This is a genomic window from Roseivirga sp. 4D4 (assembly GCF_001747095.1).
Lineage (GTDB): Bacteria > Bacteroidota > Bacteroidia > Cytophagales > Cyclobacteriaceae > Roseivirga.
This window is the reverse complement of record NZ_MDGP01000001.1, coordinates 102,672-333,357: the sequence shown is the minus strand read 5'-3', so window position 1 is coordinate 333,357 and position 230,686 is coordinate 102,672. Positions and strand designations below refer to the sequence as shown.

Here is a 230,686-nt window from a genome sequence, read left to right as displayed (position 1 = left end):
CGAAAGACCTAGAACTTCTGGAAGTCTCACTTCCTGGAGTATGATGGTGGAGTTCTAACTCGCTTTATACCACTTCACATCTTCCTGTAAATCTTCTGACAGTTCTATCTGAGGATCTAGCACCTGCACTTTACCTGCCAGTCTCATAGCTAGTTGCTCTTCAATCTCTTTCTTCACCAGCTTGCGATAAGGCAAGAAGTGTAGAAGGAATGCCGAGAAGGAGAAGAAATTACCAATCCCGCCTCTATTATGCTTGTACATGCCATAGAGGTACTTCCAGAACACTGATCGAGACTCATAATAGAACCCAAGTTTCCAAACCATTTTCAAACCGAAGAGGATGCCTCGGTAGTCAAAATCTGTTTTATGCTGATTCCTTAGTTTATGTCGCAATTCCGGATCGCTGTGTACCTTCGCCTGACCTACCATCATAAAGTGGTCATATACTCTTTTGAGGTAATTCTTAGGGTCATAAAGGTTCCAAAAGGCCTCCACATATTCCTCAGCGATATCTTCGATCGGTCTTGAAGGCACAAAGTTCAACAAAGTTGTTTGGTTTAGGTTTGCATCATCTAAAAGCCTCCCCTCCTTTTTTAGTCTATCCCAAAGTGCTGTATTCGGCAATGCCTGCAACATACTAAAGGTTACCCCTGGTATTGCATTTTCCATCGCAAAATCATAGACTCTTCCTCCGGCTCCTTTCTTCTCATCATCAAAGCCAATAATGAATCCAGCCATAATTCTTAAGCCTGCTTTAGCGATCTTCTCCAATGATTCGTTCATTGGTCGCCTGTTGTTCTGATGCTTCAATGTCAGCTTTAAACTATCGGTATCCGGGGTTTCTATACCGATGAATACCGTAGAAAACTTACTCATCACCATCAGGTTAAGAAGTTCATCATCCTGGGCCATGTCGATTGAGGCCTCTGTGGTAAAACTGAATGGGTAGCCATTCGCAGTCTGCCAGTCGACCAGCTTCTCTAAGAATGGTTTAACGGTTCGTTTATTTCCAATGAAATTATCATCCACAAAGAAAATCCCACCGGACCAACCCAATTCTCTCAGGGCATCAAGTTCTAATTGTACTTGACTGAAAGTCTTCGTCCTTGGTTTTCGACCATAAAGCACGATGATATCACAGAACTCACATTGAAAAGGGCAGCCTCTAGAATACTGAATCGCCATTAAGAAGTAGGCATCCATATCCAATAGATCAAAGCGAGGTACAGGGCTCAGAGTTACATCCGGCTTATCTTTAGATCTGAAAATTCCATTCGTCTCTCCTCTTTCCAGCGCCTGCACAAATAGGTTAATGGTATATTCACCTTCATCCAAGACCAAAAAATCAGCTCCTGCATCGAGCATATCATTGGGAAGAGATGTAGCATAGGGTCCACCCACAGCAACTGGCTTGTTTCTAGTTTTCGCTTCTTGAATCAAGCCCATAAAGTCTTCCTTTTGAGCGATCATTCCTGAGAACATGACCATATCGGCCCATTCCCAATCAGATTCTGTTACTGGTTCTATGTTTTTATCGATAAGCCGGAATTCCCATTTCTGTGGTAAAAGTGCAGCAACAGTAATGAGACCAAGAGGTGGCATAAATGCCTTTTTACCTATGCCCTGAACTGCTTTTTCGAAGGACCAAAAGCTAGTCGGAAAAATTGGATAGATTAATAGTACTTTCATGTTGAATTTTGGTTCCTATTAATATAAGTACTTTTCAAAGATTTAAAAGACTTTACAACAGGACAAAGTATTTCGAAGCGCAACCCAACAAGCCCCTAACCCTCGTAATGAACAGGTACTTCAAACCACTACTATTGATCTCCTGCCTAGTGTTAATGACTGGTAATGAATTGTTTAGCCAGGAAGCAGACTGGTGTAACCAATTACCTCGAGAACAATTTTCCCGGTTGCAAGAAATTAGCACATCGAGCGATTGGTTTAAAGTTTATCTAGTTGATCAGGATGTATTCGCCATTGCTGAACCTTATAATTTTCAAGAGGTGATTTCCTATTTGATTCTAGGTGATGAAAGGGCCTTACTTTTTGACACCGGCATGGGAATGCAATCCATAAAATCAGTGGTAGATGAATTGACCTCCCTGCCCGTGATTGTTATGAACTCTCATACCCACTACGATCACATTGGGGGTAATTATGAGTTTGACAACATTCTCGCCATGAATACCCAGTACACGATTGGCCGATCGGAAAATGGAATGGATCACTCCGTGGTGAGCCATGAGGTGGCACAAGGAGCAATTTGCCTTGAAAAGGCCAAGACTCTTGATACGGCTTCTTATGACATCAAGCCATTTAAAATATCGAAACTCATTACCCATGAACACATTATTGATCTGGGTAATAGAAAGTTAGAGGTGATTTCTTCTCCTGGCCATACACCCGATGCCGTAGTACTCATAGATAAGGAGAATGGACTGATGTGGACTGGTGATTCTTTTTATGAAGGGCCAATTTGGTTGTTTGACCCTGAAACTGACCTTGTCTTATATCAGCAAAGTGTTGAACGTATTTATAAAAAAAGTAAGGGCCTGAAAAAGGTCTTTACTGCCCACAACACCCCAGTGGCTGATCCTATGCGCTTGAAGCAATTGAGAGATGCTTTTACGCAAATTATGGATGGAAAGAAATCTCCTAAGGCCACAGAAGATTCAGAACATGTGAGCGATGAGGCTGTTGCTTTTGAGTTTGAACACTTCTCTTTCTTTATCAGAAGAGATCGACTTGAAGAAAGCGGCATCATCAAAAGATAATTAAATTGTAGTATGGGATCGGCTGAGTTGAAGCATCAAATTGAAGAAGAGATCAAGCGTACGGAGGCACTGGTGACCGAGTATAAAGAGATGTCTCAACCGGTATCACCAGATGATGCCATCGGAAGAATTTCAAGGATGGATGCGATTAATAACAAAAGCGTTACTGAAGCTGCACTTCGTCAAGCCGAAAACAAATTAGCGTCCCTTAAAAGTGTTATTTCCAATATCGATAGCCCTGATTTCGGCATATGTGTGAGTTGCAAACAGCCCATACCTATAGGTCGAATTCTCATACGCCCAGAAAGCCAACGATGTGTGAATTGTGCTCGTTGACACCTTTTATCAAAATCGATCGTTCTAGATTCGATAAATCATTTTAAACAAATAGCTTTGCAAAAGATTTCAGGAGGTATATGAAGCCAGCTACCGCAGAAAAAATAGTCTTAAGTAAGGAAAAGATACAAAGCCTTAAAAAGTATACACAAGAGCACAAAACTAAGGCTACCATTCAAATCATTAATTCATTTGGGCCTTTTATCGGCATATGGATATTGATGTACCTAAGCTTGGATATTAGCTACTGGATAACCCTTGGTCTGGGTGTTGTGAATGCTTTTTTCCTTGTTAGAATTTTTATCATTCAACATGACTGTGGACATCAATCTTTTGTGAAAAACAGGAAAGCCCAGAAGATCATAGGCCATATCTGCAGTTACATTTCAGCCATTCCTTTCAGCTATTGGGCAAAATCACACAGTGTTCACCACAAGTTAAATGGACAACTCGAATTGAGGGACATCGGTGACGTAACTACTTATACCGTAGCGGAATACAAGGAATTCAGTAAGGGCAAAAGGCTAGGATATCGCATTTATCGGTCGCCTATCGTGATGTTCTTGCTCGGCCCCATCTACTACATCTTTATTCACAACAGGATTGCAAAGATCCAAATGCCGGCCTTTCAGAAATTGAAAGGAAGTGTGATTGTAAGCAACCTTGTACTATTGGGACTATTTGCACTGCTAGGTTTCACCCTGGGTTGGCAAAAGTTTCTGCTGGTTCATATTACCACTTTGACACTTTTCGCCATCATCGCCATATGGTTTTTCTATGTTCAGCATCAACACGAGCATGGCTATAAACAGTGGAAAGAGAACTGGGACTATATAACGTCTGCCCTTAAAGGAAGCACTTATTACAAGGTTCCAAAACTCTTCAATTGGCTAACCGGCAATATCGGAATTCATCATGTTCACCATTTGAACCCAGCCATCCCAAATTATAATCTTCAACAGTGCATTAAAGAGAATCCATGGCTCAATCAATTTCCTACCATCATTGGTTTTAGAGAAAGCCTGACATTGATGTCGAACAAACTCTGGGATGAGACTCAGCAGCGCATGATTAGCTTCCGTGAGTACTATCGTATGGAGAAGATGGGCTTGGTTTAAGCACCGTTAATCATCCCTCAAGGCATTTACCGGATTACTAACCGCTGCACTGTAAGTTCGGTAACCTATGGTTATAGCCGCCACCAATACCATCAGCAATAAGCTTATTACAAAAGTCATGGCACCAATCTCTATGTGGTAGGCAAAACCATCAAGCCACTCATTCATGATATAGTAAGCCACTGGGCCTGCAACTAAGAATGCCAAGAGTAAGAGCTTTGTAAAGTCCTTGGCCAAGAGCCCCAAAATACTACCTGTACCAGCTCCTAGAATCTTGCGTACGCCAAGTTCCTTTGTCTTTCGCTCTACCTTATGTGTGGCCAGTCCATAAAGACCAAGGCAAGCAATGACAATGGTTATAAGTGTCAACCAAAGGGATAATTTAGAGGTCTTTTTATCCTGCTCGTAAGCTCGATCATAGATGTCTTCAAAGAGCCTATACTCAAATGGGTAGACCGGTGAAAAACTATCATATACTTCTTCAATCCTAACCAATGTCTCATAAAGGTCTGCTTCGATTTTAACCGCGAGGGTTGCATAATTTCCGCTAAGAATGATTTGAAGAGGTTCGATCTCCTCTCTGAGTGACTTGATATGAAAGTCTTTTACTACTCCGATTACGGTCGATTTGATACCCGACTGTGTGATCATTTCACGACCGATTGGATTTTCCCATCCCAATTTTCTAACAGCTGTCTCGTTCAGTAGAATTGACTTCCTGTCTGTTCTGATCTCTTTGTCAAACGATCGGCCTTCGATGACTTCAATATCATAAAGATCAAAGAAATCATGGGTTACTCCGACCATGTACATGGGTAGTCTTTCAGCATCTGAAATACCGGTCCAGTTGGCTTGAGTATTCGAAGTCACATTGGTTGGTAATGACCAAGATGTAGCAACCGTAGATACCCCCGACACTTTCCTGATTTCCTCCATGTATTCATCCAGTCTATCATCAACAGCATCGTCTCTAGTGCTTAAAACCACTATTTTATCTCTGGAATAGCCCGTGTCTTTATTGTCAATATAACTGAGTTGCCCTCCTAATATTAGGGCTCCAATGATCAGTACAAACGAGGCGGCAAACTGAAATACCACCAAGAAGTTCCTGACAATTCCTCCTCCCTTCTTGCCAACAATCCCTCTTCCATATAATGCATTAATGGGTTGAAAGTTTGTAGTAACAAAAGCTGGATAGATGCCAGAAACTAGCGTAATCACAAGACCAAGTGCAATAATAAAAACCCACAGGTTCAATTGCTGAAACTTGAGGGTCAAAGGTCTGTCTACAAAATTGGCTAAGGCAGGCAGCACGAGACCTGTAATCACTACAGCCAAAAACAATGATAAAAACACCAGAAGACCGGATTCCATCAGAAGTTGTAAGACAATATTGCTTCGTTTTGCACCAATCACCTTTCTAATCCCCACTTCTTTCATTCTGACAATAGACCGGGCGGTTGCCAGATTGATGTAGTTAATACATGCCATGCCAAGAATTATCCCAGCGATAATAATGAACATGTTCAAACGCTTACCATCTACTGGTGTACCCAGACTACCTAATACCTTTTGATCAAAGTGTACGTCAGTGAATGGCTGTAAAAAATAAGTTGTACTCTGCCCATCAGCATCTAAGGGATCATTGGCATATTTTGCTCGAATGGCAGGAAGTTGAGACTCCAGATATTCGGCATCGGTTCCTGGTTCAATTCGAATGTAAGTATAAAAGGGGTTGTTGTCCCATAAGGTCATGTTCTGTTCAAAAGCCTGCATGACACTCTCCAACTGAACCATTACCTCCATTTTAAAATGAGAGTTTTCTGGCATGTCCTTAAAAACACCTGAAACCTTCATCGGAAGTTGACCATTGAAAGTAATGGTCTCTCCCACTACATCAATCGTATTGAAATATTTCAATGCCACCGTCTCTGATAAAGCGACAGTGAAGGGTTCGTTTAAAAACTCATCCAAATTACCACTGACCGGTTCAAAACTGAAGATTTTGAAAATATCAGGATCTACTGGATGAACAATGGGCTCAATGAATTTCTCAGAATTCGCTTCCATCAAAATCTTCCTATAACTCATGGCTCTTGCCGCACCAATGATTTGTGGAAACTCTGATTTCAGCGTATTTGCAAGAGGCGCAGGAGTACCGGAATCACGATATTCAGGGTCATCTATCGTATTTAGACTTTTGTATACACGATAAATATCTTCTGACCGATCGTGGTGCGTATCGTAGCTGAACTCATACGATGTATATGCAAGAGTGAGCAAGAAAATGACCAGAGCAGAACTCAGACCTAAGATGTTTACGAAACTGTTTCCCTTGTGCTTTCTAAGGTTACGAAGCGAAACGATGATGTTGTTTTTTAGCATTGCTATTGAGTTAATTGAGTATTGACTTTTTCCTTTGAAATAAAGGTGATAGACCACGCCAAGGGCCTCTTTGGTATACAACCATTGTGCCCTTGCTTTACCTTTTATTTCTATGTTGTTATGATATATTTCTTCCATGTCCCAAAGGGCCGTACTGAGGTAGTCATAGGAGCAAAAGCTCCTAAGTAACCACTCTCCAAACCTTGGAGGCCGACTATGGATGTTTCCGTGACTCATATATCAAGCCACTTAATCTTGTTTGCAGGCAAACGATCGAAGAGCTCATTTCTCATGGCACGAACCTCATTAAGCGCTTTCACCCCTTCTTTAGTAATATCAAAGTATTGCTTTCTTCTCCCCCCTCTTTCTTCGGTAATTCCTCCTACGCGTGAGTTAACCCATTTCTTTTCTTCGAGCCGCTGCAAAGCTGCATATAGTGCCCCCAGACTAATATTCTTCTTCATATTCGCCTCAAGTTCAGCCTTGATGGTAACCCCGTAAGCATTATCTTGAAGCACACCCACTGTGAGTAGAACCATCTCCTCGAATGCACCTAGTGTCAGCTTTTTCATTTGTTCTCTTTTTGGTAATTAACTCCAATAATAAGAATTAGTTTCTAAAAAGAGAGGAAATCTTTGGAATTTTTAAGCATCGAGTCCACTGAAGTATTTAGTGATCTCTGGTCAAACTGAAAAACATATTGATCACATTTCAATTGGCCGGCTCTCAGGAATTGGCTTTTTTTATGTCTTACCCTCTCTCCTTCCATTCCTGAACGTAGTGAAGGATCTAAAGCACTTTATTCAGTATCTTGAATCAAAAAGCACATGGATTCCAGAGAATACTACGTCTATATAACTACCAACAAAACGAAGACGGTTTTATATACAGGTCGCACTGACAACCTAATGCAGAGAATCACAGAGCATTGGCTAAACAGAGGTAAACCTGAGACTTTTGCTGGCAAGTATCATTGCTACAACCTCTTGTACTTTGAACATTCGAAATATGTACTGAATACCATTGCAAGAGAAAAAGAAATCAAGGGTTGGGTAAGATCAAAAAAGGAAAAATTGATAAGGGAGTTTAATCCTAATTGGGACTTTCTTAACTCAGAAATAATGGAATGGCCGCCATCAGATGCCTTCCACAGAGGAGACTTTGTATGACGTAGACTCTTCGCTGCGCTCAGAGAAAGAAGGCAAATCACTCTAGAAATTAAGCACCATACTTCTGTTCCTGAATGTAGTGAAGGATCTAATTTTTTTCAACGATTGGACAGTTATTTAGCAATACCCAAAGCCTCTTTCAAGTGGACGACACAACCGATGCTAGCAGGCTCTTCCTTGCACTCAGAGAAAGAAGCATTGTGATTTCCCTTGGATAGCAACACATTTTCGCCCATATCCTCTTCCTGAACGCTAGTGAAAGATCTATGAGGAGTCAACCTCTAAAATATATCTAACTAATCATCGATAATTTATTAGACTCTTCGCTACGCTCAGAGAAGGAAGATCTGCGCTATCCTTTAAATCAAGCCCTCTTCCATTCCTGAACATCAGTGAAGGACCCTAGAAAAAGGCTAAGTATTAATCAAATTCAAAACATTCTATAACTTCGCTCCCATTACAATGAAAGTTACTCTCAATCATGGCAGATACTGATTTCGAAAAACAAATTTCCTTTATTAAGGAGATTGATAAGCTCAAATATATCGAGCGTAAAACCTCTCTTTTCAATAGCGATCGACATGAAAACGATGCGGAACATAGTTGGCATTTGGCCATGATGGCCCTGGTGATGTCAAATCAAAGCAATGAGCAGGTAGATTTACTCAAAGTGATCAAAATGCTCCTAATTCACGATATCGTGGAGATCGATGCAGGAGACACTTTCCTTTTCGATACCAAGAAAAACCATGATAATACTGAAGAGGAATTAAAGGCTGCAAAGAGAATTTTTGGTCTACTTCCTGAAGAGCAAGCTGAAGAATTAATCGCGATTTGGGAAGAATTTGAAGCTACTGAAACAGCCGAGGCGAAGTTTGCCAAGGCCATGGACAGGCTCGCTCCGATGATGCAGAATGCCTCAAATGATGGAGGCACCTGGAGAGAATTCGATGTGCCTTACGAAACAGTAATCGACAAGAAGAAAAAGATCAAAGAAGGATCAGCAATTGCCTGGGACTATGCCAAAGGGCTTGTTGACGATTTCTATCAGAAGTGAGCTTCTAGCTTCTAGCTTCTAGCTTCTAGCTTCTAGCTTCTAGCTTCTAGCTTCTAGCTTCTAGCTTCTAGCGAACGGAACGAATTTGGACTTAGCAAGATTTTGCCATCCCCAATACCCAATACCCAATACCCAATACCCAATACCCAATACCCAAATTAATCACTCCTCTCTTAGCGCCTCAACAGGATTCCTTACTGCAGCGCGATAGGTTCTGTACCCAACCGTTAAACCAGCAACAACTGCCATCATCAAAAGCGCCAATATGAATGTCAGGATATTAATGTTCGTATGATAGGCAAAACCATCGAGCCAACCCTCCATTACGAAGTAGGCTATCGGGGCTGCAATACAAAAAGCGATCAGCAAGAGCAAACCAAAATCTCTTGACAGGAGTAAAAGGATTCTCCCTACTGAAGCGCCTAAAACCTTTCGGACTCCAACTTCCTTAATACGATGCTGCACTCTGTGTGCGGCCAAGCCATATAGACCAAGGCAAGCGATAAGAATAGCCAAACCTGTAAACCAATTGGCCAATTCTGCTGTCTTCATCTCACTGAGATAGGCCCTATCGAAAATATCATCGAAGAAATTATATTCAAAAGGATAGACCGTGTTAAGTCCAGCGTAAACCTCCTCAATGGCGGCAATCGTCTCATTCATATTGGTACCTTCAATTTTGATGGACACATTGTACTGCCCTGCCCTATGAAAGATTCGAATGGGTTCTATCTCCAGATGCACCGAGTGTGCATGAAAATCTTTTAGTACACCCACAACAGTTCCTGTATCTCCAAACCAGCGCATCATTTGCATACCAATGGGTTCTTCCCAACCCAAGGCTTTTACAGCAGATTCGTTGATGAGTACTGCCTTCTCATCTGAAGGTATTGATAGATCAAAATTTCGACCTTCCACAATTTCTAGGTCATATAGATCAACAAATTCATCGTCTGCCACATTGGTATAAAGCACGACTCTCTCATCCTTTTTCCGCCCTACCCAATTCACAGTACCATTTGAGCTGATATTGTTGGGCAATGAATTGGACGAGGTCACATGCTTGACCCCGGGTATTTTCTTCAATTCATCCTTGAATACCTCTACTCTATTTCTGATACCGTCTCCGCGCTCTCGAATACCCATTACTATGACCTGATCACGACTATAGCCCGTATCCAAGTTTTGAATGAAATTGAGTTGTTTGGTCAAGACGGATGCGCTCAATATCAAGGCACAGGAGATGGCAAACTGGAATACCACCAATACATTTCTGAATACGGCATTTCCCTTTGCAGCTCGCCCCTTTCCTTTTAAGGCAGCGATCGGCTTAAACCTGGACAACATAAGCGCAGGATAAATGCCCGACAGTAAAGTCATACCAATGCCTACTACACCGAGCAATATCCATAATTCTGGGGCGGTGAAGTCCATACCGATTTCCTTGTCAATGAAAACGGAGAATGCCGGCAAAATCATCAACAAGACTAGAACAGAAAGTAGAACAGAAACAAAAACTAAAACAGCTGACTCGATCATAAAACGGATCATCAAATCAGATTTGAGCGCTCCGATCACCTTCCTAATCCCAATCTCTTTGGTCATGTTGATCGCCCGAGCAGTAGCCAGGTTAACATAGTTGATGCCAGCAATTATGAGAATCATAAATGCGATTCCGATATAGATGTAAAGGGCCTGTGCATCGGCATTTGGTGCAATATCAAAGTTGACGTCCTTGGTAAAGTGCATATCCCCCAGGGCTTGCAGATAATAGATGGACTCCTGACCATCTTCATCTATCGGATCATCGGCATACTTGGCTCTTAGTTCTGGCAGTCGCGCTTCTAAAGCCGATGCATCGGTACCTTCATTAAGCAATACAAAAGCATAAAAATTACTGTTTTGCCAGTTATCCATTCTGCGATTATCAGCGGTTAGAATGCCTTCTAGGTTGATTGCTATATCAATTACAAAATGGGAGTTCTTCGGCATTTCCTTGAATACTCCAGAAATCTGAAGTGGCAATTCATCCCTGAACTTGATGGTCTCGCCTATCACATCGGTTCTACCAAAGTATTTCATAGCGATGACTTCGGAAATGGCTACATCATTAAGGCCTTTGAGAATGGTGGCTTCGTCACCCTGTGTCACTTCAATATCCAATATTTGGAATACCGTGGGGTCGACAGCATGGATAGATGGCTCCAGATACACCTCATTTGCAGCTCGAATGACCGTGTTTCCATATGAATCTATCCTAAAAAAGTCCTCTACCTGCGGATAGTCATCCTTCATGGCAGGAGCCAAAGGAGTGGGTACTACGGCATACTTATTCGAACCTTTATAGAAGTTTCCATTATCCTCTTTGTAGATGCGGTAGATTCTATCAGCCTTTGAATGATACTTATCATAGCTGAACTCCTGCTGAGTATAGAGGGTAATGAGAAGAAATACGACAAGACCTGAGGTTAGACCTAATAGATTAAGGATCGCATAAGACTTGTTCTTGAAGAGTGACCTGAGGATGGTTCTGATGTTGTTGAATAGCATGGAAGGTTGAGTTTTTGATGCTTAAAAGACACTGCTTTTAAAAGACGGTTGCATCACAACATCATTACACTATCCAAACATGTGATTAGGTATTATCGAGTAAAGTCCTTTTTGAAATACCGCACTGCCTTTGAGATAAGGTCCGTACCACCACCCATTTGACCTAATAATGCCTGATAGGCATGCGCCAATTCTTCGGCCTCATTTCTAAGGCATTGTCTGTACTCATAGTTGAGCCTTTCCTTTAGTGCTTTTAACTCAGACTTGGTCTTGCAAAGGTGAAAAGCCTTTTTGCAGACATCGAGTACAGAGGCCAACATCTCATTTTGCTGATGACGATAGCGATTCGCAGACATACTCGTAGCAAGCTTTCGCTTTTGCATATGCACTTCATCCAGATAAGCATAATCCCAATAGCGAGATGACCTCACCCAGAAATCGAAGTCTTCATAGGCCAAAGACTCATCATAACCTCCCAGACGATCGAAGACCTTTCGTCTAATAATCATAGTAGGTGTGCAGATGAAATAGCGTCTTAATATCATTTCAAACACATCGCCCTCCACAAACTCTTTGACCATTCCTTTGGCCAGCAAGGTTTCTTTGTGGTTGCCAATGACCTTTGATGATTCATCGATGTAATCTGCATTTGAATAAATAACTCCAGTCTTGCTCGACTCCTGGCTCAAACGATCCACACCGGACTTTACAAAGTTTGGCAACATAATATCATCCAAAGCGAAATCAATTATGTACTCTCCCTTGGCCAAGGCCAAACCCTCATTAAAGGTTTTGGTATAACCGGCATTGACTTTGTGATCAATAAACAAAACCTCCCTATCCCCGATCGCTTCCTTAATAACATCTTGACTGTTATCTGTACTGCCATCATCCAATATGATCACCTCAATATTCTCGTAATTCTGAGACCATACTGACTCAAGGGCCTCCTTTATATAGGGGCCATGATTATAAGATATGCAGATGATGCTGACTAGGGGTTCCATCTAAAGAGCATTCGTCTGTTGAACAAAACAAGAATTAAGAAGAAACCGATATAACGCCACATATAGGCAATGGTAAGGGCTTCCAGGTCATACCGATCAATGAGGACTGAAATAAGGCCCAGGTAGATTGCTGCCGAAATTACTTGTGCACCGATGTACCTCATGGTCTGTACCCTGGCGCTCAATAAATAGGCCAGTAAATAGGAAATAATAGCAAAGAAATCTCCGATGACTTGATAACGTACCAAGTAGGCAGCTTTTTCGAAGCCATTGGCAAAGAAAATCTTTAAAATGAATTCTTTATTGAAATAGTAAACACTCAAGCAGATCAATGAGACAAAGGCTACAAAACCCATCACCTTCAAGACATACTGTTTAAGTTCCAGTGGCTTATGGATCAAGGAAGCCATCTTTGGATAATAGACCACACCCACAGTTCCGGTGAAAACAAGCATGTAGCTGGTCGACATCTTTACAACAGATTGCCAAAGTCCAGTTCTATCGAGCCCATAAAGGTCTATGACATAATTCCTCACCCCAAAATCTAGTAGTTTCCCAAGCGCAATCGCGCTAATTGCCATAGCGATGAACTTACCAATCTTCTTGATTGACTTTAGATCAGGCCTGCCAACACCCAGACGGACCGTTTTTCTTCGGTAAATGAGATAAATCAAGGCACTGAAAAACATAAGTCCATAGCCGATCGCAAAACTGAGTAGCGCTTGGTCCATGGTACCGTGGGTAACTCCGAAGTATACTATGGCAACTAGCATGACTAGGCCAGACACATTGATCAGTGCATATGCTTTTACCCTTCTCAATGCCAAAATAACTGAGTTGAGGTAGCCTGATAATAGCATCAAAGCTACCGCTGGAATAAAGATCAGAAGAAACTGTTGAGGCGTGTATTCATTGATAAATCGATCGAAAAAGTAACTCCGATAATTGAGATACAAGACTGCCAATGTACTTGCAAATATGACTGTCGTTACCCAAATGCCCGTTTTGAAAAGTCTTAGTCTTTCTGTCTCATCAGTCTCCGGATCCGACCAGTACTTCATGATACTCCGGTTCACCCCTTCGCTGGGAAGTTGTGTAAATAAGGCAGTCAAATTCTGGAAATGAGAAAGAAGCGTAATTCCCGGAGTACCCAAGAAAGTAGCGAAGAGCTTATTGATAGCCAAGCCTCCTAATGCTCGGAAGGCAACCGCGGTAAAAGACCAAGAAGAACTTCTAAAAAACTCCTTTTTCAAATCCCTGGATTTTTAAGGTTTAACTCTTTCTCCCAACTCTTAGCCTCAGTAGGCTTACCTCCGATATTCTCTTTGAACTTGGACAGTGAGGTTTTCATCTTCATGTCTACATATGAAGTACCAAGATCAAGTGTCTTAATACCATTACGCTGACACCACTTGTACAAATTGTCTACCAAAAATACCATGGGACTGAACTTTTTATAGTGTCGGAAATCAACATCGCTTGCCGGCATAAAATGATAAACACTTTCATCATTCACCATAACAACTACAGTGGCTGCAAGCATGAACTCATCCATGTAGACGGCAAAGACACGGTACATTTTAGGGTTAAGTGCATTAGTGTTTTCGAGATCTGCCCAGGTCATTGAAGGTGGCTTGTAGTCCAAATCTCTAAACCTATTGATCCACTGAAACACCTTCTTTTTATCTCGCTTTACCTCTTTAAATGTCGCTCCACCATCAATGCATTTCTTGATCTTTCGCTGCTCCATTTTGTGCATGCGATCATACAAGTCTGACTCATCGACTGAAATGGTATGGAAGATTCTGTTCTGGATGATGTCATAACCCAAGTCTATTAAACAATCACTGATCATAGAGTGATCAGCATAGGCATTAGGAGCTTGGTGAATCCTGACAGCTTTAACTCCCGTTTCTTCAAGCTCACCTTCAACAGCCTCCAAAAAGCTATTTATTTCAGCTTTGTTTAATTTCTCAGATAACTCTATGCCACCAAAAGGAAGTTTGTGAGGGCTATAAGCAATCTCATCTACAATGGAGAACGCCACATGTCCGTGAGCCTCTCCGATGACATCATTCACCCAATAGAAATGATGTTTCGTAAACTGGTTGTTAGTTGCTAAGAAAGAAGGTGTATTGTAAGCATAGGATGTATAGCAGACCTTTGTCTTAGCATTTAATACATCATATAGCTTGTAACTAGCCATCTAAAAATCTTCTCTATTTCTGATGTAATCGTCTTCAGAGAACTCATCTGAGGCTAAACCCAAGAGCATCGCTTTTCCTTTGAATAACATTTTTCCCCACCATAACGGTGGAATATAGAGTCCTGTATTTGGTTGGCTTAAAGTATATGATAACCGTTCATTAGTCTGCGATTCCAGCACCACTTCTACCGTACCCTGCAAGCAAATGATCACTTGCTCTCCCGTTTTGTGGGCGTGGCCTCCCCTCACCTGTTGCTCAGGTACATCATTAAGCCAATAGACCCTTTTGACCTCAAAAGGTACATCTTTCAATTCTTCGAGAAACGAAAGATCTCCCCTTGAATCAGAAATCTGAGTGAATGTGTAGAGTTCCGGTCTTTTTGCCATTTGCTAAGAATTGAACTTTAAATAGTGCCCCAAAAAAACATCGTATAGGCGATAAAAATCCCCGTCCTTAATGATGATCTGTTTCTCCTCGAGGGCCTTTACCGCCCTTCTCATACTACTAGAGTTGGTGAAATTTGCCAACCTCAAAAATTCAGAACCTGTAGGCGATGTGACCTTGCCTGCCTTTGCAAAAGCCTTTGTCACCACAAACTGCTGAGGTGTTATCCGCTGTGGTAGCTCAGCATAAAACACACCCTTTTCTTCTATAAACGGATAATACACTTGCTCAAATTCTTGCCAATTAGAGGGCACTTCCGGTAATCCGAATAAATAATTAAAAATAGCCTGCACGTAGTACGTATGCAGATAGGCATATTCTAAGATGTCTTCAACAAGCGTTTCGTTGATAGGCTTCTTCCCTTTTTTAAAATGGTTCACGATAAACTTCTGATACTCCTGCTTGGGAATAGACCCTAGCTGCATCATTCGTGTGCTCTGATAAAACGGCCGATTGTGCGTGTTAAATATCTCGTTAATCAAATGGTATTCACTTCCACTATAGATGAAGCGAACGTTTTGACTGTTTTGTGTGAGTTTTCTGAGTGTTGCCTCAATGGGTGTTTTAGCCGAATCGTATTTCTTAATTTCCTGGAACTCATCAATGGCCAAAACGACCGGCTTGTCTTGATTATCCAAGAAAGCCATCACTTCTTCAAGGCTTTTAAAAACACTATGCTGATCGTTGTAGATCACATCTATTGAAGGCCTACCATCTAAGCCGATCGTGAATGATGTACCGATTGATTTAATGAACTCCTGCAACCGCTGGCCAATTCCTCTTTTAGAAAAGATGTTACTCTTTATAATCCCATTAGACACTTCTCTGAGAAAATCGGATACTGAGCTTGTCCCCCAGATATCGGTGTATACAAAGTAGAATTCTTTCCCAACCTGATTTTCAACGTGTTTTAGTAATGCTGACTTACCCAGCCTACGATATGCATGAATGGTTAAATCCTGCCGATTACGAATGGCCGTAATGATCTTTTCCGTTTCCTTCTCCCGGTCACAGAAGTAAGCAGCACTGAGATACCCCTTGATTAAAAACGGATTTGTCATTCCATACAAAATTAATATACATAATGTAATTTACAAACTGTAATTTACACTATGTATTATACAGTATGTAATATACATCTTGTAATAAATCAACACTCAAGTGGAGTACGTCATTCTTTTGATTAATTTCGCCCACCGTGTTTTACCTGCTCCTCACCATATTAGCCAATGTTGCCATTTTCATGGCTTTCAGGTCCTTTAGCAAGTATTCTATAAAGACTTTTCCTGCGATCATCACCAATTATGGGGTTTGCGTAATTACAGGCATTCTTTACACCGGATTTGGCCATGTAACTAACCAACTCGATACCTCTGCCAACTGGTTCTATATGGCCATGGCCTTAGGTGTTGTCTTTGTAAGTACTTTCTATCTCATGGCCAGAACTACGCAACTCAGAGGGGTTTCTGTCGCTTCAGTAGCTAGCAAGATGAGCTTAGCCATCCCGGTTGTTTTTAGCCTTTTCATTCTCCAGCTTGGCACCAATGATCTTGACACCTGGAACTATATAGGCATCATACTGGCCTTTGTTGCAATTTTATTGGTAAGCCGCAAAAAGTCGAGTATCCATTCAAAAAAGCAGCCCTTAACCCTCAGCTATATTGCTTTGCCATTGGCTGTATTCTTTTTAGGAGGTGTTATCGACACTTCGCTAAACTATGCTAACCATCACTTCGTGACTGCATCTACAGAGTCAGTCTTTCCTATTTTTATCTTCGCTTTTGCATTTATTATCGGTCTAACGATAGCCTTAATTCAGGGTATAAAATTTAGGTGGAAGGACATTCTCGGAGGTATTTATCTTGGGGTACCCAACTACTTTTCCATCTACTTTCAGTTGAAAGCACTTAGTGCCTTTGATAATAATGGTGCCATACTCTACCCTTCTTTGAACATCGGCATTATTATCGTTTCAACCCTTGCTGCTGTCATTCTATTCAGAGAGAAACTTAGTAAAGTCAATTGGCTTGGGGTTGGGCTTGCCGTAATTGTTATCCTTCTACTGAGTCATCAGGAAATACTGAAGTCCATTTAAACATGCAGGATAGCTTCTTAACCATATCGAATCAATCTGAAGGCCTCTACAAGGAAAAAGGGAGCAAATTCATCGCGATCGCTTTCCCAGTTGAAAGTGTAGACGAGGTAAAAGAAAAACTTGAAGGCTTGCGAAAGGAATACTATGATGCCCGCCATCATTGCTACGCCTACGTTTTAGGACATGCAGGTACTGAAACCCGCGCCAATGACGATGGAGAACCAAATCACTCTGCTGGCGATCCCATTCTTGGGCAAATCAAATCTCGTGAATTGACCAATACACTCGTAGTGGTTATTCGATACTTCGGAGGTACTAAACTGGGGGTTAGTGGGCTAATACATGCCTATAAAACGGCAGCGACCGAAGCGCTCGATGCAAACCAAATTGTCAAAAAAGACATTACTGAGCAGGTAACCCTTCGCTTTCCTTATGACGAAATGAATGAGGTAATGAAGCTGGTGAAAGACCTGGACTTAAAAGTCAAAGGACAAGACTATGACTCCTTATGCATTATGCATCTTGAGGTAGTCATAAGTCAGATGGATAACTTGAACGAAAAGGTAACGTTATTGAATAATTTAAGCCATCCCATTGAATTGAAACACAGAAATTGACCTTCATCACCGTAGCCATATTCCATTTACCACAAGATGCCTATATCATTAAGGCAAGACTTGAATCTGAGGGCATTCCAGTCTTTTTAAAAGACGAATACAGTGTACAAACTGAGAACTTTCTATCCAATGCCATCGGTGGGGTTAAGCTACAAGTTGATGAGAATGATGCTCTCGCTGCTACCGAAATTTTGAAAGCCCAAGGTGTAGAACTACCAGGTGATTCTGATAAAAACCACAAAGGTGGACTCAAAAAAGACCAAAAGGTAATTGCGATTGTTGGCCTAGTATTGATTAGCATACTCTTTTTAATATTGTACCTAAATGGCTCTCTAGACTTCTAACTTAAAAAAACATGCTCATTCACGAATATGAACTCCCAATTGAATCCGAAAGACTTTATTATCGGCCAATAACCAAAGAGGATATAAAGCCTTGGGAAGCATTTTTCAGAGATAACCCCTATCTACACTTCGTGGGTATTGATAATCCGAAAAGTCCTGAAGAAGAATCCGTCATTTGGACCGAAAGACAAATGAAGCGCTACGAAGAAACGGGTATCGGCATGTTGGCTACCATCGAAAAGTCAACCAACGAACTGATCGGCAATGTGGGCCTGATTTTGAGAGAAGACATAATGGGCGAAGACTATTTCGAAATTGGCTATTCGGTGATCCCTAGTCGTTGGGGAATGGGTTATGCTTCCGAAATGGCTATGAGATTTAGAGCCTACTTCGAAGAGCAGGGTTTAGACGAGCGCGTAATTTCAATCATTAGCATCGACAATATTGGTTCTCAAAAAGTAGCAGAGAAAAATGGCATGAAAAGAGGACTACAGTTCGATTTTCATGGATCTCCATGTTACCAGTACATTGCTGAGATTGGCAAAGGGTAATTGCCACTTATAAGAATAGCGCTGAGCGAATTCTAAAAATCGATATCTTCCCCATTCAACCTGAGGAAGATGATCAACCAATTCAACAAACTTAAGAAGCTCAATAGCCTACCCAAACAACCTAAAACCTCCAAGGAAGGGTTTTTGAAGGGTGCTTTTTGGGGCTTGTTCTTATTGTCTTTGTTTATCATGGCCTTTGCCGGTTTCTATTTTAGAACTGGGCTATCTCCCTATCTGCAAGTGGCTGTTTACCTTCTTGCAGGCATCATCGCTTTCCACCTATTCCGTTGGGTAGGCACACTGGCAAGCGCTATTTCTAAATCACTACCGACCAATTATGTCTCGTTGATACTGGCAGTTATTGGGGTTTATATGTTGGCCCGCTATATGCGTCTCAGCTGGCCTCAGGGACAAGTAAACCTAACCCTTGGACTTGGAATGTTAGGCATGATCCTGATCGGAGGTTCAGTCAACAATCTTATAAGAGGCCAAGGAAGTAAGGTTATTTATGGCATTCTGACAATTGCTGGTCTTGCAAGCCTTTACTATCCAGTATCAGGGATTGTTTCTAGTGGAGAAGATCCCTATCCCTTGAATTTTGTAGGAATGGCTTCAGTTGATTTGGCCAGTTTGGGAGTTGACAATCCAGCAAGCAAAGGAACCTATGAGGTTGAATCTTTCACATATGGAAGTGGAAAGGATATTAGAAGACCTGAGTTTGCCGAAGGGGTTAAATACAAGACGGAACCAGTAGATGGCAGGCTGCTACTTCCAGAATGGAAAGGGAAACGTAAGAAATGGCGTGAAAGATACTGGGGCTTTGGCATAGATGAGGCTCCCATCAATGGACGCGTTTGGATGCCTAAAAAAGAAGAAAAATCACCCCTAATCCTTATTGTCCACGGGAATCACGGCATGGAACATCATTCAGACCCTGGTTATGCCTATTTGGGCGAACTTCTGGCTAGTAGAGGGTTTATTACGGTGTCCGTTGACGAGAACTATATCAATGGCACATGGTCTGGAGATTTCCGAGGCCGAGAAATGCCAATTAGAGCATGGCTATTGCTTAAGCACCTCGAACAATGGCAGAAATGGTCCACCGATCCTTCTGCTGACTTATTCGAAAAAGCAGACTTGAATCAAGTGATGTTAATGGGTCACTCACGTGGTGGAGAAGCAGTCAGTATTGCTGCCGCCTATAATAAACTCCCCTACTTTCCTGATAATGCGAACGTAAAATTCGATTTCAACTTCGGCATCCAAGGCATTGTTACCATTGCGCCTACCGACCAAAGGTATTTCAGACGTATGAAACTGGAAAACATTAACTACCTATCACTACAAGGGAGTTACGATGCGGATGAGGCTAGTTTCTTCGGTTTGAGACAGTATCAAAGAGTGAAAAATTCAGACTCTACTGACTATTTCAAAGCTGGGGTGCTTATCCATAAAGCCAATCATGGCCAGTTCAACTCTATTTGGGGAAGAAGAGATTTCGGAGAGCCCTATGGTTGGTTCCTGAATACGGGAGCCCTGATCTCTGGTGAAGAACAACGTCAGGCAGCCAAAGTCTTTATTGGTGCCTTTGCCGAGCGCACTTTCAATAAGAAGCAGGCCTATGATGAGGTTTTTAAGAATGCTTACAGTGCAAAACCATGGCTCCCCAACACAGTGTTTTTGAATAACTACCAAGATGCTCATGACCAGGTTCTCTTTGATTTCGAAGGGGACATCAATCTAAACACCGGCAAATCAGGAATAATCAAGGCAGAAAACCTTATGGTTTGGCGCGAAGAGCCACTGAAAATGCGAGGTGGTGAAACGCAAGGTACCAATGCGGTTATCTTAGGTTGGGCTAAGGACTCTATCAGTGGAGTTGCTAAGTATAGCCTTACCTTAGATCAACCGTTTTCCATAACTCCTAATGACGAGATGATTCTTTCCTTAGGCAGGACAAGTGATAGTAATTTAAAAGTTCAAGACACCGTAAACGTAGATTTCACGATCAATCTGATCACCCCTCAAGATACGATACGAACAACACTTTTAGCGCACAAAAAGCTAGCTCCCAAACTGAAAGTCAGGTATATGAAACTGGACAAAATGAATGGCTCTTTTGGGGGTGAGTGGGAAATAGCTATGGAAAGCGCTCACCTTCCTTTGAAAACCCTTAGGCAAGACTCTGTCAGTTTAACTGCCATAGAATTTGTCTTCGACAAAACCAATCAAGGGCTAATCGCCCTTGATAATATTGGTTTTAGAAAGTCTTTGAACAAGTAATTACTCGCTTCTTAAAGATCTTGCTGGGTTAGCCAAAGCGGCTCTTCTTGCCTGATTGATTACGACCAATAGTGCAAAGGCCAAGGCGACCACCCCTGTTAGGGCGAAAATCCACCAATCGATAGATGTTCTGATCGTATACCTTCCTAAATATTGGTCTAGACCGAAGTAGGCCAACGGTGAGAAGATCACGAAACCAATCATTACCAGCTTGGCAAAGTCGATGGATATCAACCTGATTAAATTAGTCACAGAGGCTCCCAGCACCTTACGAATACCGATTTCCTTGATGCGCTGCTCCGCCATATAAGATGCCAACCCGAACAATCCCAACCCAGTGATAAATATGGTCAGGAAAGCAAAAATCGTTGCGAGGTTCCTTGTTAGGTTGATGGTCGTGTACTTTCTCTCGAAATCCACATCCGCAAAACGATACTCAAATGGATAAGCTGGATTATACTGTTCAAAAACCTCTTGAATCTGACTTAGGTTTGCCTGCACATTATTGGTAGCCGGCATTCTTAGCGTCATCGAACCATAGCCCCAGTCATCTAGAATCATAAACATAGGTCTCACTTGTTCATACGGAGAGCCCATAAGAATATTATCGATCACTCCGACCAACGTTCTATTTTGACCCCAGAGATCTAACTGCGTACCGATAGGATTCTCCAACTCCATGATATCTAATGCTGCTTGATTCACAATGATTGCGGCCGTATCGGTTGCAAATTCTTTTGAAAAATCTCGACCCATGAGCATTTCTGAACCCACTGTTTCCGCATAATCATAATTTGCAACGATGGTCACAAACATTACCCGTTGCGACTCTGGCTTACCAGGCCAGCTTAGGAAGTTATTGGAGTTAACACTTGTGACATCGCTATTCGAACGGGTCATATTCAGGATTGCTCCTTTTCTTATGAGTTCCTGCTTGATTACATCATAATTTTCAAGGGTTTCTGCGGTACCAGGTACGGTAATCAGACCTTCTTGATTATAGCCAAGGTCTCTGCTCTTAGCCAGATCAATTTGCTTAACAATGACTATTGTACCTACAATCAGCACCACAGCCACTCCTACCTGAAATACGACTAAGATTTTTCGCGGCAAATTGGCATTCTTACCCACACTGACCTTTCCCTTTAGGGTCTTAATAGGGTTGAAAGATGACAGGTAAAGCGAAGGATAACTTCCAGACACGATACCTGTTATCAAAATGATCATCAGGGAGAAAATCCAGAACTGACTAGATTGGAAATCAACAATCAAGCTCTTGTCTACCAAGTTGTTATATGATGGCAGGAGGGCCAGAACGAATAAAATGGCGATCAGATATGATATAATCGATATAACGATCGACTCTCCGTAGAACTGAAAAATGAGCTGACTCCTCTTCGAGCCCAAACTCTTTCTAATGCCTACTTCACGCGCTCGTTTTTCTGATCTGGCAGTGGCCAAATTCATGAAATTAATACAAGCTATGACCAAAATAAACATGGCAATGGCTGTGAATAAGGTTACGTACTCATGCTGACCACCAGCCTCAACGCCATTTTCAAAATTGCTATGTAACCTCCACCTTGTCATCGGATGTAGGAAAAAAGAACGCTCGATATCGTCTTGACCTTTTTCCATTAACATATCTTTGACACTTTCTTCTACTTCTAATTCATCACCTTCTCCGTTAAGTTCTACATAAACCTGGAAAGAATAATTGCCCCAGTTGTTGGTATTGTCCCTCACCCATTGCTGAGTAGCTTCCCGATGTTTCCACGGAATCAGATAATCAAATTGAAAGGTCGAGTTTTCAGGGACATCCTTGAATATCCCTGTCACCTGCAAAGTGCTGGAATCATCTACCTTCAAGAATTTACCGATAGGATCTTCATCTTTGAAGAGGGCGTCTGCGAGCTCCTCAGAAATCACAATTGATGACGGATCATCCATCACCGTGCTTCTATCTCCTTTGACCATCGGAAACTCAAATACCTCGAGAAACTCTTCACTAGCAAAGTAGCCTCGCTTCATGATTCGGTTGTCCTCCCTTGCAATCAAGCGAGTTCCTCCCCAACCGGTTACTACGGAGTTAGCAATCTTCGCATGCGCACCTTTCATCTCCATATAGGTGGGAAGTGGCACAGAATTCCAAGACTGGATGCTATTGTCATAATTAGCATTTACCCAGACCTGGTGAATCTTATCGACTTTGGGAATAAACCTATCAAAAGATGTCTCGTCTTGAACCCACAGCAATATGAGAACGCTACAAGCAATGCCTATGGATAGGCCTGAGATATTGATAATTGAATAAAGGGTATTCCTGCGCAAATTGCGCAGGGTTACCAAAATGAAGTTTTTGAGCATTTGACGTTTGGGTTACTGACCGTTGTTGACCTATAGACTGAAAAGTTCTCAGATCGTTACACACGATCTGTAAAAAAGTGAAAAACTCTATTTTTTCACCACAGCGCGACCTGATCCACTGCTGATTCTGATCTGGACATTTTTGCTACCAATCTTAGCCTCTTTGACCCATCCATTTCTTCTTCCTCTTCGACTATAGCTTCGGTTTCTATCGTCTTCGTATTCCTCATCAAACTTGAATGGTGCCCTAATATCATCCTTGTCACTAGCCCGCATGATAAATTCTCCTGAGATATCTTGACCGTTGAAATCTAGGATTGCGTTGCCTGAACCCGTGCTTACAGACAAGTCATGATCAAGCGCTCCGCCAAGGCTCACCTCAGCAGTACCCGAACCCGTATTAAAGCTTGAAGATCCGGTGATAATCGCGTTAACTACATCAATGTTACCACTACCCGTATTCATTGACAGCTCACCTTCAATGTCTCTGCTTCGGATGTTTCCACTGCCTGTATTCAATTTTGCGTCACCTTTGGTACCATCAAGACGGATAGAACCAGAACCCGTATTGGCATCCAGCCAACCTTCAACATTCTGGAAAGTAATGTTACCAGAACCCGTATTTGCCCTGACATCTCCGTTAACCTCTTCAATATCAATGTTTCCAGAGCCTGTATTACTTCGCACTTCAATATTTACACCTGAGACTTCGATGTTACCAGAGCCTGTTTTAAAGTCGAGTTCAATTCCGTCTGGCACTTCTAAAGTCCATTCAGAATAGCCTCTTGACCAACGGCTTCTTTTGAAATCTTCATCGATGTAAAGTCTGTCACCCCTTTGTTCAAAAGAAGGTTCGTACACATCATCGTCATATGTATATCTTAAGTGAACTTTCACTTCATCGGAGTCGCTTTTCTTAATTGTTCCATTTCCAGAAGCTGTTGTTAAGCGAATATTCTTTATCCCTGAATATGTCTTTTCTATTGTCTCCTGAGCGTAGGCTGATGTAACCGCCAAAAGAAAGAGCACGATAAATAAGGTTGGTTTGAGTTTTTGCATGATTAGTAAGTTTTTTCATAGAGACATGATTAGATTAGAAAGGATGCATCGCCAGACAAATATTATGACCACTGATTCAAACTTTTTGCTTCATGAATTATCTGCCAATGCGAAGGTATTTGAGGGATTATTTGAAATAAATGAAACTAGGCAGGCTCACTGGAAACCTAGTGAGGACAAATGGTGCTTATTGGAAATTGCATGCCACTTGGTAGATGAAGAAATTTTCGACTTTAGAACTCGAGTTAAAACCGCCCTTAATCCAGAAAAATTTGACTTCGTTCCGATCGTTCCGGTGGGCTGGGTGAAATCAAAAAACTATTTGAGTCAGAACTACGAACAGCAGACCAGAACCTGGCTAGAGGAACGCCAGCAATCAATCGAGTGGCTTCAGTCATTGAAAAGCCCTAATTGGGAAAGCTGTCTGGTTCACCCAGAACTGGGGGAAATGAGCGCTTGGCAATTGCTAGAAAACTGGGTAGCTCATGACTATATACACCTCAGACAGATCATAAGAACGAAAAGAGCCTATCTGGATCATATAGCTAAAAAGGATATCAGCTACGCAGGAAATTGGTAACCCCTTAGTTAGCAGAAAACAGACTCATAAGGGTTAAAAAGATTTATAGTGTCTAGATTATATATGCTTAGAACATTTATTCTAGTCATTGCTCTTATCGCGCAACCCGTAATTGCTCAAGAAATTTCAAAAGAGGAAATCAGAAATACCATAATTCAAACCATGGATTATGACAGTACTTTTTTAGCTGAGCAAAAAGTTAATATAGTGTATGTCAGCCGCTCAATATTAAAGCCATGGAAAAAATGGATGTTTCGGTCAGGCGATATTAAAAGCAAAAATCGAGACAGGTATTTCTCCTTTTATGACAAACGACTATCCTCATACTTCTCAAGTGAGGATATTGAATTCATGAAAGGGCAGGTAAAAAGCTCCAAAAAAATCAGAAGATGGAAGACTCCGCTTGGGCAACTCGAATTCCTAAGAAGTAAGGGACATGCCGAAACTGAACCTAATGCCCATGTTTATTATTCGATCCCCCTGTTTACGAAAGACAAAGAGATCATAGTCTTAAACTATGAGTTGCATGTACCTCATGGTTCGTTTGGCGGTCTATTCCTCTACAAAAAAGATAAGAATGGTATATATCAATACCTCAAATTCATTAGCCATTGGATGACCTAGAACAACTCGACTGTAAAAGTTCAAAAGGACTCTACTTCAACCGCCCAAGCATCAAATTAGTAAAGCCAGTCAAGGCGTCTTTAGTATTATCCAAATTATCCTTGAACATGCTTCCCTTCGGATTCAAGTCATTAACACTATCAAACACCTTCTGGTAGTAATCGGACCAGGTACTTAGAATATCGACTTCCTTTTCTCTATTTCCGCCATTACTTAGCAGATCTTGGCTGAGCCTTAGTTCGTCTTGGAGTCTGTATGTGGCTGCTGTAGATGCAACCAAAAGTACTCTGTTAGCCAGCATGGGTTTGTTTTCTGTAAGCATCAAGGCAATCATCAAGGCACCTGTACCCACATTGTGCAAGGTTTCTTTCGAAACTTTATCTAGTCGATCCTGATCGGTATGGTAAAACTGGTCTGTAAAATGCCAAAGCAGCAAACCTGGAATATTGGCTGATAGAAAAGGAACATGATCACTGCCCCCTTCAAATGGATTAAAGTTCACTTCCCAATCTTTCTTCTCACCGATACTTTCAAAAATACTGATGGTCAAATCATTGAAATAATGAGGCTTCAGATCTTTTTTCTGTAAGGGTCTTCCTCCCCATTCGGAATGCTTTTCTACTCCTCGAACCCAGATTGCTCCTGGATCGGGCATTTTCTCTATCAGGAAGGTACCCCCTGTTTTTTCAGTGTCTTCCCCGACCATGTCGAGACTCATTCCCCACTTGATACCTTTTGCTCTTTCGGGATCTTCCTGAATGAATCTTCTGGTAGAAGTGATCTCATCGCCAAACAGGTATGTAATGGTTCTTTGGGGGTCAATCTTCCCAGCCTTTAATAGACGAGCACTTGTCTCAGCTGCTTCCAACAGCACGCCTACACCACTGGCATTATCATTAGCTCCTGGCTCCTGCATATGGGCACTAAATACAAACCGCTCATCCGGCATCTTGCTGCCCCTTAACTCTGCTACGATGGTAAACTCTTTTGAATTATAGACTTTGGTATCCAGTTTAACCTTGATCTTATTGTTACCTGCTGCAATGGCCGCCTTTAGCTTCTCTTTTGCTTGATAAGACAATAACAAACCGAATGACTTGTTGACACTATCGCGTGGTATGGCACTAAACTGAATAGAATTCACGTTCACCTCAGGCTTGGTGTATTCCGGCATTCTATAGGCAATTACTCCCGCGGCTCCTTTGTTCTGGACTGCCCTAGAAAACAAAGAACCTACCGCACTCTCGGCAAAGACCACTTTACCCTTTAAGTCCTGGTCTAAATCTAGGTTTCTTCCTGAACCTACGTAGACTACTTCAAATTCCTGCTCTCCATTGGTAGGATAGGAATTAATGGCCATCATATTTCGGTTGGTTGAAAAATTGAGTAACTCCTCGTCTCCGAGTTTCAAACTTCCATTAAATGGCTGCCATGTCTTGTTTCTAAGCGGTCGCTCTTCGAACCTATAGATAAGTCTTTGGTCTTCTGAAGCTTTCCATTCAGGTACGAAACCTGCCTTCTGGAGATTCATCTCCACCCATTGTATCCCCTGATTAAAGCCTTCATTCCCTACAACTCTAAAGTGAGACTCAACAAACTCCACAGTCTTGTAGGCCTTCTCCTTATCAAACTCGGCATTGACAAGTTCATAATATGGATCGGTAAACTGTTCAATTTGAAAAGCTTGAACGGAAATTGAACCCAAGCAAATAAGCGTTAAAATCAAGACAGAGAATCTCTTCATGGAATGAGTGGTTTGACATAAAATTAAGAGGAATAAGTAGGCGGCAACCATTTCGATGAAAGAAAATTCACCTCTACTTGGCTACCCTATTTGATTGATGAACTCCCTTAGGCTCTGCTCTTGAGTTAGCCCGAGTTTTTTCTTAAGCCTGTTCAGTGCCCTTCTCACCGAGGCACTTTCAACATTGGTCAATGCGGCAATCTCTTTGTTCTCTAAACCTATCTTGAGGTAGGCACAAATGCGACTCTCATTGTTTGTCAAATCCCAGTTTTCATTGAGTCGATCAAAGAAGTTAGGATGCACTTCATTAAAATGTCGCTTAAAACCTGTCCAGCTTTTGTCTAGGTCTATGTAGGCTTTTATCCTACGGGTAACCTGACGAAAGTTCTTAGAATAGACATTATTGGTCAGGCTATCTATCTTCTTTACCTCTTCCAACAGTCCTATCATTAATTGATTTTTCTGATAATCAATTAAGGTCGCTGAACTTAACTCTCTGGCTTTTAAATCTAGGTTCTCCTCAAGCAATTGTTTTTCCCTTTCAGTCAGACCTATTATTTCTGAATGCTGTTGTTGAACCTCTCTTCTCATAAAAGAGAGGCGCAGTGCACTATCCACCCTTGCCTTGAACTCTATGCTATCAAAAGGTTTCCTTAAAAAGTCTATTGCTCCGGCATCCAGCGCTGTTTTTAAATCAATGGACTCTCGCATAACCCCTGTTGCAATTATGATCGGTATACTCTTGGTTTGGTCATTTTGTGTGAGAATTTTTATGGTTTCTATGCCGTTCATTACCGGCATCTCCCAATCCAAAATCACCAAATCTGGTCCTTCATTGATTGCAATCTCTACGGCCTTTTTTCCATTTGGCGCATAGAGTATTTCTAATTGCTCTGCTTCCAGAAAGCCGAGCATAACTTCCAGGTTCAATGGATCATCATCCGCAATAAGGATTTTGGCCGCTCTATCAAAAAGACTCATTGTTCAGCAAGATTTAACATTGCTAACAGCTCATCGTATCGCACTTGATCAGCATTATAGACTGCCGATTGAATACTCTTCAACCAGTTAGATTTGACACCTTCCTTTTCGAGTTCTTTCAGTATTCTTGAAATCGCACTTACCTGATGTACTTTCAAATCTTTCAGAAACTCTGCTTTTGAGGCGATCAACTCTAGTTCTGTTTCGATGATCAAATCATCCTGAGATGTTATGTCTAGATTTACACCTAGAGATTCTTCACAAACCTCGTTTTTCGATAGTGGCAGGGTAAAGAATATAGTAGTCCCTTTGCCGATTTCTGACTCGACCCAAATCTCACCTCCATGGGCCTCAATGGTCATCTTGCAAAAAGTCAATCCAAGGCCCGTAGAAGCTGCAAAACCAGAATCTTTGGCATTAGAATGCCAAAACTTATCAAATACATGTGGCAATCGGTCCTTTGAGATACCCGCGCCTTGATCTGTTACTTTGAGGTGGATAGCTCCGCCTCTTTCCTCCACTTTTTCTATCCGTACTTGCCCTTGGTTGGGCGAATATTTGATAGCATTAGAGAGTAGGTTAATAAAGACCCTTTTTATGCCTTCAACATCTATCTTAACACAAGTCTTTTTCGGTATTAAGCTTTCGAAACTAATCTCTTTGGCCTCCATCAGTATCTCAACTTGTCGTTTGGCATCCAATATGACCTGATCAAGTGAGGCCACTGTCAATTGGGGCTTATGCTCAGTAGTTTCATACTTATCAACCTCAAGCATATTGGTTACCAGATGCAATAGTTGATAACCAGACTGTGTGATATTTCGAATTCTCTTGTCTTGATTTTCGGCATTAGAAAGACCTATGATTGCATTCAGTGGGTTCTTCATATCATGAGCAATCATATTGGTCAAATCAGACCTAAATTCAGCCAAAGCCTTCAGTTGAGAGTTAACGAGAAGAAGTTTGTCTGTCTTAAAAGCCAATTCATCATGTTGCTTGGAGATAAGTTGATTTTTCTCCTTCAGTGCTTTGTTAGACAACTTCCTGCGCTGATTGGCTCTATAAAGAACTATTACTACTATGATCACTGCAATGGTAAATGCTGCAATAATCAATTGTATTAGCTGCTGATTTTCAATTTTCGCTTCAGATATTTCTAAGTCGTTTTTCAGCAATAGGTTTTCCTTTTCTTTTTGCTCCGACTCATACCTGACCTGTAGCTCTCTGATCCTATCTTCTGATTCTTGGCTTAACAATGAATCTTCAATCCAACGATAACGTTGGAATTTGGCCAGTGCTGCTCTGTAATTACCGCGAATTGAGTCTATTTGATAAAGCCCAACAAGCGCATTCTTCTCGCGCACAGCCAGCCTGCTACTAAGAGCATTCTCCAGAGATTTTGTGAGCCAATTTTCCGCTTGATTAAGTCTTTTTAAGGATAGATAAGTATCTCCGATTTCATGTTCTATACGAGACTTCCAGTCCTTACTGCCTGTGGATTCATATAACTTATAAGCCTTTCTAAGATAATCCATGGCACCAGTAAAGTCCTCATTTGTCTTATACAGTCTGCCGAGGTTCAGAAATGCATTACCTCTATAGTGGAAATTATCTTCGATTGTGTCCTTCGCTATCTCTAAGTAATAGGATTTACTCTTTTCAAAATCATAAAAGCTCGGTTTGGCATAGGCATTACCAAGGCCCGCATATGCCTCATACTGCATTCTGAGATTGTTTTTCTCCTTTCCGAGGGCCAGTTTAGCTTCAAAGTTTTCTATCGCTTTATCATATTCCTCAATAAAAGTGTAGTAATCTCCCACGCCACCATAAGTCATGCCACGGATTCTACCCAGTTCATCATACTCGGGTGTCTCCTCAACAATCCTAATTGCTTCCAAATAATACTCTAGCTCTGATTCACGATTATCTAATTGTCCATGAATAAAACCAAGGTTAGCTAGCGTAACTGGATAACGTTTTGGAACATTATCCTTGGCAATTTGTGCAGCCATCTCGTAGTAAAACAAGCTCGAATCGTAAGCGCTCTTATCAAAATAAATAAGCGCCAAATGGTTTGCAGCATTTATCGTAGACTGATATTCTCGAACTTCAAGGCCAAGCGGGATTAGTTGCAATGAGTTTTGAAGACTGCTATCCATATCCTCTCTGAAGTAATACAACCTAGACAAGGTATGTGCAGCCCGGCCTCTTATGTAGTTATCATTCTCCTCTTCAGCCAGTGCAATCACCTGTTTGGCAAAGGCAATGCCCTCAGTAAGGTCACCTGAACGCTCATATTTGAATAGAGAATCGTATTGCTTACGCAATTCAGACTCACCTCCTTCCTGGCAATACACCAAAAAAGGAAAGGTGGTAAGCAATATAAGCAGCCAGCCAAGACGTCTCACAATGACAATGTATTAAAAATTTATAAAGGCTGTTGTGTGAATTGGCAAAGAATTAAGTCCTTGTTTTACATTGGTTTAGGTATCCTTATAAATGGAAAGAGCTGTCCCCGTATGGGTCAGCTCTACTCACCAAAACACATAGTACTAAACTAAACTTCGCTGTTGTTTCGGCTAAGGCTTCCCCAGCACAAGCATTCATCACAACGTTAGCCGATTTCGTCCAACAGGCATATTACTAGCCAGCCGAAGGACTAAACAAATGTACTTGCAGAAGTTCGTGTATCTAAGAATTGGCCGTAGACAAGCAGTAGACGGGTAGAAAAAATTAGACGTACCCCCATTGGGATAGCTTATTATGGATTTCGAGACAAATCCAAGCGTCTGTAGCAGCGTATTTGATTTGTTTTTGGGCTAGCTGTTCTGCCTCCCAATTAGACGTTTGAGCAGATTTAGAGATGCGTATATCCAAAACCATGGCTGCTAAATTTCTGGCACCTATGTTTTCTGCTCCTAATTCTTGAAAGGTATCATTCAGGTCAATAAATCCGTTGGGCTCAAAAGCCCTCAGTCTATTTAGCAAATTAAAATCATCTAATAACCCTATCCCTACCTTCTTTATGCTTTCATTCTCTAAGAAATGATGAAGGCTATCGATCACCCCAATATGATGTGTCCTTAAAAGGTATACTTTCTCTTCTGTGGCGACTTGTATAAGACTGATATTTCTTATTTGACCTTTTTGAAATGTTGGTTTGGCTTCGGTATCAAAACCCACCATGTCGAATTCATTGATTTCCGACATAGCCCTTTCGGTGCTCTTCTTGTCAGCAGCAATAACCACCTTTCCCTCATAACTCTTGAGGGGACGGTCCATTACTTCGTCCTTTGTAATTGAGAGGGGGAACATCATGCGGCCACTTCCATTTCTGACTTGCCTTCCTTTAACTTTCTAATTTTGATATTTAGATAGGCAAAGGTAATCGTCATAATCGGACTAATAAGATTAAAGAAGGCGTATGGAATATAAGCTCCCGTTGCCACACCTAAAACATTAGAATGATAGGCCCCACAAGTATTCCATGGTACTAGCACCGAGGTTACGGTACCCGAATCTTCCAAAGTCCTACTCAAGTTTTCAGGTGCAAGGCCTTTCTTTTTATAGATATCAGCATACATTCGACCAGGTACTACAATCGCCAGATATTGGTCAGAAGCCGTTCCATTGAAAAAGATAGTTGTCCCAGCTGTAGCAGCTACTAAAGACCCAGTGGATTTAACTTTGGTGATCACAGCCTCAGCAATTCTTTTGAGTAAACCGCTAGACTCCATTACACCTCCAAAAATCATTGCCGACACAATCAACCACACTGTTTTGAGCATCCCGGCCATACCGCCAGACTGTAGAAGTTCATCCACAATTCCATTTCCAGTTACTATTGCCACATCGCCAAAAAGAGATTTCATTACCCCCACGAACATTAACTTCGCAGAGCTTCCTGTCCAATCCGCTACAGTTTTCACCACTTCAGGTTGAAATATTAAAGCAAAAACTGCACCGAGAAGTGCGCCAATTAATATGGCTGGAATTGCTGGTACTTTTTTCACAATCAAAAAAACCACTGTAGCAGGCACCAAAAACAGCCAGCCGTTAATGTTAAACTTGCTATCTATTGCCGTTAATATCGAAGATGTCTCAGTCACTTCTCCGGAACCACCTTGCATAAATCCTAAAATCAAAAAGAGGATCAAGGCAATGGAAATGGATGGGATGGTCGTGATGGTCATATACCTGATATGGGTGAAGAGATCCGTACCAGCCATCGCTGGTGCCAAATTCGTTGTATCAGAAAGTGGGGACATTTTGTCTCCGAAATATGCGCCTGACAATACTGCCCCGGCAATCATCCCGTCATGAATACCTAAGGCTTTTCCTATCCCCATAAGTGCTATACCAACGGTAGCAGCCGTAGTCCACGAACTACCAGTGGCTATCGAGACTATCGCACATACAATACATGCAGCAAACAAGAAAATCGTTGGGTTCAAGATTTGCAGACCATAGTAAATCATAGCTGGCACAACACCGGACAAGAGCCAAGTCCCTGCCAAAGAACCTATCAGCAATAGAATAATGATGGAAGCCATTGCCGAACTAATCGTCTTTACAATCCCCTTCTCAACATCTTTCCATTTCATTCCAAGTCGCAAGGCGACTATCGTGGCAACACCTCCTGAAAGAATAAGAATGATCTGATTTGATCCGTCTAAAGCACCATCTCCAAAGACCAGTACATTATAGAAGAGTGCAACGATTAGAAATATTATTGGGATAAGAGCCTGAAGAAGTGTTGGCTTTTGATACTGATAGTCCATGCGAAATAATACGTGAGCGTTGAAGATAGTAATATTTTCACTATCGAAGCATTAGCTCTGCCAATTCAAAACCCATTTTACTGCCGATGGCAACCCCCATTCCCCCGAGCCGAACTCCGATATGGACATTGTCAGAATGGCTTTCCAGGATAGGCTGTTTATTTGGGCCGAAAGCCATAATTCCTGACCAGATGTGATCTATCTCAAAGTCCTGGCCTGGAATAATGACTTCATTGAGGTCTGACTTCAGTTTTTCCAGTATCAGGTCTCTCACCTCAAATACTGTCGTCTCTTCGCCTGTGACATCTAGGTTTCTACCTCCACCAAAAAGAATGCGATCTTGATAGTTTCGGAAGTAATAATAGCCTTCATCGTAGTGAAACGTCCCTTTGAATTTTAAACCTGCTATTGGTTTGGTAACCAACACCACTCCTCGACCTGGCACCAAATCAGTATTAGGCAAAAGCGATTTTGAAAATGCGTTGGTACAAATCGCAAGTTTTCTTGCATGGAATGTTATATCGCTGGTAGTATGAACAGAGACACCATTTGAATCTTCATCAAATTGAGAAACCGAGGTTCCTGTTAATATCTCCACACCTAAATCGGTCGCCAATCGGGTTAACGACTTCATCATCTTTCCACTATGCAGTTGTGCTTCAAACGGATTGAAAACCAACCCTTTCACAACTGAAGGACTAAATCCGAGTTGATTGATTTTCGCTGAACTATCATGATAAACCGCTTCGCCAAACAATGGCATTAGCATTTCATTGATTCTATTCATCTCCTGAAATGCTCCCATATCGCTGGATCGCAATAGTTCATAACCTCCCAGGTTTTGATAATCCAAACCATCATCACCCACCCTAGCCCTCAGCAATTGCAGACCTTCCCATCTCAGCTTTACTAGATTAAATACTTCCGATTCGGGCAAGCCTCTGAGGTCGGCCAGAATTTCAGTTAAACTACCAAAGCAGGCAAAACCAGCATTCTTGGTTGAAGCGCCTGTTGGAAATGTGCCTTGTTCTAAGACTAGTACTTTTGCTTTTGAATCTCTCTCCTTAATGCTGATCGCGGTTGAAAGGCCTACAATACCACCACCAACTACAACATGATCGTAGTTTAAAAACTCGTCCTTCTCCCAAAAGCTCAGCATAGTTTTTTATTCACTTAGAATCCCTAAATTAATTGAAATTCTGATTGAGATGTTTGATACCACACAGTTAATAGAGCGAGCAAAAACTTCCAAAAAGCATTTGGCGCTCCTGAATTTTGGATTGGCCAGAATGATCCCATTTAATAAGCCACATGGATTCAAAATTATTCAAATGGGTGATGACTTTGTGAAAGTGAAGATCCCTTACAAAAGAATCAATTTTAACCACATCAAGGGCATTCATGCCTGTGCCTTAGCCACCGCATCAGAATACTCTACCGGCCTTGTACTCTTAAATAAACTAGATGCCAAGGCTTACCGGATCATCATGCAAAAGATGGAAATGAACTATCATTACCAGGGGAAAATGGATGTGGTAGTGACTTATGAACTAACGGAAGATTGGCTCAATGCGAATATTCTGGAGCCTTTAAAAACAGAAGAGTCCGTAGTGGTAAACTGCGAAGTAAAGTCCTTCGATACGCAAGGAAACCATTTGACCACTGGCCATATCTTCTGGCAGATCAAGCCTTGGAATAAAGTAAAGACAAAGGCCTAATCCGCTGACATAAAATTTAATGCTTCTCCAATAGGGTTAAGTTAAATTGAAGGTCAATCAATCTTAACTATTATGAAATGGCCATCTCAGTTACTCCTGACACTATTAATCTTACTCGTATGTCAAGGTTGTTTTAGTCCATCAGGAAAATCAGAGTATTACCTTGTCACGAAACTGGGTAATGACACACTGGCCATTGAAAGGATAACAATCGACACACTGGGCGAGATCAAGGCCGATGTATTATTGAGGAGTCCAAGAATTTCATTAAAGAGCTATCATCTCACCTATGACGAAAACAATATCATTAAAGAGCTACTCAGCTTTGACAATACTGAATTAGGCAGCTTCAAGGGGTTTATGAGGGGTAGCATCATGGGCACCAACTATAAAACCACAGGTGACAGCCTTAGGATTAACACTATGGGTCGAAATGGCCCGGTAACGTACCACATACTCAACGACCGCCAATTGTTACCCTTCATTGACATGGTCCATTGGCCTTTCGACCTAGCATTTCAAAGGCACGTTGAATCAGATACCGATTCTATTCATCAATATATGTTATCGGGTAGGCGCATATCTGACTTTATTATCCACAAAACTGGAGACAGGTCATATACTTTAAGACATCCAAGCAGAGGGGTAATGGAAGTGAATACTACCAATGCTGGTGGACTCCAGCGCCTTGATGCAAAAGCCACAACCAGAAAGCTGATCGTTACCAGAACGAACAGGTTAGATTTTGATGCACTGGTGTCTCGATTTATTGAAAAGGATAAAGCCGGTTCCCCATTCGGTACACTATCTGGTGCCATTGTTGGTGACTTTGAATTCGGAGGATCTGAATTTCAAGTAAGCTATGGCTCACCTGCTAAAAGAGGCAGAGAGATTTTTGGAGGTATAGTACCTTATGGGGCACGTTGGAGAACTGGTGCCAATAGGGCCACACATTTTAAAACTTCAAAAGCAATCAAAATAGAAGGCAAGACAATCCCAGCAGGTGAGTATACGCTGTTTACTATTCCTGAGGCCAATGGAGGAACCTTAATCATCAATAGCCAAACAGGGCAAAACGGAAGGTCCTATGATGAGTCAAGGGATTTTATGAGAACTGCTATGTCCAGAAGCAGCCAAAGTGAAGTAACCGAACAATTCACTGTGAAAGTAGTAGAAACTGCGTCTGGCGGAAGCATACAATTGATTTGGGACCAGACCATCTATTCGGTAGACTTTAACTTTTAAAGTTCTAGTACGTACCGATCGGCAGGAAGCTATCTACTTATCTATGATGCCAATCCCGTTGTAGACTTCGGTATCTACATGCTTTTTTTGCCTTCGACTCATTTTTTTCAAATTTTATAAATACCATTTTTTGCATTTTACATACATCAAATTTTCCTAAAGGGCGATTTTCGCTGTTTTAGGACGATTTTCAACGGCTTATGAAATAACAAATTTGATTTTTCTCAGGTTGTTTACCTATATTAGTGATGTCCTTCGGGACATTGTTTGACCTAAACACTTTATTAATTAACCATGTGGACGCTGAGTTTACCAGACTTCCCGCTGCTCTTTGGTTCCAAAAAGAGAAAGCTCTATAAACAGAGTCGCGCGGATTTTTACGAGGGAAGAAATGCCCTCTTTTCTCATGCATCCTTCGATTCAATCCTCAATCTCAACCACTTAGAATCTTTAGATACGGAAAAAAGTATTCAGTTTTACGGACTGTCATTTGGCCAGTCCATCAAAGAAACTGTTCAAAAACTTGGTAAACCGAATTATGTCGACAATCGGAAGTTGGCATTGAAACATCAAAAGACTATTTATTACCGATTGACGATTAAAGAAGAGAGGTGCGTTCTTCAAATGCACTATTATAAAGATCGATTCTTTTTCGGCAAAATGGAGATCAAAGGGAATAACCCTGTAGCCAAGCGAGATATAGGTCAACTCGTTTGTCAGAAATATGGTATTGCTCAGCAAGATTGGACTGGATCCATTATCGATAACCAGCAGAACAAAATATTAATTAAGGAAAACATAGTACCGAATGTATGCTACATCTCTGGTGACAAAGCTCTATTGAATGAAATTCGACTAGAGCTAAAATCGATCCTTAATGCAAAAAAATACAGACAAATTGGGCAATCAGAACTTTTGCTCGATATGGTCTAAAGATCCCCTTACACCTAAACACTCAATATCAAAAGCTGACCTTTCACCGGTCAGCTTTTTTCATTTTTCGGCTTTTGTGCTTCCGTTTCAACTGCTATCTTTGGTTGAATGCCCGCTTGCATTTTTTAGATGATAGAGAAGAAACGCAAAAGCACTGTATGCAAGAATTGTAGTTCGACATTAGAAGAACACTATAACTTCTGCCCTACCTGCGGTCAATCAAATTCTGACAACAATGTGACCTTCGCTACATTGATCAAAGAGTTTATTGATAACTATCTCGGCATCGACTCTAAAATGGCGCATAGTGCCATCCCTTTCTTAATCAGACCCGGCAACCTAACCAACAGATTTCAGGAAGGAAAAATCAAGCACTTTATACATCCGGTGAGACTCTATTTTGTCATGAGTCTCTTCTATTTCTTCACCATCAGTTACCTATTGTCCGGTATAGACCTCAGAACTATTCAGGATGAAACGGTGAACTATGGAGGAGAGATTCAATTTGAAGCTTTAAAGTCAGACGATCGCTGGGGTGCTCTTTCAAGTGCCAAAAAACTCGAAATACTACCTGATTCACTGGTCAAGAGCTTCTCAGATATCAAAACATTTGAGCAACTCTATGATTCAATTGAATCTCAGATTGGTACCGATTCACTGATGAATTTCGAAGTGGCGGTTGAATCAACTCCTTTACCAGCAGGAGATGAAAGCGATGTAGAGAGATTCCATCGGTTGGCGCGCGATCGTAGACTTACTGACAAAGAGTTTATGGATTCACTTGGGGGTAATTTCTCTAACGATGGGTTTTTCGATGAAGGCCAGCAAGCTCATATCAATAGCCAGGTGAGAAAAATATTCGAGAATGATCAGGGCTTCAAAGGTTTTGTGCTTGGCAACCTTCCCTTGATGATGTTTATACTCATTCCGCTGTTTGCAGGTGTTTTGAAATTCTTCTACGTGAGGAGAAAACACCTGTATATCAAGCATATAGTACATGCCTTGCACGTACATTCCTTTGCCTATATGGCTTATGGTATTGGACTCCTAATTATTTTTAAGATTGTTACCGAGGGCAACTTTCCAGATGCCAACATTATGGCCTGGAGAGGAATCATTGGTGGCGTTTTCTTCATAGGTGTAAGTACCTACGTTTACACGTCTTTCTTGAAAGTATATAAGCAAGGGTGGTTCAAGACCTTAATTAAGTTCAATCTGGTAGGTCTGATTTACTCTATATTTCTACAGATATTCTTCTATCTGGAAATCTTCATCAGCTTCTGGTACTACAACGGATAACGACTAATGAATGGCCTTGAGGGCATTTCTGTTGGCGGTAACAATTCTATCCACCAGGTCTTCCGTGATAGCTTTGGAAACAAACAAAGACTCGTACTGAGAGGGTGCTAGATATACTCCTTGGTTCAGCATCTCTCTGAAGTATTGTCCGAATTTTTCGGTGCTTGTAGTTTTAGCAGTCTCAAAGTCAGTCACCTTTTGATCGGTGAAAAACAAGCTGACCATAGAACCGATTCGATTCATGGTATAACCCAAACCCAGCTCGTCCAAATTATTCTGAAAGCCAAGTTCGATAGCCTCGGTAGCCTGAGCTAAACCAGCATACAAAGCAGCATCTTCATTGATTTGCGTAAGCATGGCCAAACCAGCGGCCATAGCTACTGGATTTCCTGAGAGTGTTCCTGCTTGATAAACAGGCCCTTGGGGAGAAACGTAATCCATGATTTCTTGCCTACCGCCATAAGCACCTACAGGCATACCTCCTCCAATAATCTTACCTAATGTAGTTAGATCGGGGTTCACCCCGTAAATACCTTGAGCTCCAGCTTTGGATAACCTAAAGCCAGTCATCACTTCATCAAAAATGAGTACAATGCCATTGGCATCGCAAAGCTTTCTCAGACCTTCTAGAAAGCCTTCTGCTGGAAGTACACAACCCATATTACCTGCTACCGGCTCTACTATGATAGCCGCCACCTGATCCTTGTTGGCGTTGATCACTTCTTCTACCCTACCAAGATCATTATAAGGAACGGTTAGGGTGTCGTTTGCCACACCGCGGGTAACTCCCGGGCTATCAGGCTCCCCTAAGGTAATCGCACCACTACCTGCAGCAATAAGGAACGAATCTCCATGACCGTGATAGCAACCCTCAAACTTGATCATCTTATCACGACCAGTATAGCCTCTGGCTAATCGTATGGCTGACATGGTGGCCTCTGTACCCGAGTTCACCATTCTGACCTTCTCGATGCTTGGTACCATCGAACAGATCAACTTAGCCATCTCAACTTCTATAGCCGTTGGTGCTCCAAAGGACAGTGAACTTTCAACAGCTTTTTTAACTGCTTCCTCAATCCTTTCATTACCATGCCCGAGAATCATTGGTCCCCAGGAATTGATCAACTCAATGTATTCGTTATCGTCCTGATCGGTGATGAAAGCGCCCTTGGCTGACTTAATGAATAAAGGGTTTCCTCCCACTGCCTTAAAGGCCCTCACTGGCGAGTTAACTCCTCCTGGAATGAAGTGCTGAGCCTCTTCGAAAAGACGCTGGCTATTTGATGAATTCATACTAATTATTGTTTCGAGGTACGATGGCAGCTCCCTCCACCTTCAAGACAGGCAGATAGCGATTGTCATTCGAAAGTCGATAATTGAATTTTTCTGTAAGCTCCCCTCTAAAATCATCTCTTCGTTTTACTCCTACCTGAAAATACTTACCATAATCGCCCAACAGCCTACCGAAAGTAACCATGATATCATAGCCTATGTAGGCATCGCCAAGGCGATCTTCCTTGATCGGGCTTTTCAAATAAGCGGCAACATATCTCTCTCTGAACTCAGCAACTTCTGGGGTATTATAATTGATCAGATTCGTACCTAAAAATGTAGCATTCAACCGTTCTAGTTGATCAAAAGAGATGGAGCTCTCAGCAGTCAAAAACCTTGAAGAAGATAAGTATTCAACTGTATCAGGTCTCCCTTCAATTCCACTCAAAGCACTCGAAGCCAATGAGGAAATATCTGAGGCAATAAACACATGACCGATACTATCTGGAAGGATTTTCAGTGTATCATAAACGAAATCTCTTTGGCTGTAAATCTCCCATTCTTCTTCGCCTGCTTCACGAAGTGAGTCCATTTCAGCAATCATATTGGCTACAACAGCGGAGTCTTTATCCACTTCCTCCTCCTCGATAAGCCACTGCTGAATATTCACTGATTCATTAGGCCTCACCTCACGGAAAATTGTGACATCGAAAGAATCTTTTTCGATGATTTGACGGTAAAGGTCAGCTCTTGCTACATCGCTAAAGCCACTGTAGAATACCGCGGCATTTTTATTTCTAGTGAAATTCTGTTTGGCATACTCAGCTGCCTTTATAGCGATGGATTCATTACTTGGATAGTATAAAAATGCAAATGGATTATCCTTCAGAATATCTCCGTTTGATGATAATGGATTGATAATGTTGACCTGCTTCTCTTTAGAAAAATTGGACATCAACTCAACGGCACGCTGTGTTACGGGTCCAATGATTAAGTCTAAATCTGTGAGTACTCCGTCTTCCACCTGATTTTCAAGCCTTGTTTCTAAATTCTGAGTATCAATAGTGATGAGATTAATATCAACCCCTTCATCCTTAAGTTTTTGAACACCAATAGCCACTCCTTCATACATTCTAGTTGTCCAGTTGGACATAGAACGAACGAGCATTGCCGAGTCAGGGCTATACCTAAATGGTAAAAAGAGCCCAACATTATAGGTTGATTTCTTCGGAGAATATTCTATTCCGTCAATCCCCAAGTCGAGGTTCAAGGCATATTCAGATTGAAGATTCGACAACAAAAGCATATCCTGCTCTTGCACCGGGAGCGCCAGTACTTCGTTAGCCAACTGAGAAGCGATCAGGTTATCCTCAGGGTATTCATCCAATAGTTTTTGAAGTGCCTTCAAATCAGTCGTGTTGGAAAGCAGCTGTGACTTCAATGCTTTTTTGCTCTCGCCAAGCTCTGGTTTAGTGACCAAATCGAAATATCGAAATGCACTTTCAATATCTCCCTCTTCAGCCGCAAGGTAACCCAACCAATAGTTGACATCTTCTTTGACATTCCAGTCTGGGTACTTCTGAAGCAACTGCTTGAACATATTTTTGGCACTCGTATTATCTCCTGACTTATGAGCCGCAATGGCATAATAATAGGATGAATACTTCACCAAATCGTTGCTCTGGCCCATAGAAGTCAGCGGTGCAAACTTACCCAGGGCCAAGGCATACTGCTCTTGGTCAAAAAGCCTTTTGCCTTCGTCAAAAAGCGCCTTAACGTCTTGCGAAAAGCCAATGCTTGTACAAAAGATGGACAAGACTATTGCTAAAAAAAACCTCTTTGCTACTCCCATTCGATGGTTGCTGGTGGTTTAGAGCTGATATCATAAACCACTCTATTTACTCCTTTTACCTTATTGATGATCTCGTTCGAGACGTCCTGTAAAAAATTATATGGCAGATGACACCAGTCCGCTGTCATTCCATCCACACTTGTCACAGCCCGAAGTGCCACAACTCGTTCGTAAGTTCTTTCATCCCCCATTACACCAACTGACTGAATAGGCAATAGCATTGAGCCCGCCTGCCAGACATCGTCATAAAGGCCATTGTCTTTTAATCCTTGGATAAAAATGTAATCCACTTCTTGCAAGATAGCTACTTTCTCAGCAGTAATGTCTCCTAAAATCCTGATACCCAAGCCAGGGCCTGGAAAAGGATGACGACCCAGAATATTTTGATCGATTTCAAGGCTTCGTCCAACATTTCTTACTTCGTCTTTAAAGAGTGTATTCAGTGGTTCGACCACTTTCAGGTTCATCTTCTCCGGTAAACCACCAACGTTATGATGCGATTTTATTGTGGCCGAAGGACCCTTCACAGAAACCGACTCAATTATATCTGGATAGATGGTTCCTTGACCTAACCATTTAGCATCTTCTACTTTTTGAGCCTCTTGATCAAATACTTCGATAAACACTCGACCGATTGCTTTTCTCTTACCTTCTGGATCGGTAATACCAGCTAGCGCAGAATAGAATTGTTCTTTGGCATCTACTCCTTTCACGTTCAGTCCCATGCCTTTATAAGACTCAAGTACAGAATCGAATTCGTTCTTTCTCAGAAGTCCATTGTCAACAAAAATGCAATGGAGGTTTTCACCGATCGCTTTGTGTATTAAAACAGCGGCTACTGAAGAATCAACTCCACCCGAAAGCCCCAGAATTACCTTATCATCACCTAACTTTTCTTTAAGGGCTGCAACTGTAGACTCTGCAAACAAGTCAGGAGTCCAATCTTGCGAACAACCGCAGATGTGTACTACAAAATTTCTTACTAGCTCTTTTCCTTCTTCTGAGTGCGTTACCTCTGGGTGAAACTGTATTCCATAAGTTTCTTCGCCCTGAACTTTGAAGGCTGCCTTCTCAACACTAGATGTACTGGCAATGACATCGAAACCTGCTGGTAGTTCAGAGATGGTATCTGCGTGAGACATCCAAACCTGAGAATCAAGGCTAATCTCTTTTAGTAATGGATAATGCCCATCAACCCTGCTCAACCTTGCACGACCGTACTCGCGAATCTCTGAAGGCATTACATTACCTCCATACTTTTGAGCCATCAACTGAGCGCCATAACAAACACCTAGAACCGGCATCTTACCTCTGAATTGATCTAAGTCTAAATCCGGTGCATCTTCTTCTCTTACTGAGCAAGGACTACCTGATAGAATGACACCTTTTATGTCATCCGTAATTTCCGGAATGTGGTTAAAAGGATGAATTTCACAATAAACGTTAAGCTCTCGAACTCTTCTGGCAATCAGCTGGGTGTATTGGGAACCGAAGTCGAGAATGAGGATCTGTTCTGCCATGCGCAAAAATAATATTAGCCTCGACTAATCACTAATATTTAGCAAGTATTTCTAGCTGAAAATGACCCGACCAAAAACACAAGTCACTGAAAATGAGAAGTTCATAATTCAGAATATAATTCCGTATTTGAAAATATATAAAATATTATTCTGAATATGTAACATATTCGAAATATTATTCGTATATGTAATTGTGTTTCAAAATAGAAACATCTAATCAGATCAAGGCGATGAACAAGCAAACTTACATTTCTCAATACTACATCTCGAGCTCAATCCTGAGCAGAGATTATTGGGAGATTCTTGCCGAACCTCCTTCGAGGAAAATTAGATTTTCTTACGATAGTCAGTTTTAAAAATGCTTCTGGCGCTGAACCGATCGGTTCGTTCTGAAGCGTCAGTCAAACTAATAGTCAAAACCACTCCGAACCCCTATGTAGATCAATGCTCTGCATGGGTTCCACTCAGGACTATGTAGTCGCGAAATGGCTATCTCCTACACAATCATTTCAATCACTTATCCATTGGCCACACGGGCCGATCGGGAAAGCTATGTTTCACTTCTAAATCTATAACTATGACATTTTTCGGAATCATTTTATTAATCCTCGGTTTGATCACTCTGATCATGAGACCCTTGCTTTCAGATGAAGACAAGTTTACCGAGGACAAAGACGGTCAAACGATAAAGACCGCATCCAAAGCGCCAGCTTTGTTGTTGATGTTTACCAGACGGGTATCCATGGCCATTTTGATCTCTGGTGCTACGCTGATCACACTGCCTAATTTATTCTTCTGGGCCGAGCCAGGCTATCAGTACTTTCTGGTTTACCCAAGTGGTAAAAAAAGCGCAATCATGACAGAGGGCATTAAGTTCAGAGGCTTTGCCAAAATAACACCGTGGCAAAAGTTTATTGATGTGAAAGTGGTAAACCCAGGTGACGACACCGATGATATCGAAGGGCAGATGGAGCCCATTCCCATACGATTCATTGACCAAGTTACCGCCACCACCAAGCTATCAACTCGTTTTCAATTACCTGCGGACAAGGAGTCTTTCATCGAGTTGGCTATCGAGTTCCGTAGCCTACAAAATCTTGCACAAAACACCCTAATCCCTACGGTAAGAGAGGTGGTTTCTAATACAGGCTATATGTTTGCTGCGCAAGATTATATCTCAGGTTCGGCATCAGACTTTAGGGTCTCGATTGAAGAACAGTTAAAAGATGGTGCCTTTAGTGTGGAGAAAACTGAATATCGCGATACAGTGATCACAGCCATTGAGCAAGGTGACCGTGAAATCAAAGAAGTTCAGACTCGCTACGAGGTAAACAAGCGTAAGGATGAGAATGGTCAGTTCATTCGAATTCCTCACGACATCAATGAAAACAACATAATCGTGGCTCAGGTAATCGTGGATGATGTAGTACTTGAGCAAGTCTTTAAGCAAAGACTAGAAGCACAGCGTGACGAGTCTGCAAAAAGACAGCTCGAGCAGCAGAAGATTAAGACTGCGAAAGATGCTCAGGCCAGAATTATCGCAGAGGGTGAGCGTGACAAGGCTGCTGAGCGTGTGACTCAGGAGAAAGAGCAAGTGAAGGCCTTGATCTCCATTGAGACCAAGCTGAAGCAAGAGGAGACTAACAAGAAGTTAGCAGCCATAGCACTCGAAACAGAGCGTTTAAAGGCCACGGCTCAAAAGGTGAAAGCCGATGCTGAGTCTTACCAAAATGCCAAACTAGTTTCGGCAGGTTTGACCCCACAGCAGCAGGCGGAATTACAAAAGCAAATTGCCATTGGGGTAGCCCAGCAGGTTGCTAAGATTAAATTCCCTACCACCATGATTATCTCAGGTGGTGAGGATGGAGGAACACCACTGGAGGCACTCATCGGGGCGGCCATGACCAAACAGTTGACCAGTGCCAGTAAAGGTGGCAACTAATCCAAAAGGAGAGTTTTTACTCTCCTTTTTTTTATTCAAATTCAACTGATACAAAACTCAATCCACACATGTCCAAAAGTGACCTTGTTCTAGAAATCAATCCCGCGGTCAAAGCGAGATTTGATAGCTACCCAGCTGAGATCAAAGTAAAAATGGATGCTTTGAGAGCTTTGATCATTGAAGTAGCTGAAGAAACCGAGGGAGTTGATCACTTAGAGGAAACACTCAAATGGGGAGAACCCTCCTACGTCACGAAACATGGTAGCACACTAAGAATAGATTGGAAGGCAAAAAGCCCAGATCAATACGCCATGTACTTTCAATGTACAAGCCAATTAATCCCCACATTCAGATTCGTTTTCGGAGAAGCCTTTGCATATGAAGGTAATCGGGCGGTAATACTTCCATTGAGCGGAGACTTGCCGACCAAAGAAGTCAAGCAATGCATCGCCACAGCTCTCACCTATCACAAGGTAAAGAAGCTGCCTACTTTGGGTTTATAATAGCTACCTAGTCTTGCTATAAATAATAATGAATAAAGCAAAGGCAACCCCTATAGTTACACATCGTGAGTCAAACCTTCTCAACGTCCTAATTCACCTCCCACCCTACAGTTAGTTGATAATTACTGAACACTTTCGGTACTTGAGAATAGATTTAAGTGTCTTTTATGAAATACCATCTCCTACTTTTCTTAAACCTTATTTTAATTGGGTGTTGCTACGGGCAAACTCTTGCAACAAATCATCAAAACGGCTCATTATCAAAAAGCCAAACTGATTTGATTTACCAGAATTCAAAAGCATTCCCAAATAACACACAACTTTCAATTGCCCTAATTAAGAATGGAGAGACTCAGTTCTATGGAATTAAACGAGTCAATGACTCCATAGTCAGCATCATTAATAAGAAGAGTGTATTTGAAATAGGTTCCATTAGCAAAGTCTTCACATCCACGTTATTGGCCAATTTTGTAACGGAAAATCAAATCGAACTGGAAGATGGGGTCAATCAATACCTTGAGGTTCCATTTCAAAACAACGAAGTGGTGAGCTTTGCATCTCTCGCCAACCACACCTCAGGACTTCCGAGACTACCATCCAACCTAAACTTATATGCTGTTGACCCTAACAATCCTTATGCTGAATATGGCGAGGAAAAACTGAAAGATTATCTCTCACAAGAATTAAAAAGAGAGACTATCGGAAGGTATGCCTACTCAAATCTCGGGGCTGGACTTCTGGGATATACATTATCAAAAATATCGGGCAGTTCCTACGCTGAACTCCTTTCTAATAAGGTTTTGAACCAATACAATATGACCAACTCTTCGACAAGCCCGAGTGACTTAAAATCACTATTAGTTAAAGGGCAGAATCCTTTAGGCGAAATCGCTCCTAACTGGGACCTTAATGTTTTGGTAGGAGCTGGGGGAATTTTATCGAATGTTGAAGATCTTGCCAAGTTCGCTATGGCGCACTTCGACAAAGACAATAAAGAACTTGCCTTAACAAGGTTAAAAACCCAATCAGTCAATGTGAATATGGATTTGGGTCTCGGCTGGCACATCATAAAAAATCGATCTAAAAATCCTTGGTTTTGGCATAACGGAGGAACAGGAGGCTATACCTCCTCCATGGCAATTGATGTAGAAGCCAAAAACGGTATTATTATACTATCAAATGTATCCGCCTTCAGCTCGAACATGTCAAATATTGATACGCTCTGTTTTGCATTGATGAAGACATTAGAATAATGATTTCAGGAGGCTGAAATCGATGACTACTCTATAGTCTTAAAGAAATGACGATAGCCGATGGTTACTGTCTGCCAACCCCAAGTATTGAGTCCTACATTAAAGTTGGAGTAGAATGCGATATGTTTGTTTAAGCGATATTGGATTTGATTACGCCAGAAAGCAGGGGTATCTCGATTTTCTATATAGCCATGATAGCCTGATACATCGCTTCCCACAAACCACTTCCCTTTGGTCCATTCTATACCAACACCGTAAGTACCCGCATCATTTTGAAAGAAATTCGAGCCATTAGGTAGGCCATTCTTATTGGTTTGCCAGGTGTAGAAACCAAGCATACCTTTCAGTAAAAGGCTACTTTCTTCCGTTTTAATAATGGTTTTGCTGACTGTTGCTTCCCAAAAGAACATACTCGCATCGGTAAAACGCGCATTGCTGACGTTACCACCGGTTGTAGTCTTAGAGTGCGCTCTAAACGTAATGTTCGGCATACGTGACTTGTCTTCATTGGCAATTCTTAGAATGATACCGAAGGCTGTGTCCCCTGTATTCCAACCGATACCACTGCGACTTCGCATTCTGCGTTCATCTCGGATCTCATCGGTCACTTCCCAGTACTCCCAGGCGATACTTTGGACATAGAGTACGGCCTTGTCTTTGGCCAAAGGAATATTGAATTCAGACCAATGATTAAGGGTTTGATCTCCCCTTCCATAACTGTATTCAAAAGTATTTTCAGACCAAAGTTCATTGTCGATCTTACCATTGCGAAGTACTGGAATACGTAATGCGTTGGGGCCCATATAACCAGGAGAAATACTTACGTACCGATCGCGATCCGTGCCAGCCGCATTCGGATAGTCATGCAATGCATCCCACCAGTCCAGGTTTTGACCTGACAACTGGAATGTGCAAAGCACAAAGAAAAGACACAGAAGTTTCCGCATGGTTGATTTTGAAGCTCGAATGTAAAACATAGGCAGCTAAAAGCGGAAGGATTTACCGCTTAAGTCTTCAAAAACGAAGCACAAACAGTCATTTGAGTATCATTTCATCTAGAAATTTATCTGTTTCGGAGACAATTATCAGCAGGATGTATATCACTAACTACTCTTTGTTAACCCGCCTCGAACACTGGAAGTCTTCCTATAAAACAACGACAAGGATTATGAAGACAACTAAGAACATATTATCAAAAGCTTTTCGCTTAATGCTAATTGCAATTATGCTAATCACTGTATCTCAAGTAGAGATGAAAGCACAAAACAGTCAGCAACAAGGAATAACTGTACCCAAAGACACAATGGAGTTGTATGTGGGCAGTTATGAAATGCAGAAGGACAACTTCCTGAAAATTGAAATTCAGGATGATCAACTAAAAGCAATCGGACCGGATAAAACGGTCTATGAGCTAGTTCCAATTACCAACATCAGATTCTTCCTAAAGGCCTTCGGAGTCGACATTGAATTCGTAAAAAATAACGATAACAAAATCACCAAGCTCTTAATGATCCGCGAGGACGGCCAGCAACTAGAGGCCATTCGCGTGGATCAGGATTAAGGTTTTCGTTTGACCGCGATTACAGCAATCCTTTTGTGCTCGGAAGTATATCGAGTTCATCAGGGTTGCGTTTGACAGCCATTTTTATCGCCTTAGCAAAGGCCTTAAAGATGGCTTCAATTTTATGATGCTCATTATCACCCTCCACTTTTACATTCAGGTTACACTTCGATGTATCTGAAAATGACTTGAAGAAATGCATAAACATTTCCGTAGGCATATCCCCCACTTTCTCACGCTTAAAATCAGCCTCCCAAACTAACCACGGACGACCACTAAAATCGATAGCCACTTGAGCCAATGCTTCATCCATTGGCAGCAGGAATCCATATCTGTTGATCCCTTTCTTGTCTCCGATCGCTTCCAAATACGCTTCACCTAATGCTAAGGCTGTATCTTCAATCGTATGGTGTTCATCGATATGCAAATCGCCCTTCACTTTGACCGTGAGGTCTGCACCCGAGTGCTTACCCAATTGATCAAGCATATGATCAAAGAAGCCCAACCCAGTATCATTATTGCATTGTCCAGAGCCGTCAAGGTTCAATTGAATCAAAATATCAGTCTCTTTGGTTACCCTGTGAATTTCTGAAGTACGATCAGGCATTTGAAGAAAGGAGAATATCTCATCCCAGTTGGTAGTTGAAAGCGCAGCACGATCATCAGTTTCATCAGAAATGAAAATCGCCTGAGCACCTAGGTTTTCGGCCAATTGAATATCCGTTTTCCGATCGCCCAACACATATGAGTTTGCTAAATCGTAGTCACCCTCAATATACTTGGTCAATAGCCCAGTTCGAGGCTTTCGGGTTGGTGCATTATCGGCTTCGAAACTTCTATCGATACAAATTTCGTCAAAGACAACTCCTTCGCCCTCCAGGGTTTTGAGCATCTTATTATGCGCAGGCCAAAAAGTATCCTCTGGGAAAGAATCTGTCCCCAAACCATCTTGATTTGTGACCATCACTAGCTCGTAATCCAACTGCTCGGCTATTTTCCTGAGATTGGTAATTGCTCCTGGTAGGAATTCGAGTTTCTCCAAAGAATCAATCTGAAAATCAATTGGTGGCTCTATGATTATAGTGCCGTCTCTATCTATAAAAAGTACTTTCTTCATTGTCTTATTTCTTTTCGTCTTTGCGAGGGAAGCATGACCGAGGCAATCTCCTTATTCATAATCCGAGACTGCTTCTCCCGATGAATCGGGATCGCAGTGACGTTATTCTAGAGTCTTTTCAATGCTTCAATTAAAGCATGATTTTCTGCTGTGGTGCCCACTGTAATTCTTATACCATCATCACAGAGCACGACACTCGATCTATCTCTTAATATCACCTGCTGCTCAATCAGTCTTTTATAAACCAACTTTGCATCTTTAATTCTCACCAAGAAGAAATTAGCATCTGTTGGATACACTTCTTCTATAATATCAAGGCTTTCTAGCTGCCCTTTCAAGTCCGTTCTATTCTTCAGAATATCACTCACCATTTCATCTTTGGAGGCAATATTATCCAATGCCTTTAGCACCGTCTCCTGTGTCAAGCCACTTAAGTTATATGGTGCTTTGATCTTATTCAAGATGCTCAAGATTTCTTCAGAGCAGAAAGCCATCCCCAACCGCAAAGCGGCTAAGCCCCATGCCTTACTGAAAGTCTGCAAAACGATCAGGTTTGGAAATTCAGCCAAACGATCGGCAAAGGAAGCTCTATTGGTAAAATCAATATAGGCTTCATCAACGACAACCAGTCCGCCAAAGCCTTTGATCACCTGCTCAATCTTACCTAAATCCACATCGTTGCCCGAGGGGTTATTGGGCGAACAGATAAATATGATCTTCGTTCTTTCATCAACAGCATTCAGAATTCCTTCAGTATTTAGGTCAAAATCCTTGGTCATCAGCACCTCTCTGGCCTCCACCCCATTGATATCGGCACTGACCTTATACATACCGTAAGTCGGAGGATTGATGATCACATTGTCGACACCCGGTTCGCAGAATGCGCGAAACAGTAGGTCGATCGGCTCGTCAGATCCATTACCCAGAAATATCTGCGCTGCATCGACATTCTTTATCTCGGCAATTCTTGCCTTCAATGCCCTTTGATAAGGATCTGGATAGCGATTCCATTTTTCTGGTGTGATCGATCCATAAGGGTTTTCATTCGCGTCTAAAAAGACACCCTCACTCCCTTTGTAATCATCTCGTGCCGATGAATAGGGCACTAAGTTTTTCAAGTGTGGCCTTAAAAGTTGATTTGGATCAAACATTACCCACCTCCTTCAGCCTAAGCGTAACGGCATTCTTATGTGCCTCAAGCTCTTCGGCCGCGGCCATAGTTTCCACCACAGGCCCCAAAACTTTTAAGCCCTCTGGAGTAATCTCCTGATAGGTAATTTTCTTGACAAAGCTATCCAAGGAGACACCGCTATACATTTTTGCATAGCCATTGGTGGGTAGCGTGTGATTGGTACCGGAAGCATAATCTCCGGCAGACTCTGGTGTGTAATTTCCTAAGAAAACAGAGCCTGCATTCACAATGCGATTGGCAACTTCCCATGGTTCGTTTACCGATAGGATCAAGTGCTCAGCACCATATTCGTTCAAAAGATCAATAGCCAAAGACTGATCCTCCAGGACAATCGCAACACTATTCTCTAAAGCCTTTGAAGCCATCTCAGCTCGTGGCAAAACGGCCAACTGACTACTCACTTCACTTTGCACAGCAGCTACCACTGCCTCAGACGAAGCCACTAAAACCACCTGAGAATCTACTCCATGTTCTGCCTGCGAGAGCAAATCAGCGGCTACGAAGGCTGGTACAGCAGATTCATCCGCGTAAACCGCAACTTCCGATGGCCCTGCAGGCATATCGATAGATACGCCATATTTCATGGCCAATTGTTTGGCTGCAGTGACATATTGATTCCCCGGACCGAAGATTTTATATACCTGAGGCACCGTTTCTGTCCCAAAAGTCATGGCAGCTACCGCTTGCGCACCACCGACTTTAAATATCTTATCAATACCTACCAGTTGAGCTGCATAAAGAATGGCTGGATGTACCTTACCCTCTTTGTTCGGAGGTGTGCAAAGCACTAACTCACGACAGCCAGCAATCTTAGCTGGAACAGCCAGCATCAACACAGTAGAAAACAAAGGAGCCGTTCCGCCAGGAATGTAAAGTCCAACTTTATCAATACCCACCGACTTGCGATAGCAGTTGACACCAGGCATGGTTTCCACTTTCACGAAATCGTCTTTCTGCGCTTCGTGAAAAGTCTCAATATTCTTTTTGGCTACTGCAATGGACTGTTTCAAATTATCATCCACTTGTTCAATGGCTTCAGTCACCTCTTGATCAGAAACTCGAAGGTTGTCTAAAACCACACCATCGAATTGCTCGGTGAATTGACGCAAAGCAGCATCGCCACGAGATTGCACAGACTCCATCACCGGCTTTACCCTTCCCTCGATGGCTTCGAGATTCATGGTTGGCCTTTCTAATAGTTCCGTCCAAGTAGATCGCGCTGGTTTGATTACCGTTTTCATAGAATCATTTTCTCAATTGGCACCACTAGAATTCCTTCGGCACCAGCGCCTCTCAATTCTTCGATAATCTCCCAAAAATCGTCCTCCCTGATTACAGTGTGTACTGAACTCCACCCCTCATCAGCCAAAGGCATAACGGTAGGGCTCTTCATACCCGGAAGTATCTGGGTAATTTGATCAATGGCCGAATTAGGCACATTCATCAGGATGTATTTGTTATTCTTAGCAGCTTGTACCGCCTCAATTCTGAAGATGAACTTCTCTAGAATGTCTCTCTTGGCCTGGCTCAAATTCTTATTGGCCAGCATCACTGCTTCCGACTTATAGATGACCTCCACCTCCTTGAGGCCATTGCTCATCAGCGTAGAACCTGAGCTCACGATGTCGCAGATTCCATAAGCCAAACCAATACTCGGAGCGATCTCTACCGAACCACTGATCTCGTTGATTTCGGCATTGACGTTTTGTGATTTTAGATAGTCACCCAAAATCTTCGGGTAGGAAGTAGCAAGACTTTTTCCTTCGAAGTCTTGTACTCCATTATAAGGTTCATTTTTATCGATCGCCAAAGACAATCTACATTTCGAAAAGCCGAGGTTTTTCACCGTATCGACATCCTTATTTTTCTCTTCGGCTTCGTTGCCACCAACGATACCTATATCGGCAATACCGTCTTGCACATAGCCTGGAATATCGTCATCTCTAAGGAAGAGAAACTCCATTGGAAAGTTGGTAGAAGCGGCCTTTAACTTGCCTGTACCGTTGTTAAACTTGATACCACACTCCTTGATTAGCTTCAAAGAGTCATCGCTCAGGCGACCTTTTTTTTGTACTGCAATGCGTAATGTATTATCCATCTGGATGTAAGAACTGTAATTAATAGAAAATGATTTAAAAAAGGGCGGAATTAAGTGACCGCGTAGGCCACATAGGGGTTATACATCTCTAAACGAGATGATGGAAGTGATGTGCATGAGCTGCGCGAAGGGCGATATAGGTTTTCACTAACATCGGCTGCAAAGATAGAGGACGACTATAAATGTACAAGCCCGTCTGTCAAAAGATTTTCATTGCTATATGATATCCGAATTGATAATTGTTAAGAATTTCAACAAATTCAGAGAATAAAGGAACCAAGCGAAAAATTTATGAAAGAGGAACTCATTACTGATAAAATGACATTGGGTCAACTATTTAAGGGTTTGACTATAAAAAATATAGTATCTATGTCAAGCGTCCTAATAGCGATTATCTCTACTTCTTTTTACTTAGGATCAAAGTATCCAGAGCTCTCCCGAGACACCGTGAACTTGGAAAACATCACTTCAGGAAATAATTTAGAACAATATAAGGGTGTTTGGATTTATGAAATTCAGAACGAAACATTGGATTTTGAAGTATTTGCGGTTTTGGAAATTCGTTTTGACCAAAATTCTCAAGAATTTGTTTCAAATGGAAAGGTCTGGAAGAAAGGTAAAGAACCAACTGTTAGCAACTATGATGCCGTTTGGGATAGCGATGGAATTTTCATTAATAAACAAAAAATGAACCTGATTTTCGATCTGAGAAGTAAAAATAACTTTGATTCAAATGAAAATAGTAATCCCTCTAATTATGAAGGAATCATTAGAATAAGTCTAACAAATGACGAAAACTCCTTAGACGGACGGGTCTATGACCTCGAACCAAATTCCGCGGTTGGTTCATTTTCAGCAATAAGGTCACATAGCAAAAATCTAAACAGTGCAATAATTGAATCATATAATACTTTTGGAAAGTAGAGAATAATCAATTGCTCCCCCCTTGTTGGTATTCTACCACCAAATTATTTCAACATTGTATAACCATACCACCTGAATAATTTTAGAAAAACAATATGAAAGAGCACTTTACGGAAATTATAAATTCAAAGGATTTGAAGAGTATCTCAATCGACTTGGTGGAAAAGGCTCTAGACAATGAAACATCTCAGGAAGTTATCAAAGAAGTACCAATTTTAAAATCGCTAGTTGCGGTTAAGAATATATACAGTTCCTATACCGATAGAATTTTCATCAAAAAAGCCATGCATGTTCTTTTAGAATTAAGTGAGACAAGTTGGAATGAAAGGACTGAACTTGTATATGAATTAGGGGATGATGATGAAAGCGGTGCTGAAAAAATACTTATGGCTATCGATAGGCTTGAGACTACAAGAAAGTGTAAAGTATATGGACGTTTGTGTAGATTAAAAGCACTTGGTAAAATAGAATATGTCGAAGATTTCTTAAGGCTCACCAAACTGATCCAAGATGCTTACCTAGATGATTTGATTCTAGTTACATATTTCAAAAAATACGAAGGAGAGGAAATTTATGAAGGGGAGTATTACCCTCTCATTAGTTTAGGGCTGATATACCAAGAACCCTCTGAACAAAATCCCATTGAAAGAGTCGATCAATACAATGAATCCTCACCAGAATTTAAAGGAGGTGACATTAAATTCAACTATCGGTTTTCAGACCTAGGAAAAACGCTTCTAGAGCACTACTACCATCTTTTCCCTGAAGACAAAGAATAAAACTGTTCCCATGCCATCTTGGCACTATCACCAAAAGACAAAAACCACACTAACCAGAAAAATATGGAGGAAGTTTTATCAACCTTATTAATAATTGGATGCGGCCTTTTTGCGGTTCGCTGGCTGGTCAATTGGAGACTCTTAAACCTTAAAAATCGTACGTCATACACTTTGTTCCGCACTGATTATTCTTTAGTTGAATTTTTCAAGATGTTCAAACATATGGCAATTAGCGAATGGAAACTTTGGTGGTTTGAGTTAGAAGATCAAAAAGCACTAAAGATTGTTTCAAACACTTTATCATTCATCGTTTACCTAATTTTTATTGCTCTGATTATATTATTCATAATCGAGTAAAGACCTAGACACCCTCCGCCCTTGTTGGTCCCTGCCTGTCGGCAGACAGGTTATGACCAACAAGAGCCGCAAAGGTTAAATATCTCCAATAGGCACTAAGTTTCAGTCTAAATGGTTATTTGCAAAGGGCATCTAGATCATATACTTTAGAGTACCTAGAGAAAAGGTCAAACCGACAGAGCTTAGTTGGATCTTCAACTTCAATATTCTGATGAAAAGTCCAATATTTTTCCTACTCGCGCTTGTCCCATTCTTCACGTTTGGACAAGTGAAAGAACCAACTACTGATCAGCTAGCTTTTGATCAAATACTAGAAACCTATTATGATGAAGAATATGATTCCGCATTGACTCTTTGTCAAAATTTCCTCAGTAATCATATAGAGTCCTCTTTAATACCAAGAGTAAAATATAATATGGCCTACATTCTTCGAGAAATAGATCGGGATGAAGAAGCCATTCCGATTTTCATAAATCTTCTTGAATCTAATTATGATGAGCAGGAAAAGTTTGGTGGACTTATGGAGCAATATGCATTATACAAGCATAGAAGCGCATCCAATCTCGCAGATATATACCTCAACCTGAAAAACTACGAGCTAGCTAAAAAATACATCCGCTTATTTGACAAGAAATATAAATACCAACATTTTGGTGGTAACGAGCTGATGGCGTATGAAATCTACTCAGCAAAACAATATGCTAGACTCTATCACGGGCAAGGAAAAATTGACAAAGCAATAAAGAAACTATTACCATATATTTTTTACAATGGATTGGCTAGCAACAGTTCATTACTAAACCTATTGGAAGAGTACTTATTGGAAAAATATTCAAGAAAAGAACTGTCTATTCTAATAAATCAGGCAAAATCAACCCTAGTTATAAACACAGAGGATGAGGCAACCATAATTTTTCTAAAAACTAAAATCGAGGTGTTAGACTATCATCTTTTCACTAGTGGAAATGTTGATATCGAGGACAGCCTAAAACTGAAGGGCCAAGCCAAATGGAATAAGGCCTTTGACAAGAATGAGTTTTTCGCAAAGTATTTATAACAAACAAACTTCCAGCCCTTTTTGGCACCTGCCTGTCGGCAGACAGGTTTCCATTAACGAGTAATTGAATACCCATCAAACAGACAGATTGCCACGTCAGAAAAGTTTGCTCACGCCACTTTTCTTTATTGTCTGCCAATAGGCCGGCTCGCAATGACAGTAGTCCCCGCTCGCTTGGCCCATACTTGTCGACAAACAGATTATCGCCAACAAGTAAAAGGCATGTCTTTTCAATTAGAGTGTGAAAACGCACTACATGCAATGCTTTACAGCCACAGTTCATAAAATCAGTCGTACTCAATTTGTATCTAAAATATCGAGTAGGTTATCAAAAGATCATATATTATGTCTTGATGATCTGCTTAAAGGGTAAATCACGTTTAAGCAGTGGTTAGCTAACTCTTGACACAATTAACATCGAATCGCATGGAAAACAGAAAAGCTTTGCTTGTAATTGATATGCAGAAAGGCTCTTTCACATCTAGAACACCAAGGTTTGACAGGATCGGGGTTGTTAAAAGAATCAATGAGCTTTCTCTCTTATTTAGAGAATTAGAACATCCTGTTGTCTACATCCAACACGATGGAACTGGAACTGGAGAGTTTGAAAAAAACGATCCTGACTGGGAAAATTTAGATGATCTAAATGTAGAACCTACTGATGTCAGAATCGACAAATATGCAAATGACGTTTTCTATAAATCAGAACTTCATTCAAAACTGAAAGAATTGAATGTCAATGAACTGTTCATTACTGGTTGTGCGACCGACTTCTGTGTTGAATCGACAATTCAGTCCGCGTTGACAAAGGATTATAATATTACCGTTGTTGAAGATGGACATACAACTGGGGAAAGACCACACCTGAAAGCAGAACAAGTGATAAAACATTACAATTGGGTCTGGCAGAATATGATTCCGACTAAAGGAAAAATTGACGTTCAGAAAACAGAACAAATAAAAAATCATTTGTCAACAGCTTATTAAAAAAACAGCTGTCTTCCTCATTAAGCAGAAGATAGTAGATATCAGTTTTGGCAAAGGAATGCTTTCCCTACCCATGTTTGTGACTGCCTGTCGGCAGAGAGGTTATAGCCGACAAGCAAACTTTGGCATCCTTTTAATTGAAGTTATAACCTACTATTTTTAATTCTCCACGGCTACTACCTCTGGATGGACATCTACAGTAAATGACCATTAAACTAAAGAGATGATGAAACCAGTAGCAAAAAACATTTTAGTCGGATTACTCTTGGCGACAGTTACCATCGCCTTGCATATGTCACTATCTGAATCAAGGAGATTGGAATTGACCTCATTCCTGTTAGTACTAATAGGTTCAGTGTACTATGGGTTCGCATTGTTGAGCAAACATAAAGAAGTGATTGTCATTGAAGTGATAGTGGCTTCCGTTTTTGTAGCTATGGGTGTTTTTGGACTTTGGTTTTCTCCCTGGATATTGATTACTGGTTTATTTCTGCATGGACTCTGGGATATAGCGCATCATAACGCTTCGGTGAAATTGGCTAAAATTCCCAGTTGGTATATTCCGTTCTGTGCAGCCTATGACTGGACTATGGCCATTTACGTAAGCTTGATTATGCTAAACTAAAAGTCCTATTGTGATGATCTTGTAGTTATCATTCTCGACTGAACACAATGTCCAATTAGCCTTGGCAAAGCAATAAGCACAACTCTTTTCAAAAAAAGAGTCCGGTAACCTTCTGCTACCGGACTCACCTAACTTCAAACCCTCGGCTGGCTGGTAAGGAATTTGAGTTATTTAATGGTTTCTTTAGGTTTTGCATCTGCTATCAGGTTTGTTCTGAAAATTAGCCCAGTGACCCATACGGCCACTGGACACACCAAAACACTGTGATACCTGGAATACAGGAAACCAGTTTCTTTATATTGTTATTTAGTGCGCTCATCCTCCATGAAGTCCGGCAGCCCATCTGACTACCGGAACAACTAGAGTTCCACCAACCTGACTACTACGAATAGTTGGCAGAGGGACACACTACATGTTTCTTACATTGTGACCATTTACCTAGTCTAATGCTCATCTACTGAGTCACAAACTGTTTAGTACCATTTGTACTTTTGTGATATTCAAAGTTCTAATGTTGGACTCCGGGAATGGTGCTGATTTAAACTGATTGAGTGCCCCTTTGCGCTATTAGGGTGTCCATTTATCCATTTTTGATGCTCATTTACACATAGAGCTATTAAACCCCACTTTACACGCACTTTTAAGTCGTTCAGCAAAAGCTTAACTTCCTACCATGATCTTATTCAAGCGCGTCCTATGCTCAATGCTCTGCATAGCGGGTTTCCTAAGCCTCGCCAGTTGTGATCTACAAAAGACAGTTGAAGTGAAGATTATGTCCTACAACATCAGGCATGGTCAGGGAATGGATGAAGTACTGGACTTATCGCGTGCCGCATCGATTATCAGAGCAGAAGCACCCGATCTATGCGGCCTGCAGGAGATTGATCACTATTGTTCTCGTACTGATAGTGTTGACCAAACTGGATATTTAGCTGAAGAGACCAAGATGACTGGAACCTTCGGTAAGTTTATGGACTATCAGGGAGGCCAGTACGGCATGGCTACCTTATCCGCCAAACCCTTAGTATCAACAAAAGTGCTGTCGCTACCCGATGGCATTTATGAACCACGAAGTGCAATTATTCTGGAAGCGGAAATTTCAGAAGACCTTAGTGTCCTCTTCGCCAATGTACATTTCGATTGGATCAATGGCCTAGAGGGTGATTCGAGTCGTTTGAATCAGGCAATGGCTTTAGTCGAATACCTTGACACTATCGAGAAGTCAGTAATCATCACTGGCGACTTCAACTGCACTCCCAACTCTCCTACCATGCAATACTTTTATGATCATGGATTTGCTTTCGCCCAAAAGGGAGCAGACAGTCTTAGTTTTCAAGGAGGCAAGAAAGCCGAAATTGACCATGTGATTTATCGCAGTACTGCAGGGCAAAAAATCAGTCTAAAAAGGATCAAACTATTGGACGAGCCCTTGGTTTCAGATCATCGACCTCTGGTGGCTGAGCTAGAGGTGACCTATTAATTCGATAACCGCGATAATGACTAGAGTTGGAGGTCAGTATCAGACTTAGTATCTTAAAAAATGCTTCAACCAAAATACTTGGGTATTGTCTTTGGACTAATACTCAACCTTACCTTGTCTGCCCAAGACTCTCTCAGGTGGGTAGCCACACAACAACTTAGATCCGGTGACTACACAACTGTTGTCAAAACCTATGACCTTCTATTCACTGAGTACAGAGGCAATGGTAATGACTACTATAATGTCGCCTTTTCATGGTCATTATTGAAAAACCAAGAGATGTCATTAAGATATCTTGATAGTGCTTTTTTATATGGGTTCACCAACCTGAACCATGCCAAAACAGACCCCGATCTGACCCTAGCAAGGCAGAGCCCTCGTTTCAATGCCTTAATTGAAAGAGAAGAAGCCTTTTATAAAGAGGAAAACATTGACTATCTGTGGATCTTGGAAGCCCTGACCAAGAGACCGGTGGTAAGCCTTAGGAATAAGAGTCATTATAATTCAATTAGTAATTGGCTAAACTCAGATGGTATTTCCGCTAAACAAATTCTGGATGCAAGGCCTGATCTAGATCTCAAGCTTACTTCCGACTCGTTGATCGACTTTTCGGATAAGAATCTAGTCATCCAAAATGGTAAAGGCACCATCTTACTCGAACGCCTTAAACTTAACCGACTCGTGTTAGCTAGTTCTACCGGCATTTTGAAGGAGGGTGATCGGGTTCAGAACATCATTGGCCTTCATGATATTCAAGTGACGGAGATGTCTTGGAGCCTTCAAGACTATGACATCATCCGTTTTTTTAGAGTCGAAGTTGACAAAATTGAGCAGAACTATATGGCAGGACTGGGACGCTTGAATATTACTGATTCAAAGCTTACGCTAACACAACAATTCTTTGAACCAAATCTTGGCAGACCTTACTACCCTTTTGGCACAGATCAAAAGCCGATCGACATGGTAATGTTCAAGGGAAATGAATTCAAGTGTCAAACTGGCATGATCGGCCGGATACCACTAGAGATCAATTCACCTAGTATCGATATCAGCAGTAATGTATTCCATAACGAAGTCGATTTTTTTAATTCCAGAACCAAGAGTTTGAATATGTATAAAAATCGTTTTATGAAAGCGGTAAACATTGATAGAACTAACTTCCACAGCCCAATTAACTATTTGCCCTATCGACAGTTTGAAGGTGGATTTGGGGTCAATGGTGAACTTAGTTGGGAACAATGGCAAACCCGCACCTTTGTAATCGGTGAGAAGGAAGAAGTCAATCAAGCAGGACCCTATGACAAGCTCATCTATAACTACAAGTTGATGCATACCAATTATAAAGAACGTGGCGACATGGTCTCAGCCAATGCCGCTTATATTGATCTAAAAGATCTCATGCTGAATCATGATTACGCAGCATACCAAAAGACTGGTTCTTATGAGCGTCTTATCCAATACCAGATTGGCAAACTATTGAAGTTCTATACCCGAAGTGGAACAAGTCCGGCAAGAGCGATACTGGTTTCCTTCTTTATCATTTTATTATTCTCTTTTATCTACCTCCTCTTCCCATCTGAATGGGACACCAAGAGTAAAAAACGAATGATCGAAGACTATCGCATCTTTAAGGAGAAGAACGAAAAGGGTTATATCAGACCTTTCTTTGTTATGCTACTAGGCATTATCAGAAGTTGGCTAAATGCTTTTGCCTTGAGTCTAAATGCCTTTGTAACGCTCGGTTTTGGTGCTATTCCAACAAAAGGGATAGGTCGTTATATATGTATCATACAGGGCTTTATGGGCTGGTTCCTACTTAGTATTTTCACTGTATCACTGATCAATCAAGTATTGATCTAGGTAGGACGCTAGTGGCGGAGCTAGAAGTAGTTTACTCGTTATACCAGAAATAAAAAAGGCCTGATCAGTGTCTGACCAGGCCTTGCTGAGGTTTCCTACAACCTACTTGTCGTTTTGAATTAAATACGGTGTTTTACCATCGGTAATGATCACTTTCGAATTCTGTGATTTAGCCAATTCAATAAAGGCTTCTATGCTCTTGAACTCAAGAATCTGCTTGGTTAAGCCCTCTGCTAAAATCTTCTGAGCATCTCTTGTACCTTTAGCCTCAATGAGCTTTCTCTCCGCCTCCAGTTTCTCTCTATCTAGGATAAACTTCATTCTGAGTGCGTCTTGCTCTGCCTGCAGCTTCTGTTCAATGCTATTGGCCAAAGCAGGTGGCAATTGAATACTCTTCAATAAAACCTCCTCTATCAAGATTCCCTTATCGTTCAAAATTTCACTCATGCGATCAGCAATCGCTCCTTCGATATCGGCTCTCATACCAGAGTGCATATCCTTGGCACTATACTTTGAACAGACATCTGCACTGGCACTTCTAAAGATGTTGGCAATAATTGGCTCGAAATTTAATCCAAGATCCTCCACTACCTGAGTTACCTTTTCCGCGTTGACCTGATAAAGAATCGAAATTTGAGAGGTGATACTCAACCCCTCTTTGCTTGGTAGACTAATCGTTAACTCCAGGTTTTCCGTTTGTGTGGAGACCTTTACAACACTACTATTCAATGGATTAAACCAGATAGATCCGGAGGTTTTGGCTTCAGTTCCGAGCTTACCCATTTTTTGTTTCACCCCCACTTCTCCGGGACGAACAACAGCACAACTACTTAATGATACTACTAAGATGAATAGAATAAATGACCTCATATTATGATGTTTTTATGGAAAGATTTTCATGCACCTTGCATGTCCAAATTTTGCGCATAAATGATGCCAATATTTCAAGTTTTTTAATAATTATTCATTGATGAAAAAGATGAAACATTTTGACTCTATAGAGAGTTTTTAAGGTTTATAGATAGATCAAAAAGGAGCAGTCAACCCTACTATTCCACCTCAAAACAACTTTTCTTAAACCAAGCTAAGACTACTCATCTTTCAGGCATTCGACCGGGTTGACTCTTGATGCTCTAAACGCCTGCAAGGCCACAATACTCCAGGCCATTAGGACAATTGCAACACCAGCAATAGCAAAGAGGCTAACGTTTAAATCAACGCTGTAAGCAAAACCATTCAACCAGCTTTCCGATAGGTAATATCCAACAGGAATGGATATCAAGAGTGAAATGATAACGGTTCGCGTCAGGTCTTGTGTTAGCAACCTAATAATTCTCCAAACCCCAGAACCTAATACTTTTCTAATACCGATCTCCTTAAGTCTCATTTGCACCGTAAAGGCTGATAGACCTAACAGTCCCAAGCAAGAGATAAAAACCGCCACTATTGCAAAATATCGATAAAGGCTTGCTGTTCGCTGCTCTGTCTGATATAGCGCCTCATAGTTTTGATCCAAAAACTCATATTCAAAAGGCAAACCAGGGTTGAAGGATCGATAGAGTTCTTCTACATCAGTTAGTGTCTCGCGTTCAGCACCCGCCTGAATTTTTATCACGACAGTATTCACATCTTCGGGTCTAAAAATTAAAAAGCTAGGTTTAATCTCTTCGTGGAGTGATTGAAGGTGAAAATCCTTCATAATACCGATCACCTGCTTCTTCCCTCTGATATTGTAGACCTTACCGACAGGGTCTTCTAGCCCCATGGCTTTCACGGAAGTCTCGTTCAATATGATCTTAGTTTCCTCATTGGCAAATTCTCTCGAAAACGATCGGCCTTCGAGGAGTTCAATTCCCATGGTTTCCAAATAATCATAGCCCACTCTGGCAAAAGTGAATTGTACCATAGGCTGCCCTTCCCTGGGAAAACCGCCACCCGAATTGCTGAAGTTAATTGGGTTTCCTTCGATTAGGCCTGCATTCTTAACTCCTGTGATTCTCTTCACCTCACTTAGGAAAGTTTCGTAGTTGTCTAACATTTGTCCTTCACTTCTGAAAGTCAAAACGTTATCTCTCTCATAGCCCAGGTTTTTAGATTGTGTATAGTCTATTTGCCTGGTAACGACAATGACAGTGATGATTAGGATAAGTGAAACGCAGAACTGAAAAACGACCAGCCCTTTTCTGACAATTACCTCGCTCAAAGAGGTTTTTAGTTTCCCTTTTAAAATCTGAATAGGTCTCATCCTTGAGATATAAAAGGCAGGATAACTGCCTGCAATCAGGCCAGTAATGATAACTATCCCAATGATCCCCACAAACAATTCGGCATTCCAGTCAATCACAATATCTCTGGCAGATATTAGACTCAGCTTTGGATAAAGCAGCAGCGCGGCAAAAACGGCAATCAAAGAAGATAAGCCAGCCAAAATCACCGATTCTGTTATATGCTGAATGGCTAAGACTCTTCTTGATGCACCCACCACTTTTTTGACCCCTACTTCTTTAAGCCTACGGAATGCTTGCGCTGTAGAGAGGTTCATAAAGTTGATGCAGGCGACTATTAAAACCATCAGTCCCACAGCACCAAAAAGAATGATATAATCAATCCGGCCACCTGAAAGCACACCGTTTTCATAACGATTATACAAATAGCGTGTGGAGTATTGTTGTAAAAACATGTGCTCCCCCCATGCAGGATCTACGTCAGGATTGTCAGCGTATCTTTTGTTTCGAAAAAAATCATCGAGCTTATCATTAAACTGTGTTACATCAGTACCCTCCTTTAATGTGATATAAACGCGAGAACTGTTGCTATTCCACTTGTTATTTCCTGGACTACGCTTGCTCAAGAAAAGCTCAGTAGTCAATAGGAAATCGAATTTCTCTGATACGTTTTGTTTAGAAAGGTCAAAAATACCTGTCACTAAATAATCACCTGCGTATCGAGTACCATATTCGGTCTCTCCTGGAATCGAAACGATTTGCCCCACTTCTACGGTTTGATCAGCCGATAATGACGCTGCCAACTGCTTGGATAGGACAATAGAATTCATTCCCGTTAATGCGTTATTCCTATCCCCTTGAATCAGGTCATAGGAAAATACCTTGAAGAAGTCTTTGCCTGCCAATCGACCATCGGCCTTTATGTTTTTTTCTCCAAATGATAGATAAACATCAGACCAAACCTCCACGAAGGGAACGACATATTCTACTTCTGCGACCTCTGCTCTTAAGGCATCTGGGAGTAGATCAGAGTTGTTGTAATACACCCTGGTCTCCTGACCATAGTTGGAGTTTCTCATGACTTGATAAAGCTGTTGATCAGTTTCATGAAAGCCGTCTACGGTCAGCTCACTGTAAACCCAAAAGTAGATCAGTAATGCTGATAAAAGCCCAACGGAAAGTCCTGTTAGGTTAATCAAAAAAGAGCCTTTATAACGCTTAAAATTTCTAAGTGTGATTAAAAGATTGTGCTTAAACATAGTTGTTGTATTTGAGTGGTTGACTTTATAAAATGCTTTGATAAATGCCGGGCGAAAACAGCGAACTACGCCCCAAAAGAATTTTCTTCGGGCCTTTCTAGGTGATTCTTCGTAGACCTCCTCGAAGAGCTCGATCAGATCACCCTCAAATTCTTCAAGGTAATCTTCACGGCAAAACCAGTGCAGGAAACGGAGTGCTCGCTTGGGTGGTTGAGGCTTCATTGACCAAATGAAATTTTAGGAATCTCCTGATATATACTCGTTCTTAACTCATACTGTCTGTCTAGCACTTTCTTACCCAACGAGGTTATGCTATAGAACTTTTTTCTGCGTCCTCCACGCTCATTCGTGATGCCGCCATAACTGGACTCAACGAAGCCCTTATTCTCCATTCTCTTGAGGGCAACGTGAATACCGCTGATGTTCAGCTTCCTATCCAGTCGTTCTTCCAATTGTTTAAGAATTTGCACACCATAAGCCTCTTTGTTATTGGCAGCCACGATGAGCAAAACCAACTCTTCAAATTCACCCAATGATTGTTCGGACATGATATTCTATTTACTTAACAAATATAAAAGTAATTATTAATTTCATATTTGTTAAGTAAATAACAGGCGGATTTTCGAAGGGTTGCATGAGCTTCTGAAAATCAAATGATCGGATAACTCCCAAGCTCTAGTTCACATTAAACTCCGAACACTTAAGCTCGTGCAACCATCACCAAGAGCTCATGTCTTTTATCCAACCTTACAACTAATCCATGCGACACTTAACACTAATACTTTGCATTTGCATAGTTGCGCCTGCATATGCTCAGATGCCTCCAGTCCCCAACCTCCCATACACCACTTTAGAAGAAGCTGGATTGAATAGGGACTCCATGGACGTTCTCTTAGACAAGATCTATAACTTCGAGAATGGCGACTTTACCGGACTGGTGATCATCAAAGACCATCAATTGGTAACTGAGTGGCACTTCAACACCTATTGGAGAAAGCAAATTCTCGATATCCGCTCTGCAGGCAAGAGCATTACTTCCCTTCTACTGGGTGTCGCTATGAAAGAAGGCCTCGTACAAAGCCTCGACCAAGATGTGTATTCATTCTTTCCGAAAGAGAAGTACCCCAATATTCACGAAGACTATAAAAAAATTAAGATAAGCCACTTGTTAGACATGGCTTCAGGCCTAGATGCCGATACCGACAGATCAGAGACTCCCGGCCATGCGGTAAACTGGTCAGGGGGCGAGGAATGGGTTCAATATATACTCACAGTCCCTTTGGCCAATAAACCTGGAGAAAAATGGGTTTATGCGGATATAAATGCTGCGCTAGTGGGAGCCATTATAGAAGAAACCTCAGGGATGAGCCTGAGAGACTTCGCCACGGAAAGAGTATTCAAACCAATGGGCATTAAGCAGTTTTTTTGGTTCACCAATGCGGCAAACCAAACGGTAGCTGCCGGCACTCTATACCTATCCACACTAGACTTTGCGAAGCTAGGTGTGCTTGTTGCCAATGAAGGAAAATGGGCAAATAAACAGATTGTTGATCCTGATTATATCCAACGACTTATTGAAAGAAGAGCTTTCGACCTTACAGATTATTGGACGCTTACAGATTCTTATGGGATGCTCTGGTACAAAAAATCCAGAACCATCAATGGAAGGAAATTTGACTACCTCTGGGCCTCTGGCAGAGGAGGAAATCAACTCATCTTGATTCCTGATGAGAACATGGTCATCGCTTTGACTTCTACCGCCTATGGACCTCGATACGGACATTCAAGGGCGTACAGCGTGTTAGGACACGTTCTTGGCGCGATCAAATAGAATCAACCCAATCCTTTGAGTATCTCGATTTGTCTTTCAGCCAATTCCCTCGAAACAGGAAAACACAGTGGATATCCACTATAACCGTTCTCCTTACCATCAAATCGCTTTAAACACTCTAGGATATAATCCTTGGCCTTGTTGATTTCACCAAGGCTCTGCTCTGTTAGGGATAGGTAGTAGTAAGTATCGGCAAACTGCTCGTTGTATGCTAACGACTTCTGCAACGCAACCTTAGCTTGGTCGTATTGCTCATGCTTCAAGTAAAGCACTCCTAATGTATGGTAATCGTATGGACCCAGATAAGCCTCTGAGGGATAAGAACTGATTGTCTCTTCAACCTGATTAATTGCCTGCTGCTTGAGGTCCAATTCCGAATAAACAATGCCGAGTAGAATCTTCAAATCAAGCGCGCCATCAGGGGTGTTTTTTGCATAAGCCCCTTCCATCGCATAGTATTGCTCCAAATCGTCCCTGCACCGTTCATAGCTCTTATGCTGTGAAAACCAGTAAGCCCGATAAGTCAAATAACTGAGTGGATCGAGCGCTACCGCCTTATTTAATAGTCTAACCCCCTCACTCAGCATTCCACGCTTAAAAAAGGGAACCGACTTTTCATAATATGCCCAAGCGTAATCAGGGTTCACTGCAATCGCAGAATCAAAAAGCAATTGAGATTGCTTACTACCCTGTTTAAAAGTAATGGCCTTTCTACCATACTCGCAGGCTATACGTTCCTTGCTTCCTTCTACCATCAGATCACAATTCCCCTGAGCCTTCAACACATAAGTCGTCAACGGGAATAGGAATATGATATAGGAAAGTCTTCTCTTAATGTATGATTGCATCAACTCGTCCATTAACCATTTTAAAATTCAAATATTTGGAATGATCTTTTCCTACATTCTCTGGTTTTGAAATTACCCACTCATTGAGTGAACGTACTGCATTCTCAACGAGAGATACCAAACCATCCGGACATTCGATTGGCATAAAGCCTTCATCCAGCGTTTCTATTCTGAAACGATCGGATTCACCCTTACAATTCACTAAAAAGCGAATCAGGATATACCCATTGAAAGCATAGGCATTACCACCCACATTGACCTGTTGTTTACAGAGTTCTTCTATTCTCTTTCTACCCCCAGAATAATTCAAGGACACTCTACTATGTACCATTTGGCTGGAGTCACACAGCTGAAATCCAGGATCATCTAAGGCTGCATCGAAAGCAATCTCACCAAATTGATCAGGGTAGGTCTTTTTATCAGAAGCACTACTGACATCACAGCTTACAAGGGCTATCAAAGCAATTAACACTAAACTGGAAAACAGGCCTTTCTTATGCAAAAACATCATTACCAGGGTGAAAGAAGGAGAATGAAACCATGAATAAATATAAGATGATTCGAGAGTAAATCGGTCAAAACCAAATTCAGAAAGCTCGACAATGCTTTGCCTATGTAATCTTTTCGTGGTTCATCAAGGAAACTGCCTTTCATTTAATAAGGAGAATCGTGATATTCAAAACAAAAGCAAACTCAATGAATTCCCACGAAATAGATTATACACTGCATGGCGATGACATGCAGATGGTAGAAATAGAACTTGATCCACAGGAAACGGTAATTGCAGAGGCCGGAGCAATGAATTGGATGCACCCAGAAATCCAATTCGAAACAAAAATGGGTGATGGTTCTGAACCTAACCAAGGATTTTTTGGCAAGCTACTCAGCGCTGGAAAACGAGCACTTACTGGTGAATCCATCTTTATGACACATTTCACCAATCATGGATCAGGCAAAGGGGCTGTTACCTTCTCGTCCCCTTACCCAGGTAAGATTGTACCGATCGATTTAAGTGCAGTTGGTGGCGAAATTTTCTGCCAGAAAGACGCCTTCCTATGTGCCGCTTTAGGTACGCGATTGAGCATTGCATTTGCTAAGAAATTTGGCGCTGGTCTCTTCGGTGGTGAAGGATTCATTCTACAAAAACTTCAAGGCGATGGCATGGCTTTTCTCCACGCTGGAGGAACTGTCATTGAAAAGAAACTAGATAATGAAACTGTAATCGTAGACACTGGATGTATTGTAGGTTTTTCTTCAGGAGTAGATTATGATATCCAGAGAGCAGGCAATCTTAAATCCATGTTCTTTGGAGGTGAGGGGCTTTTCCTAGCTACTCTGAGCGGAACAGGAACTGTCTACTTGCAGAGTTTACCATTCTCCAGATTAGTGGATAGAATTATAAGCCAAATACCACAGCCTCAGAATAACGGCTAAACAAAAATTACTCTTCAACAACCATGGAATTGCTGAAAGATACGATATCAAATCTCATCTCTATCTCTGACAAGGAGATGGATGAGTTCGTGTCCTTTTGCTACCGAAAGTCATTTAAGAAGAAGGCCATTCTAAGTGACGATGATAAATTCATTGACGAGGTATACTTCATCGAGCGAGGTATACTCAGGGTTAAAATCAACGACCTTGAAGGTCGGGAGCATACAACTCACTTCGCCATTGAGAACCAATTCATTGCAGACTACAACGCCTTTCTTTCGAAAGAGAAGTCTCGCTATAAATTGGAGGCAATGGAAGATACGGATGTCATTGTGCTGTCGAGAACTGCAATTGAATGGGGATATGACAACTTGAAGGAAGGACAAAAATTAGGTCGGTTGATTGCCGAATATTACTTCACGTATTTAGACACCCGCATTCAGCACCAGTATACCTTAGCTCCTATTGATCGGTATGAATTAATGAGTCAAATCTTTCCTGATATTCACAATAGAGTGCCTCAGCATATGATTGCCTCCTACCTCGGTATAACTCCCATTCACTTGAGCCGAATTAAACGTCAATCCTAGTAAACTCTAAACATTTGTTATCGTTTTCTGGCTAGCCCAATGATGAAGTTTGTCTAAACAAAAGACAAATGGAATTCATTGAGGTATTAAAGGAGAGAAACATCTCACTTTTCTGGTTTGGCACTGTCAATCTGCTTGCAGCGGCATTCTTAATCGCAATGTCCTTTGCTAGGCCTATTGACTTTGCCGGCACAAATGCCTGGCACAAACCCATCAAATTCGCACTATCAACTGCCATATTGGTCTGGTCAGTGGGTTGGTATACCGGATACCTCCCCGCCACTAAAGAAGTATCCATCATTAATTGGATACTGATTACCACCCTTGCCTTCGAAGTCACCTATATCGCATGGAAGGCAAGCAAAGGAGAAGCATCACACTACAACCAAAGCAGCAACTTCCACAGTTTTATGTTCTCCATGATGGCCTTAGCCGCTAGCCTGGCCACTATCGCTGTAGCCTATATTGGTCTCAAGTTCTTTGCAACCCCCTTACCCGATCTTCCAAACTACTATGTCTGGGCCATTCGATTGGGCATCGCACTATTTGTTGTCTTCTCCTTCGAAGGTTTTGTTATGGGTGCAAACATGGCCCATACTGTAGGTGGAAGAGACGGGACTCCGGGTATTCCATTCCTTAACTGGAGTTTGACATATGGTGACTTGCGTATCGCTCATTTCATTGGAATGCACGCGCTTCAGGTAATTCCAATTCTTGCCTGGTTTGTTCTTCGAGACACCAAACTGACTATAGGCATCTCATTACTATATGCGCTTTTGGCTGTGTTTGTCTTAACACAAGCCTTACGCGGCAAAACAATTATCTAAATCAAAAGAAGACATGAAAAATAGATTCAATTATTACCTGATACTCATATTGACCTTAGTATTAACGGGTTGTTATTCTGTTCGCAAAACCGTAGAAAACAGCAAGCCCAATTCTGAAAAAATCAATTGGCCCGAAGCCTATGGTCCTGATAAAGCACAATTCTTCGTCCATAATGAAATCGACATTAAGGCGAGCCCAGCAACGGTTTGGGATATTCTCATCATGGCTGAATCATGGCCTGACTGGTATGAAGGTGCAAAAGATGTTCAGATCACAAATTCTGATGCGCAAGCGCTAAAGGATAACTCCATATTCGAATGGAAGACCATGGGGCAAGACTTCACTTCTTATGTGACCGAATTTGACGAACCTTATCGCCTCAGTTGGGAATCCAAAAAGAGTTCTATACAAGGCTACCATGCCTGGTTGATTGTCCCTACAAAAGATGGCTGCAAACTGATTACAAGCGAAGCCCAATTTGGCTTTCTCACCCTAATGCAAAAGGCCTTCGTTCCAAATAAGCTAAGAAAACTACATGACCTGTGGTTGGCAGAAATCAAACAAAAGGCAGAGAAGTAATGACCATGAAACTATCTAGACAAAAGACCGAGACTTTGAAAACTGATTATGGAAACTGGGTACTTATCACCGGAGCTACATCAGGTATTGGCAAAGAAATGGCCATAACATTCGCAAAAGCAGGCTTTAACCTAATTATCACAGGAAGAAGGGAAAAACAACTCACAGACTTCAGTACTGAACTTTTCGACCAATACAAGGTAGAGGTGATTCCGGTTATAGGAGATTTATCTATACCCTCAGAAGTGGAAAAACTTATTGAAGCCACCGCTCATTTGCCAATAGGCATCGTGGTCTTGAATGCGGGCTTCGGCACTTCGGGAAAGTTTATCGAATCTGACCTAGAGACGGAGCTGAACCTTTTGGACCTAAATTGCCGATCTGTACTTCAAATGTCTCATCATTTCGCCCAGCAAATGAAAAGTGAATCAAGGAAGGGAGCTATTGTACTATTGAGCTCCATGGTCGCATTTCAAGGAGTTCCAAACGCAGCGAACTACGCAGCCTCAAAAGCATACGTTCAAAGCTTCGGTGAAGCACTTTCCAGAGAACTTAAGCCAGAGGGTATTGACGTATTATGCGCAGCGCCCGGTCCGGTTGAAAGCGGTTTTGCGGAACGCGCGAAAATGAAGATGAATATGTCCTTGAAAACCGAAGACATCTGTGTTCCCATCATCAATAGCATTGGGAAGAAGACAACCATCTTACCTGGGTTCTTGACGAAATTCCTAGTCTATAACCTCAGAATGGTCCCCCGATGGGCAAAAGTCAGAATCATGGAAAATGTAATGGCCGGTTTCACGAAGCATCAAGGACATTAGCACTCTCTCATTGAAGTGGGCTTTTGATATTATAATTTACTATTAGTTCACCATCGGCTTTACAGTATAGCCTGCTTCTCTCAGTAATTTGATCACACTATTGTCTCCTGCTAAATGCATGGCACCAACAGCTACAAAAGTCGATTTTGATTTAGCCAATTCTCCGATTTTAGGAATCCAAGCCTTGTTCCTATTGTCCAACAATTCCTTTTCGTACTTCGCGTATTCAGGAGATTCACTCATGCTTCTATATAAGGCAGACAAGTCTTGTGCTTTGTAATTAGCTACCATTTCATCCCATTCTGCTTTAGTATCTCCTGACTCGCTCAACATATCAGATATCCAGCTCATTTGTTCTTCGACAGGAATATTGTCGAAGATTGCTACTTGGGAAGCAGCCGATTCTAAACCCACGACCTCTTTATTCTGACCTTTCGCCATTGTGATAAAGCTGAATTCATATGTCTTGGGGGTCCCACAGCCCATCATCTCTCCATAAAGGCCCGACATAACCCCGAAAGGCTTCATAATTCTCATTGTGGCCATTCCCTGCCCATAGTTGGCCGTCATGATTTCATCTAAGCGATTATAGTCTTTTTCCGATAAGCTCCCTTTATAATCAAAGCCTGCCATATCGATCATACCGTTCTGAAAAGCCTGTATTTCTGATTGGTCATCTAAATCCACCTCTAGGGCAACTTGGTCAGCGTTAGCTATTGCATCTTTTACCCCTTCACTTATTCTAAAATCCTCTTCACACATTAAGTGGATTGTTCCGAATAGGTACGATGACTTCTCTAAGCCATTACCCGATATCTCCCACAAAAGGGTTTTGGTTTCTTGAGCGGCACCATTAAATATAAAGGCCACTAGCACTACCATTGTCCAGAAAGCTTTGATTACAACTGCTGATATTCTCTTCATACTGGAATATGTAAAGAGATTTTCATCAAGCAGTGGACTCATCCACAAATGGTTTATTTAATCGTTGAATGTGATGTAGGCCTGACCATACGAAACTTGACTTCCTCAAAAGGGTAGATAGGCCTTAAAGTTCAAACTGACCTTTGAAAAGACTGACTTCACAGGATTAGTATGCCCTTTTGACCATGGCTAGTCAATTATTCTTCCAAAAGAATATATATTATGTTCAAATGATAGGTTAAACTGCATAGAGGGTTTAACCAGTAGCTGTGTGCTTTACATAGTGCAGTAAGAACCTTAAGATGTATCAATGAAAGAAAAAGCACCTATTAACTTTGAATTTCATCAATATCTGAGACAGGTACTTAAATCCGAATTGACAAATTCCAACTTGTTCATTGCAACAGAGTATGACTTCAAAAGCGGACCAGGCATAACTTTCCCCTACCGGAGCTATTTCTATTCATTAGGTCTCCTTCATGAGGACAAGTGTCGATTGAAAGTTGGCATTAGGGAGTTTGACATCAATAAACAATCCTTAACAATTGTTGGACCCGGAATTGTAAGATCTTGGATAGAAAATAATTGGAAAGTGAAGAATACAACAGTTCTCTTTAAACCAGATCTTTTTCAAAAACCATATTACAGCAACTTTCTACCAGATTATCCATTCTTTAAACCAGGAGCCCTGCACGTTATTAATTTGACGGATCAAGAGTACCAACAGATCAACTCCATCCTAAGTCTCCTACAACAATACAAAGCTGACCGTGACATAAACACAGGTTTGCTTTTCTCCCTTCTTGAACTTATCAGAAGAATCTACCTTCAGGATGAAGAAGGGTCAAGTAATAACAGAAACCTTGAAATTGTGCGAGCTTTTGAAAGAATTCTTAACGAGCAATACCAAATTCACAAAGAAGTGAATTTCTATGCCAACCAGCTTAGTATAACACCAAAACACTTGTCCGATGTATTGAAGAGAGAGACAGGTTTAACTGCTAAGCAAAGTATAGAGGAATTTGTATTGTTTGAAGCCAAGAGTTTGCTCAAACAAACGGAAATGAGTGTCAAAGAAATTGTCTACTGGTTGGGTTATGATGACCCATCCTATTTCAACAAGCTTTTCAAGCACAAAGTAGGAATTACCCCTTTAAATTTTCGGCAAACAACCTAGAATCCGAAAAAACTACCATCCACACCGTATTTTACTCTACCCCTTACCGTCTTATTCTAAGGATCTTTGAATCATAATCAATGCAACGAAAATTTTGACATTATGAAAACTGAAAATTTAAGAATCAATCAACTTTCTGCTCCTGTTTTTGAAAGGTATTTAGCGTACCTCGAAGCCATGGATAACAAAGATATAGAAACTTACGGTGCCTTTTTGGCGGATGATGTGGAAATGACTTTCAACAACAACCCTTTCGGCCAAGGTAAAGAAGTAATCCTCGAAGGATTGAGGAAATACTGGCAGAGTTTCGCCACTATCGAACATGATCTGATTAATGTTTATGGATCCGACAAGAACTACGTTCTGGAAGCTATTAACTATTACAAACGACATGATAGGAAAAGGGTAACAGTTAAGGCAGTAGCCTTTACTGACATCAATGAAGAAGGAAAGGTACGATCCGTAAGGTTATATATGGATACTGCTCCAGTATTTACCTGAAAAAAAGCACATAACAAACGATAAGCGGCATGCGCCTTGGTGCATGCCGCTTCTTAAATTCGATTTTTTTCTTGAGTGCTTTTTGAAAAGGTACGCGCACGATAGTTTATCCCAGGGTTGAACACTAACCCCTTCCCGTCCTCATCTTGCGCTCGTAGTCGTTGATTGCCACGAAGTAATCTGGATCTTCAACAACATTAACCTCACAGATTTCACTGGCACGTTTCACCATTCTGATGCAATCTTTACTGAGATGTCTTAAGTGTATGGTCTTGCCTTCAGATGTATACTTTTCGGCTATCTTATTAATCGCCTCGATAGCAGACTGATCCATCACTTTAGATTCTTGGAAGTCAATAATCACTGAGTTAGGGTCATTCTTAGCATCAAACTTTGAAAGGAAGGTGGTTACAGAGGCAAAGAACAATGGACCGAAAATCTCGTAATGCTTCACCCCATGCTCATCAATATATTTCCTTGCACGAATTCTTAAGGCGTTCTCCCAAGCAAAGGCCAAGGCAGAAATAATTACACCTACGAGTACAGCAACCGCCAAATCCTCGATGACAGTAATTACGGAAACGATCAGGATAACGGCCACATCAAGCTTTGGCACCTTATTCCAAACCCTTAGACTTGACCATTCAAAAGTAGCAATAGCCACCATAAACATTACGCCCACCAATACAGCGATCGGCACAACCGCAATGATCTCACCAAGAACCAACATAAAGGACAGCAAGAAAATAGCGGCTAGGAATGCCGAAAGTCTCGCTCTGGCTCCAGAATTAATATTGATCATCGTTTGACCAATCATAGCACAGCCACCCATTCCAGTAAAGAAACCAGTAACCACATTAGCAATACCTTGAGCCATTGATTCTCTATTACCACTACCTCTTGTATCGGTCATCTCGTCTACCAATGTCAATGTCAATAAACTCTCTATTAGACCTACACCTGCCACTTTAAGCGCGAAGGGTAGAATAATTAGGAAGCTTTCCATAGTAAATGGAATCGCATCAAACATCATAAAGAAGGGTGAGAACAAGCCATCAGACATCGCAGTCATATCTGCTTTATCTCCAATCGTGATGGTATTTGGAAAGAAGAAAATAGCGACAACAGAAGCCACAACAATTGCAACCAATGCAGAAGGAATCGCTTTTGTAAACTTTGGCAACACAAACATCACCAGCATGGTAATGGCGATCAGTGCACCGAAAGCGATCAAACCAGCATTGTCTAATTCACCACCTGTTTTACTCGTAAACTGACTGAATTGGGCCATAAAAATCACAATCGCCAATCCATTCACAAAGCCTAACATTACAGAGTGCGGCACCATACGAATGAACTTACCCAACTTCAAAGCGCCCACGAGCATTTGAAACAAACCTGCTAGGATGATAGTCGGAAATAAGTATTCAACACCACTGTGCATGACCAATGGAGCAATAACCACTGCCACAGCCCCAGTCGCACCGGTGATCATACCTGGTCGACCACCTAGTAATGAAGTAATGAAACCCATCATAAAGGCAGAGAACAGACCGATTTTAGCATCGACCCCCGCAATAATGGCAAATGCAATCGCTTCTGGAACCAAGGCAATCGCCACGGTCAATCCTGACAGAATCTCGTCTTTGATGCTTCCCTGCTTTCGATTGATAAAGGTATAAGTCACGCTTGTAGGTTTTACTCCTGAAAAATGAAGCCGCAAAGGTAGCTTTTCAAAATGAAACCAAGTGTATAGCAGGAAAAATTAGTCAAGCTATCGATTGCAATACGCTGATTATCTACGATTTAAAAATATATTTACTACAATTAAGGTAAATATGCAACCAATTTCTCTCAGGCGAGTCTATATAATTACTACTTTTAAGGTAAATATAGAATCATGGGTAAAAATCACTTAGGAGAATTCGAAGAAATCGTCATGCTCACCGTTGCCATACTGCATGGCGAAGCTTACGGTGTTGCCATCATTGAAGAAATGGAAACGCGCCTTAACCGATCAGTCAGCATCGGCTCACTTCAGGTAGTGCTTAAGCGGCTCGAGGACAAGGGCTTTTTAAAGTCAGAACTCGGGGAAGCAACATCTGTTAGAGGTGGAAAGCGAAAGCGCTTTTTTACTGTCACCAATGTAGGTAAAGACATGCTTCGCACCTCAAAAGAACAGCGAATGCAACTATGGAATGCAGTTCCAGATGTGGCACTTGAATTCATAGGGCTTTAAAAATTAGCCAAAGAAGAAAATGACTCAATCTACTCCTTCACCCCCAAAATTGCTGCTCCGGTTTTTTCGATTGTATTGCAATCCACAGTTGGTGGAAGCCATTGAGGGTGATCTGGTAGAACGATTCGAAATAAGAGCTTTGAAGAAAGGTCAAAAGAAAGCAAAGCAATTATTTATTAAAGACGTGATCCAGCTCTTTAGACCTGGCATCATCAGACCCATAACAGGGGCTCAAAAACTAAACAAATTCGGTATGCTTAAAAACAACATGGTCATTGCCAAAAGGCAATTATTGAGACACAAAATGTACTCAACGATTAAAATCGGTGGCTTCGCCATCGGTATTGCAGTTTGTCTACTCATCACGCTGTTCATTAAAAATGAATTGAGTTATGACAAACATATTCCCGGTCACGAAAACTTATATCGTGTAGTGAACAACTATAACATGGAGGGCAACATCATTAGGTTTACTTGGTTCGCTCCTCCTTTCGCGCAAGCCATTCAAGATGACTTCCCAGAAGTAACACTGGCGGGTAGAACGAATGAAGGCAACAACTTTGGCGCTGGTAAAAACAATATTAGAATTGAAGGAGATATGCAAAATCACTATGAAGGTGATTTCATCTATGCAGATCAGCAAATTTTAGATCTCTTCCAGTTTAAAATGGTCTATGGTAATTTGGAAGAAGCCTTGGCGCAACCCAATACTTTGGTGATGACACGCAAGAAGGCGGAGAAACTCTTCCCTGGAGAAAACCCTGTTGGAAGAACGGTCTACATTAACGATAACACCGATCGACCTTATAAAATTGGTGGCGTTTTAGAAGATCTACCATCCACAGGATTCTTTCAATTCGATTTTCTTTGGACACTAACCGGTAGAGAGTTCTGGAATGGCGAGCAGGCCTCTTGGGAGTCTCAAAATTACCAAGTTTATGTACGCCTCAATCCTGGAACAGACATAGAAGCACTTAACCCTAGACTCTCTGAAATCGGGACCAAGTACATATTGCCTGTTGAAAAACGTAACGGTAACCCAAATGCTGAGGAAGAAATGAAGAACATGAGCTTCAGCCTTGAGCCAGTCACCGACATCTACTTAAAGAGTCAAGACATTAGTGATCCCTATCAAAAAAGTGACATTAAGTACATATGGATATTTGGCGTCATAGCCGCCTTTATTCTTGGACTAGCCTGTATAAACTTTATCAATCTTTCTACGGCTAAATCTGCCAATAGAGCTAAAGAAGTAGGTCTAAGAAAGACTATAGGCTCACAAAAGTCACATTTGATTACTCAATTCTTAACAGAATCAATCCTATACAGTCTGTTGTCATTTATTATAGCCATTGGAATTGCCAGTGTAGTATTGCCCTACTTCAATCAACTCGCGGGTAAAGCGCTCACATTACCGTGGTCCGAGCTATGGTTTATACCGACAATGTTTTTCTCTTCGGTACTAATTGGTGTTGTAGCGGGCCTCTACCCCGCCTTCTACCTCTCATCATTCAGGCCTGCAGCCGTGCTAAAAGGCAAATTGAGTATGGGCAGTAAAAGTTCAAAACTTCGAAATGCTTTGGTAGTATTTCAATTCACTGCCTCCATCGTATTGATCATTGGCACCTTTGTGGTCTACCAGCAGATGGAGTATATCTTAAATGCACAAACTGGCTTCAACAAAGAGCAAGTGATCCAATTGAGAAACACTCAGGTAATTGGAGACCAGCCGGACAACTTCAAAAATGAGCTGCTAAAAACTCCTGAGATATCAAGCGTCACGATCAGCGACTACCTACCTATCTCAGGAACTGCAAGAAACGGTAATATGTGGTGGAAAGATGGCCGAACAAAGGTTGACGCAGGATCGTCAGGTCAAAATTGGGAAATTGATTATGACTACCTCAAAACGCTTGGCATGAACCTGCTTCAAGGACGAAACTTTGATCGCGAAATGAGGACAGACACCTCAGCTATTATCATCAATGAAAAGATGGCTGAAGCCCTGGGAATTCAAGATAATCCGATAGGTGCAAAAATCACTAATCGGTCTAGTAACAGGGTTGTTTGGACAGTGATTGGCTTGGTGGAAGATTTCAATTTCGATTTACTCACGGCTCCTGTGAGGCCATTGGCTATGAGACTCGGAAACGCCCCCTCCACCACTTCCATCCTTGTCAATACGCAAGACATGGCTGCGACAATTGGAGACATACAGAAAGTATGGGAAGAGATGGCTCCAAACCAACCTTTCATCTATGAATTCATGGATCAGAATTTTGCTCAGATGTATGTTGGTGTGGAAAGGATAAGAAACATCCTTACATCCTTTGCGATGCTGGCGATTATTATAGCCTGCTTAGGACTCTTTGGACTATCCGTTTTTATGGTAGAACAGCGAAGCAAAGAAATCAGTGTTAGGCTGGTACTTGGAGCGAAAGTAACACAAGTTGTAAGTATGCTCAGCTTCAATTTTATGAAGCCGATATTCCTTGCCTTGATTCTTGCTACTCCGATCGCCTGGTATATGATGAATGAATGGTTGAACGACTTTGAATACAAAATCAGCATGAACATTCAACTCTTTGTTTTTGCTGGAATATCGGCCTTGCTGATCGCACTAATCACCATAAGCTTCCAGTCCTTGAAGGCTGCCTTTACTAGCCCAGTGCAGGGTTTACGTAATGAGTAATCCTTCGAAATATAGAAACCCTTCTCGTCTGGCATTGAGCTTCTTTCATTGGTTCTGTTCCAAAGATTTGACAGAAACCATTGAGGGAGACCTTCTTGAGAGGTTCAATGCCAGAGTTGGGGAACTAGGTTACCGAAAGGCCAATAGACACTTCATTAGAGACGTGCTAAGGTTGTTCAGGCCTGGTATCATAAGATCTGTCAAAATCAATCAAAAACTAAATACAGCAACAATGTTTAAACATAATATTCTACTGACATTCAGGAACTTCAGGCGCTACCCTAGCACTTTTCTGATTAACCTCATCGGATTGTCTACAGGCATTGCAAGCCTTTTGCTGATCTACCTTTGGGTAGACAATGAGATCAGTATGGATCGGTTTCACCCAAATGATGAACAACTTTATCAAGTCTACACAAATTTTAAAACACCCGATGGCTATCAGTCATGGCGAGGGGTTCCCGGCTTATTGCTAGAAGAAATTCAGTCTCAAATACCTCAGGTCTCTGATGCTGTGGCCGCCACAGATGTACACGACTACACCATTTCTGCGGACCAAACTGCCATACGTGCTAAAGGAAAATTTGCTAGTCAATCTTTCTTCAAACTCTTTAATTATCCTTTGATCACAGGAAATGGAGAAATGGCGTTAGGCGACAGGTCAAACATCTTGATCACCGAGTCTCTAGCCATGAAGCTCTTTGGTACCACCAATGCTATGGGCAAAACCCTGAAATGGGAATTCTGGGATCAAGGCAGAGAATTCACGGTCAGCGGTATTCTAAAAGATCTCCCAGCTAATTCATCCGAGCGATTCGACTTTTTATTGACTTGGAAATTTTACCATGATGATCTTATCAATTTTAAAAACTGGGGCAACTATTACGGTCGAATTATGGTCAGCCTAAATGAAGGTTTTAGCCCTGAATCTGTGGCTGAGACGGTGAATGAAATAGTCGACAAGAATCAAGAAAGAGACCAAGTGGACATCATGCTAGTACCCTATTCAGATCAGTATTTGCACGGCAAATTTGAGAATGGTGTGAGCATTGGCGGACGCATTGAATACGTTGAAATCTTCTCCATTGTGGGCACTTTTATACTGCTCATCGCCAGTATCAACTTTATCAATCTATCCACAGCCCGTGTATCTCACCGCGCGAAAGAGACAGGTATTAAAAAATCCTTGGGAGCTTCAAGAGGTTCATTGATTACCCAGTTCTTAACCGAATCAACAGTCCTCAGTGCTTTGTCACTTGTGTTAGGCCTTGGGGTGGTTTACTTGTTTCTGCCCCAATTCAACTTTATTACAGACAAACAGCTCATATTGACTTTAAGCCCAAAAATACTCTACGCATGTTTGTCGATAATTGCAGGAATAGGTCTTTTAGCTGGTGCCTACCCAGCATTCTATTTATCAAGATTTGAGGCAATAAAAGTATTGAAAGGCAAATTCTTGAATTCTGGTAAGGGCCTTGGTCGTAAATCCTTGGTGGTCCTTCAATTTACCCTTTCTACGGTGTTGATAGTGGCCGTTATGATCCTAAATAACCAGATGGATTTTGTACGTAAATCGAATCTCGGCTATGACAGAGACAATCTGGTTTATTTTGAGCGAGAGGGCAAACTATTAACCGATGGCGATCCATTTGTCCAAGAGATTAGAAATATCCCAGGGGTAGTCAATGCTGTAGAATCTGGCTTCATGGTTGGTGGCGGCAATGCAACGGGAGGTGTGGACTGGGAAGGAAAACCGGATGGGTTAAGGGTTCAATTTTGGGAAATCAAAGCAGGTGAAGGCATGCTTGATCTTATGGGGATCGAACTTACATCGGGTCGAGACTTCTCATCAGAGTTTGCAACAGACTCTACAGCGGTAATCTTTAACGAAGCCGCAATTAAGGCCATGGGAATGGAAGACCCGATCGGTAAGACCATCCGTCATTATACAGGAAACAAAAGGATCATTGGAGTAGTAAAAGATTTCAATTTTGCTTCGTTACACAGCCAGGTGGAGCCCACCATTTTTAGGTTCGAACCGGAAGAAACACACTTTATAATGGCCAAATTAGAGAATGGCAATGAGAGTGAAACACTGGACAGGATATCCAAATCCTATCAAGACTTTAACCCTGGATTTCCATTCAACCCGATATTCTTAGACCAAGACTATCAGGCACTCTATGCATCAGAAGAGCGCGTAAGTGATCTCTCCAAGTACTTCGCAGGCCTGGCCATTATTATTTCCTGCTTAGGTCTATTCGGTTTGACCACCTTTATGACTGAAAGGCGAATTAAAGAAATAGGCATTCGGAAAGTGCTTGGATCAAGTGTCTGGAATATTGTTTACCTACTAACCAGTGATTTCTCCAAAATGGTTTTGGTTGCGATTGTATTGGGGCTACCCATTAGCTATTACATTGGCTCCAGCTGGTTAGATAATTTTGCCTACAGCATTCAACTTAATTGGTGGTTTTTTGCATTGGCCGGATTATCAACCCTGATTGTAGCATGGGTGACAGTAGCCACTCAGACCCTAAGAACAGCCAAAATGAATCCAACACGAAGCCTGAGATCAGAGTAATATTATTTTTCTGCAACATTTTATTAACGACCGCTCTCTTATGCAAGCAAGAGGGCGGTCGCCTTTTTTTAACCCCTATAAAATGTTCAAAAACTCAAACACAATTAAGCACACAACTCAGTCATTCATTGCTCTCCTCCTATTGGTATCAACTGTAGCAAGAGGACAATCTATTTATGATCAACCCGAACAACTTAAAGAAGCGATCCTAGAAAACGATGATCAATTCTGGAAGGCTTATAACCAATGTAATGTTGACCAGATGGTCTCCTTTCTAACCGAGGACTTAGAGTTTTACCACGATAAAAATGGCCTGACAAAAGGCCTCGCAGACTTCAAAAAAGCATTAAGCGAAGGCCTTTGTGCCAATGGCCCTCAGCTTAGAAGACAAGTGAAAGAAGGTTCAGTAGAAGTATTTCCATTGAAAGGTATTGGAGCCATTATCAGTGGAGAACACTATTTTTATGTTGGTGATAGAGCCGATGCCTTAGCCAAGTTCACTCACATTTGGAACTTCGAAAATGGTGCTTGGAAAATGTCCAGAGTCTTGAGCTATGATCACCAACCCGTGCCATATGAAAACCAAAAAACAGCAATCTCACTGAGCGACAAATTACTTGCTAGTTATGCAGGGAACTATCTGGCGCCACAAACCGGCAAAGTCGTTTTTTCCAAACTAGAAGGAAAGCTACAAATGGCTGCAGGCCCCATGGAACTCATATTAATACCTGAAAAGGAGAACTTATTCTTCCATGAGCAAAGCAGCCTCACTTTCGAGTTTATCAGCAACGAAAATTCAGAAGTCACCAAAGTGATCATTAGAGAAAATGGCCAGATTGTAGAAGAAGCAAAAAGAAATAATTAAGACTATTTCGGCCCAATAACCAACCAGATCCAAAAAAGTGAATGAATAGTATCAGGTCAAGCGAATGAGCATATCCCTATATTGCTTAAATTAGATGTACACACAATACTTTGTAATATGCCAAAACGGAAAACGCCTGATAGCAGCTTTGCTCCTGCCCCAGCACCAAAATCAAAAAGAACGAGTAAACCGCCTTTTTTAACAGCAATAGCAGGACTTGATTTTATTAAACATCCTACCTATGAAGACTCTCGAATCACAGGAGCTGGCGGTAGAGAAGCCCAAGCCATACTTGGGCCTACCGGGTCATATTTAAGCGTAAGGAGTGACGCTAACCCTAAACTCCCTTCCGCAATCGTACCTGCGAGAAAAAAAATGCCGAAATGTTCTTTCAAAGCGGGGCATCTATTAAATGCTCAATTCGGAGGAGACGGCACGAAGCGATCTAACCTTACTATCCTATCGTCAAAGGGTAATGCTAATCACAAGGCATTTGATGAGCCCGTAAAAAAGGCGCTATTAAAACTTAAGGATGCATACAAGCTTCTTTGGGAAGACAACGTAGATGTAAAATCAGTCAAAATTGGAATTGACGTAAAAGTTGTAGTAAACATCGACCAGCCTTGGCCTGAGAATCCTAAAATCTTCAAAAGTTTGACCTGTGCTGCAAAATGCACACCATGGCAAGATCAAATGGGAAAACTGGGTAAGCATAAAAGCGCCTTTAAAAAACTAATGTCAGAAATTGACAAATTATGCAAAGGCGCTACCCAAAAAGGTGAAATTCTAAACCCCAAAGTAGGTTGAACATGAATAACTCCAAGCCAATATGTTTTCCATGCATACGAATTATATAGATCATTATGCATGCTTAATGGGAAGTCTAATCGCCATTATTATTCGATATATTTAGAGAGTGTCAACCGAATATTCTCATAATGCTTAAGAAATACACCCTGACGATTCTGATTTCTGCAATTGTACTATCATGCCAAGTACAGAAAGAAGAAGCCTTGATTGGCAGCGTTGCTTCCGCTCACCCTTTGGCTACCCAGGCCGGATTAGAAGTTTTAGAACAAGGTGGCAATGCCTTTGATGCGGCTATAGCTGTAGCTTCTACCCTTAACGTGGTAGAGCCCATGATGTCCGGCATTGGTGGCTATGGCACCATACTGGTTTATGACTCAGAATCAGATGCCGTCAGATTTCTGAATGCAAGTGGTAGATTCCCAATCAATACGAATACCGATTTGATGAGAGCCCCGACTCCTGACTTTATGGTCAACAGGACGGGACCCAAATCTATATCTACACCGGGTAACTTAAACGCTTGGACGGCCATACATGAAAGCTATGGGTCATTAGAATGGGATGATCTCTTTGACGCAGCAATCGACAGAGCAGAAAACGGATTCACTATTGGCGGAGCAACAGCCAGCCAAATCCAACGTGCATTTGATGACTTTTCGGAATATGCTCAAGGATTTTATGGCAAAGACGGTAAAGCCTTAAAGGAAGGAGAACGCTTAGTCCAGACAGATTTGGCCAATACTTTCAAACGTATTGCAAAGGAAGGTGCAGCACCCTTCTATCATGGGGACATTGCTGCAGCTATTGATAAGGAGATGCAGCGAGTAGGAAGCTTTCTATCGCTAGAAGACCTAAAGCAAAATCAGGCTGAATGGTGGGAGCCATATAAGTTCGAGTATAAAGGGTATGATGTTTACACGGCATCCTTGCCTGCCAACTCCTTCCCTGCCTTTGTGAATCTAGGAATGATGCAAGAGGTCGAGGAACAGAACTTAAGCCATAACTCAGCCGAATACCTTCACCTTTTCGCTGAAATGACAAAAGAGTCTTACAAGTCGAGGCTGGCCTACTCTTTCGACCCTGAAGTAAGGGAAGCTCCAATTGACAGCATTCTCTCTGAACCCGTGCTCAATGCCATGTCAAATGCAATCGACAGGAACAAAGCTTCAGAATTCGTTCTTCCTTTTAAACCAGAGAGCAGGAACACCACCCACTTTACCATCATAGACAAATGGGGGAATATTGTGAGTGCTACCCAAACTTTGGGCAACCTATTCGGAAGTCGAGTGATGGTGGAGGGTACTGGTGTTTGGCTAAATAACTCTATGGCTTACGCCACTTACGAGCCCAAGGGAAACCCAATGGATGCATTCCCAGGAAGACACAAACTATCAGGTGACTGTCCAATCATCATTATGAAGGATGGAACTCCATTTGCAGCGCTTGGAACACCAGGTGGACATACAATCACACAAAACGTACCTCAGATCATCTTTAATCTGATTGATTTTGATATGGGTATGCAGGAAGCTATTGATGCTCCTAAGCTGGTGTTTGCTGAACCTGACAGAATAATCGTTGACCCTGGTCTTTCAGAAGATGTGATCAATGCATTAAAAGCAAAAGGTCATAACGTGATGACAAGAACCATAGGCAATGCCACGGGAATTAAGATTCTTCGTGACGGCCAGGGTAAGACTAATGGCTTTGATACAGGGATCGATAACCGCGGTAAAGGAAGGTCAGCCGTTATCGATAGATGATTCGATTAGTCCTCCTTTAGTTCATTATCAATCTGCCTTGTCAAGTTGGCAATACTTTCTTGCGCCTGCTGGTATGAGGCCATTAGGAAGTTCCTCCAGCTGTCAATTTCCCTGAAAATCATCATGATTTCAGTATCTGGCTCCCTACCGTAGGCCCTCGTAAATATGACGCTCCCACCCTCAACCTTCATATGGTTCTTGAAATGCCGACTCAGTATTGTAAAGTAATTTTGATGGAACTGAGCTGGTGTGTATTGCTCTTCTAACTTCTCAAGAATCTCGTATTCAAAGTCATATAGCCGAACAATATCATTTCTAAGCTCTTCATTCGTGATAATCTCAAGCCCCTTGGACTTCAGAGTTTCATAAGCTGTGGTATTGGTAATCGAAAGATAGTCTCTATGCAATCGCTCAAAAAATTGGCCCAGAGAGTCTAAATCTACCGGTTGACCGTTACAATACCTCTGAAAGAGATTCACAGCCACAAGCCCCAGGTTATGTCCGTTAATATTATTCTGAATATCTGAAAGGTCAGTTCCCAACTCAACTTTCAATTCAGCCAAAATCTTCTGTTCAGTAATTCTATCCTTTCTAACATCATTCCAATGACTAGCTAGGAAGGCAATAGTCACCCCTAGAAAAATTGAGAATATCTCTAGGATGAAATAGTATAAACCGGAATCTCGTTTCTTTCTACCCACAGTACTAAATTTTAATTAGACTCTATAAAAGCACGAATATCCTTCGCCAATTGTTTGAATGCTGGCCTATGGTTATACATCATATGACCTCCTTCATAATAGGTAAACTGGACCCGATCCATGGGTATGGCATTTCTAGAGAATGTTATTTCTGCATCGAAAAAGGGTGTAATCAGATCGTAGTAACCTGATGCTACCAGTACTTTCATTTTGTCATTTCTACGCATGGCGTTGGCCAATCTTCTGGAGGTCTTCACATACATTGGCTCGCCTCCGCTTCCCCAATCCCAAGGGCTAACCCTTCCACTGGTTAAGTATGGATCATCCATTTTTATCTTGAGGTCATTCCTGAAATAATGGTTCAAAGCAGCTGTATAAGCAGCAGAGACTTTATAGCCTGAAGGGTCTCCCAACTCTGGCGAATCAGCAGTATCATCCGGATCATCACCAAAGTATCGACCATCCAGCGTTCCAATGGCCAAACCTTGATCTCTTAATAACTCTTTCTTGAACCTGGCCATTAAAACCCGATTGTTCGCACGCTTTACAAACTCAATATCCAAACCAGTAAAGTAGGCCACTTTCTCAGAAATAGCTTCTTTTTCCGCCTGAGACATAAAATCACCCTTATACAATGCAGATACATAATCACCATAAGCAAAGTCTCTCGCCTCTTGTGCAAAAGCTTCAATGGTCTTGTCTTGACCCGCCTTTTTGTGATACCATGCCGTGGTAGCCATGCTCGGAAAATAGGTAATGTATGACCGAATGTTATCATTGATGGAAGTTGATCCTTGATAGTCGAGCGCCTGAGAAATCAGAATTAAACCATTCAAAGCCAGGTTCTGTCCACCACCTTCCAGCGCCTGAGCAACCGCGGCAGCTCTGGTAGTTCCATAACTTTCCCCTGCTATGTATTTTGGAGACATCCATCGGTTATTCTCGGTGACCCATTGCCTGATAAACTTGGCGATAGACTGTGCATCCTGATTCAGTCCCCAATACTCTTTGCCTTCGCCTTTGCCAATCAATTTGCTATAACCAGTGCCTATTGGGTCTATAAAAACCAAGTCTGTGATATCCAGAAGGGCATCCTCGTTGACTGCTAAGTTATAAGGTGCTCCACCATCATCTTCCTTAGCATCGCTATCTACACGAATCACCTTCGGCCCGAAAAAGCCCATGTGCAACCACATTGAAGCTGAACCAGGACCACCATTGAAAACAAAGGTCACCGGTCGACTTGCGGGATCCATCTTCTTATCTAAATCGGACTTTGTATAGGCTACTGACCACATTGAACCAGTTGGCTCTCCCTTGGCATTTTTCAGATGCATTTCGCTTCCCAAAACGTCATACCTTATCTTCTTTCCGCCAAACTCACCATTGTGATGGGTGAGAAATCGTTTTGGTGTTGGAATTGGTTTTGCCTTCGAGTCTTCCTGACCTTTGAGCACAACAGAGATTCCTATAAGGAATAGGACATAAATGAGGCTTTTAATTGATTTCATGCTGATGTTGGATCGATAGTTCAAAGTTGAATTTAGGGAATTTCAACAATGCACATTGACCGTTCAGCAAGAAATAGCCTACAAGTATTTTTGGAGATGCTTCTAAAAATGATCCTCCATTAAGACGTTTTCATTGCCTCCCTGATGTGGTCTTGATACTGCATTGCGCAGACAATATTGCCTTCGGTATCTTTGAACTTCACAATCCATCCCACATGAGGTATTTCGGTTTTTGACATGAGCATTTCTCCCCCTGCATCAACTACAAGCCGAGTTATTTCATCGACACTATCCACCGAAATACTGCATTCAAAACCTATAATCTTCTCGTTGGTCAATTGGTACTTTCGGTCTTGTAGGGCACCTATCAGTTGACCATCACCATCTGAGTTGGAGTTAATCTGAGCAAAGTCGTTTGGACCGTAGTGATTGAAGCCCCAATTGAAGACTTTATGGTAGAACTTCTTTGCCCGATCTATATCTTCTGTGAAGATGGCGAAGTGACTTAGTTTATAATCCATATCAACCTCTCTCTTTTTTAGTTGAACTGTGACCTATTAAAAAACGCCAAACCCCTGCTTCCTTTTGCATAAGTATAGTCATGGCTCCATTGATGTCGAAGCCTCCTCCTGATGACATTACCATAGCTTGCTCATATTCGGCATAGCATAAGGCGGTTGTTTCACTGGTCACTTCTACACGAGTCTTCAGCACATTCATATTGCTAGAGGAAAGCATACCGACCAGCCCATTTAATGAAGCTGCAAGTGCTTCTTTATTGGCGTACTGAATCTTACCATCCTCCACCCAATAGAATCTCTCGTCATTAGAATAGAAGTCCAATAGTGCTTCTCCGTCCAACTTATTCATACCAGTAACAAAGGCATTGAAGCGTTGTTGGATCTCGTTTGCCAAAGCATCTTTATCAAAATATGATGGAGCCTTTGACGCACAGGACGTGATGGCTATCATCAACACCATTAACAGTTTCACTTTCATATATCGCATATTATATCTGAATTACTTTCCTTACTGATTTATCTTCCCAACCAGCTCTTATCTCGGTCTTAAGGGAATGTAAACTGCCTTTCGTGCAGGCAACTATTTTAAGATCCTTACCAAAGGCTTCCACTTTGCTCGGAGCGATCCCTAATACATTCTTATATGATCTGGTCATATGAGCTCCATCCCAGAAACCGGCATCAATCGCACTCTGAGATACTTGTTTCCCTTGCAATACCATGTTTAATGAGTCAACCACACGCATCCATTGGATAAAATTTTGGATCGGCTGCCCTACTTCTTTCTTAAACAAAAACCTGAACCGGCTTTCGGAAAGGCAAACGTGATCTGCTATCTCGCTCACTCTGAATGATCTGCTGGCGTTTTGAGTAATGTATTCCAGAGCTTTAGACACCCTGCCATCTAACTGACGTTTTGGGTCAGGGCCTAAGAGTTGATCGAGTATGGTTCGGCAGGCATTTAAAAGGCTATCACAGTCGCTGTTGAGCAATAGTTTTTTGAAAAAATCATTACTCAAATCCCTAAGGAGCTTTCCTGGTAATGGACAAATCCTCTTATCACTAAGGTATTTATGATCCAATGACTTCGCATAGCTACTTTCCGCATCCAAATAAATAAACAACTGTATGCTGTCATTGCTATCTAGTTGGTGAACGTGATCTGCCGCAATTAATGCTGCACTGTGAGCCATCCAGTCAGAATCAGAATCCTTCAAGAGGAAGCTTTTTTCCATATCGAAAACTAGCTGCAATGTATTATGAGAATGTGGGTCGGTATGGAAAGAAGTACCCCAAAACATACTTATGCCATTCCAGACATAGAGTGCCGAAGTACTGCCTTCATTTCCTTTTTTCATTTCCAGTGAATAAGACATCAAGGTACAAGATTCCGAAATATCCTATTTGTATGAAATGACTGTCTTTAAATGAAGAAAGCCATTCCGATAAGTCAGAATGGCTTCTTGTTGGATCGACACATTAGTCAAACACATCTCACCAGAATTCTGGTTAACAAACTTTTCATTATTGTTGATCTTGAGTTTTAATGATATTGATGGTTTGCTCAATCCAATCAGAATCAGAACTAAGTTCGATCATAGGCTGAACACCTACTTCCTCATACTTTAGGAAATGATTGAATTTCATGTCTGTTGGCACAAAGTAAAATTGACCTGAAGGTGATTCATATGTAGTGCCATAGTTGATCCCATAGGCAATCGCTCCATATGTGGTTTGACCTAGGTGAACAGTAGATTTGATGTTTCTCAAACGAACAGTAGTCTGCTCCGCATTACTACTAGAAGCAAAGTTGGTGAGCACATAAACCTTTACGCCTGATTTTCTTATCGCCTTAACGATCGGCACAGATATCTTACTTGCTCCTCCTCCATTATTCCTCAAATCAACAATGAGGTTAGAGGCGGTTAATTCTTTCTGTATCTGCTCGACAATAGCATCTCGTTTCTTTGCATTGCCAAACCTTGAGAAGCTATCGAACCACACATACTGGATATCATTTTCAAGAGTTATTAACTGATAAGCCTCTCGGGCTTCTCTATCCACATGAATAAAGTTATCAGATAAGCATTCCTTGGTCACATTGCGCATAAGAATGCCATTGGAGACCAAGTGATCGTTATAAAAAAGCAGGTTCTTATGCACCTGTCCATAGGCAACAATATCATAGCGATTGGGCTTGTCGGTTGCCTTCATGTACAAATAGATCTGGCCCGGTTCCCAGACCCCGAGTTTAGACTCGAGCATTACACCCATTAGGCTGTCGGAATTGGCTATTCGATAAACACCGACCTTCATTGAACTACCGATGTTATAGATGCCCTCCACATCAGTGAGTGACTTCTGGCCCAAGTCTTCAACCAACTTTTCCAAGTCGAGGTCAACTTTTGGAAAATCCTTAAAATCTCTCGTTTCTCTATAGGCTAAAACGAAGGCTGAGTCAAGGGTATCTTCATAAGTATAATCGGGACCCACCTCATAGACTCCGGCATGCTTGTCCTTAACCAAACTTAAGAGCTGATTCATCTGAACATAGCATTCCGCCTTGTTCATATCTGTAGAAACATTGCTTGACAATTTTTGGTAGGTAACCTCAAATTCCTCAATCTTTTGGCCTTTAATTTGAGACTTAAAGGATGCCATGGTTTGCATCTGCTCATAGACAAATTCAAGCTCGGCTTTACAGTCGCAGTTAGACTGTGCGGAAAGGGAAATACTAAGTGTAATGAATGCGAATAATGTGATTAACTTTTTCATTTCTGTTTGTTTTTGTCCCGAAGCTTCGGGGGACTGATGACCCAAACGTACAAACAGAGATCGCCCTTTAAACCTATTTATAGGGCCTTGTGGCGAAAACGCACTATTCTGTGGTGGAATTGACAGCCTCTTCTACTACAGGCTGATATGTTTTGGAGACAGGCACTTCTATGTCACTTGAAAGCACCACATTTATCTTCCGATTTCCGGTTCTCCATTGTTTAAAATGGAAGGGATTTATAAGAAATGATCTATGCGTTCTGATTAACTCTGGACGAGCGATCTCTACATCCGCAAGCTTATTCCTAATTAACTGTTTTTTCAATAACCCATCCTCTTTGTAAGTAATCTCTACGTAGTTATCGGAGGATTGAATACAGATCAAATCATTCAGCAGCAGTTTAAGGCTTTCATAATTACCACTCCCCTTGATTTCTATTTTCTGTTCCTCTAGTTTCTTTTCCTTGTACTTACCAAAAGACCAACGACCAATGGCTATAATGGGAAAGATTGTTAGGATACCTGGCAGATAGATTGCCCTAGCAAAGTAGTATAAGGTGTAAGCATTTGGGTGCTGATCCATCACAATATAGTAGTAGACAGATCGAGTAATCACGAAGCCCAAAACTACCAAAACCAAAAATTGAAGCAGCTCACTCCCTAGAGACCAGCGTTGATTATTGCTTTTGAAGAGCCACTGCTGAAATGGGAGGGTCAGTAGATAACAGATTGAGGTGAAAATCCCATATAGGGGCATATACAAGAGTTTCTCGCTAGAACTAAGTTCGCTTACGTCTAGTGGCTCGGTGAAATACAGAAATACGAACACCCAAACAGCAATACCAAATGCCACAAACAGGTGATGCTTTAAAGAGGGGTCGAACGGATACTTACTTTTCAACTCTTGAATATGACTGAGCCACAATATTATCTCTTCTAAAGAAAGAATTGTTCGAAGTGCAACTTTTTTTATCCCTTCATGCAACCCCTGGGGCCCATTTGCATCTATTAGTTACTAAAAAGTAGAACATATTAAATAATCGTTCCGTATATTTGTTCTACAATCTAGTAACATACATTATGAAGGAGACAAAATTAGGAGACTTCGAAGAGACCATTCTTCTGCTAGTAGGCATACTTGATAAAGAAGCTTATGCTTTCAAAATCTCAGAAGAATTCGAAGCACAGACAGAACGTGCCGTTTCAATAGGTGCAGTCCATTCTACCCTGAACAGATTAGGAGAAAAAGGATTTCTCACCTCAGAAATGGGTGCTTCAACTGCCGAACGTGGCGGAAGAAGAAAAAGAATATATACGATAACCGCCTCAGGACAACGTGCCTTGCAAGAGTCGAGAGATTTTAAAATCTCTCTATGGGATCAGTACCCTTCCCTTGCCGGTGGCAATTTGAATTTTAACATTTGATTTCCTCCTCAAGAGGAGGTGCCCGAAGGGCGGAGGAGGTATTACCACCCCCTACCCCCGCCAGCGGGGGACAAAAATGAAAGACAACAATCACCATATCACCCCACCCCAACTGGCTGAAAAGCTATTGCTATTCTTTTTAAAAGAAGACTTAGCAGAGGAAGTTTTGGGCGATTTGGATGAGAAGTTCTATTCTCAAACTCAAAAATTCTCTGGCCGAAAGGCCAAACGCAACTACTGGTATCAGGTCATCAATTACATGAGACCTTTTGCCTTTAAATTTTTAAGGTCAAAACTCTTTAACAACAACAGTATGATAAAGCACAACTTCAAAATCAGCTATCGTCAGATGCTGAAAAACAAAGCTTACTCTTTTATTAATATATCAGGACTTGCCATGGGTCTTGTTGTGGCCATGCTTATTGGTTTATGGGTTCAAGATGAACTCGCCTTCAACAAGTCTCACAGCAACTTTGAGACTACATATCAGCTGCTCCGTCATGAAAAAGAAGATGGAGAGGTTTATACCAACAATGCCTTGGTAACAGGCATGGGCACCTATATCAGCACGAGTTATCCTGACATGGTTGAGAACACGGTAATTTCTCGTGCCAGGACACAAAATAGAGTAATCAGTAATGGTGACAATAAATACAGGCAAGTTGGGCACTTTATGCAAGCAGGTGCCCCTGCTATGCTTGGTCTTGAAATGATTAGGGGAACTCATGATGGCTTGACGGACATGGGCTCCATCCTACTTTCAGAGTCTTTTGCCAAAAGGCTTTTCGGGGACGAGGACCCAATGAACAAATTAGTCAAAATGGATGCTGGAGCCGATCTAATGGTAACCGGTGTCTACAAAGACATTCCCAACAACTCAAAATTTTCAGAAGGCAAATACTTTGCTAGAATTGAATTAGTAGTAGGCCCAGACAATATGAATATATGGGAAAACTATAATGTTGACATCTACGTTCAACTCAAGCCCAATGTAAAGCCGGAAGCGCTTAGTGTGCTCATCAATGAGGCATTCCAGCCCAACCTAAATGACTACGCCAGATCAACTGAAATGGAGTTCTTCCTCCACCCTATGAAAGACTGGCACCTAAATTCAGAATGGAAAGACGGTGAGCCGATTAGAAGTCAGGCCATGAATTTTGTTTGGCTGTATGGAATAATTGGGCTTTTCGTACTAGTGCTGGCCTGTATTAACTTCATGAACCTCAGTACAGCCAGGTCAGAGAAAAGAGCTAAAGAAGTGGGTATCAGAAAAACACTGGGTTCTCTTAGAAAGCAGTTGATCGCCCAATTCTACATCGAATCATTCCTTTATAGCATTCTGGCATTCGGTTTATCATTACTCTTGCTCTTTGCGATGCTCCCTTGGTTCAATGGCGTTTCAGGCAAAGCCATTTCGGCACCATGGCAAAGCACGCAGTTCTGGTTATTAACAAGTGGGTTTGTTGTGTTGACCTCTCTCTTATCCGGATCTTACCCGGCCTTCTACTTATCTTCTTTCAAACCTATTAAGGCCCTAAAAGGTGCTTTAACAGGAGGAAAAAGAGCTTCAATTCCTAGAAAAGTATTAGTGGTCTTCCAATTCACTATATCAATTGCCCTGATCATTGGCACCATAACAGTGAACAATCAAATTCAAACAGCTAAGCAAAGACCAGTCGGCTATTCGCCAGAAGGGATGCTTTCGATAAGGCCAGCTTCCCCTAACTTAATCTCTAAAAGAAAGGTGATTAAAGAGGAGTTATTGAAAACGGGGATGGCTGTTGCAGTAGGAAACTCTAATTATCCGGTAACAAATACACTGGGCTGGAACCCAGGCTTCACTTGGGACGGTATGGATCCAAACTTTACCAAATCATTCAACACCATTAGCATATCACATGGGTATGCCGATGCTGTGGGCATGAAATTCATTGCCGGAAGAGATTTTTCTGAGGAATTCGAAACTGACAATAGAGCTATCATCATTAATCGCTCGGCCATGGAGGCCATGAAGTTAGAAAACCCAGTGGGCACAACAGTTACTTACAACCCTAGCTGGAGAGAATCCAGGACCTACACCATCATTGGCGTTGTAGAAGACATGATCAAGGGTTCTCCTTTCGATCAGACTTCATTGTCGGTCATGTTCCTCGATGAAGGTTTCATGCAATGGCTATACATTCGACTCAACCCTGATGTTAGTGCAAGTCAATCCATTCCAGTAGTAGAAAAGGTTTTCAGCGAAGTGTTTCCCGAAGCACCATTTGATTTCACTTTTGCTGATGATGATTACAATGCAAAGTTTGAAGCAGAGCAGCGTATTAGTAGCCTGGCGCAGTTCTTAAGCATCTTAGCTGTCTTCATCAGTTGTCTTGGCTTGTTTGGCTTAGCCTCATATGTGGCAGAGCAAAGAACCAAGGAAATTGGAATTAGAAAAGTACTTGGCGCCAGCGTCACTGCCCTTTGGAGGTTACTATCAAAAGATTTTGCCCTACTGGTGCTTTTGTCCTGTGTGATATCAATACCGTTGTCTTACACTGTTCTAGATGGCTGGCTTCAGGGCTACGCAGTAAAAACAGAGTTATACTGGTGGATTTTTGCCGCAGGTGCTCTTGGTGGTCTCTTGATTACAATTATCACCGTAAGTTTTCAGGCGCTTAAAGCGGCCGTTGCCAACCCAGTAAAATCATTAAGAACTGAATAGCAATAGAAATATCGCTCCTCCCCGGATTGCCGAAAAACTCCTTCTATGGTTCTTGAAAAGTGAACTTGCGGAAGAGGTTTTAGGCGACCTGGATGAGAAGTTCTACAAGGTTCTTGAAGAAAAAGGACATCGTGGGGCACGGAAAATTTATTGGCTTCAGGTCATGAAATACTTCAGGCCTTTTGCCATCAAAAAAACAAGACTCAGGTTACCCAAAATAGCAACCATGCAAAGACATTATCTTAAGGTTTCATGGCGAAACTTACTTCGTGATAAAGCCTTCTCATCCATTAAAATTGGAGGTTTCGCTGTGGGCATAGCAGCATGCATCCTCATCTCATTATACATCAACCACGAATTGAGCTATGACAAGCACTATCAAGATCAGGAAAGCATTTATCGAATAGCCAACAACTATCAAAGTGAGGAATACTCGGAGATGTGGACCAACCTCGAAGGACCATTCAAGCCTGTCTTGGAGGATAACATTCCGGAAATCGATCTTGTAGCACGGGTGGTACTTTGGAGGTGGGGAAAAGTTGGGGAAAACCATATCCGTCCATCCAACACACTTAACAACATATACGAAGGTGGTTTCTTCTATGCAGACCCTGAGTTATTCGAAATACTTGAGGTACCAATGGTCTATGGCAGCCAAAAGGAAGCATTGAACGCCCCAAATAGCATTGCCATTTCCAAATCGAAGGCAGACAAATACTTTCCCAATGAAAACCCTGTGGGAAAGCAGCTAATACTGAATGATGATACAGAAAGAGCCTATACCATTGGTGGGGTATTTGAAGATTTTGTTTCGACCTCTCACCTCCAAGGTGATTTCATCATGACGCTGAAAGACCGTAAGTCTGGGCCAGGTACTTCGGGTTGGTGTTGCACCAACTATAATTTTTACGTCAAACTAACACCTAACGCAAACAAGACAGCTATAGAGCAAAAATTGACCAATGTCAGAGACACCTATGTCATGGACAAGTACAGGGAAATTGGTAAAAATGGCTTAGAAGACTTACAAAAACATCAATCTTACTACCTACAACCTGTTGAAGACATCTATTTGAATAAACAGAATATTGGTGACAATATGACTCATGGCTCTCACGACATCGTTTGGATTTTTGGTGGAGTTGCTTTGACCATTCTCCTACTGGCCTGTTTAAACTTCATCAACCTGTCTACGGCAAAATCTATCAAAAGAGCCAAAGAAGTTGGCTTAAGAAAAGTCGTGGGCTCACAAAGGTCTGGTTTAGTCGTTCAGCACTTAACGGAATCATCGTTTTACAGCCTTTTATCAGTCGTTTTAGGCACTTTGATTGCATGGGGGCTGATGCCTTTATTCAATAAAATTTCGGCAGAAGCTTTAGTCATTCCTTGGTCCTCTTGGTGGTTTGCCCCCACCCTGTTGTCCGGAGCCCTCCTGATAGGTTTTCTTTCGGGTATTTATCCTGCCTTCTACCTCTCCAAGTTTAATCCCATTGAGGTTTTAAAAGGAAAGGCTAGCAGTGGCGCAAGCACTTCCTTCTTCAGAAACAGCATGGTTGTCTTCCAATTTACCGTAACAGTCATTCTAATCATTGCTGCCATGGTTACACAGAAACAGTTCCAACACTTCATGAACAAGTCTCTCGGTTTTGAAAAGGAACAAGTCGTAAACATACTCGGGTTAAATAGCCTAAAGGAAAATGAAAGGGGGGTCTTTAAGGAAGAACTAGAGCGAATAACAGCAATTCAAAGTGCTAGTTTAGGCGACTACTTACCCGTAGAAGGTGGACGCAATACCAATTTTGGTTTCGAACTGGTTGAAAAGAAAGGCTTGGAAGAAGGTTTCGAGGCAGCCCGATGGATGGTTGACGAAAACTATTTAGAGACCATGGGTATGGAATTAGTCAGTGGCAGAAATTTCACCGATCAATCCCTGGACGAAACATCGATCATCATTAATGAAAGCATGGCACATCAATTCGGACTTGATGATCCCATTGACACCCAAGTGATAGATATGTTTGATGGTACTTATCGCATCATTGGAGTTGTCAAAGACTTTTATTTTGAGTCATTGACCAGTACAGTCCGACCTTTAGCAATGGTACGTGGTAAGGGAAGAGAAACAATTTCCTTGAAGTTAAATTCATCTAATATAGAACAGACTTTAGCTGCTGTCAATTCGGTCTGGGAAGGATTCAAACCAAACCAGCCCATCAGATATAGCTTTATGAATCAGCGCTTTCAACGCATGTATGAAGACCTGATTAAGGCCAAAACTCTTCTGATCATTTTCTCCGTTCTATCTGTCACGATTGCCTGCCTTGGGTTATTCGCTTTATCTGCATATTCCGTAGAGCAGCGAATAAAAGAAGTCAGTGTACGAAAAGTCCTTGGAGCAAGTGCTCAAATGATTTTCAAATTGCTCGCTGGAGATTTCATCAAATTGATACTAATATCAATAGCCGTTGCAATTCCAGTGGGATGGTTGCTCATGGATGAGTTACTAGGCGACATGACCAATCGTATCAGTCTGTCCTGGACCATTTTTGCTTTGGCATCGCTAATGGCACTCGTCATTGCCATCATTACGGTAAGCTTTGAATCAATCAAAGCAGCCCTTATAAACCCTGCAACAAGATTAAGGTCTGAGTGAATCGAGGTAAAAACCATATTAACCCTCCTCGCCTAGCAGAAAAACTACTTCTATGCTTTCTCAAAGACGAGTTGTCAGAAGAGGTGCTGGGAGACCTGGAGGAGAAGTTCTACCATACCCTAGATAATCGGTCAAAGCTTAGGGCCAAGAGAAATTATTGGTACCAGGTCTTTAAATACATGAGACCTTTTGCCTTCAAAAACTATCGGTCACCCCGAAGCTTCGGGGCAAATACAACAGCCATGTTCAGACACAACATTCTTATCTCATTTAGAAGCTTCTCGCGCTATAAAAGCACCTTTCTGATTAATCTATTCGGACTTGCCACTGGTCTTGCAAGTGCCCTTTTGATTTACCTCTGGGTCAATGATGAGATCAACACAGACAGATTTCATGAAAAAGATAGTGATCGGCATGTTCAGGTGATGCACTCTTATCCAACATCTGGCAGCTATTTCACAGAAACGGAAGGAGGAACGCCTAACCCGCTATTCGAAAGACTACCCAAAGATCTACCTGAAATTGAGTATTCTTTCCCTGTACATGCTGGAACTAGTTATCAAGGGGTGCTATCAGTTGGAGACAATAATTTAAGGGCCAAATATCAATTCATTGGCAAAGGCTATTTCAACGTATTTCCGGGAGATTTCATTCATGGAAATAAGCAGGAAATACTAACAGAAAAAGGTGAAGTAGCCATTTCCGAAAGTCTTGCCCTATCCCTTTTCGGATCTACTGAAAAAGCGATTGGTGAGTTAGTAGAATTCAGAGATGAGTACTATGGAGGAAGCTATATCGTCTCGGGAGTTTTCAAACCAACTCGGAATAGTTCAACGGCATTTGACATGCTTTTCAGCTATGAGCTGTTTCGAACTCCCGACATGATGCAATGGTACAATAGCGGTACACAGGCGCACTTGGTACTAAAAGAAGGGGTTGATTTAGTTGAGTTTAACGCCAAGCTCAAAAGCTATCTATCAACACTATCTGAGAATTGGAAAGACATTTTATATGCACAACCATACTCAGAGCGCTACCTCTATCGCAAATACGAAAACGGTGTACCTGTTGAAGGAAGAATAGTTTATGTCAGAATATTCTCCATTATCGCACTATTCGTATTAGCCATTGCCTGTATCAACTACATGAACTTTTCAACGGCCAATGCCTCTAGGAGAATCAAAGAGATTGGCGTAAAAAAGGCAATTGGCGCTAGCCGAAAAGCACTTATCAATCAGTATTTCGGAGAATCCATTTTCATGGCATTCCTCTCATTGGCTATCGCAATGGGCATCACATTATTATTGCTACCTCAATTCAGCGTAATAACTGGCAAAGAATTGACATTGGAACTATCACAAAATGTCATTGTAGGCATTTTATCGATCACCCTATTCACAGGAGTAGTTTCAGGCATTTACCCTGCGCTTCTGCTTTCAGGCTTTGCCTCTGTTATAGCGCTAAAAGGTAAATTAAAGAGTGAAGCAAAAGGACTTTGGCTTCGCAAGGGCCTGGTTATCTTTCAATTCGCTATTTCTGTCACCTTGATCGTATCCGTCATCGTGATCTACAAACAGGTTGAGTTTATTCAGACGACCAACCTGGGGTATAACAAAGACCATATCATCACTTTTAAAAAAGAAGGTAAACTCAAAGAAAACTCCGAAGCCTTTTTTACAGAGGTAAAAAGTATATCTGGCGTAGTCAATGCATCTCAAATGAATGGTGACCTACCTGGCAGAATAGGCTACACACAAGGCCTCAAATGGGAAGGCATGAGCGATGAAGACAAAAGCCTGAGGTTCTACAGAATGAGTGGTGGCTATGACCTGATCGACCTGTTAGGTATCAAGATTAAAGAAGGTCGAGATTTTTCGAAGGACTTCCCTACCGATAAGGATGCCTATATTCTAAATGAGGCTGCTATTTCAATGATGAATTTAGAAAACCCTATTGGTCAGAAGATTGGCAACTTGAATCCAAGGGCAAAAACAAAAGAAGTGATTGGGGTTGTAGAAGACTTTCACTTTCAATCGCTACAAGAGGAAGTACGGCCTTTCTTCTTTTCTATTAGTGATAGAGCAGAAAAATTCATCGTCAAAATACAGGCCGGTACTGAAAGAGAAACCATCGCCCGAATTGGTAAACTGTATGAAAGCTTAAACGAAGGATACCCCTTTGAATACAAGTTTTTGGACGATGACTATCAGGCAGTTTATGCTTCAGAAGAGCGTGTTTCCCTACTGTCCAAATACTTTGCAGGCATAGCCATTGCCATTTCTTGCTTGGGATTGTTGGCCTTGACTGCATTTAGCACACAAAGAAGGTTTAAGGAAATTGCGATAAGAAAAGTCTTAGGTTCCAGTGGAACTGGTATTGTTAGGCTTCTCTCTCAAGACTTCATCCTTTTAGTATTTATAGCGATTCTAATAGCCTTACCGGTAAGTTATTACCTCATGAAAAACTGGCTCAATGACTTTGCTTTCCGCATTGGCTTGGACCCAATGTACTTCATGATAGCCGGAGTACTCATGATGGTCGTGGCTTGGCTTACAATTATTTCTCAGACAGCTAAATCGGCCAAAGTAAATGTAACAGAGAGTTTGAGGAGCGAATAAAATGTCCTCCTCTAGAGGAGCCTGCCTGCCGGCAAAGGCAGGGTACCCAAAGGGCGGAGGAGGAATCCCCCCACCCTCGCCAGTTTCTGCGCTCAAGCTTCGGCAGAAGAGTAGCGGGGGAGAATCAAAAACCGAGAAGGATTAGGTGCCGACCCATCTTATTAGTCAGCAATAAATTAGTCCACTTTTAAATGCTCATGCAACTTTAGAAAATATTTCTTCTCTTTTCCGTAATATATTTTCATTTTTATTGTTTCTTACCAAAAAGAGAGTAAATGAAGAAAGTAACTTTAGGAGCCTTCGAAGAGCTCGTTCTACTGACCACGGGGGTACTTCAAGACAACGCATATGGAGTCACCATCAAACTCGAACTTGAAGAACAACTCAATAAAAACATCAGTCTTGGTGCCCTTTACTCTGCCCTTCAGAGACTGGAAGAAAAGGGATGGGTGAATTCCAGAATTGGTGGAATCACCGAAAAGCAAGGAGGCAGGAGAAAACAGTATTTCGATATTACCAAAGAAGGTATGGCGGTACTCGATGAGGCGCGAGCTATGCGAAACTCTCTCTTCGATCGTTTGCCCCAAACCAAAATCAATCTGCTCAAATCATGAGTCTGGAGCGACAAAAACCACAGCCACCACGATTTGCCAGATGGTTACTCGATAGCTTCTGTTCTTATGACTTCCTGTCTACCGCCCTGTGGGATATGGAAGAGTTATTCCATCGAAATGCAAAAATCAAAGGAGCTCGAAAGGCTAAATGGCTCTACTTAAAAGAGGCAATCAGCGTTGTTATCTATCTTTTTTTCAAAGGAAAAAGTCAATACTCAATCAACAAAACTGCTATGTTCAAACACAACATTCTAATCTCAATAAGAAGCTTTCAACGCTTCAAAAGTACATTCTTTATCAACCTCATTGGTTTGGCTAGTGGTCTGGCCTGTGCCCTACTCATTTATCTCTGGGTAAGTGATGAAGTTGGCATAGATCGTTTCCATGAAAATGACGATCAACTCTATATAGTCCTTCAACACAATCATTGGGGAGACGAAGTAGAGACTGATGAGTTTACACAACGCATGCTAGCGGCTAGCTTGTTGGAAGAATTCCCAGAAGTAGAAAAGTCAATTTCTGTTAATGAAGATTGGGCTGAAACTCCTGGAATTGTCGGTTATGGTGAAAAAAAGTTCAAAGCCAAGGACAATCAAATCGATCCAGACTTCTTCAATATCTTTTCTTACAGGCTGCTCAGAGGCGACAAGGACAATCCCATACCAAATTCCAAATCAGTCTTAATATCCGATGAGTTGGCTGCAAAATTATTCGATAAGCAAGAGCTAGCAGTTGGTAAAACCATAAGTTGGGATCAAGAACGGATGTCAGGGGAATTCCAAATAGTAGGCATTTTCGAATCACCTAAGCAGTCTTCAAGAAAATTTGATCTCTTGTTTTCCATGGAACTCCTTGTTGAAAGGTATGCACCTTACAGTAACTGGAACAGTAACAATGAAAGAACTTACTTGCTCATGAAAGAGGGCACCGATATGGCAGCCTTCAATCAAAAAATCGAGCGTTTTCTGACTACCAAAATGGAAAATGTGCAAAACACACTTGAGGTTCAAAAATATAGCGACAGATACTTGTACGGCACATTTAGCAATGCACAACAGACTGGGGGTCGAATCACATATGTGCGTCTCTTCAGTCTGGTAGCCCTTTTCATACTTGTGATTGCCAGTATCAATTTCATGAACCTAACTACAGCCAAAGCCAGCAATCGGATGAAAGAAATCGGGGTCAAGAAGGCTATTGGTGCGAGGAGAAAAACGATCATATGGCAGTACATGTCTGAGTCTGTAATGCTCTCCTTTATTGCCCTCTTCGCTGGCTTATTTCTGGCTTATGCGTTCCTTCCGCAATTCAACTTGATCACGGGTAAATCTTTGAGCCTCTCATTTGAATTGAACCTTATCGTTTCAGCCCTTTTGATCACATTAGTGACAGGCCTTTTATCTGGTAGTTATCCTGCCCTATATCTATCTGGCCTCCACCCTATTTCCATGCTCAAGGGAAAACTTCAAACGACCTTCGGTGATACCTGGTTGAGAAAAGGCTTAGTAGTCTTTCAGTTTGCCATTTCCGCAATTCTTATCACCGCTGTCATGGTAGTTTCCCAGCAAATCAATTATATCCAGTCAAAAAACCTGGGTTTTGATCGTGAAAATCTCCTCCGCTTCGATTATGTAGTGGAAGATGGTCCCGGTTATCGAGCTTTTCAAGAGCAACTCAGGAACATTCCCGAAGTAATGAGCGTAGCCGGAGCAATAGATGATGCCACGGGCATGCATGGAGGAACCAGCTGGGTTAATTGGCCTGGAAAAGATCCAAATCAAAGAAGCTATTTTGAAATAATTGAAGTGGGTTATGATTTCCTGGAAGCAATGGGAATTGAAATGGCAACAGGAAGGAGTTACCAAATGGGAAGAGATGAGCCCGGCCGTAGCAAAATGATTTTCAACGAAGCAGCCATCAAACTTATGGGGATTGAAGACCCCATTGGGAAAGTCGTGGAAGTACAGAACGAAAAATCAGAAATAATCGGTGTGGTCAAAGACTTCCATTTTCAATCTATGTACAACGACATACACCCACTATACATACAATTGACTGATGAGTTAGAATACACATTAATCAGATTGCAGTCGGGAGCTAATTTCGAAGCACTTGATAAAGTGGAAGACATATACGATGAGCATTTAGGAGGAGTGCCTTTCGACTTTACATTCATTGATGAGGATTTTCAAGCAGTATATAAGTCAGAACTCAGTATATCACAGCTTTCGCGCTACTTCGCAGGTGTTGCCATTATCATTTCATGTCTAGGTTTACTCGGTTTAGCAGCCTTCACAACAGATAAGCGTTCTAAGGAAATCGGCATTAGAAAAGTACTTGGTGCTGGTGCAGCAAACATCATCTACCTCCTGTCCACTGACTTTAGTAAGATGGTTATACTCGCATTACTCATAGGCTTACCCATTAGCTATTTCATGGCTGACGCCTGGATTGGCAACTTTGCTTATGGCATCAACCTGAAGGTCTCGAACTTTGCATTTGTGGGACTGCTTACCTTGCTAATTGCCTGGTTAGCCGTTGGCTTCCAGACCATGAAGGCAGCGAGTACCAACCCTGTTGATTCCCTCAGGTCTGAGTAAAAGAAGACTGATTTAGTGAAATTTATTCCGTAAGGTGCAACCCTTTGAAATATTTACTCTCTTTTTCGTAATAAACATAAGTAAGACTTGATCAAACCATGAACGCAGATCCAAGAAAACCACAACCTCCCCGATTTGCAAAGTGGTTACTAGAGAGCTTCTGCTCTTATGATTTCCTGTCTACTGCCCTTTGGGACATGGAAGAATTATTCCATCGAAATGTGAAAATCAAAGGAGCTCGCAAGGCTAAATGGCTCTACTTAAAAGAGGCAATCAGCGTTGTTATCTATCTTTTTTTCAAAGGAAAAAGTCAATACTCAACTAACAAAATCGCCATGTTAAAGCACAATCTTCTCATTTCAATTAGAAGCTTCAAGCGCTTCAAAAGTACTTTTCTCATCAACCTGCTTGGTTTGGCAAGTGGCCTTGCCTGCACGCTACTCATTTACCTTTGGGTAACCGATGAGCTTTCGATAGACAAGATTTACGACAACGGTGATCGTATTTATCAGGTATTAAGGAATCGCACCGAAAACGGCCAGATCGAAACCACAACCTCTATGCCCGGTAGATTGGCTGAAGAGCTAATAGCTAGCTATCCCGAAGTTGAGGCCGCTTCCATGGTCTGGCCTCCAGAGTTCTTCGGTACAAAAGGTTATGTTGCAGAAGGCGAAGAACAATTCAGGGCTCGGGCTCAATATGTCGATCCTGAATATATCCAGGTCACTTCTCTTACACTCATGGCGGGTAATCCTAAGTCTGCTTTAAATGACAAGTCCGATGTATTGATTTCAGAAAGCCTTGCCAGAAAGGTTTATGGAACTACAGACAACCTTATTGGTAAAACACTCCAATGGAACGAGAGCCGGGCCTCCACAGGCGATTATTTGATTAGTGGCATTTTCCAAGATGTACCCAAAAATGCCACAACGCAGTTCGATATGCTCCTGAATGCCGAGGTGATGATGTCTGCTTATAAATACATGGAGGACTGGGGCAATACGAATCCTGATGCCATTGTCCTTTTGAAAGAAGGGGCATCTCCAGAAGCCTTCAATACTAAAGTCGAAAAGTTTCTTCAAACCAAGCTGAAGATCTCAAAATCTACCCTCTTCATTCAGAAGTATTCCGATAGGTACCTGAGGGGTTCCTATGAAAATGGCGAAGTGGCAGGAGGCAGAATCAGTTACGTGCGCCTCTTTTCGGTGGTAGCGCTGATCATTCTTGCTATCGCATGTATCAATTTTATGAATCTCAGTACGGCTAAGGCAGCAGGTCGGCTTAAAGAAATTGGAGTGAAAAAGGCACTTGGCGTAAAGAGAAAAGCGCTGATCGGCCAATACTATACTGAATCCTTTTTGCTTACGATCATGAGTGTGATCACCGCCTTTGGCATAGTCGGCCTATTATTACCTCAATTTAATCATGTGACGGGCAAATCGCTCACGATCAGTCTATCTGAAGAAATGCTAGTAGGCACCGGATTGATTGTCTTAATCACCTCATTCCTAGCAGGAAGCTATCCTGCACTCTATTTATCAAAGCTCAAAACAACAGAATCGCTTAAAGGGAAATTGGTCAAAAACTTCAGCGATTTATTTATCAGAAAAGGACTTGTAGTTTTCCAATTTTCAGTGTCCATCATACTGATCTTTAGTGTATTAATCATTTCTCAGCAAGTCGACTACATTCAAAATAAGAACCTTGGATACAATAGAGAAAATGTGATCAAATTTGACAATACGGGTATAGACGATTCTGCCTATGAGGGCTTTTTATCTTCTTTGGATGTCATACCCGGCATCATCAATACTGCCTCTACAGGCCATGACTTGACAGGAGACCATGGCAGTACCGGGTTGAGCTACCCAGGTCAAGATCCTAATAAACGGTTGATGTTCATTAACCTGGAAATGAGCGCTGGCTTTATTGAGACCATGGGCATAGAACTCGTGCTTGGCAGGGCCTTCGATGGAAATCGACAGAATGAAGAGTCCAAAATTATGTTCAACGAAACTGCCATTGAACAAATGGGGCTTGAAGATCCTATTGGAAAGGTGGTAAAGTTGTGGGGTAAAGAGAGGGAGATCATCGGGGTAGTCAAGGATTTTCATGCAGAGTCCCTTTATGAAACTATTCAACCCACCCTTATTCAGGCCTACCCAGTATTAAACAGCACGATCGTAAAAATTCAAAGCGGCACAATCGCGAATACCCTAGGTCAGATTGAAGAGCGCTTTGAAGAATTCAGCAATGGAGTTCCCTTTGAATATCGATTTCTTGATGATGATTATCAGGCCATGTACCAAAGTGAAAAAAGAGTCTCATCACTTGCCCAATTCTTCGCTATAGTGGCAGTTATCATCTCCTGTCTGGGCCTTCTCGGTTTAACAGCATTTACGGCCGAAAAGCGCTCCAAAGAAATTGGCATACGTAAAGTGCTTGGCTCAGGCAGTTGGAGAATTGTGAAACTGCTTTCGCTTGACTTTGCGAGAATGGTGCTTGTTGCCCTGGCTTTTGGCTTACCCCTAAGCTATTTCATTGCTCAAGACTGGTTAGAGAACTTTAAGTATGCGATCGACCTGAAGCCTTGGCACTTTTTAATCTCAGGTTCAGCCATTCTATTGGTTTCCTGGGTAACAGTGAGCTTTCAGACCTTCAAAGCTTCTTACAGAAACCCTGTTGATGTCTTGAGATCAGAGTAGCCGGCTGAAAGATTTCATTAGCATCTTTGCCGAAAGCTTCTCTAATTTGATGTTAATGAAATCAACATTTACCAAATCAAGCTTAGCACTGCTATCCATCATTCTGCTTTTCGCTTGCGCTCCAGAGGCACCACAAGATCCGAATTCATTCACTGTATCAGGCACTGTCGAAGCACTTGACACAGATTTCATGTCCTATAGTTACAGGGATGCTGAAGGAAAAAGGGTGAGTGATTCTGTTTTCGTAAAGGACAACAAATTTACCTACACTGGTAAAATCGAGGCCCCTACTCACATCATCTTCTGGCCCAATGTGGAAAGAACTATCAAACGATCCGGTAGAGGTTACTATCCAGCCAAATCAAGCCAGTTTGCCTTTTTAGCTAGCCCAGGAGATGAAATCAAGTTTACGGGAGAGGTAACAGACTTCATTAACGCCTACCCCACTGGCACAAAAGCCAATGATGAGCTGGCGACCATTAATAAAGTCATCTTTCCGATGATGAATGAAGCCATCAACATGCAACTTGAGATCAATACCTTAGATGAAGCAGATCCCAAGCGCGCTGATTTGGAAACCTCAATGGCTCAGATCAATGCAGAAGTCGTTGAGAAAAAGAAGGCTTTCGTGTCGGCTAACTCAGGTTCGGAAGCTGCGGCCTGGTATTTATCGGACATGATGATTCGCAGTCATGTTACTCAGGAGGAAGCAATTTCTCTATTTAAGTCCCTGGACACCAACCTTGCTCAATATCCTTTCTATGATGCTGTTGCCCAACGTGTGGAAGGCATTGAGTCAACAAAAGTGGGCAAGATTATGCCCAACTTTAGCACATCAGCATCTATGGATGGAGAACCATTTGAGTTGAATAGCCTAAGAGGAAAGTACGTTTTAATCGACTTCTGGGGAACATGGTGTGCGCCCTGTATTGCTGAGATGCCTACTGTCAAAGCATATAAAGAAAAGTATGCCGATCGCTTAGTAGTATTGGGTGTAAACAATGGCGATACCATGGAAAAAGTCAAGCGCTTTGTAGAACCGAAGGGCTACGACTGGCAGCAAATTCTGGACAAAGACGGTGAGCAAGACCTCGTGCTGAAACTCAATGTCGCAGGCTTCCCTACGAAATTTATCCTGAGTCCTGAGGGAGAAATACTTTACCGATTTGTTGGGGAGACCAAGATGGCCTTTGATGTATTAGACAAAATTCTAGAGTAAGGTTTCATTTATCGGTCGGACCGCTTTAAGCGGTCCGACCGTTTATTAACTCGCGACCTTATCCTCCATCCCCTCGGCATTAAACCACTCCTGATCCCAGGCCGTCTCTACAATGTTTAGAATTCGGTCTTTGAATACAGCCCGAAGGCCACTAGTCTCGATATGGGCAATCGCCTGATCGAAAGAATTAAACATACTTTTGTAAAAGGCATCTTGATTGATCCGCTTCTTTTCATTGAATCGCTGAGCCGTTTCCAGATTAAACAGCATTACTTCTGCAATCAAGGTAGGGTCCATCCCTAAGAGTAAGAACTGTTTGATGTACTTCTGAGCTACTGATCTTCGTGCTCTGGGCTTTCTTCTCTTTACAGGAAAGTACTCGTTAGCAATCTTCATTTTCGCCTCTTCTACCAACTTATCTTCCTTAGGGTTGAAGACAAAATTGTAATAAGTCTGCACAGGCTTAAAGCGCGTATACAGATCCAAGACCTGATCTTCTAATTCTTTTTTGTCTAGGGATTGTAAGTACTTGACTAGGGATCTTTTGCTCATTTTTTTTATTTGTGCCTTCCAAAGGTAGCATTCTAACTACTTGTAATCAGAGATCTTGTAAAAAGTCATTTACTGACATTTCATTCGATTTCATAGTTATTGATACACGCACTTTCATCTATAGCTTTTGTGATGGATATTGAAGTAAAATTCCCACCATGACAATCGATGAACTAGGCGAGCAGAGTATCCGCAAAAACAAAGCAGACTTCTATTATCTTATTGAAGCGTTTCAAGAGGTCTTATTGGCCTTAGGAGAAGAAGGTATTGCCAAAACAATGCCCTGGGTGAATGAGCCGAGCAAGATATCTCCTGAACAAATCGAAACAGAGAAATTTATTCAGGCTTTGAGCATCTCATTTCAACTGCTAAATCTTATCGATGAAAATAATGCAACGCACCACCGCAGGAAACTCGAAAATCACCTGAGTCCAGATCGAATCAAGGGATCCTGGGCAGAAACCCTTAAGCACTTCAATGACGAAGACATTCATGCCTCAGATGTCTTGAAAGAATTAGAAAAGATGAGGGTGCGCCCCGTACTCACGGCCCATCCTACCGAGGCCAAACGTGTAACTGTTCTCGAGATACAGAGAGAGCTTTACAAACTTCTGGTTAGGCGTGAGAATCCTAACCTCTCCGTTTCAGAAAAAGACAAGGTTAGAAAAGACATCATGTCCCTGCTAGAGCGCTGGTGGCGCACCGGAGACATATATCTGGAAAAACCAAGACTGGAAGATGAGCGGAATAACATCTTGCATTATTTCAAAAACGTCTTCCCTAGGGCACTCGACCTAGTTGATAACAAACTATCATATGCCTGGGATAAAGCCGGTTTTGATAGTGATCAGCTCAAGGAAGCCTCACACTATCCGGTGCTTGAATTTGGTAGCTGGGTTGGAGGTGATCGGGATGGGCACCCTTTTGTTACTCCTGATTTTACGAAAGAGACATTGGGCGTACATAGACAATTAGCCCTGCAGATTCACCTGGAGTCGCTTAAGTCGCTCGTTAAGCAGCTCAGTTTTTCTGAAAACCTGGTGGGCGTTCCCGAATGGTTTGATCAGAAGCTCAAAGACTTCAGTGATGAGATGGGCGTGGCTGGCAAAAAAATACTCAAGCGAAATATCGGAGAGCCCTGGAGACAATTCACAGGTTTGATGATACTCAAACTCAAAAACAGTCTTAACACAAAGACACTTTCTAAACCTCAATATGTGCATGCTTCTGAACTATTGAGTGATATTGAAGCGATCAAAAAATCACTGGAAGAAGTTAATGGAGACAGAACGATCAGGAATTGCATCTTCCCCATAGAGCGAAAACTCATTTGCTTCGGCTTTCACCTGGCCAAATTGGATATTCGTCAGAACAGTGCCTATCACGAGAAGGCCATTAGCCAGATCCTGAAAATGGCAGACTTTGAAGACTATGACTACGGCACGTGGTCGGAAGATAAAAGAATGGAGTTCCTCAATCGGGAACTACAGACGAGTAGACCCTTTTTGATGCCCGGCTTTAAATGTGAAGGTGAATCTGAGCAAGTCATCAGCTATTTCAAGGTAATCAAAGATCACGTGGATGCTTATGGGCCAGACGGCATCGGATCTTTTATCATCAGTATGACCCGAAGTCTCAGTGATATCCTGGTCGTTTTCCTCTTCTTTAGAGAGGTAGGCCTCGATCACGAACCATTTCAGGTAGCTCCTCTTCTGGAGACCATTGAGGACCTGGAAGCAGGTGAGCATATCATCGCAGATTACTTGAAGCACCCCATCACCCAACCCAGGTTCGAAGGGAAGGAAAAGATTCAAGAGGTAATGCTGGGCTATAGCGACAGCAATAAAGATGGCGGTATTCTTTCCAGTCGATGGACCATTTACAAAACAGAAAAAATCTTAACGGCAGTAGCCAAAAAGCATGGCTTTGAACTGAACTTCTTCCATGGGCGCGGTGGAACGATCAGTCGTGGTGGCGGTAAAATCCATCGATTCTTACACAGTATGCCTCCAGGATCGGTCAGTGGACAAATCAAGATGACTATTCAGGGTGAAACCATTGCTAATCAATACGCGAACCTTTTAAATGCGACTTATCATTTAGAAATGCAGCTATCCGGATCGGCATGGCAAACGCTTGACAAGCGATCGGAAGATCCACACGAATTCGCCTATTCGATTCTCGATCGATTAGAAGAAAAGTCAAAGAAGAAATACCGATCGCTGATCGATCATCCTCAATTCATTCCTTTCTACCGACAGGTAACGCCTATCGATGTTCTGGAGGAGAGTAAAATTGGTTCCAGGCCTTCACGCAGAACCGGGCAAACTTCATTAGATGATTTAAGATCAATCCCTTGGGTATTCAGTTGGAGTCAAGCCAGATTTAATCTTACAGGCTGGTTTGGCTTGGGCCAAAGCCTTAAAGAGATCAAGGAGGAAACGCCAGAAGACTTTGAAAAGCTGAAAACGCTTGCCGAATCCTGGTCTTTTTTCAAATACTTAATGATTCAATTAGAAACCAACCTTTTGGGAGTGGATACTGAGATTGTGCTGGCCTTTAAGGCACTTATGGAAGACCAAGCGGTGGCAGCGGAACTCACTGATCTGGTACTAGCTGATTATCAGCTCGCATTAGACCTAACAGATGAAGTCCTGGGAGGCCATCGTGAAAAAAGGCGCTTTGCCAAGTATGAAGACAATCAGCTTCGAAACCAAGGACTGGCACCTCTCCATCAAATTCAGCTCGATCAAATTAAGCAATGGAGATCGGCAAAAGCCAGTGATCAGCAAACCGAGACATCAAAGCAAAAGAGTCTTCATAATCAGTTGCTGATTGTTAATGCCCTGGCCGGAGGACTTAAGAGTACAGGCTGATATTCAAACCACTCTTCAAGTATTGGTGAACATAAATGGTGTAGAATGATTATCTTGATGTAACCATTCTAAAACCACTATCATGAAAAAGCTATCTAAAGACGAAATCAATCAGGAAATCTTCGATTTATACGATGACTATGCGCATAATAAAATCGACAGACGAAAGTTTGTTGAAAAGCTTTCGGTTTACGCTATAGGTGGCTTGACACTATCAAGTTTGATGAGCAGCATGATGCCTGACTATCAAACGACCCGACTGATCAAAGAAGGCGATGAACGTTTAACTTCAGATTATATCAATTATGATTCACCCAAAGGTGGTGGAAGCATCAAGGGATTACTCTCCAAGCCGACTGGCACTTCTGGAAAAGTTCCGGGTGTTGTGGTGGTTCATGAAAACCGTGGCCTGAATCCATATATTGAAGATGTCGGTCGAAGAACGGCTGTTGATGGTTTTATTTCACTTGCTCCAGATGCACTAACCCCTCTAGGCGGGTATCCGGGTACAGATGATGAGGGCAGAACAATGCAACGTAAACGAGATCGTAATGAGATGCTCGAAGATTTTATCGCAGCATATGATTACCTCGTGAAACATCCTGATTGCAACGGTAAGGTTGGTGTAGTTGGTTTTTGCTTTGGAGGTTGGATCTCTAATATGATGGCTGTGAGAATCCCTACCTTATCAGCCGCAGTCCCTTTTTATGGTGGTCAACCTTCAGCAGAGGACACGGCAAAAATCAAATCTCCATTAATGTTGCAATATGGCGGACTGGATAAAAGAGTGAATGCAGGGTGGCCAGCTTACGAAGAAGCACTGAAAGCCAACAATGTAGAACACCAGGCTTTTGTCTATGAAGGAGCTAACCATGGTTTCCATAACAATACTACACCGAGATATGACGAAGCTGCTGCCACCTTGGCCTGGGAAAGAACCATTGGCTTCTTTAAAGAGAAGCTAGCCTAAGTCGATTGCTAACAAGAACAGTCCGACCGTTCAAAGCGGTCGGACTGCTTTTTATATCCTCTCTGGTTCGCACCTGTCTGCCGCCAGGCAGGCTTGCAGTGCGGACCCATATTCAAGATATCAAGCAAACAATAAAGACCAGTGCACACTAGACAGAGGAATTTCATAGAGAGAATACTTTGTTTACCGATTAAATCTGACGGTTTACCTAAGAGTGGGTTCAATAGTGATGATATCTGACAACCTTTGATCTATCAATCGGTCAAAAAATATGGTCATGAAAAAGGCATTCTTACTTATAGCATTACTTCTTTTGGGATTCTACCTCCAAAGCCAATCTGAAAAGGTCACTATGGAACAGAAGTATAAAACAGAAGCTTCACAAGGAAAGTAACTAAGCACATCTGGTTCGCACCTGTCTGCCGCCAGGCAGACAGGTGAGCGCTAGTCAGGATGCGTTTACTTAAGACTACTCTTCAGCATATAATGAATGCTCCAACATTGCCTTTCTAATGGCTTTATCAGACAAGTAATACTTATCCATAAACCGCTCACCAAATCTCTCATAGGTAGCCCTACAGCAATCATCATAGCGAACATAATAAGCGTACTGCCAGATTTGACTTCCCATACCATGATAAACCGGCATTAAATCAGTACTCTGCTCATGGGCCGCGTGAAATTCGTCTTTCATTAAGTAGCTCAAGCCCCACTTTCCAATCTGTAATGTATTATGCCGATGATAGTAAGCAACATGCCCAAGCTCATGGGCCAAAATTCCTACCTGCGCATCGAAGGGAAGGTTTCTGAGCAAGATCTCATCATATGATGTATTACTGGCATCATTCAACAGTATTCTGTAATGCCGCCTGCTTCCGGGCCCGAAAAGCGACCAGATATTGAAGTTTGATTCCATGGGAGCTCCACTTTGCGTAAGCTCCATATCAATTTTGACGCCTTTCAATTCTGGATAAGCGGAATAGGCCAAAAGTGCCTGTATTTCAAAGCCCGTAGGAAGTCCCTTATTTGGTCCAACAACTGCCTTCAGACTATCTAAATCAAAGTTGCGCCCTGCCAGCGTATCTGGAAAGACATGAACATTTTCAACTTGATCGTATTGGACTGGGTCAACTTTTTGAAACCAAACGCTCGCTGCGAGTACCACCACCACAACGATCAAGTACAATACGACTTTCAGAATCTTTTTGAGCACTTATTTAAAATCCTTTACCAATTCCAAATTAAGGTTTTCAACGAACGATCTGAACTCAGTCCATTCCTTGCCGAAGAATTGATCGATAGACTCCAGCACTGGTGTGGTATTCCGCTTAGCATTCTCATAAGCCAACTGCTGTGGTTGTGTCACTGGCTTATAGCTGCTTTCAATCTTGCTCCTGATATTTCCTAACTGACTTGAAATCAAATCTGGGTTTCGTGACAAGCCTTGAACTCTTGGGGCGAAAATCAACTCTCTAAGGGACTTCAGCCCCTCCTTGATCTCTTCCACCTTCTCCTTTAGCTCTTTATGGTCCTTATCTAGGGCCATAACATTATCAGCGATACCTCTAGCTTCATCAATTCGATCCACTGCTGCGGTAACTTGTGAAACCAATTCATAATATTGGGTAATGAAGGCTTGCTTCTCAGAAATCTTCTGTGCATCCCAAGACGTTCTTTGATCTCTCAGTACATTAATGGCCTGACTTGACGACTCTCCTTTCTTGGTAAGCGTGACCTGATAAGTGCCCGGCAATACATCATAGCCACCTGGTTTTGTAGCGTTCTTGCTGGTCGGCTTTCGAGATCCTGGTTGTCTTATTCCATCGGCTTCAAACCCCCAGTAGACACGGTTCACACCTTCCTTAGCATTGTAAGTCCTCGTTCTCACAATATTGCCTGATGCGTTTGCTACCTCCATCTTTACTTTGCCCTTCGCTCGAGCATAAAAGCTAATAGCGGCATTAAAGGGCTTATTTTCTCCCATGAACAATCCATTTCCGGTACTTCTATAACCCCAGTAGGGCCCAATGATGGCATTAGTGGCGTCAGGAATAGCAAAGGTGTGAATCTCCTTTTCCTTGAGCTTGTTCATGCTCATTTGAGCTGCTTCGCGAAGCGGTCGAATGTCATCTAAAATCCATATCGCTCGGCCGAAAGTTCCGATAATCAGGTCGTGTTCTCTTGGATGTATATGTAGATCCATGGTAGGCACTGTCGGATAACCATGAGTCCATTTGGCCCAGGTTTTTGCGCCATCCATGGTTACATATAAACCACTTTCTGTACCTAAAAACATCAGGTTTGGTTCTACTGGATCTTGTACTAGTGATAAGGCAAAACCAAAGACATCTCCCTCATTCACAATGCGTTTCCACGATCTTCCGTAGTTTGTAGTCTGATAAACATAGGGGTTCCAATCGTCCCTCCTGTGCTCATCGAATATCACAAAGGCTGTCCCTGCATCATAAGTACTCGCCTTGATTTGCTGCACCCAACTGTTGGCTGGAAGCCCTGGGAATTTACCCGCACTGTTCGACCAGTTCTGACCGCCATCTCTGGTCAGTTGTACATTGCCATCGTCCGTACCCACCCAAATCATTCCTTGGGTTAAGGTACTGGGCTCAACTACAGTAATGGTGGTGTGCATTTCTGCTCCTGAGTTATCGAGATTGAGTTTACCACCTGTTTCGGCTTGTTTTTGTTTTTCAGGATCGTTAGTCGTTAGATCCGGAGATATGATTTCCCATGAATCACCGTGATCAGGAGATTTAAACAAGTATTGACCTCCGAGGTAAATTGTCTTCTTGTCAAACGGATCGATATTGACTCCCGCATTCCAATTCCAACGAATGCGTTCGCCATTCGGGTGTTCCGGTCGAATACCTATCATTTGCCCTGTCTTGCGATCGTATCTTCGAATGTTTGCCCCTTGGCTCAACGAATAGCCATATCGGGTATCCAAGGGATCTGGAACCACGTCAAAACCATCTCCACCTACAATTCTTTCCCAATACCCATTGCGAATGCCGCCCTGTTTCAGAAGTTGGCTTGGGCCTAACCAGGCACCATTGTCCTGCATGCCACCCATGACATTATATGGTGTTTCCATGTCATAGCTTACGTGATAAAACTGACCGATTGGAAGGTTCTCCATATAGTGCCAACTACCCCCGCGATCGCGGCTCACCTCCATGCCACCATCATTTCCCAGCACCATGAAACTCGGATCGTCTGGATGTACATAAAAGGCATGGTTATCTACATGAATAAAGCCAGGGTTTACAAATGTGCTAAAACTCTTACCTCCATCTTCACTGGAGGTCACTGTTGTATGGAGTGAGTAAACTCTGTTTTCGTTCTCTGGGTCTACGTAGAGATCGGCATAGTAAAACGGTCTACTGCCGATACCACTTTCTCCTTTATTGGAAACCCTTCTCCAACGATTTCCTCCATCGTCAGAACGATAAATGGCATTCTCTTTCGCTTCCACGTAGGCATAAATTCTATCTGGCATTGATGGAGCAATGGCCAAGCCTATTCTTCCCAAGTCTCCTGTAGGTAGTCCGTGCTCTGAAGTCTTTCTATCCCAGGTTTCGCCACCATCGTAAGAGATATAGATGCCCGAGGCAGGTCCTCCAGAATTAAAGAACCATGGAAATCTGCGATGTTCCCACATGGCCGCCACCAACTTATTTGGGTTCGTTGGGTCAATCACGAGATCAGCAATACCAGCTCCTGGAATGTCGTAGAGCACTTTTCTCCAGGTAAGACCGCCATCGGTGGTCTTGAATACGCCTCGCTCTTCATGCTCAGCCCAAGGTGAACCGATGGCTCCGACCCAAACGGTTTTCGGATCGTCAGGATGGACTATCAGTCGATGAACATTTTTGGTATTCTCAAGCCCCATATGCTTCCATGTCCTGCCTGCATCGAGGCTTCGATACACCCCATAACCACCATTCAATGAGTTTCTCGGATTGCCCTCTCCGGTACCTACCCAAATGGTGCTTGCATTTGAAGGATCGATTGTAACAACTCCTATGGACGCAACCTCTTCCTTATCGAAGAGCGGTTCCCAACTAGTGCCACCACTCACAGATTTCCACAGACCTCCCGAAGCGGTGCCAGCATAGATGATATTGCGGTTGTGCCGCACCACATCAATGGAAGTGACACGACCGGACATCCCTGCCGGGCCAATAGAGCGTGGCTCCATGGCTTCAAAGATAGAAAGGTCAGTCTGAGCGATCGCTGAAACCGAGGTAAGGACGAGTAATAAAAGTGATTGATAGAACTGCTTGAACTTCATGCGAAAAAGGTTTGAGTCGACTTAAATATAGACTGACTGAAGCCTTCGGCACACGAAAATTCTTTTAGCGGTGGAGATTATTACTTGGCCAAAAATGCTTTGACTTGACCGAAGTACTCTTCGCTTGATTCAACAAAGGGAAAATGACCCGATTCCTTGACAACATATAGCTCAGAATCAGCGAAAGACTCGGCCATTCTATCGGCATGGAGTTCCAAAGCAGGCTCAATTTCTCCGAACATAATAAGCGTTGGGGTTTTGATATTGATCAACTGATCGTATAGATCGTAACCACTCATGTCAGCATTCAAGGTACCATATGCCTGACTTCTCAAAACAAAGTCTTTAGGAATGAAAAGTTCAAGCTTGTCGATATTGGCCTTATCGTACATATGCACTCGATAGGAAATCATCATCATTTCTTTGATCGCCTCTGATGGATCTTCTGTTCTCAATAAGCCACTGCTCGTCAGGTTATTGAGTTTGTCCTGATCTTCTTTGCTCGTCTTTTGTCCAACAAGTTGGCTTTCGGCTTGCCAATCCACCGCACTTGGTGCCATGGCATTAGACAAGACCAAATGATTCAGGTTATCATCGTACTTGAGGGCATATTTCATCGCAATCAAACCTCCCCATGAATGTGCCAACAGATTGATTTTCCCTAAGCCCAAAGTTTCTCTTAAGATTTCGATATCCTCGACAAAGCCGTCCAAGGTCATGGTCCCAGGGTCAACCCGAATGGACGATTTTCCGGCCGCTCTTTGGTCGTAAAAAATGAGTTTATAATCTTTAGAAAGTGCTTCGAAGTGAGGAAGCAGATAAGAATGGTCCAATACCGGTCCTCCATGAACGATAACCAAAGGCTCACCTTCGCCTATAGTTTTATAGTAGACATCAGAGCCATTGATCTTAATTGTTCCTTCAATTACAGGTAGTCGATCGACAGAACAACTTAGGCTACTTAGGACTAAAAGGGCGACAATAGCGATTTTGAAATATCTCATCAGCCCCCAACTCTTTTAGCTCCGTAACCTTCCTTTTGTAATAATTGTAATACTTTATCTCTATGATCTCCCTGGATTAGAATTTCTCCGTCTTTGGCCGATCCACCGACACCGCATTTTGATTTGAGCATTTTACCCAGATCCTTTAGGTCATCCTCAGTTCCCACAAAGCCTTCAACCAAAGTCACTTGCTTTCCTCCTCGGCTCTTTTTATCGAGCATAACTTTTAAGTTTTGTGCTGAGGGGGCTAAGGTTTCTTCCTCGTAATCATTCTCATAATCATAGGAATAATCTGAATTGGTGGAATAAACTACTCCAGACCTTCCCTTATCGCGGTTATTCTTTCTGCCCATAAGTTCAAAAGTACTAAAAAGAAAAAGTCATTCAGCGAAAGGCCGAATGACTTTAACACGAGTATTCGTAATATCTTATTTCCTGTGCTTTTGGGATAGTGTCCAAACTGGTACCTGAGCATGGTTCACAAGGTCTTCGGCAATGCTACCACTGAGCAAGTGAAGAATCCCTGTTCTGCCGTGAGTACCCATAGCAATCATACAGGCACCTAGGTCTTCAGCAAAGTATAGAATACCATCTTCTTCTGTGGCTTCATTATAAATGCTGGTGGATGCATTATTGAGGCCATGCTTATCGATAAAATTGCTAAACTCCTTCATCATCTGACGTTGTGTGCTAAAATGATTTGGCGTATTCACCTTTACCAAATGTAAAGTGGCTCCTGTAATATCTTGTATCACTTTTAGCTTTGCCACAAGCTCTGTTTGTTCATCCTGTAGATTACTGGCAAACACGATGTTCTTTATCTGATCAAGGCTGACTTTCTCTTTTACAGTAATTACCGGACATTTCGCATATCTGACCACCTTCTCTGTATTCGAACCAATCAGTACTTCTTCCAAACCGCTCGTTCCTTTTGTACCCATAACCAAAAGGTCCGCATCATGATCAGCAATTACTTTAGAAATGCTTTCAAAGGCATTTCCCATTTCAACTGCAGATTCGATGGATACATCAGCATAGCCTTCATTATTAACGATTTCACTTAGGCGCAGCTTGACCTGATCAATCAGCTTTCGGACGATGAAAACCTCTTCACCTGCATCACTTTCGGCTTCCCCCATCGTATTGAAGGAAAAGTCGCGCAGGCCTTCTATAACATTGATCACTAATATTTTTGCTCCTGATTTACGGGCTATTTGCACGGCTAAATCGAGGGCATTATTGGCGTGGGCTGAAAAATCTGTTGGGACGAGTATTGTGTTCATGATATGTGATTTAAGTGATTGATACTTTATTGAAATACGTGAATTTCAACTTAAAAACTTATGATCTCCGTCATAAATTCATTCTACCTCTGGCGTTTCACAGATGGTGATACTTGATGCATCAGCGACTTTTGGACTCAAATAGGGGATCCCTAAATTCATACCCCTCACAATTAACAGGATGGCAATAGTCAATACTATCTTAGGATATAGTTTGTTGAAACTGATGCTTTTCAATGATTGGATGGACTTTTTGAATACTGCAGCCCCTAACATCATGGGCACCGTACCTAGTCCAAATAAGACCATATAGGCCATACTACCTGAGACAGATGTCATCGAAAGGCTAGCGATCAAGGCCATATAGACCAAACCGCAGGGCAATAAGCCATTGAAAGCGCCAAACATCAGTTGGGCAGCAAGGCCTTTCCGAGCCAGCGTTTTTGAAAGTCCCTTTTTGATCTTCTGATTAAACTGATTGGAGAATGTATTAAAAGCCTTGATATGCCTTCCCCAGATACTCATAGCCAAACCAAGAATTAACAAAACACCTGTAATCCATGAAATATGTTGTTGCCAACCGACCAATAAGACTCCTTCACCCACAAGACCAATAATCAATCCTAGCAATGCATAGGTAGAAATGCGACCAGCATTATAAACAAGCTTGTTAAGCCACCATCGAGTTCTCTTTTCAGGGTTTTCCGGTATAGCCCATAGTAAGGGGGCACACATACCTAAGCAGTGTAGACTACCCAAAAAACCGAACACTATGGCGGTAGCGAGTAACATCAGATTACAAAAGCGACCTCTTTATAGTATTCCTTTTCCCCATCGGTCCAGTTGATCTTCATCTTCCAAGCGCCAACGGCAAACCTTGAAATGTCGACTACAAACTCACCTGCTTCGTTCAGTTCAAGCTCAAATTCCCTATCTAGTTTGGCAGAGTTGGATCGGTAAAAAACAACAGTCCCGTTTAACATATCCTCAGTTAACTCGGTGGGGAACTTCAAACCAGCAGTAAATGCCCTACGATCTATTTCGAAGACGGGTTTTTCGGCCAGTGCATCATGATTTTTGATTCTTTGAATTTGGTCTTCGTAGGCCAATTCTTGTTCATAATAGTCTTCTTCGACCAGATAAAAATCTGTGTTTACACTTACATACACTAGCGTGAATAGCACGATGAAAAACACAACAAATGATAGTATGATCTTTTTACCCCAATTCATGATTAAAACTTTACTGGTCCAAGGAAATTCGTTTTCAATTCGTCAATCACCTCTTCGCCCGATCGCAACTCCAGGACAATTCGGTTCTTTCTGTCTTCCAGCTCTTCTGCTGGTATCTTAATGATAAATACGCCATCGAATTTTGACTTCGCAGCTAAATCGATCAATTCACCACCGGCTCTTTCAATAGTAGCATTCGGCATATCTTTTATGCTCACCTCCAGCTGCATATCTTCTGAGGTTTTATTCAAAAACTGAATGTTATAGATGTTCTGAATGCGGCCATCATCGAGTTTTTGATAAATCATACCGGGTGCTCTTAATACCGTTGCTTCTACATCAGCACGACCTGAGACAAAGACGGTCAACAGCACAATCAGTACGGACAAAACTCCGGTGTAACCCGCCACACGAGGGGTGAAGATTTTCTGACTACCTTCTTCTATCGCGGTGGCAGAAGTAGGTCTGATCAACCCGGTGGGCTTACCAATCTTGGTCATCACATCATCACAGGCATCGATACAGGCGGTACAGTTCACACACTCTAATTGCGTACCATTTCTGATATCAATACCAGTCGGACAAACGTGCACACATAACTTACAATCTATGCAATCACCTTTCTCTTTTTGCGGTTCGGCTTTCTTGAGCTTTCCTCTTGGTTCTCCTCTGATCCAGTCATACATCACTGCCATGGAGTTCTTTACCAAAAGGACACCTTGGAGCCTTCCATAAGGACAAATCGCAATGCATGCCTGCTCTCTTAAGTAGGCAAAAACCGCATAGAAAATTCCGCTAAAAGCAACTAGCCCAATGAAGCCTGCTAAGTTTTCGCTGGGTGATTTCGTGACAATTTCTTTGACCTGTTCTATGCCAATCAAATAGGCCATAGCAGTATGACCAATTAAGACTGCAATGACAACGTATATTGAATGTTTCAAGAGCCTTTTTCTGATCTTCTCCGCATTCCAAGGCATCTTTTTCAGCTTTCGCTGCTGGCCTGCATCCCCATCAATAAGGTATTCGATCTTTCTGAATACCATTTCCATAAAGAGGGTCTGCGGACAAGCCCATCCACACCATACGCGGCCAAACACCACCGTAAAAAGGATGATGAAGACAAAGAAAGAAATGGCAATCAGTGTGAGAATAAAGAAATCCTGGGGCCAGAAAACGGCCCCAAGGATTGAAAATTTGCGCTCAAAAACATTGAGCAATAAAAAGGGCTCTCCTCCAATCTTAATAAATGGCCCTGCAAAAAGAATGGACAACAGAACGATCGTAACAATGACCCTTTTGTTATGATACCTGCCTTTGGGTTTCTTAGGGTAAATCCAAATGCGCTTACCCTTTTCATCCACAGTGGCTATGGCATCACGAAACTGTTCATCGTAATGATATAAGTCCTTGATTTTACTATCCTCCGCCATTCCCTACCGATTAGCAATTAGTTCTCAGGTGTATACAGATCTCCATCAGGTCCTAAGGCTCCTGGAGGGTTAGTACCCTGAAGACTCATCACATAAGAAGTTACATTTCTCAGCTGAATTGGATTAAGCTGAGACTCCCAGGCAATCATGGCAGTCCCTTGAACTCCATTTTTGATCACCTTATAGATGTCTGAAACACTTCCTCCATTTCTCCAATACTCATCGGTGAGGTTTGGTCCTGCCAAGCCGCCTCCATCTGCCTTATGGCAAATGGCGCATTGCCTTTCAAAGAATGTCTGACCTTCTGCCAGCTCAACAGCATCGGTCGACTGAGTCACGGTATTTTCATCAAAGTCAAAGACCAGATCTGCTTCATTTTCTGCTTTCATCGCTGCCGCTGCAGCCATCTCAAGTTCATATTGCTCCTCTTGAAGCGGAGAACTTCGAAATACATGGAAAATCAGAATATAAATTACGCCATAGACGATAGTGACATAGAAAAGGCCTTTCCACCATGGTGGTAGGTGGTTATCCAACTCTTTGATCCCGTCATAGTCATGATCTAAGAGTATGGTCTCTTCCTCTTCCATCGGCTTCAAGGCGTTCCATCTGTCCCAAAGACTAGCAAACATGCTTGGCTTAGCTTCTTCTGCGGCCAAAGCCTCCTCACTCATACCCTGTTTCATAAAGGTTTTAAGCAGCTGTAGTACATAGAGTGCTACAACCAATACCAACAGTGCCACCACAATGACTAACCCGAAGGTGATGTAAATCATCGTTTCCTGACTAAAAAGTGCTGAATTATCCATGAATCTGATGTTTAGCGTTAGAGACATTATCAATACCGTCCTGATCTTCGATCAGGGGTAGTTTCGACATGTGTTTGAGATATCCTTTATTGATTTTGAAAACGTAAATGATCAAACCAACAAAGAAGACGAAGAATATAGTGAGTGAAATGATCGGCCAAACCGCTACATTTTCAACTTGTTCGAAATAATATTTAAACATGGCTTATTGGTTTTGGGCTACGGATTCAACTTTAATATCTGTTCCTAATCGCTGTAGATAGGCGATTAAGGCTACTATCTCAGCCGTCTCCGGAATATCCACATCATAGGTTTTCAAGTCTGCAACTATTCCCTGAGCTTGCTTTTTCAGGTCTTGATTCGCGATGTCTTCATAACCTTCGGCATACGGAACTCCAACAGTTCTCAGGGCTTTGATCTTACCAGCTGTTCTATCTGGATTGATCTGATCAGAATACAACCATGGATATGGTGGCATAATAGACCCTGGTGAAGTTGAAGTTGGATCCAACATGTGGTTAAAGTGCCACACATTATTATAGGCTCCTCCTACCCTGTGCAAATCCGGTCCGGTACGTTTCGACCCCCACAAGAATGGATGATCATACACAAACTCGCCTGCTTTGGAATATTCTCCTTTATAGCGTTCGGTCTCCGATCGGAACGGCCTTACCATCTGCGAGTGACAGTTATTACAACCCTCCCTGATATAGATATCTCTACCATGAAGTTCTAGTGGTGTATATGGTTTCACACTGGCGATGGTCGGGATATTAGATTTGATTAGGAAAGTCGGTACCATTTCAACCACCCCACCAATCACGATCGCGATAAGCACAAGAGTTGTAAAGATGACTGGTTTGCGCTCCAGGCGATTGTGCCAGTATCCTCCAATGACTTTTTTCTTTTCAAGGGCCGGTGCTTCAGCTGCTTCATTAGGAACAAAGCTACCCTGCTTAGCAGTTCGGATTAAGTTCACTGCCATAATGATCACGCCAGAGAAGTACAGTAAACCTCCAATGGCACGCATCATATAAAGCGGAATAATCTGAGTTACAGTCTCCAGGAAGTTTGGATACTCCAAGAAGCCTTCAGCATTAAAGTTTTTCCACATTAAGCTTTGTACAACCCCTGCTGTATACATCGGCAATGCATAAACGATGATACCGAGTGTACCCAGCCAGAAGTGTAGATTAGCTGCTTTAGTCGACCATAGTTTAGTACCCCACATTCTTGGGACCAACCAGTATAGCATACCGAAGATCATAAAGCCATTCCAGCCCAGTCCACCAATGTGCACGTGTGCAATGATCCAATCTGTAAAGTGAGCTATAGCGTTGACGCTTTTAATTGAAAGCAGTGGTCCTTCCAAGGTCGACATACCATAGGCTGTCACGGCCACCACCATAAATTTCAATACAGGATCTTCTCTTACGCGGTCCCATGCACCGCGCAGTGTCAACAGGCCATTGAGCATACCACCCCAAGATGGTGCGATCAACATTACTGAGAAGACCACCCCTAATGACTGGGCCCAGTTGGGTAGTGAAGTATACAATAGGTGGTGTGGTCCTGCCCAGATATAGATAAAAATGAGCGACCAGAAGTGAATAATCGACAGTTTATAAGAGTAAACGGGCCTATTCGCTGCCTTTGGCAGGAAGTAGTACATAAGCCCCAAGAAAGGCGTTGTAAGGAAGAACGCTACCGCATTGTGTCCGTACCACCATTGTACCAAGGCATCTTGAACCCCTGCGTACCAGGAATAACTCTTGAAGAGTGTCACTGGAATCTCAAATGAGTTAACCACGTGAAGCACCGCAACCGTTACAAAAGTGGCGATGTAAAACCATATGGCCACATACATATGTCGCTCTCTACGCTTCAGAATGGTACCGATCATATTGATACCAAAAACCACCCATATTAAGGTGATTGCGATATCGATTGGCCACTCAAGCTCAGCATACTCTTTTGAAGTAGTGATACCAAGAGGCAATGTGATAGCAGCTGCCAAAATGATTAATTGCCATCCCCAGAAGTGAATATAACTGAGGGCGTCACTAAACATGCGCGTCTTTAACAAACGCTGCATGGAATAGTACACCCCGGCAAACATGGCATTACCTACAAAGGCAAAAATCACTGCATTGGTGTGCAGTGGCCTGATTCGACCGAAGGTCGTGTATGGAATTCCAAAATTCAGTTGGGGGAGGAACAATTGGGTGGCGATCAAAAGACCAACCAACATCCCAATGATTCCAAAAATGACAGTGGCGATCGAGAAGTACTTAACGATTTTGTTATCGTACTCAAATTTTTCTATTTCCATAGTCGCAGTTTGGGTTCTTTAAAATTTAGACCGAAGGTAATTGCGAGTATGAGGAGATGACCTGACCCGTATTAGTTAAAAAACTGATTTAAATCATGTTTTAAGAAGGGTTCCTTTTCCGTTGAGGAAAGTTCATTTTCAACAGTGTAAAACAGTGCTTCAAAAAGCGAGAATGAAAAATTAGAAGCAAGGTGCTACTCTGACAAAAAACGTGTATTGAGCTGATCAAAAGCCTCTTCTGCTATCTTTTTTAAGTCCTCGAGATTCCAGAAATCAACCTGATAAGCTTGCTCTAGACCCTCTGCATAAGCATGCAACCAGAGCAAGTCTGGTTCCCTTCCCTTCTCAATCATGATATCCGCGATCAAAGACATTAAGTCTAATGATTGATCAAAGTGAAAGTTGATTTGGGCCATTCTATGAATGATCTGCTGAAAGCGATAATCTTCTATGAGGAGTCGAACGACTAAGTCTCTTTTGTCAATTGGTGTGTGCATAAGCTTCTGTAAGTGGAAACACGCTACGCATTGCTCGCATTTCCTTTATATTTAACATGACTACCAACCAGCAAAACTAAAATACAATATTTTTTGTATTATTACAAAATAGTATGTCAATAGATTCTACTTTTTTTGAACGCCTTTTCTCTTATGCACAATCCCAAGGGATAAATAATGTGAGTCTTCTTTCTGAAGCATTAGGCTATGATAAACCTGAGAAGTTATACCGGCTGAAAAGAGACAGCAAAGCCAGACCATCATTTGAAGTAATTGCTGACATCACAAACTTGTTTGAAAACCTAAACCTTCGATGGCTCATTACCGGCATAGGTAATCGGGAGATAGAGATATCACAGTCCGAAAGCCTTAATATGGTTCAAGAACCTGAGTCGGTTTATCTAACTCAATCCCAAGCGCAAAAGAAATTACTGAAGGAAAAAGAGCGTTTGATCAATCAACAACAGGAGACAATCAGCGCCTTGCAGGAGGCTTATGGACAACTTAAACTTCGGTATCAGGAAGGTAAAAAGTAAGGCTCACTTGTCATTACCCATGTCCGTTCTTAAACAGGCAATGTTCGCTTCTGATCACTCCTATTAATTCATTTACTCTTATTTGATCGATGAATAACCATATATCAATTAATGATACCATCGGTCCTAAATAGGGACATTGGGCATGCTTATTGACGTTTAAGAGATAGTCAAATTTCAAACAAAAACTCAATAACCATGAAAAAAACAGTACTCTTATTGGCAATGACGCTAGTCAGCTCATTTGCTTTCGGACAAATTCAAAAAGGAGACGTTCAGCTCGGGGGCTCTCTCAATTACAGTAATTTCGAGGCCGGAGGTCAAGAGACAACCAACTTTCGGTTAGTTCCTCGTGCCGCGCTATTCTTGTCAGACAATACTAGTTTAGGCGTCTCATTGGGCTATGAAGATCAGTCGAGTGGAGGAATAGAAACAAACCAGTTCTTTTTTGGAGTATACGCAAGGTTTCACAAAAGTGTGAGTGACAAATTCTATTTGTTCTTACAACCTGACGTTTCCTTCGGCTCTGGAACTACCAATCCATTAGGGAACCAGGAGTTTGATCTAAATTCATTCAATTTTGGCCTTATGCCTGGGATGATGTATTTCCTATCTGAAAAGATAGCCTTAGACATGACCTTTGCCGGTATATTTTACAACAATACCGATACTGCAACCGGTGGAGAAATTACGCGATATGGACTGAACATGAACCTGAATGCAGTGTCTGTAGGCGCCAGTATCTATCTCAGATAAACATTAAGGTCTTCGGTCAAACAGATTGACTGAAGACCTTACTCCCCTTTTGCTTTCCGAAATTAGGATCGAAAAGGGCACAAATATTTCGTAAGAACTGTGTCCCAGTTAAAGTGACTTCAAAACCATCAGCCGTTTTCTCCAACAAACCATCTGACACTAAGTCTTCTAACCGTTCGCGTTGCTCTGAGTACAGTTTCAAGGCTTCCTTCGTTTGTATTTTCTGTTCACAAGCCACTGCCAACAGCTCCCTTTTTATTTTCCGGTCATTATCTGACATGGTATGTCCTTTGACAATGGGTAACTCACCCCTTTCAATGTGCATTAAATAGCCTTTAACAGATTTCGCGTTCTGCGCATAACCATAACTTGTATCGGAAATTGAAGAGACCCCTAGGCCAATTAACAACTGACCGTTGCTCGTTGTATACCCCATGAAGTTTCTATGCAGGCGACCTTCCTCAAAGGCTTTTACCAGATTATCTTCAGGTAGTGCAAAGTGATCCATACCAATGGGCAAATAGCCGTTATCACGAAGCAAGTTCTGACCAATGACATTTAGCTTTCGCTTCAATGAAGGATCAGGAAGATCTGCCTCGTCATATGCTCGCTGGCCAGGTCGCTTCCAAGGCACATGCGCATAGGAATAAAATGCTATCCGATCTGGCCGAAGAGTATTTACCTTTTCGATTGTGTCTTTGATCGAAGATTCCTTCTGAAAGGGAAGCCCGTAAATAAGGTCAAAATTGATCGAGTGATAGCCCAAAGCTCTCGCCCAATGTGTCACTTTCTCCACTTGATCAAAGGGTTGTACTCGGTTGATCGCTTTCTGGACTTTAATGTCAAAATCCTGAATCCCAAAGCTAACTCTGGAGAAGCCTACTTCCTTTAGCACCTTCAAGTGTTCGTAGGTCGTGTTATTGGGGTGCCCCTCAAAGCTGAATTCATAACCCGGAAGCAGTTCAACCGATGTCTTAATTTCCTCGATCAAATACCTGAGGTTGTCAGCCGAAAAGAAAGTGGGTGTTCCTCCGCCTAAATGAATCTCCTTGAGCTTTGGGCGTTGCTTGAAAAGCTTTAAGTACATTCGCCACTCTTTCAAGAGCGCCTGTATATATGGGTATTCGACCTGATGATTCACCGATATATGTGTATTACAACCACAATAGGTGCAAAGGCTCTCGCAATAAGGCAGGTGAATGTAAAGACTCAGGCCTTCATCGTTGTTCACTGCAAAGCTCTTTGAAAGTCCCTCCAGGTATTCCTCCTTCTCGAAAGCCTCCAAGTTCCAATCAGGTACCGTAGGGTAGCTCGTATACCGAGGTACAGGCTTGTCGTATTTTGCGATTAAATCTTCTTCGAATTTGCTCATGCCCTAATCCTTCTTTTTGGTCTTTTCTTCAAAAAGCATTCTTACCGAGGGCGAATAGGTATCATCATACTGCCCAGACTTCACTGCCCAGAAAAACGCACCGAGAAACACTACGGCAACAACAATACTGGTAATAATGAGCACAAGAATCACTGACATTACAACTTGAGTTTATGGGAAAGAATTTTTACAAAAAGAGTGGTTAAAACCACAATAGACACACTACTCAGTGGCATTAGTATGGCCGCCACCAAAGGTGTTAGCCAACCAGCAACTGCTATACTGAGACCAACAATATTATAAGCAAGGCTCAAAAAGAAACTTGCATAGATAACCCGCTTGCTACCTTTAGCTAAGTCAATGATCGAATCCAAGCGATGAAATGTTCTAGCATGCATAATGGCATCACAAGCCGGTGAGAAATTCGAAATGTCTTCAGATACTGCCATACCAACATTGCTTTGTTGCAATGCTCCCGCATCGTTGAGACCATCCCCCACCATCATCACATTTTGACCATTAGACTGCATCGTTTTGATGGTCTTCAATTTATCATCAGGCTTTTGGGAAAAGTGCATTGGGGTATTCTCTGGGAAAAGCTCTGAAAGGTTTTTGCGTTCGGCATCTGTATCTCCAGAGAGAATGGCGAATTGAAATCTATTTTTAAGTCTTTCAATAACACCTTTTAGGCCGCTTCGATAAACATTCTTTATCACGAATCTGCCGCGCTGCGCATTGCCTATATTAAGGTATACATATGAGGCAGAATGATTTGCCGAGACATTCTCACGGCCCACAAAGCTGGCAGAACCGAGCTTAATCTCCACTCCGCTTACCATCGCCAGAATGCCCTGACCAACATGTTCACCAAAGGATTCAACTACGTATTGCCCACTGCCTACTCCTTTTAAAAATGACTTTACAAAGCGACTTAAAGGGTGGGTACTACTTGATACTGCCGCAAAGATTAATTCCTTTTCAGCCGTAGTCAGCTCGGCCCCTTCAAAAATAAAATCGCGCTCGGAAGCATTCGTAATAGTTCCAGTTTTGTCGAAGACTATCGTCTCAACCTTCTGGAGTTTTTCAACAACATCTGCATTCTTGAGGTAGACCTTATTCCTCCCAAGTACACGAAGCACACTGCCGGTCGTAAATGGGGTAGACAAAGCCAAAGCACATGGGCAAGCTACAATAAGAACTGAACAAAAGACCAGCCATGTCTTCGATGGATCGGTCACCTGCCAGAAGATCGCTGCCACCACAGAAATGGTAATGATCACTATAGTGAAGTACTGACTTACCTGATCGACTAATCTGGTGTGTTGCTTTTCTTTTTTAAAAGCTTCGTTGTTCCAAAGGCTTGTCAAATAACTCTGTGAAACAGGTTTTTGTACTATAAACCTAGCTTGCTTTCCTGAAAGCTTGCCTCCTGCAAATACATATTGTCCTTTTGCTTTTTCTATGGCCGCTGATTCTCCAGTGACAAAACTATAGTCGATATAGACTTTCTCATCAATTAAAATGGCATCTGCAGGAATCAATTCTCCATTACGGATCAATACCTCATCGCCCTTGTGTATATCTCGAACTGCTACAGAAGTGAATTCCTCATCTCTCTTGGTTTGAATGGCCAGCGGGAAATAACTCTTGTAATCTCTATCGAATGAAAGCGCATCGTAGGTCCTATTTTGAAACCACTTCCCTATCAACAAAAAGAAAACGAGCCCTACCAAAGAATCGAAGTAACCAGGCCCTATATCTAAAACGACTTCATAGACGCTCCTCAAAAAAAGTACTGTAACCCCTAGAGCAATCGGCACATCAATATTGGCAAACCTCTGTTTAAGGCTCTTAAAGGCCGAAACGAAATATTCACTCCCTGAATAGAAAACTACAGGAATGGCCAGAAGCAAATTAAGCCAACGAAATGTCTGCTGATAAGACTGCTCTAAAGCCGATATTCCTAAATAATCCGGAAAACTCAAGAGCATCACATTCCCAAAGCAAAAGCCTGCAATGCCTAATTTGACCAGAAGTTTTTTATTGAAAGTTCTTTCTGGTTTCTTTTCATCTGCCTGTTCTAGGTTGATTACGGGAGTATACCCTATTCGATCCAGAAGCTCGGCAAGTGCTCTTAGCGAAAAGTCCTTCACTTTGTAGTTGACGGTGAGCGTTCGCTGACTAAAGTTTGTGGTTGAATTAATAATTGCTGGCTCCAGTCGATTCAGGTGCTCCAGAAGCCAGATACAGCTACTACAATGGATATTCGGAATTAAAAGAGTGACTCTCTCCTGGTCATCATCAGCATATTCCAGCAGTTGCCTGCTTACTTCTTGATTATCCAGAAAATCAAAGAGTGCGTTTTTTTCCTTCTTCTGGGTGATCCCTGGATTTGACTCCAAATTATAGTAGTCGCATAAGTCGTTATCACTGAGTACCTCATAAACCGTTTTGCAACCTTGACAGCAGAATGATTTCTCTTCAATGTGGATTGAGTCCTCTGGACATTCATCTCCACAGTGATAACAAATAGTTTCGGTAGATATTTCCTGAGTAGCCATGACCTATCCCTTAAAAAGAAATGTTGGAGCTTCCATCAGCTGTTTTCCACTTATTTGATATCCATTGACCCCTAACATTAGAAAGGGCTTATGACTATTATAAACGATCGCCTGATCAAGATTATCCATTGGTTCTCCTTGAATAAGCTGAACGCCTAAATCTTTGAAAAAGAGCTTTAGATAATCAATAAAGATCTTTTCAGCTTCCACATCATATTTTGCCGAAGGTTGACTAATCAATACGGACAGTGGAATATCTCTAAGATTGGGATTGAACATGTTAAGGAAATTCTTGACCATTTTTACCGAGTCGATTGACCCATCATGAAAAATGACTAGGTTCTCAACTTCCCAATTCCTTGGCAACAAAAGCACTGGGCACTTAATGGCACTAAGCATCTCATCTAGCACCTTGGTATCGCACTCCTTAAAAGCCTCCAATTCCAAGATCAAAAGATCAAACACTACACTAAAACTAGATAAGCGTTCATGATCCATCTTCTCACTTATCCATTCAAACTCAACGTTCTGTTTAGCCGCCTCTTTTTCTAAAATAATCTCAGCCTCATAGTCTTTGACAAGGCCATCTAGCGCCAGGTTCACGCCCTGATCTTGAGCGTTGGCCGTGACAAGGTCTTTGGAATGAAAGTTTTGGGGAGAAAAAGCCGAAACGTACTTCTTGTGCGTCTTATTCAAAAGACTCAACATATCTGAGATCAGATTGTCAAAACCGTTATCTGCATTTGTTGCTAAGAGTATTTTGTGTTTCAAGACCTTTGATTCAAATTAATAATCAAAAGTACTTGAGTGAGTATGGGAGGCTATTGATGGGTATCAGAGAAAAACATGATAAAAGTCATGTTTATCCATAGAAGTCTGCTTCGTGTACTAATTTTTGGGTATCCATCACCTTGATTTTCTTACCCTCAAGGCCAATCAAACCATCTGATTTAAACTCAGATAGCAACCTAATTACCGTCTCAGTTGCAGTACCGACTATATTGGCTAGGTCTTCTCTGGAAAGGGCTATGTCGATTAAATCACTCCCTTCTCCTTCCATACCATAGGTTTCTTTGAGCATTAAAATAGTAGCTGCCAAACGCTCTCTTACAGACTTCTGAGCAAGTTGAGCTAGTTTATCCTCCATTACCCCCAACTCATGACATACCGCCTTCATAAGCTTATTGAAAAATGCAGGATTCTTATTCAAAATTGTCAAGAAGTCACTCTTGGGAATAAAACAAATAGCAGCTTGCTCAATCACCGCAGCAGACGCTCCATAGAACTCTTCGCTCAACAATGACCTATATCCTAAAAAGTCTCCAGGCTGGGCAATGAAAAGAATCTGTTCTTTACCATTCGAACCCATTTTATAGACTTTGACCTTACCATAGTTGATACAAAAAATACCCATAGGTCTAGTCCCTTCATAAAACAGGTTTTGTCCCTTTTTGTAAGTAACACAGGACTTATGAGCAGACAGAATACTCAGATCTTCTTCTGGCAAATCAGCAAAATGAGAGTCAGTTCTCGATTTGCAGAACTGACACTGAACATTCAATTGGCTTGATTTATTAAGGCTCATAGAATGGTTTTTTTACTAAAGTAATCTACACTTGGTCAACCTCAAAATTTTTGACCAGAAGTATTATAAGAGGCTCCCCAGACCAAAAAGAACAACGAAAAGCAAAGTTGACAAGGCCATTTGCTTCAAAAACGGATCGAGTTCAGCGGCATTCCTTTTTGAGTGGACTGCTCTTGCATTGACTAGCAACAATGGTAAGCTGAGTACAAACAGAAACTGAGTAACAGCAACGTAGTTGAGCGCCACATAGACCAAAGCGGCAGCAAAACCGGAAAAAAGAAGAAACCAATGATACCTGACAGCAGCATCTCTACCTAGTCTAACAGGGATAGATCGTTTCCCTGCCTTCTCATCTGACTCAATATCTCTGATGTTATTTACATTCAACACGGCCACAGAAAAGAATCCCACTGAAATAGCGGGCAACAGATAGTTCCAATTTAAGCTTTGCTCATACAAAAAGGCACTACCCATCACAGCAACAAAACCAAAGAATATCAAGACACTGATATCCCCGAGGCCCGCATAACCATAGGGCTTATACCCTGCGGTATAAGTTATGGCCGCTAAGATGGCCAATGCGCCAATGCCAAGGAATAAGTTAAAATTGAAACTCATCCAACCGAAAGCCACATATATCAAGGCTATACCACTTGCCAAGGAAAGCAATACAAAGATTAGAATGGCCCGTTTCATTTGTGCTTTAGTGATCGCACCAGATTGCACTGCCCGAGAGGGGCCTTGTCTTTCAGTGCTATCAGCACCGTGAATAGAGTCACCGTAGTCATTGGCCAGGTTGGAAAGTACCTGCAGAAAGATGGTTGTCAGAGCACACAAGCCGAAAACAAGTGCATCGAAATTGCCTGATGCCCCCGCAAGGAAAGCCCCCATACCAATCGAAGCCAATGCCAAGGGCAGTGTCCTTAACCTAAAAGCGACTATCCAGTTTTTCATTTACATTCTATCGGGAACATCAACCCCTAGTAAACCCATACTGACCTTAATGGTTTGTGCTGTTAAAGCAGAAAGAGCTACCCTAAATTGCTGCAAGTTTTTGTCCGACTCATTGAAGATGGAGAGTTCGGCATAGAATCGATTATAATCTTTTGCCAAATCATACACATACTGAGCAATCACAGCGGGTGAATAAGCCTCCGCAGCAGCCTTTAACTTTTCTGGATAAAGACCTAAGGCGTAAATCAAGTCCTTTTCCATTTGATGGATTTCATTGACCTGATCGAAATTTTCAGCGTCAAAACTCACCCCAAGCTGATTCGCTTTTCTTAGGATAGAACTGATTCGTGCATGGGTATATTGAATAAAAGGCCCTGTATTTCCCTGAAACTCGATTGATTCTTCAGGATTGAATAGCATTCGCTTTCGCGGATCGACTTTCAGTAAGAAGTACTTGATGGCGCCAAGGCCAAGCATTTCATAAAGCTCACTGGCCTGATCCTCTGAAAAGCCATCGATTTTGCCGAGTTCTTCAGTTCTTGACTTAGCGGTATTCGCCATTTCCTGCATTAAATCATCCGCATCGACCACTGTGCCCTCTCTTGACTTCATCTTCCCGGAAGGAAGGTCTACCATTCCATAAGAAAGGTGATAGCATGAAGACGCCCAATGGTAGCCGAGTTTCTTAAGGATCAGGAAGAGGACTTTGAAATGGTACTCTTGTTCATTACCCACGGTATAAATCAGTTGACTCAATCCTGGGTAATCATCGAAGCGCATGAGTGCAGTACCTATATCCTGCGTCATGTAAACAGAGGTCCCATCACTTCTTAGCAAGAGCTTCTCATCGAGACCTTCATCGGTCAAATCAACCCAAACGGACCCATCTTCTTTTTTAAAGAACACACCTTTTTCAAGGCCTTCCATTACACGATCGCGACCAATCAAATAAGTATCGCTTTCGTAGTAAAGCTGATCAAAATCAACCCCCATCTTGTCATATGTAGCATTAAAGCCTTCATAGACCCAGCCATTCATTTTCTCCCAAAGTGCGTAGACTTCAGGATCTTTTGCTTCCCATTTCTTGAGCATCTCCTGGGCTTCCAAAAGAATCGGTGCTTCTTTTTCAGCTTGTTCTTGCTGAAAACCTTTGGCTACTAAATCGGCCACCTCAGCCTTGAATGCTTTATCAAAAGCTACATAGTATTTACCTACCAGATGGTCCCCCTTCAAGCCCGAAGTCTCTGGCGTTTCACCTTCGCCAAATCGTAACCATGCCAACATGGACTTACAGATATGAATACCACGATCGTTGATGATCTGTACCTTATGCACCTCATTTCCAGCGGCTTTTAGGATTCTGGAAACAGAGTTGCCTAGGAAATTATTACGCAAATGTCCTAAATGAAGTGGCTTATTGGTATTGGGGGATGAGTACTCTACCACAACCGTTCTGCCAGTAGGCGCAACGTCAAAGAGTGATGAGGCGGCCACGTCCTTACCATTGAACATTTGAATGAAACTCTGAACCTGAGATGCTTCTGATACAGAGATGTTTAAAAAGCCCTTGACTGTATTGAAACCAGAGACCACCTCGCAATGAGTTTCTAGGTAAGCACCAATCTCATTACCCGTTTCTTCAGGGTTCTTTTTGGAAAACCTGGCAAAAGGGAAAGTGACAAAAGTATAAGTGCCTTCAAACTCTTTTCGAGTGGGTTGTAAGGCGATTGCCTCAGCAGCCACTTCATGGCTATATAATGCTTTCAAGGCGTCAGCGATACCTTGCTTAATCTGTTCTTCCATTAATTAGAAATTCTTAATCAGAGAGTCGGTTGTGGCCTCGAGAATATCGAAAGCACTCTCCGCCATCCGGTTTTCAGTGTCCAAAGTTGGGTTCACCTCCACAATTTCCCAACAACAAACTCTTTTATCTTTTATCAACTCTCTATTTAGGTCGAAAGCCTGCTCCTTTGACAAACCATTAGGTACCGGAGTACCCGTTCCAGTAGAAATTGAAGTATCCAGGCTATCAACATCAAAGGATATATAGACCTGATCGCATTCTGATAGTATCTCCAAGGCCTCACTTGCGACAGCTTCAACGCCTTTTTGGTTCACCTCTTCGGTGCTGAAGTTTCGAATACCATGTTCTTTCAAAATATGTTCCTCGGGAGCCTCTGTATCTCTAACTCCGATGAATACGACATCGCTTGGGGCTATTTTAGGGCCTCTCCCCCCTATCTTCTTGATCCTTTCCCAAAGAGCTTCTGTTTCTTCCTCCACATCATTCACTTCGCAAGCCTCGTTGTCAATGGCAGTCACCATGGCCAGCGGCATACCATGCATGTTACCGGATGGTGTAGTGTAGGGAGAATGGAAGTCGGCATGTGCGTCTATCCATATGACGCCCAGTCGCTTTTCCGGGTCGGCCTGCTTAATGCCACAGATAGTACCCGCGGCAGTAGAATGATCCCCTGCCAATACGATTGGAAAGAGTTGTTCCTTTCTCAATTCGGTAATGGTATCACATACCCTATTAAGCATGGTAAACACACCCTCACCGTACTTGGCAAAATCAAATTGTGGGTCACCAAAAAGGAGTTGATTTTCGTCCTTGACACTTACAGGCTCGAAGCGCATAAAGAAGTTCGAGTGCCTTTTAATACTTGCGATTTTAAGTGCGTCTATGCCCATGCTGGCACCTCGGGTACCTGCTGCCAGTTCAGACCTCACTTCAACCAATCTAATTTTCCTCATCCTTAAAAGTTTACTTAGTCACAAGGTACATTTTTGACTTGGTAAAAGTGAAAAAATCGAAAGACTTCATTCACCAATGGGAGGAGAAAAAAATGAGTGCAGCACTTCGTTCAATATTTTCCAACCAATGGGCATTCAGAATTGGTGAATTGTTACAATATTTGCGCTCCTTGTCATAATTCAGAAGCCAAGTGAAAAGCTACTTTGATCTAATAGACCAGACTTTCGAGTTTCCTACGGAAGAATTCAAGGTAAATGGAAAGTACCTTGAATTTCATGGAATCTCGCTCCATGACGTGATAAAAGAGCATGGAACGCCCTTGAAAATCACCTACATCCCGAAAATCGCTGAGAATATCCAACGGGCAAAAAAGTGGTTTAGTGATGCAATCGCAAAGCACAATTATAAGGGTGATTATACCTATTGCTACTGTACAAAGTCCTCTCATTTCGAATTTGTATTAGACGAAGTGATTGACAATGATTGTCATATCGAGACTTCATCAGCCTTTGACCTACAGATTGTTAAAAGTCTTTATCAAAAGGGGAAAATCGATAAGGATGCACTGATTGTTTGCAATGGATTTAAGCGACCACTATACGTGCAGTATATCCAGGAACTCATCAATGATGGATTCAATAACTGCATTCCTGTACTAGACAATCTCAATGAGCTAGATGAGTACAAGTCAAGAATTGACAAGGACTTTCAGATTGGTATTCGCGTAGCGGCCGATGAGGAGCCAAACTTTGAATTCTATACCTCCAGACTTGGGATTCGCTATAGCGACATCAATGCCCTATACACAGACCAAATAAAGGGTACTAACGCTAAGCTAAAGATGCTCCACTTCTTCATCAATACGGGCATCAAAGACACAGCTTATTACTGGAGTGAATTAAGTAGGTTCATGTACAAGTATTGTGAATTAAAGAAGATCTGCCCTGAACTCGACACTATCGATATTGGAGGCGGTTTCCCTATTAAAACTTCAATGACCTTTGAATACGACTATGCTTATATGGTCGATCAGATAGTTGAAAATATAAAATGGATTTGCAATAAGAGTAACGTCCCGATGCCCAATATCATCACAGAATTCGGGTCATTTACCGTGGGTGAAAGTGGCGCCATCATCTATTCGGTTCTGGATCAGAAGTTGCAAAACGACAAGGAGCTTTGGTATATGGTGGATGGCTCTTTTATCACCAGTTTGCCTGACGCTTGGGGTATGAATCAGAAGTTCATCCTCCTGGCTATCAATAAATGGGATCATCCATTCCAGAAAATCAATATGGGCGGGTTGACCTGTGATAGTATGGATTACTATAACTCAGAATCGCACTCATCTGAACTTTTCATGCCTTTGATTGAAGAGGATGAAAAGCTATATGTTGGCTTCTTTCACACTGGGGCTTATCAGGATTCTCTTGGAGGATATGGTGGTATTCAGCATTGTCTGATCCCTGCTCCAAAGCATGTGCTAATAGACAAAGATGAGGATGGACAGTTGTTTACAACCGTTTTTGCTGAGGAGCAAAACCATGATAGTATGATGAAGATCTTAGGATATTAGACTTGTTAAAGAAGTGACTTAACGTTCTCAGGAGGTCTTCCGATGACCGCATTATCCCCTTTAATGACAATCGGCCTTTCGATCAGCTTAGGATTATTGACCATCACTTCAATCCACTCGTCATCGGTAAGGGTCTTCCCTTTGAATTGCTCCTTAAAAATTGCCTCCCCTTTTCTTAGAAGTTCAGTAGGGCTAATATTAAGCTTTTGAATAATGCCCTTAAGCTCTGCTTGGCTCGGCACATCTTTTAGGTACTCGATAACCTCAACGTCAACACCTGTTTCTTGGATAAGCTGCAAGGTCTCGCGGCTTTTTCTACACCGCGGATTGTGAAGGATTTGTAACATAGTCAGATTAATTAACCGAGACCTCGATCCGACACAACAAAAGTGCCTTTGCCGTTACAATTAGGACATGGAACACCACCTACGATCTCACCCGAGCCAGAGCAATAATAACAAGTAACGGATTTCGTGTGGATTTCTGTCTCCCTTACCACAGGCGGTGGTAGCACTTCTTCTCGGGCAAATTTCCTTTTTTCAAAAGATAGATTGATGGCACCTACATTGAGCAATTCAGGATACTTGTCAATCATTGCCTCAATATTCACAAATTCTTCTTCTTCACCGTTTTCCTCAACCACCCATTTCCTTCCGAATTTCGCGTAGTACGCTTTCTTTCCATTATAGGAATGTACCTTTCTCGATTTCATTCTAAAGACCCGTGTTTTGATTTTTTGCGTCCCAACGCAACACAAAGATAAAAAACTTTATATACGGCAAAAATTTCAAATTTATTCCAATTTTAGTGTTCAAAGAGAAAATCAATGAAACAGATCCAAATAAGCGATAAACTGAGTATTTCCAATATAGTCCATGGTATGTGGCGTTTGACAGAATGGGACTTTACGCAAGATCAGCTTATCTCGTTTGTCGAAAAATGTATAGAAATGGGTATAGATACCTTCGACCATGCTGACATCTATGGAGATTATATGGTCGAAGAAGTCTTCGGCAATGCCCTTGGAACCGTTCCAGATCTGAATAAGAGGATAAAGGTGATCACTAAATATGGCATTAAACTTTTATCAGAAAACCGACCTGATCATTATATCAAACATTATGATACTAGCTATGACCATATCATTTGGTCTGTTGATAATTCACTTGCTAAGTTGCAGCGCGAACAAATCGATATTCTGTTAATCCATAGACCAGACCCATTCAGTGATCCTTCAGAAATTGCCAGGGCTTTTTCTGACCTGAGACAATCTGGCAAGGTGCAGGAGTTTGGTGTGTCTAACTATCTACCAGGGCAGTTTGACAACCTTCAAGCCCATATGGATTTTCCTTTGGTTACCAATCAAGTCGAGATTTCTGTAGCTGCTTTACAGGAATTCGATAATGGGACCATTGACTTGTGTCAAGAAGTTGGTATTCCTCCAATGGCGTGGTCACCTCTCTCAGGTGGTAGCATTTTTAATGGTGAAACCCATCGCTTCTTGACCATCAGAAATGTGTTACACAAAATAAGCGATGAACATGGTGTAACGATCGATCAAATCATGTATGCCTGGCTGCTTAAACACCCAGCCAACATTATTCCATTGGTAGGCTCCGGAAAGATCGAAAGGGTAAAAGCGGCAGTAGATTCACTGGATATTGATCTTACAAGACAACAATGGTTTGAACTGTGGGTGGCTTCCAAAGGTGAAAACGTACCTTAAAAAACTTGAAACTATGAATGACCTTAGCTATCCAATTGGAGAGTTTAAGCAACCCGATCAAATCGATGAACAGCATATCACCCAATGGATCGATGAGATTGAAGCATTGCCTTCATTAATGGAATCGGCCGTAAGAGGGCTGAATGATTCGCAACTGGATACTCCTTACAGGCCTGACGGCTGGACGGTACGTCAAGTGATTCACCATGTACCCGACAGTCATATAGGAAGTTATTGTAGGTTCCACTGGGCGCTGACTGAAGACAATCCGACTATAAAGGCTTACGATGAAAAAGCATTTGCATCACTCGGTTACCATGAGCACCTAGCGATTGACACATCACTGGCATTACTCAAAGCTCTACATGCCCGTTGGGTTGTACTTTTAAGAAACATGACCAAAGAGGATTTAGAAAAGACCTTTGTACATCCTGAAACCAAAGAGATCAACATATTGAAAGTAGTGATAGGAATGTATGCCTGGCACGGGAAACACCATCTTGAACATATTTTAGCCTTAAAAAGACGGATGAATTGGTAATTCATACTAAAGTATTAGCGCTAAGAACTGGCTGACTACTTCCTTTAAAAGAAAAAAACATGAACGACAAAGACGAAAACATCTATGGTAAGATCGGCTGGATAGATCTTACCATTCCAAATGCCGAAAACGTAAAAGATTTCTATGCAGAAGTTGTTGGCTGGAAGCCTGAACCAGTTTCTATGGGTGATTATAATGATTACAATATGACTGCCAATGGCGAACCGAAGGCAGGAGTATGTCATAAAACAGGACCTAACCAAGACATCCCATCTCAATGGATGATCTACATTAATGTACCTGACCTTGACAAGAGTGTTGCTGCCGTAGAACAAAAGGGAGGAAAGCTCCTTACTGAAATCAAATCGATGGGCGCATATGGCAGAACTTGCTATATAGAAGATCCTGCCGGAGCTGTTTGTGCGCTTTTCGAACCTGCACAATAATGCTGGCTTTTCAGCTTTGCTGAAATCGATTAACTTAGGGCCAATTGTTTTTCTTTCATGAAACAGCTGGCCCTATTTCTTTTGCTAAATGTCCTCTGGTTTGCTCCAAGCCATCAACCCATACCAAAAAATCAAGATAGTCCTTATCTATGTGCTGCCAATACGCTGGCAATGAATGCCAGACTTTGTATAGACATTACAGAAGTGCCCGGCTATATGTACAAAGACTACCTCGCCACTGCTGCCGAAAATGAGAGCATAAACAGCCCATCTTTCAAAGCCAGAAAACCTGACTTCGACAAGTGGAAAGAGGTTTTTGAAAACCTGAATGAAGTAGAAATTGAAAGCAAATTCTTCGAGAGTGATGAGTTTGCATTGATGCCGATCGTAGGGATTTCCAGAAAGCAAGCGGAAGACTTTTGCGCTTGGCGTACCAAGATGTTTCAAGCCGAACTGGACAAGATGTCCAAAAGAGAAAGGGCTCAATTTCCTAAAAAATTCAGGTTTAGACTACCAACCGCCAACGAATGGTCTCGAATGAGGTTTCTTGCACAAGAGAAGCGCATGATGAAGCAGCTTGACAAAATCGCTGATGGCAATCTCAAAGCATTCAAATTTTCGAAGGCAACGCTCATGCGAGGTAATGAGAAAATATCTCATATATACAATGCCAAAGATTCCAAAGTAGGCTTCTTTAACCTTTTCGATAATGTGTCTGAAATGACTAGCGAAGACGGAATTGCAGTTGGAGGCAGCTGGGTTTCGCCTAATACGGAGGAAAACTACCAACAAACATTCGAATACTCAGGACCAGCAGCCTGGCTGGGTTTTAGGTGTGTATTTGAAATCATAGACTAGACAATTCCTACCACTAGAAAGCCTAAATAGGTCCCAAGACCAGTACCAAGTGCTCCTGCCAAGATAGCCGGCAACACTAGATCGGTTCTCTTAAAAGTCTTTGCTAAGGCCAAAGCGGTACTAGAACCACCAATATTGGCCTGAGATGCTATCGCAACGATTGACCAGTCAAGTTTAAAAATAAGTCCACATAACACGATAATGAGGCCATGCACAAGGACAATTGCTCCTGTAAACACCAGTATGTCAATGGCATTGGCACCCACTTCTGCTAAGGCCGTTACCTCACAGAAAGCACCCACAACTACTAAAAACAAGTAGACGGAGAACATGCCAAGTAGCTTGGCTCCCGAGATGCGTTTTATAAACTCCATCTGCGCCAGTATCAAAGCGATGGTGGTTAATATCAAAATGGATGGAATACCAACCCCCTGACCTGCTGACCAGTCTGCAAGCCAGTCTGAAATGAACATAGTGACTAGCACTATGCCCACCAGTAATCCTAGGTTTAAAGGAGATAGCTCCTCCTTATCTGTATGTTCTATATGTCTAGTAGTTCGTCTCGCTATAGTCTCAGGATTCTTCCTGAACCTTCGCATAAGCGCAGGAAGGCTGAGCGTGATCAACATCCAGATGGTAGTCATTATATTGTCAGCGACTACAATTCCAGTGAAGATGGCTCCTTCCTTCACCATGCCATACTCCAAGGCGATGGCATTAAAGTTTGCACTTCCTCCAGTATAGGTGCCCGTCATCATACCAGCAATGGCTGCATAATTCTCGCCAAAAACATCTTGATAGTTTATCAATTGCAGCGCCACCGTTACCCCTACCATCGTTCCTAACGCTCCTATACCAAAGGCAATCAACATGGGCATTCCCGCTTGTCTTAGCTCCTTTAAATTCACTCCAAGCAAGAGAAAGAAGATACTTGCCGGTGCCACATATTGAAAGATTGAATCGTACACCGGGCTTGCATTAGAAGCCGAAGGGATCAATCCAAAATTAGCCGCAATTGCCCCTAAAAGGATTACCAAGAGGGAACTACTGAGGTGTTTTAGCTTGGTGTATTTGCAAAGCCACTCACTCAGAAAGATTAAGAAGCAGAGGAAGGCCAGAATGTATACAGGCTGTTGAATATCCATAAAATCAGAAGTTATGACAAAAAGTGAGGCACTCCAACTTTCATAACTGATCTAAACCTTATCCGTTGTTTAACGCGCTAAGCACCCGCTCTCGGTATGACTGCCCTATAGACACCATATGCTCTCCAATTTTAATCTGGTTCCCCTCGATGTATTCAAATTTGGTCTTATTGATAATGTAAGACTTGTGCGTTCTCACAAATTGATCTTCGGGTAAATCGGCCAGAATTCCTTTCATGGTGGTCGTTACAATTAAGGTCCTATCGATTAGGTGAACCTTGACATAGTCTCCAAGTGCTTCGCAATAAAGTATATTTTCGAATGGAGTTCGATACATCTTCTTATCGGCTTTCAGTAAAATATGGTCGTGGATGGCGTTTGGCTTCTTGGCAGTCCCCAGTTTATCTTTTACCTTCTGTATGGCCTGCACAAACCTTTCGAAGGCGATCGGTTTCATTAAGTAATCGATCGCATTTAATTCAAACCCCTCTACAGCAAATTCAGGATAAGCTGTGGTGAAAATCACCGCTGGTTTTTGATTCAAAGATTTATAAAAATTGATCCCCGAAAGCTTCGGCATATTGATATCTAAAAAGAGTAGATCAGCAGTTTCTTTCGACAGTATTTCCATTGCTCTAAAAGCATCTTTGCACTCGCCAATCAATGTCAAATCGGGATGATCATTGATAAAAGTCTTTAATACATTTCTAGACAACGGCTCGTCATCTACTACCAAACATTTAATCATTGAATTTTCAGTTTCACTTCAAAATCAGTCTGTGTTTCTATCACCTCAAAGAGATGTTTATTCGGGTAAATCAAGGCCAGTCTTCGCTTTACATTCTCAAGACCAATGCCTCCATATTTACCTTTCTCCATATCGTCTACCAGGCCCTTATTGTTCTTTATATTCAATTGAATTCCCTCATTTAACTCAAGATCGATCGTGATGAATCCATCATCAGAAACACCCTTTACACCATGTTTGAAGCTATTTTCAACCAGTGGAAAGAAAAGCAATGGTGCTATATGTTTATCAGATGGATCGCCTGATATATTGAATGTCACTTTTGTGCTTTGGTCTGATCTCAGCTTTTGCAATTCGATATAATTTTCGAGCATCTCAAGTTCTTTACTCAACTCTACCTTATCATCGCCAACTTCATAAAGCATATAACGAAGTAAATTCGACAGCTCAAGCACTGTTTCGGCTGTTTGCTCACTTTTGCTCAGCGCTAGCGAGTAAATACTGTTCAGGCTATTGAAGAGAAAGTGCGGGTTGACTTGAGACTTTAATGAATTCAATTCAATAGAGAGCTTCTCCTTTTCCACCCTTTGTAGCTGATACCAAGATTTGGAGAGCTTTAGTAATGTGGTTAATACTAAATAGATAAGAAAGATGGTCACCAAGACCTTATAGTCTGTAAATGAAACCATATAGTACTCTGTAGGTAGCAGAGGCAATAGCAATTCGAATGTCAACTCATGTAAACTATAAGTAGTCGCCAAAAGGATCGCTACGAACAGTGCATAAAATAGATACTTCCCCTTTTGCAGTAACCTTGGGATCAAAACCTGCAGATTCACATAGACAAGGAAAAGCAAAGAGATATGAAAGAGCAGTGCATAGAAATAGTCAATGAACTGCAATGAATTAGAAATGGCAAAGTAATCGCCAATCACATAAATGGACAACACCCAGAAGACCGGGTGCTGTAACCATTTTGAGTTGATGACCTTGTATAAGATTTTCATTCTGTTGCTCTGCTATAAGTATCCACTGAATCAAAAACTGACTCATCATCAGCATACTTTTCAAGGAACTTCTGTATTTCTTTGGGTTGAGCAGTGATCAAGACCTGCCCATCAACCTTCTCGTGTCTCAGTCTAATTAGATTACTTTCAAAAAGCTTGTTCAATTTCTCCAAGTCAAACATGGTGAGGTTGAGCTTTCCATCTGTAATATCCATCTTCATGAATGTATGAACAGGGAAAAGGTTCTCTCCAAAGGTAGCATCTGAATATTCAGGCAGCGGATAGAGATCAAGGAAGTAATCCTTTCCAATGCTCACCACATGGGCCATGTAGACTAACCTCTCTCCATCATCCATTACCACCATTTTGTAGCTCTCTTCCTCAGTTGTGTAGACGGTACCCTTCCACTTCTCTTCGGCTTTCTTAAGACTTTCACCTAACTTTTGTAGGCCATCTCCCAAATCCTTGAGCATAGGTGCCAAACCTTTTTCAGCACTGTCAAGAAGAGGTTTCATTCCTTCTTCCATTTTCTGTACCATGGGTTCCATGGCAGCTTCGAACTTTGTTGGTTTTCGGCCTGTACCAATAGTTGTGTCATAGTGAGCCCGAATGGCATTTCGATCAGTGATCTTTTTACCATTGATGGTTACTGAAATAGGACTCCCAGATTTAATGGACCAGCCATTACCACTCATTGAATCCACATATTCTGAGGGCTCTTGGTTCACGGTAATGCTCTCATCTTCCACCTGACCAAGGGATTCAAAAGAGATGTAATCATCTGTGTCATATTCACTTTGCCATTTACCCACTAACTCTGGAAGAAAGACCAGTGTATCTTCTGTGTAAATCGGAAATAGAGAGTAGACACATGAGCTCATGCAAATCATCAATAAGCTAAATGCTACGAGTACTTTAAGTTTCTTTTTCATGACTTTAGATTTTATGTTTTGAGTTTTTGATGACTCAAATGTGCAGGCTAAGTCGGACCTGCTAAAATTTTATCGGTGAACACGATGAAATTCCGGATGAACAAGATATTTAATTCTTTTTGGATGCCAAGTGGCTGAAGGTTCTGGCATCGACTCGGTAAACCTCGTTATTTGAAAGTCTCGGTCCTACCTCTTGAGTAATATTAAAAATGAAGCGCTACCCGTACCTACCAGGTGATATAATTTCGAACGGGTCAATGCTCTTTTTGATCCTTTTATTTAACGCTCTAATTTCTTGAGAGTACTGACCAAACTGCATACTTTGAACTCCTAGTCTAAAAGGCGGATATCCGAGTTTAATCAACTTTTCCATTAGAGAATCATGATAATGAAGTGCCGCCAGATCCGCCTCTTTGGATCTCTTATAAACTATTGCCAATGCGAACCTGAGACATAATGGGTCCAGGGCATTAAAACCAGCCTGAAGCTGAAAGTCCTTATTATTAAGCTTCTGGTTTTCCTCAGAGACCACCCTTCCCATTACTGTTACATCAGATTCGGAGAAAGGGACCGCAGGACAAAGCCATATGATACCACAGTTATCCAGGTCCAAATCTGGAGATTCAGGCATGCCATTTTCATAGACATATGCACTTTTAAGGTTCTTATAATCAGGAACTCCATATGCTTTAGTCCATAATAAATCAGGGTGTGAGTCCTGATCCTGAACTTCTAGTGTAATGACATGATTCTTGAGTTCCATTTCTATTATTTCTCTGTAAGCTAGCCCAATCGATCTTTCGGGAGAATAATGTGTGATACTACCAAACCATTCATTGCTCTCAGTATGTTTCACTATTCTGGAGCCCATTACTGCAGTGGCCTTTTCATAATTCCAAAGACTAAAACAGTTATCTTGTATGAGGCCCTTGTGCATTGCTTTTTGTACATAATCGATGACCCCTAGGTTACTATCAGCATCAATTGAAAACTGAAACACCTGATGAAAGCCAGCACAGGGCCTTAACTGTAGGTTTGCCGAAATTACAATGCCGAAATTGGATTGAGTGAACAGACGATCGAGGTTTGGACCTACCCCATATTTGTCTAATGCTAAGGATTCACCAATGCGCTGACCTGTCTCGACCAGGGTTCCATCTGGCATCACTACTTCTAAATGAGTGACCCACTGCACCCGATCTCCATATGGCCCTAAACCATGCCCTCTTTCAAGAAAATTGCCAATAATACTGGCATCGGGAGAACCTCCAATCACAGGTAACCACAGGTTAGAATCAAAGCGCTCAAGAAACTGATATAAGTCCTGAAAACTTACGCCAGCCTCAACACGAACAATCCCATACTTTTCATTATGCTCACAAATGCGATTGAGTCTAGAAAGATCAACAAGTAGGCACTCTGGGTTTGGTGGCAGCTTTGAACCCAAGCCCCAATTCTTCCCTTGACTGAAAGGATATAATTTGAAGCGATGCTTGTATGCGAGCTTTACAAGGTCAACCAATTCATCTCTATTCTTTGGCTTTGCTACTAACTTCACTACTGAAGTAGATGAAAAAGTATTTTGATTGTAATCATACAGATCTTCCTCCTTATGAAATACCTCCAAAGCAGGAAGTGCTCGAATCAAATTGGAATAGATATTATCAATTTCCATTCTCCTGACTTAATAGATAAGCACCCCTTTTTAGAATTTGATCTGACCAGTCAAAGAATCCTTCAAAAAGGAGTTCCCCTTCTTTATCCAATTTCAGACAACGCTTTAGTAATGCGTCTCCCTCCAACATCCTAGGTAGGTTATTCTTCAAAAACACCATCCAAACATTGTTTTCTGCAACACTCTGTGTTTGATCTAAATGCAGAACATTTAAAGCAGTACAATGCATGAAAGAGTATTGAGCGTGAAATACAGCCGTCATTGGTCTTTTCCTGTCTTTTCGAACGGGGCTTTCAAATAACTCTGTCGGACCATTCATGATAAACCTGTTGGTTGACTCTAACATTACACCCAATAAACGCAACTTATTATGGGCCATCTCATGAACATAGGCTTGAGCCAGTCCATGTTCATTATTGACGGTGGCGTAAATCACTCCCAAAAGATGATCCAGCGAATGACTACAAGAGCCAAGAGAGTTCCCCTCAATGGTCTTATCGATCCAAGGGTGAATTGTATGCACTATTTTTGGAAACTGCCGATAAACCGCTGGCCATACATTCAGTAAGTCTGCAGCTTTTTTAATATTGCTATGGTCGGCAGGGGCATCAGTGAAACGATCCATTGTATAATCTGTCACTTTATTGATGCCGACTTGTCCATCAAAAGCAAACCCCTCCGGACGCTCCTCATGACGATAGGTTTTAAAGGACTGATTATACGCTTGGCTTTGTTTGATAAAATCTAAGACTATCTCAGTGTCATAACCATCTTCCTGAGGTGCAGCAACCCTTCGCCAATCAATGTTCGTCCTCATGGTAAACCTCTCTATTTGAAATTTGATTTTCGAGTCCTCTTTTAAAATTTGTCGATTCAGTCACCTTTCGTTTTACTGGCTGCTTATAAGGAAACTTTATCCCTTGCTCACTAAAAATCGGATACTCATTACCCATTAGTCTTAGTCCTAATTTGTTGGCATAGGCTGGCCCATTAAAAATAAGTTTGAAGACGGGTGTTTTCACCTCAGAAATCCCATGGAGTGATGTCCATTCAACAGGCCATCTCAGGATTTCATCTAACCAATCCATCTCTGTAGAATATCCTATTTGCCTTCCAATTCTCAGGGACTGGGAAGCTAAGCGTGATGTTTCGCTACACTTGAAGGAACAGGGTATGTGAAAGAACGGCACCAATTTCAGTTTATGATAGACAAAGTTACAAGTCGGCAGGTGCTCTTCTGTACTAATTATAGCCTCAAACTGGCTCGCCTTAGACATTTTAAAGTCTTCCGTATTGCCAGCAACGGTCCAAGTGGGATCTGATTCAGACTTACTCCGCACACTTGCCGTAAAGTGTTTTGTACAACAACTGGGGTAACCCAACAGTGAGCCCATAACATGGCTATTGGAATTTTTATATGCTGTGATATACTGTTCAACGGTGGTTTTAGATTTTGAGAAAATCAGCTGCCCTACATCCCATTTCCTTCCATTATTCACAACCTCATTACAGGCAATTAGCTTTGCCTGCAAGCCCTTAGCATAAAGGTTGGATTTCCATTCTTCAAGTCGTTCTGGATCAATATTAATCTGACCGAGGGGCCTTAAACCTTGCATAACCAAAGTAATCGAAACCTCATTCAGTGCAAACTTAATATCATCAAACCGCTGTTGCCATGTAGCGGCAGCCCGGTCATTGCTCCATGAGTACCTGTGAAAATCAGGCAGGTCAAAATCTAATACTTGCATCTTCACTTTTCTCAATTTCAGAAATTACCATGCTGACGTCCGGATTCTGCCCAATCGACCAGTAAGAAATCATTCTCCGCTCTATTTCATGACGTAACGGGGATTGTGAAAGTGGCTCTTTTCCATTTTCGATCATCCTCTTTTCAAAATATTCGAAGAGCGCTATCCAGGTATCACAGTTCTCGCTTCTATTCCTCCAATCACCATCAATAGCAGTACCAGGACATTGTCCTTTGCACATCAGGAAAAACCTACAATCCTTACATCCTCCATATGATTGTGGAGTATGATAAAGAGATATATAACGTTCGAAACCTGGACGGTCCGACTTCACATGGTCAATCCCGTCTTTGTTAGTACGACCACAATTGGTTCGTTGACCATTCCCCTCGATTCCTCTGACCGCAACTGTTGTATACGGATCACAGGCCCTCCAGACACAAGATGCTTTGTGATCATTACCCTCCATCATATGTCGAATGTCTTCAAAAACGTCCAAGAAGCCCTTAGGAAGCTCTTCCTCCAGTCTAGTGAAATTCATAAAGGCCTGAAGGTTCTCCTCAGAACTTAAAGCATATTTATTTCTGACGTAAGGGGTATCTACTTCGAGTACATGAAGTCTTATGTGATGTAAACCCTTATTTGATAGGTTTTTAATCCACTTATTCAAAACCGGAAGTTTATCCCTAGAGGCGTTATTTTTATGTAAAGTAACGATCAGGGAAGTCGGAATTCCTTCTTCCAACAAGCGGTTGAGTGCCTGCTCACTTTTGGCAGTAAACTTTCTCGTTTTGGATACATCTCCCATCCATCGAGCATCATTCAATGCCCCAGGCCCGTCCATTGAAATGCCAACATTTACGCTATACTGCTTGAATAAGCTAATATGCTGATCATTGATGAGTGTCCCATTGGTTTGAATGGTATTACGTCCATATCGTTTATAACCTAGCTCAAAAAGCGCCTCCAAGTCCTTTTCAGGAACGAGCAACGGCTCCCCTCCAAACATTGCAAAAGGCCTACCCTCTTGCAGAATAGAATTCTTAATTGCCTTTAAATCATACGACTTTGTGGTGTTACCTGCATCCTTAATAGGGTTTTGATAACAGTACTGGCAAGCAATATTGCAGTTAACCCCATACGGCCGAACCTCTACAGACATTAGGCAAGTTTAAATTCACTGTATGCCTTACTAGCTCGATGTGGAATGGCAATATATAGGGTGCCCTTAGGTTCATGATGCAGCTGTACTTTGAAATAATCGGGAACATCCGCCAACTTCAAAGATTGAACCACAACCCTTCTTAAGTCCTCTGGACTAAGGTGAAACGTATTTTGTCCTTTCTTTAAAGCCTCATCAATGGCTTGTGCCTCAATCAATTTCCTGACATAACCCAAAGGTGTTTTTTGTTCGAGTGATTTATGAAGTTTTACTTCACCCAATACCCCCTCCTGATTTGGAAAGATTAGGTGCATAACTTCTTCATTTTCTTTCAAAATTTGAACTTTTGTCTTGCCGATCGATCTCCCCAGAAGTTCTTCAATAGCTGCCTTGGGTGTTTGAATCAGTTTTTGCTGATACTCTGGTTCGGTAAGGGCTTTCTTGATAATCTTAACCTCGTTCAACCATCTGTTTGCTTTCATAATAATCTGATTTTGAGTTAAAATGTATCACCAACCGTCAATGTGAGGTTTGGGAATATCTACGTACGGTAAATCCACATGATCAATATGAGGCTTAGGAATATCCACATAAGGTAGGTCCACATGTGGTATCCAACTACCTCCAAATATGTCCCCCATAACCTTAGATACCTCTTTGGCAGCATAGCCGGCTCCCTTGAGTGCTCCGTTAACCACATTGTCGGCAAATCGACCCGTAGCTTTCAGATATCCACCTACTTGATTAGCCGCATAGCCAGCACCTTTAAGTGCTGAGGAGATGTTTTTAGCATTAAAGCCAAAAGTGTTGCCTATTGCATTTCCAACATCGTTGATACCATAACCTAGGTTTTTCAAAGTCTTTGCAACCCCATTAGAACCAAGTGAAAATGCAGACTTCATTCCTTTTGCAATTTGGTTAGCACCAAAACCGGCTGATTTCAATAAAGTAGCCGTGGCATCAGCACCTAGTCCATAAGCCGATTTAAGACCTGAGGCCACTTGGTTAGCAGCATAACCTGCACCCTTGAGTGCCGTTGCCGCTGCTGCATTACTCAAGTTATAAGCAGACTTAAGGCCAGAGGCCACATCATTTGCGGCATAGCCCGCACCTTTTAAAACCTTCGCTGCCGAAGTGGATGTCAAATTAAAGGCACTATGTAAACCTGATGCAACATCACTAGCCACATAACCTGCTGCCTTCATGGATTTAGCTAAAGCCTGAGATCCAAGATTATAGGTAGATTTCAAACCGCCTGCTACTTCTGAAACCGCATAACCCGCTCCTTTTAAAACCTTCGCTGCCTGATTAGATCCGATTTTAAATGCAGACTGAAGGCCTTTGGCTACTTCGTCTGCCGCATAATCAGCATCTTTCATGAGCCCAGCAACAGCTTGCGAACCTAACTTAAAGGCGCTCTTCAATCCGCCAGCTACTTCCTCAGCGGCATAGCCGACAGACTTAAGTGCTTTTGCAACATCTTCGGCTGCCTCACCCAAACCCTGCATCACTTTTGCAGCCTCTTTGGCCGTGGCATTGAAAGCGTTTTTCAACACATGTTCAACGGATTCAAAACCATCTATAAGTCCTTTGGCAACTAAATCAGCCCACTGCTCCATACTATCAAACAGCTCTGAGAATATCTCTTTTGCATTATCCTTGATATTTTCAATAACCATGGCAGGAACTTCTGCCAGAGATTTTGGTGCTACAGTCACCATAAGCTTCGGCATGCTTAGGCCTAAGCCCATAAATTTAAAGTCTCCTGTAAGCGATAATGAAAAGACCTGTGGGCTCATAACCATTCCCATTGATGTCCTCAACTTCACGGCCACGTGAAGTGTACCACAATCCACACCTAATACTTTGAATGGACCTACTTTGGTGTCTATTCCAAAACTATAAGAGGCAGTGGCACTAAAGTTAGACCAATCTTTGAGCGTACAATTCAATGAATATTTTTGAATCTTAGCCAGGTTGAAGTCTAGGCTAAAAGTGGCACCCGAAGTGTCAATCGTGACATCAACAGTTTGGTTAACTGCATCGAAAAGCGTTATTGACCAGTTGGCATGTAGAAAAGGGGAGCTCATTGTACTGAACTGAATCACAGGCCCCCCAGGCTGCACCATGGCTACTTCCTTGACTGGTAAATCTGCCTCTCTGTTGATTTCTGTATTCTGTGCCCTTACCCAATTCCCATTCTTCTCAATCATCTTGTAGAAGATACCTTTCCCGTCTCCGGTAATACTCAATATACCTTTCAGGTTAACTGGAGACATCTCCGCATGACCGCGCATTCCATTTCCAGCACTAATCTGGAAAGCACCATAGGCCCCAAAGTTGAATATTTTGAGCATGGCAGAAAACCCGAAGCCTGGCTGAGCAACGGTACCATCTGGTAGCACGACTACATTCTGAGCCCAGTAAAATGACAAATTGGTAGCATTGACTACATCCATTTGTTTGATCAATCCAGACCCAGCCTCATCTGTGAAAAGAGTATATACTTTGCCCAAGCTCATCTCTTCCAAATAGAAGGAAAGGAACAACGGATTAATCACTGGGCCAATGACTTGTAGCACAAAGGCGAACTCATCTTCTTTCTCTTGCCCTTCTCCAATTGTGAATTTCCCTTGTAGACCTAAACTAGCTCCTGGCGGAGTGAAATACACTCCCATGATCATTCCAAATTGCTTCAAATGAAGCCCTTTGATTCCTGGTGGAGATGGTAGTGAGCTATTATCAGAAGTGATAGATACTCCAACTTGGGCTTGATTGGTCCCAATAGTCATCAAAGCAGTTGCCAAGATGTGTGTACCCATAAGATCGAAGCCAATACCTCCAGAAATTTGGAATAAGAGGGCGCTGGAGATATTGATTTTAAAAGCAGGGTTGGATAACGTGAGGTTCTTATTGTCACCAACAGGTATTTCAATGGTATCACCCAAACCGGCAAACAACTGAAGCCCACCGGTACCTGCCGATATTTGAAAGACAAGCTGATCCTGTTTTACGATAGACCTCACATTGCCCATTTCAACAGACTCTTTAGACGGATCTGAATTGGTCATATCCGCTATCGCAACGACTGTAATCCCTTTTTGTAATTGCAGCTTGACATCATTACCAATTGGAGTAACTGGCTTTTGCTGATTAACTACATGAGATTGGCCATCAAAGGTTGTGTCCATAGCCAATGGCGGTAATGCTGGAATCTTATAGTTGTCCATAATGGCAGAGGACAACATAAAAGCAGCCTGCTTAAAGGACAGGAAGTCCGCGGGTTCAAGTGCCTCTCCCACCACAGGAATATCAGACAACTGAAAGTCCTCGGGCATGTCCATCCCAAATACAAAGCCCCAACCTGTCACCTGATTTCTGGCAATGAAAAAAGCATCACCATAAGTCTTTGATTCAGCTGACAGTGTGAACTGATTCAGAGTCTTGTCATACTCAAAGGTGGCTTTAGTCAGATTAAGATCAACTTCATCTGGTATATCAAAGTGGATGTCAAAGAACTCAAGTAGGTCTTCAAGGCCTATTGTTTCGCCTTTCTCTGCTATCCATGTACCTCTGATGTATTGACTATTGCTTCCAATACCGAGGGTAACAATAAATTCAGCACCAATTTTAAGTTTGCCGATTAGTTTCCCCTCAAACTGACGTTTTTGTGTCTGAGCGTCCACCCAGCTAGACAAATCCGTTTTGAGCTCAATTTCCTTTTCTGCCGGACCAATTTGGATCTTCAAAGGACTGGAAAGATCACCATGAAACCTGAAGAATTTGTTTCCGGTATTAAAACCTACCAATAGATTACTTAATTCTACATCGATCACCGAATCGGGTACTTGCACTCCAAACTTCTCGCCTATGAAAGAAATAAGTTTCCCAATTTTAATGTCGGTTCCTGGATTTGTAGAGCCAGTAAAATCCCAACCCGTTTGCGCGTACTTCGCTATAACGTGAAAGGAAAAATCATCCAGAGCCAAGTTGCCAGAAAAGAAGGCACTATAATTAGATTCGTCCTTTTCAAGGTTTACTAAGGCATTAGAAATAGAAAAAGTCAGGTTAGGTACAAAAGGAATCTCCCAGTTTGCATCAAAGCCTCCTTGAAGAAACATGTAGCCCTCTTTGTTAGCTCTAAATGCAAGTGAAGTGATTGTCAAATCAGGCAAATGATCATACTGCACAAATTGGGCTAAAGCATCCCCCAGCGGAATTTCATCACCATCTTCTAACTTTCCATTGACTTCAAAGTTCTCTTGAGGATGAGCCGTTACATCAATAACAGTAGGCCGATCTTTCCCTAAAATGAATGCCCCGCCAATACTATAGGACACTACTCTATACTTTTTACTGACAGGGTTGACAATTGATACTCCTATATAAGGGTCATCAATAGCAATGAATTTCTGACCTGGAATAAGGTCCCAGGTAACATCTAAACCTACCTTAAAATTGATACCCTGTAGCGTTCGAGTAGATGGATTGATACCAACATTAAACTCCTTGAGGTAAATATTTTTCAATAAGTCAAGAGGACTTGGTAAATCAAAATTGATATCCAATCCGGCCAATTGACTAATAAGACCTACACCATTGCCCAGTGAAACACTTTGATCAACATCTTCAAAAGTAAAAAGCCAGGAATTTGACGGATCGGCAACGGTAGCCTTTAATTTGAAAGCTACATGTGAATCGCTACCAGCCTCACCGATATTTACTGTACCCCCCATTTGAATACCCGTAGCGGTCATTTCCCACCCAGTTGGAGCAGGAGAAGTGAGCTTCAAAAAAAGATCGTCCACCTTCAAATGTCCCAATGACAAATCCCCATCAATAGAACAGCTGAGATCTATTACCGGTTGATCATATTCATGCATATTAATGCTGCCGGACATACTCATCCGATTAGGGATGGGCAGGAAAATTTTGGCCTTATTTATAAAATCACCATTCAGCACAAGATCTCCCTTTAGGTTGATGCCTTTCAACAATCCATTTTTTGGGTCATCATAGTTGGTCACTATGAATGCGGCATTGTCGATAATGATATCATCGAATACAGAAGCTCCAAATACCAATAATCCGTTTCCTTCTGGAGAAGGCTTCCATGAACCAGGAAGCTCGCCAAATGCACCTCCGATTTTCCACTCAGGAAAGAATTTTCCAGACATCTCAAACTGGTAGTCCGTTCCTTTTTGTGAGATGGTCAAGGTAGTTCTAATTTGCTGAGTACTACCAAACAAAGCCATCATACCCACGGCAATGAGGTTATCATCAGTAACCGAGATGTCTGTAGAGGTCATGACCAATGTTTGGTCTGGCATCAATTGGCAGTATGTTGTAAGTTCTGGCACATCAGTCAGCTTCAATTGCTTTTGTGCGTCAAGGTAGGCTTCCAGTATGTTTTTCATTGTGTGTGTTTTCTAAGTTATCTGCTTTTATGGAGGTGTCACCATATCTGAAGAAGTAGTAATATCAATCGCTCCATTGGAGGACAATTTAATTTCATAAGATGTCCCTAAATCCTCTTCAAGCATGCCGTGGTCTAATAAATACAAAGTCGTAAAAACACCTTTCGTGGTTGCCACAGACATGTACTGTGAAGTATCCGTTAACTGATCATTTGGATCAAAAGCATGTTTATAATCTTCATCTAAATTATAATGAGTAGAACTAGAGGCTTGGCTGTTAAACGAATTAAGAGAACGTGATACCAAAGAATACTTGCTATCAAAACAAGAGACGAAATAATGATTATTACCAACCAGACTAGATAGTCGGTTGTTTCTACCAAAATTCAATATAGTGTCAATAACTGCCTGTGATGGTATTTGAAAAGCACCCCTACCCACCCCTGAAGTATCTCCCAGGCGATCCGAACTGATAAAGGCGTATTGAGGGTCTGTGGCCTCTGCCCATTCTCCACTGGTGGAGGTCTTGGCACTACCATGATGCCCTACCTTGAGCACATTGGTTTCAAGCACATTGGCATTATGCTGAGCAAGCATAAAAGCTTCCGTTAGATAGGTGGCATCCCCAGCTAAAATTGCCGACACATTGTTGTTATAAACTCGCAAGACTAGGCTTTTGGTATTTGAGGAACTAAAGTATCCACTGACATTAGCCGCCAAAACATCAATTTTAAATTCTCCCTTTGAAATGAAATTAGTCTCTTTATAGTCACTCGGAAACTGATGGAAATTACCTTGCGCATTCTCCATACCTTCGTACAACCAAAAATCAAACTTAGACGGCTCTTTAATACTGTATTCCGTCTTCACTGTCCGAGAGTGTGGTGAATATGGTCTCGGAAAACACTTAAATACAGGGCCTATTGACCCTCTACTACGGGATCCTTTTCCCGTTCTTCTCGATTGTTTTTTGTACTCCACAATTCTTTTCAGGCGATGAGCCCCCACGCAGCGTTTTACCTTGCAATGAACTGTTTGTCCACCATAATAATCAGTGAGTACACCTGACACATAGACTTGATCAAAAGTGATCAGGTCTGCTTCTAAAAGAGCATTCAAAAGATTATAATGATCACTATCGGGATGTGTTAAAAACAAGTAATCGAAATGGTATGCACCACCGTTGAAAATAGTATTAAAGTACTCTTTTACGTTTTCGAGCGCGAGGTCCGCATTTTTGGAAGATCCGCAGTCTACCAATATGTTGAGCCCTTCGGCTTGAATGATAGTACAATCTCCCTGCCCAACATCGAGGATATGTATCTTTATCTCTGACATAACTAACCTGTTGGAATTCTATATACCGCACTACTCGGCCAGCCTGTAAAATCTGACGGGTCGTCTGAACTCGGGTTTATACTGAGTGCCCCAGATTCTGGAAGTTGAAGATCATACCTGACCCCAATGTCTTCACTTGTACTATCGCCTAAAGTGCATAGATTGGTAAACACATTGAGCTCAGTACGAATTTCGATGTAATGGTCAGCCACTGTACCCAAGTCAGTCATAGATGTGATGATCTGAGGATTTAAGCCAGCTGCTGACCCACTACCAGATTTTTTGTCAAAACTTTTGACCGATCTACTGTTCCCGTAGAATTTATCCGGGAAGTACACTACAAACTTGTGTGCTGCAGCATCTGCTGTATTAAGACGTGTACCGAACTGTAACAGGGTATCAATACTCGCTTGGGATGGGATTTTAAAACCACTGCTTTTGAGTAAATCACCCGTCCGGTCAGAACTAACATAAGCTAGTTCAGGATCGACTGCCGCAGCCCATTCAGAGGAAGTTGAAGTACGTGCGCTGCCATGATGCCCTACCTTCAGCACATCTGATTTTATGTCATCGGCAGAATGATTATCCAAAATAAATGCTTCGGTATCTACCGTAGCATCAGCAGACAACATCACAGACCAAGCATTATTATATATTCTTAGTACAATACTCTTTCCATTTGAGTCACCAGAGCTCAAATTACCTGCCATGACGCCAATTTTCGAATCTCCACCAAGATCTATGGTTTCGGTCCAATTGCTAGAGGGTAAAGTTACTTTACCAGCTTTCACAAGGTCATATAACCATTTATCGAATGCCGGTGGTATTTTAACATCAATCTCGAATTTTTGACCACAACCTAACATGTAATCACATCGCTTTTTGTAGGACCTCCATCTACCTGATTTGGGTGCTCTTTCATAGACCTCAACCGTTTTACCTATATTGGTTTTTCTTCCACAATGAGGGCAGTTCTGATACTGGCTTTGGTAGTAACCCCATGGTCTACCTCCAATTATTATGTTCTTATAAGAAGGACTAAAGGCTCGATTGAATTTCTCAATCAGATTATAATGGTCTCTATCCGGATGTGTAAGAAACAAGTATTCAATCTCTACTTCTCCTTTTTTAAAGCCTTTTTGCTTTATAAAGAATTCCTTAATCTCAGGCCATGTGTCTTTGGAATTTTTGGTTGTGCCTAGATCGACAAGAATCTTCTTCCCATTGGTTTCGATGTAGGTTCCGTCTCCCTGCCCAACGTCAAGGAAGTGAACGGTGATATCCGCCATAATGATATGTTGTGTGTGTCAAGGTTCAATACAAATATTAAACCCAATTATGCAATCAAGCTAATAAAAAATAAGGAGCATGTCAATACCCCATTTTGAGTATTCTGATTTTGATTATTCGAAACATGCCGCTATCAACCATCTTTCTGACTTTTAATCAATAGCCCGAATATTTATGCACTGAGCCATTAAACGATACCAGATTCAACAACCTGTTCCTGCTATTTGGAGTATAATGCCATATTTGCTGCTATGAAGATGAAAACATTTTTTGCCATATTCCTTTTCCTACTGTCCTTGTGCTCAATACGGGGCCAGGAAAGTGAGGTCACCATTGGAAAATCGGTGAAAATTCAATCCAAAGTCTTTGATACCGAAAGGTCACTGAACGTCTACCTACCTTCCTATTATGATGAGTCTACCAAAGACTACCCGGTGCTCTACCTGCTTGATGGTCAAAACTGGTTTACCTATGCGGTGAGCATCAATCAGTTAATGACTGGCTACGATTACCTACCCGATTTCATCATCGTGGGAATTGAAACTGGTGATTCTCCTCGGTATGGTTTTTTCGCTAATGCAGAAAAGCTCCTCAACTATATCGAAAACGATGTTATCCAACACATTGACAAAAACTACAGAACGAATAAAGACCGAATGCTTCTCGGATGGCAATTCGCAGGAGCTTTCACAATAGAAGCCATGATCAGAAAACCAGATCTATTCAACGCTTATTTTCCGGCCAGCCCTATCCCTTTGAATGATCAGCGTCTCGAAGATTTTTCAAAGCTATTAGACAACAACCCTAACTTAAGTCAAACGCTACTCTTTACCACTTCGCTGAATGAGAACGGTGTTGAACCAAATGTAAAGCGTTTTGCAACCATTCTTGAGGACAAAGCCCCGAACAGTCTGGACTGGGAATATAAAGTCATGAAGAGTGAAGTGCTGCCCGCTCTGGGGCATAGAACCACTCCGATGGGGACCATTTACCATGGGCTTCGGAAACATTACGCGGATTATCCATTGCTGGAGTTCAACACATTGGAAGACTTTCAACAATCAGGAGGACATAATTATGTTAACTCTTACTATCGGCAAAGGGCTGAGAAATACAATCTTCCTGAGGGAATACCCCAGGAAGGTAAGTTCTTCCTTATTCGATTAGGCTTAGACACGGATCATTTCCCCACTTTCGACAAGTTTATGAGCGACTTTATATCAACTGATTTTCTAGATAATGTCAATCTGGGCTGGAACACTAGATATGCGGAGTTTTATCTAAAACATAGCAAGCCAGATGGTGCCAAAGTGATTTATGAAAGGCTGATTCAACGATTCCCTGAGAATGCGCGTCCTGTCAACGGAATGGGCGATGCCTTTAGAGCCGAAGGTAATCTGAGCGAGGCAAGGAAATACTACATAAAAGCCATAGAATTGGCCGAGAAAAACCAAGATTCAAGGCTTGAAACCTTTAAAAAAGACCTTAGAGATATTAGTCAGTAATATGTCTTACAAAGAACAAGTCATTGATGCCGAAGAGCTCCTTAAAAAGGCCATGATCCAGGCCGATTGTGCATTGCTTGAGACGCTATTACATGATGAAATGAGTTTTGCGATACCGACTGGAGAAGTGATTACAAAAAGTCAGGAACTTCAAAATTATCGCTCTGGCCAGATGAAGGTCCACGACCTACAAACCAGCGATCAAGAAATTAGTGAAATGGGTGAAACTGTTTCTGTCTCCGTCCTAGCGCACTTGAGAGGTAGCTATCAGGAGAACCCAATTCAAGGAAAATTTCGGTTTATCAGGTTTTGGAAAATGACGAGTGAAGGCCCCAAGATTATTGCAGGCAGCAGCTCACCTGCCGAGATTAAATGACTAGCGTATCCCGACATTCAGATACAGAGTAGGCGTAAAAGGAACCCCCACAGTATTGATAACATCGCCACCAGGAACACTCACTGATTGGTTTAATCTCACGTTTCGGTTATTGAATAGGTTCAAAATAGACACTCCGGCCTCTAGGTTTCTTTTCATGGATTGAAAACGGTATTGAAGTGCCAGATCGGTTCTCCAATAGGGCTCGAAATCTTGTCGGTTCCAGGCAAAAGTATTGTTGGAGAAACCTGACCCATAAACATTAGTCATTGATAATTCAAAGGGATTTAGATTCAGAATAACAGCGGCTTTAAGCTCATGCAACTGGTTTTGAGGGGCATCTCTGTAGGCGCTTTTTCTATCATCAACTCCAAACCTCTCCTCGACTTCTGAAAGTGAATATGAAAGCCAGATCACATGATTGCCAATGTGCTTTCTGGCAAAAAGATCAATACCCTTCGCTTTGGAATCCCCCTCACCAATAAACGATTCTCTCCTACGACTGACGAAGTATCTCGTAAACCCATTCGTAGTTTTATAAAAAGCTTCAAGACTCATTTCAAAATCTTCATCTCGGAACCCAACACCCACTACATTATGAACCGACTCTAATACCGGAATGGAAGACCCGTTCGATACTTGCCAGACATCTGCTCTATTCCCCAATTCATCGACCACAGAGTTTCTGGAGATAAACTGATTGTAAATTCCCCAACCTATATGTGCATTCCACTTTTTTGAAAGGTCAACCCTGGCATTCACTCTCGGTTGCCAGTAGACCTCACTACCTTCAGAGGGTAATTCCGCTTTTAGTCCAACTTGTATCGAGAAGTTATTTGACCATTGAATCTGATCATACCCATAAACTGAGACCCTGCTAAGTTCCTCGATGGAAGTATCTACAATATTATCTCCTTCACTTGCACCAAAAGAGGCCTCATTATCGATATATTCAAGGTTCAATTGGAACTGATGCGCCTTTGTAGCGGCAAATGTATGTGTGATCCGGCTTCGGTTTTCTACGATCAGGTTGGTCCAATTGTCGGCTCTGAGTTCTCTGACAGGAGAAAAGACATTTCTATCCACAAAGTAATTTGTAACCAGTTTAGGGGAATACCTGCTTCTGGATAAAATCACGGAAGAAAGCCCTCCATTTGACCAGCTTCTTACATACTTCAACGAAGTACCAATCTGTTCGGAGTTGACTTTAACACCTTGAAAAACAGGTTGTCGTGTGACCCTTGTTCTCAGGGTTCCCTGGTAAGAATCAGTACTAATCACAGAACTCACCTCTAAGCGATCATTTTGACTTAGGTTAGAGGAAAACTTGAGGTGCAAATCGTTATAACTGTACCCTGGCACGATCAGCGTAGTATCACCATCAAAGCCTGACGCCAGATCTAGCTCCTCTGACAATGTCTTTCTACCTGCAATTTGGAAAGCGGACGAACCATTGAACAAGGGGATATTCACATAGGCACTGACAAGTTGATTCGTAAGACTACCTCCTGCCTCTAGTTGAGTGGTATTGCCGAACTTGCCGTCAATCATAACCACGCCTCCGACCCTATCCCCATAAGGGACATTATAGCCTCCTTTATACACCTCCACATGCTTGATCATATAGGGGTTTACTCTCCCCATATCGTCATTGATACCCCAGCTATTGAAAAGACTGATACCATCGTAGATCACATGATTTTGTCCGGCATAAGATCCCCAAATCACAAAGTCCGCAATCGATTCGCCCGCGGCTGTAATACCAGGGTATTGTCTCAGGTTGTTGAAGACCAAGTTATTGCTAAGGCCAGGCACCAGGTTGTTTCCCACATCATTCAATTGAATGTAGCCGCTCTTTTGCCCAATATTCGTTACAGGTGCACTTCCTCGGTTGCCGGTGACGACTACGTCATCTAAAGTAGTTACTCTGGGCTTTAAGCTTATCTGCAATGCTTCTCCTGACTGGAGTAATGTATCTTGTTCGTGATACCCCAAGCTTCTAAGCTTGACTTTTTGCTCTGAAAGGAATGACTTAAAGGAGAACCTTCCGTTTTCATCGGTGATTAGGTTCCTATCAGAAGTACTGAGGATTGCAAAGGGCAAAGGTTCTCCAGAATCTTGCTCCAAAGCCACGCCTTGAAACAAATACGTTGTCCGCTTTGGCTCTTCTTCAGGCGCCTCATACACTCGAAAAGCATAGACTTCACCAATGCGCACAACCTCAAGATTACATCGAGCGCCCAGTGCTTCTAATGCCAGATCAATGCTTGAAAAGGTCTCACTGATCGTAATGGAGCAGGCATTGGATAGTTTAGAGTTGATAGAAATCTGGACATCGTAGCGATCGTTTAAATCCAATAGAATTTCATTCAACAATTCGTCCTGATAATCAAGACGAATAGATTGTGCAATTGACTTTGTCATACAAAACAAAGTCAGAACCAGCATGATCGTAAGTCGTGTCAAGTCATTTTCTTTTGATCAAATAGGTCTGACGACCTTTTTCTGATGGAGCCAGATTATAACCTACCAGAATCGTCTTCAGCGCCTCAATTGCCGATTTAGGCCTTTCTATTACACCTGTATATTCTTCATTTGCAATGCTCTCATCTTCCAATTCTATCCTAACCCCATAATGTCTCTCTAAATCAGAGAACACCTTTGAAAAAGGGGTTGTATTGTAGTTAAACTCATTATTTCTCCAGGCCAGTATGGCTTCTTTCTCAGCGTTTGCATCTTCTTTTTCAAGTCGTTCAATATTTAGTTTTACTGACTCCCCAGGAAGTAATACCACCTGATCTGAAAACTCATTACTGACCCCAACCTTTCCACTTTCGCAATAAACTTCGTAATCTAAACCACGCGCATAAATATTAAACTTTGTTCCTAAGACCTCTGTGGTTCCAAGGCTAGAGTAGACGGTAAATCGCTCTCCCTTTTCGACTTCAAAAAAGGCTTCACCGTTTAATTTGACCTTTCGATTAAATTTCCACCAGTAAGGAGCGTATTTTATGGAAGATGCCGCATTCAAATGTACTTGTGAACCATCCGGCAATACATGGCTTGTAAATTCTCCCGCCCCTACCTCAACGGTTTTAGTATAGAACCTGGCAAAAAGCCCATAAGTCAGAAGTAATACCATGGAAGCCGCGATACTCATAGAAACCCAATTCATTCGAACCAATTTGCCTTCCTTGACAGGCAGTTCCTCCTTAGTCTCCTCACCAATCAAATCATTTAAGCCTGCCCAAACGTCATCTTTTGACTTGGCATAAGAAAACTCCAGCTTCGAGAAGAGCTTTTGCTCTTCAGCCGAGGTCAAATCCTTATCTCGCTTATTATTTTCCATGATTCAACACTTGTCTTAATTCTTGCAAAGCCAACGTCATCCGCTTTTCAACGGCTTTGACAGATATCTCTAATCTTTCAGCGATTTCAGTATACTTTAGATCCTCCATTCTGCTCATTAAAAAAACCGCTCTTCGTTTCTCCGATAAGCCTGACAAGGCCTTTTCATACTGACCTTTTAGCTCCTTATAATTAACATCATTCTCCGTTTCATGACTACCTTCTTTCCAAGAAAGTGACAATCGATATTTACGCTCTGTCTTTGTCTTTCTATAGTGATTGATCCACAGGTCATTGGCCATTTTGTAGATCAAACCCTTCGTTCTATCCCCTTGGTATTCAAAATCCTTCTCCCACAGCTTCACGAATGCTTCCTGAACGATATCCGTTGCCAGCTCTGAATCGCAGCAGCGGTAGTTCACATAGTTTCGAATTTCTTCGAACCAGTTATCGAAACACTTTTTAAAATCTTGCTTGGTCAAAGGATGATAATTTAAAGTAGTACGGCCAAATGGCCGCACTACCCTAATCGACACTAAACTTAAACTACAACATCTACTTTAAGACAATTGCTAGTTATCGCAGGTTTCTCTAGCCCTAAGCATCTCTTCGTCACTATTTACTGTAACTGTAGTGCCATCCTGGAAAGTGATGTCTACAGGGTAAACAAGATCAGGTCTTCCTTCCGCATCAGGATTGGCTCGGTACCATTGTCTGATCAACGTCCAGTCTGCTCGTGATTCTAAAACGATATCAGATTCATCAGGCATAATAAAGCTGATAGGGAAATTAAAGGCGAAGCATCTTCCATCGGCAGTATCAACCTCGCAACTTGCTCGGGCTCTGATTAACTCTTCCTTATTATTGATGGTGATCACCGTATCGCCATAAAGAATGTCTATTGGATAATCAAATGATGGTCGCGCATCAGCATCTGGGTTTTCCTTATACCAGGTTCTCACGAGTCTCCAATCAGACTTACTCTCTAAAGTGATGCTAGTACCATCTGGGACGGTGACAGAAAACGGAAACACAAAATCGAAACAGTCTCTGGCTTGTCTTCGCTTTCTTCTTCGACTTAAAAAGTCTCGGATAGATCTTAATTCTCTACCGGTCAGGTCAAAGAATATCACGACTATTTCGCCTACTCTTGTACCGCTGGCCCTCATCAGGGTAACTGAGAACCCTAAATCGGGAGCCATCGCAACGCTGGATACTTCACTTTCAGAAAAATCAGATTCAATAATTGAAACTGAACTTGGAGGCAGTGTAGCAGCGTCTACCTCCACTTTATTACTTGCCACTTCTATGGCAGCAATCAACGCATCATCATCTAAAGCAGGATCTGCTCCTTCTTCGTTATCGCAAGAGTACACACCGAGTGCGAATACTACTGCAATTAGGGGTGATATAAATCTTAACTTCTTCATGCTTTCTAGTTTTAAGATGAAATATTTACCCTTACACCGCGACCACCGGACTCTGCCCTACTTTTATTTCTAAAAAAAATTAAGAAAATTTTTAGAATGGGCCCTGAGCACGAAAAAAGGCCTCTTTTTCAAGAGACCTTAATTAGTCTATGTCATAAAAGACTCACATCATCCTGCTCCGAACCTTCGGAGCAGGATGATGACACTGTTAGTGACACTATGCCTATACTACTCCTGCTTCAATGAACGGACAGGATTAACAGAAGCCGCTTGATAAGATTTAGCAGCTACTGTAAGTACACCGATCAGAAAAGCCACAATGCCAGCGATAATGAAAACCAGAGGATCCAGAGAGGTTCTGAACTCAAAGTCATCGAGCCAGTTTTGTGTCACCATATATCCAAAAGGTACTGATACAACAAAGGCTATTAAAATAAGCTTAGAGTAATCTTTAGACAAAAGCATCAAGATTTGTAGCACTGAGGCCCCATGTACCTTTCTTACCCCAATCTCTCGAGATCTTTGCTCAGCCGAATAAGAAGCTAGACCAAAGAGCCCCAGGCTGGAAATCAAAATCGAGATAAGCGCAAAAATATTCGCTAGTTTGCTCACAGTCTTTTCATTGCGGTAGCTTTCCTCATAGGCCTCATCAATAAACTGATATTCGAACTCAGAGTCAGGACTTAGACCAGCTGTAACTTTCTCTATAGCGCTAATGGTTTCGCTCATATTGTCCCCAATTCTTACTAGCACCACATTAGACCGCTGTGGATCGATGCAGGTTATAATTAATGGAGCAATGGGTTCATAGAGGTTTCTCATATGAAAGTTTTTAACTACTCCTATGATTCTTCCATCAATCCCCCAGAAGGATAATTTTTTACCCAGAGGATCATCGAAACCCATCATTTCAGCAGCCACTTCATTGATAATAAAATTGGTGGAGTCCTCAAGTTGCAAAGAGAAATCTCGGCCTTTAAGCATTTCCATACCCATGGTAGAGATTAAGTCTTCATCTGTGAGCATGACATTGACTTCATACCCATCTGCTGGATTTTTACCTTCCCAATTCGTAGAACTTGTCGATCTGCCATAATCCAGCGGGTTTCCAGAGGCAGCACTGACGGCTTTGACATCTGGCAACCTCATCAACTCGCTTTTGTAAGTATCTAAGCGACCCAAAATACCCTGGTCAATAGCAACAGCCAGAAGATTGTCTTTATTAAGTCCTAAATCCTTATTGAGCACATAATCGATTTGTTTGTAAACTACAGTAGTTCCAATAATTAGTAGTGTAGATACCGCGAACTGAAAGATTACAAGTCCTTTTCTAAAATACGCTGCATAAGAGGGCTGCTTCATAGCCCCCTTGATGGACTGAACAATGCTAATCGCGGGTAGTAGTACTGCTGGGTAACTACCTGAAACAAGTCCTACTGAAAAAGTCAGGCCTATAAGGAAATACCAAGTCCTTTGATCCGAAAAGTCTATACTCAATTGTTTACCCACCAGATCGTTGAAGTAGGGCATTGCCATTATTACTACAAACACCGAGATCACAACGGCAATCAAGGTTAATAAAAAAGCCTCGAAGTAGAACTGGGTTCTAATCGATTTCCTTGGAGCACCCATGACCTTACGTAGCCCGATCTCCTTTGACCTTCTACTCGATCTGGCGGTAGTCAAATTCATGAAATTGATACAGGCCACAATCAATATGAAAATGGCTACAATGGTCATGATTCTTACAAAATCGATTCTACCTCCTGAAACCACACCGTTATCAAATTTTGAGTAGAGATAGGTGTCTTCAAACTTGTAGATGATAACCTCTTCATCACCTGCATTTGGATTGCCCACTGTGTGGTCTTTAATTTCCATCAGGATCTTATCCGAAACGGTTTGAACCTTGCTTTCATCACTGATACGTATAAAGGTCATGAAACTCCCATTTCCCCAATCATTGACCCAGCTATTAGCACCGATGAAGACCTGAGCATTCATAAGCCAATTGAAATCCAAGGTAGACTTATCACCTAAGTCCTTAAAAACTCCACTGACTATGGCGTCAAATGCGTCTTCAATTCTTAAGATTTTCCCCATGGCCTCGTTCCTCCAGTTCTGACCAAAGTACTTCAGGGCCACGCTTTCAGCAATAACGATATTACTCACGTTAGAGAGGGCGGTTGACTCATCTCCCAGAAGCATTTCAAAGGTGAACATATCTAGTACTTCTGGACTAGCAAAACTGCCCCCCTCATCGATAAGCTGATCTTCCAGTTGGATTTTAATCTCCCTTGTCTGGCTGAGCCATACTACTTGATCCACTTCGGAGTACTCATCTCTGACCAAATCGCCAAGCGGCTTAGGGGTAGAAGTAGTGGTGGACACCATCCCATTAGACTGCTTCATATTTCTGAAGACTTGATAAATCTCATCCCCATTTTCATGAAATTTATCGATGCTTCTTTCATCGTCAATCCACATCAAAACGAGCATGGTCGAGGCAATTCCTACGACCAGACCAAAGAGGTTTAAAAAAGTATAGCCCTTGTACCTGAGGGCATTCCTAAATGCGATTTTTAAATAGTTGCTTAACATACTGTATTGGTTTAGACCTTTGTTGAATTCTACTTGCTTAATAATACCAGGGCGAAAGAGTAGCAATACATCCAGATAAAACCAGAATCTTGCTTTGACCTTGCTCTTCTCTTGTCGAATGGCAAACAGTTCAGACAAATCACCCTCTACATCCTCGATGAGATCGGGGCTGCAAAACCACTTCAAAAACCGAAGTGGCAGCTTTGGCAGAACTGTTTGGAATGAGTTATTCATGTGATTTTAAAATCGAAAGCCATCGAGGGTATAGCGCCCCATAACTTCTTTCTATCTTCCATTACCTTATCTAATGCCTTCTTTCCGTGAGGTGTTACTCTAAAGAAGCGTTTGCGCTTACCACCTCTAATCGCAGTGGCTTCGCCAAACTCAGACTTCAGGAAACCCTTCTTTTCCAGGCGACTCAGCGCTGTACGCATAGCACCTACGCTAACCTTTCGGTCTAATCGCTTTTCAATGTCTTCTTTAATCGATATACCGTAGGCATTTTCATAGAGTACAGCCACTGTAAGTAGAATGACCTCCTCGAACTCTCCTATTGAATATTTACCCATAGAAATTTATTTAAGTCCTAAAAGTAATTAAAATATATAAATCCTAAAAGTAGTCTTTATTAATTCGTTTCAAACAGTAAAGACCGTAAATAAAAAAAGGCCCTCATAAGAGGACCCAAATCGACATGATTATATGATTAAAAAAACTACTGGTTTGTGGACGATAAGTCCAGATTCTTTACTGCATCAGAAATTTCATATCCAAGACGGAGGCCTTCTTCGCAGTCCATACTCATATGCACGCCAAGTGGAACTCTTGAGAAGGCATTTTCATAGGCCATTTGCTCAAAAGTTTGATAAGTCCTTGGAGTACCAACAAATTCCGTCCTACCCTCATGCGTCCTGTCGGTAAAATCTGTTGCATTGCCGAAAGTATCGATGAACAAGCCTCCCGCTGCAGAAGCGAAAGTCGAGTGACCTGATGGATAGCTTGGAAAACTAGGGTTCGGCCAGAAAACGAGTCGAAATAGATTGGTCTGATAATCTGGATCAATAAACTCATGGATAAAGACATTGGGCCTCATTACCATAAACTCATATTTGTACTTCCAAGCTGCTACGGCAGCATCATTCAAGGCAAAACCCAACTTCAAGAACAAAACCAAAGATTCATCAAGACTTAGGTTATACTGCTCGATCAACTGATTCGCGATAGACACTTGTCTTACTGGAGGGCTCATCATTAGGCCTTCTACGTCATCACTCCAGAATTCAGCAATCCATAGTTGTTCTCCATTCTCTTCTCTGGCAGCATTATTGGCATTGTAAACCTCCATCATCTGCTGGAAATACTCACTCTCAGGGTCTTCACTATAAGTTATTGGGTCTACAGCTGTTGTTTCTTTTGGCTTCACCACAAAGGTTCTAACCGACTCCCAATAAGGAAATAATGCACGTTCCGGGTCGGCTGAGTATGTCCAAAAACCTTCTCCTGTTGGCGGTTCATAGGAAGTCGGTTGGGGTTCAAGTATTTGTTCCTCCGCATCTTTATCTGTTTGACTATAGTCAATCACTTGCTCAGCAATGTACTGACCCCAGGCCTTTGAATCCTCTATAACCTCCTCCGTCAGTCCCGTTGATAACGTATTTTCAAACTCGGTTTCTAGCGCATTGATTGCACTGGTTCTATCATCTGTTACATTGATTAAGAAATGCTCAATTACCTGGGCAAAGCACGTGTTGAGTGCAAGTCTAAAGCTGATCTCATCAGCCATTTCACTTTGTCTGATTCGCAAACCATCCAGTCTGTCTTCGTTGGAAGTGTTGTCAGTCATACCCGGTACCACCGTCTCGTATGCTGCTAAATAGATATAAGCTGTTGCTCTGGCCGAAGCATTCGGCCTCCCCGCAGAAAATCTTTCAAGTTCTAAGAAGAGATCCGTCCAGGCACGTGCTAACTCATTACCTTCTAAAGACAAATCCTCGTTTGTCTCGCCTACTGTAGTTTCAATATCCAGACCATCTTGATTATCGCAGCTTTGAAATGCTACGGCTAATATCATGATCAAGTAGATTAATTGGTTTTTTGCCTTCTTCATTCGTTTTGTCCGTTTAGGGTTAAAAAATTGATTTGCCTTCGGCTGAGTGAGTACTGCTCTGTGGTGAACTCAGGAATGCAACGGACATGGGTGAGGCTTACCCAACCACCTTTTATTAAATTTCTGGATTTGGAATTCGCCAACACTGTCAAAAATCTAGTTGCTGATGTTATCTTTAACAACTATGAATAAATGGCTCACACTTCTTCTCTTAACTCTACTTTATATTCCAGTCTATTCACAATCGGAGACTACATATATTCCATATGTGGCTTACTGGGAAGTCGGGGATGAGTACAATTTTTCTGTTTCCAAAGTCAAGGAACAGTGGAAGGAGGATAATAGAATTAAACTTGACTCATCTACTTATAATGCTCAATTCAAAGTACTCCAAGCTACGGATTCCTCATATTTAATCAGTTGGACTTTTGAAAATCAGCTTCCACCGGAATTGAACTTGCCTGAGTCTTTAAAGGAACAAATTGCTGGCTTCACGAACATGCAAGTCTCATATGAAACAGATGAACTCGGTACGTTCGTAGGCGTTCAAAATTGGGAGGAAATCTCTCTTAAAACTCAAGCACTTTTCAATGAAGTAATCAAACTAACGCAGGATGTACCAGATAGCGACATAAGTAATGAAAAACTAGAAGCAGCGATGGCACCCTTTATCAGCATTTATTCATCTAAGGAGGGTATTGAACGTTTAGTTTTGGGAGAGCTACAGTACTTTCATTATCCTATGGGCGCAGAATTTGCCGTCAAAGACACCTTGCACTATCAGGACTTACTTCCAAATATGTTTGGGGGAACTCCCATTCGAGGAGATGCGAGAATCTACTTTGAAGAAGTTGATTTAGAGAACTCGACTTCACTAATGATACAGCAAATGACCCTAAATCCAGAGGATACAAAAAACACCCTGCTGGATGTATTTAAAAGAATGAACCTGGAGGAAAATGAAATTGAAAAGGCACTCGCAAACTCAGAGTTCAACATAACTGACATCAATAAATATGAATTCTACTTTTATCCATGCGTACCGATTAAAATCGAAACAAAAAGGACTAGTATTATCAATATCGACTCAGAAAAGGGCAAAAGGATTGATCGAACAATCATCAAGCTCATCGACTAAGCAAGAGCCAATAAACTCATTCTGCATAAAGACCCTCCACGCACGAGAAAGTTATCTGCACTCTACTCACTTCTTAGGCTTTTTACCGGATTTGACACTGCAGCTACTCGTACCTGCCAACCGACAGTCAGTAGACCAATAACAAGTACTACCAAAAAGCCTGAGAGTAACTCCACAATGCCAACAGGAGCTCTTTGCCAGAAGTTATTTAGCACTTGGTTTTCAACTATCCATAGCGTTATGGGAATGGCTATTATAGCAGCGAGTACTATTAATAGGAAAAACCCTTTGGATAGAAGAATTGCCAAGTTCTTTGCGTTAGCTCCCAATACCTTGCGAATACCTATCTCCTTCATGCGAGTTTCTATATTAAACACGGCCATACCCAATAGCCCCATGGTTGAAATAGAGATGGCGATGACAGCTAAAAATGAAATGACCTTATAATTGCTTCTTTGGTACTTATAACTTTCAGAAATTTTGTCTTCGTAATAGGCCGCTGTAAATGGATGAACAGGATCCTGAAGTGCATAAATGCTTTCCAGCTTGGTGAGTGTTGAAACAACATCTTGACTATTGACTTTCAGGTTCAATACCTTATAGTCCATCAGTCTATTGGTTTGAATAAAAGCCATTGATTCGATAAACCTCTTAGTCAGTCCTATGCTTACCGCTTCCTTAAAAACGCCTTGAATCCTCACATTGGTCCCATTGTAAACAAGCCGTTTTCCCAGCGCTTCCTGCGGATTTCCCAGCTCCAGTTCTTTGAGCATGGCTTCATTCACAATGATTGAATTCGGTGAACTACCAGCACCTAAAGGCGAGGTAAAGTTGGTGCCGGCAATCATCTCTATCTTATGCATCGGGATATACGTCTCATCAATGTAGTTGATCAAAGACAGTGCTCTATTGCCCATCCCTTCCGTGAAAATCATTCCTGCATTAAGGCCATCGCCCCCTACTCCCAACACCCATGAAGACTTAGAAACATCACTCACTTCCGATATTGCAGCAAACTCATTTGCCAAAACATCAGCGTACTCACCATGAAGATCCACTGTGAGGATATCGTTAGTCTCATAGCCCAAATCATAGTCCAATGTATACTGATATTGATCGTTGATCAGAACGGCACACATGATTAAACCAATAGATAAGGCGAACTGAAAAACGATAAGAACCTTTCTTAGTCTTGCACCCGAAAGGCTCTTTGAAACACCTTCTGCCTTAAAGGCATTGCCTGCCTTGAGTTTGGAATGAAAAACCGCAGGCAGCACCCCGGCTACAATTCCGATTGCTATCGCAAAAAGGATGAAATAGAAAATATGCCAAGCGCTAATCGCCAATTCGAACATGTCAAATCCACGAGCGGAAGGGTTTGGTAAGGATAAAAACTGTGGCCTTATCAGCGCAAATAGAAAAACTCCAACCACCAATGCTAGCAGCGACAAAACGATCGCCTCTACAACAAACTGACTAAAGACTTGAAAACGACTAGCCCCAACGACTTTCCGAACACCTACTTCCTTTGTCCTTCTCAAAGCCCTTGCAAGAGATAAGTTTGTATAATTAAAACATGCCGAGAGTAGTACAATGACTGTAAGGCCTATCATTACCAGCACTTTGCTTCTCGCGAAAGTCGGACCTGTACTGTGATAGGTATCACTAGTAACAAAATCCCTCATGGGTTGAAGGTTATGCACCAGTGGATTGTCTAGCCTTTCATCATTGAAATCCTTTAGAAAAGCCCTCATTGACTCTTCAACAACCACTGGTTCAACATCATCCAAGAGTAAAAGGTAAACCAAAAGGTTACTGACATAGCCAGGATTTGTTTTGTGCGTCAAGCCCTGCTGTTGCATACTCAGTTCAAGTGTCTTAAGGGAAACTAACGCTTCAAAACGGAGATGAGAATTAACAGGAGGATCTTCCACCACACCTGATATGATACCATTTTCAAAGTCCGGTTGGGCAAGTCTTCCATTCTGAAGATAGCTATTCATTTCAGCGGTAATTATCTCTCCAATTGGATCTCTATCACCAAATAATTTCTTGGCAGCAGTCTCGGTTAGTACCACCTGTCCAGGCTGAGACAATGCAGTTTCACGATTACCCTTGATCATTTGATATGAGAAAACATCGAAGAATGATTCACCTGCATAGTGACAACTGATCGGTACGGCTTTTTCTTCGGTACCTAAATCCAGTTCGACAGGGCTATTGGTCATGACCAAAACGTTCTCTACTCCTGATACTTGAGTAGAAAGGAGATCCGCTATGAAATAGGAACCTGTGGCTTGTCTTACGATAACACCCCGATCCCCCTGTTTTTGAGTGGACGTGACCCTGAAAATGTGATCCTTATTCGCATGAAAATCATCAAAAGACGAAAGCTCTTGAATAAGGATTATCATCAGAATACCTACCGACATACTTATGGCCAAACCTGAAATGTTGATAGCCGAAAAGAGGGCATTGTTCCTTAGACTTCTGACCGAGGTTTTAAAATAATTTTTGAACATTCCGTATTGATTAAGTTTTTGACTGCCTCCTAGTTTTTTGAGTGACCAAGGCTTTATGAAGTTGATGACGTGATATGCGTAGAAGATTCGTTGCTGCCATTTGGGTTTTGTACTTAGCTCTTCTCTATACTCCGCCAAATCACCCAGGATCTCCTCCAGGTATTCCTCCCGGCAAAGTGTAGCAAGTAGTTTTTCTGAAAATTTCACCGATTGCTTCTTCAAACTACTTTATGAATTATTGCTAATTGAAAGCTCTGGGATTTTCATCCAAAGGCTAATTTTTAAATCACGGCTTCTTTCCAGTGCACGCGTACCAGAGGCCGTCACAGTGAAGATGCGCTTTCTACGGCCTCCCCTAACTTCAGTGGCATCACTCATATGAGATTCTACAAAGCCCTTTTTCTCAAGGCGATTTACTGTACCGTGTACTGCACCAATAGTCACCGTCCGACTGGCTTGTTCCTTTAAGGCTTTGCGAATAGCGAAGCCATAAGCCTCGTCTTTAAGCATTACGACAAGCAGCAAAATCAACTCTTCAAGCTCACCCAGGTGTTCCTTTTCCATCTATATGATATATTTAATAGAACTAATATACGAGACAAATTTATATTAGTTATACTTTATAGAGCAAATAACTTGGTTATGAACAAAATCAGTGATCAGGGCCTACTTACCGTGACCACAGATTAGGAAAAACTGCCGGGGTCCTTTTCTTGTAGGCTTGGAAGGCTGCATTGTCTTTGTATCGCCTTTCGAGCATGGGAACTCCAGAGACTTTCAAGAGCAAATAGGTGATTAGAATTGGGCTTATCAAGCCAGTCCAGCCGTTTGACACATTCAATACGATCAGTCCAACTCCAAACCACATTAGGATCTCACCAAAGTAGTTAGGGTGACGTGAGTGCTCCCATAGTCCTGATTGTATGATTTGATCTTTGTGTGTCTTTTTCTTTTTGAATCGCGCTAGCTGATAATCTCCAACAGCCTGCCAATAGAAGCCAGTCAGCCAAAGAGCCAATCCAAAACCAGCTAAAAAATTAAGTTCGCTCCCGTAGGCTTGACTTACTATTATAAGAGGCGTGCTTATGATCAGCAAGAGCAACACTTGCAACAGGTATACCTGCAAGTAGGAACGCCAATAGAAATTACTCCCCCACTCCTCTCGCCATTTTTTGTAGCGAAAATCTTCTTTCTTTTTCAGGTTCCGTAAGCCGATGTAGATACTAAGTCTGAGCCCCCAAATGATTACAACACCATAGGCCAGATCAGCTACCTCACTGCGCATTTGAGTAAGGTATAGATAGACGCAGAGTCCAACGTATCCCAGACCCCAGGCCACATCAGCGATGTCATTCCTTTTAACTATGATAGAAACGATAAACCAGAAGCTAGCGTAAGCCAGGCCTAGTAGCAATAAGTCAAGCACGACTTGTATCATGCCATTAGCCAGTTAGTGATATAAAAGCCCGCTGTACTTACTGAAGCTGTCAGCACAGAACCCCAAATGATATCAATAAAAACTATGCGAATCGGCCAGCCTCTCAAGGTGGCCAGGTTGGTCAAATCATAGGTGGCATAGGTAAAAAAGCCAAAGAGAGCACCTTTCAAAATGGCCTGTTCCAAAGAGCCAGCTTCTACTGAAGGCACTATGGCAAAGTAGAAAATACCCACTATGAAGATCAGGTAGAAGATGATGGCAGCAAACCAATTCACCTTAGGTGCCAGAAGTCTTCTCAAATACTTATTGTAAAGGTTCTTCGCAATGACACCCAGCCATAGGATATCAATGGCAAAAAACACCACCGTTGTGAGCAAATAGGCTTTAAGTAATAGCGAAAACGACATAAATACTTTTAAAACTAACGCTTCAAAAAGGCTATTGTTTAAGTCCTAGACGAACGCAACCACTATCTACTCATAACGCAAGGCTTTTACAGGGTTGGCATTTGCAGCCCTTAAAGCATGATAAGAAATAGCTGCAAGGGTAAAGAGGAGACAAACCAGAAAGGTAAAACCGATGGGTAGCACTGTCAATTCCGTGCGAATACTAAAATCACTCAGCCAATTGTTCGACATGTAATAACCGATTGGTCCAGCGATGGCAAAGGCTACAACCAAAAGCACTAGGAACTGCTTTGATAATAGATTCATGATGGTTTCAACTTTGGCTCCACTAATTTTTCGAATAGCAATCTCTTTTTTGCGGACTTCGGTTGTAAATGAAATCAGACCTATAACCCCTAGAATTGTGATCAGCATAGTGATCATGTTGAGCACAGCGAGCAACTCTTGAAAGGTTTCTTCCTTGGCGTAGAGCCTATTTAATCGATCCTCCAAAACCTGAAATTCGAATACCTGATTGGGAAAATGTCTTTCCCATAAGTTGCCTAATTCCGGAGCAAAGGTCTCGGGGTTTTCGAGTTCTAAATTCACGAAAACCCTCATCTCGGGTATGCTACGGGCATCCAAGAAGATAATCAATGGGTTGATGGTATTGTAAGCCTCTCCTGGCTTAAAGTCACTGACCACACCAATCACATCCCACTCGTCAACCACTTCACCTTGTCGATCCCTCGAAAGGTATTTTACTTTCAGCGGATTATCATTCCACTCATATTGGTTCATAGCCGCTTCGTTGATGATTACCCCTCTTTCCGAAGGTTTATGTTCATTGAAGTCACCCCCAGCTATATATTGAATTCCCAAGCTTTCAGCAAAACCAAAACCCACACTTATGGCAGCAAGGTTGGCATTTACCTCCTCGCCTTTTGGGCTTTTCATGAGGTAACTCCCTACTCCAAAGCCAAATGTCAAATCGACTGTGCTCTTAGCTGCTCCTTTGACTTGAGGATACTCCTTCAACTCACTCAAAAAAGCATCTACCGACTTTAATGCTCCCTGATCATCAGGCAATGTCAGTTCTAGCATATTTGACTTATCGAAACCCACATCGCGCTGTTTGGCAAAGTTGATTTGCTGACCGATCACAAAAATCCAGATCATCAGACTACCCGCAATCGCATATTGAAACACGATCAAGCCTTTTCTCAGCCACCCTCTTTTGCCAATACCGGCAGCGCCAGGCTTCAAAGCCATGAGCGGCTTAAAACGAGTCAAATAGAGGCTGGGATAGAGCCCGGCCAGAATCCCCATTGTCAAACTAAGGAAGAATACACCTGCCAGTTTTCCGACCGAAAACAAATCCGACACGTGCTTTTCAAGTCCTGTGATTGTTGAAAAATAAGGAAGTAGCAAAACAGAAATGAGCATGGCCACAAGCCCTGCTACAAGGGACAGAAGTATAGCCTCGGAAAGGAACTTAATGACTAAACTGCTCCTGGAAGAACCAAGTGATTTTCGAATCCCCACTTCACTGGCACGTTCCATGGCTGTGGCAGTTGATAGGTTGACGTAGTTAATACAAGCCATCAGCATGAGAAAAATCATAATGGTACTCAAAACCTGTAGATTCCTTTGGCTGCCGTGTGGATAGGGTTCTCCGAAGTATTCATCGGCTAGATAAATCTCTGTTAAAGGCTGTAAGTGAAGCTTCACGGTGGCGGTTGGGCTAATTCTCTGACGCATTACTTCTGCTAAATACTTGTCACTAAAATCAGGCATTTTATCGCTAAGCCCCTCCACATCATTCTGCTCATCCAATAAGACATAGGTATAAGATTTTCGAAGCCAATTGATCAATTCCCGTTGATCGAAATAAGTACTATAAGAAATCAGTGCCTTGAAGGGTAAATGGGTTTTCTTATTCAAATCCCTTATCACAGCTGTCACCTTTGCATCCATCGGTGGCATGACACCTGAATAAGTGAGTGTCTCTCCTACAATATCAGTCCGGCCAAAAAGCTGTAGGGCAATTGATTCCGTTAACACCACCGTATTAGGCGCTGTCAAGGCCTTTTCCGGGTCACCATACAGTACCTCCACACTAAACACATTGAAAAAATCAGGGTCTGTGACAAAGAAGTCAGTGGATTCTATGGACACGTCTCCCTTAGCAAAGGTGTTTGTTGCACCAATACGTCTCAATCGGGTCTTCTCAATTACCTCTGGAAAATCAGACTTCATGGTAGGACCAACGGGTTGACCTATGTCTGCCTGAGGAATATGAATACCATCGTGTTTAACGTCAAAGATCACCCGATAAATGCGATCGGCATTATCATAATGTTGATCATAACCACTCTCATTCTGAACATACATCCAAATCAGCAATGAAAAGGAGATGCTCACCGCTAAACCCAGGATATTCATTATGGCATAAGACTTACGCTTTTTGAAGTGGCGCAGTGCCACCTTGAAGTGGTTGGGTAGTTTGGAGATTAGACTTGCCGAACGCTCCCAGGGTGGCTTTCCTTTCGGGTTCACTGCCCTGGCCTTATAAAACTCAGTTGCTATGTCCTTGAGCGAGCCCGCCATCTTTTCAACAGCCAGATGGAAGGCCGACTTTTCATCATGTCCCTCCTCCATCAGGGCATCAATTCGATCCCAAAGGTTTGCTTCTAATTCTTCAATCTCTCCAGGCTCAAGCCCCTGTTGTGCCCTGAGTTGATTCGACCAATTTATAATCTGTTGTTTTAAATTAAATTTTTCCATATCAGCCTAAATCAAGTGTTAGATTTCCATCCCAAAGACGATTCAAAGCAGTGTTGACATTATTCCACTGAGACTTGGCTGCCTCTCGTTCTTCTTTGCCCTTGGCCGTAATTGTATAGTACTTTCGCTTACGACCATTGTCCAAAACAATCCACTCCGAAGAAATCAGACCGTCCTTTTCCATCCGATGGAGTACAGGATACAACATGGCATCAGTCCATTCCAACTCCCCATTGGAGAGTTGTTCAACATGTTTGATGATTTGATAACCGTAGCTCTTACCATGAGATAAAATGGAGAGCACAAGGGGTTTAGTAGAGGCAGCGACCAGTGTTTTATAAGCCATAATTTCTATACATAATGTTATTAGGTAAATATACCTAACGACACTATGTATAAAAGGTTATGAATTTTTCACAGCAACGCTGATCTCAGCCAAAAATACACGGATCAATCTATGCCTTGGCTCTAAAAAGACCGATAATCACCTTCTAAAAACTGATTTGCTTCTTCCTCATCGAACTTAGACGTAGCATTGTTCCAGTGTAGGGTTTTGTTAGGAAACCTACCGGCAATAACCCCTAAAAGGATGGTCTCTGTAAGTCGAGCTGCATAAGAGAAGGGTGCTGTGCACTCATCCTTACCCAAACAGGCGTCTACAAACTGGTGGTAGTGCTTATTACTTTCCTTACCATAGTCTTGTGTTGGACTGCCCACATCGGAAAACTTATCGAGATCCAAGTCCACATATTTGCCTTTGACAATATGCCTTGGCAATTGCATAAAGTGAGGTAACAGAAGTCTTCCCTTTTCCCCTACAAACATGGCCCCTTGATCGGGCAACTCCTCATTGTTCGGTAGTCTAAGGTCTTTATGCTTTTTTGGGGCACCTGGACCGTCATACCACACCCACTTGAATTTCTTGGTGGTATAATCCGTAGCAGGGAATCGGTAGGTGACAATGTTGTTTTCAGGGAAGCCAAAACCAGTCGGTTTGCGACACTTGTTCTTGACAGTGTAAGGCACATCCAAGTCCAACGCATTATAAGGCGTGTCGAAAATATGGACGCCCATATCACCCAGCGTTCCGCAACCATAGTCTAAAAGTTTCCGCCAGTTTCCAGGGTGATAAACGTTCTCTTTAAAAGGTCTTTCAGCAGCCGTACCTAGCCATAAGTTCCAATCCAATTGACCTGGAACCGGATCGCTACCCGCAGGTTCTGGACCATCGAAGCCCCAGTTTTTAGGCGACCAGGCATGGACGGTTTTCACCTTGCCGATAATCCCCGATCGGATCAACTCAGTACCCAATTTATAATCATAGAAAGAGTGTACCTGAATACCCATTTGGGTTACCAGGCCTTTGTCCTTGGCCATTTTGTTCATGGCACGGGCTTCTGACACATGATGGGTCAATGGCTTCTGGCAATAAACGGCCTTGTTCATCTCCATGGCCATCATAGAAGCAGGCGCATGGGTATGGTCTGGCGTAGAGACCACCACTGCATCAATACCATCGCTCATTTCTTTGAGCAAAACGCGATAGTCGGCATAGGCCTTCGCTTTGGGAAACATCTTTTGAGCAGCGGCCAGTCGATTGGCATCTACATCGCAGAGGGCCGTCACCTCTACCGCTTCATGTGCTGCCATGGCTTTCAGGTCTTCCATGCCCATACCGCCTACGCCAATGTGGGCGGTTCTTAATTTATCGGCATTAGAAAAGGCCCAAGTGGATGAGGGTAAAATACTTGCTGACGTCATCAGGGCCGCCTTTTTTAAAAACTCTCTCTTATTCATAATGCCTATAATTTCCTGATTTTGATGTTTCTAAACCACAGTGGACTATCATGATCCTGAAGACCTATATATCCACTTTTGAACTTACCATAGTCTGGAAAATCCTTCCACTTACCTGCCGCCTTTCTCTCCTTCCAGTCCTCAGACCAAGGCACAAAAGACAGAATCTTCTTGCCGTTGAGCCAGTGCTCGGCTAATTCAGGGGTGAACTTAATGGTGGTGGAATTCCATTCTCCTGCAGGCTTGACAATCTTCACATTATTATCAGGGGTATACATGGCATAATCCGCACCGGTCTTCTGCCATTCCTGCAAGGTGGCATTGTTGATTTCTTCCCACTTCAGATCATCGAGTAACTGATATTCTGGAGAGACTTCATAAGGACTGCTATAGCCTTCTTTAGTATGATAAAACACCCCACTGTTACCGCCTTCGGGAATCTTCCATTCTAAATACAATTCGAAATTATCGAACTCTTCTGCAGCATAGATAATGTCCTTTCCACCCGTCCATTCTACTTCCAGTTTCTTTTCGGTATCGAAGGTCAATACGCCATCTTCAATCACCCACTGTGGTGGCATAGTTTCTCCATTGTAGGCCCTCCAGCCTTCCATAGAGGTGCCGTCAAAAAGGTGTATCCAATCGTCCTCATCGGTTGTTGCTTCTGATTTTGTAGCGCTTTGGCAAGCCGAAAGGCAAAAGACAGCCAGCACAACCATGGATAATATGTTAAGCTTGAATTTGGTGATCATATGCTAGTCTTCTTTAGTGATAGGTGTGATTTTGATATTGCGCCAGCGGACTTTGATACCGCCTCCGTCATGAATTTGCAAGGCTATCGAGCCTTTGCCCTCCCCGATCTTTTCATCTTCCAGATGGATCATTTCGGTGCCATTTAACCAAGTAGTAATAGACGGACCGACAGCCCGAATCTTCATGGTATTCCACTCCCCCATTTTCAGGGCCTTGTCTTTTTCTGGTTCCGGCTGAATCAACCAACCCCGACCGTAAGACTCATAGATTCCACCTGTATGGCTACCGGGAGGAGCCACCTCCGCCTGCCAGCCACTGACTTTTGTGCCCTCGACAGTAGAGCGAATAAAGACTCCGCTATTCCCATTAGCTTCTTGCTTAAACTCCAGAGTCAATTCAAAATCGTCATAAAAGTCATTGGTAGACAGGTAACCGTATTGAGCGCTAGGTCCGCTTTCGCAGATGAGTTCGCCATCTTCTACATACCATTTTTCTTCTCCGTGATTGGTCCAGCCCTCCAGGTTTTTCCCATTAAAAAGGTTGATGGATTGGTCTTGAGAAGCGCAGTTAGTGCAGAGCGGCCCCAGACAGGACAGCCATGCGAAATAAAAAAGTCGTTTCATACCGTTGATGCTTGTTCTAAGATAAGCATTCAATAGGAAATGATATGCCGCTTATCAAAATGGCTATTTATAGGGATTGTATTAGTCACATCAAGTTTCTATCTCACAAAACATCTTTAGAACGCTTAAAAAGAACAAATGACTGAGATTCCTAAACTGTTACTGAATAACATAAAGAACAAAAATGTAATTCTTTTTTTAGGTTCTGGTTTCCTATACAATGCCGAGCACCCAAACGGCAATAAAGCCCCATTAGGTAATGATTTAGCCAACATATTATCAGAAAAATTTTTATCAGGAGAATACAAAAATAGTCCACTCACGTATATCTCAGACCTAGCAATTTCAGAAACGAGTCTGTTTGATGTTCAAAACTTCATTGCAGATCTCTTTTATGAGTATGAACCCAGTGAAGCTCATTGTATTTACTCAACTTTACCCTGGAAATCAATATTTACTACCAACTACGATTTGATTGTAGAGCGAGCATACGGCTCAAACCCCAATTCCAATGCACAGGACATATCTGTTGTTTACAGGAACACTCCAGAACCACAGATTTTTAAAACCCCTAATACGCTCCCTTTTTATAAACTTCATGGTTGCATCTCTTATATAAATGATCAAGACTTACCACTTATACTTTCTACGGAGCAATACGTTACTCACCAGACAAATAGAGATCGACTTTTCAAGAAACTCGAAGAGCAGTCTCTTGATTATCCAATTTTGTTTATTGGATATAGCAATCAAGATCATAATATCAGATCTGTCCTAAAAAAACTTGAAGCAATAAAGGATGGCCGACCTAGGTCTTATATGGTCGCACCAAATTTTACAGATGCAGAAATCAGATATTGGAATGAAAGGAAAATTACTCCTATTAAATTAGGTCATGAAGATTTTATCAAGAGTGTTGATAAAGAGATTAGTCAATCAGAAAGGGCTCTTGCAAAGCTAAAGACCGATACAGAACGACAAATTTATAGCAAATTTACAATCAGTCATGAAGAGTTAATTCCAAGTGAGAGCCTTGTGAATTTCCTTGATTTTGAATCAGAGTTTATTCATGACAATTTCAAGATTGGTGACTCTTCCGCTATAACTTTCTACAAAGGCTTTCTTAACAATTGGGATCCAATAATTGGGAAGTTGGACGTAAGAAGACAGATCGAAGACAGAATTCTGACAGACATTACGTTGGAAGACACATATCAAGATGATATTAAAAGTTTCACCTTCCTAATCAAAGGGTATGCCGGGTCTGGAAAAAGTGTACTTCTTAGAAGATTGGCATGGGAAGCGGCCGTGACTTTAGACCGACTGGTAATCTTCATGAAACCCAATCAAACTTTGCGGTCTGAACCGATAATTGAGTTACATAATTATGTAAAAGAGAGAATCTATCTGTTTATCGACAATGCAATTGAGCACCAAAACTCAATAGTCGAACTTATTAAGATGGCAAACAGAGAAGGAGTCCCTTTATCTATTATAACAACAGAAAGACATAATGTATTTAATGACGAAAATGTAATGTTCAATTACATCACTCAAGATTATGACCTTGGGTATCTCAAAGATGAAGAAATAGACAGTCTTCTAACTAAGCTCGAAGAAAACGATTCCTTAGGCCATCTTGTTTCAAAATCAAAAGAAGATAGAAAAAAAGAATTAGAAGAAAGGTCTGGGAGGCAATTGCTAGTTGCTTTGTATGAAGCTACGGGCGGAAAGCCATTTGAAGACATAATTCTTGACGAATACAATGGCATTACTAGTGAAGAGGCGAAATCTTTATATGTAACCGTTTCTGTATTTCATAGATTAGGCACAAAAGTGAGAGCAGGTCTGGTCAGTAGAATTCATGACATCAATTTCAATAACTTCCAAGAAGAACTATTTAAACCTCTAGAATTCATCGTGTTTGATGAAAAAGACTATTACCTAAATGACTTTACCTATTCAACCCGGCACCCATTCATTGCACAAATAGTATTCGAACAAGTTTTACAGAAAGAGCAAGACAGGTATGATGAATATGTTAGGATATTGAGGAACATTAACATTGATTACAAAAGTGATTGGACAGCGTTCTTAGATATCACTAACGCTCGCAAATTGAATGAAATTTTCAATGACCCAATTAGAGTCAGGAACATTTATGAGATAGCAGAGGAACTAAGCCCTGAAGATCCAAAATTGATTCAACAAAAAGGTATCTACCAAATGATCTCTGATTCTGGCAACCTTTATTCGGCCCAAAAGCTTCTCAAAAAAGCGAATACACACTCACCCGAAGACCCTATGATTTCGCATTCACTTGCTGAAGTTTCACTGAAGAAAGCTGAGAACACAAATATTTCAATCGAAAAAACTAAGTATCTAGATGAAGCCGAGAAATTATGCCGATCCATAATAAAGAAATTTAAAGACCAATCATATAGCTATCATACGCTGCTAAAAATATACTTTTTGAAGTTCTCAGATGCTCTTCAGAATAGTACTGCTATAACAGTAGAGAAGAGGATGAAGGATTTTGAGAGAATTCTAAATGAGGCAAAACAAACGTTCCCGGGACATGAGTTCATATTAGAGTTGGAGGCCAAGTTTAATGAAGCCTTGGATAATGAACCAAAGGCTATGGAACTACTAGAGGAAGCTTATTCATCTAATAAAGCTAGTCCGTATCTCGCAATAAGATATTCAAAACTATTGCAAAAAAACATGAAGCTTGATGATGCCATAAGTATTTTAAACTCGACACTCGAATTAAATCCAAATGATAGAGATGTGAATTACCAAATGGCTACTCTCATCAGGGAAAAAAGCCCAACAGATTATGACTCTTATACTTATCTATACCGAAGGGCCTTCACTAAAGGAGACACACGGTATGAAGCTCAGTTTTGGTACTCAAGGTCTGAATATCTTAACGGAAACTTTAATAAAGCAAAGGAGATCTTTGGAGACTTATCCACCGCTCGTATGTCCCCAAGTGTCAAAAACAAAGTACGTGGTGTAGTTAACTCTGAATCAAATAAAATATCGTACAAAGGTGTCATAGTGAAACAAGAAGCAAGCTATGCTTTTGTACGAAGGGATAAGTATGGTGATGACATTTTTTTATATAGGAGTCCAAAGATCCATGACTGGCACCTTTATAAAGTCGGTTCACACGTCAAGTTTAATTTGGCCTTTAATTATAAAGGAACAATTTGTATTAATCTGAAACTGGTCTAGCAAATTTTCTTGGTTTGTTTTACCTCTCTCAAACACACTCAAACCAACCCCTGACATATTATGTCATATCTTGTGCGCAACTTGACGCATAAAAACGATGAACCACCTTTCAAGATTATTATCAATACTCACCATACTTAAGTCCAAAAGAGTGGTCACGGGAAATGAGTTGGCTAAAAAGTTTGAGGTAAGTCTTCGAACCATTTACAGAGATATTAAAAAACTGGAGGAATCCGGTGTACCCATTGTCACCATTGAAGGCAGAGGCTATTCCATAATGGATGGTTATGTGGTTGCCCCAATCATGTTTGATGAAATGGAAGTGAATGCCCTTGTCACCGCGGAGCAATTGATTGCCAAGACCAATGATGACTCGCTGATTCAGCACTTCGGACAGACCTTGGAGAAAATTAAGTCGGTCTTTAAGGGCAGCCTGCTCTCCAAAAGTGAAATGCTGGAAAGCAAGATGCGTGTGATCAAACTCAATCAAGATCCAACCAGAACCTCCTCTCTTTCTCATATCCAAATGGCGATCATCAACTTTCAAATGATCGAGATGACATACCAGGCCAAAGACAAGGAACCCACCTGGCGGAAAATTGAACCTATGGCCGTTTACAGCTTTAATGACAACTGGATTGTCTTGGGATGGTGTCATTTGAGAGAAGACTATAGGGCCTTTAGACTGGACAGGATACAGCATTTTCAAATCCTGGACGAAACCTTCGAGGACAGGCACTTTGATCTGGCCCAATATTTTGTGAGATGTTCAGAAATTGATTATGACCCCTGACATATTCTGTCATAATCGACTTTTAGGTTTGTAACATCATCAAACAAAAATCATCAATTATGACAACACAAGAAGTTGCAACACAATGGGCAGAATACTGCCGCACAGGTCAAATGGACAAAGCACAACAAGAACTTTACAGTAAGGATTGTGTTAGCCTAGAAATGGAAGGTGCTCAAGGCTTTCCTCAAAGGGTTGAGGGCATTGAAGGCATTGCTGAAAAAGGTAGACAATGGGAAGGTATGGTCGAAGAATTCCACGGTGTGGAAATCGAAGGCCCTATAGTAGCGGGTAATCATTTCACAGCCACAATGAAAATGGACATCACCATGAAAGGCCAACCTAGAGGAATCGATGAAGAAATTGCTTTGTACAGAGTCGAAAACGGCAAAATCGTATCTGAGCAATTCTTTTACGCTGTATAGGCAATAGAGGCCTCCTCTCGGAATGACGAAAAGAATGGAGAAAGGAGGAGCACAAGAAGATTCCGGATCAAGTCCGGAATGACGCCCCCCTTTTTACCCTGAGGAGACGAAGGGACTTGTCCATTAACACAAGTTCCCTCGATAAACTCGGGAAAGGAAGGCTAGTGGAGAAGGTCCCTGCCCAAAATGACAGAAAAACCCCCTCCGCCCTTCGGGCACCCTGCCTTTGCCGGCAGGCAGGCTCCTCAAGAGGAGGACAACACGTCACTCTGAGGTAAAGCTTATCCGCGATAGCGGGATATGCTGACGAAGCCCGCCTGCGGTAGGCAGGGAGTCTCCCAAATAAAAGTCGGAGATTCTTTCGGTCGGACCCTACTTGCCGCAGGCAAGCTCCCTCAGAATGACGAAAAGAATGGGAAGAGGAGGAGCACAAGAAGATTCCGGATCAAGTCCGGAATGACGTCCTTTTTTACCCTGAGGAACGAAGGGACTTATATTCAAGGACTAGTTCCTTCGCTACACTCAGGATAGAAAGGCTAGGAGGCCTCCTCCGCCTTTTAGGCACCCTGCCTTTGCCGGCAGGCAGGCTCCTCCAAGGGAGGAGGACAGGCTTAGCCATATTCAACAATATATTTGCGTTACTATTGTCCCCCGCTGCTCCTTCGCTGAAGCTTCTGCGCAAGCGTGGCGAGGGTTAGGGGGTGGATATGTCCGAACTTGTCCTTAAAGCTATCGAGAGCTACCTTTGCCAACTATATGCCCAAAAGCCTAGTCATCAGACCTGTAAGAGTCGAAGAAGCCCCACTACTTAAAGAGATTGGAGAAACCACCTTTCGTGAGACCTTTGAAGCCCAGAATACGGAGGAGAATCTTTCCGCTTATTTGGCCAAAAGCTTTGACTTGGTGAATGTACAGACCCAATTGACCTCTCCTGATTCAGAATTCTTTTTTGCTACTATCGGTGAAGAAATTCTGGGCTATTTGAAACTCAACAGCTCTGATAGAGGCTTAGAAATTGAGCGGATTTATGTTCGACAATCAGCTCAGGGCAAACGCATCGGCAAGACATTGTTCGACTTCGCTTTAGAGACTGCCAGATCTAGAAAATCAGAGTGGCTTTGGCTGGGTGTTTGGCAGGAGAATATCAAAGCCATAGAATTCTACAAACGTCAGGGTATGGAAGTGTTTGATACCCGTACCTTCCAGTTGGGCAGCGATCCGCAGGATGACTTTTTAATGCGTATGCGGATTGGTTAAGGACCTCCTCCGCCCTTGCGCCTTTGCTATAGCTTCAGCGTAAGCGTTTGGGTACCCTACCTGCGGTAGGCAGGTTCCTCCAAAGGAGGGCTAGAAGATTCCCCGCCTGCGATAGGCAGGCGGGTCAAGCCCGGAATGACGCTCCCTTTTTACCCTGAGGTAACGAAGGGACTTATCGTAAAGAACAAGTTCCTTCGCTTCGCTCAGGATGGAAAGATTGGGGCTGTCCTCCTTCTTTGGAGGAGGACAGTTTATTATGCGAATCTTCATTGTTTAGGTCCCCCGCTGGCGGGGGTTAGGGGGGTGGATATAAAAGCCTCCTCCGCCCTTCGGGCACCCTGCCTTTGCCGGCAGGCAGGCTCCTCCAAAGGAGGACATAAACGTTACTTCACCCGTTTCAAGATCCAGTCTGAAATCAACTTCAGAGCCTTAGGATCAAAGGTCTCTTCGATATTATTATACTCTTTCATCGCACCAGTTTCGGCAGTTTGAAACATATGATTGAGTCCTTCTAAGGCAATGATCTCAAAGTCCTTGTTCTTCCCCTTTTCCAAGGCAGCCTTGATCCCAGCCTGATTCACATCTGCCACTACTTGTAAGTCCAGCGTACCATTCAAGGATAGCACTGGGCATTCCACCAACTCCAGCATCTCCGCAGGGTTATAATTCATAAAGTACCTGACCCAAGGCGTTGTGCGAGCCTCTACTAAACTCTTGAGAATTTGATCGCGTTGTGGACTCTGCCCCGCCATCATCTCGAAGAAAGGTGATTGATCATAGTAAGCAGTCAATTCCTTACGCACCTCGGCCACATCTTTATCTGCCGAGGCGATGGTCAATACTTCGGTCATAAAAGCTTTGTAGGCTTCTTCATCTTCCACCGGAAAGCCACGTAGCGTCACTGCCTGAATCAGGTTGGTTTCAAAGCCCGACACGCCTGTTCCGGCAAGAATCACCATAAAGTCGACATCATCCGAATTGGCAGCCACCATAGGCGCGATAATCCCTCCTTCGCTATGACCTATCAAACCAATTTGTTCGTGATCGACGTCCGTTCGCGTTTTAAGATAGGCAATGGCGCTATGAACATCCGTTGCAAAGTTGGCAGTAGTGGCTTCGGCAAAATTACCAGTTGACTCATTCACACCTCTGTCGTCATAGCGCAGCACGGCAATCCCCTGACGGGTTAAGTGATCGGCCAGCACAAGAAAGGTTTTATGCCCATATACTTCCTCGTCCCGGTTCTGAGGGCCACTGCCCGTAATGAGAATGGCTACCGCATGTTGATCACCCTTAGCAGGGAGCGTGAGCGTTCCCGCAAGGGAGACATTATCTTTGGCATTCTCAAAAACCACCTGTTCTTCCTTGTAAGGATATGGCTTCACAGGTTCCTGAGGCCTACTTTTGGCTTTCGCGGCCTTAAACTTCTCTCTGCTTAATACCAAAGGGACTGCATTGGGGCCTTCCATAAATTTACCCTCGATATGGGCACTATCTGGCCTAAAGGTTCCTTTGTATTCAAAGCCCAGGTTCTTTCCATCTATGTAGAGTTCGTTGTCTTCAAAGGTCACTTTTTGGGTCTTGATGCCTTTAAGGTTTTGACTAGGAATATCGAGAATAGCGATCAAACCATCTTCCCCTTCTGATAGGTGAAAGATGAATTGAACTTTGGTGTTGTTACCAACTTCGCCATACCAATCGCCCGTGATATTTTGAGCTGAAAGGCTGAATTGAATTAAGAGTGCGAATATGATTAATTGAAATGATCTCATAACTGTAATTTTTGATTTGAATGGGACGTACTTGTCCTGGCCAAAGCCTTTGCTTCGATTTTTTTTATTTAAGAATGTGGTTGGATTAGAGTTTAGACTTGCTGATCGAACTTGTCTTCAGGTTCTTCATTTTCCATGCTGATAATCTTGTCGCGCATGGCTCTGATATCCTTCTTCTGTGATACATAGAAGGTTCGGTGCTCCCATCGAGCGGCCATATAGGTAACTGCAAAGAAGATAGTCACCAGTAAAATCACCCACCAGGCGGCTCCTGACTCTAAAAGTGATCCCAGTGTTAACAATACTACCGAGAATAAGTAAAATCGACTAGTCTTTGAAAACTTCACCTGATAGTCTGCCGTGGCGATCGCATTGTCCAGATCGCCCACCATGCTGCTGTCAAAGTTGTCCTGCGTTTTGAGTCTTTTATTTCTGATATAAAGAATAAACCCTGCCGTTATATACATCAATACCATCATTAAGGTCCCTGTAATGCTGAACTTGTCTTTGATGATACTTGGCACTAAGACTAAGGTAGCCGCAAATAGATTGGCACCGATAAATATCTTCTCTGTTAAATCGGCCGTTCTTCGGGCCTTGTTTTTCTTTTTGATTACACGATTGTGCAAGGCAGTCTCGTCAATGGCATACATTGCCTGACCATTCTGCGTGTCCCATATTTTTTTCATTTCTTCAAACTCCATGTTAAGTCACTTTTTCTGACTGTTTGGTGAGGTGTTTTTTGATCCTATTGATCCTTACCCCCACGTAACTTTCTGAAATACCCACGATCTTCGACATCTCCTTATAACTAAAACCGTCTAGTAATAAGAGGCACAAAGACCTGTCTACATTATCTAAGCGAGCAATTTGTTCATACAGCCAGTCTAGTCTTTCATCGGCAAAACCCGATTGTTCTGTTAAGACATGTGCCTTCTGATCGATACCTTCTCGCCCCTCCTGATGCTTGCGCTCCTTGCTACTCCATTTGAGAGCAGTGTTAAGTGCTATTCTATACATCCAAGTGGTGACTGCGCAGTCGTTCCTGAATTTTGGGACAGATCGCCAGACCTGAACAGCAATCTCCTGAAAGAGATCTTCCTGGTCTTCCAGGTTAGCACCATAGGCCCTTACTACTTTAAAGAGGATGCCCTTGTGGTCTTTTAACCAGTCATTGAAGACTTGAGATTGTATTTGTTCTGTCATTGAGCGAATTGTCAATAAGTTAGTACTTAGGGACTATCGATTTCTTACAGAAGGGGAGAAAAAAGTTTTAGACCTATCACAAATACCTGAAAAACAAGAGATTAAATCAAACCTCATACTGGCTCTTTCTATTTGTTTGTGTTGAAAATCGAGTCATAGAAAATTCCTCGGGGATAGCCTTTTGGTTAGTCAAATGATCACTAATCAGCTTGCCGATCGCGGGCCCCATCTTAAAGCCATGCCCTGACGATCCTGCCAGCATCAAGGCATTATTTGCCTTAGGCAGCTTATGAATGATAAAGTTACCGTCTCGGGAATTCTCATAAACACAGGTATGATGCTTTAACACGCCTGAACCTTCGAGTTCCGGAAACCTGTTGGACAACACACCACTCATCTTATCAAGAATTTCATTCGTAATTCCCCGATCGCTATGATCTGGGTCGAGGGACCATCTTCTTTCGTCATAAGCAAACTTAAAGCCATGCCCAAAGTGATCGGGAATGCCGTAGTACATCTGGTCTCCTTCCCGGAATTCTAACCAAATAGGTAGATCATTGTAGGCTTCAGGAGCATCGAAATGGTATACTTCATGTCTGGAAACATGAATGTGGTCCTTCATTTCCGGAACCAGCTTTTGAAGCCAAGGACCGCAGGCGAAAACATATTCATCAGCTTGAATAGATCCCCTTTCCTGCAACCTTAAAGATTTGATCTTACCTCCATCGTAATTAATACCGATCACCTCGTCTTTTAAATATTTGCCATCGGCTTCTATAAATTTCTCGGCCACTACACCGCATGCCCTGCTCGCCTCGAGATAAGCCACTTTGGGTTCCCAATAAGCACTGGTGATGTCGGTCAAATTGAATTGGGGATACTTAGACTTCAAGTCATCCATATCTAGCAAATCAAGAGAAAACCCTTTTTCTTTCATTAGAGGAACAGACAATTCGGCATAGGCGGGTGTTATACCTCTAAACATCCATAAAGCACCCTTTTCATGATATAATTGATCATTCCAAGCCCTTGAGTATTCTTCCCATAATTCAAAAGACTGGGCGGTTAGCTCGGTATAGGCTTTACTACCACCATAGGCCAGGCGGATAATCCGAGTTTTGCCCCCACTTCCTGAATCTACATTTCCAGGGCCCTTTTTGTCAATTAGGGTCACCTCAAAGCCAGCCTTTTGTAAGTGGAAAGCCGTCCAGCCACCCCATGCACCTGCTCCTACAACGATTATGGATTTTGACATCTAATGCTTCTCTCTATTTTCATTTCTACCTTTTGTCGAGTCTTTCTGCTTGACCAACCTGCTCCTACTACTTGTCGAGTCTTTCGACCGGAGTTCTGATGAATTTATACAATCTAAACCTTAACTTAATGGTCATTCAACATTGAATCGACTATGGCCAAAACACTTCACTTAGAAAAAGATCTTCAGGAGCTTTTTACAGACCTTCATGCCTCGGGCCTGTGGGCGGATGGGAAAGAAATTTCTGACGCCTTATTAACAGAAGACCCAGCTCAGGTTCTTTTGGCCTACCGGAACCAAAGGGAAAACACCAATTTCGAACTGAAGGCTTTCTTCGATGAACATTTCTCAAAAGCAGTCACGCGAGAGACAAACTATGTAAGTAATACTGAGGCCCCTGTCGCAGAACACATTAACAAACTTTGGAACATTTTGGCCCGAACACCTGAAGAAAAAGAGGCCTATTCCACACTGATACAACTTCCGTATCCGTACATCGTGCCTGGCGGACGCTTCAATGAAATCTACTATTGGGATAGCTACTTTACCATGTTAGGTCTGGCAGTAAGCGAGCGAGTCGATATGATCGAAGATATGGTTAAGAATTTCGCATGGATGATCGAGGAAATTGGGTTTATCCCCAATGGAAACCGAAGCTACTATTTGGGAAGATCTCAGCCTCCCTTCTTTTCGTTGATGGTAGCTCTATTGGCCGAAGAAAAAGATCGATCAGTACTCAATAGATTCCTATCTGCCCTAGAAAAAGAATATAGCTTTTGGATGGAAGGTGCAGATGCATTAACCTCGGAAGCTCCCTCTTACAAACGCGTAGTGTTGATGGATGATGGCTCCATACTCAATCGTCATTTTGACAATATCCCTAATCCAAGAGCAGAAATGTATCAGGATGATGTGGAACTGATCGCTTCTCAGGGAGAGGCAGGAAAACAAACGCTTCTAAATATTCGAGCTGCATGCGAGTCAGGTTGGGACTTCAGCTCTCGTTGGTGTGCTGATTTTGATAAATTGGACACGATCCGTACTACAGAGTTGGTTCAGGTGGATCTAAATTGCCTGCTTTACCATTTAGAGAAATTGATTGCCAGCATCCATCAAGAAAATGGAAATCAGGAACAATGTGAACGCTATATCCAGCTTTGTGAAAACAGAAAACAGGCTATCAACACCTATTTCTGGAACGAGGAAAATCATTACTATTTCGATTACAATTGGGTAGACAAAACCCAAACCAAATCGATCAATGCGGCAGCAGCATTCCCTCTCTTCTTTGAACTTGCCAGTGCCGATCAGGCAAGAGGTGTCGCCAAAATAATTGATCAGGAGCTATTAAAAGATGGTGGTTTGCTTACTACTAATTATGAATCCGGACAACAATGGGACGCACCGAATGGATGGGCACCACTGCAATGGATGGCGATCAAAGGTCTGAGAAACTATGGTCACGATCAGTTAGCAGGCGCTATCAAAGAACGATGGGTTTCTTTAAATGTGAAGGTGTTCAAAAACACCGGCAAATTGATGGAGAAATACAATGTGATGGATACCAATTTACTCAGCGGTGGTGGTGAGTATCCAGTCCAAGATGGCTTTGGTTGGACTAACGGAGTGCTACTCAAACTTCTCTCCGAAGAATAAAGAAATACGATTAAGGATGTAGCGATTGACAGAGTTGGTCGTTATCAAGTCGGAATTATGTAATTTTGATGTTCTTAAAACTATGGTGATGAAAAAGAAACTACTTCTATTATCAGCCCTCGTACTAATTATTTCATGCTCTAGTGGTGAAGATGACAATCCCTTCCAAGTAATTACTGGTGAAATCGAACAGTCTTTTACCATTGACTGGAGAAGTCTGCCATCGAATCAAAACATAGCGATTACCAACCCGGAAAGGATTCAGGAATTGAGGTTTGTAACCATTGCAGATTTTGATGTTCAGGATGCTGATGAGTTTTTAGACCCCACCATCAGTGCTATGTATTATGACATCAGCGGATGGGAAACCGTTAACAGTGTTGGAATTTTTGATGTGACTATTAGCATTCTGGATGATTTTGGATTCCCCACAAGACTTACATCTTTTTCGATTTCGAACTTAGATAATACAGTTACTCTCAATAACAATCAAACCGTTCTATCGAAGGAGGTGATTTTCGATGCTACTAATGGTACTGTAACATTTGACGGCCTGGCAATAGCCAATCGATCATTATTATTAGGCCGGCTTAACATTGAATTAGAAATTGCAGGCAGAAACGTTCTGCTTCAAGCTCCAGACCAATTTGAGCTTACGCTTTCCTTAGATTTGGAAGCGCTTGCTTCTATTAATGAGGAATAAGAAAATTTTGCAGTTTAATCTTTTGACAAAACCTTTACCAACCAAAGAATCAGGTAAAGTCCCAGTCCTGCCCCAAACAAAAAGAAGGCTACTACAAATCCTATTCTGATACTTGACTCCTGGATACCCATTTTTTCACCGAGCCATCCGCATACACCTAAAATCATACATCCAAAATTTAGATGTTCATAATAGTGGTTTTATCCAAAAACTGCAAACCGTATATTAGTCGCTCAACGCATTGATTGGGTCTTTGGCGAGCGCTCTTAAGGTGTGGAACAACACGGCAAGACAAGTGACTGAAGCCAATAAGGCCATTGCGATGACAAAACCATCGATCGGCACATCAATTCTATAAGCAAAGTCTTGCAGCCATAGCTGCGCCAAAAGGTATGCAGAAGGCACAGCTATAAGTAGTGTCACAAAGAGTATAGCGAAGAATTCGCTGTAAATGATACCGATGATATTGCCATGAGAGGCTCCAAATATTTTCCTTAAACCCATTTCTTTAAACCTCTTTTGGACAACAAGGGAGACGAGTCCGAATACACCAAGGGCACCGATTAATACTGAAACGAGCATGGACAGATTGCCAATATCTCCCCATACCTTCTCAGACTGATATAGAGAAGCCAGATCATCTGACAAGGAAGAATACGTAAAGGGTTGTTCGTAAGCCGTCAAATACCATAAATCAGACAGTTGCCTTGCCACCGCATCACCATTCACTCCTTGATATTTAATAATCATAAAATCTTCTAGAGCCACTCCAGGTTGAATCACTAAAGGTTGTATGCGTTTATGGAGTGTTTCATAATTAAAGTCCTGAATTACCCCAACGATCATAAACTTCTGCCCATTATGGTACATCGGTTTACCCAAAGCCTCCAATGGATCACCTAGTTCAAATGCCTCAATCACTGTCTCGTTTACTACCACCGGATTTGTCAGTTCATCCCTGAGGAATTCGAAATCCGTACCGGTTAGTAGACGAATGTCCAACGACTGAAAATAATGATCGTCAATGCTCCCGACATTCATTAGAATAGAATCCAGAGCAGCTGGTTCTGGCTTGTAGTATTTGGCAGCATAAGGTCTGCCTGGTATTGTGCTGGCTCTGGATACGGCTGTCACTCCTGCAATACCCAACACGTTATCCTTGAAGCTTTCATAACCCGTATGAATTCCTCTATCCCGAATAGGCACTACTATAACCTGACTTTGATCAAAGCCCAGATCTTTAGATTTAACGAAAGCGGCCTGTCGGTTAATGGTTACTGCGCCAACAATAAGGACTACAGAAACCACAAATTGAAAGACCATTAAGCCTTTTCTCAAATAACCGATCCTTCCCAGCGTGACTACATTAAGCAAGACATCGGTAAGGTCCATTCTGAGAATAACAATGGCCGGAGCCATTCCTGAAATCACTGCAGTGAGCATGATCAGACCTGCGATCACCGACCAAATTTGCCATTGCGCAATAGGATTCAGGATCAGGTTAGTATCCAACATTGCGTTGAATGGTGTGATCATAAAGTATAGTGCAATCAAAGAGACGACTATAGCAATGGCAATCGTCAGAAAGGCTTCTAGAATGAATTGAAAATAGATATGCTGGGCAAAGGCTCCGGAGACCATTCTCACACCCATCTCTTTGAGTCTTTCCACCGAAGTAGATACAGCAGAATTGATATAGTTGATAGTTGCCAAAATGATCACCACTATGGCAATGATCAATACCACACGCACGAACATGATATCGCTTTGCCCTTCGATCTCAGAAATAGCGTCAGATCTCAAGTGAATATCCAACAGCGGTTGGATGCGAATTCGCTCCTCTGGGAAACGATCCATCAACCATTCTGCATAGCGTGTTTTGAATGATTGAATATCCGTATCCGGTCTAAAATGGATATAACTGTAAAAGCCATTATAACCACCTGTAAGCACGTCAAGGGTCATCACTCTCGGTAGAGTCGGCATGGAAGCCAAAAAATCAAACTCAAAATGCGAACCAACATTCCCAGGGTCCTTTACTACACCGGTCACTTCTAGATCATATTTTAGTTCATACCTTAAAACCCTACCCATTGGGTCCTCATCCCCGAAATACTTCTTGGCCATCTGCTCAGTAATCACCAATGAATTTGGTTCTGAAAGGGCCGTTTCAGGATCTCCAAGAATCAGTTCATATCCAAAAACATCGAAAAAAGAAGAGTCCGCAAATAGAAAGTCTTGTTCATAGAACCCTTTGTCTTCCTCGCTCAAGAGTGGTACATTCCAATGCTTAAAAAGTAGTGTTGTACTTTCGATTTCTGAAAACTCCTCGGTCAGCGACAACATGATCCGAGGACTCGTCTTCGCAACGATTTGAGTATTGTTCCCCAAGTCTTCCATTCTCAGAAGTCGGTAGGTTTGCTCTGGGGCTTTGTGGAATTTATCAAAGTCCAACTCATACTGAGCATACAGGATGAGTAAAACCGTTAATGTGATACCTATGCTCAAACCCAATAGGTTGACAAGGGATGTCACCTTTCGTTTGATTAGGTTCCGAAATGCAATTTTGAGGTAATTTTTTAGCATTCTATCGACTAAGCTGGTCGGAATTACTCAAAAAAAATACCAAAGAATGAAAATCGCCTATCAAGGCCGTAAAGACACTATTTAGCATTTTTGAATGATAAAGATACACTAAAACTGAACGCCAGCGATCAGCCTTACGAGCATTATCGAACAGGGGAAATGAAAAAGCATAGCGTCAACTGAGCTCATCAAAAGTAGTCCGTAGAAGGACGATCCGTTAAGAATTGATCTTGTGCATCAATTTAGGATTCGGCAGGGCTGTCGCGCTTACCCCTAGGACGAAACGAAAAAAGCCCCGACATGTCGGGGCTCTCTTCAAGTAGTCCGTAGGGGAATCGAACCCCTGTTACCAGGATGAAAACCTGGCGTCCTAACCCCTAGACGAACGGACCATTCTAAGGACTGCAAATATAGATGTCGCTATTTTATTTGCAAAAAATTCCACCCTAAAAAATTACAATCGTTTTCAGTGGAACTAACTCTGCCTTAGTATGATTAAAGTTTGAAAAGGAGCACAGCTTTCTTAGCTTTACGCCTCCAAAAAATAACCTTTTAAACCGTTAAGGATTATGTCTATGACAAGAGTAGCGATTAATGGTTTTGGAAGAATCGGAAGATTGACTTTCAAAGCATTATTGAAAAAAGAAAACATTGAAGTAGTAGCGATCAACGATCTGACTGATACTACTACCCTAGCCCATTTATTGAAGTATGATTCAGTACATGGTAGATTCGATGGTACCGTTTCTGCAACAGAGGATGGCATCATTGTAAATGGAAAAGAAATCAAGATATACGCTGAAAGAGAACCAAGAAATCTTCCATGGGGAGACCTAGGTGTTGAAGTTGTTTTAGAGTCTACTGGTTTCTTCCTAGATGAAGCTGGTGCTGGACAACACTTAGAAGCTGGTGCTAAAAAAGTAGTAATTTCTGCCCCAGCAAAAGGTGGAGTACCTACAGTGGTACTTGGCGTAAATGACGATACAATGACTGGTGAGGAAACCATCCTTTCTAATGCCTCTTGTACAACCAACTGCCTTGCTCCAATGGCTAAAGTATTGGACGATGCTTTCGGTATCGAGCACGGTTATATCACTACGGTTCATGCTTACACCTCTGATCAGAGGTTGCAAGATGCTCCTCACAGAGATTTGAGAAGAGCAAGAGCAGGCGCTTACTCCATTATCCCTACATCGACTGGAGCCGCCAAAGCAGTTGGTTTGGTGTTGCCACACTTGGCAGGTAAGCTGGATGGTATCGCAATGCGAGTTCCAATTCCTGATGGTTCATTGACGGACCTTACAGTAGTCTTGAAGAAAGAAGCTACAAAAGAGGAAATCAATGCTGCAATGAAAGCTGCCGCTGAGGGGCCAATGAAAGGCATTTTGGAATACACTGAAGATCCAATCGTATCGATTGATATCGTTGGAAACCCTCACTCTAACATTTTTGATTCTCAATTGACTTCAGCTCAAGGGACTCTAGTTAAAGTTGTAGGCTGGTATGACAATGAAGCAGGTTACTCTAACAGAGCTGCTGATTTGATCGAAAGAATCGTTGGATAAGCAACTCACGAAATATAGCTTTAAAAGCCTCGACATGTCGAGGCTTTTTTTATTACACTAGGCAGTTTAAATTGAGGTGAATGAAATCGGCAATAACACATCTTCTATTACTTCCATTGTTGCTTTCCATCTTAAATTCATGCAATAATCTTGAATCAAAATCCTCAACGGTTCAAGACCTCAATGATTCCAGGTTGTCCGAAAGCATCTCTCAAACCATGCTCTTTTTTGAGAAATCAATTGGAATATCATCAACCATGAGCGAGCCGGATAAATTCAAGCACTATGATGAGTTTAGACTCGAAATGAGGGCATACTTTGAAGGCCAAGAGGCCACATCATTCCCTTTTGACTTCAATGAACAGCGGACTTTTTATCAAACATTAGATTCTTACTTCTTCTCTAACACATGGAGTTTGGGAACCGTCCAGTTTGGACCTGAGCCAACTAAATATATCTCAATCAACCTGAAAGCTGAAAGCGATGTGATGAGCTACATTGCCTATGGAGAAGTATCGGACTTCATTCAGTATTATGTAAAGACACTAATGGCAGCAGGAGATATTAGTCCTACTAACGTTGGGCATATTGCTTTGACTTTAAAAAAGTCAGACCTAGTAAACCCTAAGGTCAGATTACTAATGGCTCTACACTTTTTGACAATCAATGATCAAATAAACAGACGTCAGCCTCTATAACAGGTATCATTAACAAAAAGATAATCTTGCATCGATGGAACTTCAAGGGCCTAGACCTAGTTTTACTAACGAAATGACAAACCCAAGTCGCTATAAAATGGGGCAATTATAATGTAAGACAGCCCTAAGTCGTAAAAACAGGTCATTAAGAAAGCCGCTCCATGTGAGGGGTTATTTTTTTGTCCTTATTCTACTTTCAGACTTGTTTTCTTCAAAATCTCAGAAGCGCGGAAGGTCATATCTCCAGCCTGGAGAATTTTCATCTTTAGCTGGGCATTATAGTTTGGGTTTTGATCAAGAAAGTCCTCAATCATTTTTGCAGCTGATTCTGTATTATGATTTCCTAAAGTCTGATCTAGCCACCTTTTTGGAAAGAAAATATCTCCTGTAATCTGAATCTCTTGCAGTAATTCCAGGCTTTCCGTGATGTACTTTTCACTTTCTCTTCTCCTTAATGGGTGATGCAGGTTTCCTAAACCACCAAGCACCCACGATTCGGTTTCACGATTCTTTTCATCTTTCAGGGAAGCAAAGAATTGATCTCTTACTTCGCTGTCTGCCGATAGTGAGGGAAGAATAAACTCAAATCGCTTTTTACGATCTGGATTCTTGATATTCTCCAGTTGCTGAGTCAAAATCTCTTCAGAAATCTCAGGGCGTTTGATGGCCAATTGGCCCGCCAAACTCGTTAGGTCATTCTCTGAGAGGTTTAGTCCTGCCACCTTCGAATGACTCTCACCTGCCCAGATGCTTCTAAGTCTTTCAAGGTTCACATCTGTGATTGCCACATTTCTGAATGCATTGAAGAAAATCTTTTTCACTGAAGGATCATCCGTTTTGTCATTCATGACATGAAACAATGTGCGCTCCAAATCAGGTGCTGCACTCTGCCTTTGTTCCTCAGTCAATAGGTTCCAATACACCGAGCTTAATTGCCTTAACATTTGATTGAGCAGTAGTTGATTCTTTTCTTTCACTACCATCCATTTAATCAATTGAACATATCGCTCAGGACTATATTGGCCTTCCTTTCCATAGTTATCAGGTTCCAAAAGGTTTTCATAAAGATTGATAAGCATAGTGCCTTTCTCTACTTCGCTCAATTGATCCCAACGACTCTGAATCATTGAATAATTGGCTGGAAATAAGCCGTAGCCTATCCCATCGGCATTGGGCAAGGCTTCGAAGAAGTCCCAATAAGGTTTTAACTCAACCGTATAAGGTACGTTATTGGAGTATAGCAGTACCTCCTTCTTTTCCGACCGCTGAAGGTTGTATAGGTTTAACTGTAAAGCCTGTGCCCACACTCTCTCTCCATCCGGGTCATTTTGTGCTAGCTTGACAATGACCTGATTGTCCTTCTTCTCTGCTGAAATATCGAAATGTGGTCTACCAGGAGTATTCACCCAAACCTCACTCCACTCATTCAAGTTCTCCGGGGTTCGCTTATCTAGTATTTGTATCAGGTCTGGCCATGTGGCGTTCTTGTTTGAAAAAGTGGACAGATACTCACGCATGCCAGCCTGAAAGGCCTCCTCTCCCAACATTGCTTCTAACTGACGCATCATAATAGGTGCCTTGTTGTAGATAATCGCACCATACATCTGCCCTGCCTCTTTAAGGTTAGGCAAGAATTGCCGGATTGGATTTGCTCCTTTTGTACGATCGACCGAGTAGGCCGAAGGATAATGCCTTACTAAGAAATTGAGGTCGTGATTGATATCTGGAAAGCTTGGGTTTACCATTTTGGCCGCCATAAAATTGGCAAAGACTTCTTTGGTCCACACATCATTGAACCAATCCATCGTCACCAGATTACCAAACCACATATGTGCTACCTCATGAGCAATCAAACTGGCCCTTCCTAGCAATTGACTTTGAGAAGGGTCCTTATCCAGCATCAGTGAATTTGCACGGTACTGAATCGCACCTACATGCTCCATGCCGCCATATTGAAAGCTTGGAATTAAGGCAAAGTCGAGTTTTTTAAATGGATATTTAATACCTGAATACTCTTCCAACCACTGTAGAGAAGCGGCATGTAGATAGAAAATGAGATCAAGGTTACGATCAACTTTCTCCTGATCACTTTCGCGATGTAGCATGGTCATTTCACGGCCAGCAACCGTTTTGCTGGCCACCTCAAACTCTCCTGCTACAAAGGAAAAAAGATAGGTACTGATCAAGTCAGATTTGTGAAACAGATAGTTCTTCCGGCCATCCTTCACCGCTGCAACAGCGATGGGCCCATTACTTATCGCTGTCCAATTAGCGGGAAGATCAAGAGTAAGTTCGAAAGTAGCCTTAAGATTGGGCTGATCGAAAACTGGAAAGGCAGTCCTTGCACGATCGGGAACGAAAAGCGTATATAGAAATTCCTCCTTTCGGTTTAAGGATGTCTCCCCAGCAAAGAAATTGATCTCAACTTGATTGAAGCCTACTTTGAGGTTTTCCTTTTTGAGGATTATGTGTTCGTTTTCTATCACCAGCTCCTGGCTTTTGCCGTTGACTATCAAACCCTTCAGTTTCTCTTGGCTTTCCTTAAAATCCAGTTGAAGGTCTTGTGAATTGTCTTTCAGATTGAATGTGAGATCTTCTAAGGCTTGAATCTGTTGGTCGATATTATCAGGCACCCGGAACTCCAGCTTGTAGTTAATGATAGAAAGCACCTCTTTTCTATGTTCAGCCAGTTCAAGCGAGACACCTGACTCCACTGCCAACTTTTCCTCCTTATTGCAGGCAAACAGGGTAATTGAAAGGACTAAAACTGCGAGGTACTTCTTCATATCAAATAAGGATTAGGTCTTTTCTCAACTCTGGTGGGATTCCGAAATTCTCCCCCATAAAATCATCCATCTCGTCTTTGGTCTCTTTTGAAAGTAGATTATTCATCTCTTCCATAGCCAACTCACCGATCATAAAGGGAGGCATAAAATTGGTCACCAAACGATCACCTTTAAAGCAGGCACCCATTTGAAACTCTGTCATCTCTTCTTTAGGTGTTCCTTTAATCATGCAATGTGAAAGCCATTTTTCAGGATCGTCCGGAAACTCTTGGATTCGCAGCTGCATGGCCCCAAAATCCGTATTCATCATCATATACTCGGACAGGTTGGCCATACTCTCAGCCGACATCTGGTCCTTCATATTCTCATAGCAAGTCGAGCATACCGCATACTCAAATAGGACTTCAGTTTTCTGAAATGATGGATACTTTTTGAAAACCTTTTCGATCATGTAATAGCGATCTCCCTTCATCAGGTCGTAATCACACTGCACACAATTGGTCAAAGGTCCTTTTGTGTCACTATTTAAAAAAATATCTGGGATTGGAAGCCCCTCTGCTCTCTCTCCCTCTGCTCTCTGCTCTTCCATATTACTTTTTATCTACAATTGTTGATGCAGCTTGTGCTGCTGGAAAAATGATAGTATCACTAATATTTACATGCGCTGGCCTGGTAACGATAAAGCGGATCAGGTCTGCCACATCATAAGCCGTTAATGCATCAAATCCTTCATAAACGGACTTTGACCTATCGGCATCGCCCTTAAACCGAACCATGGAGAACTCAGTTTCCACCAAACCAGGACAGACTTGGGAGACTTTTACCCCTGTTCCATTTAGGTCTAGGCGCATCCCATTATTGATGGCATCCACTGCATGTTTAGAAGCACAGTATACATTGCCATTAGGATAGACCTCCTTACCCGCTATCGAACCAATATTGACTATATGTCCGGCACCTTTGGATATCATACCCCCAACAAGTGACTTAGTCACGTAAAGTAAGCCCTTGACATTGATGTCGATCATCGCATCCCAATCGTCAACATCTCCATTTTGAATCTTGGACAATCCGTGTGCATTACCTGCATTATTCAACAAGACATCAACAGCTCTCCAATCTTCCGGGATTGAATTAATCGCTTCTTCAACTTCTTTCCTATTGCGCACATCAAAGCTCAGTTCCAGTGTCTTTACCTTGACTTCAGCCGTCAATGCCTGAAGCCGATCTTTTCTGCGACCACAAATAATCAGGTTATACCCCTCTTCTGCTAATAATAAGGCTGTTGCCTTGCCAATGCCTGAAGTAGCTCCAGTAATGAATGCGATTTTGCTCATTTTTTAATGATTAATGAGCAGTGAATTTAAAAGAAATTAGCCAATCCAAAATGGAAAGATTACTCAGTCGGAGAAATGGAGATACAGGGTGAAATTATGGGTGGAAATTCTACTCAACCCATTATGGAATATATTGTCTTGCGGGTTCATGACATCCAATAAGCCTCGTGCATATCGAATCTCGGGTGAGAATTTAAAAAACTCAAAATAACGTTCTAGGCCAAAGCCTACTTCAACCTTTACATTCGCCTTTCTGATTTCGAGTCGATCCTGATTGGTCACCAGATCTTCTTTACCGGATCTAAAAGAACCGCTTAGACCAGCAATCAAATACATCCGGGAGTTATTCCTTCTGATGGACCTGTACTTCATGAAAATGCCCGGTTCAATGCGTGTGCTCTCAATGAGCTGAGCATCCACCGAACCATCCACATATTGATAGTTCACAGTACTCTGATAAAGACCAATTTTGACGGGTACTAGTCGAATTGAGAATTGATCGGCAAGGCGAATATTTACCATAAAACCCAGATCAAAACCAGCACTGGTTTCTGAAATAATAGAGCTTATCTGGTCATATTCAGGCGTATCAAATCGATCGGAATACTTTATGCCATAGCTATTACTATGCACCCCGAGCATAAATCCATACTTGAAAGTCTTTTGATCGCTTTTCACCCTGTGAAGGGTTACTCCGGCCTTACGCGTCTGGGCGTCTACCTGAAGTATTGAGAAAAAAAGTACTAAGGCAACTATTTTTGCCCGATGTAAATCGAGGCGATGCCAAATGTCAAAGGTTTGCATTCAGTCTTCTTATATCCAACCGCACTAAGGATGTCCAAAAAATTCTGACCATCCGGAAAAGCATCTACCGACTCTGGTAGATAGGTATAAGCCGATTGATCCTTAGAAATCAGTTTTCCAATAATCGGGAGAATCGACTTAAAATAAAAGTTGTAAAGCTGCTTCATCGGAAAGGATCGTGGCCTTGAAAATTCAATAATCACTGCCTTTCCGCCTGGTTTAATTACCCTATGCATATCGCTAAGGCCTTGTTTTAGGTTTTCGAAGTTCCTTACACCAAATGCAACGATGCTAGCATCAAAGGTATTGTCTTCAAAAAGCAGCTTCTCACTATCGCCCATTTGCATATCGATGATGTGATCTACCCCTTTTCGCTTCATTTTCTGCTTGCCCATCTCAAGCATACCAGAGGAAATGTCTACTCCAACAATGCGATCAGGCTTAAGTGCCAAGGCTTCTATGGCAAAGTCTCCCGTACCTGTAGCGATATCAAGAATTTGCTTTGGCTGATCTGCTTTTAGGAGTTTTATCGCTTTCTTTCTCCAAAGAATATCTATACCCAAACTCAAGAAGTGATTCAGGAAATCATATCGGTGGCTGATGTTATTAAACATCTCTGCTACCTGCTCTTTTTTTGTGGTTTGCTTCTCTTTATAAGGAACTACGGCCATCGCTTATTCAATCTGGGTGCAATAATACGAAGGAAACAGGGTGATTACTGAAATTGTTAAAAAAAGGTAATATCCACTCAACAAGACACAACATTTTCAATAGCTCGATCAAATCTTACTAAATTCACAATAGGCCACTCGGAAAGCTCCGTTTAACTACCCATCTCCATTATGAAAAAAAGGAACGTATCTCTTAAAACTTTGAGTCTGGAAATTTTCTCCATCGTTTTTGCCGTACTACTCGCACTCACATTAGACTCTTGGAAGGAACAAAGGAAAGATCAAAAGAGAATAGGTAAAGCACTCTCGGACATTTCAATGGAAATCGACTATTTCCTAAATATATTAGAGAGAGGTCCTAACACTAATCAGCAAGCCTTTGATTCTCTAAACTATGCTATTGAAATGTACGAAAGCGGCAAAAAGGCCAACTTCAATTTTGGTATTGGCCGTCCCGAAATGTCATCTCTTGCATGGCAATCAAGTAAAGAAAGCGGTATTACAGCGAAGTTCACGAGAAGCCTTTTCTTAGATATTGCAGAGGTATACATTGAATATGACAGGCTGACTAGTGTCTTTGATTTACACACAGAGTTTATGCTGAAGGCCGATCCAGACATGTCAGAATACACACGTGCAAAATACACTGTCAAACACCTTCGTACTGTTTTGTTCAGAATAGAAGACCTGAAGAGAAAAGCCAATGAATTTAAAGAAAAGTATAAAGAGGAACTTTTTATCAACTAATCTTTAACCGAAAACGGCAATAAAAAACCCCGACAAGTCGGGGTTCATCTTAAATTTCTTTAGGTACGAGTTTACCCTATTTCGACAAGTTCGATATCGAAGATCAGGTCTTTTCCTGCCAAGTCGTGGTTAGCATCGATAACTACAACATCATCTCTCACTTCTTTAACCTTTACTGGTACTTGCTGACCATTTGGCTGGCTCATAGCCAATTGTTGACCTACTTCTGGGTTAAGGTCTTCGGGAAGATTTGCTCTTGGCACATCTATAATCATATCTTCTCTTGCCTCTCCGTATGCTTCAGCAGCTGGAATCTCAGCCGTAACCTTTGCCCCAATGGCCATACCATCTACGGCTGCATCGAAGCCCTTGATCATCATACCTGCACCTACTTCAAACTCCAAAGGAGCTCTTCCTTCTGATGAATCAAAAATGGTCCCATCAGTTAATTTTCCTGTGTAGTGAACCTTTACCTGGTCCCCTTTTTTTGCTACTTGCATATTGATTTTAATTATAAATGCTTTTTTAAGGGTGGCAAAGGTATACTAAAAAAATTGACTATAAATGAATTTTAAGCATGGAAGAAATTTTTGAACACTTCGGGATGGCTTTGCAAGAAGCCATCCCTGCCAATAAGACTTATAAATTTGCAATGATTGAGTTAGAAAGACAGCCAAATATGGCAGGTTACAGAGCCTATCTTGAAAATGATGGAATAGAATATTTGATGCCCGATAAATTCAGAATCAACTCCGACTCCATTCATGCCCTCTACAACTTAACTGTTGGTCATGGAAACAAGTCAGAATGGAACAAGGCATTCTTCAAACTTTATCCGAATAAGAAATTCGAAATTGAGTTTCAATATGATGATCAACTTTAAAATCAAACTTAAGGTCCATGTTAATTGAGTATTGGTCAATTTATACCAGATGGCTTGAGGAACGCTTTCCACCACTTTATAACTCTTTAATAGAAGGAGCTTCTAAAGTCCAGTTAACCAAATTTCAAGAGTCTTTAGGTTTTGAGTTGTCTCAGGATTTTTTTGACCTCTACACTTTGAATAATGGTAGCACCAAAAACGCAACAGAGGGTGTTTTCCTTGGCTTTAAGTTTCTGTCATTGACAGAGATTGCTCAAACTCTGAACGACTGGAAACAATACAAAAATGATAGCCTCGGAAGCTCTTATCCTCAAGACGCTATTCAAGTCGGCTACACTAACCCAAAATGGATTCCTTTATTCTCAGACTTTGCCGGTAACCACATAGGTATCGATTTTGATCCAGCAGAAAAGGGGCAAATAGGCCAAGTGATTAATTTCGGAAGAGATCAATATGAAAAGTTTGTTGTCGCGCGAGATCTGACCTCATTTTTCGAATTGATCTCCAACGAAGTTTTGGTAGGTAATGTAGACAACTCTATTGTTGAAGAAGAACCAGGGATTTTTAGTTTCGGTTTAAGACCACAAAGCCATTTGATAGAAGATTTGAGAGAAATAGTTCTCGGCTAAGTGCTACCTTTGCAGCATGTTCGATCAGGCCCAATTTGTAATCAGCAATACTGACTATCGTAAATGCCCAAAACCCGACAAACCGGAATTTGCATTTATTGGTCGATCGAATGTAGGCAAGTCCTCACTTATCAATATGATGGCAGCACGAAAGGGTTTGGCCAAGACTTCCGGAAAACCAGGAAAGACTCAATTGATTAATCACTTCTTGATTGACGAAAGCTGGTATTTGGTCGACTTGCCGGGTTATGGTTATGCCAAAACAAGTAAGAAGAATCGAGCGGCATGGGGCCAGATGATCCAAGACTACCTGATCAATCGTGAAAATCTTCAAATCGTATTTGTGCTGATCGATTCACGACTCGATCCACAAAAGATAGACCTTGAATTCATTCAATGGCTAGGCGAGAATGGTATTCCTTTGGCACTTGTATTTACCAAGGCAGACAAGCAATCTATCAATAAAGGAAATCAGGCCATTGCCAAGTTTAAGAAGGTACTCAGACAAACCTGGGAAGATCTTCCTATGATTTTCTTGACATCATCCGAAACAGGACTCGGTAAACCTGAGTTGTCTGAATATATAGAGCATATTCTCGAAAGTTGAGTTTTTCTTTGATTTAGGCATCAGCTTAGATTTACTTTGAAGCAATATTGAACCAAAGCATTTATGAAGTTTGAAGAAATAGCATCCGTATCAGGCAAAGGCGGATTATTTAGAGTTTTAAGACCTACTAAAAACGGTGTCATTCTGGAATCTCTTGATGAGAAAAAGTCAAAACTCGTAGTAGGTGCCGATGCTCAGGTATCAATACTTAGTGAAATTTCTATTTACACCCACACTACTGAAGGAGCCACGCCCCTGAATGAGGTGATGCAAAAAATTCATTCAGAATTTGATGGCGATACTGGGTTGGATAAGAACTCAGATGGTGATGAACTAAAGTCATTCCTAAAGCATGTGCTTCCGGATTACGATGAAGATAGAGTCTATGTATCTGATATCAAGAAACTAGTGACTTGGTACAACCTATTATCTAAGATTGCACCTGAGTCTTTTCAGGAAACTGCCACGACAGAAGACGAAGCTTCAGAGGAATAAACCGAAAGTATAGTAATGAGCCAGCAAAGTGACTTAATCAGCAGCCTTGTGCTATTCGAGAAGGACTTTCAGCTGGATAAGTCTTATCTCAAGCTCGAAGAAAGAAAGGACATTGCTTATGACCAGGCTTTCCTCATGATTATGCGAGTAGTAGAAGACCTGATGGCAAAAGATTTCAACAGGCTCATCAATATTCTTTACCGGATCGATGTTTCTGAAGAGAAACTCAAGGAAGCTCTGGCCTTATCAAATGATAACCCTGCCTCTGTTGTTACCAAAATGATTCTGGATCGACAGCTTCAAAAGGTAGAGACTCGGAAGAAGTACTCTTCTTAGAGGGTAGAAGCCTCTTTTACCATTTCTTTGCTCCCTACAAAAAATGGCACTCTTTGATGCAGAGAAGTCGGCTCAATTTCCATGATGCGATTGGCTCCATCAGTGGCTTTGCCTCCAGCTTCCTCAGCAATAAATGCGAGCGCATTGCACTCATACATCAACCTTAATTTACCATTTGGAGCTTTTTCGGTAGACGGATAGATGTAAATCCCTCCTTTCAAGACGTTTCGATGAAAATCAGCCACCAAAGAACCAATATAGCGAGCTGAATACCCTCTCTCTTTACACGCTGCAATGTAATCCTTGACCTCATTTGGAAAAGAGCCCGATGCACCTTCGTTTACGGAATAAATCGAGCCTGTCTTAGGAATTTTCATGTTCTGGTGAGAAAGTATATACTCTCCAAGAGATGGCTCGTAAGTAAAGCCGTTTACTCCCTTACCTGTGGTATAGACAAACATGGTTGAAGAGCCATAAAGGATATAACCCGCGGCTACCTGATCTTTGCCTTTCTGCAATACATCTTCCTTGATCACCGGGCTTCCCATTGGTGATACTCTCCTATAAATAGAAAAGATAGTTCCTACAGAGACGTTCACATCAATGTTTGAAGAGCCATCCAACGGATCTATGGCCACGATATACTTTGCTCTTGGGTTATTAAGGTCAATAACCTCCTCGACTTCTTCAGAAATGATGGCCGCTACTTCTCCGCCCTTCTTAAGCGCTCTCGTAAAACGAATATCAGCTGCAACATCCAGATTTTGTTGTGCTTCACCCTGTACATTTTCTGCGCCATAGGAGCCCGTAATGTCGGCCAAACCTGCGCGATTGATTTCGCGGTTAACTACTTTACCCGCGTAAGCTAAGTCTCTGATTAGCTGAGACAACTCTCCACTGGCAAATGGAAAGTCCTCCTGATTACGCATAATAAATCTATCGAGGTTCGAGCCCACCGGCAACGCAATTCTCGAATTCTCCGCCTTTCCCATAGGTACGTGATAATTTTTTTATCGGAATTCGTTAATAACTTGCAGCGAAATTAGTAAAATTTAGACACGTCCCTTGAAAGTATTTAAGTTTGGTGGCGCATCTGTAAAAGATGCCGATTCTGTCAGAAACATGTGTGAGATTATAAAGGCTCACAAAGCTGAAGAATTAATCGTTGTTGTCTCTGCAATGGGCAAAATGACGAATGCCTTTGAGCAACTCCTAAGCCTCACAATGGAGGAAAGAGAAGTGGATACAGCACTCTCCGAAATCAAAGATTTTCACCAAACCATCATTAACGATCTAGGCATTTCGTCTAACGAGGTGTTGAAAAAGGACCTTTCTGATATTTTCGAGCAGTTGGAAAATGGCCTGAATGAATTTAGCTCTAGCATGGGCTACGATTACATGTATGATCAGACAGTTTCGTTAGGCGAAATACTTTCTACAAAAATCATCGCAGCCTTTTTAAATAATCAGGGAATTGACACTGCCTGGTTGGATGCTAGAAAAGTCGTTAAAACTGATGGGTTGCATCGACAAGCTAAGGTGGATTGGGGTGCTTCTCAAGCCATGATCAAAGCTCAGGTGAATCGATCTATAGAAGAGGGGCTTGTATTGACCCAGGGCTTTATTGGGAGTAACTCAGATTTTAAGACCACTACACTTGGTAGAGAAGGCAGTGACTTCAGTGCAGCGATTTTTGCTACCTCAGTCAGTGCTGAATCTGTAACCATCTGGAAGGACGTACCCGGAGTATTAAATGCCGATCCAAAGAAGTTTGAGAAGACAAGCCTTTACGAAAAGCTACCTTATAAAGAAGCTGCCGAAATGACCTACTATGGTGCCTCTGTTATTCACCCAAAGACAATTAAACCGCTGGCTCAGAAGGGAATACCATTGTATGTCCGTTCGTTTCAGTCGCCAGAAAGCCAAGGAACGACTATTGAAGAGACCATCATACCAAACCTTGCCCCTGCCATCATTCATAAGGATAAGCAGACGGTTATCTCTTTTAAGATCAGTGACTTCTCCTTTATTAATGAGCATCACATTCACTTGATATTTGAGCATATAAAAAGACTCAATCTTACTATCAACCTGATGCAAAACTCTGCTATCTCTTTCACTATTTGTATGGATGACAATCCAAAAAAGAGGGAGCAATTGAGAACAGCTTTGATGGATGAGTTTCTAATCTATTATAATGAGGGATTAGAGATCATTACCATCAAAAACTACGACCAAGATGCGATTAACGAGCATATGCAGGGCAAGCAGATCATTATTGAACAGCGCTCAAGAAATAACTTTCAAATGGTTTATCGGGGGTGATTGGGTATTGGGTATTGGGTATTGGGTATTGGGTATTGGGTGATTGGGTATTGGGTATTGGGTATTGGGTATTGGGTATTGGGTATTGGGAAATACTACATGGCTGATAGGAAGGTTACATTATTAATTATTAATTCTTCCAAAAGTCCATCAATCGATCGGTCCAGAATTTCAAAAACTTCCTGAAAACCTTTTTCTCCTCCGTAGTAAGGATCGGGCACATCACTTTCTCTGTCGACAGGATCAAAATGTCTCATTTTCATAACCTTGGCCTTGGCATCAGGCGGCCTTAAACTGATGACGTCTTCAAAATTAGAATCGTCCATTGGCAGGATGATATCAAAGTCATAGAAATCCTGAACATCAAATTGTCTCGCTGAATGATCGTATATAACACCATTCTTTTCAGCATTGGCCATCGATCGGGTGTCAGGGCCTTTTCCAATATGATAAGCAGCAGTGCCGCAAGAATCCATATCAAAATGATCGGACAAACCTTGTTCTATGACCCTTTGCCTGAATATACCTTCGGCCAAAGGCGAACGACATATATTGCCCAAACATACAAATAAGACTTTCACTTTACTCATTGATCTCCATTAGACTCTTAAATTAGCATGAGAATAGCAAAAACAATCAATTAGCTTAATCATACCTATGGAATTTATAAAAGTTGATAAGGCATATGCAGAACATATCGCCCTGATTCAGTTGAATCGTCCGAAAGAATTGAATGCGCTCAACCTTCAGTTAATGGGAGAAATTAGAGATACGCTAAAAGAACTCGATCAGGACGATGATGTAAGAGTGATCATAATCACGGGCAATGAAAGAGCATTTGCTGCAGGGGCCGATATCAAGCAAATGGCAGGCAAAGGCACCATTGATATGTGGAAAGTTGATCAGTTCAGTACTTGGGATCAAATCAATAAGACCAGAAAACCAATTATCGCTGCCGTTTCAGGCTTTGCTTTGGGAGGTGGCTGTGAACTTGCTATGACCTGTGATATGATAGTGGCATCCGAAACGGCACAATTCGGTCAGCCTGAGATAAAAATTGGCGTAATGCCTGGAGCCGGTGGTACTCAGCGACTCACGAAAGCTTTAGGAAAGGCCAAGGCCATGGAGTTGGTCCTAACTGGCAAGTTCATTTCAGCTGATGAAGCTCTGGGGTATGGCCTCATCAATAAAATCGTTCCGATAGAGCTCTATCTAGAAGAGGCTATAAAGCTTGCCAAAGAGATCGCAGCCATGTCTCCAATTGCGGTTCAAATGGCTAAGGAATCAGTCAAAAGATCTTACGAGGTTCATCTGGAAGAAGGACTTCATTTTGAACGAAAGAACTTCTACATGCTCTTCTCCGCAAATGATCAGAAGGAAGGCATGAATGCTTTTGTTGAAAAACGAAAACCAGATTTTAAAGGAAACTAGTTAGATAAAATAAGAAAACGTCATCCTGAACTTGAGTCAGGATCTATTCAATCCAGTATTTTGGATTCTGAAATAAACCTGCCTTGCCGGTAGGCAGGTTCAGAATGACGTAGCTTTTTAGTTTTGATTATTATCTAATACTAATACCCACACCAGCAGTCAAGGTATTGTACTCTTGTAAGGCATACTCTCCTGTTATTGTTAAGAAAAGCAATTTGACCCGCACACCAATATTTGTTCTGATTCCATTGTCTTTGTAAGTCAGACTGACCGGATCAGTAAAAGTGGTTGTCTCGGTAGTATAGTTACCCAACATATTGAAGTCAATATCATAATTCGAATACCCAAGTCCTGCAAAGGCGGTGAAGAATAATATTTTCTTAGATATCACTCCTTGAACGGTCCATGCACTAGCATTAAACTCTGCTGTTTGCCCAGCATCTTCATCAATATTGACGTAAGACTCAAGGTTCGTATATCCTAAGAACAATGAAAGATCAAAAGGCAAGAGCTTTTCGGCTGGCAGATATTGCTTGATATCATGCATTACGCCAATACCGAAGAGTTTAATACCACCATCTCCGTCAAAATCTTGCTCTGGAATGTATCTCAACTTGACCTCTGTACCTTTGAAAAGACCTAAGCCAAGTTGTACCATTGGTACAGGCACTGCGTTAAAAGGTACTATATCCTCGTCTATACCCAGACCCGTTGGTGCTGATATCCTAATGACCTCTTCGCCATTATCATCTGTAAAACGTAACTCCGGTAAGTCATCAGCCCCTAAGTTTGGACCAAAGATGGTAGGTAACCTCCGTGTATCCGATGGATTGGTCAAGCTTACATTCGTTAACCCTGTCGGTAGCGTAAAGAATTGTCGACTATCAGGCACTCTAGCAAGTGATATGCTTCCGGTCAGGTCAAAGCCCAAGAATTTATGAGTCTTGGCAGTATTATACCAACCACTGTTCATCCCAAAACCAAAGCCTTCAAAGGCCGGTTGCAAATAACTCTCTAAAAGTAAACTGGCATCATCGATACCTGCTTCGAGAAAACTGTCAAAATCAAGGCCTTGCGCCTTCGCCATGTTTGGTGTAGTAGCCAAAAAACATGCTGCAAAAAGTATTAGTAAAGTCTTTTTCATGTAGTGAATGTTTTAGGGTTAATCTACCAGTTGAATTCTAGCGGTGACGTCAAACTTAAAAATGAAGTCGAAATCGACATCTTGGGTCTGAAGTGTTACATCTTCACCTACAATGGTCATTGCAACTTGGAAAGAAGTACCATCCTTAAGGGCTTGCTCAAGACTGCTTATGGCTGCTGCATTCACTGAGCCTGGTGCATCTTTGTCAAATAAGAGAACGTCTACAGGGTTATTCTGAACATCATCAATTCTAGTCGTTAATAATTGTTGAGGATTCTGCCCTTGTAATTGAATGGTCATATCAATAGTCAAATCAGCCGAGCTTCCGGCTGGAAAGTTGTCTATTGTATATGTGATTTGATTGATGGTAAACCTCTCGGTATCGTCCAAATATTCATCAAACTCGTCAGAGCTGATATTAATTTGGCCGGTATTAACATTAATAGGTGGGGTTTGTCCAACCAACACCCCCACTGCTGCAGCAGGCACAGATAGTCGCACAGAAATCGGATCAATCCCAATGTTTTTCGAAACATCAGATTGAACACCTGCATCACCACAACCCCAGAGGATCACAGTTAGACAAGCAATTAGAAAAAAAGTTTTGCGCATTGATTTGATGTTTAGTTTTTAGTGTCAAAGAGTTTGATGAGCTAATATTAGCTTATCTGGAACTAAAATATGAAATTCTTCATGGTATTGCTCTGATTTTATTCATTAGTAAGCACTTACATGTTGTTCGCAACCTGATTATCTTTATTAAGTAGACTACTATTTGGTCAGTTTCCTATTTTTGCATTCGATGCTTGTATTCTACAGCCTGGGGATCAGGTGTTATTATTTTCTCATCAAAATAGCTTCGTTATTCAATAAGAAGGCAGGCCTCTTTGTAAGCGGCAGAAAGAATCTATTAACTGACCTTAAAAACGCTATAAACGATAACGAAAACATCGTTTGGTTTCATGCAGCTTCTCTAGGCGAATTTGAACAGGGATTACCCGTCATGGAAGCCTACAAGGAGCTATTTCCACAAAATCAAGTTCTTGTGACTTTCTTCTCCCCCTCTGGTTATGAGGAAAGAAAAAGCCATCCTATTGCAGATTGGGTTTTCTACTTGCCGATCGATTCAAAGCGTAACGCAAAACAGTTTTTAGACATTGTAAAGCCCAAATCTGTCTTTTTTATCAAGTATGAGTATTGGTTTCATTATTTGAATGAGGTCAACCAAAGAAATATACCGCTATATAGCCTTTCGGCATTGTTCACAGTAGACCATATCTTTTTTAAAAGTCACGGAGTTTTTCATCGAAGAATGCTGCATTTCTTTGACCATACCTTTGTTCAGAACGAGTCATCGCTGCAATTACTAAATGGCCTTGGTATAGAGAAGGCCAGTATTTCAGGGGATACACGATTTGACCGAGTACTCAAAACCATTGATCAACCGGATCATTACCAAGACATAGAAAACTTTAAGGGAGGTGAACTATTGATGGTTATTGGTAGTGCATGGCCCAGCGATATGCAAGTGTTAGACGAGTTTATCAACACCTCACCGCAAAATTTGAAATTCATCATAGCACCGCACCTTGTCGATGATCTCAATGTGAAGAAAATCACATCGGGATTGGAAGTGAAAACGCATCGGTTTACTTCAGGTCAAGAAATTCCAAGTAACACAAAGGTCCTCATACTTGACACTATGGGTATGCTATCTTCCGTTTACCAGTATGGTGATTTTGCCTATATCGGTGGTGCCTTTGGAGATGGCTTGCATAATATACTAGAGGCCGTGGCCTTTGGCTTACCTGTTGTTTTTGGAGACAAAGGGCTCGAGAAATTTCCTGAGTCATTAGCGTTACAGCAGCTTGGAGGAGCCTTTAGTATTAAATCAAAAGACGAGGCTTCAACAATCCTTGAAAAGCTTACCTCAGATGATTCATTTAGATCTGCAACATCGGATATTTGCAGAGATTATGTTCTCAATAACGCTGGCGCTACAGACCATATTATTAGTTACTTGAAAAATCAAAATGTATGAAGGGTCAGGTGATTAAATCGACAGGCAGCTGGTATGAAGTAAAACACGCCTCTGGCAAAGTTTTTCGAAGCCGATTGCGTGGAAAATTTAAAATGGATGGCATAAAGATCAATAACCCAATTGCTGTTGGGGATTGGGTTGAGATGGAAGAAGAAGAAAAAGGTGATAAGTCAGCCGTAATTACCAAAATCCATGACCGTGAGAACTATGTAATTCGGAAATCTACGCGCAAAACAGGGTTTTCCCACATACTTGCCGCCAATGTAGATCAAGCATTACTCTTAGCAACCGTCACTTTTCCCAAGACCTCTTTAGGGTTTATTGATCGGTTTTTGGTCAGTGCCGAATCTTTTCGAATCCCTGCTTTGGTGGTTTTCAATAAAAAGGATTTACTAAATGATGATGGTATTGCCTTTTGTCATGAATTGATCAAGATGTATGAAGAACTCGGCTATAAGGGAAGCCTTATCTCTGTACTAGAAGACGAAGGCATTGAGGAATTAAAGGGTCTATTAAAAGGCAAAACGACCTTAATCGCTGGCCATTCAGGTGTAGGCAAGTCCACACTTTTGAACATACTGGTTCCCGGGCAAGTGCAAAAGACTGGAGAAGTGTCTACGTACGCTAACAAAGGAACTCACACCACTACCTTTGCCGAAATGTTCGAAATGGATAATTCCACGAAGATTATTGATACTCCAGGAATTAAAGAGCTAGGCCTTGTCGATATGGAAGCTGCTGAGATCAGTCATTACTTCCCTGAAATGAGGGCATATTTGGGTGAATGTAAATTCAATAATTGCCTACACACTAACGAACCTGGTTGTCAGGTTTTGGAAGCCTTTGAAGAAGGTAAGATTGAGGCATCCAGATATCACAGCTACCTAAGTATTTTAGAAGATTACGATAACAGACGATAAAGCAAACACAAGACTATGAACCCATGGCATGATGTATCTCCGGGAGATAACCTTCCCACCACCGTTAATGCAATCATTGAGATTCCTAAAAACAATAGGGCCAAATATGAGCTAGACAAGGAAAGTGGTCTTCTTAAAATGGACCGTGTCATTTATAGCTCTATGTACTATCCTCATAACTATGGTTTTATCCCTCAGACCTACTGTGATGATAATGACCCGCTTGATATCCTTGTGATTTCACAAATCCCTATCGTCTCTATGTGCATTGTTGAAGCCAAAATCATTGGCGTTATGCGAATGCTGGATCAAGGGGAAGCGGATGATAAAATCATTGCCGTTGCAGAACATGATAAGTCAGTAAGTCATATCGAAAATATTGAGGAGCTTCCAGAGCACACGCTGAATGAGTTGAGAAATTTCTTCGAGGACTATAAGAAACTCGAAAAGAAAGAGGTCGTTGTCGAAAAATTTCAAAACAGATCACTGGCCCAACAAATCTTTCAAAAGAGTATAGAGGATTACAAAGCAAAGTTCGCTTGAAATAAGAAAAGGAAGGTTTAAACCTTCCTTTTCTTATTTCTCCTTAATCCTCCAATCTATCTTTCACGAATTCCACCTTGGTTTTACCATGAGGGGCCGATTTGCCATCTGGTCCTAAGTTCACCATAACAATACGGTCAATACTGAGTATCTCTTCTCTGGTCAGCTTGTTTCTGACTTCGCATCGCATGGTCAATGAAGTTCTTCCAAAGGACACCGCTTCTATGCCAATCTCAATAATATCCCCTTGAACCGGAGCATTAATAAAATTAATCTCGGACATGAACTTGGTCACAATCTTCCGGTTTTCTAACTGAACAATTGTATACAAAGCGGCCTCCTCATCGATCCACTCCAAGAGCCGGCCTCCAAAAAGGCTCCCATTAGGGTTAAGATCTTCAGGTTTTACCCATTTGCGCGTGTGAAAATTCATAGGCTCTTATTTAAGAAGGATTTCAACATCCAGTTTTGTTTTTGTAACTCTTGAAGATAGCTGGTAAATATATCCAAAGTACCTTCATCTCCTGCTTTTCCTGCTTCTTCAAGAAGTTCTCCCAAGTTTGATACGAGTACCAAATTTGCTTTAGTGATAGCCTCTACCATAGCGTCAGCCTCCATAATTTCCTCATGCGATTCCACATCGGCATTTGCCAAGATGTTCTTAAGCGAGCCTTTTGGTATACCATTCAAGGCCAGTATGCGTTCCGCCACCTCATCTATTTTAAGAGCAGCCTCATTGTACAACTCCTCAAACTTCTCATGAAGAATAAAGAAAAATGGACCCTTCACATTCCAATGGAATAACCTCAAATTTTGATAGTGAACTTGATAGTTAATTAAGAGTTGATTGAGCTTCTCAACAACTGCATTTTCTATTGTTGTTTCCATATCTATTGTCTTTTAAGTTTTCTGATCAATTCGCACTAGAATAACTTTATTTATAAACTTTATGTTCCTAGATTTGATATAGATTTTATCTATATGACATTGCAACAATTAGAGTATATCGTTGCGCTTGACACGCATAGGCATTTCGTAAATGCCGCTGAGAGTTGTTTCGTTACTCAACCTACACTTACCCTCCAGATCAAGAAGCTAGAGACCGAAATGGGTGTTCAGATTTTCGACCGCTCAAAGCACCCTATTGCCCCAACCAAAACTGGCTTGCGTGTTATTGAGAGTGCCCGACAAATTCTTAGAGAAGTGAATAGCCTGAAGTCTTTTATCAGTATGGAGAAAGATGATCTTAGTGGTACTTTCAGGATTGGTGTAATACCAACAGTGGCGCCCTATCTCATGCCGAGGTTTCTGAAGCAGTTTGTAGATGAAAACCCAAAGATTAATCTGGTCATCAGAGAAATTGAATCTGAACAGATCATTGCTGACCTCAAAAACGATTTGTTAGACATAGGCATTCTAGCAACACCACTGGATGAAAACGGCCTTCGCGAAATACCCATGTATAATGAGCCATTTCTTATTTATAGCGCTGAACAACACCCACTCTTCATTCAAGAGCACATTCAACCCTCTGACCTTCCTGAAAAGGGTTTATGGTTACTGAACCAAGGGCACTGCCTCAGAAATCAAGTGCTACGCGTATGTAGTCAAAAGAAGAATGCTCAGAATAACAACTTAAGCTATGAGAGCGGCTCTATTGAGACACTCAAAAACTTAGTAAAGAATCATATGGGGTATACCCTTGTTCCGGAACTCTCGGTAATGGAGACGATTTCTTCAGATGATCGAATCAAACGTTTTGATGCACCTGAACCCAGTAGAGAAATCAGTATGGTGGTACACCAAAGCTTTAATAAAGAGGCCATATTAGAAATCATTAAAGGAGCAATTTTGGAAAACATCCCTTCCCACTTTCGGAAGGCCAAAACCTTTAATCGTATTAAATGGAGGTAGATTATGCTACCTCCATGCCATTGTCGCAAAATTGTTGAATTGCTTTTCTTAGAAACTCCGCTAGTCCGGGCTTGACTTTATCATAATGTGCTTTGAAACGATCGTCCTCCACGTACATTTCTGCTAAACCACGATAATGCTCTTCTGACACTTCATAAAACCGATGTAGATGTTCAAAATGGAGCTTGACCACTTTCTGTACCTCCACATCTTCTACAGGCTTATGCATCAGATTTGAAAGCCATAGGTTAATCTCTTCAGCCTCCTGCTTGGTTTCTTTCCAGGCTGCTTTGCTCATAGACTTTATCCGATGCTCTGTCTCCTTAGCTTCATCAGGCCATCGGTCGGCCGTTTCAGTCTTAATTGCCTCTACCTCTTTTGGATCAAAGCCTTCATACATTTCTTTGTCTGTAATCATACCTTCTTTGTTTTTAAGTTCATTGATTGTTTTATCAATGGTGACCATCAGTTTATCCAAATGAACAGCTCGTTTCTTCAGGACTTCCCTATGCGACTGCAATGCAGTGATAAGGTCGAAACCCTCATCATTAAGAATTGATTTTATCTCCCCCAAGCCATAGCCAAGGGTTTTATAAAACATGATTTGCTGAAGCTTGAAGAGTTCTTCCTTTCCGTAGAAACGATAACCCTTTTCAGACCGTTTGGCTGGATTCAACAAACCGATTTCATCATAATGATGTAAGGTTCGAATGCTAACTCCTGCCAACTGAGAGAGTTGTTTTACTGAATATTGCTGATGACCCTTTTCCATTGCAAACAAAGAAAGTGGCTCACGTTACGTAAGAGTCAAGTCTTTTTCAAATTATTCTTGATGCAAAGTTTCTGCGGGGTTCTTCAAGGCTGCCCGAATACTGTGAAACGAGACCGTTGAAAGTGCTATAAATAAGGATGCTAAGGTGGCTAGTACGAAGACCATTAAGTTGATACCGATGGCGTAGGCAAAAGTCTCTAACCACTGTCTCATTAAAAGAAAAGCCACCGGCCAAGCGATCAGGTTGGCAATAAGAATTAGTTTGACGAATTCTTTTGACAGAAGCGCTACAATACTACTAGTAGATGCTCCAAGCACCTTCCTAACTCCTATCTCCTTGCTTCTTTGTGTCGCAAGAAATGCTGCCAATCCAAAAGCGCCTAGGCAAGCGATAACTATTGCTAAAACTGAAAAGGCAGTAAAGAGCCTGCCGCTCCTTTCCTCGGCATCATATAATTGTCCAAACTCCTGATCAACAAAGGCCACTTCTAATGGCCGCTGTTGTACAAAGTCGTCCCAGGCACTTTCAATTCTAGCCAGTGTACTGGCTAGGTTTTGTGTTGAAACTTTAGCCAAGAAGATATTAGGATTGCTCACCTGTAAATCAGCCGCAAACAGGGCCACAGGACCAATGGGTTGATGCAAAGACTCAAAGTGAAAATCTTTAACCACCCCAATTACAGTTGAGATTGGACCGTTAATCGGCTGCAGTTGCTTGCCAATTGGGTCTTGCCAACCAAAAGTTCTGACAGCCGATTCGTTGACAATAATAGCCGATGAATCCGTCACTATAGCGGGGTCAAAGGCTCTTCCTTCAACGATCTCAAAACCCATAGTTTCGATCAAGTCATAATCTCCTCTGATATTTGGCATTAGATAACGATCACTCGCATTACCGGTAACATCAGTGAATGTTCCTCCATTGACTTGTCTGCCTGGCACCGTATTCGTACCAGAAACCTCTAATATCTGTGGATTATCAAGCAATATATTTTTAAAGGTTTCAACTTGATCTCTGAGCAGGTCTGCCCTCTCGATAATAATCAGTTGATCTTTGTTAAAGCCAAGCGGCTTATCATTCAAGAATTGAATCTGTTGATAGATGACTAGTGTTCCGATAACGAGTACGATCGAAATACCAAACTGAAAAACAACCAGTCCATTTCTCAACCAAGAACTCTTTGCTCCACTACTCATTTTTCCTTTCAGCACCGCTACTGGCTTAAATGCAGATAAAAAGAAAGCAGGGTACAAGCCTGAAACCACACCTAATATGATTGAGAAGACTATAAGACCGACAATGAAAATTGGTTCTAGTAAACCTTGGATGTCCAGCGCCTTTCCCGAAATAGAATTGAAATAAGGTACTAGCAAAATGGCCAAGGCCATTGCCACCATTGTAGCGAAAAGACACATGAACACAGACTCGGTCAAAAATTGAACAACCAACTGCTTCTTAAGAGCTCCCAATACCTTTCGCATACCAACCTCTCGGGCTCGATTTGCCGCCCGGGCCGTGGTTAGATTAATGAAATTAATGCACGCGATAAGTAAGATAAAAAGGGAAATAGCGGCAAAGAGGTAGACTATCGTTTCATTGCCATTGGCTTCCAGTTCCCATTGGTGATTAGATTTCAGATGAATATCAGACACCGGTTGAAGAAAGTAATTATGATCGTTACCAGCGGCTTCATACTGATCCCAACTGATCCCCAGAATACTCTGAATTTGTGGTTCCATATAGGTCTTTATGATCCCCTCTATTTGCTCCTCTATTTCCGCAGGGTCAGTTCCTCTTTCAAGTTTGATGTAGTTATGAGCATTGTAAGATCCCCAAAACTCATTTCGGTACAATCCTGGAACGGTGCTTAAAGAAAAGAGAAAATCAAAATGAAAGTGGGTGTTGGAAGGCATAGGCTTCACGACTCCTCGCACCAGCATCTCTCCTACATTTTGGATGGTCAGTTGCTTGCCAAGAGGATCCTCATTGCCAAAATATTTGGTAGCCATCGCCTCAGTAATGATTAAGGAGTTAGGAAGGTCTAAAGCTGTTTCCTTGTCCCCTTCTATGAAGTCAACGGCAAAAAAGTCAAAGAAGGTAGAGTCAACGGCAAGGACACTTCTTTCGTCAAAAAATCGATCGTCTATCTGAAAAGTAAGGGTTCCAAACTGATTGAATATCCTAGTAGAAGATTTCACGGCAGATAAATCCCTAGCCAAAGTTCTACCCATAGGCATTGGGCTTCTCGCATAGATAAACTGGTTGTCCGGGAACTTCCTATCCAGAGCCACACGGTAAGTGCTTTCTACTTCAGGATGGAAGTTATCATAACTCAACTCTTCCATTACGAAGGTTAGAATCAGCAAGCAACAGCTGATGCCCACAGCAAGGCCGGTGATATTGATGAACGCAAAAAACTTCTGTCTGGCTACATTTCTGAGTGCTACTTTGATGTAATTCTTAATCATGCTATCGGGTTTTCACAATTAAGATATCAATAGTCTACCAGTTAATTCTTGCGGATTATTTTGTTGGTCGTATTATTCTACACCCTCTAAAGCTTAGACTCACAATACTTTTACCACTGATTTTATATGCAGCGAATTCACATGTGAATTCTACTATGTAGGTATGAAAGGAAAATACTTACTCTTCACAGCTGCCTTGACGGTATTTCTACATTCCTGCCAAACGGATGATGCAAAGCCAATCGATGTCAAACCCTCTGATCTGAGGATCTTGTTTATAGAAAATTCAGAAGGTGCTCCTTTTTCAAAATTTACTGGAGAGCTAAAATGCATAGATCCTGAAGGGATCAGTCTCACTGAGGTGACCCACAATACTTCAATGTCGACAGGATTTATCTCTACTTCCAACGACTATTCTAAAGTGACCTTTCACGCATCTGTCAACAGCCCATGTTTAACCCGAGACATATTTTCCTTGGATCCGATTACACTTTCTTTTGAGAGAAAAACAAATTCTATCGCCAGGGCTCTAACTCGTGGCTGTCAAAACCTAACAACATACTCTGACCCTTGGTTATCCCCAGATGGTTCTGCCATTGCTGTGGTTAAGTCGGGTGGAAACAGAAACGATGCTGTTATACTGGACATGGACGGGCAAGAAGAAATAAATCTGGCCTCAATTATTAACCTTGAGATAAAAGACAATTATAAACCGAGATGGTCTCCAGACGGTACTAAAGTAGCGTTTGCAACACGCCACTTCACCAATGATGAAAAAACGGAAGCACTTTGGAGGGTTTGTGTGATTAACAGAGATGGTTCTAATCCGATCTTCATAGGGTCCTTTAGTGAAGCGATTACTACTCCCATCTGGTCACCAGATGGAAGTCAAATAGTCTATGAAGTTTTTAAACAAGATAGAACATCTCTTTTCGGAGTTGATTTTCGAACCAGTAGAATAATGAACAGCGATGGCACTGATGATCGACTACTAGCTCCTCAGTTTGAATCTGTGTTTGTTGAAAACCATGCTTGGTTTAAGGACAACAAAAGGCTGATAGCAAATGTAAGGCAGGATCCAAACTCAGCAAAAAACGAAATAGTCATAATTAACACAGAATTAGGTACGCACCTGCAACTAACAGATATGGAACCCTTGGAGAAGAGTTCTTTAAGTCTATCTCCGGACGAAGAATGGGTCCTTTATGTGGGTTCTGACCCTACCAAACAACCAAATTCCGACAATGTGTGGAAAATTAGGGTAGACGGGTCTGAGAATAAGAGGTTAACAAACATCAATCATGTCAGAACGGCCCAATGGGTCAAAGTAAACCTATAAACTGGTTAATGATTGACCCATAAGATCGTCTAACAACTACACCAATCTATTCCTTCCAGAATGAAATCTTCACAAAAATCTCGTTCTCTAAACGATCTTCAGACACTTCTTCAGCAAAGAATGGGTTTCCCTTAAACTCAAAACGATTTACTTGAATTAAATGACGACCTCGATCAAGATTGGTGATATCTATCACCGTCTCTACCCCTCTTTCTCCTTTGTTTTCATGCCTGGTAAAGAAAAAATCAGGATTTTCGATTTTCTCACCGTCTAAATAGACTTCATACAGGCTACCCAGACACTGTGACGAGGACTTCACCAATTCTTCGTATTTCTCATCCGTACCAAGAAGATCTTCCATAGTCACAGTACTATCTTGTGCTGATCGCATACCTGCATTCATAGCTTCGGTGAAAGAATTGGTCCTTTCGAGACCTCTAAATTCTGGACACAGAAAATCTAAAACCTGATTACTTCGTGGTGAATACCTGATGAAAAGTTCCAAATAGTCATTCTTGACAAACTTTGAAGGTATACTCGCTGTACGTATATGTCCTTTACTGCGCTCATCATCGTAGTGCACCTTATTCATGGTGTACTGATTGGCACTTCTGACTTCTGGAAAGAATGGATAAGTCTCCCATGTATTGATACGCTGCGCAAGAAACAAGGTACCACCGAGTATCAGGGTAACACTTATGATTTGCTTCTTACTGTAATTGGTGATCAGGTGATAGTAAATGCTCCTGTAGACAAACGATAAAGAAATAAGACTAAACAGTCTATATATCGGATAGTAGAGCACTGAAAACCATTTCGACTTTTTGAAGGTGCTAAAAAAGATGGTATCCAAGAAATAGATTACTGCACATATAGTCAATATCACCGAAAGAATCAGGAATAGTACCGATATCATCATGGTAACCGCAGGGCTACTTCCAATGTAATTTTGGAAAAAAGCACCAACCCCTAATAGTGAAAACAAAAATGCTGATACCAGCACTACCGATATAATGGAGAAGGCCAGTAAGTAGGTATAGGCAAAAATCACACTGGACACCTTATCCAGATAGAAGATCAAATCATCCAGACTCCTCACCTTTCCCGGTAACTTCTTGCGAAAAGGTCCTTTTAACTTTAGAGAATCCAAGTCAATTGAGTTAGACACTGAACTCAGCCCTACAATCCCGATCCAGAATCCCCTGAGCAACAGATGGATCAACAAACTGATCAAGAAGAATTTCAGTGCTATCGGAATTGTATTCACAATAAAGCTTCCAGCGCTGACGAAGACTACGTTAGAAGAAGAGCTTGGAACAAGCTTGTTAAAGTTAATCGAAGCACTAAACTCCTCATACTGGTCTACACCAGTGGCCAACAGGAAAATTGAGAACCCTGTGATCAACAATTCTAGTTGCCAACTTTCTAATTGCAGGTTGGAAACCCATCGTCTTAACTTGCCCTCTTCGTTGTCATCAGGTCTTCTTAATTGCGCCATAGTCTAAAGTTGAAGCATGAATTTAGCACAAAGGCCCTAAATTAAAAATGCCAGCTGATGCTGGCATTTTTACAGTCTTAAGATTAGTTCCTAGCAACATCCACCACCATCGTAGAAGTAGGTGCTTCCTGAAACCCAAATGTTCTTATTCTCCAAATTTTCAAGATTAGCCGCTGTCTTGTCACAAACGGCTAAGGGTTGATTAGGAAGCAATACATGACCCTTATGATCATCAAAATATTCTTGGTCACCCGTATAAATTGCGGTTCTACCAGTGAAAACGCATGGACCATCTTGAGGCATGGGGTCTTTAATGGCAGCTACCTCAACACTTTCTATAAAGATTCTATTGGGTGTATCGTAGTTCTCCGGATCGAGTATTCTATAAGGCCGTTTTGCACGAATCTCAATTGTTCCAAAACCCACATCAGTGATCATTTTAATGTAATCTTCCAACGGCAAGGCACCACTAAGGCACAATCCACGCAGTCTTTCATCAAACTTAAGCGAATCTGGCATTGCTTGCTCAGCGATAGGGTCTGACAATACAAGCCTTCCTCTTGGCTTCAAAACGCGATACATTTCTTCCAAGGCCTTCTTCAAATCGTCTTCATGGAAGATATTAAAGAGACAATTTTGTGCAGCGACATCAATACTCTCGTCTTCGATCGGCAAATTAAGGGCATCTCCTTTTCTTACATCAATGAATGATGGATCGAACCAAGCATTCTTAGCAACTGCTTCTGACATATTATTCTCACATGCCTCTATCATCTCATCTACCACATCGACACCAATTACTCCACCTTTCTGACGGCTGAAATAAGAGAATTGAAGCAGCTCCATTCCTCCCCCTACTCCTACGTAAAGGACTTTTGGGTTATTGATCAAATCCCTGGGGTGCACGGTACTACCGCAGCCATAATTCATATCAAGCATGATTTGCGGTATTTCTAACTCTGGAAATGCCCAAACAGGCGTAGTCGTACAGCAAAGCCCGACATCAGGGGTTTCGGCTGCTGCTTTGTATATATCTTTTGTAGTTTCTAAATAAGTTTCCATAAATCAATTAATTGGTAGTAGTTCCTCCACAGCTTGACCCTGCTCCTGCAGTACACCCAAAACAGTGTTGGTTAATAATAATTTCGCGGTTCATTACCTTTTCGTAGTCAAAATCACTTACATGATTTGGCGCTCCGTTGGTTAGTTTCAATTCAAGCATTTGATTGAAGTCACAATCATACAGGTAACCATCCCAACCTACCGAAACCATGCTTCTGCACATAACACCTGCGGCCGCCATTGGGTTAAAGGCATTAGTGAGCTCATTCATATAATCCTCATAATTCTCCGACCTGATGAGGTAATCCAAAAATCGACTGACTGGCAAGTTGGTTATGGCAAAAAGGTCATTAAACACAATGTCATAAGTCTCTTTGAGCTTTCGCTCGTACTCTTGTTGAAGCACCACCTGGTCATCCGGAAGGTAGGCTCCTGAAGGGTTATAGACCAGGTCAAGTTTGAGCCCTGTTCCTTCTTTTCCGTAGCCCACGGCATTTAACATTTGAAGCGCTTTGATCGATTTTTCAAAGACTCCATCCCCTCTTTGTGCATCAGTCCGTCTAGCGGTAAAAGAAGGCAGTGAAGAAACGACATTGATCTTATGCTTCTTGAAGAACTCTGGTAGGTCGTTGTATTTAGGGTTAGCCAAAATGATGGTCAGGTTACAGCGGACAATGATCTGCTTACCTAATTTCGAAAGCTCCTCTACAAACCATCTGAACTCAGGATTCATCTCAGGCGCTCCACCTGTAAGGTCTACTATCTTGATCTCTGGGTTTTTCAGGGCATCCAGACAAAGTTGCATAGTTGCTCTGGTCATAATCTCTTTCCGATCAGGACCGGCATCCACATGACAGTGCTTACATACCTGATTACACATCTTGCCAACATTGATCTGGAAAACCTCAACGCTCACCGGTTTAAGGACGTCTATGCCAGCATCAGCTATCTTTTCTTCAAAAGAAGGTATACCTACGGCTTTATGATCGCTCAGCACTTTGATCTGCTCCTCAGGAGTGGATAACCAATGCTTAGTTTTCTTTAGGCTTTGTGTTGCAAGTGCCATTTTACATTAGTTTATCTTCCATTTCATTCATCATTTGTACGCCATGTACAAGTACAGCCCCTCCTTTGATGGCAGCGGCTACATGAACAGCCTCCATCATTTGTTCTTCATCTGCACCCTTTTTCATGCAGGAATCGGTATAGGCGTCAATGCAATAAGGACATTGCACGGCATGGGATACAGCCAAGGCTATAAGTGCCTTTTCGCGGGCGGTCAATGCCCCTGGTTTGAAGACACTGCCATACCAATCGAAAAATTTAGTACCTAGTTCTTCTTGTAATTCGGTAATCTTCGAGAACTTCTTTAGGTCCTCAGGTTTATAATAAGTCTTAGACATGGTGATTGCTTTATTGTATAGAAAATAGGCTCTAGCGAATATCTCTAGAGTTTCAACTGCCGGCTAAAAAGCAATTTGCGGAGGGCCTCTAACGATCCAAGTGGTAGTTTTGAACTTACTGAAGCCCATGAAAAATTGCGCTCTTTCGGCTTTATGAAATAGGATTCGTTTTAGGGATAATCGAAAACCACGACTGAGTCGGGTTCTAAGTCGAAGAACGACATTAAAATCTTCTAGCGTATTGAGATCGCTTTTAGCCTCAAGTATAAAAACTCCTTCAAGTTGATCGCAAAGTTGCTGATATACGAAACTAGAATGCCATTGTATGGCTTTGAAGTCAATTGACTTTGCCTCATCCAAGTTCAGCCCCATTAGATAGACGCCTCCGTGAGAATCTCTACCCAAAACGTTTTGACCTTTCTGCAATGCTTTATCGGCACGCATAAGGTCATCCACAGATAGTTCAGGCGTATCATTCCCAATAATAATTACATTTTGGAAGCCTTGTTCGGCAACTACCCTGAGCGAATGAACAAGTCTCTCATTGAAGGTATTACCAACCTGTTGATTTGAATAAAACTCTATAAGTGGTAAACCCGAGTCCTTTACCGTCTGAAGTGTCCTATTGACAAAAAACTTATAAAGGGATGAAAACCTCTTCCTATTCAAGCCCAAAGATTTAGCTCCAAACTCATCATTGAGCGTTCTGGAAAAGAATAATACTGCTGTTTTATCAGAGGGCATCCATTGGGAATTTAGAGCCTTAACTCCGTATTCTCAAAATTAATTTCATATCAATGGATTCAGATTCTATAAATGTCGGCTAAGAAACATCTGAACAGCGTCCACTACACCAAACTTGAAACGACTTGCCTCGATTCGTTCCTGAAAACAGATGGTGTTTGACCAGTGTAACTTGTGAATAAACGGGTAAATGAACTGACATCCTTAAAGCCTACATCGTTACATATGCTTTGCACAGAATAAGACCTATTAAGCAACAGCCATTTTGCTTTTTCTATCCTTAGGCCTGTCACGAACTTCTTAGGTGTAATGCCAAAAGTATGCTTAAAAGCCCTGTGAAAATGATATGGGGAAAGGCAGGCTACTCTAGATAACTCGTTCAGGTTTACATCTTCTGAAAAATGCGCTTGAATATAATCGCGAGCAATGGAAAGTCGCTTATACAGTTCAACCTTGGTAGATCGCTTCACAATTTCTTGGTCTTTAAAAACATTCAAAGACGCATTGGCACTCATAAAGACAGTTTCGAGCATCCCACTGAATAGGTCATAATCATCAACCTCGCTAGGCTGAGTACTCATTTTATTCCCAATCATATGTTCAATTCTCCTCCTCAGTTCTTCTGTGACGGGCAAGGTATGTAATGGAAACTCCGGAAGGGGTTTACTCAAATCATATAAAGCGAAAGCATCTAGGAGCCCTGCTTGTGTCTGCTTATGGTAAGCAACAAAGTCTTTAACGAAGTTCTCATTAAAACAGAATGCCAACATGGTGGCATCTTCCGAATGTTCAGATGTCACTGAATATTCAGTTTCATGATTCATGACCAAGAACTGATCTGTATTTACGCGAAGCTGCGATTGATTGATGTGGTAGAGCTGTGTGCCTTTCACTCCGAAACGAATGGAAAATCTAGTTTTCTGATCTTCACCCATTAACCCTTGGGAAGTGAAATGAGCATAACCGTTATTTATGCCTTCGATTTGACCATGTTCTGCACGCCAGTAAATCTGTCCACCCTTTCTATGAACAGTATGTTGACCATTATAAGCTATCATTGAGTTGACCTTTAAACCAATCTAACGAGCTAAACAGAAAGTCAATTCAAATTTTATGTAAGTGGTTACGATAAATATGTCGCAGCGAGGTCGCGAATATTTCACATAATGCGAAAAACTAGAAGAGAACTTTTGAAAAAAGGACTGCTAGCGTATCCTGACTCCCCACTCCTGACCTTAGAAAAGCCCTGTGCTAAGCACTCTCCTTTTTTCATGCACAAAATCTCGAAGCAAGCTTCTGATAGAAGGATTGCTCTCGCGATCCCGACTCCCCACTCCTGACCATAGAAAAGCCCCGTGCTACGCACTCTCCTTTTTTCATGCACAAAATCTCGAAGCAAGCTTCTGATTTTGTGCATGAAAAAAGCCCCTGAAATTCAGGGGCTTCTCTGCGCTAAGTGACCTCGACAGGATTCAAACCTGTAACCTCTTGAGCCGTAATCAAGTGCACTATTCAGTTATGCTACGAGGCCAAAAATAAACGGACGTTAAAGTCCGTTAAATGCGTTTGCAAAGGTAATTAATTCTTTTTCTTTGCAAAAGACGTCCTTATATACTTTTAAAAAATACTATCTTTGCCACCGCTTAAATTTAGCATACCCATGAAGAAGTTGTTACTCGGAGTTGTAGGTTTGGTTTTCATGAGTCTTTCGGCTCAGGCACAGCGTCCTGATCTGCCAGGGGCTTTACTGGTGGACATAGGGGTTAATAGCTGGAGCAACGCACCCGAGGACATCTCATTAAACAGCTTTCAGTCGAAGACAGTAAATATTACCTATTATTATGACCTACCGATCGGCACCAATGGGTTTACTTTTACTCCTGGAATAGGACTGAGTCTTGAAAGGTACTCCTTTGAGAATAATTTCACCCTTACATCTTCTGTAAATACCAGTAGTGTAAGGTCGGTAGAGGCGACCGACTTGAATTCGCTGACGAGTAGTCCTATTAGCTTTGGCAAATCAAAACTAGCACTACACTACTTAGACATTCCTTTAGAACTCAGATATTACAAAAGTAAGAACCAATACAATAGAGGTTTCAGAGCTGCTCTGGGCATGAAAGTCGGTGTACTTTACTCTTCGTTTACAAAGTTCCGTTATGAGGATCGAGGAGGCGATAATCGTACAGTTAAAGACCGTCAAGACCTAGGCTTCAACCGTTTCCGCTACGGTGTCCAGGGACGTGTTGGATGGGGAGGCATTAGCCTTTTCGGATTCTACGAGTTATCCGAAAAGTGGGACATTGCGCCAACAGGTGGAGAAAATACGAGAACACTTACCTTAGGAATCTCCTTAACTGGCTTCTAAGACTATTCTCCCTTAAATTCTGGAAGGCGTTTCTCTAAGAAAGCCTGAACTCCTTCTTTATGATCAAAGGTAGCTCCTGCTATATCTTGATTGTAGGCTTCATAGTCGAGCATTTCAGATAAAGTAGCTCCTTGCGACTTATTCAGCATCTTCTTCATAAGCCCTATTGCCTTGGTTGGCGCTTTAGCATAATAATCTGTATAAGCTTTCACAGCTTCGTCCAAAGCCTCATCAGGAACACACTTATTTACTAAGCCCATAGCCTCTGCTTCTTTGCCACTCACTCTAGTACCCATAGTCGCCAGTTCAAATGCCTTAGAAGAGCCTAGCAGTCTTGGTAGGAAATAAGAGGAACCAGAGTCAAGTACCAATCCAATATTTACGAATACTTCGATGAGTTTGGCACTCTCCGCGGCAACTACAATATCACAGGCAATAGCAAAAGAGCAACCAGCCCCTGCCGCGACACCATTTAAGCGACACACCACTGGCTTAGGCAAGTTTCTGATGGCCTTAATGATAGGGTTATACCTTTTATGAATCGAATCTGAAAACGATCGATTAGGTTCGGCTGAAGAAGCCTTCAAGTCCTGGCCCGAACAAAATGCTTTGCCTTCTCCAGTCAATACAACTACCCTCACTTCACTATTTCGCTTGGCATCTTTCAATGCTGCCTGAAGCTCATAAGTAATTTCGTTGTTGAGTGCATTATACACATCCGGGCGATTGAGTGTAATGGTGGCCACCCCATCTTTGATATCGTATTTGAGAAATTCGAACATGGTCTAAAGAAATAAAGCGATTGATCCGTAACTAATAGTAAACCCAAGTATTAGGCCTCCCAGAATTTCGGCAGGCTTATGAGCATTCAAATATAATCTGGCCCAAGATATTAATCCTGTCAATGCAACTGCAACAATTAGGGGCCAAAACAAAGTATTGGTTGCTTGAAAAGCATGTTTATAGGCAACAATGAACCCAAGCCATCCAGCTATACCAGCTGCATGGGCACTAATCTTCCACTTAAACGTAATTCCATTGGTGGCAATCACAACAGTGGTAATAGCCAGGAAAGTAATATGCATTGCGGGTGTCATCCATTCTTGCCCCTTGATCATGAAAGACACAACCAAATAAAAGAGCGATATGAATACAAAAGGCATATACCTGTCCTTCCTATCGTTCATATGCAGATCCTTAATGACTTTTGTAATTCGAAACATGACTACCGTAAGGACAGGAACCAAACACGTTGTCACGAATATCAGTGAAACAACCGTCCAGCGTCCTTTGTCGGTCAAGTTTGAACTATTTCCTAGGTGGAACAGAATGGTGTAGAACACCAAAGTCGGCATTATTAAAGGCTGAAATAAGTATGTTAGGAATTTCGCTAAAAAAGTCAAATCAGAGTTCTTTTCTCAGACGTGCTACCGGGATATTGAGTTGCTCCCGATATTTTGCCACAGTTCTTCTGGCAATGTTGTATCCCTTGGCCTTTAGGAATTTTTCAAGTTTATCGTCAGACAATGGTTTCTTCTTATCCTCACCATCGATCAACTCGGCTAATACGTTCTTGACTTCTCTACTACTGACATCTTCTCCACTTGTCGTGGAAATCCCTTCACTGAAAAAGTATTTTAGAGGAAAGATTCCAAAGTCAGTCTGAATCGATTTTGAATTTGCCACTCTAGAAACCGTGGAAATATCCATATTGATCTCATTAGCAATATCCTTCAAAATCATTGGCCTCAGTTTAGACTCATCTCCATCTTGGAAGAAGTCATACTGAAATTTAATAATCGACTCCATTGTTCGAAGCAAGGTGTTCTGTCGTTGCTTGATTGCATCAATAAACCATTTTGCAGCATCTAACTTTTGCTTAACAAAACTTACGGTTTCCTTTAACTTCTTATCCTTCTTATCGCTCTTATCATATGCTGAAAACATCTCAGAATATGATTGACTTACTCTCAATTCAGGCGCATTACGGCTGTTTAACGTTAAGTCAAATTCACCATCGGTATTACTCAACAAGAAATCGGGTATGAGGTATTGAGTTTTAACCAGACCTCCAGAGATCCCTCCGGGCTTGGGATTTAATTTTGTTATCGCACTTACTGCTTCCTTGAGCAAGCCCTCATCATCGAGGTTTAGCTTCTTAAGGATTTTATCATAGTGCTTCTTGGTAAACTCATCAAAGCAAAGTGAAAGAATTCGAATAGCCGTCTGAATGACTTCATCTTCTTCAAGATCATCACTCTTTCGCTCCATCTGAATCAACAGACATTCTTGAAGACTTCGTGCCGCAATACCAGGAGGATCGAATTGTTGAATCTGACTCAACAATTCTTCTAACTCCTCAATATCCGTTTCAATGTTTTGGGCAAAGGCCAAATCGTTGACAATCGCATCCAGTTCTCGCCTGATATAACCGTCTGTCTCAATGCTGCCGATCAATTGCTTGGCAATGTTCTCTTGACGTTCGTCCAAGCCTAAAAAGCCAAGCTGAGCTTCTAACTGATCATTCAAAGACGCTTGCATAGCCACCGGCATCTCACGATCTTCTTCATCGTTGTAGTTACCATCACCTTGCATCTTATATCCGGAGAAATCGTCATCACCTAAGTAGTCTTCAACATTCAGATCTTCTGTAGAACTTACTTCTCCCTCTTCAAACTCTTCGCGCTCTGGTGCAGCCTCTTCCTCTCTCCCCTCCTCCAAGGCAGGGTTGATTTCAAGCTCCTCCTCTACTCGAGTATCGAGCTCAGCCGTTGGTACCTGCAACAGTTTTATAAACTGAATCTGTTGAGGTGACAGCTTTTGGCTAAGAGATTGACTAAGGCTGAGTTTTTGCATTAGGTATAAAAAATCGCTCTTTCTATTAATTCAAATTTAAAGGAAAGAACGAGAGAAGCGTTGAGATTGTAACACTTTTTAACAAAAATCATGCAGAAAATTCTAATTCTAGAAAAAATGTCCCTACACGCATTATTTAGTACATAATTACAAAAGCACTTACCTAATTGAGCCTAGTAAATGATTATCAATTAGTTGTGTTTGAGAGTAAAAAATGATTGCTTTGCGTTCGTTTTAGAATTCATTGAGTACAGTAACCATGGAAACAAAGAGAACCAAAATTGCCATACTTCTGAAAAGCGCCGAAATGGATGTCGATGTGGTAGCAAAAGGTTGGGTAAGGACAAAAAGAGGCAATAAACATGTGAATTTTATTGCCCTTAATGACGGTTCCTCTATCAATAGCATTCAAGTGGTTGCTGACCCTAATTTAATCGGAGAGGACATACTTAAACATGTTACGACAGGAGCCAGTATTTCTGTTAAAGGTAAACTAGTCGC

At 41.9% G+C, this 230,686-nt stretch carries 204 protein-coding genes, 2 tRNA genes and 2 pseudogenes (2 of these 208 only partly in view); 87 read left to right on the top strand and 121 right to left on the bottom strand.

What is annotated here, in order from left to right; translation table 11 throughout:
* Positions 1 to 44, top strand: the 3' portion of a protein-coding gene (locus BFP97_RS01410) for a cupin domain-containing protein (RefSeq protein ID WP_069840704.1). Its footprint begins 1,039 nt before the window's first position; 44 of the gene's 1,083 nt are visible here — the last part of the coding sequence; its start codon lies off the left edge, out of view; its stop codon occupies positions 42 to 44.
* A gap of 10 nt (positions 45 to 54) precedes the next feature.
* Here the strand turns inward: BFP97_RS01410 and BFP97_RS01405 are convergent, their stop codons facing one another.
* Complete coding sequence (locus BFP97_RS01405) at positions 55 to 1,689, bottom strand: B12-binding domain-containing radical SAM protein (protein WP_069840703.1); 1,635 nt, start codon at positions 1,687 to 1,689, stop codon at positions 55 to 57.
* A gap of 107 nt (positions 1,690 to 1,796) precedes the next feature.
* Here BFP97_RS01405 and BFP97_RS01400 point away from each other — a divergent pair, with 107 nt between their 5' ends.
* From BFP97_RS01400 to BFP97_RS01390, 3 genes are all read left to right on the top strand, one after another.
* On the top strand, positions 1,797 to 2,780 hold the full coding sequence (locus tag BFP97_RS01400) for an MBL fold metallo-hydrolase (protein ID WP_083262369.1): 984 nt from the start codon (positions 1,797 to 1,799) through the stop codon (positions 2,778 to 2,780).
* Positions 2,781 to 2,792: 12 nt separating this feature from the next.
* A complete protein-coding gene (locus BFP97_RS01395) occupies positions 2,793 to 3,116 on the top strand; it encodes a TraR/DksA family transcriptional regulator (protein WP_069840701.1) in 324 nt (107 codons plus the stop codon).
* Positions 3,117 to 3,196: 80 nt separating this feature from the next.
* Positions 3,197 to 4,234 carry a fatty acid desaturase gene (locus BFP97_RS01390; protein WP_069840700.1) on the top strand — a complete coding sequence of 346 codons (1,038 nt, stop codon included), beginning with the start codon at positions 3,197 to 3,199 and terminating at the stop codon, positions 4,232 to 4,234.
* A 6-nt stretch (positions 4,235 to 4,240) separates the two neighbouring features.
* Here the strand turns inward: BFP97_RS01390 and BFP97_RS01385 are convergent, their stop codons facing one another.
* Both BFP97_RS01385 and BFP97_RS01380 read right to left on the bottom strand, forming a co-directional pair.
* Positions 4,241 to 6,856 (bottom strand): ABC transporter permease, encoded by a 2,616-nt coding sequence (locus BFP97_RS01385; RefSeq protein ID WP_083262368.1) that lies wholly within the window; start codon positions 6,854 to 6,856, stop codon positions 4,241 to 4,243.
* Positions 6,853 to 7,191: a PadR family transcriptional regulator gene (locus BFP97_RS01380; protein ID WP_069840698.1), complete on the bottom strand. Its 339-nt coding sequence runs from the start codon at positions 7,189 to 7,191 to the stop codon at positions 6,853 to 6,855. Before BFP97_RS01380 ends, BFP97_RS01385 begins: the two co-directional genes overlap by 4 nt.
* A 255-nt stretch (positions 7,192 to 7,446) precedes the next feature.
* Here BFP97_RS01380 and BFP97_RS01375 point away from each other — a divergent pair, with 255 nt between their 5' ends.
* Positions 7,447 to 7,788, top strand: coding sequence for a GIY-YIG nuclease family protein (locus tag BFP97_RS01375; protein ID WP_069840697.1), 342 nt, complete (start codon positions 7,447 to 7,449; stop codon positions 7,786 to 7,788).
* Between the two features lie 481 nt (positions 7,789 to 8,269).
* Positions 8,270 to 8,845 carry an HD domain-containing protein gene (locus tag BFP97_RS01370; protein ID WP_069840696.1) on the top strand — a complete coding sequence of 192 codons (576 nt, stop codon included), beginning with the start codon at positions 8,270 to 8,272 and terminating at the stop codon, positions 8,843 to 8,845.
* Between the two features lie 162 nt (positions 8,846 to 9,007).
* On the opposite strand, the gene BFP97_RS01365 is transcribed toward BFP97_RS01370, so the two are convergent.
* The 6 genes from BFP97_RS01365 to BFP97_RS01340 form a co-directional block, all read right to left on the bottom strand.
* Positions 9,008 to 11,395 carry an ABC transporter permease gene (locus BFP97_RS01365; RefSeq protein WP_069840695.1) on the bottom strand — a complete coding sequence of 796 codons (2,388 nt, stop codon included), beginning with the start codon at positions 11,393 to 11,395 and terminating at the stop codon, positions 9,008 to 9,010.
* Between the two features lie 92 nt (positions 11,396 to 11,487).
* Entirely contained in the window at positions 11,488 to 12,402 is a 915-nt protein-coding gene (locus BFP97_RS01360) for a glycosyltransferase (RefSeq protein ID WP_069840694.1), read from the bottom strand.
* Positions 12,390 to 13,655, bottom strand: coding sequence for a hypothetical protein (locus tag BFP97_RS01355; protein WP_069840693.1), 1,266 nt, complete (start codon positions 13,653 to 13,655; stop codon positions 12,390 to 12,392). The genes BFP97_RS01360 and BFP97_RS01355 overlap by 13 nt, the downstream gene beginning before the upstream one ends.
* Positions 13,652 to 14,608 (bottom strand): GNAT family N-acetyltransferase, encoded by a 957-nt coding sequence (locus BFP97_RS01350; RefSeq protein WP_069840692.1) that lies wholly within the window; start codon positions 14,606 to 14,608, stop codon positions 13,652 to 13,654. Before BFP97_RS01350 ends, BFP97_RS01355 begins: the two co-directional genes overlap by 4 nt.
* Positions 14,609 to 14,995, bottom strand: a complete 387-nt coding sequence (locus BFP97_RS01345; RefSeq protein ID WP_069840691.1) for a sugar 3,4-ketoisomerase — start codon at positions 14,993 to 14,995, stop codon at positions 14,609 to 14,611.
* Between the two features lie 3 nt (positions 14,996 to 14,998).
* Positions 14,999 to 16,114, bottom strand: a complete 1,116-nt coding sequence (locus BFP97_RS01340; protein ID WP_069840690.1) for an AAA family ATPase — start codon at positions 16,112 to 16,114, stop codon at positions 14,999 to 15,001.
* A gap of 137 nt (positions 16,115 to 16,251) precedes the next feature.
* Here BFP97_RS01340 and BFP97_RS01335 point away from each other — a divergent pair, with 137 nt between their 5' ends.
* From BFP97_RS01335 to BFP97_RS01315, 5 genes are all read left to right on the top strand, one after another.
* Positions 16,252 to 17,148: a hypothetical protein gene (locus BFP97_RS01335; protein ID WP_083262367.1), complete on the top strand. Its 897-nt coding sequence runs from the start codon at positions 16,252 to 16,254 to the stop codon at positions 17,146 to 17,148.
* 2 nt (positions 17,149 to 17,150) lie between these two features.
* Positions 17,151 to 17,765 (top strand): IMPACT family protein, encoded by a 615-nt coding sequence (locus tag BFP97_RS01330; protein WP_069840689.1) that lies wholly within the window; start codon positions 17,151 to 17,153, stop codon positions 17,763 to 17,765.
* Positions 17,762 to 18,109, top strand: a complete 348-nt coding sequence (locus BFP97_RS01325; protein WP_069840688.1) for a putative signal transducing protein — start codon at positions 17,762 to 17,764, stop codon at positions 18,107 to 18,109. The genes BFP97_RS01330 and BFP97_RS01325 overlap by 4 nt, the downstream gene beginning before the upstream one ends.
* An 11-nt stretch (positions 18,110 to 18,120) precedes the next feature.
* The gene (locus tag BFP97_RS01320; RefSeq protein WP_069840687.1) at positions 18,121 to 18,660 is read left to right on the top strand and encodes a GNAT family N-acetyltransferase; all 540 of its coding nucleotides are present in this window, start codon (positions 18,121 to 18,123) and stop codon (positions 18,658 to 18,660) included.
* 69 nt (positions 18,661 to 18,729) lie between these two features.
* Entirely contained in the window at positions 18,730 to 20,943 is a 2,214-nt protein-coding gene (locus tag BFP97_RS01315) for a hypothetical protein (protein ID WP_069840686.1), read from the top strand.
* On the opposite strand, the gene BFP97_RS01310 is transcribed toward BFP97_RS01315, so the two are convergent.
* Together BFP97_RS01310 and BFP97_RS01305 are read right to left on the bottom strand one after the other, a co-directional pair.
* Entirely contained in the window at positions 20,944 to 23,310 is a 2,367-nt protein-coding gene (locus BFP97_RS01310; RefSeq protein ID WP_069840685.1) for an ABC transporter permease, read from the bottom strand. It lies immediately after the preceding gene.
* Between the two features lie 87 nt (positions 23,311 to 23,397).
* Entirely contained in the window at positions 23,398 to 24,369 is a 972-nt protein-coding gene (locus BFP97_RS01305) for a DUF4097 family beta strand repeat-containing protein (protein ID WP_069840684.1), read from the bottom strand.
* A gap of 64 nt (positions 24,370 to 24,433) precedes the next feature.
* Here BFP97_RS01305 and BFP97_RS01300 point away from each other — a divergent pair, with 64 nt between their 5' ends.
* A complete protein-coding gene (locus BFP97_RS01300; protein WP_170827379.1) occupies positions 24,434 to 24,949 on the top strand; it encodes a DinB family protein in 516 nt (171 codons plus the stop codon).
* Positions 24,950 to 24,997: 48 nt separating this feature from the next.
* A complete protein-coding gene (locus BFP97_RS01295) occupies positions 24,998 to 25,573 on the top strand; it encodes a hypothetical protein (RefSeq protein WP_139135144.1) in 576 nt (191 codons plus the stop codon).
* A gap of 31 nt (positions 25,574 to 25,604) precedes the next feature.
* Here BFP97_RS01295 and BFP97_RS01290 read toward each other — a convergent pair whose 3' ends face one another.
* From BFP97_RS01290 to BFP97_RS01265, 6 genes are all read right to left on the bottom strand, one after another.
* Positions 25,605 to 27,317 (bottom strand): M28 family peptidase, encoded by a 1,713-nt coding sequence (locus tag BFP97_RS01290; protein WP_069840681.1) that lies wholly within the window; start codon positions 27,315 to 27,317, stop codon positions 25,605 to 25,607.
* Between the two features lie 81 nt (positions 27,318 to 27,398).
* Entirely contained in the window at positions 27,399 to 28,298 is a 900-nt protein-coding gene (locus BFP97_RS01285; protein WP_069840680.1) for a response regulator, read from the bottom strand.
* Positions 28,295 to 30,706 (bottom strand): tetratricopeptide repeat-containing sensor histidine kinase, encoded by a 2,412-nt coding sequence (locus tag BFP97_RS01280; protein ID WP_069840679.1) that lies wholly within the window; start codon positions 30,704 to 30,706, stop codon positions 28,295 to 28,297. The genes BFP97_RS01285 and BFP97_RS01280 overlap by 4 nt, the downstream gene beginning before the upstream one ends.
* A gap of 325 nt (positions 30,707 to 31,031) precedes the next feature.
* Positions 31,032 to 31,580 (bottom strand): 3'-5' exonuclease, encoded by a 549-nt coding sequence (locus BFP97_RS01275; protein ID WP_170827378.1) that lies wholly within the window; start codon positions 31,578 to 31,580, stop codon positions 31,032 to 31,034.
* Between the two features lie 32 nt (positions 31,581 to 31,612).
* Positions 31,613 to 33,079, bottom strand: coding sequence for a Na+/H+ antiporter NhaC (gene nhaC / locus BFP97_RS01270; protein WP_069840678.1), 1,467 nt, complete (start codon positions 33,077 to 33,079; stop codon positions 31,613 to 31,615).
* A gap of 40 nt (positions 33,080 to 33,119) precedes the next feature.
* A complete protein-coding gene (locus tag BFP97_RS01265) occupies positions 33,120 to 34,238 on the bottom strand; it encodes an NAD(P)/FAD-dependent oxidoreductase (protein ID WP_069840677.1) in 1,119 nt (372 codons plus the stop codon).
* A gap of 49 nt (positions 34,239 to 34,287) precedes the next feature.
* Here BFP97_RS01265 and BFP97_RS01260 point away from each other — a divergent pair, with 49 nt between their 5' ends.
* From BFP97_RS01260 to BFP97_RS01245, 4 genes are all read left to right on the top strand, one after another.
* A complete protein-coding gene (locus tag BFP97_RS01260; RefSeq protein WP_069840676.1) occupies positions 34,288 to 34,797 on the top strand; it encodes a DUF4442 domain-containing protein in 510 nt (169 codons plus the stop codon).
* 72 nt (positions 34,798 to 34,869) lie between these two features.
* A complete protein-coding gene (locus tag BFP97_RS01255) occupies positions 34,870 to 36,042 on the top strand; it encodes a DUF2911 domain-containing protein (protein ID WP_069840675.1) in 1,173 nt (390 codons plus the stop codon).
* A 294-nt stretch (positions 36,043 to 36,336) separates the two neighbouring features.
* The gene (locus BFP97_RS01250; RefSeq protein ID WP_069840674.1) at positions 36,337 to 36,975 is read left to right on the top strand and encodes a hypothetical protein; all 639 of its coding nucleotides are present in this window, start codon (positions 36,337 to 36,339) and stop codon (positions 36,973 to 36,975) included.
* A gap of 129 nt (positions 36,976 to 37,104) precedes the next feature.
* Positions 37,105 to 38,274, top strand: a complete 1,170-nt coding sequence (locus BFP97_RS01245; RefSeq protein WP_069840673.1) for a DUF3667 domain-containing protein — start codon at positions 37,105 to 37,107, stop codon at positions 38,272 to 38,274.
* Between the two features lie 3 nt (positions 38,275 to 38,277).
* Here the strand turns inward: BFP97_RS01245 and hemL are convergent, their stop codons facing one another.
* From hemL to guaA, 3 genes are read right to left on the bottom strand one after another with little or no spacing between them, the layout of a single operon-like run.
* Positions 38,278 to 39,567, bottom strand: coding sequence for a glutamate-1-semialdehyde 2,1-aminomutase (hemL, locus tag BFP97_RS01240; protein WP_069840672.1), 1,290 nt, complete (start codon positions 39,565 to 39,567; stop codon positions 38,278 to 38,280).
* 1 nt (position 39,568) lies between these two features.
* A complete protein-coding gene (locus tag BFP97_RS01235; protein ID WP_069840671.1) occupies positions 39,569 to 41,398 on the bottom strand; it encodes a tetratricopeptide repeat protein in 1,830 nt (609 codons plus the stop codon).
* Positions 41,389 to 42,918: a glutamine-hydrolyzing GMP synthase gene (gene guaA, locus BFP97_RS01230; RefSeq protein ID WP_069840670.1), complete on the bottom strand. Its 1,530-nt coding sequence runs from the start codon at positions 42,916 to 42,918 to the stop codon at positions 41,389 to 41,391. The genes BFP97_RS01235 and guaA overlap by 10 nt, the downstream gene beginning before the upstream one ends.
* Positions 42,919 to 43,495: 577 nt before the next feature.
* Here guaA and BFP97_RS01225 point away from each other — a divergent pair.
* The 3 genes from BFP97_RS01225 to BFP97_RS01215 all read left to right on the top strand — a co-directional run bounded on the left by BFP97_RS01225 (position 43,496) and on the right by BFP97_RS01215 (position 46,616).
* Positions 43,496 to 44,860, top strand: a complete 1,365-nt coding sequence (locus BFP97_RS01225) for an SPFH domain-containing protein (RefSeq protein WP_069840669.1) — start codon at positions 43,496 to 43,498, stop codon at positions 44,858 to 44,860.
* Between the two features lie 68 nt (positions 44,861 to 44,928).
* Entirely contained in the window at positions 44,929 to 45,363 is a 435-nt protein-coding gene (locus tag BFP97_RS01220; RefSeq protein WP_069840668.1) for a DUF1801 domain-containing protein, read from the top strand.
* A 278-nt stretch (positions 45,364 to 45,641) separates the two neighbouring features.
* Complete coding sequence (locus BFP97_RS01215) at positions 45,642 to 46,616, top strand: serine hydrolase domain-containing protein (protein WP_170827377.1); 975 nt, start codon at positions 45,642 to 45,644, stop codon at positions 46,614 to 46,616.
* 26 nt (positions 46,617 to 46,642) lie between these two features.
* Here BFP97_RS01215 and BFP97_RS01210 read toward each other — a convergent pair whose 3' ends face one another.
* Positions 46,643 to 47,563, bottom strand: a complete 921-nt coding sequence (locus tag BFP97_RS01210; protein ID WP_139135143.1) for a hypothetical protein — start codon at positions 47,561 to 47,563, stop codon at positions 46,643 to 46,645.
* Between the two features lie 221 nt (positions 47,564 to 47,784).
* Between BFP97_RS01210 and BFP97_RS01205 the strand changes: the two genes are divergently transcribed.
* Complete coding sequence (locus BFP97_RS01205; protein ID WP_139135142.1) at positions 47,785 to 48,177, top strand: hypothetical protein; 393 nt, start codon at positions 47,785 to 47,787, stop codon at positions 48,175 to 48,177.
* Positions 48,178 to 48,196: 19 nt separating this feature from the next.
* Here BFP97_RS01205 and hisB read toward each other — a convergent pair whose 3' ends face one another.
* The 4 genes from hisB to hisG all read right to left on the bottom strand — a co-directional run bounded on the left by hisB (position 48,197) and on the right by hisG (position 52,584).
* Complete coding sequence (gene hisB, locus BFP97_RS01200; RefSeq protein WP_069840665.1) at positions 48,197 to 49,294, bottom strand: bifunctional histidinol-phosphatase/imidazoleglycerol-phosphate dehydratase HisB; 1,098 nt, start codon at positions 49,292 to 49,294, stop codon at positions 48,197 to 48,199.
* Between the two features lie 107 nt (positions 49,295 to 49,401).
* Positions 49,402 to 50,412, bottom strand: a complete 1,011-nt coding sequence (hisC, locus tag BFP97_RS01195; RefSeq protein WP_317039305.1) for a histidinol-phosphate transaminase — start codon at positions 50,410 to 50,412, stop codon at positions 49,402 to 49,404.
* 25 nt (positions 50,413 to 50,437) lie between these two features.
* Positions 50,438 to 51,727 (bottom strand): histidinol dehydrogenase, encoded by a 1,290-nt coding sequence (gene hisD / locus BFP97_RS01190; RefSeq protein WP_069840663.1) that lies wholly within the window; start codon positions 51,725 to 51,727, stop codon positions 50,438 to 50,440.
* Positions 51,724 to 52,584, bottom strand: a complete 861-nt coding sequence (hisG, locus tag BFP97_RS01185; RefSeq protein ID WP_069840662.1) for an ATP phosphoribosyltransferase — start codon at positions 52,582 to 52,584, stop codon at positions 51,724 to 51,726. The genes hisD and hisG overlap by 4 nt, the downstream gene beginning before the upstream one ends.
* A gap of 291 nt (positions 52,585 to 52,875) precedes the next feature.
* Between hisG and BFP97_RS01180 the strand changes: the two genes are divergently transcribed.
* The 7 genes from BFP97_RS01180 to BFP97_RS01150 all read left to right on the top strand — a co-directional run bounded on the left by BFP97_RS01180 (position 52,876) and on the right by BFP97_RS01150 (position 60,653).
* Positions 52,876 to 53,508, top strand: a complete 633-nt coding sequence (locus BFP97_RS01180) for a hypothetical protein (protein ID WP_069840661.1) — start codon at positions 52,876 to 52,878, stop codon at positions 53,506 to 53,508.
* A gap of 95 nt (positions 53,509 to 53,603) precedes the next feature.
* Positions 53,604 to 54,287, top strand: a complete 684-nt coding sequence (locus tag BFP97_RS01175) for a hypothetical protein (protein ID WP_069840660.1) — start codon at positions 53,604 to 53,606, stop codon at positions 54,285 to 54,287.
* A 625-nt stretch (positions 54,288 to 54,912) separates the two neighbouring features.
* Positions 54,913 to 55,701 (top strand): tetratricopeptide repeat protein, encoded by a 789-nt coding sequence (locus tag BFP97_RS01170; protein ID WP_221406582.1) that lies wholly within the window; start codon positions 54,913 to 54,915, stop codon positions 55,699 to 55,701.
* A 426-nt stretch (positions 55,702 to 56,127) separates the two neighbouring features.
* Positions 56,128 to 56,688, top strand: a complete 561-nt coding sequence (locus BFP97_RS01165) for an isochorismatase family protein (RefSeq protein WP_069840658.1) — start codon at positions 56,128 to 56,130, stop codon at positions 56,686 to 56,688.
* A 223-nt stretch (positions 56,689 to 56,911) separates the two neighbouring features.
* On the top strand, positions 56,912 to 57,313 hold the full coding sequence (locus BFP97_RS01160) for a DUF6010 family protein (protein WP_069840657.1): 402 nt from the start codon (positions 56,912 to 56,914) through the stop codon (positions 57,311 to 57,313).
* Between the two features lie 673 nt (positions 57,314 to 57,986).
* Positions 57,987 to 58,793, top strand: a complete 807-nt coding sequence (locus tag BFP97_RS01155; protein WP_083262363.1) for an endonuclease/exonuclease/phosphatase family protein — start codon at positions 57,987 to 57,989, stop codon at positions 58,791 to 58,793.
* Between the two features lie 60 nt (positions 58,794 to 58,853).
* Positions 58,854 to 60,653, top strand: a complete 1,800-nt coding sequence (locus BFP97_RS01150; protein WP_069840655.1) for a TPR end-of-group domain-containing protein — start codon at positions 58,854 to 58,856, stop codon at positions 60,651 to 60,653.
* Positions 60,654 to 60,755: 102 nt separating this feature from the next.
* Here BFP97_RS01150 and BFP97_RS01145 read toward each other — a convergent pair whose 3' ends face one another.
* The 3 genes from BFP97_RS01145 to BFP97_RS01135 form a co-directional block, all read right to left on the bottom strand.
* Positions 60,756 to 61,523 (bottom strand): prohibitin family protein, encoded by a 768-nt coding sequence (locus tag BFP97_RS01145; protein ID WP_069840654.1) that lies wholly within the window; start codon positions 61,521 to 61,523, stop codon positions 60,756 to 60,758.
* A gap of 220 nt (positions 61,524 to 61,743) precedes the next feature.
* Positions 61,744 to 64,359 (bottom strand): ABC transporter permease, encoded by a 2,616-nt coding sequence (locus BFP97_RS01140; protein WP_083262362.1) that lies wholly within the window; start codon positions 64,357 to 64,359, stop codon positions 61,744 to 61,746.
* Positions 64,356 to 64,685 carry a PadR family transcriptional regulator gene (locus tag BFP97_RS01135; protein WP_069840653.1) on the bottom strand — a complete coding sequence of 110 codons (330 nt, stop codon included), beginning with the start codon at positions 64,683 to 64,685 and terminating at the stop codon, positions 64,356 to 64,358. The genes BFP97_RS01140 and BFP97_RS01135 overlap by 4 nt, the downstream gene beginning before the upstream one ends.
* 212 nt (positions 64,686 to 64,897) lie before the next feature.
* Here BFP97_RS01135 and BFP97_RS01130 point away from each other — a divergent pair, with 212 nt between their 5' ends.
* The gene (locus BFP97_RS01130) at positions 64,898 to 65,968 is read left to right on the top strand and encodes a serine hydrolase domain-containing protein (RefSeq protein ID WP_083262361.1); all 1,071 of its coding nucleotides are present in this window, start codon (positions 64,898 to 64,900) and stop codon (positions 65,966 to 65,968) included.
* A 2-nt stretch (positions 65,969 to 65,970) separates the two neighbouring features.
* On the opposite strand, the gene BFP97_RS01125 is transcribed toward BFP97_RS01130, so the two are convergent.
* Both BFP97_RS01125 and BFP97_RS01120 read right to left on the bottom strand, forming a co-directional pair.
* The gene (locus BFP97_RS01125) at positions 65,971 to 66,816 is read right to left on the bottom strand and encodes a tetratricopeptide repeat protein (protein ID WP_069840651.1); all 846 of its coding nucleotides are present in this window, start codon (positions 66,814 to 66,816) and stop codon (positions 65,971 to 65,973) included.
* Positions 66,800 to 67,276, bottom strand: coding sequence for a hypothetical protein (locus BFP97_RS01120; RefSeq protein ID WP_139135140.1), 477 nt, complete (start codon positions 67,274 to 67,276; stop codon positions 66,800 to 66,802). The genes BFP97_RS01125 and BFP97_RS01120 overlap by 17 nt, the downstream gene beginning before the upstream one ends.
* 236 nt (positions 67,277 to 67,512) lie before the next feature.
* Between BFP97_RS01120 and BFP97_RS01115 the strand changes: the two genes are divergently transcribed.
* From BFP97_RS01115 to BFP97_RS01095, 5 genes are all read left to right on the top strand, one after another.
* Complete coding sequence (locus tag BFP97_RS01115; RefSeq protein WP_069840649.1) at positions 67,513 to 68,250, top strand: TIGR00266 family protein; 738 nt, start codon at positions 67,513 to 67,515, stop codon at positions 68,248 to 68,250.
* A 23-nt stretch (positions 68,251 to 68,273) separates the two neighbouring features.
* Positions 68,274 to 68,840, top strand: coding sequence for a Crp/Fnr family transcriptional regulator (locus BFP97_RS01110; RefSeq protein WP_069840648.1), 567 nt, complete (start codon positions 68,274 to 68,276; stop codon positions 68,838 to 68,840).
* 68 nt (positions 68,841 to 68,908) lie between these two features.
* Complete coding sequence (locus tag BFP97_RS01105; protein WP_069840647.1) at positions 68,909 to 69,667, top strand: hypothetical protein; 759 nt, start codon at positions 68,909 to 68,911, stop codon at positions 69,665 to 69,667.
* A 13-nt stretch (positions 69,668 to 69,680) separates the two neighbouring features.
* Positions 69,681 to 70,247: an SRPBCC domain-containing protein gene (locus BFP97_RS01100; protein WP_069840646.1), complete on the top strand. Its 567-nt coding sequence runs from the start codon at positions 69,681 to 69,683 to the stop codon at positions 70,245 to 70,247.
* A 5-nt stretch (positions 70,248 to 70,252) separates the two neighbouring features.
* Positions 70,253 to 71,068 (top strand): SDR family NAD(P)-dependent oxidoreductase, encoded by an 816-nt coding sequence (locus BFP97_RS01095; RefSeq protein ID WP_069844145.1) that lies wholly within the window; start codon positions 70,253 to 70,255, stop codon positions 71,066 to 71,068.
* Between the two features lie 42 nt (positions 71,069 to 71,110).
* Here BFP97_RS01095 and BFP97_RS01090 read toward each other — a convergent pair whose 3' ends face one another.
* Positions 71,111 to 71,992: a TraB/GumN family protein gene (locus BFP97_RS01090; protein ID WP_170827376.1), complete on the bottom strand. Its 882-nt coding sequence runs from the start codon at positions 71,990 to 71,992 to the stop codon at positions 71,111 to 71,113.
* A 310-nt stretch (positions 71,993 to 72,302) separates the two neighbouring features.
* Here BFP97_RS01090 and BFP97_RS01085 point away from each other — a divergent pair, with 310 nt between their 5' ends.
* On the top strand, positions 72,303 to 73,169 hold the full coding sequence (locus tag BFP97_RS01085; RefSeq protein WP_069840645.1) for a helix-turn-helix domain-containing protein: 867 nt from the start codon (positions 72,303 to 72,305) through the stop codon (positions 73,167 to 73,169).
* 102 nt (positions 73,170 to 73,271) lie between these two features.
* Positions 73,272 to 73,670, top strand: a complete 399-nt coding sequence (locus BFP97_RS01080) for a nuclear transport factor 2 family protein (protein ID WP_069840644.1) — start codon at positions 73,272 to 73,274, stop codon at positions 73,668 to 73,670.
* Positions 73,671 to 73,794: 124 nt separating this feature from the next.
* On the opposite strand, the gene BFP97_RS01075 is transcribed toward BFP97_RS01080, so the two are convergent.
* On the bottom strand, positions 73,795 to 75,357 hold the full coding sequence (locus BFP97_RS01075) for a SulP family inorganic anion transporter (RefSeq protein ID WP_069840643.1): 1,563 nt from the start codon (positions 75,355 to 75,357) through the stop codon (positions 73,795 to 73,797).
* A 213-nt stretch (positions 75,358 to 75,570) separates the two neighbouring features.
* Between BFP97_RS01075 and BFP97_RS01070 the strand changes: the two genes are divergently transcribed.
* The 6 genes from BFP97_RS01070 to ggt all read left to right on the top strand — a co-directional run bounded on the left by BFP97_RS01070 (position 75,571) and on the right by ggt (position 84,623).
* Positions 75,571 to 75,909: a PadR family transcriptional regulator gene (locus BFP97_RS01070; RefSeq protein WP_069840642.1), complete on the top strand. Its 339-nt coding sequence runs from the start codon at positions 75,571 to 75,573 to the stop codon at positions 75,907 to 75,909.
* A gap of 19 nt (positions 75,910 to 75,928) precedes the next feature.
* Positions 75,929 to 78,601 (top strand): ABC transporter permease, encoded by a 2,673-nt coding sequence (locus BFP97_RS01065; RefSeq protein WP_255399294.1) that lies wholly within the window; start codon positions 75,929 to 75,931, stop codon positions 78,599 to 78,601.
* Positions 78,594 to 81,185, top strand: a complete 2,592-nt coding sequence (locus BFP97_RS01060; protein WP_083262358.1) for an ABC transporter permease — start codon at positions 78,594 to 78,596, stop codon at positions 81,183 to 81,185. The genes BFP97_RS01065 and BFP97_RS01060 overlap by 8 nt, the downstream gene beginning before the upstream one ends.
* An 82-nt stretch (positions 81,186 to 81,267) precedes the next feature.
* Complete coding sequence (locus BFP97_RS01055) at positions 81,268 to 82,050, top strand: nuclear transport factor 2 family protein (protein ID WP_069840641.1); 783 nt, start codon at positions 81,268 to 81,270, stop codon at positions 82,048 to 82,050.
* Between the two features lie 117 nt (positions 82,051 to 82,167).
* The gene (locus BFP97_RS01050; RefSeq protein WP_069840640.1) at positions 82,168 to 82,857 is read left to right on the top strand and encodes a hypothetical protein; all 690 of its coding nucleotides are present in this window, start codon (positions 82,168 to 82,170) and stop codon (positions 82,855 to 82,857) included.
* Between the two features lie 131 nt (positions 82,858 to 82,988).
* Positions 82,989 to 84,623, top strand: coding sequence for a gamma-glutamyltransferase (gene ggt / locus BFP97_RS01045; RefSeq protein ID WP_069840639.1), 1,635 nt, complete (start codon positions 82,989 to 82,991; stop codon positions 84,621 to 84,623).
* Between the two features lie 5 nt (positions 84,624 to 84,628).
* Here ggt and BFP97_RS01040 read toward each other — a convergent pair whose 3' ends face one another.
* From BFP97_RS01040 to BFP97_RS01010, 7 genes are all read right to left on the bottom strand, one after another.
* Complete coding sequence (locus tag BFP97_RS01040) at positions 84,629 to 85,324, bottom strand: hypothetical protein (RefSeq protein WP_069840638.1); 696 nt, start codon at positions 85,322 to 85,324, stop codon at positions 84,629 to 84,631.
* A gap of 11 nt (positions 85,325 to 85,335) precedes the next feature.
* On the bottom strand, positions 85,336 to 86,835 hold the full coding sequence (locus BFP97_RS01035) for a S10 family peptidase (protein ID WP_069840637.1): 1,500 nt from the start codon (positions 86,833 to 86,835) through the stop codon (positions 85,336 to 85,338).
* 119 nt (positions 86,836 to 86,954) lie between these two features.
* Positions 86,955 to 87,356, bottom strand: coding sequence for a VOC family protein (locus BFP97_RS01030; RefSeq protein ID WP_069840636.1), 402 nt, complete (start codon positions 87,354 to 87,356; stop codon positions 86,955 to 86,957).
* Position 87,357: 1 nt separating this feature from the next.
* The gene (locus tag BFP97_RS01025) at positions 87,358 to 87,834 is read right to left on the bottom strand and encodes a nuclear transport factor 2 family protein (RefSeq protein ID WP_069840635.1); all 477 of its coding nucleotides are present in this window, start codon (positions 87,832 to 87,834) and stop codon (positions 87,358 to 87,360) included.
* Positions 87,835 to 87,844: 10 nt separating this feature from the next.
* A complete protein-coding gene (locus BFP97_RS01020) occupies positions 87,845 to 88,714 on the bottom strand; it encodes a helix-turn-helix domain-containing protein (RefSeq protein WP_170827375.1) in 870 nt (289 codons plus the stop codon).
* 166 nt (positions 88,715 to 88,880) lie between these two features.
* Positions 88,881 to 90,131 carry a S41 family peptidase gene (locus BFP97_RS01015; protein WP_069840633.1) on the bottom strand — a complete coding sequence of 417 codons (1,251 nt, stop codon included), beginning with the start codon at positions 90,129 to 90,131 and terminating at the stop codon, positions 88,881 to 88,883.
* Positions 90,132 to 90,234: 103 nt separating this feature from the next.
* Entirely contained in the window at positions 90,235 to 91,032 is a 798-nt protein-coding gene (locus tag BFP97_RS01010) for a LytTR family transcriptional regulator DNA-binding domain-containing protein (RefSeq protein WP_069844141.1), read from the bottom strand.
* 179 nt (positions 91,033 to 91,211) lie between these two features.
* On the opposite strand from BFP97_RS01010, the gene BFP97_RS01005 reads away from it, so the two are divergent.
* The 10 genes and pseudogenes from BFP97_RS01005 to BFP97_RS00965 all read left to right on the top strand — a co-directional run bounded on the left by BFP97_RS01005 (position 91,212) and on the right by BFP97_RS00965 (position 106,669).
* Positions 91,212 to 91,556 (top strand): PadR family transcriptional regulator, encoded by a 345-nt coding sequence (locus BFP97_RS01005; RefSeq protein ID WP_069840632.1) that lies wholly within the window; start codon positions 91,212 to 91,214, stop codon positions 91,554 to 91,556.
* Between the two features lie 76 nt (positions 91,557 to 91,632).
* Positions 91,633 to 94,260, top strand: a complete 2,628-nt coding sequence (locus BFP97_RS01000) for an ABC transporter permease (RefSeq protein WP_069840631.1) — start codon at positions 91,633 to 91,635, stop codon at positions 94,258 to 94,260.
* Positions 94,253 to 94,447: pseudogene (locus BFP97_RS20905) on the top strand (permease prefix domain 2-containing transporter); the annotation flags it as partial. The gene BFP97_RS01000 and the pseudogene BFP97_RS20905, both read left to right, overlap by 8 nt.
* A pseudogene (locus BFP97_RS20900) lies at positions 94,424 to 95,212 on the top strand (ABC transporter permease); the annotation flags it as partial. The pseudogenes BFP97_RS20905 and BFP97_RS20900, both read left to right, overlap by 24 nt.
* A gap of 30 nt (positions 95,213 to 95,242) precedes the next feature.
* Positions 95,243 to 96,913, top strand: a complete 1,671-nt coding sequence (locus tag BFP97_RS20895; RefSeq protein ID WP_410527950.1) for an FtsX-like permease family protein — start codon at positions 95,243 to 95,245, stop codon at positions 96,911 to 96,913.
* Entirely contained in the window at positions 96,910 to 99,531 is a 2,622-nt protein-coding gene (locus BFP97_RS00990) for an FtsX-like permease family protein (protein ID WP_083262355.1), read from the top strand. The genes BFP97_RS20895 and BFP97_RS00990 overlap by 4 nt, the downstream gene beginning before the upstream one ends.
* 275 nt (positions 99,532 to 99,806) lie before the next feature.
* Positions 99,807 to 100,145 (top strand): PadR family transcriptional regulator, encoded by a 339-nt coding sequence (locus BFP97_RS00985; RefSeq protein WP_069840630.1) that lies wholly within the window; start codon positions 99,807 to 99,809, stop codon positions 100,143 to 100,145.
* A complete protein-coding gene (locus BFP97_RS00980; protein ID WP_083262354.1) occupies positions 100,142 to 102,745 on the top strand; it encodes an ABC transporter permease in 2,604 nt (867 codons plus the stop codon). Before BFP97_RS00985 ends, BFP97_RS00980 begins: the two co-directional genes overlap by 4 nt.
* Before the next feature lie 98 nt (positions 102,746 to 102,843).
* On the top strand, positions 102,844 to 105,450 hold the full coding sequence (locus tag BFP97_RS00975) for an ABC transporter permease (protein ID WP_083262353.1): 2,607 nt from the start codon (positions 102,844 to 102,846) through the stop codon (positions 105,448 to 105,450).
* 55 nt (positions 105,451 to 105,505) lie between these two features.
* Positions 105,506 to 106,669, top strand: a complete 1,164-nt coding sequence (locus tag BFP97_RS00965) for a TlpA disulfide reductase family protein (RefSeq protein WP_170827374.1) — start codon at positions 105,506 to 105,508, stop codon at positions 106,667 to 106,669.
* A gap of 45 nt (positions 106,670 to 106,714) precedes the next feature.
* On the opposite strand, the gene BFP97_RS00960 is transcribed toward BFP97_RS00965, so the two are convergent.
* The gene (locus BFP97_RS00960; protein ID WP_069840627.1) at positions 106,715 to 107,221 is read right to left on the bottom strand and encodes a DUF6155 family protein; all 507 of its coding nucleotides are present in this window, start codon (positions 107,219 to 107,221) and stop codon (positions 106,715 to 106,717) included.
* Positions 107,222 to 107,379: 158 nt separating this feature from the next.
* Between BFP97_RS00960 and BFP97_RS00955 the strand changes: the two genes are divergently transcribed.
* On the top strand, positions 107,380 to 110,097 hold the full coding sequence (locus BFP97_RS00955; RefSeq protein ID WP_069840626.1) for a phosphoenolpyruvate carboxylase: 2,718 nt from the start codon (positions 107,380 to 107,382) through the stop codon (positions 110,095 to 110,097).
* A gap of 82 nt (positions 110,098 to 110,179) precedes the next feature.
* Positions 110,180 to 111,067, top strand: coding sequence for a dienelactone hydrolase family protein (locus BFP97_RS00950; protein ID WP_069840625.1), 888 nt, complete (start codon positions 110,180 to 110,182; stop codon positions 111,065 to 111,067).
* A 469-nt stretch (positions 111,068 to 111,536) separates the two neighbouring features.
* Here the strand turns inward: BFP97_RS00950 and BFP97_RS00945 are convergent, their stop codons facing one another.
* From BFP97_RS00945 to BFP97_RS00890, 12 genes are all read right to left on the bottom strand, one after another.
* Positions 111,537 to 112,280: a hypothetical protein gene (locus BFP97_RS00945; protein ID WP_069840624.1), complete on the bottom strand. Its 744-nt coding sequence runs from the start codon at positions 112,278 to 112,280 to the stop codon at positions 111,537 to 111,539.
* Positions 112,281 to 115,376 carry a hypothetical protein gene (locus BFP97_RS00940; protein WP_069840623.1) on the bottom strand — a complete coding sequence of 1,032 codons (3,096 nt, stop codon included), beginning with the start codon at positions 115,374 to 115,376 and terminating at the stop codon, positions 112,281 to 112,283.
* A gap of 80 nt (positions 115,377 to 115,456) precedes the next feature.
* The gene (locus BFP97_RS00935) at positions 115,457 to 116,380 is read right to left on the bottom strand and encodes an alpha/beta fold hydrolase (RefSeq protein ID WP_069840622.1); all 924 of its coding nucleotides are present in this window, start codon (positions 116,378 to 116,380) and stop codon (positions 115,457 to 115,459) included.
* Positions 116,380 to 116,733, bottom strand: a complete 354-nt coding sequence (locus tag BFP97_RS00930) for a translation initiation factor (RefSeq protein WP_069840621.1) — start codon at positions 116,731 to 116,733, stop codon at positions 116,380 to 116,382. Before BFP97_RS00930 ends, BFP97_RS00935 begins: the two co-directional genes overlap by 1 nt.
* A gap of 75 nt (positions 116,734 to 116,808) precedes the next feature.
* Positions 116,809 to 117,663, bottom strand: a complete 855-nt coding sequence (locus BFP97_RS00925) for a universal stress protein (protein ID WP_069840620.1) — start codon at positions 117,661 to 117,663, stop codon at positions 116,809 to 116,811.
* A gap of 78 nt (positions 117,664 to 117,741) precedes the next feature.
* Positions 117,742 to 118,455, bottom strand: coding sequence for a sulfite exporter TauE/SafE family protein (locus tag BFP97_RS00920; RefSeq protein WP_069840619.1), 714 nt, complete (start codon positions 118,453 to 118,455; stop codon positions 117,742 to 117,744).
* A complete protein-coding gene (locus tag BFP97_RS00915; protein ID WP_069840618.1) occupies positions 118,455 to 118,895 on the bottom strand; it encodes a FixH family protein in 441 nt (146 codons plus the stop codon). The genes BFP97_RS00920 and BFP97_RS00915 overlap by 1 nt, the downstream gene beginning before the upstream one ends.
* A gap of 2 nt (positions 118,896 to 118,897) precedes the next feature.
* Entirely contained in the window at positions 118,898 to 120,325 is a 1,428-nt protein-coding gene (ccoG, locus tag BFP97_RS00910) for a cytochrome c oxidase accessory protein CcoG (RefSeq protein WP_069840617.1), read from the bottom strand.
* 17 nt (positions 120,326 to 120,342) lie between these two features.
* Positions 120,343 to 121,134 (bottom strand): cbb3-type cytochrome c oxidase N-terminal domain-containing protein, encoded by a 792-nt coding sequence (locus BFP97_RS00905; RefSeq protein ID WP_170827373.1) that lies wholly within the window; start codon positions 121,132 to 121,134, stop codon positions 120,343 to 120,345.
* A complete protein-coding gene (locus tag BFP97_RS00900) occupies positions 121,127 to 121,336 on the bottom strand; it encodes a hypothetical protein (protein ID WP_069840615.1) in 210 nt (69 codons plus the stop codon). Before BFP97_RS00900 ends, BFP97_RS00905 begins: the two co-directional genes overlap by 8 nt.
* Positions 121,337 to 121,339: 3 nt before the next feature.
* Positions 121,340 to 123,466, bottom strand: a complete 2,127-nt coding sequence (gene ccoN, locus BFP97_RS00895) for a cytochrome-c oxidase, cbb3-type subunit I (protein ID WP_069840614.1) — start codon at positions 123,464 to 123,466, stop codon at positions 121,340 to 121,342.
* 194 nt (positions 123,467 to 123,660) lie between these two features.
* Positions 123,661 to 123,963, bottom strand: a complete 303-nt coding sequence (locus BFP97_RS00890) for a hypothetical protein (RefSeq protein ID WP_069840613.1) — start codon at positions 123,961 to 123,963, stop codon at positions 123,661 to 123,663.
* Between the two features lie 113 nt (positions 123,964 to 124,076).
* On the opposite strand from BFP97_RS00890, the gene BFP97_RS00885 reads away from it, so the two are divergent.
* Together BFP97_RS00885 and BFP97_RS00880 are read left to right on the top strand one after the other, a co-directional pair.
* Positions 124,077 to 124,499, top strand: a complete 423-nt coding sequence (locus BFP97_RS00885) for a hypothetical protein (RefSeq protein WP_069840612.1) — start codon at positions 124,077 to 124,079, stop codon at positions 124,497 to 124,499.
* Between the two features lie 198 nt (positions 124,500 to 124,697).
* Positions 124,698 to 125,255 carry an outer membrane beta-barrel protein gene (locus BFP97_RS00880; RefSeq protein WP_069840611.1) on the top strand — a complete coding sequence of 186 codons (558 nt, stop codon included), beginning with the start codon at positions 124,698 to 124,700 and terminating at the stop codon, positions 125,253 to 125,255.
* Positions 125,256 to 125,271: 16 nt separating this feature from the next.
* Here BFP97_RS00880 and hemN read toward each other — a convergent pair whose 3' ends face one another.
* From hemN to rocF, 8 genes are all read right to left on the bottom strand, one after another.
* Positions 125,272 to 126,627 carry an oxygen-independent coproporphyrinogen III oxidase gene (gene hemN, locus BFP97_RS00875; protein WP_069840610.1) on the bottom strand — a complete coding sequence of 452 codons (1,356 nt, stop codon included), beginning with the start codon at positions 126,625 to 126,627 and terminating at the stop codon, positions 125,272 to 125,274.
* Positions 126,628 to 126,630: 3 nt separating this feature from the next.
* Positions 126,631 to 126,786 (bottom strand): cbb3-type cytochrome oxidase assembly protein CcoS, encoded by a 156-nt coding sequence (gene ccoS / locus BFP97_RS00870; protein ID WP_069840609.1) that lies wholly within the window; start codon positions 126,784 to 126,786, stop codon positions 126,631 to 126,633.
* Positions 126,786 to 129,188 carry a heavy metal translocating P-type ATPase gene (locus BFP97_RS00865; RefSeq protein ID WP_069840608.1) on the bottom strand — a complete coding sequence of 801 codons (2,403 nt, stop codon included), beginning with the start codon at positions 129,186 to 129,188 and terminating at the stop codon, positions 126,786 to 126,788. The genes ccoS and BFP97_RS00865 overlap by 1 nt, the downstream gene beginning before the upstream one ends.
* Positions 129,189 to 129,191: 3 nt before the next feature.
* Positions 129,192 to 129,959, bottom strand: a complete 768-nt coding sequence (locus BFP97_RS00860; protein ID WP_069840607.1) for a hypothetical protein — start codon at positions 129,957 to 129,959, stop codon at positions 129,192 to 129,194.
* A 91-nt stretch (positions 129,960 to 130,050) separates the two neighbouring features.
* Positions 130,051 to 130,773, bottom strand: coding sequence for a Crp/Fnr family transcriptional regulator (locus BFP97_RS00855; protein WP_069840606.1), 723 nt, complete (start codon positions 130,771 to 130,773; stop codon positions 130,051 to 130,053).
* Between the two features lie 63 nt (positions 130,774 to 130,836).
* Positions 130,837 to 131,727: a 1,4-dihydroxy-2-naphthoate polyprenyltransferase gene (locus tag BFP97_RS00850; RefSeq protein ID WP_069840605.1), complete on the bottom strand. Its 891-nt coding sequence runs from the start codon at positions 131,725 to 131,727 to the stop codon at positions 130,837 to 130,839.
* Positions 131,728 to 133,530: an arginine--tRNA ligase gene (gene argS, locus BFP97_RS00845; protein WP_069840604.1), complete on the bottom strand. Its 1,803-nt coding sequence runs from the start codon at positions 133,528 to 133,530 to the stop codon at positions 131,728 to 131,730.
* Between the two features lie 3 nt (positions 133,531 to 133,533).
* Positions 133,534 to 134,484 (bottom strand): arginase, encoded by a 951-nt coding sequence (gene rocF, locus BFP97_RS00840; RefSeq protein ID WP_069840603.1) that lies wholly within the window; start codon positions 134,482 to 134,484, stop codon positions 133,534 to 133,536.
* A 191-nt stretch (positions 134,485 to 134,675) separates the two neighbouring features.
* On the opposite strand from rocF, the gene BFP97_RS00835 reads away from it, so the two are divergent.
* Positions 134,676 to 136,061 (top strand): arginine decarboxylase, encoded by a 1,386-nt coding sequence (locus tag BFP97_RS00835; protein ID WP_069840602.1) that lies wholly within the window; start codon positions 134,676 to 134,678, stop codon positions 136,059 to 136,061.
* A gap of 5 nt (positions 136,062 to 136,066) precedes the next feature.
* Here BFP97_RS00835 and arsC read toward each other — a convergent pair whose 3' ends face one another.
* Positions 136,067 to 136,408, bottom strand: a complete 342-nt coding sequence (gene arsC, locus BFP97_RS00830; RefSeq protein WP_069840601.1) for an arsenate reductase (glutaredoxin) — start codon at positions 136,406 to 136,408, stop codon at positions 136,067 to 136,069.
* A gap of 11 nt (positions 136,409 to 136,419) precedes the next feature.
* Complete coding sequence (locus BFP97_RS00825) at positions 136,420 to 136,773, bottom strand: hypothetical protein (RefSeq protein ID WP_069840600.1); 354 nt, start codon at positions 136,771 to 136,773, stop codon at positions 136,420 to 136,422.
* A 114-nt stretch (positions 136,774 to 136,887) separates the two neighbouring features.
* Between BFP97_RS00825 and BFP97_RS00820 the strand changes: the two genes are divergently transcribed.
* Genes BFP97_RS00820 through BFP97_RS00805 form a run of 4 tightly spaced genes read left to right on the top strand, consistent with a single transcriptional unit; the run spans position 136,888 to position 139,632 of the window.
* The gene (locus tag BFP97_RS00820; protein ID WP_069840599.1) at positions 136,888 to 137,787 is read left to right on the top strand and encodes an aldo/keto reductase family oxidoreductase; all 900 of its coding nucleotides are present in this window, start codon (positions 136,888 to 136,890) and stop codon (positions 137,785 to 137,787) included.
* 13 nt (positions 137,788 to 137,800) lie between these two features.
* The gene (locus BFP97_RS00815; RefSeq protein ID WP_069840598.1) at positions 137,801 to 138,328 is read left to right on the top strand and encodes a YfiT family bacillithiol transferase; all 528 of its coding nucleotides are present in this window, start codon (positions 137,801 to 137,803) and stop codon (positions 138,326 to 138,328) included.
* Between the two features lie 59 nt (positions 138,329 to 138,387).
* Positions 138,388 to 138,774, top strand: a complete 387-nt coding sequence (locus BFP97_RS00810) for a VOC family protein (protein ID WP_069840597.1) — start codon at positions 138,388 to 138,390, stop codon at positions 138,772 to 138,774.
* A gap of 57 nt (positions 138,775 to 138,831) precedes the next feature.
* Complete coding sequence (locus BFP97_RS00805; RefSeq protein ID WP_069840596.1) at positions 138,832 to 139,632, top strand: SUMF1/EgtB/PvdO family nonheme iron enzyme; 801 nt, start codon at positions 138,832 to 138,834, stop codon at positions 139,630 to 139,632.
* On the opposite strand, the gene BFP97_RS00800 is transcribed toward BFP97_RS00805, so the two are convergent.
* The 12 genes from BFP97_RS00800 to BFP97_RS00745 all read right to left on the bottom strand — a co-directional run bounded on the left by BFP97_RS00800 (position 139,629) and on the right by BFP97_RS00745 (position 156,093).
* Positions 139,629 to 140,777 carry a DUF819 domain-containing protein gene (locus tag BFP97_RS00800; protein WP_069840595.1) on the bottom strand — a complete coding sequence of 383 codons (1,149 nt, stop codon included), beginning with the start codon at positions 140,775 to 140,777 and terminating at the stop codon, positions 139,629 to 139,631. The two genes, BFP97_RS00805 and BFP97_RS00800, sit on opposite strands and share 4 nt — an antisense overlap.
* Positions 140,778 to 140,835: 58 nt before the next feature.
* A complete protein-coding gene (locus BFP97_RS00795; protein ID WP_069840594.1) occupies positions 140,836 to 141,525 on the bottom strand; it encodes a LytR/AlgR family response regulator transcription factor in 690 nt (229 codons plus the stop codon).
* Entirely contained in the window at positions 141,522 to 142,532 is a 1,011-nt protein-coding gene (locus BFP97_RS00790) for a sensor histidine kinase (protein WP_069840593.1), read from the bottom strand. The genes BFP97_RS00795 and BFP97_RS00790 overlap by 4 nt, the downstream gene beginning before the upstream one ends.
* Positions 142,529 to 143,464, bottom strand: coding sequence for a hypothetical protein (locus tag BFP97_RS00785; RefSeq protein WP_069840592.1), 936 nt, complete (start codon positions 143,462 to 143,464; stop codon positions 142,529 to 142,531). The genes BFP97_RS00790 and BFP97_RS00785 overlap by 4 nt, the downstream gene beginning before the upstream one ends.
* 217 nt (positions 143,465 to 143,681) lie before the next feature.
* Positions 143,682 to 145,139: an FAD-dependent oxidoreductase gene (locus tag BFP97_RS00780; protein ID WP_069840591.1), complete on the bottom strand. Its 1,458-nt coding sequence runs from the start codon at positions 145,137 to 145,139 to the stop codon at positions 143,682 to 143,684.
* Positions 145,129 to 145,956, bottom strand: coding sequence for an aKG-HExxH-type peptide beta-hydroxylase (locus BFP97_RS00775; protein ID WP_069840590.1), 828 nt, complete (start codon positions 145,954 to 145,956; stop codon positions 145,129 to 145,131). The genes BFP97_RS00780 and BFP97_RS00775 overlap by 11 nt, the downstream gene beginning before the upstream one ends.
* Positions 145,940 to 146,887, bottom strand: coding sequence for a DUF483 domain-containing protein (locus BFP97_RS00770; protein WP_069840589.1), 948 nt, complete (start codon positions 146,885 to 146,887; stop codon positions 145,940 to 145,942). Before BFP97_RS00770 ends, BFP97_RS00775 begins: the two co-directional genes overlap by 17 nt.
* On the bottom strand, positions 146,868 to 148,049 hold the full coding sequence (locus BFP97_RS00765) for a radical SAM protein (protein ID WP_069840588.1): 1,182 nt from the start codon (positions 148,047 to 148,049) through the stop codon (positions 146,868 to 146,870). The genes BFP97_RS00770 and BFP97_RS00765 overlap by 20 nt, the downstream gene beginning before the upstream one ends.
* The gene (locus BFP97_RS00760) at positions 148,049 to 148,531 is read right to left on the bottom strand and encodes a hypothetical protein (RefSeq protein ID WP_069840587.1); all 483 of its coding nucleotides are present in this window, start codon (positions 148,529 to 148,531) and stop codon (positions 148,049 to 148,051) included. The genes BFP97_RS00765 and BFP97_RS00760 overlap by 1 nt, the downstream gene beginning before the upstream one ends.
* A 27-nt stretch (positions 148,532 to 148,558) precedes the next feature.
* On the bottom strand, positions 148,559 to 153,466 hold the full coding sequence (locus BFP97_RS00755) for a hypothetical protein (protein WP_069840586.1): 4,908 nt from the start codon (positions 153,464 to 153,466) through the stop codon (positions 148,559 to 148,561).
* A 27-nt stretch (positions 153,467 to 153,493) separates the two neighbouring features.
* A complete protein-coding gene (locus BFP97_RS00750; protein ID WP_069840585.1) occupies positions 153,494 to 154,804 on the bottom strand; it encodes a ComEC/Rec2 family competence protein in 1,311 nt (436 codons plus the stop codon).
* 2 nt (positions 154,805 to 154,806) lie between these two features.
* Positions 154,807 to 156,093 (bottom strand): ComEC/Rec2 family competence protein, encoded by a 1,287-nt coding sequence (locus BFP97_RS00745; protein WP_069840584.1) that lies wholly within the window; start codon positions 156,091 to 156,093, stop codon positions 154,807 to 154,809.
* 258 nt (positions 156,094 to 156,351) lie between these two features.
* On the opposite strand from BFP97_RS00745, the gene BFP97_RS00740 reads away from it, so the two are divergent.
* Positions 156,352 to 157,599, top strand: a complete 1,248-nt coding sequence (locus BFP97_RS00740; RefSeq protein ID WP_221406580.1) for an alpha/beta hydrolase-fold protein — start codon at positions 156,352 to 156,354, stop codon at positions 157,597 to 157,599.
* Position 157,600: 1 nt separating this feature from the next.
* Complete coding sequence (locus BFP97_RS00735) at positions 157,601 to 157,975, top strand: nuclear transport factor 2 family protein (protein WP_069840582.1); 375 nt, start codon at positions 157,601 to 157,603, stop codon at positions 157,973 to 157,975.
* Here the strand turns inward: BFP97_RS00735 and BFP97_RS00730 are convergent, their stop codons facing one another.
* The 7 genes from BFP97_RS00730 to BFP97_RS00700 form a co-directional block, all read right to left on the bottom strand.
* On the bottom strand, positions 157,976 to 160,399 hold the full coding sequence (locus BFP97_RS00730) for a TonB-dependent receptor plug domain-containing protein (RefSeq protein ID WP_069840581.1): 2,424 nt from the start codon (positions 160,397 to 160,399) through the stop codon (positions 157,976 to 157,978).
* Positions 160,400 to 160,442: 43 nt separating this feature from the next.
* Positions 160,443 to 161,324 carry a FecR family protein gene (locus BFP97_RS00725; RefSeq protein ID WP_069840580.1) on the bottom strand — a complete coding sequence of 294 codons (882 nt, stop codon included), beginning with the start codon at positions 161,322 to 161,324 and terminating at the stop codon, positions 160,443 to 160,445.
* Entirely contained in the window at positions 161,314 to 161,805 is a 492-nt protein-coding gene (locus BFP97_RS00720; RefSeq protein ID WP_069840579.1) for an RNA polymerase sigma factor, read from the bottom strand. The genes BFP97_RS00725 and BFP97_RS00720 overlap by 11 nt, the downstream gene beginning before the upstream one ends.
* A 90-nt stretch (positions 161,806 to 161,895) precedes the next feature.
* Positions 161,896 to 162,753 (bottom strand): hypothetical protein, encoded by an 858-nt coding sequence (locus tag BFP97_RS00715; RefSeq protein ID WP_069840578.1) that lies wholly within the window; start codon positions 162,751 to 162,753, stop codon positions 161,896 to 161,898.
* A gap of 228 nt (positions 162,754 to 162,981) precedes the next feature.
* On the bottom strand, positions 162,982 to 165,588 hold the full coding sequence (locus BFP97_RS00710) for an FtsX-like permease family protein (protein ID WP_083262349.1): 2,607 nt from the start codon (positions 165,586 to 165,588) through the stop codon (positions 162,982 to 162,984).
* A complete protein-coding gene (locus BFP97_RS00705) occupies positions 165,585 to 165,923 on the bottom strand; it encodes a PadR family transcriptional regulator (protein WP_069840577.1) in 339 nt (112 codons plus the stop codon). The genes BFP97_RS00710 and BFP97_RS00705 overlap by 4 nt, the downstream gene beginning before the upstream one ends.
* A 146-nt stretch (positions 165,924 to 166,069) precedes the next feature.
* A complete protein-coding gene (locus BFP97_RS00700) occupies positions 166,070 to 167,461 on the bottom strand; it encodes a vanadium-dependent haloperoxidase (RefSeq protein WP_069840576.1) in 1,392 nt (463 codons plus the stop codon).
* A gap of 184 nt (positions 167,462 to 167,645) precedes the next feature.
* Between BFP97_RS00700 and BFP97_RS00695 the strand changes: the two genes are divergently transcribed.
* Positions 167,646 to 168,599 (top strand): hypothetical protein, encoded by a 954-nt coding sequence (locus tag BFP97_RS00695; protein ID WP_069840575.1) that lies wholly within the window; start codon positions 167,646 to 167,648, stop codon positions 168,597 to 168,599.
* A gap of 62 nt (positions 168,600 to 168,661) precedes the next feature.
* Here BFP97_RS00695 and BFP97_RS00690 read toward each other — a convergent pair whose 3' ends face one another.
* The 9 genes from BFP97_RS00690 to BFP97_RS00650 form a co-directional block, all read right to left on the bottom strand.
* A complete protein-coding gene (locus BFP97_RS00690) occupies positions 168,662 to 171,343 on the bottom strand; it encodes an ABC transporter permease (RefSeq protein WP_069840574.1) in 2,682 nt (893 codons plus the stop codon).
* A 6-nt stretch (positions 171,344 to 171,349) separates the two neighbouring features.
* Positions 171,350 to 171,685: a PadR family transcriptional regulator gene (locus tag BFP97_RS00685; protein ID WP_069840573.1), complete on the bottom strand. Its 336-nt coding sequence runs from the start codon at positions 171,683 to 171,685 to the stop codon at positions 171,350 to 171,352.
* A gap of 106 nt (positions 171,686 to 171,791) precedes the next feature.
* On the bottom strand, positions 171,792 to 172,559 hold the full coding sequence (locus BFP97_RS00680; RefSeq protein ID WP_069840572.1) for a DUF1295 domain-containing protein: 768 nt from the start codon (positions 172,557 to 172,559) through the stop codon (positions 171,792 to 171,794).
* On the bottom strand, positions 172,556 to 172,966 hold the full coding sequence (locus BFP97_RS00675) for a DUF2177 family protein (protein WP_069840571.1): 411 nt from the start codon (positions 172,964 to 172,966) through the stop codon (positions 172,556 to 172,558). The genes BFP97_RS00680 and BFP97_RS00675 overlap by 4 nt, the downstream gene beginning before the upstream one ends.
* Positions 172,967 to 173,032: 66 nt before the next feature.
* Complete coding sequence (locus tag BFP97_RS00670; protein WP_069840570.1) at positions 173,033 to 175,732, bottom strand: ABC transporter permease; 2,700 nt, start codon at positions 175,730 to 175,732, stop codon at positions 173,033 to 173,035.
* Position 175,733: 1 nt separating this feature from the next.
* On the bottom strand, positions 175,734 to 176,078 hold the full coding sequence (locus tag BFP97_RS00665; RefSeq protein ID WP_069840569.1) for a PadR family transcriptional regulator: 345 nt from the start codon (positions 176,076 to 176,078) through the stop codon (positions 175,734 to 175,736).
* 122 nt (positions 176,079 to 176,200) lie between these two features.
* Positions 176,201 to 177,529: a Gfo/Idh/MocA family protein gene (locus BFP97_RS00660; RefSeq protein ID WP_069840568.1), complete on the bottom strand. Its 1,329-nt coding sequence runs from the start codon at positions 177,527 to 177,529 to the stop codon at positions 176,201 to 176,203.
* Positions 177,530 to 177,534: 5 nt separating this feature from the next.
* Positions 177,535 to 178,281 (bottom strand): DUF1080 domain-containing protein, encoded by a 747-nt coding sequence (locus BFP97_RS00655; RefSeq protein ID WP_069840567.1) that lies wholly within the window; start codon positions 178,279 to 178,281, stop codon positions 177,535 to 177,537.
* Between the two features lie 3 nt (positions 178,282 to 178,284).
* Positions 178,285 to 178,905, bottom strand: coding sequence for a DUF1080 domain-containing protein (locus tag BFP97_RS00650; RefSeq protein WP_069844135.1), 621 nt, complete (start codon positions 178,903 to 178,905; stop codon positions 178,285 to 178,287).
* Positions 178,906 to 179,043: 138 nt separating this feature from the next.
* Here BFP97_RS00650 and BFP97_RS00645 point away from each other — a divergent pair, with 138 nt between their 5' ends.
* The 4 genes from BFP97_RS00645 to BFP97_RS00625 all read left to right on the top strand — a co-directional run bounded on the left by BFP97_RS00645 (position 179,044) and on the right by BFP97_RS00625 (position 184,620).
* Complete coding sequence (locus tag BFP97_RS00645) at positions 179,044 to 182,145, top strand: SIR2 family protein (RefSeq protein WP_069840566.1); 3,102 nt, start codon at positions 179,044 to 179,046, stop codon at positions 182,143 to 182,145.
* 97 nt (positions 182,146 to 182,242) lie between these two features.
* A complete protein-coding gene (locus BFP97_RS00640) occupies positions 182,243 to 182,938 on the top strand; it encodes a helix-turn-helix transcriptional regulator (protein ID WP_069840565.1) in 696 nt (231 codons plus the stop codon).
* Between the two features lie 59 nt (positions 182,939 to 182,997).
* On the top strand, positions 182,998 to 183,363 hold the full coding sequence (locus BFP97_RS00635) for a nuclear transport factor 2 family protein (RefSeq protein ID WP_069840564.1): 366 nt from the start codon (positions 182,998 to 183,000) through the stop codon (positions 183,361 to 183,363).
* 717 nt (positions 183,364 to 184,080) lie between these two features.
* Positions 184,081 to 184,620, top strand: a complete 540-nt coding sequence (locus tag BFP97_RS00625) for a GNAT family N-acetyltransferase (RefSeq protein WP_221406579.1) — start codon at positions 184,081 to 184,083, stop codon at positions 184,618 to 184,620.
* A gap of 383 nt (positions 184,621 to 185,003) precedes the next feature.
* On the opposite strand, the gene BFP97_RS00620 is transcribed toward BFP97_RS00625, so the two are convergent.
* The 4 genes from BFP97_RS00620 to BFP97_RS00605 form a co-directional block, all read right to left on the bottom strand.
* Complete coding sequence (locus tag BFP97_RS00620; protein ID WP_069840561.1) at positions 185,004 to 186,392, bottom strand: alpha/beta hydrolase family protein; 1,389 nt, start codon at positions 186,390 to 186,392, stop codon at positions 185,004 to 185,006.
* A 92-nt stretch (positions 186,393 to 186,484) separates the two neighbouring features.
* Positions 186,485 to 187,081: a hypothetical protein gene (locus BFP97_RS00615; RefSeq protein WP_139135135.1), complete on the bottom strand. Its 597-nt coding sequence runs from the start codon at positions 187,079 to 187,081 to the stop codon at positions 186,485 to 186,487.
* A 16-nt stretch (positions 187,082 to 187,097) separates the two neighbouring features.
* Positions 187,098 to 187,598 carry an RNA polymerase sigma factor gene (locus BFP97_RS00610; protein WP_069840559.1) on the bottom strand — a complete coding sequence of 167 codons (501 nt, stop codon included), beginning with the start codon at positions 187,596 to 187,598 and terminating at the stop codon, positions 187,098 to 187,100.
* Between the two features lie 106 nt (positions 187,599 to 187,704).
* On the bottom strand, positions 187,705 to 188,853 hold the full coding sequence (locus BFP97_RS00605; protein ID WP_069840558.1) for an NAD(P)/FAD-dependent oxidoreductase: 1,149 nt from the start codon (positions 188,851 to 188,853) through the stop codon (positions 187,705 to 187,707).
* A 153-nt stretch (positions 188,854 to 189,006) separates the two neighbouring features.
* On the opposite strand from BFP97_RS00605, the gene treF reads away from it, so the two are divergent.
* A complete protein-coding gene (gene treF, locus BFP97_RS00600) occupies positions 189,007 to 190,509 on the top strand; it encodes an alpha,alpha-trehalase TreF (protein ID WP_069840557.1) in 1,503 nt (500 codons plus the stop codon).
* A gap of 88 nt (positions 190,510 to 190,597) precedes the next feature.
* Positions 190,598 to 191,212 (top strand): hypothetical protein, encoded by a 615-nt coding sequence (locus BFP97_RS00595; RefSeq protein ID WP_139135134.1) that lies wholly within the window; start codon positions 190,598 to 190,600, stop codon positions 191,210 to 191,212.
* A 14-nt stretch (positions 191,213 to 191,226) separates the two neighbouring features.
* On the opposite strand, the gene BFP97_RS20160 is transcribed toward BFP97_RS00595, so the two are convergent.
* The 3 genes from BFP97_RS20160 to BFP97_RS00585 all read right to left on the bottom strand — a co-directional run bounded on the left by BFP97_RS20160 (position 191,227) and on the right by BFP97_RS00585 (position 194,190).
* Positions 191,227 to 191,379, bottom strand: coding sequence for a PspC domain-containing protein (locus tag BFP97_RS20160; RefSeq protein WP_083262348.1), 153 nt, complete (start codon positions 191,377 to 191,379; stop codon positions 191,227 to 191,229).
* Between the two features lie 58 nt (positions 191,380 to 191,437).
* Positions 191,438 to 193,798 (bottom strand): ABC transporter permease, encoded by a 2,361-nt coding sequence (locus tag BFP97_RS00590; protein WP_069840555.1) that lies wholly within the window; start codon positions 193,796 to 193,798, stop codon positions 191,438 to 191,440.
* 320 nt (positions 193,799 to 194,118) lie between these two features.
* A tRNA-Glu gene (locus BFP97_RS00585) sits at positions 194,119 to 194,190 on the bottom strand.
* Between the two features lie 177 nt (positions 194,191 to 194,367).
* On the opposite strand from BFP97_RS00585, the gene gap reads away from it, so the two are divergent.
* Complete coding sequence (gap, locus tag BFP97_RS00580) at positions 194,368 to 195,363, top strand: type I glyceraldehyde-3-phosphate dehydrogenase (RefSeq protein ID WP_069840554.1); 996 nt, start codon at positions 194,368 to 194,370, stop codon at positions 195,361 to 195,363.
* Between the two features lie 80 nt (positions 195,364 to 195,443).
* Complete coding sequence (locus BFP97_RS00575) at positions 195,444 to 196,061, top strand: hypothetical protein (protein ID WP_069840553.1); 618 nt, start codon at positions 195,444 to 195,446, stop codon at positions 196,059 to 196,061.
* Between the two features lie 185 nt (positions 196,062 to 196,246).
* Here BFP97_RS00575 and BFP97_RS00570 read toward each other — a convergent pair whose 3' ends face one another.
* The 5 genes from BFP97_RS00570 to ubiE form a co-directional block, all read right to left on the bottom strand.
* The gene (locus BFP97_RS00570) at positions 196,247 to 198,847 is read right to left on the bottom strand and encodes a M1 family metallopeptidase (RefSeq protein WP_069840552.1); all 2,601 of its coding nucleotides are present in this window, start codon (positions 198,845 to 198,847) and stop codon (positions 196,247 to 196,249) included.
* 1 nt (position 198,848) lies between these two features.
* Positions 198,849 to 199,436, bottom strand: a complete 588-nt coding sequence (locus BFP97_RS00565) for a hypothetical protein (protein WP_069840551.1) — start codon at positions 199,434 to 199,436, stop codon at positions 198,849 to 198,851.
* A 1-nt stretch (position 199,437) separates the two neighbouring features.
* On the bottom strand, positions 199,438 to 200,184 hold the full coding sequence (locus BFP97_RS00560; protein ID WP_069840550.1) for an SDR family NAD(P)-dependent oxidoreductase: 747 nt from the start codon (positions 200,182 to 200,184) through the stop codon (positions 199,438 to 199,440).
* A gap of 63 nt (positions 200,185 to 200,247) precedes the next feature.
* On the bottom strand, positions 200,248 to 200,988 hold the full coding sequence (locus tag BFP97_RS00555) for an outer membrane beta-barrel protein (RefSeq protein ID WP_069840549.1): 741 nt from the start codon (positions 200,986 to 200,988) through the stop codon (positions 200,248 to 200,250).
* On the bottom strand, positions 200,937 to 201,659 hold the full coding sequence (ubiE, locus tag BFP97_RS00550) for a bifunctional demethylmenaquinone methyltransferase/2-methoxy-6-polyprenyl-1,4-benzoquinol methylase UbiE (protein WP_069840548.1): 723 nt from the start codon (positions 201,657 to 201,659) through the stop codon (positions 200,937 to 200,939). The genes BFP97_RS00555 and ubiE overlap by 52 nt, the downstream gene beginning before the upstream one ends.
* Before the next feature lie 171 nt (positions 201,660 to 201,830).
* Here ubiE and BFP97_RS00545 point away from each other — a divergent pair, with 171 nt between their 5' ends.
* The gene (locus BFP97_RS00545) at positions 201,831 to 202,406 is read left to right on the top strand and encodes a hypothetical protein (RefSeq protein ID WP_069840547.1); all 576 of its coding nucleotides are present in this window, start codon (positions 201,831 to 201,833) and stop codon (positions 202,404 to 202,406) included.
* A gap of 71 nt (positions 202,407 to 202,477) precedes the next feature.
* On the opposite strand, the gene BFP97_RS00540 is transcribed toward BFP97_RS00545, so the two are convergent.
* Positions 202,478 to 202,906, bottom strand: coding sequence for a peptidylprolyl isomerase (locus BFP97_RS00540; RefSeq protein WP_069840546.1), 429 nt, complete (start codon positions 202,904 to 202,906; stop codon positions 202,478 to 202,480).
* Between the two features lie 77 nt (positions 202,907 to 202,983).
* On the opposite strand from BFP97_RS00540, the gene BFP97_RS00535 reads away from it, so the two are divergent.
* The 5 genes from BFP97_RS00535 (at position 202,984) to BFP97_RS00515 (ending at position 205,356) form a co-directional block, all read left to right on the top strand.
* Positions 202,984 to 203,289, top strand: a complete 306-nt coding sequence (locus tag BFP97_RS00535; protein WP_069840545.1) for a hypothetical protein — start codon at positions 202,984 to 202,986, stop codon at positions 203,287 to 203,289.
* Between the two features lie 17 nt (positions 203,290 to 203,306).
* Positions 203,307 to 203,918, top strand: coding sequence for an SMI1/KNR4 family protein (locus BFP97_RS00530; RefSeq protein ID WP_069840544.1), 612 nt, complete (start codon positions 203,307 to 203,309; stop codon positions 203,916 to 203,918).
* A gap of 16 nt (positions 203,919 to 203,934) precedes the next feature.
* Positions 203,935 to 204,525 (top strand): ribosome biogenesis GTP-binding protein YihA/YsxC, encoded by a 591-nt coding sequence (gene yihA / locus BFP97_RS00525; protein WP_069840543.1) that lies wholly within the window; start codon positions 203,935 to 203,937, stop codon positions 204,523 to 204,525.
* A 63-nt stretch (positions 204,526 to 204,588) separates the two neighbouring features.
* Entirely contained in the window at positions 204,589 to 205,020 is a 432-nt protein-coding gene (locus tag BFP97_RS00520) for a DUF5606 domain-containing protein (protein WP_069840542.1), read from the top strand.
* Between the two features lie 15 nt (positions 205,021 to 205,035).
* The gene (locus tag BFP97_RS00515) at positions 205,036 to 205,356 is read left to right on the top strand and encodes a hypothetical protein (RefSeq protein ID WP_083262347.1); all 321 of its coding nucleotides are present in this window, start codon (positions 205,036 to 205,038) and stop codon (positions 205,354 to 205,356) included.
* Here the strand turns inward: BFP97_RS00515 and fbp are convergent.
* Positions 205,353 to 206,348, bottom strand: coding sequence for a class 1 fructose-bisphosphatase (fbp, locus tag BFP97_RS00510; protein ID WP_069840541.1), 996 nt, complete (start codon positions 206,346 to 206,348; stop codon positions 205,353 to 205,355). The genes BFP97_RS00515 and fbp overlap by 4 nt on opposite strands.
* Before the next feature lie 73 nt (positions 206,349 to 206,421).
* Between fbp and BFP97_RS00505 the strand changes: the two genes are divergently transcribed.
* Positions 206,422 to 207,681 carry an aspartate kinase gene (locus BFP97_RS00505; RefSeq protein WP_069840540.1) on the top strand — a complete coding sequence of 420 codons (1,260 nt, stop codon included), beginning with the start codon at positions 206,422 to 206,424 and terminating at the stop codon, positions 207,679 to 207,681.
* A 95-nt stretch (positions 207,682 to 207,776) separates the two neighbouring features.
* Here the strand turns inward: BFP97_RS00505 and BFP97_RS00500 are convergent, their stop codons facing one another.
* Positions 207,777 to 208,271 carry a low molecular weight protein-tyrosine-phosphatase gene (locus BFP97_RS00500; RefSeq protein WP_069840539.1) on the bottom strand — a complete coding sequence of 165 codons (495 nt, stop codon included), beginning with the start codon at positions 208,269 to 208,271 and terminating at the stop codon, positions 207,777 to 207,779.
* Between the two features lie 67 nt (positions 208,272 to 208,338).
* Between BFP97_RS00500 and BFP97_RS00495 the strand changes: the two genes are divergently transcribed.
* Positions 208,339 to 209,112, top strand: a complete 774-nt coding sequence (locus BFP97_RS00495) for an enoyl-CoA hydratase-related protein (protein WP_069840538.1) — start codon at positions 208,339 to 208,341, stop codon at positions 209,110 to 209,112.
* Between the two features lie 130 nt (positions 209,113 to 209,242).
* Here BFP97_RS00495 and BFP97_RS00490 read toward each other — a convergent pair whose 3' ends face one another.
* A complete protein-coding gene (locus tag BFP97_RS00490; protein ID WP_139135133.1) occupies positions 209,243 to 210,256 on the bottom strand; it encodes a DUF6588 family protein in 1,014 nt (337 codons plus the stop codon).
* An 18-nt stretch (positions 210,257 to 210,274) separates the two neighbouring features.
* Positions 210,275 to 210,868 carry a hypothetical protein gene (locus tag BFP97_RS00485; protein ID WP_069840536.1) on the bottom strand — a complete coding sequence of 198 codons (594 nt, stop codon included), beginning with the start codon at positions 210,866 to 210,868 and terminating at the stop codon, positions 210,275 to 210,277.
* Positions 210,869 to 211,058: 190 nt separating this feature from the next.
* On the opposite strand from BFP97_RS00485, the gene BFP97_RS00480 reads away from it, so the two are divergent.
* The 3 genes from BFP97_RS00480 to BFP97_RS00470 are packed head-to-tail and all read left to right on the top strand — an operon-like array spanning position 211,059 to position 213,760.
* The gene (locus BFP97_RS00480) at positions 211,059 to 212,297 is read left to right on the top strand and encodes a 3-deoxy-D-manno-octulosonic acid transferase (RefSeq protein ID WP_069840535.1); all 1,239 of its coding nucleotides are present in this window, start codon (positions 211,059 to 211,061) and stop codon (positions 212,295 to 212,297) included.
* Complete coding sequence (gene rsgA / locus BFP97_RS00475) at positions 212,294 to 213,217, top strand: ribosome small subunit-dependent GTPase A (protein WP_069840534.1); 924 nt, start codon at positions 212,294 to 212,296, stop codon at positions 213,215 to 213,217. The genes BFP97_RS00480 and rsgA overlap by 4 nt, the downstream gene beginning before the upstream one ends.
* Before the next feature lie 15 nt (positions 213,218 to 213,232).
* The gene (locus BFP97_RS00470; RefSeq protein WP_069840533.1) at positions 213,233 to 213,760 is read left to right on the top strand and encodes an inorganic diphosphatase; all 528 of its coding nucleotides are present in this window, start codon (positions 213,233 to 213,235) and stop codon (positions 213,758 to 213,760) included.
* Positions 213,761 to 213,803: 43 nt separating this feature from the next.
* On the opposite strand, the gene BFP97_RS00465 is transcribed toward BFP97_RS00470, so the two are convergent.
* Both BFP97_RS00465 and BFP97_RS00460 read right to left on the bottom strand, forming a co-directional pair.
* Complete coding sequence (locus tag BFP97_RS00465) at positions 213,804 to 214,193, bottom strand: acyl-CoA thioesterase (RefSeq protein ID WP_069840532.1); 390 nt, start codon at positions 214,191 to 214,193, stop codon at positions 213,804 to 213,806.
* Positions 214,190 to 214,648, bottom strand: coding sequence for a Dps family protein (locus tag BFP97_RS00460; RefSeq protein ID WP_069840531.1), 459 nt, complete (start codon positions 214,646 to 214,648; stop codon positions 214,190 to 214,192). Before BFP97_RS00460 ends, BFP97_RS00465 begins: the two co-directional genes overlap by 4 nt.
* Positions 214,649 to 214,741: 93 nt before the next feature.
* On the opposite strand from BFP97_RS00460, the gene BFP97_RS00455 reads away from it, so the two are divergent.
* On the top strand, positions 214,742 to 215,674 hold the full coding sequence (locus tag BFP97_RS00455) for a hydrogen peroxide-inducible genes activator (protein ID WP_069840530.1): 933 nt from the start codon (positions 214,742 to 214,744) through the stop codon (positions 215,672 to 215,674).
* Between the two features lies 1 nt (position 215,675).
* On the opposite strand, the gene BFP97_RS00450 is transcribed toward BFP97_RS00455, so the two are convergent.
* Both BFP97_RS00450 and BFP97_RS00445 read right to left on the bottom strand, forming a co-directional pair.
* Positions 215,676 to 216,446, bottom strand: coding sequence for a MerR family transcriptional regulator (locus BFP97_RS00450; RefSeq protein WP_069840529.1), 771 nt, complete (start codon positions 216,444 to 216,446; stop codon positions 215,676 to 215,678).
* Between the two features lie 51 nt (positions 216,447 to 216,497).
* A complete protein-coding gene (locus BFP97_RS00445; RefSeq protein ID WP_069840528.1) occupies positions 216,498 to 218,915 on the bottom strand; it encodes an ABC transporter permease in 2,418 nt (805 codons plus the stop codon).
* A gap of 163 nt (positions 218,916 to 219,078) precedes the next feature.
* On the opposite strand from BFP97_RS00445, the gene BFP97_RS00440 reads away from it, so the two are divergent.
* Positions 219,079 to 220,254, top strand: coding sequence for a TolB family protein (locus BFP97_RS00440; RefSeq protein WP_069840527.1), 1,176 nt, complete (start codon positions 219,079 to 219,081; stop codon positions 220,252 to 220,254).
* A 46-nt stretch (positions 220,255 to 220,300) separates the two neighbouring features.
* Here the strand turns inward: BFP97_RS00440 and BFP97_RS00435 are convergent, their stop codons facing one another.
* The 7 genes from BFP97_RS00435 to BFP97_RS00400 form a co-directional block, all read right to left on the bottom strand.
* Entirely contained in the window at positions 220,301 to 221,752 is a 1,452-nt protein-coding gene (locus BFP97_RS00435; protein ID WP_069840526.1) for a hypothetical protein, read from the bottom strand.
* A gap of 90 nt (positions 221,753 to 221,842) precedes the next feature.
* Positions 221,843 to 222,814 carry an arsenosugar biosynthesis arsenite methyltransferase ArsM gene (arsM, locus tag BFP97_RS00430; protein ID WP_069840525.1) on the bottom strand — a complete coding sequence of 324 codons (972 nt, stop codon included), beginning with the start codon at positions 222,812 to 222,814 and terminating at the stop codon, positions 221,843 to 221,845.
* A 7-nt stretch (positions 222,815 to 222,821) separates the two neighbouring features.
* Positions 222,822 to 223,880 carry an arsenosugar biosynthesis radical SAM (seleno)protein ArsS gene (arsS, locus tag BFP97_RS00425; RefSeq protein WP_069840524.1) on the bottom strand — a complete coding sequence of 353 codons (1,059 nt, stop codon included), beginning with the start codon at positions 223,878 to 223,880 and terminating at the stop codon, positions 222,822 to 222,824.
* A gap of 1 nt (position 223,881) precedes the next feature.
* A complete protein-coding gene (locus tag BFP97_RS00420) occupies positions 223,882 to 224,217 on the bottom strand; it encodes an arsenosugar biosynthesis-associated peroxidase-like protein (protein ID WP_069840523.1) in 336 nt (111 codons plus the stop codon).
* A gap of 63 nt (positions 224,218 to 224,280) precedes the next feature.
* A complete protein-coding gene (locus BFP97_RS00415) occupies positions 224,281 to 224,961 on the bottom strand; it encodes a DUF2064 domain-containing protein (protein ID WP_069840522.1) in 681 nt (226 codons plus the stop codon).
* A gap of 104 nt (positions 224,962 to 225,065) precedes the next feature.
* Entirely contained in the window at positions 225,066 to 226,019 is a 954-nt protein-coding gene (locus BFP97_RS00410; protein ID WP_069840521.1) for a helix-turn-helix domain-containing protein, read from the bottom strand.
* Between the two features lie 399 nt (positions 226,020 to 226,418).
* Positions 226,419 to 226,492: transfer RNA gene (locus BFP97_RS00400), tRNA-Arg, on the bottom strand.
* Between the two features lie 129 nt (positions 226,493 to 226,621).
* On the opposite strand from BFP97_RS00400, the gene BFP97_RS00395 reads away from it, so the two are divergent.
* On the top strand, positions 226,622 to 227,329 hold the full coding sequence (locus BFP97_RS00395; RefSeq protein ID WP_069840519.1) for a porin family protein: 708 nt from the start codon (positions 226,622 to 226,624) through the stop codon (positions 227,327 to 227,329).
* A gap of 2 nt (positions 227,330 to 227,331) precedes the next feature.
* Here the strand turns inward: BFP97_RS00395 and BFP97_RS00390 are convergent, their stop codons facing one another.
* From BFP97_RS00390 to rpoN, 3 genes are all read right to left on the bottom strand, one after another.
* Positions 227,332 to 228,111 (bottom strand): enoyl-CoA hydratase-related protein, encoded by a 780-nt coding sequence (locus BFP97_RS00390; protein ID WP_069840518.1) that lies wholly within the window; start codon positions 228,109 to 228,111, stop codon positions 227,332 to 227,334.
* A gap of 3 nt (positions 228,112 to 228,114) precedes the next feature.
* Positions 228,115 to 228,516 (bottom strand): phosphatase PAP2 family protein, encoded by a 402-nt coding sequence (locus BFP97_RS00385; protein ID WP_139135132.1) that lies wholly within the window; start codon positions 228,514 to 228,516, stop codon positions 228,115 to 228,117.
* A gap of 217 nt (positions 228,517 to 228,733) precedes the next feature.
* On the bottom strand, positions 228,734 to 230,185 hold the full coding sequence (rpoN, locus tag BFP97_RS00380; protein WP_069840516.1) for an RNA polymerase factor sigma-54: 1,452 nt from the start codon (positions 230,183 to 230,185) through the stop codon (positions 228,734 to 228,736).
* A 259-nt stretch (positions 230,186 to 230,444) separates the two neighbouring features.
* On the opposite strand from rpoN, the gene asnS reads away from it, so the two are divergent.
* Positions 230,445 to 230,686 carry the beginning of an asparagine--tRNA ligase gene (gene asnS / locus BFP97_RS00375; RefSeq protein WP_069840515.1) on the top strand. It continues 1,207 nt past the right edge of the window, so 242 of the gene's 1,449 nt are visible here — the first part of the coding sequence; the start codon lies at positions 230,445 to 230,447; its stop codon lies off the right edge, out of view.

Coding starts and splice junctions, on each gene's coding strand:
- BFP97_RS01340 (WP_069840690.1), bottom strand. CDS start 16,114: ATGACAAATCCGTTTTTAATCAAGGGGTATCTCAGTGCTGCTTACTTC.
- BFP97_RS00800 (WP_069840595.1), bottom strand. CDS start 140,777: ATGGATATTCAACAGCCTGTATACATTCTGGCCTTCCTCTGCTTCTTA.
- BFP97_RS00950 (WP_069840625.1), top strand. CDS start 110,180: ATGAAAAAGCTATCTAAAGACGAAATCAATCAGGAAATCTTCGATTTA.
- rpoN (WP_069840516.1), bottom strand. CDS start 230,185: ATGCAAAAACTCAGCCTTAGTCAATCTCTTAGCCAAAAGCTGTCACCT.
- BFP97_RS00915 (WP_069840618.1), bottom strand. CDS start 118,895: ATGAATTGGGGTAAAAAGATCATACTATCATTTGTTGTGTTTTTCATC.
- BFP97_RS00440 (WP_069840527.1), top strand. CDS start 219,079: ATGAAAGGAAAATACTTACTCTTCACAGCTGCCTTGACGGTATTTCTA.
- BFP97_RS01350 (WP_069840692.1), bottom strand. CDS start 14,608: ATGGCTAGTTACAAGCTATATGATGTATTAAATGCTAAGACAAAGGTC.
- BFP97_RS00540 (WP_069840546.1), bottom strand. CDS start 202,906: ATGCAAGTAGCAAAAAAAGGGGACCAGGTAAAGGTTCACTACACAGGA.
- BFP97_RS01150 (WP_069840655.1), top strand. CDS start 58,854: ATGCTTCAACCAAAATACTTGGGTATTGTCTTTGGACTAATACTCAAC.
- hemL (WP_069840672.1), bottom strand. CDS start 39,567: ATGAATTCATCAAATAGCCAGCGTCTTTTCGAAGAGGCTCAGCACTTC.
- BFP97_RS00815 (WP_069840598.1), top strand. CDS start 137,801: ATGAATGACCTTAGCTATCCAATTGGAGAGTTTAAGCAACCCGATCAA.
- BFP97_RS01070 (WP_069840642.1), top strand. CDS start 75,571: ATGGGTAAAAATCACTTAGGAGAATTCGAAGAAATCGTCATGCTCACC.
- fbp (WP_069840541.1), bottom strand. CDS start 206,348: ATGGGAAAGGCGGAGAATTCGAGAATTGCGTTGCCGGTGGGCTCGAAC.
- BFP97_RS00450 (WP_069840529.1), bottom strand. CDS start 216,446: ATGGAAAAGGGTCATCAGCAATATTCAGTAAAACAACTCTCTCAGTTG.
- BFP97_RS01165 (WP_069840658.1), top strand. CDS start 56,128: ATGGAAAACAGAAAAGCTTTGCTTGTAATTGATATGCAGAAAGGCTCT.
- BFP97_RS00960 (WP_069840627.1), bottom strand. CDS start 107,221: ATGAGCAAAAGATCCCTAGTCAAGTACTTACAATCCCTAGACAAAAAA.
- BFP97_RS00410 (WP_069840521.1), bottom strand. CDS start 226,019: ATGATAGCTTATAATGGTCAACATACTGTTCATAGAAAGGGTGGACAG.
- BFP97_RS00480 (WP_069840535.1), top strand. CDS start 211,059: ATGCTTGTATTCTACAGCCTGGGGATCAGGTGTTATTATTTTCTCATC.
- BFP97_RS00515 (WP_083262347.1), top strand. CDS start 205,036: ATGAGCCAGCAAAGTGACTTAATCAGCAGCCTTGTGCTATTCGAGAAG.
- BFP97_RS00695 (WP_069840575.1), top strand. CDS start 167,646: ATGAATAAATGGCTCACACTTCTTCTCTTAACTCTACTTTATATTCCA.
- BFP97_RS01005 (WP_069840632.1), top strand. CDS start 91,212: ATGAAGGAGACAAAATTAGGAGACTTCGAAGAGACCATTCTTCTGCTA.
- BFP97_RS00570 (WP_069840552.1), bottom strand. CDS start 198,847: ATGAAGAAGTACCTCGCAGTTTTAGTCCTTTCAATTACCCTGTTTGCC.
- BFP97_RS00620 (WP_069840561.1), bottom strand. CDS start 186,392: ATGAGATCATTTCAATTAATCATATTCGCACTCTTAATTCAATTCAGC.
- BFP97_RS01225 (WP_069840669.1), top strand. CDS start 43,496: ATGACATTTTTCGGAATCATTTTATTAATCCTCGGTTTGATCACTCTG.
- BFP97_RS01020 (WP_170827375.1), bottom strand. CDS start 88,714: ATGAAAAAAGGAAATGAAGGCAGTACTTCGGCACTCTATGTCTGGAAT.
- BFP97_RS00595 (WP_139135134.1), top strand. CDS start 190,598: ATGAAAAAGAAACTACTTCTATTATCAGCCCTCGTACTAATTATTTCA.
- BFP97_RS01265 (WP_069840677.1), bottom strand. CDS start 34,238: ATGCTGAGCTTTTGGGAGAAGGACGAGTTTTTAAACTACGATCATGTT.
- BFP97_RS01105 (WP_069840647.1), top strand. CDS start 68,909: ATGGAATTCATTGAGGTATTAAAGGAGAGAAACATCTCACTTTTCTGG.
- BFP97_RS01400 (WP_083262369.1), top strand. CDS start 1,797: ATGAACAGGTACTTCAAACCACTACTATTGATCTCCTGCCTAGTGTTA.
- treF (WP_069840557.1), top strand. CDS start 189,007: ATGGCCAAAACACTTCACTTAGAAAAAGATCTTCAGGAGCTTTTTACA.
- BFP97_RS01285 (WP_069840680.1), bottom strand. CDS start 28,298: ATGAGTCTTTTTGATAGAGCGGCCAAAATCCTTATTGCGGATGATGAT.
- ccoG (WP_069840617.1), bottom strand. CDS start 120,325: ATGGCGGAGGATAGTAAAATCAAGGACTTATATCATTACGATGAACAG.
- BFP97_RS00850 (WP_069840605.1), bottom strand. CDS start 131,727: ATGAAAAACTGGATAGTCGCTTTTAGGTTAAGGACACTGCCCTTGGCA.
- BFP97_RS00820 (WP_069840599.1), top strand. CDS start 136,888: ATGAAACAGATCCAAATAAGCGATAAACTGAGTATTTCCAATATAGTC.
- BFP97_RS00520 (WP_069840542.1), top strand. CDS start 204,589: ATGAAGTTTGAAGAAATAGCATCCGTATCAGGCAAAGGCGGATTATTT.
- ggt (WP_069840639.1), top strand. CDS start 82,989: ATGCTTAAGAAATACACCCTGACGATTCTGATTTCTGCAATTGTACTA.
- BFP97_RS01375 (WP_069840697.1), top strand. CDS start 7,447: ATGGATTCCAGAGAATACTACGTCTATATAACTACCAACAAAACGAAG.
- BFP97_RS01080 (WP_069840644.1), top strand. CDS start 73,272: ATGAAAACTGAAAATTTAAGAATCAATCAACTTTCTGCTCCTGTTTTT.
- BFP97_RS00605 (WP_069840558.1), bottom strand. CDS start 188,853: ATGTCAAAATCCATAATCGTTGTAGGAGCAGGTGCATGGGGTGGCTGG.
- BFP97_RS00685 (WP_069840573.1), bottom strand. CDS start 171,685: ATGGAAAAGGAACACCTGGGTGAGCTTGAAGAGTTGATTTTGCTGCTT.
- BFP97_RS00485 (WP_069840536.1), bottom strand. CDS start 210,868: ATGCGCAAAACTTTTTTTCTAATTGCTTGTCTAACTGTGATCCTCTGG.
- BFP97_RS01095 (WP_069844145.1), top strand. CDS start 70,253: ATGAAACTATCTAGACAAAAGACCGAGACTTTGAAAACTGATTATGGA.
- BFP97_RS00935 (WP_069840622.1), bottom strand. CDS start 116,380: ATGAGATATTTCAAAATCGCTATTGTCGCCCTTTTAGTCCTAAGTAGC.
- BFP97_RS00535 (WP_069840545.1), top strand. CDS start 202,984: ATGGAAGAAATTTTTGAACACTTCGGGATGGCTTTGCAAGAAGCCATC.
- BFP97_RS00705 (WP_069840577.1), bottom strand. CDS start 165,923: ATGGGTAAATATTCAATAGGAGAGTTCGAGGAGGTCATTCTACTTACA.
- BFP97_RS01315 (WP_069840686.1), top strand. CDS start 18,730: ATGATCAACCAATTCAACAAACTTAAGAAGCTCAATAGCCTACCCAAA.
- BFP97_RS00500 (WP_069840539.1), bottom strand. CDS start 208,271: ATGAGTAAAGTGAAAGTCTTATTTGTATGTTTGGGCAATATATGTCGT.
- BFP97_RS00890 (WP_069840613.1), bottom strand. CDS start 123,963: ATGCACACACCAATTGACAAAAGAGACTTAGTCGTTCGACTCCTCATA.
- BFP97_RS00655 (WP_069840567.1), bottom strand. CDS start 178,281: ATGATCACCAAATTCAAGCTTAACATATTATCCATGGTTGTGCTGGCT.
- hemN (WP_069840610.1), bottom strand. CDS start 126,627: ATGAGCAAATTCGAAGAAGATTTAATCGCAAAATACGACAAGCCTGTA.
- BFP97_RS00790 (WP_069840593.1), bottom strand. CDS start 142,532: ATGAAAATCTTATACAAGGTCATCAACTCAAAATGGTTACAGCACCCG.
- BFP97_RS01290 (WP_069840681.1), bottom strand. CDS start 27,317: ATGAAGAGATTCTCTGTCTTGATTTTAACGCTTATTTGCTTGGGTTCA.
- BFP97_RS01015 (WP_069840633.1), bottom strand. CDS start 90,131: ATGAAAAAGTTAATCACATTATTCGCATTCATTACACTTAGTATTTCC.
- BFP97_RS00855 (WP_069840606.1), bottom strand. CDS start 130,773: ATGAGCCTTAATAAATCAAGCCAATTGAATGTTCAGTGTCAGTTCTGC.
- BFP97_RS00575 (WP_069840553.1), top strand. CDS start 195,444: ATGAAATCGGCAATAACACATCTTCTATTACTTCCATTGTTGCTTTCC.
- BFP97_RS00710 (WP_083262349.1), bottom strand. CDS start 165,588: ATGAATAACTCATTCCAAACAGTTCTGCCAAAGCTGCCACTTCGGTTT.
- BFP97_RS00645 (WP_069840566.1), top strand. CDS start 179,044: ATGACTGAGATTCCTAAACTGTTACTGAATAACATAAAGAACAAAAAT.
- BFP97_RS00940 (WP_069840623.1), bottom strand. CDS start 115,376: ATGAAGTTCAAGCAGTTCTATCAATCACTTTTATTACTCGTCCTTACC.
- BFP97_RS00955 (WP_069840626.1), top strand. CDS start 107,380: ATGACAATCGATGAACTAGGCGAGCAGAGTATCCGCAAAAACAAAGCA.
- BFP97_RS00680 (WP_069840572.1), bottom strand. CDS start 172,559: ATGATACAAGTCGTGCTTGACTTATTGCTACTAGGCCTGGCTTACGCT.
- argS (WP_069840604.1), bottom strand. CDS start 133,530: ATGGAAGAACAGATTAAGCAAGGTATCGCTGACGCCTTGAAAGCATTA.
- BFP97_RS01300 (WP_170827379.1), top strand. CDS start 24,434: ATGACCACTGATTCAAACTTTTTGCTTCATGAATTATCTGCCAATGCG.
- BFP97_RS01365 (WP_069840695.1), bottom strand. CDS start 11,395: ATGCTATTCAACAACATCAGAACCATCCTCAGGTCACTCTTCAAGAAC.
- BFP97_RS01370 (WP_069840696.1), top strand. CDS start 8,270: ATGGCAGATACTGATTTCGAAAAACAAATTTCCTTTATTAAGGAGATT.
- rsgA (WP_069840534.1), top strand. CDS start 212,294: ATGAAGGGTCAGGTGATTAAATCGACAGGCAGCTGGTATGAAGTAAAA.
- BFP97_RS01330 (WP_069840689.1), top strand. CDS start 17,151: ATGCAGGATAGCTTCTTAACCATATCGAATCAATCTGAAGGCCTCTAC.
- BFP97_RS00555 (WP_069840549.1), bottom strand. CDS start 200,988: ATGCAAACCTTTGACATTTGGCATCGCCTCGATTTACATCGGGCAAAA.
- BFP97_RS00660 (WP_069840568.1), bottom strand. CDS start 177,529: ATGAATAAGAGAGAGTTTTTAAAAAAGGCGGCCCTGATGACGTCAGCA.
- rocF (WP_069840603.1), bottom strand. CDS start 134,484: ATGAGGAAAATTAGATTGGTTGAAGTGAGGTCTGAACTGGCAGCAGGT.
- BFP97_RS01055 (WP_069840641.1), top strand. CDS start 81,268: ATGTTCAAAAACTCAAACACAATTAAGCACACAACTCAGTCATTCATT.
- BFP97_RS00930 (WP_069840621.1), bottom strand. CDS start 116,733: ATGGGCAGAAAGAATAACCGCGATAAGGGAAGGTCTGGAGTAGTTTAT.
- BFP97_RS01235 (WP_069840671.1), bottom strand. CDS start 41,398: ATGGGAGTAGCAAAGAGGTTTTTTTTAGCAATAGTCTTGTCCATCTTT.
- BFP97_RS00965 (WP_170827374.1), top strand. CDS start 105,506: ATGAAATCAACATTTACCAAATCAAGCTTAGCACTGCTATCCATCATT.
- BFP97_RS00825 (WP_069840600.1), bottom strand. CDS start 136,773: ATGAAATCGAGAAAGGTACATTCCTATAATGGAAAGAAAGCGTACTAC.
- BFP97_RS01275 (WP_170827378.1), bottom strand. CDS start 31,580: ATGGACCGTCCCCTCAAGAGTTATGAGGGAAAGGTGGTTATTGCTGCT.
- BFP97_RS00445 (WP_069840528.1), bottom strand. CDS start 218,915: ATGATTAAGAATTACATCAAAGTAGCACTCAGAAATGTAGCCAGACAG.
- BFP97_RS00885 (WP_069840612.1), top strand. CDS start 124,077: ATGTCAATAGATTCTACTTTTTTTGAACGCCTTTTCTCTTATGCACAA.
- BFP97_RS01305 (WP_069840684.1), bottom strand. CDS start 24,369: ATGCAAAAACTCAAACCAACCTTATTTATCGTGCTCTTTCTTTTGGCG.
- BFP97_RS01210 (WP_139135143.1), bottom strand. CDS start 47,563: ATGCGGAAACTTCTGTGTCTTTTCTTTGTGCTTTGCACATTCCAGTTG.
- BFP97_RS00755 (WP_069840586.1), bottom strand. CDS start 153,466: ATGAAAAACATACTGGAAGCCTACCTTGACGCACAAAAGCAATTGAAG.
- BFP97_RS00795 (WP_069840594.1), bottom strand. CDS start 141,525: ATGATTAAATGTTTGGTAGTAGATGACGAGCCGTTGTCTAGAAATGTA.
- BFP97_RS01360 (WP_069840694.1), bottom strand. CDS start 12,402: ATGGAACCCCTAGTCAGCATCATCTGCATATCTTATAATCATGGCCCC.
- BFP97_RS00775 (WP_069840590.1), bottom strand. CDS start 145,956: ATGAGGACGAACATTGATTGGCGAAGGGTTGCTGCACCTCAGGAAGAT.
- BFP97_RS00455 (WP_069840530.1), top strand. CDS start 214,742: ATGACATTGCAACAATTAGAGTATATCGTTGCGCTTGACACGCATAGG.
- hisD (WP_069840663.1), bottom strand. CDS start 51,727: ATGAAAACGGTAATCAAACCAGCGCGATCTACTTGGACGGAACTATTA.
- BFP97_RS00560 (WP_069840550.1), bottom strand. CDS start 200,184: ATGAGCAAAATCGCATTCATTACTGGAGCTACTTCAGGCATTGGCAAG.
- BFP97_RS00420 (WP_069840523.1), bottom strand. CDS start 224,217: ATGTCTAAGACTTATTATAAACCTGAGGACCTAAAGAAGTTCTCGAAG.
- BFP97_RS01035 (WP_069840637.1), bottom strand. CDS start 86,835: ATGAAATCAATTAAAAGCCTCATTTATGTCCTATTCCTTATAGGAATC.
- arsC (WP_069840601.1), bottom strand. CDS start 136,408: ATGTTACAAATCCTTCACAATCCGCGGTGTAGAAAAAGCCGCGAGACC.
- BFP97_RS01345 (WP_069840691.1), bottom strand. CDS start 14,995: ATGGCAAAAAGACCGGAACTCTACACATTCACTCAGATTTCTGATTCA.
- BFP97_RS20895 (WP_410527950.1), top strand. CDS start 95,243: ATGGACAAGTACAGGGAAATTGGTAAAAATGGCTTAGAAGACTTACAA.
- BFP97_RS00745 (WP_069840584.1), bottom strand. CDS start 156,093: ATGGCGGATATCACCGTTCACTTCCTTGACGTTGGGCAGGGAGACGGA.
- BFP97_RS00665 (WP_069840569.1), bottom strand. CDS start 176,078: ATGGCTTATAAAACACTGGTCGCTGCCTCTACTAAACCCCTTGTGCTC.
- BFP97_RS00880 (WP_069840611.1), top strand. CDS start 124,698: ATGAAAAAAACAGTACTCTTATTGGCAATGACGCTAGTCAGCTCATTT.
- BFP97_RS00650 (WP_069844135.1), bottom strand. CDS start 178,905: ATGAAACGACTTTTTTATTTCGCATGGCTGTCCTGTCTGGGGCCGCTC.
- BFP97_RS00905 (WP_170827373.1), bottom strand. CDS start 121,134: ATGGATAATTCAGCACTTTTTAGTCAGGAAACGATGATTTACATCACC.
- BFP97_RS01255 (WP_069840675.1), top strand. CDS start 34,870: ATGAAATGGCCATCTCAGTTACTCCTGACACTATTAATCTTACTCGTA.
- BFP97_RS01140 (WP_083262362.1), bottom strand. CDS start 64,359: ATGAAGCCTCAACCACCCAAGCGAGCACTCCGTTTCCTGCACTGGTTT.
- BFP97_RS00615 (WP_139135135.1), bottom strand. CDS start 187,081: ATGAAAAAAATATGGGACACGCAGAATGGTCAGGCAATGTATGCCATT.
- BFP97_RS01250 (WP_069840674.1), top strand. CDS start 36,337: ATGTGGACGCTGAGTTTACCAGACTTCCCGCTGCTCTTTGGTTCCAAA.
- BFP97_RS00385 (WP_139135132.1), bottom strand. CDS start 228,516: ATGAACGATAGGAAGGACAGGTATATGCCTTTTGTATTCATATCGCTC.
- BFP97_RS01060 (WP_083262358.1), top strand. CDS start 78,594: ATGAGTAATCCTTCGAAATATAGAAACCCTTCTCGTCTGGCATTGAGC.
- BFP97_RS01100 (WP_069840646.1), top strand. CDS start 69,681: ATGAAAAATAGATTCAATTATTACCTGATACTCATATTGACCTTAGTA.
- BFP97_RS01390 (WP_069840700.1), top strand. CDS start 3,197: ATGAAGCCAGCTACCGCAGAAAAAATAGTCTTAAGTAAGGAAAAGATA.
- BFP97_RS01260 (WP_069840676.1), top strand. CDS start 34,288: ATGTTTGATACCACACAGTTAATAGAGCGAGCAAAAACTTCCAAAAAG.
- BFP97_RS00925 (WP_069840620.1), bottom strand. CDS start 117,663: ATGAACACAATACTCGTCCCAACAGATTTTTCAGCCCACGCCAATAAT.
- BFP97_RS00415 (WP_069840522.1), bottom strand. CDS start 224,961: ATGCCCTCTGATAAAACAGCAGTATTATTCTTTTCCAGAACGCTCAAT.
- BFP97_RS00545 (WP_069840547.1), top strand. CDS start 201,831: ATGAAAAAAAGGAACGTATCTCTTAAAACTTTGAGTCTGGAAATTTTC.
- BFP97_RS00760 (WP_069840587.1), bottom strand. CDS start 148,531: ATGAAAGCAAACAGATGGTTGAACGAGGTTAAGATTATCAAGAAAGCC.
- BFP97_RS00700 (WP_069840576.1), bottom strand. CDS start 167,461: ATGAAGAAGGCAAAAAACCAATTAATCTACTTGATCATGATATTAGCC.
- arsM (WP_069840525.1), bottom strand. CDS start 222,814: ATGGAAACTTATTTAGAAACTACAAAAGATATATACAAAGCAGCAGCC.
- BFP97_RS01175 (WP_069840660.1), top strand. CDS start 53,604: ATGAAAGAGCACTTTACGGAAATTATAAATTCAAAGGATTTGAAGAGT.
- BFP97_RS00610 (WP_069840559.1), bottom strand. CDS start 187,598: ATGACAGAACAAATACAATCTCAAGTCTTCAATGACTGGTTAAAAGAC.
- ubiE (WP_069840548.1), bottom strand. CDS start 201,659: ATGGCCGTAGTTCCTTATAAAGAGAAGCAAACCACAAAAAAAGAGCAG.
- BFP97_RS20160 (WP_083262348.1), bottom strand. CDS start 191,379: ATGATTTTAGGTGTATGCGGATGGCTCGGTGAAAAAATGGGTATCCAG.
- BFP97_RS00635 (WP_069840564.1), top strand. CDS start 182,998: ATGACAACACAAGAAGTTGCAACACAATGGGCAGAATACTGCCGCACA.
- BFP97_RS01050 (WP_069840640.1), top strand. CDS start 82,168: ATGCCAAAACGGAAAACGCCTGATAGCAGCTTTGCTCCTGCCCCAGCA.
- BFP97_RS01395 (WP_069840701.1), top strand. CDS start 2,793: ATGGGATCGGCTGAGTTGAAGCATCAAATTGAAGAAGAGATCAAGCGT.
- BFP97_RS01245 (WP_069840673.1), top strand. CDS start 37,105: ATGATAGAGAAGAAACGCAAAAGCACTGTATGCAAGAATTGTAGTTCG.
- BFP97_RS00435 (WP_069840526.1), bottom strand. CDS start 221,752: ATGGCGCAATTAAGAAGACCTGATGACAACGAAGAGGGCAAGTTAAGA.
- BFP97_RS01125 (WP_069840651.1), bottom strand. CDS start 66,816: ATGCAATCATACATTAAGAGAAGACTTTCCTATATCATATTCCTATTC.
- BFP97_RS01145 (WP_069840654.1), bottom strand. CDS start 61,523: ATGAGGTCATTTATTCTATTCATCTTAGTAGTATCATTAAGTAGTTGT.
- BFP97_RS01110 (WP_069840648.1), top strand. CDS start 68,274: ATGGAATTGCTGAAAGATACGATATCAAATCTCATCTCTATCTCTGAC.
- BFP97_RS01030 (WP_069840636.1), bottom strand. CDS start 87,356: ATGGATTATAAACTAAGTCACTTCGCCATCTTCACAGAAGATATAGAT.
- nhaC (WP_069840678.1), bottom strand. CDS start 33,079: ATGGACTATCAGTATCAAAAGCCAACACTTCTTCAGGCTCTTATCCCA.
- BFP97_RS01310 (WP_069840685.1), bottom strand. CDS start 23,310: ATGCTCAAAAACTTCATTTTGGTAACCCTGCGCAATTTGCGCAGGAAT.
- BFP97_RS00490 (WP_139135133.1), bottom strand. CDS start 210,256: ATGAAAAAGACTTTACTAATACTTTTTGCAGCATGTTTTTTGGCTACT.
- BFP97_RS00670 (WP_069840570.1), bottom strand. CDS start 175,732: ATGGAAAAATTTAATTTAAAACAACAGATTATAAATTGGTCGAATCAA.
- yihA (WP_069840543.1), top strand. CDS start 203,935: ATGTTCGATCAGGCCCAATTTGTAATCAGCAATACTGACTATCGTAAA.
- BFP97_RS01135 (WP_069840653.1), bottom strand. CDS start 64,685: ATGTCCGAACAATCATTGGGTGAATTTGAAGAGTTGGTTTTGCTCATC.
- BFP97_RS00740 (WP_221406580.1), top strand. CDS start 156,352: ATGAAAACATTTTTTGCCATATTCCTTTTCCTACTGTCCTTGTGCTCA.
- BFP97_RS00395 (WP_069840519.1), top strand. CDS start 226,622: ATGAAGAAGTTGTTACTCGGAGTTGTAGGTTTGGTTTTCATGAGTCTT.
- BFP97_RS00530 (WP_069840544.1), top strand. CDS start 203,307: ATGTTAATTGAGTATTGGTCAATTTATACCAGATGGCTTGAGGAACGC.
- BFP97_RS01160 (WP_069840657.1), top strand. CDS start 56,912: ATGATGAAACCAGTAGCAAAAAACATTTTAGTCGGATTACTCTTGGCG.
- BFP97_RS01000 (WP_069840631.1), top strand. CDS start 91,633: ATGAAAGACAACAATCACCATATCACCCCACCCCAACTGGCTGAAAAG.
- BFP97_RS00465 (WP_069840532.1), bottom strand. CDS start 214,193: ATGAATTTTCACACGCGCAAATGGGTAAAACCTGAAGATCTTAACCCT.
- BFP97_RS01085 (WP_069840645.1), top strand. CDS start 72,303: ATGAAAGAAAAAGCACCTATTAACTTTGAATTTCATCAATATCTGAGA.
- hisB (WP_069840665.1), bottom strand. CDS start 49,294: ATGAAGAAAGTACTTTTTATAGATAGAGACGGCACTATAATCATAGAG.
- ccoN (WP_069840614.1), bottom strand. CDS start 123,466: ATGGAAATAGAAAAATTTGAGTACGATAACAAAATCGTTAAGTACTTC.
- BFP97_RS00470 (WP_069840533.1), top strand. CDS start 213,233: ATGAACCCATGGCATGATGTATCTCCGGGAGATAACCTTCCCACCACC.
- BFP97_RS00865 (WP_069840608.1), bottom strand. CDS start 129,188: ATGGCTACTCAGGAAATATCTACCGAAACTATTTGTTATCACTGTGGA.
- guaA (WP_069840670.1), bottom strand. CDS start 42,918: ATGGCAGAACAGATCCTCATTCTCGACTTCGGTTCCCAATACACCCAG.
- BFP97_RS01320 (WP_069840687.1), top strand. CDS start 18,121: ATGCTCATTCACGAATATGAACTCCCAATTGAATCCGAAAGACTTTAT.
- BFP97_RS00640 (WP_069840565.1), top strand. CDS start 182,243: ATGAACCACCTTTCAAGATTATTATCAATACTCACCATACTTAAGTCC.
- BFP97_RS00715 (WP_069840578.1), bottom strand. CDS start 162,753: ATGAAGAAGTTAAGATTTATATCACCCCTAATTGCAGTAGTATTCGCA.
- BFP97_RS00750 (WP_069840585.1), bottom strand. CDS start 154,804: ATGTCAGAGATAAAGATACATATCCTCGATGTTGGGCAGGGAGATTGT.
- BFP97_RS01025 (WP_069840635.1), bottom strand. CDS start 87,834: ATGAAAGTGAAACTGTTAATGGTGTTGATGATAGCCATCACGTCCTGT.
- BFP97_RS01115 (WP_069840649.1), top strand. CDS start 67,513: ATGAATTCCCACGAAATAGATTATACACTGCATGGCGATGACATGCAG.
- BFP97_RS01090 (WP_170827376.1), bottom strand. CDS start 71,992: ATGAAGAGAATATCAGCAGTTGTAATCAAAGCTTTCTGGACAATGGTA.
- BFP97_RS00460 (WP_069840531.1), bottom strand. CDS start 214,648: ATGGAAACAACAATAGAAAATGCAGTTGTTGAGAAGCTCAATCAACTC.
- BFP97_RS00980 (WP_083262354.1), top strand. CDS start 100,142: ATGAGTCTGGAGCGACAAAAACCACAGCCACCACGATTTGCCAGATGG.
- BFP97_RS00675 (WP_069840571.1), bottom strand. CDS start 172,966: ATGTCGTTTTCGCTATTACTTAAAGCCTATTTGCTCACAACGGTGGTG.
- BFP97_RS00730 (WP_069840581.1), bottom strand. CDS start 160,399: ATGACAAAGTCAATTGCACAATCTATTCGTCTTGATTATCAGGACGAA.
- BFP97_RS00920 (WP_069840619.1), bottom strand. CDS start 118,455: ATGTTACTCGCTACCGCCATAGTGTTCGGTTTTTTGGGTAGTCTACAC.
- BFP97_RS00805 (WP_069840596.1), top strand. CDS start 138,832: ATGAAACAGCTGGCCCTATTTCTTTTGCTAAATGTCCTCTGGTTTGCT.
- BFP97_RS01180 (WP_069840661.1), top strand. CDS start 52,876: ATGAAAGAGGAACTCATTACTGATAAAATGACATTGGGTCAACTATTT.
- BFP97_RS00985 (WP_069840630.1), top strand. CDS start 99,807: ATGAAGAAAGTAACTTTAGGAGCCTTCGAAGAGCTCGTTCTACTGACC.
- BFP97_RS00765 (WP_069840588.1), bottom strand. CDS start 148,049: ATGTCTGTAGAGGTTCGGCCGTATGGGGTTAACTGCAATATTGCTTGC.
- BFP97_RS00770 (WP_069840589.1), bottom strand. CDS start 146,887: ATGCAAGTATTAGATTTTGACCTGCCTGATTTTCACAGGTACTCATGG.
- BFP97_RS01130 (WP_083262361.1), top strand. CDS start 64,898: ATGCGACACTTAACACTAATACTTTGCATTTGCATAGTTGCGCCTGCA.
- hisG (WP_069840662.1), bottom strand. CDS start 52,584: ATGGATAATACATTACGCATTGCAGTACAAAAAAAAGGTCGCCTGAGC.
- BFP97_RS01155 (WP_083262363.1), top strand. CDS start 57,987: ATGATCTTATTCAAGCGCGTCCTATGCTCAATGCTCTGCATAGCGGGT.
- BFP97_RS01205 (WP_139135142.1), top strand. CDS start 47,785: ATGAAGACAACTAAGAACATATTATCAAAAGCTTTTCGCTTAATGCTA.
- BFP97_RS01380 (WP_069840698.1), bottom strand. CDS start 7,191: ATGAAAAAGCTGACACTAGGTGCATTCGAGGAGATGGTTCTACTCACA.
- BFP97_RS00725 (WP_069840580.1), bottom strand. CDS start 161,324: ATGGAAAATAATAAGCGAGATAAGGATTTGACCTCGGCTGAAGAGCAA.
- BFP97_RS00975 (WP_083262353.1), top strand. CDS start 102,844: ATGAACGCAGATCCAAGAAAACCACAACCTCCCCGATTTGCAAAGTGG.
- BFP97_RS00900 (WP_069840615.1), bottom strand. CDS start 121,336: ATGTTTAAATATTATTTCGAACAAGTTGAAAATGTAGCGGTTTGGCCG.
- BFP97_RS01220 (WP_069840668.1), top strand. CDS start 44,929: ATGTCCAAAAGTGACCTTGTTCTAGAAATCAATCCCGCGGTCAAAGCG.
- arsS (WP_069840524.1), bottom strand. CDS start 223,880: ATGGCACTTGCAACACAAAGCCTAAAGAAAACTAAGCATTGGTTATCC.
- BFP97_RS01405 (WP_069840703.1), bottom strand. CDS start 1,689: ATGAAAGTACTATTAATCTATCCAATTTTTCCGACTAGCTTTTGGTCC.
- BFP97_RS00735 (WP_069840582.1), top strand. CDS start 157,601: ATGTCTTACAAAGAACAAGTCATTGATGCCGAAGAGCTCCTTAAAAAG.
- BFP97_RS00810 (WP_069840597.1), top strand. CDS start 138,388: ATGAACGACAAAGACGAAAACATCTATGGTAAGATCGGCTGGATAGAT.
- ccoS (WP_069840609.1), bottom strand. CDS start 126,786: ATGTCAGTGATTCTTGTGCTCATTATTACCAGTATTGTTGTTGCCGTA.
- gap (WP_069840554.1), top strand. CDS start 194,368: ATGTCTATGACAAGAGTAGCGATTAATGGTTTTGGAAGAATCGGAAGA.
- BFP97_RS01065 (WP_255399294.1), top strand. CDS start 75,929: ATGACTCAATCTACTCCTTCACCCCCAAAATTGCTGCTCCGGTTTTTT.
- BFP97_RS00565 (WP_069840551.1), bottom strand. CDS start 199,436: ATGGAAGAGCAGAGAGCAGAGGGAGAGAGAGCAGAGGGGCTTCCAATC.
- BFP97_RS00785 (WP_069840592.1), bottom strand. CDS start 143,464: ATGAAAAAGAAACTTAAAGTACTCGTAGCATTTAGCTTATTGATGATT.
- BFP97_RS01385 (WP_083262368.1), bottom strand. CDS start 6,856: ATGAGTCACGGAAACATCCATAGTCGGCCTCCAAGGTTTGGAGAGTGG.
- BFP97_RS00780 (WP_069840591.1), bottom strand. CDS start 145,139: ATGGAAATTGATAATATCTATTCCAATTTGATTCGAGCACTTCCTGCT.
- BFP97_RS00390 (WP_069840518.1), bottom strand. CDS start 228,111: ATGTTCGAATTTCTCAAATACGATATCAAAGATGGGGTGGCCACCATT.
- BFP97_RS00590 (WP_069840555.1), bottom strand. CDS start 193,798: ATGCTAAAAAATTACCTCAAAATTGCATTTCGGAACCTAATCAAACGA.
- BFP97_RS00495 (WP_069840538.1), top strand. CDS start 208,339: ATGGAATTTATAAAAGTTGATAAGGCATATGCAGAACATATCGCCCTG.